This is a genomic window from Ramlibacter montanisoli (assembly GCF_013087525.1).
Classification (GTDB): Bacteria; Pseudomonadota; Gammaproteobacteria; order Burkholderiales; family Burkholderiaceae_C; genus Ramlibacter; species Ramlibacter montanisoli.
Map to the genome: position 1 here is coordinate 2,659,305 of NZ_JABFCS010000001.1, position 225,589 is coordinate 2,884,893.

Sequence of the window (225,589 nt, forward strand, 5' to 3'; positions counted from 1 at the left end):
GAGCCGGCGTCGACGAACAGCGTGTGCTCGAACTGCGTGGGCAGGCCGCGCCGCTGGATCGGCCGCTGCCACTCGGCGCTGCCCACCGCCAGGTAGCGGCCGGGCCCGACCAGGTCGCCGGTCAGCGGCACGCCGATGTCCAGGTACTTGTAGCCGCGCACCGTGGTGTCGCCGCCGGTGCGGAACAGCTGCGTCGCGGGCACCCGCGCACCGTCCTGCGCCAGCACCGCGCCGGCCTCGGCGCGCAGCTGCAGCCGTCCGCTCTTCAGCGGCCGCAGGCCGAGCCAGCGCACCAGCGTGCGCTGGAAGGGATGGCCGTTGCCGCCGAGGGTCAGGCCGCCGCCGAATTCGATGGCGATGCCGTAGCCGCTGCTGGGCAGCTGCAGGTCGTCGAAGTAGCGGCCGGTCCAGATGTAGTTGGCGCTGACCGCGGAGCCCTCGCCGGTGTCCAGCGGCGTCAGCGGCACGTTGCGCGGGTTCTGCACCGTGGCGCGTTCGTACTGCACGTACACGTTGCGGTCGATGCGGTCGCCGTTCTGGAAGCGGCCCGCGCGCAGGCGCTGGCTGTGCGTCACGAGGCGGTCGTCGTCCAGCTTCTCGCCGCGCGCGAGCACGGCCCAGCGCCAGCCGTCCTCGTCGGGGATCGCGGTCCACTCGGTCTGCGCGAAGGGATTCTTCTTCTCCGCCTGCAGCTTGCTCACCGCGCGCCAGCCCACCAGGGGCAGCCGGTTGTGCGTGTGCTCCAGCGACGCGCGCGGCCCGCCGTCGGTGGTGAAGCCCAGGCCCAGCACCACCTTCTGCAGCGGCGCTTCGCGCACGGTCACCTGCACCGGCGCGGCGTTGGGGTCGGACGTGTCGGGGTCGACGAAGATGAAGGCGGAGTCGAAGTAGCCGCTGCCGGACAGGCGCAACTGCGCCTGCACGATCTTCTCCTGGTCGTACACCGAGCCGACCGGCAGGCGCGCCAGCCGCGGCACCAGCACCGGGTCGTAGCGCTCCACGCCCGTCACCTGCACGGGGCCAAGGCGGAACAGCGCGCCGGAGTCGAGCTTCAATCCGAGCCGCGCGGAGGACGTCGCCGCATCGACGTCCGCCAGGCTGTAGCTGATGCGGCCGGCCGGATAGCGGCGCGCGATCAGCTGCCGCGTGGCTTCCGACTTCGCGCGGTCCCAGCCGGCCTGCGTGAAGGGCTCGCCGGCGCGCAGCGGCCAGCTGGCGCGGATCCCTTGCCGCTGCGACACGGCCTCGGCATCGCTGCTGGTGGCGATGTCGCCCTCGAACGCGATGCTGGCCTCGGCGATGCGCGTGCGCGCCCGGGCTCCACCGCCACCAGCAGGGTGGGCCGCGTGCCAGGCTCGCGCGAGATGCGCACCTGCGGCGCGAAGTAGCCCTGGGTGGCCAGCAGCTCGCGCGCGTCCTTCTCCGCCAGCACGATCAGCCGCGCGATCTCGGCGTCGTCGAGGTCGGTGACTTCGCGGTAACGGCGCAGCTCCAGGTTGCGTTCGAGGATTTCCTTGAGCGGGTCGGGGGCGCGGACGACGAGGTCGAAGGAAGCGGCCTGCGGCTGGGCCGAGGCCAGCGGCGCAAGCAGCCACAGCACGGCCATCCCCGCGCCGGCGAAGAGCTTGCGGATCATGGACCCCGAACTATGGGTGCACGGCGACGGCCGCGCCGTAGGTGATATTCGACTCATGCGTGACGGACGGGCGAGCTTGCCACGGATGGCTATGATCCGCCCATGCGAATCCTCCACACCATGCTGCGCGTGGGCGACCTGCAGCGCGCCATAGACTTCTACACCAAGGTGCTGGGCATGACCCTGCTGCGCACCACCGAGCGCCCGGAGCAGAAGTACTCCCTGGCCTTCGTCGGCTACGGGAAGAATCCCGAGCATGCCGAGCTGGAGCTCACCTACAACCACGGGGTGGACCAGTACGAGATGGGCAGCGCCTACGGCCACATCGCCATCGCCGTGCCCGACGCCTACGCGGCCTGCGAGAAGATCCGCGCGGCCGGCGGCAACATCACGCGCGAGCCCGGGCCGGTCAAGGGCGGCAACACGGTGATCGCCTTCGTGACCGACCCGGACGGCTACAAGATCGAACTGATCCAGCGCGAAGGCGAGCCGGGCTAGCCGGCCCGTCGCAGCCTCACTTGCGCGACAGCGCCGCGGCCTCCGACGCCAGCCGCGTCACCCGTGCCCAATCCTGCGCCGCGAGCGCGTCCGCGGGCGTGAGCCAGGAGCCGCCGACGCAGGCGACGTTGGGCAGCGCCAGGAACTCGCGCGCGTTCTGCACGGTGACGCCGCCGGTGGGGCAGAACTTCACGTCGTTGAAAGGCCCATGCCAGGCCTTGAGCATGGCGGCGCCCCCAGCCTGCAGGGCGGGGAAGAACTTCAGCGCCGTGTAGCCGTCCTCCTGCGCCATCATGATCTCGCTGCCGGTGGCCACGCCGGGCAGCAGGGCCAGGCCCAGTTCGTGGCACGCCCTGCCCACCGCATGCGTGTAGCCGGGGCTGACCGCGAAGCGGGCGCCGGCCAGCGCCGCGGCCTGCGCGTCGGCGGCGCTGCGCACGGTGCCGGCGCCGATCACGGCCTCAGGCACTTCGCGCGCGATCGCCTCGATGCACGCCAGCGCCACCGGCGTGCGCAGCGTCACCTCCAGCATGCGGATGCCGCCGGCGACCAACGCGCGCGCCAGCGGCACGGCATGCGCGCGGTCCTGCAGCACGATCACCGGGATCACCGGCGCGTCCTGCATCACTTCGGCCGCCGTGGGACGGTCGGAAATCGGTTTCAGAGCCATGTGCAGGCGCCCTCCTCAGCGGCCAGTGCATTGCGCCGCATGCCGGCGAACAGTTCGCGGCCGACGCCGTGGCCGTTGCCGGCCCGCTGCGCGTCGGCGAGGGTGGCCGGCCGGCGCTGCGACCATTCCGCGGCATCGACCAGCGCCTCGAGCTTGCCGGCGGGCGCGTCCAGCCGCACCAGGTCGCCGTCGCGCAGCAGCGCGAGCGGCCCACCGGACGCCGCTTCCGGCGACACGTGGATGGCGGCCGGCACCTTGCCCGAGGCGCCGCTCATGCGGCCGTCGGTGACCAGCGCGACGCGGAAGCCCTTGCCTTGCAGCACCGCCAGCGGGGGCGTGAGCTTGTGCAGTTCCGGCATGCCGTTGGCCTGCCGGGCCCTGCCAGCGCACCACGCACACCACGTCGCGATCGAGCTCGCCGGCCTTGAAGGCGGCCTGCAGGGCTTCCTGGCTGTCGAAGATGCGCGCTGGCGCCTCGATCACGTGCCGGTCTTCCGGCACCGCGGACACCTTGATCACGCTGCGCCCGAGATTGCCGGTGAGCAGCTTCCAGGCCGCCGGTGGCGCTGAAGGGTTGCTGCGCCGGCCGCACCACGCTGTCGTCGCGCGAGGGACCGATGTCGGACCAGGCCAGGCGCCGGTCGCCGCGCGCAGCGATGGCCGGCTCGCGCGTGTACTCGCGCAGCCCGCCTTCGCGCACGGTGAGCACGTCCTCGTGCATCAGCCCCGCGTCCAGCAGTTCCCGGATCACGTAGCCCGGGCCGCCCGCGGCCTGGAACTGGTTCACGTCGGCCACGCCGTTGGGATAGACGCGCGCCAGCAGCGGCACCACGTCCGAGAGCCGGTCGAAGTCGTTCCAGTCGATCACGATGCCGGCGGCGCGCGCCACTGCCACCCAGTGGATCAGATGGTTGGTGGAACCGCCGGTGGCCAGCAGCGCCGCCATCGCGTTGACGATGCAGCGCTCGTCGACGATGCGGCCGATCGGCGTGAAGCGCCGGCCCTTGACCATGTCCAGCGCGGTGCGCACCGCTTCGCGCGTCAGTTCCGCGCGCAGTTCCGCTTCCGGCAGCACGAAGGCGGAGCCGGGCACGTGCAGGCCCATGGCTTCCATCAGCATCTGGTTGCTGTTCGCGGTGCCGTAGAAGGTGCAGGTGCCGGGCGAGTGGTAGGCCTTCATCTCGGCATCCAGCAGCGCCTCGCGGCCCACGAGGCCCTGCGCGGCCTGTTCGCGCACCTTGGCCTTTTCCGTGTTCGACAGGCCACTGGGCATGGGCCCGCCGGGCACGAACACGGTGGGGATGTGGCCGAACTGCAGCGCGCCGATCAGCAGGCCGGGAACGATCTTGTCGCAGATGCCCAGCATCAGCGCCGTCGTCGAACACGTCGTGGCTCAGGCCCACCGCCGTGGCCATCGCGATCACGTCGCGCGAGAACAGGCTGAGCTCCATGCCGGCCGTGCCCTGCGTGACGCCGTCGCACATGGCCGGCACGCCGGCGGCCACCTGCGCGGTCGCGCCATGCCTGCGCGCCTCTTCCTTGATGAGGGACGGGAAGCGCTCGTAGGGCGCGTGTGCCGACAGCATGTCGTTGTAGGCGTTGACGATGCCGATGTTGGGCGCGCGTTCCGTCACGACCTTGAACTTGTCGTTGGCGGGGATGCCGGCGAAGGCATGGGCGACGTTGGCGCAGCCCATCCGGTCGGCGCCGCGGTCACGCGCAGCCGCTTCGTCCAGGCGGGCCAGGTAGGCGGAGCGGCTGGCCGCGCTGCGCTCACGGATGCGCTGCGTCACCGCCTGCAGCACGGGATGGAGTTTCATGGGAAGCCGGTAACTTGGTTACGGCGATCCTACCTCCCGCGGGGGCCTTGGGGTCCGTACCGGGTACGAACCGGTTACCAACTTCCGGGGTCTTGCCGCCTCCGCTAGAGTTCGGGCGTGACCGAAGTGTTGAAGCCACAGCGGGACGCGGCCGCGATGCTGCAAAGAGCCATTGCCGAATGGGGCGGGGAAGACGACCTCTGGATCTTCGGCTATGGCTCGCTCATCTGGCGGCCCGATTTCGATTTCGTGGAGCAGCGGCCGGCGCGCGTGCACGGCTGGCACCGCGCGCTGAAGATGTGGAGCCGCATCAACCGCGGCACGCCCGAACGGCCGGGCCTGGTGTTCGGCCTGCTGACCGGCGGCTGCTGCCGCGGCGTGGTGTTCCGCGTGCGCAAGGAGCACGGCGCCGAGATCCTCACCCGCCTGTGGTCGCGCGAAATGGCGACGGCGGTGTACGACCCGCGCTGGCTGCCGGCCGAAACGCCGGCGGGGCGCGTCCGGGCGCTGGCCTTCACGCTCTCGCGCAAGAGCCCCAGCCACACCGGCGAGCTGACCGAGGAGGAGTACCGCGCGATCTTCGCCTTCGCCTCCGGCATCTACGGAACCACGCTCGATTACGCGCACCGCACGCTGGAGGAGCTCAAGCGGCACGACATCCGCGACCGCAACCTGGAAAGGCTGCTGCGGCTGATCCAGCGGCAGCAGTCCGGGTCCTGAACTCAGTCAGCGCCGCCGCGCGCCGCCAGCAGGCGCTCGGCCCGCGCCAGGTCGTCCAGCGTGTCGACGTCGGTCACGATGCCTTCGTCGTCCAGCTCCAGCTTCAGGGGTTGCGCGGCCCGCACGATGGCAGCCGCGCCTTCGGTGCCGGTAAGCGCCTGCAGCGCGGGACCGTGCTGCGCCGAGAAACCCACGGGATGGCCGCGGGTGCCGCGGTACGTCGGCACGACGACCGATGCGCGCTGCAGCGCCTCGGCCACCGCGCGCAGCGACTGCGGCGCGACGAGTGGGAGGTCGCCGGGGAGCACCAGCCAGCCGCCGGCGCCCGCCGTCGCACGCACGCCGGCCGCGATCGAATCGCCCATGCCCGGATGCCCCGCATCCTCGACGTGGAAAGGCAGGCCGCTGGCACGCACGGCGGCCAGCGTGTGTTCCAGCACCGGCCGACCGGCCAGCAAGGCCTGCAATTTGGAGCCGGTGCCGCCCGAGGCGCGGAAGCGTTCGCCGCGGCCGGACGCGAGCACGAGGACGACGGGGGTTCATGGCGCCGCAGTCTGCCGCAGAAATGCCCAGGTGCGACAATCTTTGCCATGAGCAGCACTGCCGACCGCATCGCCGAACTGCGCAAGAACTACGAGCGCGCCGAACTGAGCGAGGACGCCTCGCACGCCGACCCGTTGAAGCAGTTCGACCAGTGGCTCACCGAAGCCATCTCGTCGGAGATCCCGGAGCCCAACGCGATGACGCTGGCCACGGTGGCGAGCGACCTGCGCCCGAGCACGCGGGTGGTGCTGGTCAAGGGCTACGACGAGCGCGGCATCGTCTGGTACACCAACTACGAGAGCCGCAAGGGCGTGGAGCTGGCCGGCAACCCGTACGCGGCACTGCAGTTCCACTGGGTGGAGCTGGAACGCGTGGTGCGCATCGAGGGCCGGGTGGAGAAGACCGGCGCGGAGGAAAGCGATGCCTATTACGCGAGCCGGCCGCTGGACTCGCGCATCGGCGCCTGGGCCAGCCCGCAAAGCCAGGTGATCCCGGGTCGCACGGTGCTGGTCACGAACGCGGCGAAGTACAGCGCGCAATTCCTCTTGAACCCGCCGCGCCCGCCGCACTGGGGCGGCTACCGGCTGGTGCCGGACCAGTGGCAGTTCTGGCAGGGAAGGAAGAGCCGGCTGCATGACCGGTTGCGCTACCGGCAGGCAGGCGGCGAATGGGTCCGCGAGCGCCTGGCGCCCTGATCACTTGACCGCGACGGCCTCGGTCACGCGGTAGTAGAGGCCGTACTCGTCCTCCACCAGCGTCTGGAATTTCCCCTCGACCACCACCGGGTCGAGCGTGTACTTCACCGGCGTCTTCGTCTTCACTTCGACCATGCTCTCCGGGCCGCCCGGCGTGCAGAAGCCGCAGGTCAGCGGCACCGAGCTGAGGAGGAAATGGCTCTGCTTCTCGCCCGGCTCCAGCGGCATCATGAAGCCCTGCACGCGCTGCGGCTTCTGCTGCAGGGCGAGCTGTTCCTTGGTGAACACCGGCAGCAGCTTGTTCTTCTCCGTCTTCGTCTGCACGGCGGTGAGCAGCGACCACGGCACCACGTCGTTGCGCTGGGGCAGCGGGGCGATCGGGCTGTTCGGGCTGTGCACGCCCGCGCCGCTGCCCTGCGGCAGGGGCGAGGAGAGCTGCGCCCAGGCCGCGCCGGCGGCAAGGGCGGAGGCCAGGACGAGGACTGCGATCTTCATGGCTTGCTCCGGTTCGAAGGGCGTATTGTGCGACGGTCCGGTCAACGGCGCTGCAGCAGTTGCGCGACGTCCACCCGGTAGGCGCTGATGGCCGGGATCAGGGCTGCGGCGCCCGCCGTGAGGATGGCCACCACCGGCACCCATACCTCCTGCTCCACCCACAGGGCACCCGACACCGGCAGCGACTGCTGGGCTTGCAGCACGGTGCCCACCACGGCCGCCAGGCCATGACCGAGCAGCAGGCCGATCACGGAAGCGATCAGCGCCAGCCACAGCCCCTCGGCCAGCAGCAGCGCGCTCACCTTGCCCGGCGAGGCGCCCAGCATGCGCAGCATCGCCAGGTCAGCGCGGCGTTCCCGCACGGCGCTCCACAACGCGATGAAGACCGACAGGCCCGCCGTCAGCAGCAGCACGGCGCCCACGCCCTGCAGCATCTCGCTGCCCACGCCGATCATGCGCAGCAGCCGCGTGACTTCGATCGCAGGCGCCGCCGCCTGCATCGGCGTCTCGCTGTTCACGTAGCGCGGAAGCTCACGGCCGCCAGCGGCGTGCGGTAGCGCAGCAGCGCCATCGTCACCTCGCGGTCCTCCTCGTGCTCCGCGTGGTCCTCTTCCTTGCCGCCGGCCGGATGCTCCTCGTGCACGTGCCAGACCGATTCGGTGGACGTGAGGATCAGGCGGTCGGCGACGCAGCCACAGGGCGCGAGCACCCCGGCGACCTGGTAGGGCGTGTCGCCGTGCGACTTGCCGCCGCCGCCCAGGCCGTGGCCGCCGACGAAGCTGTCGCCGGGCTTGAGGCCCATGCCTTGCGCGGCCTGCGCGCCCAGCACCGTTTCCATGGTGGCCGACCACAGGCGGCCCTGCTCCAGCGAGAGCTTGTAGTGCGCCACGTAGTCGGGCGTGGTGCCGACGATGCGAAAGCCCCGGAAGCTGTCGCCCAGGCTCAGGGGGATCACCTGGGCGATCTGCGGGTGCTTCGCCAGTTCCTGCACGTCGGCCAGCTTGATGTTGCCGGGCGGCACGTCGATGTGGAACACGCCGGCCAGGATCAGCTGCATGGGGCTGCCCTTGGCACCGACCACCACGTCGATCCCGGCCAGGTCGCGCTGGAAGGAGCGGTTCACCTGCTCGGTGACCAGCAGCACGAAGGCGATGGAGGCCAGGCCCAGCGTCAGCAGGACGAGGTTGAGCACCGTGGCCAGCGGCCGGGCCCAGAGGTAGCGGAAGGCCAGCGCCAGCAGTTTCATGCAGCCACCTGCTCCGCAACGAGCGGCAGCACCTGGGCGCCGCGCAGCGCGTCGCGCACGCGGGCGTCGTGCGTGGCGACCACCAGGGTGGCGCCGCAGCGCCGCGCGGCCTCGCGCAGCAGGGTGACAGCCGCGGCGGCCGCCTGGTCGTCCAGGCTCGCCGTGGGTTCGTCGGCCAGCAGCACCTTGGGCTGCAACGGCGTGGCGCGCGCCAGTGCCACGCGCTGCGCCTGGCCGCCGGAGAGCTGCCCCGGGAGGCGATGCGCGAGATCGGCCACGCCCAGCGCGTCGAGCGCGGCCCGCACGGCCACCTTGTCCTCCGCGAGGCCCGCGGCGAAGTACACGAGGGACAGGTTGCGTTCCACCGAGAGCGCGTCGCTCAGGTGCAGCTTCTGCGGCAGGAAGCCGATGCTGCGGCCACGCCAGCGATCGCGCTCGCCACCGCGCAGCGGCGCGAGGTCCTGCCCCGCGACCAGCAACTGGCCGGACGTGGGCGTGAGCAGGCCGGCGACCAGCGCGAGCCAGGTGGACTTGCCCGCACCCGAGCGTCCCTGCAGCAGCAGCGTGCCGCCCTGCGGCACCTCCACGTCGGGAAAGGAAAGGGCGGGCCCCTGCGGGTAGCGGTAGGCGAGCGAGCGGGCCTGGATCACTTGCGCGTGAGCTCGGTGAAGGTCTTGCGGAACTTCGCCACCTTGGGCGCGGCCACCGCCAGGCAGTAGCCCTGGGTCGGGTTCTTCTCGAAGAAGTCCTGGTGGTAGTCCTCCGCGGGCCAGTAATTCTGCATGGCCAGCACCTCGGTCACCACCGGTCGGCTGAACAGCTTCTCCTGCATGATGGCGCGGATCATGTCGTCGGCCACCTGCTTCTGTTCCGGCGTCGTGTAGTAGATGCCGCTGCGGTACTGGGTGCCCACGTCGTTGCCCTGGCGGTTCATCTGGGTCGGGTCGTGGACCACGAAGAAGATCTCCAGCAGCTGGCGCGTGCTCACCTGCTGCGGGTCGTAGGTGAGCTTCACCACCTCGTTGTGCCCGGTGCGGCCGGTGCACACGTCCTCGTAGCTGGGACGCTCGGTCTCGCCGTTGCTGTAGCCGGACTCGACGTCGGTGACGCCGCGCACTTCCTTGTACACGGCCTCGGTGCACCAGAAGCAGCCGCCGCCCAGGACGATGGTTTGCAGGTCGCTCATGTTTCTCTCCATGAAGCCGAGACTGTAGTCGCTTACGATGCGCGCCCATGCACGCCAACCGATGCCCCCATGCTGCCCGGTGAACTCAAGCCGGTGCTGAGCGCGCTGGTGCTGCCGCCGGCGGGTCCGCTGCTGCTGGTGCTGCTGGGGGTGCTGCTGGCCACCCGCAGGCGCGGCGCCGGCCTGGCGCTGGCCATCATGGCGCTTGTGCTCGCCTGGCTCCTGAGCACCACGGGCACCGCGGTGCTGCTTTCCCGCTGGCTGCTGCCGGACCTGCAGCCGCTGCGCCCGCAGCAGCTGCAGCAGGTGCAGGCCATCGTGGTGCTGGGCGGGGGCGTGCTGCCGCAGGCGCCGGAGTATGGCGTGGCGCAGCCTGGGCCGCACACCTTGTCCCGCTTGCGCTACGGCGCCTGGCTGGCCCGGCAGAGCGGCAAGCCGCTGGCCTTCGCCGGCGGCATCGGCTGGGCCGCGGCCGGCACGGACACCGAGGCGGAAGGGACGGTCGCCACCCGGGTGCTGCAGGACGACTACGGGCTGAAGCTGCGCTGGATGGACGACCGCTCGCGCGACACGGTGGAGAACGCCGCGCGCATGGGGGAACAGCTGCGGCGCGACGGCATCCGCCAGATCGCCCTGGTCACCGACGCCACCCACATCCCGCGGGCGGCGGCCGCCTTCCGGGCAGTCGGCTTCGAGGTGCTGCCGGCGCCGACCGGCTTCGTCATCGCCGCCGAGCGGCCGCTGCTGCAGTGGCTCCCCTCGACCACCGGGGTCGCCGACTGCCGCGCCTTGCTGCGCGAGTGGCTGGGACGCGCGGTGATGCGGGCGGGCTGAAGGCCTTTGCACCGCGTTCATCGCGCCATGGATGGGCTGCCTTGACGCCCCGCTCCGGCGACGGCTACATTACTAACCAGTCAGTCAGTAACCATCGACCGCCCTGCGGGGCCGCCTCTTCCATGTCCTCAGCAAGGTCGCCGAGCGCGGCGAAGACAACTCGGCCCGGCGCGAGCGCCGCAAGGAAGCGCGCCCGGGCGAACTGCTCGATGCCGCCCTCCAGCTGTTCGTCGAGAAGGGCTTCGCGGCCACGCGCTCCGAGGAAGTCGCCGCTCGCGCCGGGGTGTCCAAGGGCACGCTGTTCCTCTATTTCCCGAGCAAGGAAGAACTGTTCAAGGCGGTGGTGCGGGAAAACATCTCCGGCCGCTTCGCCGAATGGACACAGGAGTTCGAGGAGTTCGAGGGCAGCACCTCGGAAATGGTGCGCTACTGCATGCGGGTCTGGTGGGAGCGCATCGGCGCCACCCGCGCCTCCGGCATCACCAAGCTGATGATCAGCGAGGCGAGCAACTTCCCGGAGCTCGCGGCCTTCTACCGCCAGGAAGTGATCCGCCCCGGCACCGAGCTGATGCGGCGCATCCTGCTGCGCGGCATCGAGCGCGGCGAGTTCCGCGACCTCGACCTGGACTACGCGGTCTTCAGCATCGTCGCGCCCATGGTGTTCCTGATCATGGCCAAGCACTCGCTCGGCGCCTGCGTGGCGCAGGACACGCCGCTGGATCCCGAGCGCTACCTGGACGCGCAGATCGACACCCTGCTGCTGGGCCTGTGCGTGCGCCCCGATGCGAAGGGGGCCCGCGCATGAAGAAGAACTGGAAGTGGCTGGTCGCCGCGCTCGTGCTGGTGGTCCTGGTGCTGGGCGCCTGGCGCACCATCACCGCCCGCCGCACCCAGCAGGTCGCCGAGGCGCGCTGGCGGCGCAGAAGGCGCAGCCGGTGGTGGAACTGGCCGTCACCGACGTCGTGCGCGTGGAGTCACGCGAACTGCAGCGCGGGCTGCCGATCTCCGGTTCGCTCAAGGCGGTGAACTCCGCCTTCGTGAAGGCGCGCGCCGCCGGCGAACTGCAGGGGCTGACGCTGCGCGAGGGCGACGCGGTGCAGGCCGGCCAGGTGGTCGCCCGCATCGACCCGACCGAGGGCCAGGCCCGCCTGAAACAGGCGCGCGACCAGGCCGACGCCGCCCGCTCGCAGATCGACATCGCGGAGCGCCAGTATGCGAACAACAAGGCGCTGGTGGACCAGGGCTTCATCTCGCGCTCCGCGCTCGACACCTCGGCCAACAACCTGGCCGCCGCGCGCTCCACGCACCAGGCGGCGCTGGCCGCCGTGGACCTGGCGCGCAAGGGCGTGGAAGACACCGTGCTGCGCGCGCCGATCTCCGGCGTGGTGTCGCAGCGCCTGGCGCAGCCGGGCGAACGCGTGACCGTGGACGGGCGCGTGATCGAGATCGTGGACCTGAACCGGCTGGAGCTGGAGGCGACGCTCTCCGCCGCCGATTCGGTGGAGGTGCGCGTGGGGCACGAAGCCACGCTGCAGGTGGAGGGCCGCACCCGGCCGCTGGCGGCCAAGGTGGTGCGCATCAACCCGAGCGCGCAGGCGGGCAGCCGCAGCGTGCTGGCCTACCTGTCGCTCAGCGACACGGCCGGCCTGCGCCAGGGCCTGTTCGCGCAGGGCACCGTGGCCATCGGCCGCACCTCGGCGCTGGCGCTGCCGCTGTCGGCGGTGCGCACCGACAAGCCGGCGCCCTACGTGCAGGTGGTGCAGGAGAACAAGGTGGCCCACGTGCCGGTGGAAACCGGCGCACGCGGCGAGGCGGACAAGGACAGCTGGGTGGCGGTGACGGGACTGCAGGCCGGGGCGGTGGTGATCCGCGGGCATGTGGGGCCGCTGCGCGAGGGGACGGCGGTGAAGTTCACCGGGGACCCTCACCCCAGCCCTCTCCCGCGAGCGGGAGAGGGAGCAAGGCCGAAAGCCCGTAATCCGCCATGTGGTTCACCCGCGTCAGCCTCAGGAATCCCGTGTTCGCCACGATGGTGATGCTCGCCATCGTGGTGCTGGGGCTGTTCGCCTACCAGCGGCTGAAGGTGGACCAGTTCCCCAGCATCGACTTCCCGGTGGTGGTGGTGCAGACCGAGTACCCCGGTGCCTCGCCCGAGATCGTCGAGAGCGAGGTCAGCAAGAAGGTCGAAGAGGCGGTGAACTCGATCGCCGGCATCAACGCCCTCACCTCGCGCAGCTACGAGAACCAGTCGCTCGTCATCATCGAGTTCCAGCTGCACATCGACGGCCGCAAGGCGGCGGAGGACGTGCGCGAGAAGATCGCCGCCGTGCGGCCCACCTTCCGCACCGAGGTGAAGGAGCCGCGCGTGCTGCGCTTCGACCCGGCCAGCCGCGCGATCTGGTCGCTCGCGGTGCTGCCGGAGGCGGGCAAGGGCGCGCGGCCGATGACGGCGGTGGAGCTCACCAACTGGGCCGACCAGGTGCTCAAGAAGCGGCTGGAGAACGTGCGCGGCGTCGGCTCGGTCACGCTGGTGGGCGGCACGCGGCGCGAGATCAACATCTACCTGGAGCCGGCGGCGATGGAAGCGCTGGGCATCACGGCCGACCAGGTGGTGAGCGCGGTGCGCAGCGAGAACCAGGACCTGCCGGTGGGCGCCATCCGCTCGCAGGCGCAGGAGCGCGTGGTGCAGATCGACGCGCGCATGCAGCGGCCGGAAGACTTCGGCCGCATCATCGTGGCCCGCAAGAACGGGGCCCCGGTGCGGGTCGAACAGGTGGCGCGCGTGTCCGACGGCGGCCAGGAAGTGGAGAGCCTGGCCCTCTACAACGGCCAGCGCACGCTGCTGCTGCAGGTGCAGAAGTCGCAGGACGAAAACACCATCGCCGTCATCGACGGGCTGCAGGCGGCGCTGCAGGACATGAAGGCGCAGCTGCCCGGCGGCGTGCGGCTGGAGCCGGTGACCGACGCCTCGCGGCCGATCCGCGTGTCGGTGGACAACGTGCGGCGCACATTGATCGAAGGCGCCCTGCTGACGGTGCTGATCGTGTTCCTGTTCCTGAACTCGTGGCGCTCCACCGTCATCACGGGGCTGACCCTTCCGATCGCGCTGATCGGCACCTTCCTGTTCATGTACGCGCTGGGCTTCTCCATCAACATGGTGACGCTGATGGCGCTGTCGCTGTGCGTGGGCCTGCTGATCGACGACGCGATCGTGGTGCGCGAGAACATCGTGCGCCACGTGCAGATGGGCAAGCCCGCCTGGCAGGCCGCCATGGACGGCACGCAGGAGATCGGCCTGGCGGTGCTGGCCACCACCTTCTCGATCGTCGCGGTGTTCCTGCCGATCGGCTTCATGGGCGGCATCATCGGCAAGTTCTTCCACGAGTTCGGCGTCACCATCGTCGCCGCCGTGCTGATCTCCATGTTCGTGAGCTTCACGCTGGACCCGATGCTGTCCTCGGTGTGGCACGACCCCGAGGCGGAAGGCCACGGCAAGCCGAAGGCGAAACTCACGGCCTACGACCGCACCATCGGCCGCGTGACCGGCTGGTTCGACCGCGCCACCGAGCGCCTGGCCGAGGCCTACCAGACCATCCTGCGCTGGTCGCTCGCCCACAAGCCGGCCACCGTGCTCGGCTCGGCCGCCATCTTCGTCACCAGCATCTTCATGGTGCCGCTGCTCGGCACCGAGTTCGTGCCCAAGGCCGACTACTCCGAGACCAGCGTCAGCTTCTACACGCCGGTGGGGTCCTCGCTGGAACTCACCGAGTCCAAGGCGCGGCAAGTGGAAGCCATCATCCGCGAGTTCCCCGAGGTGCGCTACACGCTGGCCACCATCAACACCGGCGCCCAGGCCGGCAAGATCTACGCCTCGGTGTACGTGCGCATGGTGAACCGCAAGGACCGCACGCGCAGCGTCGACGAGATGGCGGCCATCCTGCGCAACCGCCTGCGCCAGGTGCCCGGCATCACGGTCACGCACGCGGGCCTGCTGGACGCGGTGGGCGGCAACAAGCAGATCGAGTTCTCGCTGCAGGGCCCCGACCTGAAGGAGCTGGAGCGGCTGTCGACGCTGGTGATGCAGCGCATCCAGGGCGTCCCCGGGCTGGTGGACCTGGATTCCAGCGTCAAGCCCGACAAGCCCACGGTGGCCGTGCAGGTGCGGCGCGACGCCGCGTCGGACCTGGGCCTGTCGGTGGCCCAGATCGCGAGTTCCCTGCGCACCCTGGTGGCCGGGCAGACGGTGGGCAACTGGCGCGCGCCCGACGACCAGACCTACGACGTGAACGTGCGCCTGGCACCCGACGCGCGCAACGCGCCGGCCGACCTGGAGCGCCCTGCCCTTCGCCACCGGCAGCAACCCGGACGGCAGCGCCCGCGTCGTGCGCCTGAACCAGGTGGCCTCGGTGCGCGAGGGGACCGGCCCGAACCAGATCAACCGGCGCGACCTCACGCGCGAGGTGGCGGTGAACGCCAACGCCTACGGCCGCTCGGCCGGCGAGATCTCCAACGACATCCGCGCCCAGCTGGACACCATCCAATTCCCGCCCGGCTACCGCTACCAGTTCGGCGGCTCCACCAAGAACATGAAGGAGTCCTTCGGCTACGCCGTGTCGGCGCTGGCCATGGGGGTGATCTTCATCTACATGATCCTGGCCAGCCAGTTCCGCAGCTTCCTGCAGCCGCTGGCGCTGATGACCGCGCTGCCGCTGACGCTGATCGGCGTGGTGCTGGCCCTGCTGATGTTCGGCTCGACCCTGTCGATCTTCTCGGTGATCGGCATCGTGATGCTCATGGGCCTGGTGACCAAGAACGCCATCCTGCTGGTGGATTTCGCGATCCGCATGCGCGAGCAGGGCATGGAGCGCTCGCAGGCCCTGCTGCATGCCGCCCGGGTGCGCCTGCGCCCGATCCTGATGACCACCCTGGCCATGATCTTCGGCATGGTGCCCCTGGCCTTCGCCCTGAGCGAGGGCTCGGAGCAGCGGGCGCCCATGGGCCAGGCGGTGATCGGCGGGGTGATCACCTCCTCCCTGCTCACCCTGGTGGTGGTGCCGGTCGTCTACTGCTACCTGGATGATCTGGCGCAATGGTTCATGCGCCGGCGCCGCCCGGCGGCGGGCGGTTCCGGGGCCGCCGCCGTGCCGGCTTCTAAAATGGGCGGTTTGTCCTGAACCCGCCCGAGAGAACACCATGACCGCCCCGACCGACCTCGAACGCGCCCGCTTCAACATGATCGAGCAGCAGATCCGCCCCTGGGACGTGCTGGACCACGACGTCCTCGCCCTGCTGCAGACCGTGCGGCGCGAGGACTTCGTGCCGCTGGCGCACAAGGGCCTGGCCTTCATGGACATGATGATCCCGCTGGCGGTGCACGCCGAGGAAGCCCTGCGCAAGGGCTGGTGCATGCTGGAGCCCAAGCAGGAGGCCCGGATGCTGCAGGACGTCGCCCCCAAGGCCCACGAGAAGGTGCTGGAGGTCGGCGCCGGTTCCGGCTACATGGCCGCCCTGCTGGCCAGCCAGGCCCAGCGCGTGATCACGATGGAGATCGTCCCCGAGCTGGCGCAGCTGGCCCGCGAGAACCTGCAGCGCGCCGGCTTCAGCAACGTGGAAGTGCGGCAGGCCGACGGCGCCAAGGGCCTGGCCGCCGAAGGCCCGTTCGACGTGATCGTGCTTTCCGGCTCGGTGCAGGAAGTGCCGCAGGCGCTGCTGTCCCAGCTCAAGGTGGGCGGCCGCCTGGGCGCCATCGTGGGCAACGAGCCGGTGATGCGCGCGACCTTCATCACCCGCACCGGCGAGGCTTCCTACACCACCACGCAGCCCTGGGACACGCTGGCACCCCGCCTGGCGAACTTCCCGGAGGCCTCGCGCTTCCACTTCTGATGCCATGATCCCGCAGGTCCGCCCCTCCGACTTCGACGACTGGCTGCAGGCCCAGGGCGCGCGGCCGCTGGTGCTGGACGTGCGCGAACCCTGGGAAGTGCAGACGGCCAGCGTGGCGGCCGGCGAGTTCGACCTGGTCGCCATCCCGATGAACGAGGTGCCCGGGCGGCTGGACGAGATCCCGCAGGACCGCCCGGTGGCCATCCTGTGCCACCATGGCGCCCGCAGCCAGCGGGTGGCCATGTTCCTGGCGCACCAGGGCTATACGGACGTGGCGAACATCGCGGGCGGCATCGAGGCCTGGTCGCGTGAACGCGACCCCGCGGTGCCGCGCTACTGACGACGCTCCAACCGGATCACAAGCAGAACGGAAGAAGGACGGAAATGAAACGCATGCGGCTTCTCCCCTGGCCACGGCGCTGGCGCTCGCACTGTGCGGCACCGCGCGCGCCGAAGGGCTGCTCCAGCTTTACGAAGCCGCGCGGGCCTACGACGCGACCTGGCAGTCCGCCCGCTCGCAGTACGAGGCGAACGTCTTCCGCGGGGAACAGGCGCGCGCCGGCATCCTGCCGCAGGCGGGCCTGTCGGCCGGCCTCACGCGCAGCGAGGTGGACAGCCGCGTCGCCGCGCCCGGCACCAGTTCCGACCGCGGATTCACGACGCAGCAGGCGACGCTGAGCGCGTCGCAGCCTCTCTACCGGCCCGCGAACGTCGCCACCTACCGCCAGGGACAGCGCCAGATCGAGCTGGCCGAGTACCAGCTGACGGCGGCCGGCCAGGACCTGATGATCCGCGTGGCGCAGGCCTACTTCGACGTGCTGGCGGCGCAGGACACGCTGGCCTTCGTGCGCGCGCAGAAGGCCGCCACGGCCGAACAGCTCGCCTCGGCCCGGCGCAACTTCGAGGTCGGCACCTCCACCATCACCGACACGCGCGAGGCGCAGGCCCGCTACGACCTGGTGCTGGCGCAGGAGATCGCCGCCGAGAACGACCTGCGCGTGAAGCGGCTCGCGCTCGACGCGCTGGTGGGCAAGGACAACACCCAGCCCAATCCCCTGGCCACGCCGCTGAACGTGCCGGCGCCCGTGCCGGCGGATCCCGAGGCCTGGGTCGCAGCAGCGGAAGGCAGCAGCCCCGCGATCCTGCAGGCGAAGAAGGCGGTGGAGATCGCCGAGCTGGAAACCGAGAAGGCCAAGGCGGGCCACAAGCCGACGCTGGACCTCACCAGCAGCTACGGCATCACGCGCAACCCGGGCGGCAGCGCCACCACGCCGCTGGACTCGCGCACCAACAACGGCAACGTGGGCCTGGCCTTCAACCTGCCGCTGTTCGCCGGCTTCGCCACGCAGAACCGCGTGCGCGAGACGCTGTCCCTCGAGGAGAAGGCCCGCTCCGACCTGGAGGCGACGCGCCGCGCCGTCGCGCAGGCCGTGCGCACCGCCTACTTCGGCGTGCAGTCCGGCCAGGGCCAGGTGCGCGCGCTGGAAGCCGCCGAAGCCTCCAGCCAGAGCGCGCTGGACGCCAACCGCCTGGGCTACCAAGTGGGCGTGCGCATCAACATCGACGTGCTGAACGCGCAGAGCCAGCTGTTCCAGACCAAGCGCGACCTGGCGGCGGCGCGCTACAACGTGCTGCTGGGGCACCTGCGCTTGCGGCAGGCGAACGGGACGCTGCAACCGGAAGACCTGGCGCGGCTGAACACGCTGCTGGCGCCCTGATTGCGCTCAGCGCGCCAATAGCGCCAGCACCGCGTCCGCCGTCCGCTTCGCCGCTCCGCGATGCGCCGCGGCGAAGCGCTCGCCCGCTTCCGCGGTCGCCTTGCGGGCCGCTGCGTCGCGCGCGAGCTCCACTGCGGCCTTCACGCCCTCTTCCATCGTCGCCACCCGCCGCGCCGCACCCGCTTCCAGCGCCAGCTGCGAGGCCTCGCTGAAGTTGAAGGTGTGCGGCCCCATCACGATCGGGCAGCCGCAGGCGGCCGCCTCGATCAGGTTCTGCCCCCGAGTGGCAGGAAGCTGCCCCCGAGCAGCGCCACGTCGGCCATCGCGTAGTACAGCGCCATCTCGCCCAGAGAATCGCCGATCCACACGTCGGCAGGTGCCGGCCCGTCGCCCCAGCCGCTCCGCCGCGACACGCTCGTGCCACCTTGCTCCACCAGCGCCGCCACCTCGTCGAAGCGCTGCGGATGGCGCGGCACCAGCAGCCACTGCACGTCGGGGTGCCGCGCGATCGCGCGCAGGAACTCCGCCTCCTCGCCTTCGCGTGAACTGGCGAACATCACGACCGGCCGCGGCGACGCGGCGCGCCACGCGCGGCCCTGCACCAGTTGTTCCGGGCTCGGATTGGCATCGAACTTGAGGTTGCCGAACACGCCCTTGACCGTCGCACCGGCCTGCGCCAGGCGGCGCGCATCGCTTTCGGTCTGCGCCCACACGGCGCCGAGCGCGCCATAGGCGGGACGCGACAGCCGCGCGAGCCGGCGCGCCTGCACCAGCGATTTTTCAGAGAGGCGCGCATTGGCCAGCGCGAGCGGGATCCCGCGCACGTGGCACACCGAGGCCAGGTTGGGCCAGACCTCGGTTTCCATCAGGATGCCGGCACTGGGCTGGAAGTGGTCGAGGAAGCGGCGCACCGCGCTCGGCGTGTCCCAGGGCAGCCAGGCCTGCGCATCGCCTTCGCGCAGCAGCCGTTGTCCTTCGGCGCGGCCGGTCGCCGTGCCGTGCGTGAGCAGGATGCGCAGCTCCGGCTGCGCGCGCCGCAGGGCGTCGAGCAGGATGGCGGCCGCGCGCGTTTCGCCGAGCGACACCGCGTGGATCCACAGGCGGCCCGGCTCGGTCGGCGCCGGGTAGTGGCCGAAACGCTCCTCCACGTGTTCCAGGTAGCCCGGCTCCGCGGCGCCGCGCCGGCGCAGCTTGCGTCGCAGCAGCGGCTGCGCAGCGTACATGCCGAGCGAATAGAGGCGCTTCATCCGGCCACCGCTTCCGCCACGCGCGCATCCCAGCACGCACCCCACGCCGTCCACACTTCATCGACATCGGGCACGTGCTCGCCGCCGACGGCCCGCTGGTGCGGCTGCCCGACGGGCCCCGCGCGCCAGGCGCGCGGCTGGCTGAAGATCTCCACCACCGGCAGGCCCAGGGCGACGCCCATGTGCGCGATGCCGGAGTCCACGCCGACCAGGCCGCTGGCCTGCGCCGTGCGCGCGAGCAGCTTGGCCAGGTCCATGGGCGGCAGCACCTGCGCGGCCGGACCGATCGCAGCCGCCAGCCGCCGCGCGAACTCCGCCTCGCGGGCGCCGGCCCTGCGGCAGCAGCACCTGGAAGCCCTCCGCCGCGAAGCGTTCGCCGAGCGCGCGCCAATGGTGTTCCGGCCACTCGTTGTCGGCCCGCGTGGTGCCGTGCGCGAACACCACCTGGGGCGCGCCGGTCGCGGTCTCGCGGGCCCACGGGTACACCGGCGGCTGCTCGACGACGACTGCCGTGTCGTAACCCAGTGCTGCCGCGGCCATCCAGCGCGTACGCGCCACGGCATGCACGCGGCGCGGCATGGGCACGGCGCGGTTGACGAGATAGCGCACCGGCCATTCGTAGCCGCACAGCTCGCTGCGGTTGCCGAAGGAAGCGGTGAAGCCGCCGGGCGCCAGGCGCGCCTTGCGCGCGACCAGCGCCGACTTGATCAGGCCCTGCAGGTCCAGCACCGCGTCGTAGCTTTGCTCGCGCAGCACGCGCAGGAACTCGCGGCGCTCGCGCCGCACGCCGCTGTCCCAGCGCGCCTTGCGCCAGCGCCGCTGCGCCAGCGGCAGCACGCGGGCGATCGTGGGCGCCTGCCGCAGCAGCGGCGCGAATGCCTCTTCCACGACCCAGTCCACCGCCGCACCGGGGAAGCGCGCATGGATGTCGTGCACGACGGGCAGCGTCTGCACCACGTCACCCAGCGAGGACAGCTTGACGATCAGGATTCTCAAGGGCTTCCAGGGCACCCTCGGGGGCGCCGCAAACACCCATTGTCGGTCAATGCGCCGCCTCGCCCACCTTGGCGTCCGCCTTGACGCTGCGCAGCAGCGACAGCATCACGCCCTCGATGCGGTGCATCGCCTCCTGCGTGTGCCCCTCGAAGCGCAGCACGAGCACCGGCGTGGTGTTGGATGCGCGGACCAGGCCGAAGCCGTCCGGCCAGTCCACGCGCAGGCCGTCGATGGTGGAAACCTGCGCGTCCGGGAAGCGCGCCTTCTTCACCAGCTCGGCGACGACGCGGTGCGGTTCGCCCTCTTCGCACTGCACGTTCAGTTCCGGCGTGGAGAAGCTGGTGGGCAGGTCGTTGAGCACCTTGCTCGGGTCGGGATGGCGCGACAGGATCTCCAGCAGGCGGCAGCCGGCATAGGTGCCGTCGTCGAAGCCGTACCAGCGTTCCTTGAAGAAGATGTGGCCGCTCATCTCGCCGCCCAGGGGCGCGTTCACTTCCTTCATCTTCGCCTTGATCAGCGAGTGGCCGGTCTTGTACATCATCGGCTGGCCGCCGGCCGCCGCGATCGCCGGGCCCAGGCGCTGCGTGCACTTCACGTCGAACAGGATGGGCGCGCCCGGCACGCGCGAGAGCACGTCCTGCGCGAACAGCATCATCTGCCGGTCCGGGTAGATGTTGTTGCCTTCGCGGGTGATGATGCCCAGGCGGTCGCCGTCGCCGTCGAAGGCCAGCCCGAGGTCGGCGCCGGTTTCCTTCAGCTTCGCGATCAGGTCGCGCAGGTTCTCCGGCTTGCTCGGGTCCGGGTGGTGGTTGGGGAAATTGCCGTCCACCTCGCTGAACAGCTCGATCACCTCGCAGCCGATGGCACGGAAGATCTCGGGGGCGGAAGCACCGGCGACGCCGTTGCCGGAGTCGACGACGATCCTCAGGGGCGGGCCAGCTTGATCTCGCTGCGGATGCGGTCGCGGTAGGGCGCGAAGATGTTGACGTTGCGGACCTTGCCCTGCGCCGGCGGCCGGTCCCAGCCCGAGGTCTCCATCATGCGGCGCAGGGCCTGGATCTCCTCGCCGTAGATGGCGCGGCCGGCCAGCACCATCTTGAAGCCGTTGTAGTCCTTCGGGTTGTGGCTGCCGGTGACCTGGATGCCGCTGTTGCACAGGGTGTTGGCGGCGAAGTAGAGCATGGGCGTGGTCACGACGCCGACGTCGATCACGTCGACGCCACTGGCCACGAGGCCGCGGACGAGGGCTGCGGACATGGCGGGACCGCTGAGGCGGCCATCGCGGCCGACGGCGACGGCCTTCTCGCCTTCGCGCCGGGCGATGGTGCCGAAGGCGCGGCCGAGCGCCTCGGCAACCTCTTCCGTCAGCGTGGAGGGGACGATGCCGCGGACGTCGTAGGCCTTGAAGATGCTGGGGCTGAGTTGCATGGATCTGGGGAAATGTTGTTGTCGGTGCGCGGGCCCATTCTAGGCGGCGGGTGCCCGGGAACATGTCCGAAAACGGCCAGTCGCGCGTCACGCGCTGCGTATGATCCATCGCATGAGTCCCGTCGAGCCCCCGCTCTCCCCCGATGCCTGCTACCTCGCGCTGAAGGCGCGCGACGCGCGCTTCGACGGCAGCTTCTTCACCGGCGTCACCAGCACGGGCATCTACTGCCGGCCGGTCTGCCACGTCCGCACGCCGCGGCGCGAGAACTGCCGCTTCTTCGCCCACGCGGCACAGGCGGAGCACGCCGGCTTCCGGCCCTGCCTGCGCTGCCGGCCGGAACTGGCGCCGCAGGCATTGCGCTGGTCGCTGCAGGACGCCAGCGCCGTGCTGGCGCAGCAGGCGGCGCGCCTGCTCGACGAGCCGGAAGCCTGGGGCGGCGAGGCGCCCTCGGTGGACAGGCTGGCGCAGCGGCTGGGCATCAGCGACCGCCACCTGCGCCGCATCTTCGAGCTGCAGCTGGGCGTCACGCCCATGCAGTACCTGCAGACGCGCCGGCTGCTGAGCGCCAAGCAGCTGCTGGCGGACACGACCCTGCCCATCACGCAGGTCGCGCTGGTCAGCGGCTTCGGCAGCGTGCGGCGCTTCAATGCCGCGTTCACGGAGCACTACGGCCTGAGCCCGAGCGCGCTGCGGCGCGATGGTGCGCGGCGCGAGTCGGGCTGCGAGGTGCGCCTGGGCTACCGTCCGCCCTACGACATCGATGCGATGCTGGGCTTCTTCCGCACGCGGGCGATCGAGGGCCTGGAGTCCGTCGTCGGCCGCAAGCTGTCGCGCACGCTTGCCATCGATGCCAACGGCCAGCGCTGCGAGGGCTGGCTCAGCGTGGAGTTCGACGAGGAGCATTGCCAGCTGCTGCTGCAGGTGAGCGACACGCTGCAGGGCGTGCTGCCGCTGGTGATCCGCCGCGTGCGGGCCGCCTTCGACCTGGACGCCGATCCGCACGCGATCAACGCGCGGCTGCACGGCAGCTTTCCGCTCGGCGACGGGCTGCGCGTGCCGGGCACCTTCAGCGGCGGCTGAGCTGGCCGTGCGCGCCGTGCTCGGCCAGCAGATCACGGTGGCGGCCGCGCGGACGCTCGCGCAGCGGCTCGTGCATCGCTTCGGCACGCCGGTCGCCACGCCGGATCCCGCGCTGCGCCACCTGTTTCCCGCACCCGAGGTGCTGGCTGCGGCCGAAGGCGATGCCCTGGGCCAGCTGGGCATCGTGCGGCAGCGGCAGGGTGCGATCGTCGCCATCGCCCGCGCCGTGGCCGAGGGCCGCGTCTCGCTGCATCCGGGCGCCGACGTGCACGCGACCACCACCGCGCTCAAGGAGCTGCCGGGCATCGGCGACTGGACGGCGCAGTACATCGCGATGCGGGCACTGCGCTGGCCCGACGCCTTCCCGGCCGGCGACGTGGCGCTGCACAAGGCGCTGGGCGTGCAGCAGGCGCGCCAGCCGGCGCGCGAGGCCGAGGCCGCATCGCAGGCATGGAAGCCCTGGCGCAGCTATGCGGTGATCCGCGCCTGGAGCGCACTGACTTGAGGAACACGAGATGAATTCAGCGATGGAACGCCTCTGCACCCGCTACGACAGCCCGCTCGGCACCATGCTGCTGGCCGCGACCGACAGGGGCCTGGCCGGCGTATGGTTCGTCGGCCAGCGCCACGGCCCGGACAGCAGCGGCTGGCGCGAGGATGCGGAGCATCCGGTGCTGCGCGAGACGGTGGCGCAGCTGCGCGCCTATTTCGCCGGGGAGCGCACGCGCTTCGAGCTGCCGCTGGACCTGCAGGCCGGCACGCCCTTCCAGCGAAGCGTGTGGCAGGCGCTGCTCGCCATCCCGCGCGGCGGCACCACGAGCTATGCGCAGATCGCGCGCCAGGTCGGCAAGCCGCAGGCTGCGCGCGCCATCGGCGCCGCGGTGGGCCGCAACCCGGTGAGCATCATCGTGCCCTGCCACCGCGTACTGGGCACCGGCGGCAGCCTCACGGGCTATGCCGGCGGACTGGAACGCAAGACCGCATTGCTCAAGCTCGAAGGCGTGTTGGCAAACTAGCGCGATGCCTCTTGCTTCCATCATCGACTTCGCCGCGCTGGCGGCGATCTGGGGTTCCTCGTTCCTGTTCATGCGGCTGGCGGTCGTGGAATTCGGCCCGGTGGCGACCGCCGCCGTGCGCGTCGCCATCGCCGCCGCCTTCCTGCTGCCGCTGATGCTGTGGAAGGGCCACGGCCCGGTGTTCCGCCGACGCTGGCTGATGGTCTGCGCCATCGGCATCCTGAACTCCGGCATCCCCTTCCTGCTGTTTTCCTTCGCGCTGCTGTCGATCACCACCGGCCTGTCGGGCATCCTGAATGCGACGGTGCCGCTGTTCGGCGCCGTCGTGGCCTGGCTGTGGCTCAAGGACCGTCCCACCGGCTCGCGCATCGCGGGCCTCCTGATCGGCTTCGCGGGAGTGGCGATGCTGGCCTGGGACGAGGCGAGCTTCAAGCCGAACGCCGCGGGCATCGCGCCGGCGTGGGCCGTGCTCGCGCCTGCCTGGTGGCGACGGTCTGCTATGCGATCGCCGCCAGCGCCACCAAGCGCTACTTGAGCGGCCTGCCGCCGCTGGTGACGGCCACCGGCAGCCAGGTGGGCGCGGCGGTCGGACTCGCCCTGCCGGCGGCGTGGATGTGGCCGCGCGAGCTGCCCGGCACGCAGGCGTGGCTGGCTCTGGTGGTGGTCGGCATCCTGTGCACCGGCGTCGCCTACATCCTGTACTTCCGGCTGATCGAGCAGGCCGGGCCGGCACGCGCGCTGGCCGTGACCTTCGTGGTGCCGGTGTTCGCGATCTTCTACGGTGCGCTGTTCCTGGGCGAGCAGGTCACGCCCTGGATGCTGGTGTGCGGCGCGGTGATCGTCTGCGGCACGGCGCTGTCCACGGGGCTGCTCAAGCTGCCATCATTGCGGGCACAGACATGAACTCCGCCCGCCAGATCAAGCTGCGCCTGACGGCGCCCAAGCCCCGCAACCCGCTAGTCGTTGCCGCCGCGCAGCGCAAGGCCGGCTCGCACCGCAAGTCGCGCGCGGCCGAACGCCAGGCCGACAAGGCAGCCTTGAAGAAACAGTTGAAGGACTTGTGACCTCGTAGGTCGGTGGTGCAAGCGAAGCGGCACCCCGACAGGAAGCATCAGAACCGCGGCAGGTCCACCAGCCGCCGCCCCGGCGCCTCTTCCGCCGCCGCCAGCGTCTCGGTCCCCTCCGGCTGCACGTCCACCTTCACCTCCGGGCCGATCTGCAGCGTCCCGCGCTCGGTCGGGAACAGCATCACGATCGTGTCGCCTTCGACCAGCCGGTCCACCACCTCCACCAGCCGCGTGGGCGCCGGGCGCAGGTCCCAGTGCTCGAGGCTCGGATCGATCATGCCCATCATCACTTCCGTGACCTGGCTGCCCTCGACGTGGACGGCGGTGATGCCGTAGAGCACGGCCGGCACCGGCCCGCCTGCGAGGGGGGGGTAAGGCGCGGCGGCGCGCGAGGACTGAATCGATTTCTCAACCATGCGGCACATTGTGGGCAGCCACCCAAGCGGGGCGATAAGCGGACTGCGCGGGAGTGCGTGGGAGAGTGCCTACCGGGGGCCGTACACTGGCGCCTGCCCCGATGTCCGCCGCAGTCCCCACCCCCACCGGCAGCCCCGCGCTCACGCGCGCCCATGGCCGGCGCCTGCGCGACATCTACCGCTCGGCCGGCTGGCCCTGCCAGGACGCGCTGGAGATCGACCTGCTGGCCGCCGGCATGCTCGAGCGGGTACGCTCCCCCTGGGCCACGAGACCCTGCGCGTGACCGACGCCGGCCTGCAATGGCTGGCCACCGTGCTGGCGCGCAACCGGGCCGCGCTCTCGGCGCACGAAACCCTGGTGCAGCGGGTGGCGCAGGAGATGGCGCGCGCCGGACGGCTGGCGTGGACCGGCCTCAGCCTGCGGGCCCAGGTACCCACCGGCGATGCCGCCAAGCCGCTGCGCTGGTGCGTCGCGCGCCCCGACGTCTTCTCGATCCGCCACACCTCGGTGGAAAGCTACGTCGAGCCCATCGTCCACGAGATCAAGGTGCGGCGCTCCGACCTGCTGGCCGACCTGCGGCAGGAAGCCAAGCGCGGCGCCTACGGCGACCTGGGCGAGTGCTGGTACGTGCTGGGGAGCGATGCGCGCGGGCGGACTATCGCCGAGCCCGAGGAAGTGCCGCCGCAATGCGGCGTGATGCTGGTGCAGGGCGAGCGCCTGGCGGTGGCGCGGCCGGCGCAGCGTCCGGCGCGCGCCGGCCTGCCCTTCGGCGTGTGGATGGCGCTGGCCAAGGCGACGCCGGTGGCCGGCAGCGACGAGGACGCGCAGGGCCTGCTGGACGCAGGCAGCTAGCCCCCCGCTACTGCTTCGGGTGTTCCGACTTGCCCTGCTCGGGGTCGGTGTGCACGTGCCCCTTTTCCGGATCCACCGGTGCCGGCGTCGGCTCCGGATTGGCGGGTTTGGGCGCTTCCGCCGGTGCCGGGTGCGGATGCGGCGGCTCGGGCGGAGGCGTCGCGGTCCCGGTCATTCGCGTTCGGAACTGCGTGGAGAGGGCCGATCCTCGCGCGAGCGCCCGGCATCGGCGCGCGGCGGGCTTTCGGTCGGGATGTCCGCTTCGTTCACGAAGGTCGGCTCCTCGCGCTCGAGGCCGGGAGCGGGAGGCGTGATGCCTTGGGGGTGCGCATGGTGACTCCTCTGGAAATCGTCGTTCAGATCTTTGGCCGCGGCACCCCGGGATCCTCGGGCTCGGCCGGCGGCAGCGCCTGCCCGAACTCGGGCTCGATGGGCGCTGCGTCGGGTTGGACGCGGGTGCGTCCGACTCCGGCGGGAAGGGATCGGGTTCGACCGGGTGCGTGGGTGTCTGGTGGTTGGCGTTCATGTCAGAAGGGGCTCTGGGAAACGAGGGTGAGGTCCGCCGGCTCCCCCTGGCCAATGTCCTGCTCTCCGCGCGACTGCGCATCCGCCGGAGGGGAGAACCCGTCGTCGAGGCTGTCCAGCAGCGGCTCGGCCGGGCGCAGGCTGGGTTCGATGTCTGGGCGGTTCATGTCGGCCTCCTTGCAGCGATGGTGCAACGCCCTGCCGGGCAGTGCGTTCGGAGGCAGGACCGATCCGCTGTAGTCGCGCGCCCCGGGCCGCGTCAGTGCTTTTCGTCGGATTGGCGCTGCGCCTCGCGGCGGGCGACGGCGCTCGGCTCGTGCGTGAACGGCAGGCGCGGCAGGCCGATCAGGGCCTGCAGCCGCGCGTGCGCGCGGTCCATGTCGGCGCCGATCATGGCCAGCGCCACTTCGTGCGTCGGCTCGTTCTCGGCGATGTCCATGTAGGCGTTGCGCAGGCGCTGGTAGTCCGCGTCGGCGCGGGCCACCTCGTCCTGCAGCGCCAGCACCTTGGCGTATTCGGCCCGGCTGTAGCGCGTGGTGGTACGCCCGCCGGTGGCGGGGCGGTTGTCGTCGCTTGCATTGGCGCGCGCGTGCGGCCCGTTCCTCGTGCTCATGCGGCTGATCCTAGGAACAAGTGCACGGCGCCGGTGTAGGACGGGGCGCAGCGCGCCCGCAGGCAGCAGGGCCGCCGTGATGTTTGTCCCGCAAAGCCCAGTTTCTTGATGTTTGCTAAGGCTGGCCCAGGCCGCGGGAACGGCTGGGCCATGGCCCACCCGAAGCAGGCAGCAGGCGATGGTCGCCTGCATCAAGGATGGAGTGAAACATGAACCTCAATCAACGCATGAACCCCTGGGCGCTTTCCCTGGTCGTGGCCGGCGCGGCGCTGGCCGCCGCCTGCGCCCCCGTCGCGATGGCCGCCACGCCGGCCGCCCCGGCGGGCGCGCACGCGCACGACGGCGCGCACGGCACGAAGCTGCGCCTGGACCACGGCCGCAAGTGGGCGACCGACGCACCGCTGCGCGAAGGCATGACGCGCATCCGCGCCCTCGTGGCGCCGAAACTCGATGCGGCCCATGCGGGTACCATGGTTGCGGCAGAGTACGCCGCCCCTCGCGGCCAAGGTGGAGGTGGAAGTGGGCAACATCGTCACGAACTGCAAGCTGCCGCCGGAGGCGGACGCGGCGCTGCACGTCGTGCTGTCGGACCTGGCGGAAGGCACCGGCGCCATGGCCGGGCGCACGCCGGGCGTGCAGCCGCGCAAGGGCCTCGTGCAGGTCGTCGCCGCGGTGAACGAGTACGGACGCTACTTTGAGCACCCCGGCTGGAAACCGATCCGCACCGCCGCCCACTGAACGGCGCAGCGCCGCGAAGGCCGTACCGGCCGGCGCGCTGCTGAAGTCCCTGCCGCTGTTCAAGGCGCTCGACGAAGCTTCGCTCGGGCGCCTGGCCGCCGCCACGCATCGCCGCGTCCTCGCACGCGGCGAACGCGTTTTCAGCCGCGGCGACGATCCCGAAGGCATGTACGTCGTGGTGTACGGGCAGGTGCGCCTGCTCGGGCGCGCGCGCGGCGGCGGCGAGCGACTGGCCGGCGTGGTGGACGCCGGCCACAGCTTCGGCGAACCCATCATGTTCCTGGAGCGTCCCGCCCTGGTGGACGCAGAGGCCGCGACCGACGCGCTGGTGCTGCAGCTGCCCAAGGAGGCCGTGTTCGCCGAGATCGAGCGCAACCCGCGCTTCGCCCGCCGCCTGATCGCCGGCCTCAGCAGCCGGCTGGAAGCGCTGGTGCAGCAGCAGGAGCGGCAGGACCGCGGCGGCGGCCAGGCGCGCGTCGTCGACTACCTGCTGCGCCAGGGCGGCAGCACGGCCGGCGTGCCCTTCACGCTGCCGGCCGCCAAGGCCGCCGTGGCGGCGCACCTGCGCCTGACCCCGGAACACTTCTCGCGGCTGCTGCACGAGCTGGCGGCCGAGGAGCTGCTGCGCATCGACGGCCGCCGCATCACGCTGCTGCAGCCCCTGCGCCTGGCCGCCCTGCGACACTGAGGCCCAATGCACCCGCCCCGCATCGCCCTCATCCATGCCACCGCGCTGGCCATGGCGCCGGTACAGGCCGCGTTCCAGCGCCACTGGCCCGCCGCGCAGTGCATGAACGTGCTGGACGACAGCCTGTCGGTGGACCGCGCCCGCGCCGGCGAACTGACGCCGGCGATGGTGCAGCGCTTCGTGGACCTCGCGGCCTATGCGCAGCGTGCCGGCTGCGGCGGCATCCTGTTCACCTGTTCCGCCTTCGGGCCCGCGATCGAAGCCGCGGCCCGCTCCACCGGGCTGCCCACGCTCAAGCCGAACGAGGCGATGTTCGAGGACGCGCTGGCGTGCCACGCGTCGCAGGCACCCTTGAAGATCGGGCTGCTGGCCACCTTCGAAGCGTCGATCGCCTCCATGTCGGCGGAACTGCGGCAGATGGCGCGCGAGCGGGGCATCGCCCTCGACCTGCGCGCCGTGTTCGTGCCGCAGGCCATGGACGACCTCGCACGCGGCGCGAGCGGCGAGCACCACCGCAAGGTGGCGGCCGCGGCGCGGCAACTGGCGGGCTGCGACGCCGTGATGCTGGCGCAGTTCTCCATGGCCGCGGCCGCGCCCGAGGTGCAGGCGCAGGTGCCCTGCCCCGTCCTGAGCAGTCCCGATTGCGCCGTCCTCGCCCTCATGCAAAGAATGCCGAATGCCTGAACCCCGCATCCCGGCGGCGCAAGTGCGCCGCTTCCTCGCCACCGCGTTCGAGCACCTCGGCATGCCGGCCGGCGATGCGCAGGTCGTTTCGCAGCTGATGACGGAAGCCGAGCTGCAGGGCTCCGACGGCCACGGCGTGATCCGGCTGGTGCCCTACGCGCGCCGCATCCGCGCCGGCGGCATCAACCTCAAGCCCGACATCCGCGTGGTCAAGGAAAAGGCCGCGATGGCGCTGATCGACGGCGACAACGGCATGGGCCACCTGGTGATGAAGCAGGCCGCCGAACTGGCGATCGCCAAGGCGCGCCAGTGCGGCATCGCCTGGGTCGGCTCGCGGCTGTCCAACCACGCGGGGCCGGCCTCGCTGTACGCGCGCATGGCGCTGGCGCAGGACATGGTCGGCATGTACTTCGCGGTGGGCAACGCCAACCACCTGCCGCCCTGGGGCGGGCTGGACATGCTGCTGTCCACCAACCCGATCGCGGTGGCCGTGCCCGCGGGCGAGGAGCCGCCGGTGGTGCTGGACATGGCGACCACCGTCGCAGCCTACGGCAAGGTCAAGGCCAAGGCGCAGCGCGGCGAGCAGATGCCGGTGGGCTGGATGATCGACCGGCAGGGCCAGCCGCTGACCGACCCGAAGCGCGCGGAGGAGGGTTTCCTGATGCCGATCGGCGGCTACAAGGGCTACGGCCTGGCGATGATCGTCGGCCTGCTGGCAGGCACGCTCAACGGCGCGGCGATGGGCAGCGAAGTCGTCGACTTCAACCACGACGACGTGACGACGACCAACACCGGGCAGGCGATCCTCGTGATCGATCCCGACGCCTTCGGCGAACTCGATGCCTTCAAGGCGCGCGTGGACAAGCTGGTGCGCGAGCTGCGCGCCAGCGAGCGCATGCCGGGCGTGGAGCGCATCTGGATGCCCGGCGAGCAGAGCCACGCGAAACGCATCGCCAACGAGCGCGACGGCCTCGCGCTGCCGGCGGCGCTGCGCACGCAGCTGGACACCTTCGCGCGCGACCTCGGCATCCCGCCGCTGCAAGACACCTGAAACGGAGACCGCCATGGCCCTCACCCGCCGCTTCGCCCTTTCCCTGCTGGCCCTGTGCGCGGCCGCTGGCGTGCACGCCCAGTCGCCCTGGCCGGCCAAGCCGATCCGCATGATCGTGCCGCTGGCCGCCGGCAGCGCGGTGGACAACGCGGCGCGCATCGTGACGCAGAAGATGGCGCAGAACCTGGGGCAGTCCATCGTGGTGGACAACCGGCCGGGCGCGGCCGGCCTGATCGGCGCCGGCGAGGTGGCCAAGGCGGCACCCGACGGCTACACGCTCGGCGGCTTCAACGACAGCATCATGACCATGGTGCCGAACATGAACCCGAAGATGCCCTGGGACATCCTCAAGGACTTCGACCCGGTGTCGCTGGTCGCCACCGTCGAATGGGGACTGGTGGTGCCGGCCGACGCGCCGGAGAAGAGCGCCGCCGACCTGATCGCCGCGGCGAAGAAGGATCCCGGCAGGATCAACTACGGCTCGGGCGGCAACGGCAGCCCGCAGCACATCGCGATGGCGCTGTTCGCGTCGCAGGCGGGCGTGCAGATGAAGCACGTGCCCTACAAGGGCGCGACGCAGGCGGCGATGGGCGTGGCGGGCAAGGAGGTGGAGACCGCCTTCCAGGGCATCGCCACCGTGACCTCGCTGGTGAAGGCGGGCAAGCTGCGCCTGATCGGCGTGACGACGCCGCGGCGCATGCCGCAGTTCCCCGACGTGCCCACCGTGTCCGAATCGGGCATGCCGGGCTTCGAATTCAACTCCTGGTTCGCGATCATGGCGCCGGCGGGGACGCCGAAGGAGATCGCGCAGCGGCTCGCCGTCGAAGTGCAGAAAGGCGCTGGCCGACCCCGAGGTGCGCGAGAAGCTCAACGCGCAGGGGCTCACCCCGCGCGGCTCGACGCCGGAGGAACTGGGCACCGCCACGCGCGCGCAGCTGGCGAAGTACGGCGCCCTGATCAAGGCAAACAACATCACCGCGGAGTAGTCCCCGCGGCGCCTGCGCTCAGCGGGGCTGCAGGTAGTTCGCGACCGCATGGGTCGCCACCTGCTGTCCCATGCGCGTGCCGACCTCCGCGGAATTGCGGTAGTGCACGCCGCTCCAGATCCGCGCGTTCGACACTTCCTGCATCAGGTCCGACAGGCGATTCCACTGGCGGGTCACGCCGGGCAGCGTGGGGCTGCTCATGGTCAGGCCCGGCATCTCGTCGCCCAGCTGGCTCTGCAGGACCGCCACCACCGTGGCCGAACTGATGCAGTGCGCGCACGGGTATTCGGGATGCAGCGGCGCGTCCACCAGCGGCAGCCAGCCCGGCTCGCGCTTGATCACCATGTTGCCGTGCTGGTCCCCGTTGCGCACGGCCGTGATCGGCCGCCAGAAGTTGTACGCGTACTTGGCGTCGAACACCGCGACCAGCGCGTCGTTGAAGGCCATGTAGGTGAGCGCCATCACGCGCGCCGCGGCGGGCGTGTCGAGCTGCCGCTTGGCCACGGACTGCCGGATGATGCCGTTGAAGGCGGGCGCGCCGGTGACCACCCAGAACTGCGCGACCTGCGTGTGCTCGGGCGTGCGCTTGCTGCCGGTGCGCGCGCCCATGGTGAGGGTCTCCTCGTAGTCGCGCGCCCAGGTCTCGCTGGTGAGGGCGGGCGGCGGCGGCGGGCGGAACTGGTCGCCGCGGGCGAGCAGCCAGGGGCGGGAGGCCCCGAAGTCGTCTCCGGCGGGCAGCGTCGTCATCACGTAGACGCCCGGACGCGTCACCGGGCGGTACGCGGTCGGCGCCCCGACGCGATCTTCCGCGCACCACGCCAGCAGCGATTCGGCCACGGCCTTGCCCAGGCCGGCACCGCCATCGCGCGCACCCGCGTCGGGCACCGTGGCCATCGTCCTGGCGAGCGCCTCGTCGAAGGCCGCGCGCTGTTCCGGGAACAGCTTCAGCAGGGCGGTGTGCGCCGCGACCGCGGCCGCGGCGTCGGGCGAGGCGCCCGCAGGCGGCGTGCCCGTGTAGCGGAAGGGTCGGTAGCGTGGCTGGATCGCATTGATCGCGTCGAACATCGCCGCGTGCACCACGGCCATGCTGCGCACGCCCATGGGAGGCGACTGGCGCGCGGTGACGACCGCCTTGAAGGCGACCTCGTTCCAGTCCATCACGGGATCGCCGCGCGCGCCGGGCGCAGCGGTCAGCAGCGCGCCGGCCAGGGCCAGCACGCGCAGGAGCAGTCGGGTGTTCATGGGGAGACTCCAGGGTCCGGCGAACGAGCCGCACCCGCCTGTTCGCCTGCGGCGGCGTCCCGGCGCCTCGGGCGGCGCGCATGGTGGACGGTTGCTCCCAACCTCAACGAGCGGAAACGGGCGGACTGTAGCCCCGCGCATCGTGCGCGGCAATGGCATGTCCCTGCCAGCGTCAGGCCCGGAAGTTCCTGTAGATCCCGCAGACCACCAGCAAATCGCCGGCGCGGGCGACGTACCCCGTCTTGGTGAGGACCTCGTTGGTGAAGGGGTGGGCCCACTTCCACTCGATCCAGCCCTCGCCCCGGCTGCGCGCGAGTTCCGCCATGTCGCGCAGGAACAGCTTGCCGTCGGCGTCGCGGCTGTCGGGGCCCATGCCGACGTTGCGCACGTTGTTGCCGTGCGCGCGCAGCACGCCGTCGCCCACGCCGATCACCATCAAGTACAGGTCGCGGTCGACGAAGCGGCCCTGGTCCTGGCGGTTGACGTCCTCGACCAGCGCCTGCCCGCCGTGGACGCGGCAGAACTCGCGGGCGGCCAGCGCCATGCCCCGCGCTTCTTCGGCCGTGCCGTACTCGCGCGCGCCGAGCGAGAAACCGGAGACCGCGCGCATCAGGCCGACCGCACGTTCGTGCAGGCTGGCGACGGTCCGCGCGGAATCCTCCACCAGCGCGGCGTTGTCCCGCGCGACGCCGTCGATGTGGGCCATGGACTGGTTCACCGAGGCGATGCCGGCGCTCTGCTCCTGGCTGGCGCCGTTGATCCCGACGACCAGCTCCTTCACCTGCCGCACCGAGGCGACGATCTCGCGCATCGCGCGGCCCGCGTCGTCCACCAGCAGCCCGCCGGCGTCGACCCGCTCCACCGACGCGACTATGAGGGACTTGATCTCGCGCGCCGCCGCGGCGCTGCGCTGCGCGAGGTTGCGCACCTCGGCGGCGACCACCGCGAAACCGCGCCCCTGCTCGCCGGCGCGCGCCGCTTCCACGGCGGCGTTCAGGGCAAGCAGGTTGGTCTGGAAGGCGATGCCGTCGATCACGCCGATGATGTCGGCGATGCTGCGCGAGCTGTGGCGGATGGCGTCCATGGTGCTGACCACCTGGTCCATCAGCACGCCGCCCTGTTCCGCGCGCTGCGAGGCGGCGGCGACGAGGGTGGTGGCCTGCTGCGCGTTGTCCGCGTTCTGGCGCACGGCCGAAGCGAGCTGCCCGATCGCCGCCGCCGTCTGCTGCAGCGCCGACACTTCCGATTCGGTGCGGCGCGAGAGCGCCTCGTTGTCGCGACGGATCTGCGAAGCGGTGGCGGCGACGCTGGTGGTGCCCGTGCGCACTTCGCTGACGATGCGAAACAGCTTGTCCTGCAATGCCTGCAAGGCCTGCTGCAGGCGCCCCGGTTCGCCGGCCGCCATGCCGGCACCGCGGTTGGCGAGGTCGCCTTCGGCCATGCCGCGCGCCTGCGCCTCGGCTTGCCGGATCGGCAGCGACACCCGGCGCAGCAGCCACAGCGCCGTCGCGGCCCCGCCCCCGAGGCCCGCGCCGCCAGCGGCCAGCACCAGCGCGCGCGCCGTTCCGTCCGTGTGCCAGGCCGCCACGGCGGTCACGGCCAGCAGTGCCAGCAGCACGATGCCGAAGCCGAGAGCCAGTCCGCCCGGCAGGGACAGCGCGTGCCGCAGCGTCGCAGGCGCGAAGGCCGGCGCCGGCTGGATTTCCAGCGGTGCGAGGGTGGTGGCTGTCATGCGGGAGGGGACTGCTTTCCACCCCTTTGTAGCGCGACTTCCCTCAGGGACTCGTCGCCCTCCGAAGGGCGGCGCGCGCGAGCAGACGGGTGGAGTCCAGTGTGGGCAGCGGCGAGTTGCCGTCATGCACGATCAGGGGCAGCTCGGTGCAGCCGAGGACCACCGCGTCGCATCCCTGCTCCTTCATGTGGCCGATGACGCCGGCCAGGGTGGCGACCTGTTGCGGCCGCTGGATGCCGTACACCAGTTCGTCCATGATCAGTCGGCCGACCTCGTCGCGCTCCTCCGGCCGGGGGCGCACGAAGGACAGCCCGTGCGCCTGCAGCCGGGACGGGTACACGTCGCTGTCCACCAGCCAGTGGGTGCCCGTGATGCCCAGCCGGCGGAAGCCGTGGCGCACGGCCTCCTGCGCCACCACGTCGGCGATGTGCAGCCAGGGCAGCGGCGAGCGTTCCTGCACCAGGTCGAAGGCCTGGTGGATGGTGTTGTCGGGGCAGATCAGGAAGTCCGCGCCGATGCGCGCCAGCTTCTCCGCCGACTGCAGCATGAGCCAGGCGACGCCTTCCGGCTCGCCCGCCTCCAGGCAATCGACGTAGCGGTCCAGTGAGTGCGTGTGCATCGACACTTCGGGGTGGCGGTGCGGCCCGAGCAGCTGCGCGCCCTCCGCGCAGATGGTGCGGTAGCACAGGGCAGCGCCTTCCGCGGAACATGCGACGATTCCGATGTGGAGGGGCATGGGGTGCATGGTGCCAGAAGGTCGCGCCCTCAGAAATCCCTGCGCACGCGGATCCCCACCGTGGTGTCGCCGGCCAGCATGTCGAGGTCGCGGGTGAGCGAAAGCTGCCAGCGCCACGCCCCCGCGCGCACGGCCGCATAGGCCGACACAGCTCGCGCACGGGTGCCAGGGCGCCCTCGGGCTGGCGCACGTCCAGGTAGGCGCCGGCTTCGTGGCCGCCGGCGAAGCGGCGGAAGCCGCCGAGCTCCGCCTGCGCGGCCGCGCGCCGCAGCCCGAGCCGCGCGAACACGCGCCAGTCCCCCATCGGATGCTGCAGCTGGAACTGGCCGGTGGAGCCGGTGCCGCCGGTGTCCGGCCCACCCGCGGCCAGGGAGTTGCCACGGGGCGCCAGCTGCGCGCCCGCGGGGGGGCGGCCGCCGCCGCCGCGAGGCCGCACAGCAGGCAGCCACGGATCACGGTGTTGCGCAGCATGGCGGTTTCTCCCCGTGCTCAGGCGTGGTCGTCGATCTCGAACTCGTCGCCGTCGTCGCCGTGGTCGTCGTCGCGCTCGGCCTCGCGGGCGATGACCACGGGCGCTTCCTCGAAGGCCTTGTGGCCGCCGCGGGTGGCATCGTCGCGGCCCCTGCCCCGGCCACGGCCGCCGCGGTCGTCGCCGCTTTCCGTTTCACGGGCGATGGTGGTCGCCGGCGCCTGCTCGGTCGCCTTCGGGTCGTCACGGCCGCGGCCGCGGCCGCGGCGGTCGTCGCCGCTTTCCGTTTCGCGCGCCAGCAGCGTCTGGCTGCCGGTGTCGCTCAGGGTGCGCTCGCCGGCGGCGGGTGCCGGGGCAGCCATCGCGCCGGAAGCGATCAGGAGGGAGGCGGCAGCGGTCAGTTGGATGAAGTTCATGGTGGATCCTCGGATGGTTGGGGGAAGGAAGCGGTGCTCCTGCACTCGCACCCTTCTCTTTGCACCGGGCGTGCCACGTCCGTGAACGGTGCTCCAGGACCGAGAAACGGTCGCCAGCGTGAACTGCATCACGCTTTCAACCCATCTGCGGGACGGATGCTGGGGGACGTCACCCATGCGCAGCGGAGCGGGTGGGTGCTATCGCCCACCCAAGGCGTTTCGAGGGGTTTCAGCGCTCGGCGCGTTGCAGGCCGTGCTTGGCCATGCGGTAGCGCAGCGTGTCGCGCGTGATCTGCAGCGCGCGCGCCGCCAGGCTCACGTTCCAGTGGTGGGCTTCCAGGGCCGCCACCAGGTGGCTGCGCTCGAGCGCATCGAGCGAGGTGGGCGCGGCCGCCGGGTGCGCGGCGCCCGGCGGCGGCGCGCCCGCCGCTGCCTCGGGCAGGCCGAGATCCTCCGCCCGCAGCAGCGGTCCGCGCTGCATCAGCACCGCGCGCTCCAGGCAGTTGCGCAGTTCTCGCACGTTGCCCGGCCACGGATAGGCACGCAGCGCGTCGATGGCGGTCTCGTCCAGCGACAGCGGCGGCCGCGCGTAGCGGGTCGCCAGCTGCTGCAGGAACTCGCGCGCGAGCAGCAGCACGTCGTCGCCGCGTTCGCGCAGCGGCGGGATGCGCACCTGGAACACCGTCAGCCGGTACACCAGGTCGCTGCGGAAGCGGCCGGCTTCCGCTTCCTTCGCCAGGTCGCGGTTGGTGGCGGCGACGATGCGCACGTTCACCTTGCGGTCCTGCAGCGCGCCGATCGGCCGCACCTTCAGGTCCTCCAGCACGCGCAGCAGCTTGGCCTGCAGCGTCAGCTCGAGTTCGCCGATCTCGTCGAGGAACAGCGTGCCGCCGTCGGCCGCCTCGATCAGGCCCACCTTGCGCGTGCGCGCGTCGGTGAAGGCGCCCTTCTCGTGGCCGAACAGCTCGTCCTCCATCAGCGCTGCCGGCAGGGCGGCGCAGTTGACCTCGATGAAGGGACCGCCCGCGCGCTGGCTCGCCAGGTGGCAGGCCCGGGCCACCAGTTCCTTGCCGGTACCCGTCTCGCCCTGCACCAGCACCGGCGCGGCGGGCGAGCGGTCGGTGGGCTCCGACTGCGCCACGGCGCGCACGAGCTCGCGCAGCTTCTGCATCCCGGGGCACTCGCCCAGCAAGGCGTCGATGCTCGCATGCCGGTTCTCGCGCTGCCGGTAGTAGCGCAGCTGCGTGCGGCCCGCGCGCTCGCGGATCGCGCGCTGCACGACCTCGTCCAGCGAGGCCAGCGACAGCGGCTTGGTGAGCAGGTCCATCGAGCCCGCCTTCATCGCCTCCACCGCCAGGTTGATGCTGCCGTGTCCCGTGACCATCACGATGCGCACTTCCTCGTCGAGCCGGCGCAGCTCGCGGATCACCTCCAGGCCGTCGAGCAGCGGCAGCTGGAAGTCCACGATCACCACGTCCGGCGTGCCCTCCCTGGCCATCTCGAGGCCGGCGCGGCCGTCGTGCGCCAGCGCCACGTCGTGGCCCTGGCGCTCGAAGTAGCGGGCGATGTTCTTCGCCAGCACCAGTTCGTCCTCGATGACGAGCAGCCGCGCCATCAGCGCGCTCCGTGCGCGGCCAGCGGCAGCGTGATGGTCACGCGGCTGCCGGCGCCATTGCGCGACTCGAGGCCGATCAGGCCGCCCCACTGCGACAGTGTGCGGCGCGCCAGCGCCAGGCCGATGCCGAGCCCGCCGCTCTTGGTGCTGAAGAAGGGCCGGAACAGCGCCTTGCGGGCTTCCTCGCTGATGCCGGTGCCCGCGTCGTCCACGGTCATCTCCAGCCGGCCGTGCGCCGTCCGCCAGCCGATCGCGATCGGCCCGCCCTGCGGCATCGCCTCGATGGCGTTGGCCAGCACGCTCAGCAGGATCTGCCGCAGCATCGCCGGGTGCGCATGCACCGCGGGCGCCTCGCCTTCCTGCAGCCGCCACTGCACGCCCTGCCGGTGCATCTCGGGCTGCAGTTCCAGCAGGCAGTCGCGCCACATGGGAGTGGTCTCGACCGCCTCGCGCGGCAGCTGTGCCGCATGCGACACCCGCACCAGCTCCGTGATCCAGCGGTTGGCGCGGTCCACCGAGGCGATGATGTCCTCGCGGTTCTCCGCCTGTTCGGCGGCCGCCCCGCCATCCATCATCTCGGCGGCGGTGCGGATGGAGGCCAGCGGGTTGCGCAGGTTGTGCGCCACCGCGCCGGCCAGCTCGACGGCGCTCGCCAGCGCCTGCGATTCCGACAATCGCGCCTGCTGCTCGCGCATCACGCGGTCGGCGCGCCCGACCACGCCGTTGAGCGCGAGGAACAGCACGACGGCGGAGCCCGCGCACGCGAGCCAGAGCTGCAGCACCGCTTCACGGATGGCCGCGCTGAGCTGCACGGGCACCTTGTACAGCTCGATCACCCCCAGCACCTTGCGCGGATCGTCGGGCGCGAGCACCGGGATGTAGCTCTCCACGAAGTAATGGGTCTGCTGCGACAGTCCCGCATGCTCCTGCTTGTCGGGTCCCCTGCCCAGGGTGCCGCTGTGCACCACCAGCTCGCCGCGCAGGGCTTCCTGCAGCTCGCGGTTGTCGGCGTCGCGGCGGCCGATGAGCGCGCGGTCGGTGGACCAGAGCACGCGGCCGTCGGCGCCGAAGGCATTGGCGCGCATCGGCTCGGTCATGGACGACAGGTGCTCCATGGTGCCGAGGAAACGCTGCTGCAGGCCGGGGTCGGCCGGGTTGCGCAGGAAATCGGCGGAGCGGTCGGTGACCAGCAGGTTGCGGATGAACTCCATGCTCACCTGGCCCTCGCGCTTGAGCATGCGTTCGGTGAGCATCTGCGACAGCAGCCAGCCCAGGCCCAGCGCGATGCCGACGATCACGATCAGACTCGTCGCGGCAAAGCGCCGGCGCAGGCTGAAGGTCGACGTTGCGTCCATGCCTGCCGATTGTGCAGAAGGGCCTGCGCCGTGCAAGGCGCCGGGGCCCGATCAGGCAGGGAGTTTGATCTCGCCCAATACTTCGCGCTCGTACGCGTGCAGCGAGGGCAGACCGCCGGTGTGCAGGAACAGCACGTCCTCGCCCGCCTTCAGCTCGCCGCTGCGCGCCAGGCCGATCAGGCCGGCCATGATCTTGCCGGTGTAGACCGGGTCGAGCGGGATGCCTTCGGTGCGGGCGAGCATCTGCACCGCCTCCACCATGCGCTGGTTGCCCATGGAGTACTTCGGCTGCCAGTAGCCGCCGACGCAGTTCACGTGCTCCGGCTTGACCCGGATGTCCACGCCCAGCAGGTCGAGCACCGCCTGCGCTTCCTTCAGCACCAGCGGCTGCTGGTCCGGCAGGTCGCGGCTGACGCCGATGCCGACGATGGGGATGCGGATGTTGTTGCCCAGGAAGCCCGCGACCAGGCCGCCATGCGTGCCCGAGCTGCCGGAGCCCACCACGATGCGGTCGAACGACAGGCCCTCGTCGAACATCTGCTGCTGCAGTTCCTGCGCGCAGGCGACGTAGCCCAGGCCACCGATGGCATTGGACCCGCCCCCGGGATGATGTAGGCCTTGCGGCCCGCCTTGGCCACGTCGTCCGCGACCTTCTGCATCTCCGCGGCCATGTTGCTGCCGCCGGGCACGACGGTGACCGCCTCCACGCCCAGCAGGCGGAACATGAAGTTGTTGCCGCTGGCGTCGGGCCTGTAGCTTTCCGGCACGCGCTCCTCGATGACGAAGCGGCACTTCAGCCCTTCCTTCACCGCGGCGGCCAGGGTGATGCGGCAGTGGTTGGACTGCGGCGCGCCGCAGGTCACCAGCGTGTCGGCGCCCCTGGCGAGCGCATCGGCCACCAGGAACTCGAGCTTGCGCGTCTTGTTGCCGCCGGGGAACAGGCCCAGCATGTCGTCGCGCTTGATCCAGACCTTGGGGCCCCGGCCGCCGGGGCAGGTGGCGGCCAGCGCCTGGCTGAAGTTGGGGAGGTATTCGAGCGGCGTCGCGAAGGGTGTGTAGCGACGGCGGGGGAAGCGGGAGAGGTCCATGCGGAGATGGTATGCGAAGCCGCCGCGGCCAAAAAAAAGCCCGGCCGAAGCCGGGCACGTGTCACCTTGGAGGTGGCAATGCAATCAGGATTTCTTCAGCTCCGCGATCATCGGCAGGATGGTCTTCTGCAGGGCTTCGGGAGTGATCGGGCCGACGTGCTTGTGGCGGATGCGGCCGTTCTTGTCGATGATGAAGGTCTCCGGCACGCCGTACACGCCGTAGTCGATGCCGACGCGGCCTTCCAGGTCCAGCGCGGACAGGATGTAGGGGTCGCCCTGCTGCTGCAGGAACTTGAGCGCGTCCTCCGGCTTGTCCTTGTAGTCGAGGCCGACCACGGGCACGACCTTGGCGTTGTGGATCTCCACCAGCAGCGGGTGTTCCACGCGGCAGGCGGTGCACCAGGACGCCCAGACGTTCAGCATCCAGACCTGGCCCTTCATGTCCGCCGGCGAGAAGTCCTTGTCCAGCGCCTGCACCTGCTTCAACGAGAACTGAGGCGCCGGCTTGTCGATCATGGTGGACGGCAGCTTGCGCGGGTCGCGCGTGAGCCCCACGCCCAGGAACACGGCGATCACCAGGAAGATCGCCAGCGGGACGAGGTACTTGACTTTCATTTCAGGCTGCTCGGGCTCGAATGCTTCTTGGCCTGGTCGATCGCGTGCTGCGCCTCGGCCGGCATGTAGTTCTCGTCGTGCTTGGCCAGGACCTCGGCGGCCTTGAACTGGCCGTTGGCTTCCAGCCTGCCCTGCACCACGGCGCCCTTGCCTTCCTTGAACAGGTCGGGCAGCAGGCCGGTGTAGGAGACGTTGATGTCCTTGACCGTGTCGGTGATGACGAAGTGCGCCGTCAGGTCCTGCCGCCGGAGCGACCCTTCCTTGACCAGCCCGCCGATGCGGAAGGCGCGGCCTTCCGGCGCCTTGCCGGCCAGGACCTCGGTCGGGGTGACGTACAGCGCGATGTTGCTGTTCAGCGCGTTGAGCACCAGCGCCGAGGCCGTGCCCAGGGCGACCAGGCCGGCCGCGATGATGGCGCCGCGTTTCTGCCAGTTCTTCATGCCAGTTCCCTATCCATTCTTTCTGCCCGCGCACGCCGCCGCAGGCTGCGGACGATCTCGCTGGTGCGGCGCTTGAGCAGCAGCTGCTCCACCACCAGGGCCGCGGCGCTCACGCCGAAGCTGCCCCAGACGTACAGGCCGTATCCCCCATGTGGAGGAAGTCGGACATCGAATTCCATTGCATCACGCGGCAGCCTCCGGCAGGTGCAGCACCCAGTCCGTATGCGCCTCGCGTTCGAGGATGATGGCGCGCAGGCGGGTGAGTGCGGCGGCGATCGAGTACATCCAGATGCACAGGGCCATCAACAGCATGCCCCAAAGCATGGTCTGTGCCATCGAGGGCGCCTTGGTCAGCGACACCGTGGATCCCTGGTGCAGGGTGTTCCACCACTTCACCGAGAAATAGATGATGGGGACATTCACCACGCCGACCAGGGCCAGCACGGCGGCGGCGCGGTCGGCGCGGCGCGGCTCGTCGATGGCCGCGTGCAGCGCCATGAAGCCCAGGTAGAGGAACAGCAGGATCAGCTCGGAGGTCAGGCGCGCGTCCCAGACCCACCAGGTGCCCCACATCGGCTTGCCCCACAGCGCCCCGGTCCACAGGGACAGGAAGGCCATCAGCGCGCCGGTGGGCGCCAGCGCCAGGGCGACCATGGAGGACAGGCGGGTGTTGAAGGCCATGCCCACGCCGGCCCAGGTGGCCATGACGATGTAGATGAACATCGACATCCAGGAGGCGGGCACGTGGATGAAGATGATGCGGTATCCCTCGCCCTGCTGCGCGTCGGTCGGGGCGACGAAGAAGCCCAGGTACAGGCCGGCCACGCCGAACAGGGCGGCCAGCATCCAGAACCAGGGAATCAGTTTCCCGGCCACGGGATAGAAATTCACCGGGCTCGAGAACTTGAACCAGTTGACCAATCGATGACTCATTCCAGCGAGATCCTCAAGGCCGCCGTGGTCGCCCACGGCGCGAAAAACAAAGACACCGCAAGAAGCGCGCCCAGCAGCGACAGGTGGCCGCCGGCCCCCTGGCCCGACAGGTGCGCCTGGACGGCACCGGCGCCGAAGATCAGAGTGGGAATGTACAGCGGCAGCACCAGCAGGCTGAGCAACGCCCCTCCGCCCCGTACGCCCAAGGTCAGGGCGGCGCCGATCGCCCCGAGCAGGGACAGCACCGGCGTCCCCACCAGCAGGCCGATCGTCAGCACCACCAGCGCCTCGGCGTCCAGGTCGAACTGCAGGCCCAGCAGCGGCGCCAGCACCACCACCGGCAGGCCCGACACCACCCAGTGGGCGGCGATCTTGCCGGCCACCAGCAGCGGCAGCGGCGCGCTGGAAAGGACCATCTGCTCCAGGGTGCCGTCGGCATGGTCGGTGGCGAACATGCGCTGCAGGCCCAGCATGGTGGCCAGCAGGGCGCCGACCCACAGCACGCCGGGGCCGATCTTGCGCAGCAGCGAGGGCTCCGGGCCGATGCCCAGCGGGAACAGGCTGCTGACGATCACGAAGAAGAACAGGGCGGTCAAGACCTCGGCCTTGCGGCGCATGGCCAGCAGGAGGTCCCTCCGCAAGATGCTGACGAGGGCGCTCACAGATCGACAACCTGTCCCGGCGGCAGCGGGATGGACTGGTGGCTCGTGAGGACCGCCATGCCGCCGGCCTTCACGTGGTCGGCGACCAGGTGCGAGATGAAGTCCACCGCCTTGACGTCCAGCGCGGTGAAGGGCTCGTCCAGGATCCACAGCTTCGCCGGCCGGGTGACGGTGCGCGCCAGCAGCACGCGCCGCTTCTGGCCGGCCGACAGGAAGCGCACGGGCAGCTCCTCGCGGCCTGCCAGGCCGAAGCGCACCAGGGCCTCCTGCGCCTGCTCCTCGCTGATCTTCACGCCGTCCATCTCGGCGGCGAACTGCACGTTCTCCAGGGCCGTCAGGTCCTCCTTCACGGCGGCGCGGTGGCCCAGGTACATCAGCTCGCGGCGGAATTCCTCGCCGCCGATCTTCTCGCCGTTCCAGCGCACCTCGCCCGCGTCGGGATGGGACAGGCCGGCCAGCAGGCGCAGCAGGCTGGTCTTGCCGGCGCCGTTGGCGCCGCGCACATGGGCCCAGCTGCCCGCGCCGACGGTGAAGCCGACGTCCGAGAACAGGGGCGTGCCGTGCCGCGCACGCAGGTCAATCCGTGAACACTGAGCATTGGACGAGCGTAACGCAAGGCCCATGCCGCTCCCCTTCCCCCAGTGAACGGCCGGGCTGGAAGGCCGCGGCCCTTCCCGATCGCAGGAAAACCGGCCGGCATTTTCCTTCCCGCGAGACAGGGCGCGCGTTCCCGCGCAAGGCACACGTAAGCGCCCACCCCCGCAAGCTTGACCGGCATCAAGCTTTGGCCCGCCCAGGGTCCCTGGCCCTCATCCGTGGCTCTTCCGGCATGTCGCTTGCAACGAGGCTGCCGCTTTCCCTCCTTTCCTCAACCCCTTTTGGAGATTCCACCGATGAAGAGCATTGCAGCGGGCCTGATTGCCCTGGCGACGATGGGCCTGGCTTCCACCGCGATGGCGGCCGACGGCAAGGCCGTGTACGAGCAGACCTGCGCCATGTGCCACGCCGCCGGCGTGGCCAACGCCCCAAGCTGGGCGACAAGGCCGCCTGGGCCCCCGCGTCGCCACCGGCAAGGCCGCCCTCGTGGCGTCCGTGACCAAGGGCAAGGGCGCCATGCCCGCCAAGGCCGGCAACGCCGCCCTGGCCGACGCCGACATCGCTGCTGCCGTCGACTACATGGTCGGCGCGGCCAAGTAAAGAAGAAGAGGGAGTGCTGCAAGGGCACTCCCCACCCCTCCGGAAAAGCGGCCCGATCGGGCCGCTTTTTCGTGGGCGTCCCGGTTTCAGCGCCGGGCCGCCGGGGCGGCGGCCATGCCCTGCACGGGGTGGAAGGCCTTGTGGATGTAAGCCGCCAGGGCATCGATCTCCGCGGGGCTGAGCACGCTCTTCCAGGCCGGCATCGAGGTGTTGGGCAGGCCCTCGTTGATCGAGCGCACCAGGCGTTCCTTCGTCATGCCCTTCATCTGCTGCGGGTCGGTCAGGTCGCGCGGGTGCGGCTCGAGGAAGCTGCCGATCCAGCCCTTGGAAGTGCCGTCGCCGGCATGGCAGAAGGCGCAGTTCCTGTGGAACAACTTCTCGCCCTGCAGTTCCTGCGCGCTGGCGTTCACCAGCACCGGCGGCTTGTCGTGGATGACGTAGTTGGAAGCGACCTGCGCCTCGGGCCGCGTGGGCGAACGCACGGGCACGCTGCCGTCACGCTCGGCGAAGGTGTGCGTGGCCGGGCGCTGCGGATGGCTGACGCCCTTGGGTTCGGAACGCGGCACGTCCTGGTGGCAGCTGGAGCAGTAGGCGTCGCGCGGGAAGCTCACCGGCCGTGATTCCCAGGCCTTGCCCGGGTCGTTCACCTTGCCGTGGTCGTGGCAGGTGATGCAGGAAGTGCGGAACATGCGCATGCCTTCCTGCTGCTCCGCGGACAGCTTGTCCCAGGGCGTGTCGATGGCGATGTCGCCGCGCGCGAACGGGAAGGCCTTGGCGTAGCGTTGTTCGTGGTCGGGCCAGCCTGCTTCCTTGGTGTGGTAGCGCGTGTTCTTCGCGCGGCTCACCAGGAATTCCTGCCGCAGGAACTGCGACACGGCTTCCATCTCCTGGTCGTTCAGGATGCCGGTGAAACCCTTCATCGCGGTGTTGGGCACGCCGTGCCGGACGGCGGACATCACGCGCTCGTGCGGCATCTCCTCCGCGCGGGTCTCCTGGAAGTTGCGCGGCTTCGGGTTCAGGTAGCTCGTGGCCAGGGTCTTCGCGTCGCCGGAGTAGCCGTGGCAGAAGTAGCAGCGGTAGTTCCACACCGCGCGTCCCAGCTCCATGGTGGCTTCGCTGGGCGGCGCCATCGGCGCGGCGGCCACCGTCGTCCGGGCCGCGGCGGGGGCGGCCGGCGCCGCGGGGCGCTCGCCGCACGCGCTGGCCAGGGCGGCGGCGAGGGCCAGGGCGGCGGCGCCGAGCCAGCGCCGCGCGCCCCCGGACTCACTTCCTGCTCGCGACATCGGCCTTCTTGGGAGGCTGGATGAAGGCGCGGAACACGTACTCCGAGACATTCGCGATTTCCTGCTTGGTGAGCACCTTGTCCCAGGCGGGCATCTCGGTGCCGCGCCGGCCGAGCGACACGCCGTCGAAGATGACGGGGCGGTTCATGGCCTTGCGCGATTCGGCGCTGGTGAACACCGCCGGCTTGGGGTTGATGAAATAGGCGCGCGGGCCCTGGCCGTCGCCCTTGTTGCCGTGGCAGGTGGCGCAGTTGGCTTCGTAGAACTTCTTGCCGGCGGCGAAGTCGCCCTTGAGCCCTTCGTTGAACGACGCCTTCATGTCCAGCTTGCCCGCCGTGCCGTGGCCGTGCGCCGCGTGCGAGTTCTCGTCGCCCTTGGCGCCGCCGCCGTGGTCGTGGTGGGCGTGGGCGCTGTGGTCCTCGCCCTTCCTGGCGGCCTTCTCCTGCGCCTTCGCCTGCTTCGACGACGGCATCCCGTGGGCATGCGTGCCGGAGATGCCGGTGTCGCCTTCGACGCGCATGAAGGCCGTGCGGATGTAGTCGACCACCGCTTCGATTTCCTGCCGGTTGAAGCGCGTAGAGTAGCCGTTCATGGCGGTGTTCGGGCGGCCGTTGGCCACCGCGGTGATCATGCGGTCGCGCGTGAGGTCTGCCTTGGCGCCGGCCGACGAGAAATCGCGCGGCGAGGGCTTGAGGTTGGCGCTGGCCCACATGGAGCCGTTGCCGCGCTCGCCGTGGCACACCGAGCAGACGCGCGCATAGATCTGGCGGCCGCGGTTCTCGTCGGTGATGCTCGGGCGCATGAAGGTGCCGCGCACGTAGTCGACCACCTTGGCGATCTGCTGGTCGCTCATCTGGTCCTTCCAGCCCACCATGGCCGTGCCGGGCACGCCGGTCTTGACGGCGGCGATCATGCGCTCGCGGGTGAGTTCCTGCGCGGACTTGGCGGAGGTGAAGTCGCGCGGCGGCGGGTTCAGGCCGCCCCTGGCCCGGCTGTTGCCGTCGCCAGCGTCGCCGTGGCACACGGAACAGTAGTTGTGATAGAGCGCCGCGGGCGTCTGTTGCGCTGCGTCATTGCTGGGTTGCCTGCCACCGCCGGGCTGCCGGCCCAGCCGAAGGCCAGGACGATGGCGGCGGCGGCCCAGAAGCGGGTCAGGCGGGACGTAGCTGGATTTGTAAACATGTCCTCTCCATGCGGGAATGGCCTCCCCGTGCAACTTCGGTGCCACCTTTGCGCGCCGTGGCACGGGGCTTGCGTTTTGGCCCTCCATCCGCTGGCCGGAACGGCCGGCACCCCCTGGAGGCACCTCAGACATGAACCCCCGATTCTCGAAAGCGAGCCGCCTGTGCGCGGTTCTGGGAATGGCCGGCCTGCTGCTGGCCGCTGGCTGCGCGGAGGCCCCCAAAGCCCCTGCCGCCAAGAAGGAAGACATCCCCGTGTTCCCGCCGCCGCCGGAAACGGCGCGCATCTACTGGGAGCGCATGCTGATGTCCAGCGCCGACGTGGTGGCCGACGACAAGGACGGTTCGCTGCGCCGCATGGTCACCGGTGAAGTGCGCGCCGGCCAGGGCATCGACAAGCCCTATGGCGTGGCCGCCCGCGACGGCAAGGTCTACGTCGGCGACACCGTGGGCCGCCACGTCGCCGTGTTCGACCTCAACTCAAAGAAGTACTCCCGCATCGGCCAGGACGACCCGGGCGCCCTGCGCATGCCCTTCGGCATGGAGCTCGACGCCGCCGGCAACCTGTACGTGGTGGACGGCACCCTCAAGCGCGTGCACGTCTACGACCCGAACGGCAAGTTCCTGCGCATGATCGGGCAGGACCTGAAACTGAGCCGCCCGGTCGGCGTGGCGATCGACGACGAGCGCAAGCGCCTGTACGTGGTGGACGCCGGGGGCGTCGAAAGCCCCGAGCACAAGGTCCGCGTGCTGGACCTGGTCACCGGCAAGCCGCTGTTCGACATCGGCAAGCGCGGCGACGGCCCCGGCGAGCTCAACCTCCCGCGCGATGCGGCCGTGGGCAAGGACGGGCAGGTGTACGTGGTCGACGGCGGCAACTTCCGCATCCAGGTGTTCGACAAGGACGGCAAGTTCGTCAAGACGATCGGCGCGATCGGCCGCCAGAGCGGCCAGTTCTCGCGGCCCAAGGAGATCGCCGTGGACGCCAAGGGCAACCTGTACGTGGTGGACACCGCCTTCGGCAACTTCCAGATCTTCGATCCGGAAGGTCGCCTGCTGCTGGACGTCGGCTCGCGCGGCAACAGCAACGCGCCGGCGAAGTTCATGCTGCCCTCGGGCATCGCGGTGGACAACGACGGCCGCATCTACATGGCCGACCAGTTCTTCCGCAAGGTCGACGTGTTCCGACCCGCCGAACTCCCCGCCTCCGCCCGCTATGGCGCCGCGCCCGCCGCGGCCGCCGCTGCTTCTTCCCCCGCCACCACCGCCGGCGCCGCGCCGGCCGCCTCGCGCTGACACCAGCTTCCGGGAATCGGAACCCCCGATTCCCGGATGCGGGAAGCACCCCTCCCAAGGTTTGACGCCGATCAAGTAGCTGGGCGTTTTTGGGCTGAAAACGAATGTTTCGGGGCTGGCACGCAAGATGCGATGAACACGGCGATGGTTGCGGGAGGGTCTCGCGGCTCGTCACAAACCTGAAGGAGATGGATATGGGCTGGAAGCAAATGGTCGCAAGGGCGACCACGCGGAAGGGTTTCGGAACCCTCGCAATGGCACTTGCCTTCGCAGTCGCTGGTGTGGCCACGAGCCTGCCCGCGCAAGCGCAGATCAAGGACACGAAACACAACCTCGGCACCACCGGTACCGGCGTCAACAAGTTCAGCGGCACCGCGGAAATCTGCGTGTTCTGCCACACGCCTCACGGCGCCGACACCAGCGCCGCGGTCCCCTGTGGAACCGCACGCTGCCGGCCGCGAACACGTTCACGACCTATGACAGCCTGGGCACGTCCTCCCTGGACGGCAAGGTGGTCCCGGTCGGCTCCGTGTCGATCGCCTGCCTGTCCTGCCACGACGGCGTGACCTCCATGAGCACGGTGATCAACCAGCCTGGCTCCGGCGGCTACAACACCGGCGTCTCGATGGCGGGCACCTGGACCGGCGCGAACCAGTCCAACGGCACGCTCGGCGTCGCCGGCCAGATCTCGAACATCGGCCAGGACCTGAAGAACGACCACCCGGTCGGCATCCAGTACGGCGGCGGTGGCATCACGGTCACCTCCCCGGCGGCCACCACCAAGGACGCGGACTTCATCAAGCCCGCCAACAAGGTGATGAACAACACCACCGTGTGGTGGGTCGACACCGAGACCACCGCGAACGCGGAACGCAACAAGACCGACATGCTGCTGTACACCCGCGCTGCGGGCGGCGGCACGAGCTCGGCCACCGATGCGGAACCCTTCGTGGAATGCGCGAGCTGCCACGACCCGCACACGAAGGCGAACCCCACGTTCCTGCGGATCAGCAATGACGGCAGCGCCGTGTGCCTGGCCTGTCACGTGAAGTAACGCGACACACGTGCCGGCCGCGAGGTCGGCACGCCTCTTGCACAAGAGGAGTGAATCGGGGCCCGAGGGCCCCTTTTTCCACCTGAAGTCCGGAGACAGATGCCCATGAACACCGATCGCTTCCCCGCGCTGAGCGTCAACGCCGGGATCGCACTGCGCCACACGGCCGCCGCCGGCCTGCTGCTCGCCGCCTTCCATGCCGCCGCCGCCCCGGCCGGCGCCAATGCCGCCCCCGCCGCCGCCAGTCCCGCCGCAGCTCAGCACGCCGCTCCCGCGCCTGCCACGCCGTTTGCCAAAGTCGGGGATACGGTGATCACGCACCAGGAATACGACGCCGCGTTCGCGCAAGCCTCGCGCGGCAAGTTCTATCACGGCAAGCCGCCGGAAGCCGAGATCGCCAAGCTGCAGCGCGACGTGGGCCAGGGCCTGGTCGACGACATCCTGCTCGCGCGCGAAGCCAAGCGCCGCAAGATCCAGCCGGAAGCCGCGGCCGTGCAGAAGCAGCTGACGACCTACGAGGAGCGCTACAAGGACAGCGCCCAGTGGAAGGCCAACCGCGCGCAGATCCTGCCCGGCCTGAAGGCCAAGCTGGAACGCGACAACGTGATGGAGCAGCTGACCAGGCAGGCCAAGGCCGTCGCCGACCCGACGCCCGCGCAGCTGGAGCAGTACTACCTCGCGCACAAGGACAAGTTCACTTCCCCGAGCAGGTCCACCTGCAGGTGATCCTGCTGAAGGTCGACCCCTCCTCGCCGCAGGCCAAGTGGGATGCCGCCATGGAGGAAGCCAAGAAGATCACCGTGCGCCTCAAGGGCGGCACCGATTTCGCGGAGCTGGCCAAGCTGCACTCCGGCGACCCGTCGGCCGACAAGGGCGGCGACATGGGCTACATCCACCACGGCATGCTGCCCGAGCCCGCGCAGAAGGCCGTCGACAAGCTCAAGGCCGGCGAGTACACGGCCGAGCCCGTGCCGCTGCTCGAGGGCGTCGCCGTCTTCAAGCTCCAGCAGCGCAAGTCGCCCGCGCTGAACAAGCTGGACGTGGTGCGCGAGCGCGCCAAGGACCTGTACCTGCGCGACAAGGGCGAGGAGGCGTGGAACACGCTGCTGGCCAAGCTGCGCAAGGACAACCCGGTCAAGCTGGACGAATCCCGTTTCCTGCCCCTGGCGAAGGCAGGCGGAAGCGCCCCCGCGCGTTGAGCGGGACAGCCGGCAGGATGTAGATGCAGTCTCCGCGGTGGACCTGGCTGACGCTCATTGCCTGTGCCGCCGCCGCGGGAGCGCCGGCGCGCAGGTGGCGCCCGAACCGGCAGTGGAGCCGGAGGCCGAGGGCCGCGCCTGGCGCATCCCGCCGATCCTGTGGACCGGATCGGTTTCCTATGACCTGCGCAGCCACCGCGGCGGTGACGAGGGCAGCTCGCTGGCGCACCTGGTCACCGGCTCGCTGGGGCTGAAGACCTACGTCTACCAGCCCTGGCTGGCCGTGGTGTCCGGCAGCGTGGGCCTCACCAACAGCTGGTCGCGCGACTCGCGCTCCGCGGGATCGGCCCTGTTCGGCACCGACCCCTCGCTGCACGAGGCCATCCGGGGACGGGAACAGTTCCTCACCGGCAATGCCAGCGTGAACGTCTTCCCGCAAAGCCGCTTCCCCTTCGAATTCCACGTCGACCGCGCGGACAGCCGGATCAACAACGGACTCGCGTCGACCTTCGACTTCCAGACGACCTCCTGGGGCATGTCGCAGCGCTACCGCCCGCTCGCCGGCCGCTGGAACGCCGCCGCCGGCTACGAGCACCGCGAGCAGTCCGGTGCCGGCTTCCGGGCCACCCAGGACTCGCTGACCAGCGACTTCAACACGTCCTGGAAGCACAACGACGCGACCCTGGGTGCCTCGCACAGCCGCGCGCGCACGCAGGGCACCGACGACGACAGCCGCTTCACCACCCTGGTGGGGCGCCACAGCTACGTGCCCTCCACCGAACTGTCCGTCAACAGCACGGCCAACTGGACGCGCACGCAGGAAGGCGCGGCCGCCGCGCAGACCGACCTGAACGTGCTGCAGTTCTCCAGCGTGGGCATGATGCGCCGGGGCCCCAAGCTGTCGCTCACCGGCAGCGCCCGCGCGCTGCTGCTGCGCGAGGAATTCACCGGCACCGGCGTCGACACCGGCGGCCTGACCCTCGGCGCCAACTACGAATTCACCCCCAGCTGCGGCTCACGGCCAACGGCGGCGTGAGCGCCACCCGCAGCGGCGACGCGTCCTCCAGCGTCTTCTCCGGCTCGGTCGGCGCGGCCTACCAGGGCGACTCGCGGCAAGTCGCCGGCGCGCGCTACGACTGGTTCACCAGCGGCACCGTGGGCGGGGCCGTCAACCAGGGATCCGACCTCCCCAGCGAGCAGCAGGCGAACGTGTCGCTGCAGCTGGGCCACTCGATGTCCCGCAGCTGGCGAACGGGGAGCACTCCAACCTGAGCCTGAACGGCGGCCAGACGCTCACCTGGAGCGACAGCCGCAGCAGCGCGCGCGACGACGATCCCACCCTGGCCAACGACCGTTCCCTGGGCGCCAGCACCACCCTGCTCAACATGCTGGGACTGACCTGGCAGTCCGGCAGCGACGGACGGACGGTCTACGCCCGCGCCTCCTACAATGATTCGGTGGAGTTCCGGAGCCGGGATCGCTTCCAGCTTTTCAACGCGCAGCTTTCCGGCAACCTGGAAATCGACAACCGGCGGTCGCTGACCGGCGACCTGACTTTCCAGCACACCCGGCAGTCCACCGGGCTGGTGCTCGACGGCGTCGCGGGGGGACCGCGACCACCACCGGCGCGAGCGGCGAGATCAGCTACCAGCACCAGCGCCTGTTCGGCGTGCCGCGCCTGCGATTCGTTTCCCGGCTGAAGCTGGCCCAGGATGTGCTGAAACAGCCTGGAACCTTGCTGACCCTTCCCGATCGTGAGACGCGACTCTGGGAAAACCGGCTCGACTGGAGCGTCGGGCGGCTGGACACCCAGGTGATCCTGCGGTTCTCGCAGGTCGACGGCAGGGGGCGGCAATCCATCATGTTCCGCGTGCAGCGCAGCTTCGGCAACTGACACGGGCGGACGGTCAAGTACAAGGAGAGGTCGATAGATGTCGAAAGAGAGCAAGGGTATCGGGCCCGCCGCGCGGCTGGCCGCACTCGTCCTGCTCGGATGCGCGCTGTTCGCGGGCCTGGTGCCCCCGGACGCGCGGGCCGAGTACGGCGACGTGGTGATCAACAACTACTCGGACAAGTCGGGCATGCGCCCGGTGGTGTTCCCGCACTGGTTCCATCGCATCCGCTATCGCTGCAAGGTGTGCCACGCCGACCTGGGCTTCAAGTTCCAGGCGGGCGGCAACGACATCAACATGGTGAAGGTCATCGACGGCCAGTTCTGCGGCGCCTGCCACAACGGCGAAGTCGCCTGGGGCATCGAGAACTGCAACATGTGCCACTCGGGCAAGAACGGCACGCCCACGCAGGTGCACGAGAGCACGACCAACTCCCTGGTCGGCGGCGGCACCCGCCCCGCCCCCGCAGCCGCCGGAGGGACCAAATGATGAAGCCCCGTATCGCCCTCGCCGCGCTGGCCGCGGCGGCCCTCACCTGGATCGCCGGGCCCGCGGCCGCGGCGCCGGACATCGCGGCCGGCAAGACCACCTACGAAGGCGGCTGCGTCGCCTGCCACGGCACCGGCGTGCTCGGCGCGCCCAAGACCGGAGACGCCGCGGCCTGGAAGGCCCGCTCCGGCGGCAACTTGGCAGCCCTGGTGGCAAGCGCCAAGGCCGGCAAGGGCGCGATGCCGCCCAAGGGCGGCATGCCGGCGATCAGCGACCAGCAGCTGGAAAACGCCGTCGCCTACATCCTGTCGCAGTCGCTCGGCGCGGCGCAGGCCGCCAAGGCCGCGCCGGCCGCCAAGCCGGCGCCCGCTGCCGCTGCCGCTGCCAAGCCCGCTGCGCCGGCCCCGGCTGCTGCCGCGCCCGCTGCGGCCGCTGCCGCGGCCAAACCGGCACCGGCGCCCGCCGCCGCAGTGGCCGCCGCACCGGCGCCCGCGGCCGCACCGGCCGCTGCCGCCCCGGTGGCGACTGCCGCCGCGCCGCAAGGCGCCGGCGGTGCCAACACCTTCAACCGGCTGCTGCGCGCGCCGGGCCTGCGCAACCGCGCACCGGCCGAGGACGGCATCCACGACCCGGCCAACGACGGCACGCTCGCCCTGCAGCCGCCGCTCACCGCCTTCACCGAACTGGCCCGCAGCAACGCGGGCAACCGGGTGGACTGGGTGAAGTCGCTGCGCGAGGGCAAGATCAACCCGCGCGCCGACCGCCTCGACCCCAAGGTCGCGCCGGCGGTGATGGACCTGAACATCGTGCGCGAGGTCAAGGGCTCCATGCCCGACGTGGTCTATCCCCACAAGCAGCACACGGAATGGCTCGACTGCTCCAACTGCCACCCGGCGATCTTCAAGCCGCAGAAGGGCGCGAACCAGATCAGCATGGCGGGCATCCTGCTCGGGCAGCAGTGCGGCGTGTGCCACGGCAAGGTCGCCTTCCCGGTGTCCGAGTGCCGCCTGTGCCACTCAAGCCCAAGACCACGGCGACCGCCGACGCGGTGCCGGCCACGGCGCCGGCCAGCCCCAGCCGCGCTGACGCCAGGCAGGAGCACCACGCCATGACCACCGCCCTGTCCCCCTGGAAGCACGCCGCCCTCGCACTCGTCCTGCTGCCCGGCACCGCAGCGGTGGTGGCGCAGCCGGCCGTCGACCCCGCCGTGCGTGTCTCGCCGGTGGTGAGCGCGCAGACCGTCGAACAGAAGGCGGCGATGCTGGACCGCGTCCTGAACCACTCGCCGGTCGCGGCCCGCGTGGCGGGCAGCGGCAACGAAGCGGCGCGCCGGCATTTCCAGTCCGCGCGCGAGCTGCTCGCGCAGGCCCGCGAACTCGCCGGCGGGGGCGCCCTGCCCGAGGCCGACCGCCTGCTGAACGGGGCGATCTTCGAAGTGAGCCGCGCGCAGCAGCTGGTGCCCGATCCGGGTTCGCAGCAGGCCGGCGAGCGCGCCCGCTACGCGCAGCTCGTGGACAGCGTGGCCGCGCTCAGGCGCACGGCCCTGATCGCGCTGCCGGCCGCGGCCCCGGGCGCGGCGAAAGCCGCGCGCAGGTGGTGGCGCGCGCCGACCTGCTGGCCGACCAGGCGGCCCAGCTGGCCCGCACCGACCGCTACCTCGAGGCGAACAAGCAGCTCGACGCGGCCTTGATGCTGCTGCTGCAGGACGCCTCCGCGCGCCTGGCCGGACACACGATCGTCTACGACGTGCGTTTCGCCGACCGCAAGGAAGAATTCGATTTCGAGCTGGAACGCCTGCGCAGCTTCGAGCGGCTGGTGCCGCTCGCGCTGCTGGAATTCCGCCCTTCCGCCGAAGCACGCGTACTGGTCGACCGGTACGCGGCCCAGGCCCGTGAACTGCGCCAACGCGGCGAGTCGCAGTTCGTCCGGGACCCGCTCGCCGCGATCAAGGACCTCATGGACGGCACCGGGCGCTCAAGCGGGCGCTGCAGGCCGCCGGCCTGACGGTGCCGCAAACCATGAGCAGTACACCATGACACTCGTCGCCCCCTCCCGCCTCCTGCGCACCGGCCTGTGCGCGCTCGCGCTCTGCGCCGCCGCTGCCGCCTCCGCCCAGGGGCGCGTCCCGCTGGACCGCGAGCAGCTCGAACGCAAGCTCGCCTCCACCTCCACCCTGATCGAGAGCTCCTCGGGAGCCAAGCAGATCGAAGCCAGCGGCGCCGGCGAAGCGGTCGCGCGGCGCGCCAAGGCGCGCGAGCTGCACGCGAAGGCCGGCGAGGCGCTGCGCGCCGGCGACCTCGAAGGCTCCTCGAAGCTGCTCGACGAGGCATCGCGCGCCATGTTCGAGGGCGTGCGCCTGGCCGCCCCGCAACAGGTGGCGGACGCCAAGCAGCGCACCGACTACAACGCGCGCCTGGAGTCCACCCGCGCGCTGGTCGACGCGCAGAAACGCATCGCCAAGGAAAAGGGCGGCCCGCGCGCCGGCGAACCCGCGGTCCAGGCCGAGGCGCTGATCGCCGAAGGCGAGAAGCTGGTGGCCGCCGGCCGCCTGGCCGACGGACGCGCGAAGCTGGAACAGGCCTACCTGACGGTCAAGGCCGCCATCGGCAGCGCCCGCGAGGGCGACACCCTGGTGCGCTCGCTGAACTTCGCCACGCCGGCCGAGGAGTACCACTACGAGATCGACCGCAACGACACCCACCGCATGCTGGTGGACATGCTGCTGAAGGACAAGCGCGGCGGCACCCTGGACGCCATGGTGGACCAGGCGGTCACCGCTTCCGCCCGCCTGCGCAAGCAGGCCGAGGCCGAGGCCGCGCGCAACGACCACAAGTCCGGCATCAAGACGCTCGAGGAATCCACCCGCGAACTGGTGAAGGCGATCCGCGCGGCGGGCGTGTACATCCCGGGGTGACGATGACCCGGATGCGCTGGCTGTTCGCGGCGGTGCTGGCCCTCCTCTGCCTCGCGGCGGTGGGAGCGGGACAGCGCTGGCTGAAGATCGCCAGCGACAACCTGCACGACCCGAAAAGCCCCGCGGTGGGCGTGCTGCAGGAACCCGCGGAGGCGCTGAGCCTGCTGGCGCCCGACACCGCCGGCAACCAGGTGCGCTGGATGCGCGCGCTCGACGAGGGCCAGATCCAGCCGCGCACCAACATCATGCCGGAGACCAAGGTCAACCTGCGCACCACCGACGTCCTGCTGAAGAACACGGGCGAGATGCACCTCGTGCGCTTCCCGCACCGCCAGCACACCGCCTGGCTCGATTGCAGCAACTGCCACGACCAGCTGTTCCAGCAGAAGGCCGGCGCCACCACGATCAACATGATGATGATCCTGGCGGGCGAAAAATGCGGCCTGTGCCACGGCGCGGTGGCCTTCCCGCTGACCGAGTGCGGCCGCTGCCACAGCGTGGAACGCAACAGCCCCGAGCACCTGGCCTTCGGCAAGGGACTCGTGCGCGACGGAGGCGGGCGATGAGGCGGCTTGTTCGCCTGCTGCTGCTGTCGCTCGGCCTGGCGCTGGGTTCTGCCATCATGACGCCGGCGGCCGCCGAATACGGCGACGTCGTGATCGACCGGCTGTCGAGCAAGAGCGGCGTGCGCGCGGTGGTGTTCCCGCACTGGTTCCACCGCATCCGCTACCGCTGCAAGGTGTGCCACTCCGAGCTGGGCTTCAAGATGCGGGCCGGCGCCAACCTCGTGCAGATGAACGACATCATCAACGGCAAGTTCTGCGGCATGTGCCACAACGGCCAGGTGGCCTGGGCACCGGACCGCTGCGACCTGTGCCACTCGGCCAAGCCCGGCGTGGCCGCGGGGATCTACGGATCGTCCGAAACGAAAGGGCCCGGCAAGTGGTGACACCCGTTTCCCTGCGCCGCCGCTCGCTGGCATTGGCCGGCGGCGCGCTCGCGCTCGGCCTGGGCGGCTGCGCCGCGCTGGACGAACCCGCGGGCGGGCCGGCGCCGGCGCCCACCGCGGACCCGACGCGGCTGCTCACGCCCTGGCTCAGTCTCAACGGCGGCTGGCGCGTGCAGGCGCAGCAGTTCCCGCAGGCGGCGCAACCGACCGGGCAGCGCATCACCTTCGTGCAGCCCACCGGCGTGGCGGCCCGCAACGACCTGCTGCTGGTGGCCGACGCCGGCGCCCGCACGCTGCTGCGCGTGGAACGCGCGCGCGACGCCGTCGCGCCCTTCGCGGCGTTCACCGGCGGCGGTGCCGACACCGGCACCTCGCTGCAGCTGGGCGCGGACTTCAGCGCCTGGGTCGCGCTGCCGGCCGAACACATGGTGGTGCAGTACGACGCGCGCGGCCGCATCGTGCGGCGCTGGATCGACGAATCCGACGCGCCGCGGCCGGTGGCCGTGGCGGTGCCCGAGGACCGCAGCGAGATCCTGGTGGGCGATGGCGCCACGGCGCGCGTGATCGTGTTCGACCCGCTCGGGCGGCCGCTGGGCGTGCTCGGTGGCCGCCGTCCGGCCGTGCTGCAAAGCCTCAGCGCGATGACGCTGGGGCCGCGCGGCCTCTACGTGCTGGATCGCCTCGCGCAGCAGGTCGTGGTGCTGGACCGGCGCGGGCTGCCGGTGGAAGTGATCGGCGAGAACCAGCTGGTGCAGCCGCGCGCGCTGGCCGTGGACCGCGCCGGCCGCGTGTTCGTCAGCGACGACGCCGGGCAGCGCATCAAGGTGTTCCGCGGCCCGCAGCTGCTCGCCAGCGTGGGCGGCGCCGGCAACGGGCCGGGCCGCTTCGGCCGCATCGAATCGCTGGCCATCGACGGCAACCTGCTGTACGTGGCGGACAGCGTGAACGCGCGCGTGCACGTGATGATGGTCGCGCCGGTCGCCCTGGAGGAGCCGCCGCGATGAGGCGCGTGCTGCGTACCTGCGCACTCGCGCTCGCCGCGCTGCTGGCGGGCTGCGCCAGCGAACCCATGGTGATGCGGCTGGACGCGCCGGCGGCGGGCAGCGGCCTGTACCCCTCGCCGCAGACGCAGGAAGTGCCGCGCTACCGCTACCTCGGCCAGCTCACGGGCGAAGGCAATTTCAGGCCCCGCGACGGCGCGAGCCGCAGCCCCGGGCGGCGGCTGCTGGCGCTGATCGCCGGGCTCGACGAACGCCCGGACCAGCCGGTGGTGCTGCAACGGCCGCAGACCGGCATGGTCGACGCCACTGGCCGCGTGCTGGTGACGGACGTGAGCCGCAACGCGGTGTTCGTCTTCGACGAGGCCGCCGGCAAGCTGGACGTGTGGGAACGTGCCGCCCTCGGGCTGCGCTTCGAGGCGCCGATCGGCATCGCCGCCGGCGCCGCGGGCGAGATCCTGGTGGCGGACGCGGAACTGGCGCGCGTGTTCCGGCTGGCCCCCGACGGCAACCCGCGCGGCGAGTTCGGCGCGGGGCAGCTGGTGCGGCCCACCGGCGTCGTGCGCGACGCGGCACGCGGCCGCATCTTCGTGGCCGACACGCATGCGCACGACATCAAGGTGTTCGACGACGCGGGCCGGCTGGTGAGCACCTGGGGCAAGCGCGGCGACGGGCCGGGCGAGCTGAACTTCCCGACGCACCTGGCGCTCAGCGACGGCATGCTGCTGGTGTCCGATTCCATGAACGCGCGCGTGCAGGGCTTCGACCGCACCGGCCAGCCCGTGCTGGCGTTCGGCCGCCGCGGCGTGTACGTGGGCAACCTGGTGCGGCCCAAGGGCGTGGCCGCCGACGACGAAGGAAACCTCTACGTGGTGGAGTCCATGCACGACACGCTGATCGTCTACGATCGCGAGGGCCGCCTGCTGATGTCGCTGGGCGGCAGCGACGGCGAGGCGGGACGCTTCTACCTTCCCTCGGGCGTCTGGGTGGACAGCCGCAACCGCGTGTTCGTCGCCGACATGTTCAATGGCCGCATCGCGGTGTTCCAGTTCCTTGGCGGAAATTGATGACCCGTCTTCCCATCCTGATCCCTTCCCTCCTCCTCGCCGCGCTGGCACTCCTGTGCGCCGGCCCCGCGTCGGCGGCCAAGGTGTCGGACATCTCGAACACGAAGCACAACCTGTCGGCCTCGGGGCCGGGCACGGTCAAGGCGACCACCGAGTCGCAGATCTGCGTGTTCTGCCACACGCCGCACGCCGCCGAGTCGCTCCCGGGCGCGCCGCTGTGGAACCGCAAGCTGTCCGGCCAGACCTACCAGGGCACCACCTACAACTCCAGCTCGATCGAAGCGAGCATCGACGAACTGTCCCAGGGCCCGAGCGGCCTGTCCAAGCTGTGCCTGTCCTGCCATGACGGCACCATGGCGATCGGCAACGTCAACGTCCTGAACGGCAAGGCCAACCAGACCATCACGATGACCGGCACCGGCGCCGGCAGCACCATGCCGCCCGGCGCGGGCCTCACCACCGGCTTCACGCGCAACCTCGGCGTGGACCTCACCAACGACCACCCGATCTCCTTCACCTACGACGCGGCGCTCGCCACGCGCGACGGCGCAAGCTGCGCACGCCCGACGGCACGACGGTGGGAACCCGCGTGCGCGGCCAGGCCAAGCCGAAGCTGCCGCTGGAAGACGGGAAGATGCAGTGCACCACCTGCCACGACCCGCACCTGAAGGAGACCGACCCCAGCAAGGGCGCGGCGAAGTTCCTGCGCCTGAACCGCCTGCAGGAAACCGCGCCCAGCGGCGGGCTGTTCTCCGAGACCGGCGACACCTTCTGCCTGGCCTGCCACGACAAGGCCGGCCAGCTGTGGGCGCAGTCCGCGCACGCCAATCCGCTGGTGGCCGACGAACAGTTCAACACCACCGCCGCCAACCTGCGCGAGTTCCCCGCCAACCTGCCGGTGTGGCGGGCCGCCTGCCTGAGCTGCCACGACACGCACACGGTGCAGGGCTCGCGCCGCCTGCTGCGCGAAGGCACCGACAGCGCCGCCACGCCCAAGGCGGGCGGCAACCCTGCGATCGAGGAAACCTGCTACCAGTGCCACTTCCTCGCTGGCGCAGAGCGCGCTGACCAATGTGACGGCGGTGCCGAACATCAAGGACGACTTCGCGCTGCCGCGCCGCATGCCGATCCGCAACACGGAGCAGCAGACCGGCAGCGAGGTGCACGACATCGGCACCGGCACCGGCGTGCAGCGCGGCAAGGACTTCGTCGAGGCGCCGGCGCTCCTGGGCAAGGGCAATCCGGCCAACCGCCACGTGGAGTGCACCGACTGCCACAACCCGCACCGCGTGATCAAGAACCGGCTGTTCAACGCCAGTGCCACCACCCCGGATGCCGCGGGCACGCACAACCACGCGGCGGGGCACACCAACATCGCCTCCGGCGTGCTCAAGGGCTCGCACGGGGTGGAGCCGGTGTACGGCGGCGCGACCTTCGGCACCTTGCCGAGCAGCTTCGACGTCAAGCGCGGCGACGGCGGCGTGGGCGCCAGCACCGCCGTGGGCAGCGCCTGGGTGACGCGCGAATACCAGGTGTGCCTCAAGTGCCACTCCACCTACGCCTACGACACGCCGCCCAGGCTGGGTGACAGCGGCGGCGGCACGCCCTCCACCACCAACGGCCTGCTGAACTACACCGACCAGGCCATGGAGTTCCAGGCGCCCGCGGCGCACAAGGGCCAGGTGACCACCACCGACAGCGGCGCCTTCCAGGGCACGCCGCCGGGGCGGACCTACACGGTGAACTTCCGCACCAACAACCACCGTTCCTGGCACCCGGTGATCGACAACACCGGGCGCACGCACGCCGTCCGCAACACCAGCGAGACCTCCTGGCGGGCGCCGTGGAACCTGACGGCCAACGTGGGCTCGCAGACCATGTACTGCAGCGACTGCCACGGCTCCAACACCGCCGCCGACACGGTGGTCCCGGCGGGCGGCGAGAACGGCAGCCCCTGGGGCCCGCACGGCTCGGCCAACAACTTCATCCTCAAGGGCACCTGGGACGCCGCCAGCGGCAGCGGCCAGGCCAACACCCTGTGCTTCAAGTGCCACAACCCGTCGACCTACGCCACCTCGGGCGGCAGCGGCGGGACCGGCTTCTTCGGCGGCGGCCGCGGCAACCTGCACGCCTACCATACCGAGAAGATCGGCCGCATCCGCTGCACCTGGTGCCACATCGCCGTGCCGCACGGCTGGAAGAACAAGGCCTTCCTGGTCAACCTGAACGACGTGGGACCGGAGGCCGGGCTGGCACCGGGCACGCAGGTGCGAAACGGCACCCGCGCGACCTACAGCGCGGCCCCGTACTACCTCAACGCGGTGCTGAAGGTGCGCACCTTCGGCACCAGCGGCAACTGGAGCGAGGGCAACTGCGGCTCGGTCGGCGCACCGGGCAACGGGTCGTCCGGCCGCGACTGGATGCGCGACTCCAGCGAAGCCTGCGTGAACGCGCCCTGAGGACGACGTGAAGCAGATGCTGCGCACCCTGGCATCGAACCGGCTGATGATGGCCGGCTTCGCGCTGCTCGCCGTGGGGACCGTGGCTTCGTACAAGCTGCCGGGCGTGCCGGTGGCGGTGCTGGTCGCCCCGCTCGCGCTGCTTGCGGTGAACCTGGCGGCGGCGATCGCCGCGCGGCCGGCGCTGCGCCGCGGCGGCCTGGGCGTGTTCCACGTTTGCCTGCTGGCGCTCATGCTGCTGGCCGGCTGGGGCCGGCTGGTGCACCTGGACGGCCGGGTGGAAGTGACCGAAGGCACGGTGCTGGATCCCGCGCAGATCGAGGTGACCGCGCAAGGTCCCTGGCACGGCGACGCATGGCGCCTGCTGGGATTCCAGCAGGGCCTCTGGGAAGTGGACTACGCGCCGCGCGTGTGGCGCACGCACACCCGCAGCCAGGTCTGGCTGCCGGGCGAGCGCGCGCCGCTGGTGGTCGGCGACGACACGCCGCTGGTGCTGGACGGCTACCGCTTCTACACCACGTCCAACAAGGGATTCGCACCCGTCATCACCTGGCAGGCCGAAGGCGCGGAGCCGGTGAGCGGCGTGCTGCACATGCCCTCGTACCCCGCGCTGGAATGGAAGCAGGAGCAGGCCTGGCAGGCACCCGACGGCCGCGAGCTGCGCTTCTGGCTGAAGGTGGATGCCAAGGTGCCGCCGGACGCGCGCTGGACCCTGGCGCCGCAGTCCACGCCGGCGGTGCTGGCCGTTTCGCTGGACGGACAGCGGCACGAGCTGCGCGCCGGCCAATCCGTGCAGCTGCGCGGCGCGACCCTGCGCTTCGACCGGCTCAACGGCTGGATGGGCTACAAGATCTTCTACGACCCGACGCTGATCCCGATGCTGCTGGTGGCGCTGGCGGGCGTGGCCGGCCTGGCCTGGCACCTGTGGCATCGCGTCGGCGCGCTGGCCCCCGCGCCGGCGGAAGGAGCACCCGCGTGATCCACCCGCTCGACACCTGGGTCCTGTACGCGGCCGCCGCGCTGGTGGTGCTGTCGGCCGCCGTGTCCTGGCGTTCGCTGGCCGTGCCCGCCAACGTGGGCCCGCGCATCCCGCTGCTGCTGGCCGACTTCGCGCTGGCCGCGCTGGTCGCGGGCCTGGCCCTGCGCTGGATGCGCCTGGGGCACGGCCCCTTCCTCAACATGTTCGAGATCCTCGCCAGCAGCCTGCTGAGCCTGGGCCTGATCTGGCGCCTGGCCAGCACGCGGGTGGCGGTGCTGCGCGACACGGCCGCCGTGGTCTGGTCGCTGCTGGGCGTGATGGCGCTCTGGCTGCTGGCCGTCGAACCCCGCGACAGCATCCTGCCGCCAACCTACGAGATGCCGGTGCTGTGGTTCCACGTGGCGCTGGGCAAGGTCTTCCTGGGCTGCGCGCTGGTGGCCACCGGGCTGGCCGGGGTGCTGCTCGCCCGCCGCACGGTGCGCGGCGCCCGCTGGTTCCGCCGCATGCCGGCCGATCCCACGGTCGATTTCCTGGCCTGGCGCTTCATGCTGGCCGCCCTGGTGTTCGAGAGCCTGATGCTGATTGCCGGCGCGGTGTGGGCGCAGGACGCCTGGGGCCGCTACTGGGCCTGGGACCCGCTGGAGACCTGGGCCTTCATCACCTGGCTGGCGCTGGCCGCCGCCGTGCATGCGCGCATCACCTGGCGGGTCAGCCCGCGGGCCGGCGCGCTGATGATCCTGGGCGTGTTCGTGATCGCCTTCCTCACCTTCTTCGGCGTGCCCTTCGTCACGCTCGCGCCGCATCAGGGAGCCGTATGAAGAACCGCACCACCCTTGCCGCCACCATCCTGATCGTCGCCCTGCTGCTGGTCGCCGGGCTGGTCAAGTGGTTCTCCGAGCCGCGCTTCGTCAGCCGCCTGGAGCACCAGCAGCAGATGCAGCAGCAGGAGCTGCGCAAGCGCTTCGAGCAGGCGGTGGTCATGCTGCACGCGAAGCAGTACGAGCACGCGATCACCGCGCTGCACCGGGTGCTGGAGATCGCGCCGCGCATGCCCGAGGCCCACGCCAACATGGGCTATGCGCTGCTGGGCATGGAGAGGCCCGACGCGGCGCGCGGCTTCTTCGAGGCGGCCGTGGAACTGAACCCCCGCCAGGCCAACGCCTATTACGGGATGGCGCTGGCATCCGAGGCGATGAAGGACTACGAGATGGCGCTGGGCGCCATGCGGACCTACCTGCACTTCGCCCCCGCCCAGGACCCCTACCGCGCCCGCGCGCGTTCGGCGCTTTGGGAGTGGGAGGAGAAGCTCGGCCGCCACGCCCCGGCCGGCGCCCCCGGGCCCGCTAGCGCCCCGCTCCCCTCCGGCTCCTTCTTCCGGCTTCCTGTTTCCGGGAACCGCCGCCCCCCTTCCCCGCGTGCGGGAAGCAGCCAGGAGTCTGCGCGGCAGAAATACGGGCCTGCAGGCCCGGTTACAGGGGTGACAGGCTGGCACGGTCCGTGCAGACAGCAGCTCCCCAGGAGCCCCGACCTTGCCCATGCCGCTTTTCAGCCCTTCCGGCCTTGCCGTGCGTCCCGCCCACCGGGCGGTGCGCGCGCTCGCGACCCGGGGTCCTGCTGGGCCTGGCGGCGCTGGCGATCGGCATGCTGCCCGGGGACGCCGGCGCGTCCCCGGGCGCCTTCGCCATCCTGTTCCTGCACGTTCCGGCCGCCTGGCTGTCGCTGCTGTTGTTTACTGCCGCTGCTGGTTGCGCCGCGGTCACGGTGGCCAACCGCCGCCCTGCCGCCGCCATGGCATTGCAGGCGATCGCGCCCGTCGGCGTGGTAGCTTCCGTGCTCGCGTTGTGGACGGGCCTGGCCAGCCAGCGCGCCTATGGCGCCTGGTGGGGCTGGGACGCCCGGCTCGTGTGCGAGCTGGTCCTGCTGCTGCTGTTCGCCGGCGCCATGGCGCTGCGGTCGGTGACGGCGGATCCGGGGCGCGCGGAGCTGGCGGCGGCGGTGCTGGTGCTGGTCGGTGCGTTGAACATCCCCATGGTCTACCTCACGGTGGACTGGTGGAATACCCTGCATGAGCGTGCCGCCGCCGGTGTCGGCCGCTCTCCTACGCTGTCGCGGCCATGGCCGCGATGACGCTGGCGTTCTGCATGTCCGCAGGCGCCGTGGTGTTGGCGCGCCTGCAGGCAGGCGCACCCAAGGAGCAAGAATGATTGGTGAAATCGGCCACTTCTGCCTGATCGTCGCGCTGATGCTGGCGCTGGCGCAGGGCATCCTTCCCCTGGTGGGGGCGCAGAAGGGGCGCACCGCCTGGATGGCGGTGGCGCAGCCTGCCGCCCAGGGGCAGTTCCTCTTCGTGGCCATCGCGTACGTGCTGCTCACGACCGCGTTCGTGAACAACGACTTCAGCATGCTGGTGGTGGCGCAGCACTCCAACTCGCAGCTGCCCACGCCCTACCGCATCGCGGCGGTGTGGGGCGGCCACGAAGGCTCGATGCTGATGTGGGTCCTGATGCTATGCCTGTGGGGCGTGGCGGTCTCGATCTTCAGCCAGCGCCTGCCCTCGGCCTTCGTCGCCCGCGTGCTGGGCGTCATGGGCCTGCTGGGCACCGGCTTCCTGAGCTTCCTGCTGTTCACGTCCAACCCCTTCGTGCGCCTGCTGCCGGCCGCCGCCGAGGGCCGCGACCTGAACCCGCTGCTGCAGGACCCGGGCATGGTGATCCACCCGCCCATGCTGTACATGGGCTACGTGGGCTTCTCGGTGGCCTTCGCCTTCGCGATCGCCGCGTTGCTGACCGGCCGCCTCGACGCAACCTGGGCGCGCTGGTCGCGCCCCTGGACCACGATCGCCTGGATGTTCCTCACGCTGGGCATCGCCATCGGCAGCTGGTGGGCCTACTACGAACTGGGCTGGGGCGGCTGGTGGTTCTGGGACCCGGTGGAGAACGCGTCCTTCCTGCCCTGGCTGGTGGGCACCGGCCTGATCCACTCGCTGGCCGTCACCGAAAAGCGCGGCGCCTTCCGGTCCTGGACCGTGCTGCTGGCGATCTTCGCCTTCTCCTTCAGCCTGCTGGGCACCTTCCTGGTCCGCTCCGGCGTGCTGACCTCGGTGCACGCCTTCGCGACCGATCCCAAGCGCGGCGTGTTCATCCTCGTCTTCCTGATCGCCGTGGTCGGCAGCTCGCTGGTGCTGTTCGCGGCGCGCGCGCCCAAGGTCGGCCTGGGCGGCAAGTTCAGCGCGGTCTCGCGCGAGTCCATGCTGCTGGCCAACAACGTGCTGTTCTCCGTGGCCGCCGCCAGCGTCATGCTGGGCACGCTCTACCCCCTGCTGCTCGATGCGCTGGAGCTGGGCAAGATCTCCGTCGGCCCGCCCTACTTCGAGGCCGTGTTCGTGCCGCTGATGGCGCCCGCCGTGTTCCTGATGGGGATCGGCCCGCTGACGCGCTGGAAGGAAGCCTCGGTGCCCGAGCTGGCGAAGCGCCTGCGCTGGGCGCTGGGCGCCGCGGTGCTGGCCACGGCCGTGTCGCTGGTCGCCGGCGGTTCGCTGCTCAGCTCCTTCGGCGTGCTGCTGGCCGCCTGGGTCGCCGGCACCACCGTGCTGGCCCTGCTGGAGCGCACGCGCAACCTGAAGGGTTCCTTCGTGCAGCGCCTGGCGCAGGTCAAGCGCGTGCTGCCGCGCGGCGAGTGGGGCATGCTGCTGGCGCACTTCGGCATCGGCGTGTTCATCTTCGGCGTGACCATGGTCAAGACCTGGGAAGCCGAGAAGGACGTGAAGATGCAGCCCGGCGAGAGCGCCACCCTGGGCGGCTACACCTTCCGCATGGAAAGCATCGGCGAGTACACCGGCCCCAACTACCTGGCCCTGCGCGCGGCCGTGAAGATCACGCGCGGCGACCAGGAAGTGACCACCATGCACCCGGAGAAGCGCATGTACACGGCGCAGGGCATGCCGATGACCGAAGCGGGCATCGACGCGGGCTTCACGCGCGACCTGTACGTGTCGATCGGCGAGAACCTGGGCGGCGAGGCCTTCGCGGTGCGCCTGCAGGTCAAGCCCTTCATCGACTGGATCTGGGGCGGCGCCTTCCTGATGGCCATGGGCGGCCTGCTGGCCGCCACCGACCGCCGCTACCGCCTCGCGCGCAAGGAAGCGCGCGCGGCCGACGCCGCGCTCGCGGGAGCCAAGGCATGAAGCAGCTGTTCGTCCTCGCCGCCGCGCTGATGATCGCGCTCGCCGGCATGGCGACGGCCAGCGCGCAGGTGCAGCCGCAGTCGCAGGAGGCGGCCACGCTCGCCTCCGACCCGGCGCTGGAAAAACGCGTCAACGAGATCGGCCTGGAACTGCGCTGCCTGGTCTGCCAGAACCAGACCATCTCCGACTCCAACGCCGGCCTCGCCGTGGACCTGAAGAACCAGATCCGCGAACAGCTGCAGGCGGGCAGGAGCGAGAAGCAGATCATCGACTTCATGGTGGAGCGCTACGGCGACTTCGTGCTGTACCGCCCGCCGGTGCGCGCGACCACCGTGCTGCTGTGGGCCGGCCCCTTCGTGCTGCTGGCCTTCGCCGTCTTCGGCGCCGTGGTGGTGGTGCGCCGCCGCCGCGTGGAGGCCGACAACGCACCCCAACTCACCGAAGCGCAGCGCCGCAAGGCCGCGCAACTGCTCCAGGACGAGCCGGAGACCTCGAAATGACCATTGCCTTCTGGGCCGCCGTGGCCCTGCTGCTGGGCGGCGCGATGCTGTTCGTGCTGCCGCCGCTGCTGCGCCCGCCGGTGCCCAAGCGTTCCGTCTCGTCGCCGATGGAGGCCTACCGCGAGCAGCGGGCGCAGATCGACGCCGAGCTCGCGCAAGGCGCGCTGTCGCCCTCGAAGCACGAGCAGGCGCTGCAGGAACTGCAGGCGCGCGTGGTGGACGAAGTGGGCGAAGTGGAGGAACCGGCGCCCGTGCAGAACACGCCGCAGTCCACCGCCTTCGTCCTCGCCGTCGCCCTGCTGATCCCGGCCGGCGCGCTCGCGATCTACGGCTTCATCGGCATGCCGTCCGCCCTGCGCGGCGACGAAGGCGCCATGGCCAGCCGCGGCGAGCAGTCGCCGCACGCTCTCACGCAGGAGCAGATGGAAGCCATGGTCGAGGGCCTCGCGCAGAAGCTGCAGAAGAACCCGAACGACCCCGACGGCTGGCACATGCTCGCCCGTTCCTACGTGGCCTTCAACCGCATGCCCGAAGCCGCGCAGGCCTACGAGAAGGCCAATGCGCAGGCACCCGGCAACCCGCAGATCCTGGCCGACTACGCCGACGTGCTGGCCATGGTCAACGGCCGCAAGCTCGAAGGCCGGCCCGAACAGCTGGTGCTGGAAGCGCTCAAGGCGGATCCCAAGCACCAGAAGTCGCTCGCGCTGGCCGGCACCGCCGCCTTCAACCGCGGCGACTTCGCCAAGGCGGCCGACTGGTGGAAGCAGCTGCTGGCCACCCTGCCGCCCGGCTCCGACCAGGCCAAGACGGTGCAGGCGAACATCGAGCAGGCGCAGGGCAGCGGCGGCGCCACCGTCGCCGCCCGTCCCGCCGCCCCCGCACCCGCTGCCGGCCCCGCCGACAACGGCGCGGCCGCCGCGGCCGGCGCCTCGGTGGAAGGCAGCGTGGCCATCGCCGATGCGGTCAAGGGCAGCATCGCCCCCGGCTCGGTCCTTTTCATCTACGCCCGCCCGGCCGATGGCAGCCGCATGCCGCTGGCCATCCTGCGCGAGGACGCCGGCAAGCTGCCGGTGCGCTTCAAGCTGGACGACTCGCTGGCCATGACGCCGCAGGCGAAGCTCTCGCTGCATTCCGACGTGATGCTGGTGGCGCGGATCTCGAAGACGGGCGACGCGACCCCCAAGCCCGGCGACATCACCGGCTCGCTCGGCCCCGTCAAGGTGGGCGCGCGCGACCTGAAGCTGGTGCTCAACGAGGTCGTGAAGTGAAACGGCGCGCCGCGCTCGCCTCGGCCCTGGCTGCCTGCGTGGCAGGCTGCGGCCCGGCGCCCTCGGCGCGTCCCCGTCCCCGGCTGCCCACCCTGCAGGTGCGCGACTTCTCCGGGGCGCAGAAGACCATCGTCGGCGCCAGCGGCCGGCCGCAGGTGATCAACATGTGGGCGCTGTGGTGCCCCCGTGCCGCGCCGAACTTCCGGCGCTGGAACGGCTGGCCGACGACCTGGCGCCGCAAGGCGTCGCCGTCAGCGCGATCGCGCTGGAGGACAACCTGTCGGCCGTGCGCGAATACCTGGCGCGCTACGCCGCGCGCCTGCCCGGCGCCGTGCTGGCGCCCAAGCTGCCGGTGGTCAGGAGCTGGAGCTCGACGCGCTGCCGCAGACCTTCCTGGTCGATGCGCAGGGCGGCGTGATCGCCGCCTGGATCGGCGCCCGCGACTGGGATGCGCCCAAGGTGCGCAGCCAGCTGCTGGCCAGCCTGAAGACCTGACGTGGACGCCGCCGTCTCCACCGCCGACCTCGCCGCGCAGCTGCCGCCGGCGACGCCGCCGCCGCCGCGGCGACGCGTTTCGCTGCGGGCGATCGGCGTGCTGGCGATCGCCGGCCTGATCGTGCTGGCCACCGTGATGGTCGCCTCCGCCCTGCTGTTCCGCGGCGCCGTGCAGGACCACCTGCAGGGGCTCGAGGAAGCGCACGCGCGCTACGGCGCGCTGCAGCAGCAGCGCCTGGAGTCCGCACGCGCCGGCGCCGACCGGGCCGCGCTGGAAGACCTGGACCTGCAGCTGCGCGACGCCTGGCAGCAGCGCGAGCGCCAGCTGGCGACCACGCGCCACTACATCGACGGCAGCACCGTCACCATCGCCTCGCTGGCCTGGCTGGGCATCACCTCGATCGGCGCGATGGCGCTGCTGTTCTTCTCCCGCCTGGCCAGCGACATCGCCGCCGCCGTACGCGCGCGCGCTGGCCATCGTCGTCGGGGATCGCAGCCCGGGCACGCCGCTGGCCCGGCGCGACGAACTCGGCGAGCTGTCGCAGGCGGTGGACGACCTGGCCCAGGCGCTCGGCAAGCGCGAGCAGGAGCTCGCGGTGGAGCGCCGCCACGTCATGCACCAGGAGAAGCTGGCCACCATCGGCTCCATGGCCGCCGGCGTCATCCGCGAGATCGGCAACCCGATCGCCGCCATCGACGGCTATGCCCGCGCCATCATGGAAACGCGCGGCGCGCTGTCCGCGGCGCCCTCGCCGATGGACGAGGACGGCAGCGACGTGCGGCCCATCCTGCAGGAAACCGCCCGCCTGATCGCGATCACCCGCGAGATCTCCGGCCTGGCCGCCGCGCCGGTGGCGAAGTGGCAGCTGGCGAGCGTCAACGAGATCGTCACCCAGACGCTGGGGCTGCTGCGCTACGAGCCGCGGCTGGAAGACGTGAAGGTCACGACCGCGCTGGACCCGCAGCTGCCGGCGGTGATGGGCTATGCCGACCGCCTGGTGCAGATGCTCAGCAACCTGGTGATCAACGCGGCCGACGCCACTGCGACGCTGCCGCCCCACAGCGGGCGCATCCACATCGCCACCCGGCAGGCCGAGGGTGGCGTCGAGCTGACCCTGGACGACAACGGCTGCGGCATGAGCCCCGAAGTGCTGGCCCGCGCCTTCCAGCCCCTGTTCACCACCAAGCCGGCCGGCCGCGGCACCGGGCTGGGCCTGCCGCTGTGCCGCTCGGTGGTGGAGACGCACGGCGGCCGCATCGCCCTGGCCCCGCTGGCCGGCGGCGGCACCCGCGCCACGGTCTGGCTACCTCTCGACCGGAGCGAGCCGCTAAACTAGGGGAATGAGTTCCTCGCTGCAGATTCTGGTCATCGACGATGAACCCGCGATCCGCCAGATTCTTGCCGCCACGCTGACGCGGGCCGGCCACGCCGTCGAGACCGCGGGCAGCGGCCGCGAAGGCCTGATGCGGCTGGCCAAGGGCGACGTCGAAGTCGCGCTGTGCGACATCAACATGCCGGACCTGACCGGCATCGAGGTGGTGCGCGAGGCGCGCACCGCCGGCGTCGACACCACCTTCATCATGATGACGGCCTTCTCCTCCGTGGACACGGCGGTGGAGGCGATGAAGGCGGGCGCCACCGACTACATGATCAAGCCGCTGCGCTCGGAAAGCTGCTGCAGCGGCTGACGCAGATCGCCGACCTGCGCGGCCTGCGCGGCGAGAACGAGGCCCTGCGCAAGCTGGTGGTGGGCCGCAGCGACGACCGCTGCCCCTCGGTGTCGCCGTCCATGAAGCAGCTGGACCGGCTGATCGCCAAGGTGGCGCCCACCGACAGCACCGTGCTGATCACCGGCGAGAGCGGCACCGGCAAGGGCGTGATCGCCCGCTCGATCCACCAGCAGAGCCAGCGGGCCAGCGCGCCCTTCATCCCGGTGAACTGCGGCGCCATCCCCGAGAACCTGCTGGAAAGCGAATTCTTCGGCCACACCCGCGGTGCCTTCACCGGCGCCGACCGCGCGCGCAAGGGCCTGTTCCTGGAAGCGGACCGCGGCACCATCTTCCTCGACGAGATCGGCGAGCTGCCGCTGGAACTGCAGGTCAAGCTGCTGCACGTGCTGGAGGCGCGCGAGGTGCGCCCGCTGGGCAGCGAGCAGGTGCGCAAGATCAACGTGCGCATCATCGCGGCCACCAACCGCGACTTGAAGCAGATGGTCACCGAAGGGCGCTTTCGCGAGGACCTGTTCTTCCGCATCAGCGGCTTCCACGTGACGGTGCCGCCGCTGCGCGAGCGCCGCGACGACATCCCGGCCCTGATCCGCTACCTGCTGGCGCGCGGCGGCGACCGCTTCGGCGTGCAGGGCAAGCTGAGCCTGGACGGCGAAGCCGAGGAACTGCTGGTGAGCTACGACTGGCCGGGCAACGTGCGCGAGCTGGAAAACGTGCTGCAGCGCGCCACCATCCTGGCCGAGGACGGCCGCATCACGGTGGCCGACCTGCCGCCCAACATCACGCCCTCGTCGCCGGCCGGCGCGGCCGCCCCGGCGTCCACCGGCCGCGGCCTGCTGCGCGAGCAGGTGCGCGACTTCGAGCACGGCCTGATCGTGCGCGCCATCGAGGACTGCGCCGGCGACCGGCGGCAGGCGGCCCAGCGGCTGGGCATCGGCCTGTCCAGCCTCTACCGCAAGCTGGAAGAGCACGAGCAGGCCCAGGCGGACCAGCCCCCGAGTAGGCGGCAGCACGGGCCGGCCTGACGGGGGTCAGTCGGACTGGTCCGGTTTTTGCAGAAAGGGAGGCATGAACACCTCTCGCCCCACCCTCTTCGTCCGGTGCACCCTGTGGATGGGTGCGCTGTTCGCCGCCGCCGCGGTGTCCGCCGGTCCCGCCGAGGACGTCAAGGAGGCCGACGTGGCCTTCCAGGCGGGCGACGTCTCCACCGCAATGTCCCTGCTGCGCAAGGCCGCCGACCAGGACCACCCGCTGGCGCAGGCGCGCCTGGGCGACCTGCTGCGCGCCGCCGAATTCGAGTCCGAAGCCATCGTCTTCTACAAGAAGGCCGCCGACAAGGGCGAGCCGGCCGGCGAAGTCGGCCTGGCCCGGGCGCTGGCCGACGGCGCCGGCATCAAGAAGGACCCGGCCCAGGCCCTGGAGCTGTATCGCAGGCCGAAGCGAAGAACTACGGCCCGGCCCATGACATGCTGGCCCGCGCCTACCGCACCGGCACCCTCGGCCTGCCCAAGGACCTGGAAAAGGCCAAGGCGCACGACCAGAAGGCGAAGGAACTGGGCGTGAAGCCGCGCATCGAGGCCAGCCGATGATCCCGAAACTGGCGCTGCGCCCCGGCACATTCCCGCGAACGGGAATCCTGCTGGCCGCCGTGCTGGCCTCCTGCGGCGGCAGCGCCCTGGCGGCCGACATCAACAAGGGCGGCACGCTCTATGCAACGCACTGCGCCGCCTGCCACGGCGCCAACGGCACGCCCGTGATGCCGGGCACCCCGAATTTCCGCCGCATGGAATCGCTGATGAAGCCGGACATGCAGCTGCTGACCGTGATCCGCAACGGCAAGGGCGTGATGCCCGGCTATTTCGGCGTGCTGCGTGACCGCGAGATCCTGGACGTGGTGGCCTACCTGAGGACCCTGAGCTGATGACGAGAACAACGAGCATTTCGCGCCGCGCCGCCCTGGCGTTCGCGCTGGCGGCAAGCGCCACCGGCGCCCTGGCGCAGCAACCGGCGCGGCCGGCCGGCCCCGGCGGCTGGCGCGTGATCGATTCCTTCGACGTGGGCGAAGGCGTGTACGTGCGCGCGCTCAAGCTGGAAGCCAAGCGCAACGTGATGTGGGTGGGCACGTCCTCGGGCGTGCACGAGGTCGACCTCAAGACGATCAAGCCCACCAGCACCTTCACCCGCAAGGAAGGCCTGGCCAACGAATACGTGTTCGCGGTGGGCGTGGACCACCAGGACAACAAGTGGTTCGGCACCAATGCCGGCGGCGTCTCGCGCTTCAAGGACGGCCAGTGGAAGACCTTCTTCCCGATGCACGGCCTGGCCGACTACTGGGTCTACTGCTTCGCCAGCCAGAAGGACGGCACGCTGTGGATCGGCACCTGGGCCGGCGCCAACAAGGTCGACCCCAAGACCGGCAAGTTCACGACCTACGTGCGCGAGCTGATCAACGAGTGGGTGTACGGCCTGGGCGTGGACGCCAAGGACCGCGTGTGGTTCGGCACCGAAGGCGGCGTGTCGATGTTCGACGGCAAGACCTGGAAAAGCTGGACCCACAAGGACGGCCTGGGCGCGCCCAACAGCGACCAGCTCGCCTTCAGCACCAACACCGGCCTGGGCACGCGCTCGCGCCACGACCTGGCCACCATGAACGAGGGCAAGGCCACCTACAACCCGAACTACACCTTCGCCATCCATGTCGATCCGCAGGACCACGTGTGGGCGGGCACCTGGGGCGGCGGCGTCGCGAAGTTCGACGGCAGCAAGTGGACCAACCTTTCGGTGAAGGACGGCCTGGCCGGCAACATCGTGTATTCCATCACCCAGGGCAAGGACGGCGCCTACTGGTTCGGCACGAACCGCGGCGTGTCGCGCTGGGACGGCAAGCGGTTCCAGAACTTCGGCAAGAAGGAAGGCCTGCTGGAAGAGAACGTCTATGCCCTGGCCATCGCGCCCTCGGGCGAAGTCTGGGTCGGCACCCGCAAGGGCGTCACCCGCATCGGCCGCTGAACGCGGCCACCGACCCCACACTGAGGAGATCGCAATGCAGTTCAACCACAAGGCCATCGCAGTCCTGGTCATCGCCATGGGCGGCGTCATCGCCGGCGCCTACACGCTCGGCAAGGGTGCGGGCAACGCGCCCGCCACCGCAGCCGCTCCCGCCGGTTCCGTCGCCGCCGCCATGGGCGGGCAGGTCGCGCAGGCCGCGCCGGCCGGCAACATCCAGGCCCCCGCGGGCCACCCGCCGGTGGCCGAGGGCGGCGCGCCCCCACCGAAGGCAAGGTCAAGATCGACCCGGCCGCCAAGTTCGTGCACTTCCGCGTCGGCCAGCGCAACGTGAAGGACATCTTCACCGAAGGCAACGTGGTGTGGGTCGGCACCTCGGGCGGCGTGATCCGCTACGACACCAAGACCGACGACTACAAGCTGTTCGACACGCGCGCGCGGGCCTGCTGTCCAACGGCGTGTTCCACGTGAGCCGCCTGGACGGCAAGGTCGCCATCGGCACCTACGGCGGCGGCCTGTCGCTGATGGACGAGGCCACCGGCAAGATGGAGACCTTCAACATCCCCGAAGGCCTGGGCGACGCGTTCGTCTACGACCTGATCAAGACGAAGAACGGCGACGTGTGGATCGCGACCTGGTCGGGCGTCAACCGCATCAAGGGCGGCAACCTGAAGGACAAGAAGGCCTGGGAACTGCACACCGTCGCCTCCACCAAGGGCGGCCTGCCGAACGACTGGGTGTACGGCCTGGCCGAGGGCAAGGACGGCGTCGTGTGGCTGGCCACCGAAGGCGGCCTGGCGCGCTACGAGGCGGGCAAGTGGGACAACTGGAACCACGCCAAGGGCCAGGGCGCGCCCTACGAAGTGGTGAAGGACAACCTGGGCTTCAAGAACGACCCGTCCAAGGTCTCCAGCCACCACGCGCGCCAGAAGCAGGAGATGGGGCTGCAGGGCATCGACACCGCCTACAACCCCAACTACATCGTCGCGATCAACGCCGATCCGGACGGCTCCGTCTGGGTGGGCACCTGGGGCGGCGGCCTGGCCCATTTCGACGGCAGGAAGTTCACCAACTACACCACCAAGGAAGGCCTGCCGGGCAACCACGTGTTCATGCTGCATCGCACGCCGGGCGGCGAGATGTGGGTGGGCACCAACGCCGGCATGGCGCGCATGAAGGGCGGCAAGTTCGAGACCGCGCTGACCACCACCGACGGCCTGTTCTCCAACACCGTGTTCTCGATGGACACCAGCAGCGACGGCACGCTGTGGGTCGGCAGCTTCGGCGGCGTCTCGCGCCTGGCCAAGCGCTGATCGCTCGTTTGCATCCCGCAAGGCCCGGCAATCCCGGGCCTTTTTCTTGACCCCATGGACCACGCGGCCCCCTGCCCTTCCTGCGCGAGACCCTGCTGTTCCTCGCGCTGGCCGGCGTGCTGATCCCGCTGCTGCAGCGCTTCCGCATCAACCAGGTGATCGGCTTCCTGGCGATGGGCGTGCTGCTCGGCCCCTTCGGCGCCGGCAGCTTCGTGCAGCAGTGGCCGCTGCTGCAGTGGGTGAGCTTCCCGCGCGAGCAGGGCGTGCACGCGCTCGGCGAGCTGGGCGTCGTGTTCCTGATGTTCCTGATCGGGCTGGAGATGTCGCTGCCGCGCGTGTGGGCCATGCGCGGCTGGGTGCTGGGCATCGGCAGCGCGCAGGTGGTGCTGAGCGCGCTCGCGATCGGCGCGCTGGCCTTCGCCTTCGGCAACCGGCTGGACGTCTCCATCGTGCTGGGCCTGGTGCTCTCGCTATCGTCCACCGCGGTGGTGATGCAGCTCCTGGCGCAGAAGCGCGCGCTGCCCACGCCGCTCGGGCAGGCCTGCTTCTCGGTGCTGGTGCTGCAGGACTTCGCGGTCGTGCCCTTGCTGATCATCGTGGACCTGCTGGGGCGCGACTCCGGGCAGGGACTGCTCGCCCAGCTCGGCGCGACCGCCGCGATCTCGGTGGGCGTGATCGCGCTGATCCTGCTGGCCGGACGCCATGCGCTCGGCCCGGTGTTCCGCACGCTGGCGCGCGGCCGGCAGGCGGAAGTGTTCGTGGCCCTGACGCTGCTGCTCGCGCTGGGCATCGCGAGCGCCACCGCCGCCGCCGGACTGTCGATGGCGCTGGGCGCCTTCCTCGCCGGCCTGCTGCTGGCCGAAACCGAATACCGGCACGAAGTGGAAGTGACCATCGAGCCCTTCAAGGGCCTGCTGATGGGCCTGTTCTTCATGACCGTGGGCATGGGCATCGACCTGCGCGAGCTGGCCCGCGATCCGCTGTGGCTGCTGGCCTCGGTGCTGGGGCTGCTGGCGATCAAGGCGCTGCTGGTGACGGCGCTGTTCCGCTTCCGCGGCCTGTCCTGGGGCAACGCCGTGCAAGGCGGCCTGCTGCTGGGACAGGGAGGCGAGTTCGCCTTCGTGGTGGTCGGCGCAGCCATGGCCAGCGGCCTGCTGGCAGCGCGCATCGGCCAGTTCATGCTGCTGGTGGTGAGCCTGAGCCTGGTGCTCACGCCGGTGTTCGCGCGCATCGGCGAGCGCGTGGGCCGCTGGCTGGACGAGCGGGGCGAGGCGCCCTCGCAGCTGGCGCCGCGCCGCGGCGGCGGCGGGACCTGGCGGGCCAGGTCGTCGTGGTGGGCTTCGGCCGTGTCGGCGAACTCCTGGGCCGCCTGTTCGAGCAGCAGCGGGTTCCGTATGTGGGCATCGACCACGATGCGGACCGCGTCTCCGCCCTGCGCGCGCAAGGCATGCCGATCTACCTGGGCAATGCCGCGCGTCCCGAGCTGCTGCACAAGCTGGCGCTGGAGCACGCGGCCAGCCTGGTGGTCACCATGGACGCCCCGGAAGTCGCGCGCCTGGTGGTGCAGGCCGCGCGCCGCCAGTACCCCGAGCTGCGCATCTACGTGCGCTGCCGCGACGAGCAGCACGCCAGCGACCTGCGCGCGGCCGGTGCCACGATGGCGGTGCCCGAGATGCTGGAGGCGGGCCTGCTGCTCGGTTCGCTGGCGCTCAAGTCGATCCGCCTGCCGGAAGGCGACGTCGCCGCGGCGGTGGACGCCGAGCGCGAGCGGCGCCACGCACGCTTCCGCTAGCGCGGCTGCGGCACAGGTATGCTGCACCGATGCCCGCCGCTGCCGTTCCGCGCCGCATCCTGCCGGTGATCGTGCTTTCGCAGTTCGCGGGCACCTCGCTCTGGTTCGCCGTGAACGCGGTGCTGCCCGACCTGCAACGGTCCTGGGCCCTGCCTCCCGATGCACTGGCCTCCCTCACGTCCTCGGTGCAGCTCGGGTTCGTGGCCGGCACGCTGGTGTTCGCGCTGCTGATGCTGGCCGACCGCTTCCGTCCCACCCGCGTCTTCCTCGCCTGCTGCCTGCTCGCCGGCGCCTGCAACGCGGCGATCGCGGCGCTCGACGGCCAGTACGGGCTGCTGCTGGCGCTGCGCTTCGCCGTCGGCTTCCTGCTGGCCGGCATCTATCCCGTGGGCATGAAGATCGCGGCCAGCTGGTACCGCGAAGGACTCGGCGCGGCGCTCGGCGTACTGATCGGCGCATTGGTCGTGGGCACCGCGTTGCCGCACGGCCTGCGGGCGCTGGTGGGCGACGGGCAGGCGCTGCCGTCCGTGGGCGGGCTGCTGCCCTGGCAGGCGGTGGTGCTCGCCGTGTCGCTGCTGGCCGCCGCAGGAGGTGTCGCCACGGCCTGGCTGGTGCCCTCGCCGCCGGCCGGCAACGGGGTGCCGGTGCGGCCGCGCGCGCTCGCCGCGATCTGGTCCGAGCCCAGGCTGCGCGCGTCCGTTTTCGGCTACTTCGGCCACATGTGGGAGCTGTACACGCTGTACGCGCTGCTGCCGGTGATCATCGCCACGCGCTTCGCGGCGGGCGAGGTGAGCATGCTGGCCTTCTGGGCGATCGCAGCCGGTGCGCTGGGATGCGCGGGCGGCGGGCTGGTCGCGCGGCACGTGGGCAGCGCGCGCGTGGCGCAGTGGCAGCTGGCGGCCAGCGGCCTGTGCTGCCTCGCTGCGCCCTGGCTGCTGGTGGCGCCGGAGGCGGTGTTCGTCGCGTGGCTGCTGCTGTGGGGCGTCACGGTGGCGGGCGACTCGCCGCAGTTCTCCGCGCTCACCGCGCGCAATGCGCCACCGGCCGTCGTGGGCAGCGTGCTGACCTTCACCAACTGCATCGGCTTCGCGATCTCGGTGGCCAGCATCGAGCTGTTCGTGCGCCTCGCGCAGGTGGTGCCGCTCGCCGGGGTGCTGCCCTGGCTGGCGATCGGGCCGATGCTGGGGCTGGCGGCGTTGCGGCCGCTGGTCCGGCTGCATCAGGAACCCCGGAACAGGGCCGTGCGTTCCTGATGCGTTGCATCCGTCGTAACAAACCCGAACAGAGTCAGCTTCGGACAGCAGGTGCCCGCCGAAGCAGCACCGGGTCCCAGCCCAGCACCGGCGCGGCCCCGCGCGGCGTTCCACATGCTTGTCCACAGCGTTCTCCACCGAAGCTGTGGGGAGGGGGCGGATCGGCTTGTGGTAGGCAAGCGCGCCGCAACCGCGCTCAGATGTAGCGCTGCAGCGCGCCGCGCGTGCGCGTGAAGCGCATTTCCAGCTCCTCCACCAGCGCGGGCAGCGGAGCGGACTCTCCGCGCTGCACCGCGTGCTCGATGCGGTAGCAGACTTCGGCCACGGCCTTGGCACCCAGGCTCGCGCTGGTGCCGGCCAGCTTGTGCGCGCGGCGGCCGACCTCGGCGCTGTCGCCCGCATGCAGGTGCTGCTTGACGGCGCTGATGGCCCCGGGCGTTTCGTTCAGGTAGTCGCCCAGCAGGCCGCGCAGGATCGATGGCGAATCGGGATCGTCGAGCGCCGCCAGTTCCTTGAGGATCGCCTCGTCCAGCAGCCCTTCGGATTCGCCCTGCGTGCGCTGGCGGTATTGCGGCGACCAGCGCTCGATCAATGCCTGCACCGACACCGGCAGGATCGGCTTGGCGATGTAGTCGTCCATGCCGGCGTCGAGGCAGCGCTGGCGGTCCTGCGGCAGCGCGTTGGCGGTCATCGCCACGATGCGCGGCCGGCGATGCGGCGGATACATGGCGATGATCTGCCGCGTGGCTTCCAGCCCGTCCATCACCGGCATCTGCAGGTCCATGAACACCAGGTCGTAGCGCTGGTTGCGCACCTTCTCCACCGCGACGGCGCCGTCTTCGGCCACGTCGCAGGTGTAGCCGAACTTGCGCAGCATGTTCACCGCCAGCTTGCGGTTGATCTCGCTGTCCTCCACCACCAGGATGTGCATCGGCAGCCGCTGGGCCAGGCCGTGGTCGATCATCTGCGCGGGCGAAGGCGCCGGCGCCGCGCGGCGCTGGTGGATCACCTCGTCGAGCACGGTGAACAGGCGCGAGTGCTTCACCGGCTTGGACAGCGTGGCGGCGAACAGCCGGATCGCGCCCTGGTCGCGCGCGCCGCCCGGCGAGGACGACAGCAGCACCAGCGGCGGCGCGGCGTCGCCGCGCTGCGCGGTGATGGCGCGGGCCAGCTGCAGGCCGTCCATGTTGGGCATGTGCAGGTCCAGCACCGCGGCGTCGAAGGGCCCCTCGGCCTCCAGCAGGGCCAAGGCGTGCGTGCCGCGGCTCGCGCAGGCGACCTCCATGCCCCAGCGCGTGCATTGCGTCTTGAGGATCTGCAGGTTGGTGGGGTTGTCGTCCACCAGCAGCACCTTGCGGCCCGCGAGTTCCGGTGCCCGGCTGGAGCGGTACTGCGCCGTCGGCACGTTCTGCGCGATCCCGGCTTCCATCGTGAAGGAGAACACCGAGCCCTTGCGCTCCTCGCTCTCCACGCGGATGTCGCCGCCCATCAGCCGCACCAGGCGCGCGCTGATCGCCAGCCCCAGGCCGGTGCCGCCGTACCTGCGGGTGGTGGACGCGTCGCCCTGCGAGAAGGCCTTGAACAGGTGCTCCAGGTGCTGCGGCGGGATGCCGATGCCGGTGTCGCGCACCGCGAAGCGCAGCTGCACGCGTTCGCTGTCGCGCTTGAGCACGCTGGCGGTCAGGCAGACCTCGCCGACGTCGGTGAACTTCACCGCGTTGGACAGCAGGTTCACCAGCACCTGGCGCAGCCGCGTGCTGTCGCCCACCAGCCAGTGCGGCACGTTGTCCATCAGCTCGTACATCAGGTCGATGCCCTTGTCGGCGGCGCGCGCCGCCACCAGGTCGAAGGCCTCCTCGATGCACACGCCGACCTCGAAGGGGCGCTGCTCCAGCTCCAGCATCCCCGACTCCGTCTTGGAGAAATCGAGGATGTCGTTGATGGTGGACAGCAGCGCGTCGCCGCTGGTGTGGATGGTCTGGACGTAGGAGCGCTGTTCGGGGTCCAGGGGGTGTCCTCCAGCAGCGCCGTCATGCCGATCACGGCGTTCATCGGCGTGCGGATCTCGTGGCTCATGTTGGCCAGGAAGGTCGCCTTCGCCTCGGCCGCCTGCAGCGCCTGTTCGCGCGCCGCGACCAGTTCGGCCTCGATGCGCCTGCGCTCGACGATCTCTTCTTCCAGCGTCTTGTTGGTCTCGGTGAGGACCGCCGTGCGCTCCTGCACGCGCTGCTCCAGCAGCGCGCGCTCCTGCTGCAGCGCCTGCTCGGCGCGCTTGCGTTCGGTGACGTCGCGGAAGATCCCGAGGTAGCGGTCGCCGCCCAGGTCCACCGCGTTGATGTCCACCACGAAGCGCTGGCCGCCGCGCTTGCACAGCACCACCTCGCCGGTGGCGCGGCCCTCGGTGGCGGCGCGCTGGAAGTGCGCCATGCCCGCCTCGCGCTCCGGGCCGTCGGGCGGCAGCAGGTCGGCGATCGACATCTGCAGCAGCTCGTGCTCCGTATACCCCAGCATCTCGGCGGCGGCGGGATTGGTCTCCAGGTAGCGGCCCTGGCCGTCGGCCACCAGGATGCCTTCGAGCGACTGCTCGATGTACGAGCGCAGCTTGCGCTCGCTGGCGCGCAGCGCGAGCTCGCTGGCCAGGCGTTCGGTCACGTCGCGCAGCACGCCGCAGAAGAAGCGCTCGCCGTTGACCGGCATCTCGCTCACGCCCAGGTCCAGCGGCATGCGCGAGCCGTCCTTGCGCAGGCCGGTGACCAGCCGGCCGATGCCGATCACCTTGGGCGCGCCGCCTTCCAGGTAGTTGTGCAGGTACTGGTCGTGCTGCTCATGGTCCGGCGGCGGCATCAGCATGTTGACGTTGCGCCCGACCACCTCGCCGGCGCGCCAGCCGAAGATGCGTTCGGCCGCCGGGTTGAAGCTCTGGACGATACCGCGCGCGTCGATGGTGATGATGGCGTCGAGCGCGTGGTCGAACACGGCGCGCATGCGCGCCTCGCTCTCCGCGTGCTGCTGCAGCGCGCTGCGCAGCGCGCCGGTGCGCTGGTCCACCAGCGACAGCGCGCGCACCCGCAGCCCGGCCACCACGCCCAGCAGCCCCGCCATCAGCCCGCTGATCACGAAACCCAGCGCCAGGATGACCCAGGACTGGTCGCCGCCGAGGCTGCTTTCGAAGCGCGGCAAGGCGATGAAGTCCATGGACCAGCGGCGCTGGCCGAACTCGAGCTGCGCGCTGCGGCGCATCCGCCCTTCCTCGCGCCAGTCGGCCTTCTGCAGCTCGGTGCTGGTGAACACGGGCACCGGGCCGTCGCGCACGCGCAGGCCGATCACCGCCGCATCGGGGCCCAGCGCGGACTGCAGCAGCAGCACCGGGTCGAAGGCCTCCACCAGGTAGCCGGTGAGCGTCGACAGGCGCGCGTGGGCCGTCGGCGGCACGGCGCCGCCGGCGTACACCGGCACGATCAGCGCCCAAACCTGGCCGCCCTGCCCCTTGGGCGAGGACAGCGTCAGCGGGCCCGCCATCACCATGTTGCCGGTCTGCACCGCGCGCATCATCCCGTCACGCGCCGTGGTCCTCCTGCAGGTCGAGGCCGAGCGGCCTGCGGTCCTGCGTGCCGAAGGCGCGGAAATAGGCCAGCGGGTAGTACTCGGCGCGCTGCTCGTTGGCGCGCACCCCGTAGGTGGCGAGGCCATCGGCGCGGGCCAGCCGCTCGTGGGTCTCGCGGTCGGCCGCCGGCACGCGCTGCGCGAAGCCCAGCCACAAACGCCCCGGCGAGCGGGTGCCGCTCTCCATCACGTTGAAGTAATCGCGCCACTGGGCCCGGCTGATGCCGCCGCCGACGCTGAAGAGCGCGGCCACCGAGCGCAGCAGCACCTCGTCGGCTTCCAGGGCATGCCGCATGTCGCCGACGATGCGGATGGTGCGGTACTCGAAGCGGCGCAACTCCGTCTGCCGCGCGAGGTTGCGCGTGACGTCCCAGGACAGCAAGGTCACCAGGATGCCCACCACCAGCACCACCAGGACCATGCCCAGCGGGCGCAGCATGCGGCCGGGCCGGCTTTCCTGCGTGGAGGCACCGCCGGAGGCGGTCAGTTCGGTGGGCGCGTCGTGGGGGACGGAAGACATGGTCGGGCGAAACAGCCGCGTAGCGTAGCACCTGCGCCGTGGCGCCCCGGAAACAAAAAGGCCCCGCTGCGGACAGCGGGGCCTTCGATGCTTGGCGGAGTGGACGGGACTCGAACCCGCGACCCCCGGCGTGACAGGCCGGTATTCTAACCAACTGAACTACCACTCCACGTGGCCGCAGCGTCCGCTCTTGCGAGCCGAGGGCTGCTGCCTCGTTGCCTGGCCGACTTGCGTCAACTTGGCGACCCTACGGGGATTCGAACCCCGGTACTCACCGTGAAAGGGTGATGTCCTAGGCCTCTAGACGATAGGGTCAAAACCTGGACTGCCGACAACCTGTTTGGTGGAGGTAAGCGGGATCGAACCGCTGACCTCTTGCATGCCATGCAAGCGCTCTCCCAGCTGAGCTATACCCCTGCAGGTGTCGAGCCTCGCATTATATGTCGATTTTCAGGCCGACCGCAGGCGGTCCAAAACTTTGTCGCGGACAGACAGGCTCAAGACAGCATCCAGGGAGGGCGTCTGCGCCGTCCCCATCACCAGCACCCGCACCGGCATGGCCAGCTGCGGCATCTTGAGGCCGGTGGCACGCAGGGTCTCCTTGACCGCCTCCCCGATGGCTTCCTTGGTCCACGGGCAGCCTTCCAGCATCTTGGCCAGCATCGCGATCGCCGGGCGCACGCCGTCGGTGATGTGCTTGGCAGCCTCGTCGGCATTGGGCGTGACGTCGCCGTAGAAACGCTGCGCCCAGTCGGCCAGCACCAGCGTGGTGTCGCAGCGGTCCTTGAACAGGCCGCAGATGGCCGGCAACCGGTCGTCCGTGGTGACGCCGCGCTGCTTCAGCAGGTCGCCCACCAGTCCTGCGAGCGTCGCGTCGGGCGTGGCCTTCATGTGCTGCGCGTTCACCCAGCGCAGCTTGGCGTCGTCGAACTGCGCGGCGCTCTTGCCCAGGTGGTCGAGGTCGAACCATTCGAGGAACTGCTCGCGGCTGAAGATCTCGTCGTCGCCGTGCGACCAGCCCAGGCGCGCCAGGTAGTTCACCACGCCATCGGCCAGGTAGCCTTCGTCGCGGTACTGGGTGACGGGCTTGGCGCCGTTGCGCTTGGACATCTTCTCGCCCTGCTCGTTCAGCACGGTGGGCAGGTGCGCGTACACCGGCGGCTCCTTGCCGAGCGCGCGGAAGATGTTGATCTGGCGCGGCGTGTTGTTCACGTGGTCGTCGCCGCGGATCACGTGCGTGATCTCCATGTCGATGTCGTCCACCACCACGCAGAAGTTGTACGTGGGCGTGCCGTCGGGGCGCGCGATCACCAGGTCGTCGAGCTCCTCGTTGCTGATCTCGATGCGGCCCTTGACCTTGTCGTCCCACACCACCGAGCCGCCGATCGGGTTCTTGAAGCGCCACACCGGCTGCACGCCTTCCGGAACGGGGGCAGCTGCTTGCCCCGGCTCAGGCCGCCAGGTGCCGTCGTAGCGCGGCTTCTCCTTGTTGGCCATCTGCCGCTCGCGCAGCGCGTCGAGGGCCGCGACGCTCATGTAGCAGGGATACACCAGGCCTTGCTGCCGCATCTGCGCGATCACTTCGCGGTAGCGGTCCATGCGCTGCATCTGGTAGAACGGCCCCTCGTCGGGATCCAGCCCGAGCCAGCGCATGCCTTCCAGGATGACGTCCACCGCGGCTTGCGTCGAGCGCTCCAGGTCGGTGTCCTCGATGCGAAGGATGAAGGTGCCGCCCTGCGAGCGCGCGAAGGCCCACGGATACAGGGCGGAACGGATGTTGCCGAGATGGATGAAGCCCGTCGGCGACGGGGCGAATCGGGTGCGTACTTTCAAAGCTTGTCCAGGCCGCGCGAGAGGTCGGTCTTGATGTCTTCCACGTGCTCCAGGCCCACGGCCAGGCGGATCAGGCCCTGGCCGATGCCGGCGGCCTGGCGCTGTTCCTCGGTGAGGCGGCCGTGCGAAGTGGTGGCGGGATGCGTGATGATGGTCTTGGTGTCGCCCAGGTTGGTGGCGATGCTCATCACCTCCGAGCTGTCGATCACCGCGAAGGCGTTGCGGCGCAGCGCGTCGGGGTCGTTGCCGCGCACGTCGAAGGACAGCACGGCGCCGCCCACGCCCGACTGCTGGCGCATGGCCAGCGCGTGCTGCGGATGCGACTCCAGCCCCGGGTAGTACACGCGCTTCACGGCCGGGTGCGATTCCAGGAAGCGGGCGATCGCCAGCGCATTCGCGCTTTGCGCCTGCATGCGGATGCCCAGCGTCTCCAGTCCCTTGAGCACCACCCAGGCGTTGAACGGCGACAGCGTCATGCCGGCGGTGCGCACGATGGGCGCGAACACGTCGACGATCCATTTCGAGGGACCGCAGATCGCGCCGGCCATCACGCGGCCCTGGCCGTCGAGGTACTTGGTGCCGGAGTGGATGATGAGGTCGGCGCCCAGTTCGGTGGGACGCTGCAGCGCGGGCGAGCAGAAGCAGTTGTCCACCGTCAGCAGCGCGCCGGCGCCGTGCGCCAGGTCGGCCAGCGCCCGGATGTCGCACACGTCGGTCAGCGGATTGGTCGGCGTCTCGGCGAACAGCAGCTTCGTGTTGGGGCGCATCGCCGCCTTCCACTCCTGCAGCTCGGTCTGCGACACGAAGGTGCTCTGCACGCCGAACTTGCCGAACTCCTTGGCGAACAGGTTCATCGTCGAGCCGAACACCGAGCGCGAGCAGACCACGTGGTCGCCCGCCTTCAGCACGCCCATGCACAGCAGGAGGATGGCCGCCATGCCGGTGGCGGTGCCGATCGCGGCCTCGGTGCCTTCCATCGCCGCCAGCCGCTGCTCGAAGCTGCTGACCGTGGGATTCGACGTGCGGCCGTAGGTGTAGCCTTCCTGCGGGTTGGCGAAGCGGTGCGCCATCGTCTCGGAGTCGGGCTGCACGAAGCCGCTGGTGAGGAACAGCGCCTCGGAGTTCTCGCCCCACTGGCTGGGAGGCAGCGCAGTGCGCACCGCGAGCGTGTCGCGGTGCAGGCCGGGGGCAGTTTCTTCTTCTCGGTCAAGGGATCAGGCTTCCTGGGGATTCGGGATCGCGAGGCGCGTGGTGTTCTCTTCCAGCGGGTCTTCCTGGCCGATGCGCGCCTCGTTGATGCGCGCGATGTCCTCGGCGTTGATGTCGCCGGTGACGTACACGCCGTCGAAGCAGGACGCGTCGAAGCCCTGCAGCTGCGGGTTGAGCTTGCCGATGGCGTTCTTCATGCCTTCCACGTCCTGGTAGATCAGCGCGTCGGCCCCGATGATCTCGCGAACTTCCTCGACCGTGCGCCCGTGCGCGACCAGTTCGGACGCCGTCGGCATGTCGATGCCGTAGACGTTGGGGAAGCGCACCGGCGGCGCGGCGCTGGCCATGTAGACCTTGCGGGCGCCGGCGTCGCGCGCCATCTGCACGATCTCGCGGCTGGTGGTGCCGCGCACGATGGAGTCGTCCACCAGCAGGACGTTGCGGCCCTTGAATTCGCTGGTGATCACGTTGAGCTTCTGCCGCACCGACTTCTTGCGCACGGCCTGCCCCGGCATGATGAAGGTGCGGCCCACGTAGCGGTTCTTCACGAAGCCCTCGCGGTAGGGCAGGCCCAGCAGCTGCGCCAGCTGCATGGCGCTGGGACGGCTGGATTCCGGGATCGGGATCACCACGTCGATCTCGTTGGGCGGCACGGTGGAGATCACCCGCTTGGCCAGCGTCTCGCCGAGGTTCAGGCGCGCCTGGTAGACCGAGATGCCATCGAGCTCGGAGTCGGGGCGTGCAAGGTAGACGAACTCGAAGATGCAGGGCGACAGCTGCGTGTGTTCGGCGCACTGGCGCGTGTGCACGTTGCCCTTCATGTCCACGAACACCGCCTCGCCCGGCGCGATGTTGCGCTCGAACTTGTGGCCGGTGCCTTCCAGCGTGACCGACTCGCTGGCGATCATCACGGTGCCGTCGGCGCCGCGGCCCATGGACAGCGGCCGGATGCCGTAGGGATCGCGGAAGGCCAGCAGGCCGTGGCCGGCGATCAGCGCCACCACCGCGTACGAGCCCTTGATGCGGCGATGCACGTTGCCCACCGCGGCGAACACGTCCATGGGCGTCAGCGGCAGGCCGCGCGTGGTGCGCTCCAGTTCATGCGCCAGCACGTTCACCAGCACCTCGGTGTCGCTTTCGGTGTTGATGTGGCGGTGGTCGGCCGAGAACAGTTCGGCCTTGAGCTTCTGCGCGTTGGTCAGGTTGCCGTTGTGCGCCAGCGTGATGCCGAAGGGCGCGTTGACGTAGAAGGGCTGCGCCTCTTCCTCGCTGTAGGCGTTGCCGGCCGTGGGATAGCGCACCTGGCCCAGGCCCGCGGTGCCCGGCAGCGCGCGCATGTTGCGGGTGCGGAACACGTCGCGCACCATGCCCTTGGCCTTGTGCATGAAGACCTTGTGGCCCTGCAGCGTGACGATGCCCGCAGCGTCCTGGCCGCGGTGCTGCAGCAGCAGCAGCGCGTCGTAGATCAGCTGGTTGACCGGGCCCTGGCTCACGACCCCCACGATTCCGCACATAGAAGACTTCCGTTTCCTTCAGGCCGGGAAATACGCCCCGACACGATCCGGCACCACCGGCTTCAAACCCCGCAAGGCCGCCGTTGCCACGCCGGCCGTCACCGATTCCGTCCACCACAGGCTGCCCTGCAGCTTGACCAGGTGCACCAGCACCGCCACCGCCAGCACGGCGAGCACGCCGCGCACCATCCCGAACACGCCGCCGAGGACCCGGTCCACCGGCCGCAGCCCCACGGCCTCCACCAGCTTCTTCGTGAGCCAGGCCACCAGGCCGCCCGCGAACAGCGCCGCGATGAACACCACCACGAACCCGGCAGCGTACTGGATGGATTCGCCCGCGCGGCTCAGCGGCATCAGCGCCGCGGCCCGCGGCGCCAGCCACTGCGCCAGCACGAAGGCCGCCAGCCAGTTCATCACCGACAGCACCTCGTACACGAGGCCGCGCCACAGGCCCAGCAGCACGGACGCCGCCAGCACGGCCACCACCACCCAGTCCAGGACCGCCACTACAGTGTGAGGACGGCGGCGGGCAAATCCAGCCCCTTGATCTTCTGGGCCGCCTTGTCGGCTTCGGCGCGGGAGGCGAACGGGCCGGCGCGCACGCGGATGCGGGTGCCGTTCTTCGTTTCGGCGACGTTGGTGTAGTTGCGCAGGCCCGCGCGCTCCAGCTTCTGCTGGGCCTGCCGCGCCTTGTCCTTTTCGGCGAAGGCGCCGACCTGCACCACGTAGCGGCCGCCCGAAGCGGCATCGACCGACTTCGCGTCCTGCAGGGCCTTGGCCTTGGCGGCTTCGGCCGCCTTGGGTTCAGGCCTGGGTTCGGGCTTGCTTTCCACCTTGGCTTCCACCGGCGCGGGCGGCTCCGCCTTGGCGACCGGCGCCGGCGCCGCGACGGGCTCCGGCTTGCTCTCGGTGATCACGGGCGCGGCAGGTGCAGGTGCAGGTGCGGGCGCCTGCGTCACCTTGCCGGAGGCCTGCGGCAATTGCGGCGGCGCGAGCGGCTTGACCTTGTTGCGGTCGGGGATCTCGATGGGGATGTCGACCGCGACCGGGCGCGGCTGCGTGTCGAACAGCAGGGGAAGCCGATGACGCCGGCGAGCACCAGCACCACGGCGCCGATCAGGCGGTGGCGCGCGCGCCGGCGCATCACCTCGATGCTCTCGGCGGGGGAGGCCGCGGCCACCGGCTCGTCGACCTTTTTCTTGCGCAACTTGAACAAGGCCATGGTGAGGGTCAGCCGAGGTGTCGGGCGGCCAGCCGGGGATGCCCTGCTTCAGCACGCCACCCACGGTGTAGAAGGATCCGAACACGAGGATTCTATCAGTGGGCTCTGCAGTGGCCGCCGCTGCGCGCAGGGCTTCCTCGGGGCTGGCGTGGGTGCTCACCGGCACCTCGCGGCGGCCCGGCAGTGCCTGCCATTTTTCCAGCAGCGCCTGGGCGGACGCGGCGCGCGGCGTCGGCAGGTCGGTGAAGTACCAGCGGTCCACCAGCGGCCCGATCTTCGCCAGCATGGGCGCCAGGTCCTTGTCGCCCATGGCGCCGAACACCGCGTGCGTGCTGGGATAGAAACCCATCGCGTCGAGGTTGGCCGTGAGCGCTGCCACCGAATGCGGGTTGTGCGCCACGTCCAGCACCAGCGTCGGTTCGCCGGGCAGGATCTGGAAGCGGCCGGGCAGCTCCACCATCGCCAGGCCGTTGCGGATCGCCTGCGCGGTGACCGGCAGCCGCTGGCGCAGCGCCTCGAAGGCCGCCAGCACGCCCGAGGCATTGAGTAACTGGTTGGCGCCGCGCAACGCGGGATAGGCCAGGCCCGGGTAGCGCCGGCCGCGCCCGGCCCAGGCCCACTGCTGCTTGTCGCCCGAGAAGTTGAAGTCTCGCCCCAGCAGCCACAGTCCGCGCCGATGGCGGCGGCGTACTGCAGGATGCTGTGCGGCGGCATCGGGTCGCTCACGATCGCCGGCCGGCCTTCGCGCAGGATGCCGGCCTTCTCGCGGCCGATGCTCTCGCGGTCCGGGCCGAGGAACTCCATGTGGTCCAGGTCGATGCTGGTGATGATGGAACAGTCGGGATCGATCGCGTTGACGGCATCCAGCCGGCCGCCGAGCCCCACTTCCAGGATCGCGACGTCCAGGCCGCTGGCCGCCATCAGGCCCAGGATGGCCAGCGTGGTGAATTCGAAATAGGTCAGCGCGGCGCCCTCGCGCGCCGCTTCCACCCGCTCGAACTGCGGCACCAGCGCCGCCGCCTGCACGATCTCGCCGGCGATGCGGCAGCGCTCCTCGAAATGCACGAGATGCGGCGAGGTGTAGACGCCGGTGCGCCAGCCCGCCTGCAGCGCGATCGCCTCCAGCATCGCGCAGGTCGAGCCCTTGCCGTTGGTGCCGGCCACCGTGATCACCGGGCAGTCGAAGCGCAGGCCCATGCGCTGCGCCACGGCCTGCACGCGCTCCAGGCCGAGGTCTATCGTTTTCGGGTGCAGCCGTTCGCAGTGCGCCAGCCACTCGTCGAGTTCTTTCATGCCCCGCATTGTCCAGGGTCGGCGCCGACGCCCGCCTATCATCCCGCCATGGCCCTCACGCTCTACGGCATCCCCAACTGCGACACGGTGAAGAAGGCGCGGGCCTGGCTGGCGGCGCAAGGCGTGGAGCACGGCTTCCACGACTTCAAGAAGGCGGGCGTGCCGCCGCAGCGGCTGGACGCCTGGCTGCAGGCGGTCGGCCCGGACAAGCTGCTCAACCGGCAGGGCACGACCTGGCGCAAGCTGGATCCGGGGACACAGACGGCAGCGGCCGAAGCAGCGGGCGCCCGGGCGTTGATGCTGGAGCAGCCCAGCGTGATCCGCCGACCGGTGGTCGAATGGCCCGACGGGACGGTCACGGTGGGCTTCGACCCGTGAACGTGAACTGGTCGTTGCGCACCCACTCCTAGGGTGGTACTTTTCCCGGGCGTTTACCGCCGCTTTACGGTAAAGCTCAGCGCTGGGAGCGGGCGGCTGTCTAAACTTTCAGCACCAAGCAGTCCAACGAGGCATATGCCATGAAACAGACCCTCCTTTTCACGGTCCTGGGCCTCAGCGCCCTGGGTGCCGGTGCGCAGGAAGTCGGCCGCGTCATTTCCAGCACGCCCATCATCCAGCAGGTCGCGGTGCCCCGCACCTATTGCAACCAGCCCACCTACAACGCGCCTGCGCCCACGTCGGGCGCCGGCGGCCTGATGGGCGCCATCGCCGGCGGCGCGATCGGCAGCACCATCGGCCACGGCTCGGGCACCGCAGCGGCGGTGATCCTGGGCGTCGCGGGCGGCGCGCTCCTGGGCGACCGCATCGAGCAAGGCGGCCAGCAGCCCCTGCCCAGCCAGGTGTGCGGCACCGAGACCACCTACGAGAACCGCACCGCCGGCTACAACGTGACCTACGAGTACGCCGGCCGCCAGCACACCACCCAGATGCCCTACGACCCGGGCCCGACCGTGCAGCTGCAGGTCAGCCCGATCACGCAGGGCGGCGCCCCCGTGGGCCCGACCACCATCGGCACGGTCGTGACCGCACCGCCGGTGCAGCAGGGAGCCCCGGTGTACGTGCAGGCGCCCGCGCCCGTCGTGTACCAGACCTATCCGGCCTACCCCGCCTATCCGGCCTACCCGTACCCGGTCTACCGGCCTTATTGGCCGGTCGGCGTGTCGCTGGGCTTTTCCTTCAGCGGCCACCGCCACGGCCACCGGCACCACCGCCATCGTTGAGGCATCCGCCTCACGGCAAGGGCGCCCGCGGGGCGCCCTTTTTCATGCGCGCGGGGCCGGCAGGGCCGCTCGCCTAAAATTGCGGGTTTTCCCCGAAGCTTTCCCCCACCATGACCACCGACACATTCGACGGCGTCGCCGTCGCGACCAAGGCCAACGTGTACTTCGACGGCAAGTGCGTGAGCCACGGCATCACGCTCGCCGACGGCACGAAGAAGTCGGTGGGCGTGATCCTGCCCGCCACCCTGACCTTCAACACCGGCGCGCCCGAGATCATGGAATGCGTGGCCGGCTCCTGCGAGTACAAGCTAGCGGGCACCAGCGAGTGGAAGAAGTCGGCCGCGGGCGAGAAGTTCGCGGTGCCGGGCAACTCCAGCTTCGAGATCCGCGTCAGCGACGCCTACCACTACATCTGCCACTTCGGCTGAACCGAGCGGACATGAGCACCATCCTCGAGAACCTGCCCACCGGCCAGAAGGTCGGCATCGCCTTCTCCGGCGGCCTGGACACCAGCGCCGCGCTGCACTGGATGCGCAAGAAGGGCGCGATCCCCTACGCCTACACCGCCAACCTGGGCCAGCCCGACGAGCCGGACTACGACGCGATCCCGCGCAAGGCCATGGAGTACGGCGCCGAGAAGGCGCGCCTGGTCGACTGCCGCAAGCAACTGGCGCACGAAGGCATCGCGGCCCTGCAGTGCGGCGCCTTCCACATCTCCACCGCGGGCGCGACCTACTTCAACACCACGCCGCTGGGCCGCGCCGTCACCGGCACCATGCTGGTGGCCGCGATGAAGGAAGACGACGTCCACATCTGGGGCGACGGCAGCACCTTCAAGGGCAACGACATCGAGCGCTTCTACCGCTACGGGCTGCTGACCAACCCGGCGCTGCGCATCTACAAGCCCTGGCTGGACCAGGCCTTCATCGACGAACTCGGCGGCCGCGCGGAGATGTCCGCGTTCATGACGGCGGCGGGCTTCGGCTACAAGATGTCGGCCGAGAAGGCGTACTCCACCGACAGCAACATGCTGGGCGCGACGCACGAGGCCAAGGACCTGGAAAGCCTGAACACGGGCATCAAGATCGTCAACCCGATCATGGGCGTGGCCTTCTGGAAGGACGACGTGAAGGTGAAGGCCGAGGAAGTGCGCGTGCGCTTCGAGGAAGGCCAGCCGGTCGCCCTGAACGGCAAGCGCTTCGACGACCTGGTCGAACTGATCCTGGAAGCCAACCGCATCGGCGGCCGCCACGGCCTGGGCATGAGCGACCAGATCGAGAACCGCATCATCGAGGCCAAGAGCCGCGGCATCTACGAGGCCCCCGGCCTCGCGCTGCTGTTCATCGCCTACGAGCGCCTGGTGACCGGCATCCACAACGAGGACACCATCGAGCAGTACCGCGACAACGGCCGGCGCCTCGGCCGCCTGCTGTACCAGGGCCGCTGGTTCGACCCGCAGGCCATCATGCTGCGCGAGACCGCGCAGCGCTGGGTGGCGCGCGCGGTGACCGGCGAAGTGACGCTGGAGCTGCGCCGCGGCAACGACTACTCGCTGCTGAACACCGAGTCGCCCAACCTCACCTACGCGCCGGAGCGCCTGTCGATGGAGAAGGTGGAGAACGCGCCCTTCTCGCCGAAGGACCGCATCGGCCAGCTGACCATGCGCAACCTGGACATCTCGGACACGCGCGAGAAGCTCGGGATCTATGCGAAGGCGGGGCTGCTGGTCACGGGCGGGGACGCGCCGCTGCCGTCGCTGGGCAAAGACTGAGCGAGGACGGAAGCCGGCACGGGCCGGCAGCGCGAACGACGGGCGGCCTTTTGGCCGCCTTTTTCCCTGCCTGCGTCCCTTGTAGCGAAAGGGAAACAAGCGGCTGGCTTCGGCGGAAATGTCGATGCCGGGCTGGATCGCCGCTGCGCCGTCGTCACCAAGGTGCAGTTCCAGGGCACGAGCGCCGTGGAATACGCGCGCAGTCAGGGCGACACGAAGCTGCAGCAGCTGCTCGATCCGCGCAGCGGCAAGCTCTGACCCTCGAGCCGGCCACGGGTGCGCATGCACCTGGGTGCCGGACGGCGAACGGGTGTTCGTGACCTGCGAGGGCCGCAGCACCACGGGCCACCGCTTCCGCAACACCGAGATCCTCACCATCCGCGGCGCGCAGGTCGTGGAGGCGGAGGTCCACCTCGGCAGTGGCGGGCGATCCACCGCTGAGCACGAAGCGGCACCTCATCCGCTTTGATGTTCGATGCGCCCTGCGGGAATAAAACGCGCAAGGCCTTGTCACCGGCAGTCGCCCGATGGGTTCGGGTACGCCGAATGGATGATGTGACATGTTCTCCGCATTCGTATCGTCACGTAACCGAACGGCCTTCTCGCCGGGGGCCTCGGCCGCGTTGCGGCCCTCTTCGCACGTGTGTTCTGCGTCCGGCGAGCCTGACCAGGAGCTCCCATGGAACGATCCACCCCGCGGAAGTGGCGAGTCCTCGCCGCCTCACTCTTGCTCGCCTGCACAGGCGTGACCGTGATCCCCGCAATCGCCCACGAAGAAGAGGAGGAACGACCCGCGCCGGGGTCGTCCTGGGAGAACGAGACCTGTACGGCCGATGACCGCTGCGGACACTTCGGCCCGTACCACGTGATGACGTACAACGCGGTCGGCGCCTCGATGGTCTGGACGCGGGCCAACTGGGAACAGCCCAAGATCCAGTACAAGGGCCGCCACTCCGAGTTCAAGGCCACCGACGTCTACGACATGCAGTGCGTGGAGGCCGCGATCCGCGGCTCGGGCTTCTCGCGCTGGCCGATCCCGCGCACCGAGTGGCAGGCGCTGTTCCCCACCGCCGCGGTGGTCGCGGGCAACGTGTTCCTGGACGCGGACACCGTCACGCGCTTCGACACCACCGGCAACAGCCACCTGCGCAAGAGCCTCAACCCCTGCATCCGCTCCTCGTTCAAGCACCTGGTGTACGGCGGCTACACGATGCACCAGGGACAGTCCCTGTTCGTGGCGAGCCGCATCCGGGCGCACTGGGACAAGGAAGGCGCGCAGGTGTGGGACCTCGGTCACCCGGACGCCTTCAAGACGCGCCCCGGGGGCGTGTTCGACAACGCGCTGCTCGACGAGGAGGACGCCCTGCTGAACCTGGCGAGCTTCACCGACGCGGGCGCTTCGCGCGGACTGCACTACAGCATCTACTCGCTGGGATATGCGACCCTGGCGGACGGGCGCGTGGTCAACGTCGGCGGCCACAGCATGCAAAGCAACAACGGCTTCCGCAAGCTGAACATCTACGACCCGGAAACCAACTCCTGGGCGCCACGCCCGGTGCCCTGCAACATCGCGAACTGGCGAGCGGACCCCGGAGGCGTGCGCCTCGGCTACAAGTCGGTGGCCGATGCCGTGGCCGCCGCGGGAGGCCAGCCCGGGTCCTTTGCCGGCCATGCCGGCTACATCCCGTCCGGTGACCAGCTGGTGAATCCGCCGAACTCCGCGCCCAGCTGGACCAACTGCGACCCGCGCAATCGGGACCACATGGACCCGCCCCACCAGTCGGACATGCGCTACCCGCGCTGGTATCCCTCGGCCATCACGCTGCCGAACAACAAGGTGCTGGTCTATGGCGGGGACGACCTCGACGAGACCGTCGGTCCCAACACCAGCATCGGCAACGTCACCGATCGCGACAACGCTTTCCGCGCGACCCGCGTGATGATCCCGGTGGCGGAGCTGTACGACCCGCAGACCGACCGCACCATCGCCCTGGAGAACGCGCGCAAGATGTTCTCGCTGTACCCCGCTGCCACGGTGGTGGAAACCGGGCCGGGCGACAACGACTGGAAACTGTGCACCCTGTCGGGCGAAAGCGCTCCCGCTTCGGAGGCGTCGATGCCCCGCAGCAATGCCATCGACGAAGCGGCGGAATGGCGCCGGTTCTGCTCCACGCCAGGGTGCGCGGCGGACCAGCGCGCCATCCGCTTCCTGGGGCTGCGTCCGTCCGCGCGGCTCGATTGCCTGGACGTGCAGGCCGCCGAGCGCGACGCCCAGCGGAACGTCCCTGCCGAGAACCACTGGACGCACATCGCCACTGCCAAGAACGAATACGGCTACTGCTGCGGCATGGCCGACATCGTGAAGATCGGCCCCGGCGGCAGGACGCTGTCGCACCGCTGGATTGCGGTCAACGGCGCGATCGGCAGGGGCCTGCCGGGCCAGGGCACGCGTACAGCCGAAGTGGAGATGATCGAGTTCACCGACCCGTCGCCGCAGTGGCGGGTGGTGGCGCAGACCTATCAGCCGGGCAGCAACATCCACGTCGTCCCGCTGCCCGATGGCAACGTCCTGTTCCGCGGCGGCAGCGGCCCCGGCGGCGGCACCTACGAGCTGAGGAACTACACGCGCGCGCAGTTGTTCAACCCGGACGACCTCACCCTGCGCGTGCTCGCGAAGTCCACGCAACTGGGCGGTCTGCACAAGACGCTGATGCTGCTGCCGGACGCGACGGTGATTTCCATGGCCGGCGACCGCACCGCGATGGTGGCCGTGGGGGATCGCGTCTATTCACCCGGTGACCAGGACCTCGGCATTTCCACCGCGCAGATCTTCACGCCGCCTTACCTGTTCGGCGACGCCGCCGGCACCCGCAAGCCACGGCCCGTGATCGAGCGCGGCCCGGACCACGTCACCTACCGCCAGGCGATCACGCTCAAGGTGAGCGACGCGGCGAACATCAAGACGGTGTCGATGGTGCGCACGGGCTCCGTCACCCACCAGCTGGCCAACGACAACCGGCTGGTGATCCTGAACTTCAAGCGCGGCCCGCAGGCCGGCACTCTGGTGGTCGATGCACCGCACCGGCCCGCGCAGGCCATCCCGGGGACTACATGCTCTTCGTCGTCGACGCCAACGGCACGCCGAGCAGGTCGAAGCACGTTCGGCTGCAGCGTCACTGAGGCGCTCTGCCGGAACCGGCCCGTGCCGCGGAGGGCGGCATGGCCGGTGCGGTCGCCATGACCTGGGGAGGGTTCTTCCCTCTCCGGCAGCCGCAGGAGAGCCGCGTATGCTGGCGGCTCCCACCTGGTCCCCTCCCCACGGGAGCGGGCCATGCTCGACACCGTATTCGCCCGCGCCATGTACGAAACCTTCGACGACCAGGTCGCAGCCGCCGCGGAACCGCGGGTCGCGGAGCACCGGCGGCTTCATCGAAAATGACTGAGCGTCCCCTTCCGCCCGAACTGCGGCGGCTCACCGCGCCCACGCTCGCCCACTACGACGAGCGCGCGACGGAGTTCTGGGAAGGCACGCGCGACCACGACGTCACGCAGAACATCACCGCCCTGCTGCGGCACATCCGCGGCGCGCCGCCTTTCCGCATCCTCGATTTCGGCTGCGGTCCCGGCCGCGACCTCGCGGCCTTCCGCGCGCTGGGCCACGAGCCCACCGGCCTGGACGGATCGTCCGCGCTGGCCGCCCTGGCGCGCCGCCACAGCGGCTGCGAAGTCTGGGAGCAGGACTTCCTGGCACTGGACCTTCCCCGGCGGCCTTCGACGGCATCTTCGCCAACGCGTCCCTGTTCCACGTCCCCAGCGCCGAACTGCCGCGCGTGCTGGGTGAACTGCACGCCACGCTGAAGCCTCTGGGCGTGCTGTTCACCTCCAACCGCGCGGCGACGGCGAGGAGGGATGGAACCGCGGCCGCTACGGGGCCTACCACCACCTCGATGCCTGGCGCGCCTTCTGCGAGGCGGCGGGCTTCACCGAGCTGGAGCACTACTACCGGCCCGCCGGCCTGCCGCGCGAGCAGCAGCCCTGGCTGGCCAGCGTGTGGCGCCGGCGGGAATGACGGAAAACCCTCGACTGCGGCACGGGCGGTGCGGCGTATGCTGGCCCCGCCCCCAACGAGGAAGGAGACAACCATGCCCGGATTTTCCGCGCGCCCGCTGCGCGCCTGGTGCGCCCTGCTGCTGTCGCTGGCCGCCCTTGCGCTGCTGGGGGCCTGCGCCCCGATGCACGGCCGCATGGAAGGGATGCATGCGATGCACCACGCGCCCGCCACGCCGCAGTCGGCGATCGTGATGGAGGAGTTCATGGTGCCGGCGCTCGATCCCGGCATCCAGCTGTACGTGCGCAACAAGCACGAGGCCGGCCGCAGCAACTACACCGGCGACAAGGTGCTGTTGTACGTGCACGGCGCCACCTACCCGTCCGAGACCGCCTTCGACCTGCAGCTGGGTGGCATGTCCTGGATGGACTACATCGCGCGCCACGGCTACGACGTGTACCTGGTGGACGTGCGCGGCTACGGCAAGTCGACGCGGCCGCCCGTGATGGACCGCCCGGCCGACCAGGGCGAGCCCTTCGCGGGCACGGCACAGGCGGTGCGCGACGTGACGGCCGCCGTCGAATTCATCCGCAAGCGGCGCGGTGTCGACAAGATCAACCTGCTCGGGTGGTCGTGGGGCACCAGCATCATGGGCATGTACACCACGCAGAACAACGACAAGGTGAACAAGCTGGTGCTGTACGCGCCGCAATGGATCCGCAACACCGCGTCGCTCACCGACACCGGCGGCAGGATCGGCGCCTACCGCAGCGTCTCGATGGCCTCGGCGAAGCAGCGCTGGCTGACCGGCGTACCGGCGGCCAAGCAGGCCGAGCTGATCCCGCCCGGCTGGTTCGAGGCCTGGGCCAGCGCCACCATCGCCACCGACCCGGTCGGCGCGGCGCAGAATCCGCCGGTGCTGCGCGCGCCCAATGGCGTGGTGCAGGACGGCCGCGAAACCTGGGGTGCGGGCAAGGCACTGTACGACCCCGGCCTGATCCGCGTGCCGACCTTCCTCGCGCACGCCGAGTGGGACGCCGACCTCCCCAGCTACATGCTGCATGCGTACTTCGCGAAGCTCACCAACGTGCCCTACAAGCGCTACGTGGAGATCGGCGAAGGCACGCACACGGTCATCATAGAGAAGAACCGCATGCAGCTGTTCCAGGCCGTGCAGCATTTCCTCGACGAGCGGCTGCAGCCGGGGCAGTGAGCGGCAGGCGTGACAAGCGAGGCCGCACGGGTCTAACATGGGGGCGTCCCGGCCGCGCTGTCTGCGGCCCAAGGAGTCCGTCATGAAGCGAGTGAAGCACTGGCAGGACCCGGTCAACGCCCTCCTGGGCGCCTGGCTGATCCTGTCGCCCTGGGTCCTCAGCTTTCAGAACGTGGTGGTCGCCACCGTGAGCACGGCGGCCATCGGCGTCCTGTTGATCGCCACCAGCGCGGGCGCGATGCAGTTCGCGCAGGCCTGGGAGGAATGGCTGGACGTGATCCTCGGCCTGGCGCTGATGCTGGCGCCGGTGCTGCTCGGGTTCGACGCCGCGCGGCCGGCGCTGCTGAACGCACTGGTCACCGGCGGGGCGGTCACGGCCCTGGCGCTGTGGGTGCTGGTGAGCGACGACGAGTTCGCCGCGGCCTGGCAGCGACTGGTGGGTTGAAGTTGTCGCGGTGCGCGCGGCGCACCACGACCTACACCACCACCGGCTCCGGCTCCAGCCGGATGCCGAAGCGCTCGTAGACGCTGGTCTGGATCGCGCGCGCCAGCGTCACCACTTCGCCGCCGGTGGCGCCGCCGCGATTGACCAGCACCAGCGCCTGCTTCTCGTACACCCCCGCCTGCCCCACCGACTTGCCCTTCCAGCCGCAGGCGTCGATCAGCCAGCCGGCCGCCAGCTTCACCGAGCCATCGGGCATGGGGTAGTGCACGATGTTCGGGTCGCGGGCGATGATGTCCTGGCACTGCTCGGGCGTCACCGTCGGATTCTTGAAGAAGCTGCCGGCATTGCCGATCACGCGCGGGTCGGGCAGCTTGGCGCTGCGGATGGCGCAGACCCAGTCGTAGATCTGGCGTGCCGTGGGCTCGGTGACGCCGGCTTCGGCCTGCTTGCGCTGCAGGTCCAGGTAGCCCAGCACCGGCTTCCAGGGCTTGGGCAGGCGCATGCGCACCCGCAGGATCAGGGCGCGGCCGGCCAGGCCGAAGTCGCTGTCGCGCGCCGGTGAGTGCTTGAACACCGAATCGCGGTAGCCGAAGGCGCACTGGGTCGCATCGAGCGTGAATTCGCGGCCGGTCATCAGGTCGATGGCGTCCAGCGACTCGAAGCGGTCCTGCAGTTCCAGGCCGTAGGCGCCGATGTTCTGCACCGGCGAGGCGCCCACCGTGCCGGGGATCAGCGCCAGGTTCTCCAGGCCGCCCAGGCCCTGCTCCAGGGTCCAGGTCACGGCCTCGTGCCAGTTCTCGCCGGCGCCGAATTCCACGACGGTGGAGCGCGGGCCGTCGTCCAGCACCCGCCGGCCTTCCACTTCGACCTTGAGCACCACGGGCTTGACGTCGCCGGTCAGCACGATGTTGCTACCGCCGCCCAGGATGAACTTCGGCTGGTCCCGCAGGTCCGGATGGGCCAGCACCGCGTGCACGTCCGCCGGGCCCTTCACCCGCACCAGGGTCTTCGCCTTGGCGACGATGCCGAAGGTGTTGTAGGGCTGCAGCGAGGCGTTGGACTCCACGATCATGGGAGAATTGTGGCCCAAGCAGCCGGGTTACAGGTGCAGGAGGAAAGCCAATATGCCGTCATTCGACGCGGTGTGCGAGCCGAACATGGTGGAAGTGAAGAACGCGGTGGAGAACGCCGCCAAGGAGATCGGAACCCGATTCGACTTCAAGGGGACGGCCGCGGGCATCGAGATCAAGGACAAAGAGATCACGATGACGGGCGATGCCGAATTCCAGCTGCAGCAGGTGCTGGAACTCCTGTTGGCCAAGGTGGCCAAGCGCAGCGTCGACCCGCGGTTCCTGGACAAGGGCGACGTGCAGAAGATGGGCGGCGACAAGGTCCGGCAGGTGGTTAAAGTACGCAGCGGCATCGAGACCGAGCAGGCCAAGAAGCTGCAGAAGCTCATCAAGGACAGCAAGCTGAAGGTGCAGGCAGCAATTCAAGGGGACGCCGTTCGGGTGACCGGAAAGGACCGCGACGTCCTCCAGCAGGCCATCGCCCTTGTGCGGAAGGAAATGGCCGAGTTACCCTTGGCGTTCACCAATTTCCGGGACTGATGATGATGAAGCGCCTGTTCGCCCTCACCCTGGCACTGGCGGCAGGCGCCGCAGGGGCGCAGACCGCGGTGGCGCTGCAGGGCATGCTGGGCAGCAAGGCACTGCTGATCGTCGACGGCGCGCCGCCCAAGACGGTCGCCCCTGGCGAAACGCACCGCGGCGTGAAGGTCCTCTCCACCCTCGGTGACCAGGCGGTGGTGGAAATCGAAGGCAGGCGCCACACGCTGCGGGTCGGCGAGGCGCCGTCCAGCGTCGGCGGCAGCGGCGGGGCCGGCGCCCGCGGCAGCAAGGTGGTGCTCACCGCCGGCAGCGGCGGCCACTTCCTCACGCAGGGCGCCATCAACGGGCGGGCGGCGCAGTTCATGGTGGACACCGGCGCGACCTCGGTGGCCATGAGCGTGAAAGACGCCGAGCGCCTGGGCGTGGACTACCGCAAGGGCCAGCTCGGACGCAGCAGCACCGCCAACGGCGTGATCAACGTCTACATGGTCAAGCTCGCTTCCGTGCGCATCGGCGAAGTCGAGATCTACGACGTGGACGGCACGGTGGTGCCGGCCAGCATGCCCTACATCCTCCTGGGCAACAGCTTCCTCACGCGCTTCCAGATGACGCGCCACAACGACCAGCTGGTGCTGGAGCGAAGGTACTAGGCGCCCGTTGCGCGACTCCGAGTTCCCCGAAACGCCGCCGCCGCAGGCGCGGCAGCCCGAAAGCGCGCTCGGTCCCCTGAAGGGGCCGGTGTTCCGCATGCTGTGGTTCACCTGGCTGGCGGCCAACACCACCATGTGGATGAACGACGTGGCATCGGCCTGGCTGATGACGTCGATCGCGCCTTCGCCGCTGTGGGTGGCGCTGGTGCAGACCGCGTCCACCCTGCCCGTGTTCCTGCTCGGCCTGCCCAGCGGCGCGCTGGCCGACACCCTGGACCGCAGGCGCTACTTCATGGCCACGCAGTTCTGGGTGGCGGGGGTGGCGACGGTGCTGTGCCTCGTCATCCTGCTGGACCAGCTCACCGCGCCCCTGCTGCTGGCGCTGACCTTCGCCAACGGCGTCGGCCTGGCGATGCGCTGGCCGGTGTTCTCCGCCATCGTGCCGGAGGTGGTGACGCGGCCGCAGCTGGCGCAGGCGCTGGCCCTCAACGGCATTGCGATGAACGCATCGCGCATCGTCGGCCCGCTGGTGGCCGGCGCGCTGATCGCCAGCGTGGGCAGCGCCTATGTGTTCGTGCTCAACGCGGTGCTGTCGATCGTGGCCGGCCTGACGATCATGCGCTGGCGCCGCGTGCACACCGAAAGCCCGCTCGGGCGCGAGCCGCTGGCCAGTGCCATGCGCGTGGGCGTGCAGTACGTGCGGCAGTCCAGCCGCATGCGCGCAGTGTTGCTGCGCATCGCCCTGTTCTTCCTGCATTCGACCGCCCTGCTCGCGCTGCTGCCGCTGGTGGCGCGCAGCCTGCCGGGCGGCTCGGCGGCCACCTTCACGGTGCTGCTGGCGTCGATGGGCGTGGGCGCGATCATCGCCGCGCTGCTGATGCCGCAGATCCGCGCCCGCCTGCCGCTGCAGCCGCGCGTGCTGCTGGGCACCGCGGTGCAATCGGTGGGCGCGCTGGTGGTGGCCTTCGCGCCCAGCGTCTGGTTCGCGGTGCCGGCGATGGTGTTCGCCGGCGCGGCCTGGATCACGGTGGCGAACTCGCTGACGGTGGCCGCGCAGATGTCGCTGCCGGACTGGGTGCGGGCGCGCGGCATGTCGATCTACCAGATGGCGCTGATGGGATCCACCGCGATCGGTGCCGCGCTGTGGGGCCAGGTGGCCACCTGGACCAGCATCCACCATGCGCTGGCGATCTCCGCGGTGACCAGCATCGTCGCCATGCTGATGGCGCAGCGCATCGTGATCGACCGCGGCACCGAGGAGGAGCTCACGCCGTCGCGCGTGCTGAAGGTGCCGGAGATGCAGGTGCCGCCGCAGGCCGGGCGCGTGCTGGTGCGCGTGGAGTACCGCATCGATCCGGCCCGTGCCGCCGAATTCCTCGCGCTCATGGAGGAAAGCCGGCGCAGCCGCCTGCGCCAGGGCGCCCTGGGGTGGCAGCTGCTGCACGACCTGTACGAGCCGGGTCGCTACGTGGAGCAGATCACCGACGCTTCCTGGACCGAGCACCTGCGCCGCTTCGACCGCATCAGCGCCGCCGACGTCGCCCTGCGCGACAAGCGCCTGGCCTTCCAGATCGGCGAGGAGCCGCCGCGGGTGACGCGCTACCTGATCGAGCAGGAATAGGCGTCTAAGACGCCTTCTTCGCCCCCAGCCGCGATTCCTTGCCCGCCACCAGCCGCTGGATGTTCTCGCGGTGGCGCCAGGTGAGCAGCAGCGCCATCGCGAACAGCGCCACGGCGACCGGCCTTTCCGCATACCACTGGATGCGGTCGCCGAGCAGGTAGTACACCGGCGCGAACGCCGCCGAGAGCAGCGAGGCGAGCGAGGAGTAGCGGAAGAAGAAGGCGATGATCAGCCAGGTCAGGCCGGTGGCGATGCCCAGCACCCAGTGGATGCCGAACACCACGCCGATGAAGGTGGCCACGCCCTTGCCGCCCTGGAGGCGGAAGAACACCGGGTAGAGGTGGCCCAGGAAGGCGGCCAGGCCGACCATCGCCATCGTCCCTTCCCGCAGTCCGTAGGGCTCGCCGAAGTGCTTCACCAGCAGCACCGGCACCAGGCCTTTCAGCGCATCGAGCAGCAGCGTCACGATGGCCGCCGGCTTGCTGCCGGAACGCAGCACGTTGGTGGCGCCGGGGTTCTTGCTGCCGAAGGTGCGCGGGTCGGACAGGCCCATCACCTTGCTCACGATCACCGCGAACGCCAGGGACCCGAGCAGGTAGGCCGCGAGCACGGCCAGGAAGGGAGCGAAGGCTTGCATCCGCGGGATTCTGCCAGCGGCGCGCAGGGGGCTTCCGTCCCCATGGATGGGTAAGCTACGTCCGGTGGCAAATGTAACTGTGCGATTTGCACATTTCTTCTTGACTGTGCACTTTGCACATTTCATAGTGCGTGAACTTTCACGGCATTCCATGGACTTCCGCAACGCACTCTCCTCCCCGGAAACCGATGTCGACCCCGCCGTCGGCACGCACTCTCCGCTGGAGCACCGCGCCCTGCTGCAGGCCTGCCGGGCCGTGGCGAAGCCGCTGGCGCGGCTGGCCGTCGGCCGCGGCCTGCCCTTCGCCGAACTGGCCGAGATCCTGAAGCAGGGTTTCGTCGAGGCGGCCCGCGCGGCGCACCCGGGCGTCGCGCCGCACCGCGCGGTCAGCCGCATCAGCACGGCCACCGGCCTGAACCGGCGCGAGGTCACCCGCCTCATGCAGCACGGCGCCGACGAGGCAGCACCTGCGCGGCCCTCGCCCGCCACCCAGGTCTTCACCCGCTGGCTGTCCGACCCGGCGCTGCGCGGCCCGGACGACGCCCCGCTGCCCCTGCCCCCGCAGGGCCCGGCGCCCAGCTTCGAGAGCCTGGCCAACTCCGTGACCCGCGACGTCCATCCGCGCACGCTGCTCGAAGAGCTCTCGCGGCTGGGCCTGGCACGCGTGGACGAGGAGGACGGCCGGGTGCACCTGCTGCGCAGCGCCTTCGTGCCGCGCGCCGAGCTGGACCGCATGCTGGCCTTCCTGGGGGCCAACGTGGGCGATCACCTGGAGGCCGCGGCGGACAACGTGCTGGCGGACGGTGCCCGCCATTTCGAGCAGGCCCTGTTCGCCGACGAACTCTCCGACGCGGCGCTGGAGCAGATCCGCGTGCTGGTGAGCGTGGAATGGCAGCGACTGCTGCACACGCTGGCGCCCGCCCTGCAGGAGCTGATCGACAGCGACAAGTCCGCGGGCCGCGTCGCCGACCAGCGCATCCGCATCGGCTTGTTCACCTACACGAATGCCATGGCGCCGGCCGCCGACGCGCCTGTCCCCCCACTGTCACACCCGAAGGAGAAATAGCCATGTCGTCCCCGCACAGCCACCTGGCCGCACCGCGCATGCCGCGGCGGCAAGCCCTCGTCACGCTGCTGGCCGCGGCAGGCGTCGTCGTCCTCCCCGCCTGCGGCGGGGGCGGCGGCGGCAACGCCAGCGTGGACACCGGCGGCACCGGCTCCTTCTCCACCGGGCGCATCAGCGGCTTCGGCTCCGTGATCGTCAACGGCGTGCGCTTCGAGGACAACGCCGCGCGCCTGGCCGACGATGACGACGAGGTCAAGGTGCTGGTGCGCGACGACCTGAAGCTCGGCATGGTCGTCACCGTGCAGGCCGGCCCCATCACCGCCGGCAGCGGCGACGTCCTGCCCAGCGCCACCGCCACCGCCATCAGCGTGGAAAGCCAGATCAAGGGGCCGGTGGAGACAAAGACCGCCCCCGACACGCTGGTGGTGTTCGGGCAGACGGTGAAGGTGGACGCGGCGACGGTGTTCGACGGTACGAGCTTCGCCGCCATCGCGGTGGGCAACGTGCTGGAAGTGCACGGCTTCGCCGGTGCCGGCGGCGTCGTTACCGCATCGCGCATCGAGCTGGAAAACCCGGCCACCAGCGAGTTCAAGGTGCGCGGATTCATCAGCGGGCTCGCCGGCACGACCTTCCAAATCGGGGCCGCAACCTTCAACTTCGCCACCACGCCGCCGGCCGAACTGCGGGTGACGCCGGCCAATGGACTTTTCGTCCGGGTGCGCACGCAGGCCATCCGCAACGGCAGCGGCCAGTGGGTGGTCAAGCGCATCGACGCGCGCCGGGCCTTCGAAGACCGCAACGAGGCCGAGGTCGAAGGCATCCTCGTCCAGAGCGGCAGCACCTTCAGCGTGAACGGCATCACGATCAACACCACGCGGCTGCCGGCGGGAACGGTCATGCCGGTGGGCCAGCACGTCGAAGTGGAAGGCTCGCTGATCAACGGCGTGCTGTTCGCGCGCAAGATCGAGATCGAGGACGAAAACGACGAAGCCGAAGTGGACGTGACAGGCCAGGCATCTTCCGTGAACACCACGGCGCAGACCTTCGTGGTGCGCGGCCTCACCTTCCACTACTCGGGGGCCACTGCCCTGGAGGACGGCACGATCCCCGCGAGCCTCCAGAACGGCGTCACCCTGCGCGCCCGCGGCACGCTGCCGGCCGCCGGCAGCGCCACCATCGAAGCCACCCGCATCGACTTCAGGCCCTGAAAGACACCTCCGGCACATCCGTGCCTTCCACGGTGGCGGGGCTCGCGTCCCGCCACCGCTTTCTCCTCCGGCCTATTCGTCGGCCAGCGCGCAGTTCACGGGCCTGGCGCCGAGCAGCTTCACGCACACCTGCGGGGCCATGCCCACCAGGTAGCCGCGCCGGCCGCCATTGAGCACGATGCGCGGCAGCGCCAGGATGCTTTCCTCGATGTACACCGGCATCTGCTTGCGCGTGCCGAAGGGCGAGGTGCCGCCCACCAGGTAGCCGCTGTGGCGGTTGGCCACCTCCGGCTTGCAGGGCTGCACGGACTTGGCGCCGATCTGGCGCGCGAGGTTCTTGGTGGAGACGGTGCGGTTGCCGTGCATCAGCACCACGAGCGGCCGCGCCTTCTCGTCCTCCATCACCAGCGTCTTGACCACCGTGAAGGGATCGAGCCCGAGCACCTGCGCGCTGTGCTGCGCGCCGCCGTGTTCCAGGTACTCGTAGGGATGCTCGGTGAAGGCGACGCCGTTCGCCTTCAGGAAGGCGGTCGCCGGTGTTTCGCTGACGTGCTCCTTCTTGGCCATCGCCTGCTCACGCCGCGGGATCCCGCAGTTCCCAGCGCACCTGGTCGATCGCGGCCAGCAGTTCGGGCGACAGCGCCGTGCCCCAGGCGTCGAGGTCCTCCTCGAGCTGCGCGACCGAGGTCACGCCGATGATCGTGCTGGCCACGCGCCAGTTGCCGTAGCACCAGGCCAGTGCCATGCGCGTGGGCGTGAGGCCATGCTCGCGCGCCAGCGCGTTGTAGCGGCGCGCGGCGGCCAGTGCTTCCGGCCGGCCCCAGCGCTGCGAGCGCACGGACTCGTACTTCGCGATCCGCCCTTCCTTCGGTGCGCCGGGCCCCGAGGTGCCGCTCTCGTCGTACTTGCCCGTGAGCAGGCCGAAGCCGAGCGGCGAATAGGCGAGCAGCGACACGCCGAGCCGGTGCATGGTCTCGTCCAGTGCGTTGTCCACGCCGCGGCTCACCAGGCAATACGGGTTCTGCACGCTGGCGATGCGCGGCAATTCGTACTGCTCGGCGACGCGCACGAACTCGTGCACGCCATAGGGCGTCTCGTTCGACACGCCGATGGAGCGCACCTTGCCCTGGCGCACCAGCTTGTTCAGGGCCTCCAGCTGCTCGTAGATCGGCGTCTTCGTGCGCTCCTTGGTCGGGTCGTAATAGACCTGGCCGAAGGCCGGCACGTTGCGCTCGGGCCAGTGGATCTGGTAGAGGTCGATCACCTCCACCTGCAGGCGGCGCAGCGAGGCCTCGCAGGACGCGACGATGTCCTCCTGCGTCATGCCCGCGCCCTCGCGGATCCAGGGCATGCCGCGCGAAGGCCCCGACACCTTGGTGGCCAGCACGATCTTCTGCCGCATGCCGGGACGCGCGGCCAGCCAGCGGCCGATGATGGTTTCGGTGGCGCCGAAGGTTTCCTTGCGCGCGGGCACGGAGTACATCTCCGCCGTGTCGAGGAAGTTCACGCCGCGCGCGACGGCGCGATCGAGGATCGCGTGCGCGTCCCGCTCGCCCACCTGTTCGCCGAAGGTCATGGTGCCCAGGCAGATGGGGGTGACGAGGAGGTCGCTCTGGCCGAGCTGTCTGGTTTGCATGGCGTTACAGAGGTGAGGGTGGGAAGAATCGGTCGAGCATATTAGCGGCATGCCCGAAGGCCCTTCGATCGTCATCCTGAAAGAACAGGTCACCCCCTTCCTCGGCAAGACGATCGAACGCGTCTCGGGCAACACGACCATCGAGAAGGAACGGCTGCTGCTGCAGCGCGTGGAGTCCTTCCGCAGCTGGGGCAAGCACTTCCTGGTGGAGTTGCCGGACTTCAGCCTGCGCGTGCACTTCATGCTGCTGTTCGGCAGCTACCGCATCAACGAGGACAAGAGCTGGGCGGTCCCGCGCCTGTCGCTCGGATTCGACAACGGCGAGCTGAACCTCTACGCCTGCTCGGTGCGCTTCATCGAGGAGCCGCTGGACCTGGTGTACGACTGGTGGGCCGACGTGATGTCGGAACACTGGGACCCCAAGCTCGCGCTCAGGCGCCTGCGGGCGCGGCCGGACACGCTGGTGTGCGACGCGCTCCTGGACCAGGACCTGTTCGCCGGCGTCGGCAACATCATCAAGAACGAGGTGCTGTTCCGCATCAAGGTGCACCCGCTGTCGACGGTGGGCGCATTGCCGGCGAAGCAATTGCGCCAGGTGGTGGAACAGGCGCGGCAGTACAGCTTCGATTTCTACGAGTGGAAGAAGCAGTTCGTGCTGAAGAAGCACTGGCTGGCGCATACGAAGCGGACCTGTCCGCGCTGCGGGATTCCGCTGCAGAAGGCGCACCTGGGGCGCACGAACCGGCGCAGCTTCTTCTGCGACAACTGCCAGGTGCTCTACACGTGATGCCGGGGTTCGCGCTGCGCGCTCACCGCCAGCCTAACGTCACTCCGTAGAGCCGGCCGAGCCTTCCGCGGTCGGTGCCTCGCCGGGATTGGCGCCCATGGCGGAGGAACGCGGCGGCGGCGGTACGTAGTCGGGCTCGATGTCCGAGGGCACGCGCAGCGGGCGCGGACGTGCCGGCGGCGGCGGCGCGAGTTCGGGGCTGGCATCGGCCGTCGCCGTCCGCGGCGGCGTGCGGCGCACCCGCGGCTGCGGCTGCTCGGTGGCAGGGGCCGGCGTGGTGGCCTGCGGGCGCTGGCTGGCTGCGGGCACCGGTGCCGCGGGCCTGGGCGCCGGCGTGCTGGCCTGCGCGCTGAGCTGGTCGCGGCGCTCGGCGTACCAGCGGCGCAGGCATTCGCGGTCGCGGCAGGTGGCTTCGCGCTTGGCCCATTCGGCATCGCTGTTGCGCTGGAACGCGCGCGGGTCGGCGGAAGCTTCGCGCGCGCGCTGGTGCAGCGCACCGAGCTCGCGGTCCGCCCGCGCCAGTTCCTCGTCGTCGCAGATCAGCTTCTCGGTGACCGAGCGCGCCTGCGCGCAGTTGAAGGAAGGAGAGGTTCGGCGGGCCTGGGGTGCGGGAGCGGGTACTGCGGGCGCCGTGGCTGCCTGCTGTGCCGCGGGTTCCGCGGGCCTGGCCGGTGCGGGCGCAGGGACAGGCGACGTCACCGGTGCGGGAGTCGCGGCCACCGGCGCCGGGGCGGGCGCGACAGGAGCCGCCGCTTCCGGCGCGGGCGCCGGAGCTGCAGGCGCCGGTGCGGGCGCGGCGGGCGTGGCACTGGCCGTCACGGTCCCGCCGGTGCCCTGGCGCACGGTGACCAGCCCCTCCTGCGCGAACTTCGTCTTCTCGTGGGTGGGCCCCAGGCGCGAGCGGTAGCCTTCCAGGCTCGCGCTGTAGAGCCGCTCGGCGCGCTGCAGCAGTTCCTTGCCCCCTTGGGCGCGCCGAAGGCCGCGACCGTGGCGTAGTGGCGTCCCAGCTGGTACATGGCATCCGACAGCGGGATCCCGTCGCCTTCCGGCAGGACGGCGGCGTTGCGGCAGGCATTCAGGAAGGAGACTTCCGCGTCGCGCTGCCGCCCCGCCGCGGCGGCTTCCTTGCCGCTGAGGATCAGGGAGCCGACCTCGCTGCCAGTCGCGGCGGCAGGCCTGGACTGCAGCGCGACCTGGCCGTCGCCCTCGCCGCCCTTGGACAGCATCGGCGCCAGTTCGCAATTCACCGACACCGCGGTGACGAAGGTGGACGCGGGCGCGGGGGCCGATGCGGCACCCATGCTGCGGGTGGACGCGGGGCTGCTCGCATACGGGCCGTCGCCGCCGCGCAAGCTCATCATGCCCATGGCACCCAGCACGACGCCGGCGACCAGGCCGACGGCTCCCAAGACCATTCCCTTGCGCGGATTCTTCACCATGGCCGCAACGCTAACGGCCCGGCAGGCCCGCGCAGGCGGGACAGCAGGGATACGCGCGGACAGACCCTTCCTACGCCGAGAGCCGGGCCCGCGCCCGCTCTTCCTCCTGCAGCCGCAGCACCCGGCGCTGCACCTTGCCGGTCGTCGTCATGGGCAGGGCCTCGATGAACTCGATTTCCTTGGGGTATTCGTAGGGCGCCAGCTTGCCCTTCACGTGCATCTGCAGGTCTTCGATCAGCTGGGCGTCGAAGGCGTGCCGGTCGCGCGTGGTGATGGCGCGCGCTTCCACCACGTTGGGGGCCAGCACCACGTAGGCCTTCACCAGCGCACCGCGCTCCGGGTCCGGCTTGGGGACCACGGCCGCATTGATCACGGCCGGGTGCTTGACCAGGCAGTTTTCGATCTCGCTCGGGCCGATGCGGTAGCCCGCGGCCTTGAACACGTCGTCGGCGCGGCCCTGGTACCAGAGGTAGCCGTCGGCGTCGCGCGTGGCGAGGTCGCCGGTGCGGCACCAGTCGCCGGTGAACTTGCGGTGCGTGGACTCCGGGTTCTTCCAGTAGCCCAGGAAGAAGATCGGATCCGGCTCGCCGTGCACGTCGTAGCGGTTCACCGCCACGTCGCCCGGAACGCCGGGCGGGACCTCGTGGCCCTCGTCGTCGATCAGCGCCACGCGGTGCCCGGGATAGGGACGCCCCATGCTGCCGGCGCGCGCGGGCCAGCCGACGCCGCCTTGGGTCGCGCCGTTCATGGAGCAGTTGCCCACCACGTAGTTGATCTCGGTCTGGCCGAACATCTCGTTGACGACCACGCCCAGCTGGTCGCGGCAGTAGGCGAAGACGGCATCGCCCACCGCCTCGCCCGCGCTCATGATCGCCTGCAGCTTGAGCGCGAACTTCTTCCGCGGCTCCGGCCAGGCCTTCATCATGGCCTTGAGCGCCGTGGGGAAGAGGAAGGTGTGCGTCACCCCGTGTTCCTGCATCAGCGCGAAGGCCAGGTCGGGGCCGAAGCGGCCGTTGAAGGCGACGATGGGCCGGCCGAAGTACAGCGATGGCAGCAGCGCGTCCATCAGGCCGCCGGTCCAGGCCCAGTCGGCGGGCGACCAGAACACGGCCTCGCTTTCCGAGGGCCGCAGCGGGTCGAAGCCGAACCAGTTCTGGCTGCACACGAAGCCCGGTAAGTTCCCCACCAGCGCCCGGTGCGGGATCAGCGCGCCCTTGGGAGGGCCGGTGGTGCCGCTGGTGTAGATCAGGACGGCGCCGTCGTCGGCGTGCGTCGCCGCCGGGGCGAAGTCTTCCGCCAGCGCCGCGCGCTGCGCTTCCCAGGAGAGGTCCGCCTGGGCGGCCGCCGCGCCTATGCCCATCACCGTGCGCAGCGTGGGGCACTGCGCCCGCACCTGCGCCACGTTGGCAATCGAGCTCTCGTCGCAGATCGCGACCACCGCCTCGCTGTCCTGCAGCCGGTACTCCAGCGCCTCGGGGCCGAACAGCATCGACAGCGGCATCGCCACCGCGCCCAGCTGGAACACGGCCATGTAGGCGATCGCGGTTTCGTAGCGCTGCGGCATCACGATCGCCACGCGGTCGCCGCGGTGCACGCCGAGGCCGAGCAGCAGGTTGCTCATGGCATTGGCTTCGCGCTGCAGTTGCGCGAAGCTGAGCGTGGCATCGCCCTGCGCCGCGTGCGCGCGGATCGCCACCCGCTGCTCCGCATCCGGCCGCCGCGCCCAGCGCGCGCAGCAAGCCTGCGCGATGTTGAAGTCCTCCGGCACCTGCCAGCCGAATGCACGGTGCATGGCGGGCCAGTTGTCCCTGCCTTGACTGCGGTCCATCGTCCCCCTCCTATGATCCGGCGAATGTACCAACCCCGGCGAGCGTCCCGCAGCGAGTTTGTCCCGATCCGCAACCTGCGCTATCACGTGCGCACCTGGGGCGAGCCGCGCGCCGGCCGGCCGCCGCTGGTGATGGTGCATGGCTGGATGGACGTGGCCGCCTCCTACCAGTTCGTGGTGGACGCCTTCGCGCAGGACCGCCACATCGTCGCGCCCGACTGGCGCGGCTACGGCCTGACCGAGCTGCCGCACACCGACAACTACTGGTTCGCCGACTACCTGGCCGACCTGGAATTCCTGCTCGATCACTACTCGCCCGACGCGCCGGTGGACCTGGTGGGCCACAGCATGGGCGGCAACATCGCGATGCTCTATGCGGGCTCGCGGCCGGAGCGCATCCGCAGCCTGGTGAACCTGGAGGGCTTCGGCATGCCCGCCACGCGCCCCTCGCAGGCGCCGGGCCGCTACGCCAAGTGGATCGAGCAGCTCAAGGCCTACCACCGCGGCCAGCTGGACCTGAAGTCCTACGACAGCGCCGACGGGGTGGCGCAGCGGCTGATAAAGACCAACAAGCGCCTCACCGCCGACAAGGCGGCCTGGCTGGCCCGGCACTGGGCGCAACCGGACGCGGCGGGCCGCTGGCGCATCCTGGGCGACCCCGCGCACAAGATCATCAATGCCAACCTGTTCCGCGTGGACGAGGTGCTGGAGATCTACAAGGCGATCCGAGCGCCCGTGCTCGCGGTGGAGGCCAGCGACGACAGCCTCGGCCAGTGGTGGCAGGGCCGCTTCACGCTCGCGGAGTACCACGAACGTTTGAAGGCGGTGTCCGACCTGCGGCTGGGCCACATTCCGGACGCCGGGCACATGCTGCACCACGACCAGCCCGAACAACTGGCCCACCTCATCGAGGCATTCCTCCCTCCGTAGTGGGAAACCCGGGGTCCGCAAGCACCACGCCTGAGAACGAGCGTGAAATTTTGTGCGTAGCGCAACTTCGGTGCAGATGGAGACGTAACAAGACTTGCCGTAGGAAGTGTCCTACCCGATAGTCATCCCTGTTCGTACAAGGGGACGCTCAATGTGGAAGTCGGGTGTGACCGCCCTGCTGGCGGCTACAGTGATGAGTCCGGTCTTCGCTCAGGCTGATGAGTTTGAGCAGGGGATGGGCACGATGTGGGAAGTGCTCTGGCACCAGAGCGGCACGCCCACGCGGCTCGTGCGCTGGGAGCAGGAGATGCGGGTGCGCATCTTCGGCGTGAACCTGGCCACCCACAAGCAGCACACCCTCAAGGCCCTGGCCGATGTCGCCACCGAAGCCGGCATCCGCCTGGTGGACGTCAGCGACCAGCCGAACGCGGCCCAGGTGGCCAACGTCAGCATCGAGATCACGCCGGACAGCATGCTGGAAGAGAACCAGCCCTGCGTCACCTTCCTGAATTTCCAGAACGAAACGCGGATCGACTCCGCCGCCATGCAGATGCGCAACCGCGATGCCTGGCGCTGCGCCTACCACGAGGCGATGCACATCATGGGCGTGCGCGGCCACCCCGCCGGCAAGACCGTCCTGAGCTATTTCCCGAGCAAGGTCGACGGCCTGATGCCGCTGGACCGCGTGATGCTGCGCGCCTGGTACTCGCCGAAGATGCGCGGCGGCATGACGCCCTTCGAAGTGCTGCCGGTGCTGGCCGACGAACTGGTGGCCAGCATGGCCGACAAGGACAAGGCCCAGCTCGCGCGCGACCGCTTCTTCCGCAACACCATCGACCACATGCAGTCCTTCGCCGACGGCAAGGGCGACGTGCCGGTGATCGTCAAGCGTTCCGGCAAGTCCACCGAGGAAGGCATCCGCTTCGGCCGGATGGAGATGAGCTACTTCCTGGGCGTGGCCTACCTCGAAGGCGCCACGGTGCCGCAAGACTCGACGCAGGCCGTGCGCTGGCTGCAGCGCGCCGCCAACCTGGGAAGCCGCACCGCGCAGGCGCGACTGGGCGCCGCCACCGCGCGCTGAGGGGCACGCCACTGTCGCGTTGAAGCGGGGCCACGGGCCCCGCTTTGCATTTCCCCGACAGCCCACGGCCGAGCCGATTGGGGGCACACTCCCGGCTCCCACGACGGCCGGCCATGCCCCTTTCCAGCACCAACGCATCCGCCAGTTTCCGCAGCATCCTCTCGCGCAACCTCGCCCTGCCACTGGCCCTGGGCGTCGCGAGCGCGCTGGTTTTCCTGTCGCTGCTCGCTTATCTCGCCAACGTGATCGGCCAGGTGCAGCGCAGCGACGAGCTGCTCCAGCAGGCGTCCAATGCCCAGAAGCTCGACCTGGACATGGAGTCCGGGCTGCGCGGCTTCCTGCTCAACGGGGACGAGCGATTCCTGGCGCCCTACGAGGATGCCGCGCGCCGCCTGCCGCCGATCATGAAGCAGCTGCAGGCGCAAGTCGCCGGCGATCCGTCCCAGCTGGAGCGGCTGCGGCGCATCGAGCAGGCCCAGGGCAAATGGGCCCAGTTCGCGCGCGAGGCGGTGGCGGCGATGCGCCTGGGCCGCGGGCAGTCGGTGAATCCGGGCATCGGCCGCGAGCTCAAGGACGAGGTGCGCGCCGAGTTCGACGAGTTCTTCCGGGTCGAGCGCTCGCTGCGCGCCCGCCACATCGAGGAGGCCAACCGCAACGCGCTGTTCACGGCGGTGGCGTTCATCATCTTCATGCTGTCCACGGGCGGCATCATTGCCTGGCGCGGACGCAAGGACCTGGTCGGGCTGGCCGACACCTACGAAACAGCATTGGGCGAGCAGCAGCGGCAGGCGGGCATCCTGCAGTCCCAGGCCTGGCTGCGCGAAGGCCAGTCCCTGCTGTCCGAGCGCATCGGGCGCGAGCAGGACCTGCGCGGGGTGGGCCACGCCGCGCTCGAATTCCTGTCCCAGTACATCGACACCAAGGTGGGCGCGCTGTACCTGCCCGAGCCTCCCGGTTTCGTGCGCGCGGCCACCTGGGGCTGGCCCGCTTCCGAGGACGGCAATGGCGCGCAGGTGGCGCAGGACCGCACCCTGCTCGCCGAATGCGCGGCCCAGCGCCGGCGCATCGCCCTCGACCCGGTGCCGCCGGGCTACCTCAAGGTGAGTTCCTCGCTGGGCGAAGCGACCGTGCAGTCCGTGCTGCTGGCGCCCATCGAGCACGAGGGCCGGCTGATCGCGGTGCTGGAGGTCGGCCTGCTGCGGCCCCTGGCGCCGCGCGACGGCGAGCTCGTGCTGTATTGCAGCAGCATCCTTGGCGCCGCCCTGGAGGCCGCACGCTACCGCAAGCGCCTGCAGGACGTGCTGGAAGAGACGCAGCAGCTCAACGAGGAACTGCAGGTGCAGCAGGAGGAACTGCGCACCGCCAACGAGGAACTGGAGGAGCAGTCGCGCGCGCTGAAGGAATCGCAGGCCCACCTGGAAGGCCAGCAGGCGGAGCTGGAACAGACCAACGTGCAGCTGTCCGAACAGGCCGACCGGCTGGAGCAGCAGCGCGACCAGCTGCGCGAGGCGCAGGTGCAGCTGGAAGAGCGGGCCGCCGAACTGCAGCGCGCCAGCCGCTACAAGTCCGAGTTCCTCGCCAACATGTCGCACGAGCTGCGCACGCCGCTGAACAGCTCGCTGATCCTCGCGCGCCTGCTGGCGGACAACGCCGAGGGCAACCTCAGCGACGAACAGGTCAAGTTCGCCGAATCGATCCACACCGCGGGCAACGACCTGCTGAACCTGATCAACGACATCCTGGACATCGCGAAGGTGGAGGCGGGCAAGCTGGAGGTGCGTGCCGAAGTGACGCCGGTGGCCTCGCTCACGACCGGACTGAAGTCGATGTTCGAGCCGCTGGCCCAGCGCAAGGGCCTGCAGCTGGAAGTCGTGATCGCGGACGGCACGCCGCAGACGCTGTACACGGACCGCCAGCGGCTGGAACAGGTGCTGCGCAACCTGCTGGCCAACGCGCTGAAGTTCACCGAGCACGGCAGCGTGACGCTGCACGTCGCCCCCGGCGGCAAGGACAGGATGTGCTTCGAGGTGCGCGACAGCGGCATCGGCATCGATCCCTCGCAACAGGAGGCGATCTTCGAGGCCTTCCGCCAGGCCGACGGCACCAGCAGCCGCAAGTACGGCGGCACCGGCCTGGGCCTGTCGATCTCGCGCGACCTCGCGCGCCTGCTGGGCGGCGACATCTCGGTGACGAGCGCGCCCGGCCGGGGCAGCACCTTCACCGTGATCCTGCCGCTGGAGTACCGGGAGGCGATGGCGCAGCAGCCGGTGGCGCTGGCGCCGCCCACCGGCGCCACGTCAGCCGCGCCGCCGCCCGTGACGGCCGCGCCCACCCCGGCGCCCGCGCCGTCCCGGCCGCCGGCGCCCTCCTTCGCGGACGACCGCGAACAGGCCGCCGACGCACGCCGCACCGTGCTGGTGGTGGAGGACGACACCGGCTTCGCCTCCATCCTGTACGACCTGGCGCATGAACTGGGCTACCGCTGCCTGGTGGCGCACGACGCGCGCGAAGGCTGCGAGCTGGCCTTCCAGCACCTGCCCGACGCGGTGCTGCTGGACATCCTGCTGCCCGACGAGACCGGGCTGGCCGTGCTGCAGCGCCTCAAGGAAGACCCGCGCACGCGGCACATCCCGGTGCACGCGCTGTCCGCCGAGGACCGGTCCGAGCCGGCGTTGCAGATGGGCGCGATCGGCTACGCACGCAAGCCCGCCTCGCGCGAGGACCTGCATGGGGTGTTCCGGCGGCTGGAAAGCAAGCTGAGCCAGAAGCTCAAGCGCGTGCTGCTGGTGGAGGATGACCTGCGCCAGCAGGAAAGCGTGGTGGCCCTGATCGGCGACGGCGACATCGAGATCACCGCCGTGTCGCGCGGCGCCGAGGCGCTGGCGGAACTGGCCGGGTCGGTGTTCGACGTGATGATCATCGACCTGAAGCTGCCGGACATGACCGGGCAGGAACTGCTGCACCGCATGGCCGCGGGCGAAGGCCGGTCCTTCCCGCCGGTGATCGTGTACACCGGCCGCAACCTCACCCGCGACGAGGAAACCGAGCTGCTGCGCTACTCGCGCTCCATCATCATCAAGGGCGCGCGCTCGCCCGAGCGGCTGCTCGACGAGGTGACGCTGTTCCTGCACAAGGTGGAGACGCAGCTGTCGACCGAGCGGCAGAAGATGCTGCGCACCGCGCGCAGCCGCGACAAGGCCTTCGAGGCGCGCCGCATCCTGGTGGTGGACGACGACATGCGCAACATCTTCGCCCTGACCAGCGCGCTGGAGCACAAGGGCGCGGAAGTGGAGATCGCGCGCAACGGCGTGGAAGCCCTGCAGAAGCTGGAGCAGAACCCCGACGGCATCGACCTCGTGCTGATGGACCTCATGATGCCGGAGATGGACGGCCTGACGGCCACCCGCGAGATCCGCAAGAACCCGCGCTGGCAGAAGCTGCCGGTGATCGCCATCACCGCCAAGGCCATGAAGGAAGACCAGGAGAAATGCCTGGCCGCCGGCGCCAACGACTACCTGGCCAAGCCGATCGAGCTGGAGCGCCTGTTCTCGCTGATGCGCGTATGGATGCCGAAACTGGAGCGGATTGCGTGACGTTAGGGGTTCCGGACATCGAGATCCGGCTGCTGGTGCAAGCGGTCTTCCTGCGCTACGGCCACGACTTCCGCGACTACGCGCAGGCCTCGCTGAAACGCCGCCGCGTGCTGCAGGCGCAGCAGCGCATGGGCGCGCCGTCGATTTCCGCGCTGCAGGAGCGCGTGCTGCACGACCCCGACCAGTTCTCGCAGCTGCTGCAGTACCTCACGGTGCCGGTGAGCGAGATGTTCCGCGATCCCGCCTACTTCCTGGCGCTGCGCCGCCACGTGGTGCCGGTGCTGCGCACCTACCCATCGCTGAAGATCTGGGTGGCGGGCTGCAGCACCGGGGAGGAGCCCTACTCGCTGGCCATCCTGCTGCACGAGGAAGGGCTGCTGGAACGCAGCATCCTGTACGCGACCGACATCAACCACGCCTCGCTGGAAAAGGCCAGGCAGGGGATCTTCTCCCTGGAGCACATGCAGGCCTTCACGCGCAACTACCAGCGCGCGGGCGGCAAGGCCAGCTTCAGCGGCTACTACACGGCCTCCTACGGCGGCGCGCTGTTCGAGAAGAGGCTGCGCGACAGCATCACCTTCGCCGACCACAGCCTGGCGACCGACGCCGTGTTCTCCGAGACCCACCTGGTCTCCTGCCGCAACGTGCTGATCTACTTCAACCGCACGCTGCAGGACCGCGCGCTGGGCCTGTTCCACGAGTCGCTGTCGCGCCGCGGCTTCCTCGGGCTCGGGGCCAAGGAGACGCTGGACTTCTCCGCCTACGCCGACCGCTTCGAGGCGGTCAGCCGGCCGGACCGCATCTATCGCCGCGTGGGGAATGGCGCATGAAAAGCGAACTGCCCGGGGACTTCTCCTTTTCCGCCGAAGCCGTCGCCATCGGCGCCTCGGCCGGCGGCATCGACGCGCTGTTCGTGCTGCTCGAAGGCATGCCCGCGACCATGCGCGCGCCCATCGTCATCGTCCTGCACCTGCCCGAGCAGCACGAGAGCAAGCTGCCGCAGGTGTTCGGCGCCCGCCTGGCCGTCCCCGTGAAGGAAGCGGAGCCGCACGCGCCGGTGACGGGCGGCACGGTCTGGTTCGCGCCGCCCGGCTACCACCTGCTGGTGGAAGACGACCGCAGCTTCTCCCTCAGCTGCGACCCGCCGGTGCTGTTCTCGCGGCCCTCCATCGACGTGCTGCTGGAATCCTGCGCGGAAGCCTATGGCAACCGCCTGGCGGCCCTGGTGCTCACCGGCGCCAACGAGGACGGCGCCCGCGGCCTGGCGCGCATCGCGGAGCTGGGCGGGCTGACGGCCGTGCAGGACCCCGCCGAGGCGGCGCACAAGGCCATGCCGCAGGCCGCGGTTGCCGCGGCGGACCCCGATTACGTCCTGTCGCTGGCGGCCCTGCGCCGGCTGCTGCACACTGTAGTTCGCTGATGACCCACACGCCCCAAGACGTCAACGTGCTGCTGGTGGACGACCTCCAGGAGAACCTGGTCGCGCTGGAGGCCCTGATCCGCCAGCCGGGCCGCCGCATCCACACGGTCCGCTCCGGCGAACAGGCCCTGTCGCTGATGCTCGAACACCCGTTCGCGCTGGCGATCCTGGACGTGCAGATGCCCTCGATGAACGGCTTCGAGCTGGCCGAACTGATGCGCGGCACCGAGCGCACGCGCAGCATCCCCATCGTGTTCGTCAGCGCCGGCGGCCGCGAGCTGAACTACGCCTTCCGCGGCTACGAATCGGGCGCGGTGGACTTCCTCTACAAGCCGCTGGACCCGCATGCGGTGCGCAGCAAGGTGAGCGTGTTCGTGGACCTGTTCCGCCAGCGGCAGGAACTGCAGGAGGCCAAGGCGCAGCTGCAGCGGGCGGTGAGCATGCGCGACGACTTCATGTCCATGATCGCCCACGAACTGCGCAATCCGCTGAACTCGGTGTACCTGCAGGCGCAGCTGCGCCGGCGCATGCTGGCCGCGCCGAAGCCCCCGGACTCCCAGACCATGCTGAAGATGGTGGAGCGCGACGAGCGCCAGATCCGCAGCATGGTGCGCCTGCTGGACGACATGCTGGATGTCTCTCGCGCGCGCACCGGCAAGCTGGCGATCGTGCCTGCGCCCTACGACCTGGTCGCTTCCACCACCGCGGTGGTCGAGGCGATCCAGGAACAGGCGAATGCCAGCGGCGTGACGGTCACGCTCGCGGCGCCCGACGCGCTGCCCATGAAGGGCGACGAGTTCCGCATCGAGCAGGTGATCACCAACCTGATGACCAACGCCCTGCGCTACGGCCAGGGCAAGCCGGTGGCCGTGACCGTGGGCCTGCGCGAGACCGAGCCGGAGGCCTTCGTCTCGGTGCGCGACCAGGGCATGGGCGTCAAGCCCGAGGACCAGGAGCGCATCTTCGAGCAGTTCGAGCGCACCGAAGGCACGGCACAGATCGCCGGCCTGGGCCTCGGTCTCTACATCGCGCGCCAGATCGCGCAGGCGCACCAGGGCCGCCTGGAGATCCGCAGCAGTCCCGGCGAAGGGGCGGAATTCATCCTTTCGTTGCCGCTGGACGCGCCCGAGGAGGCGGCGTGAGAAAATCGCAGCTCCTACGCAGAACTGAGAGAACAAGATGGACGCAGAACGCATCAACCTGATCGGTACGACCCTGGCTGACCTCCAGGCGCGTACCGGGGATCTCCGGAGGTATCTTTGACTTCGATGCCAAATCGGAGCGCCTGAGGACGGTCAACGCCTCGCTGGAAGACCCGGGCGTCTGGAACGACCCCAAGAAGGCCCAGGAGCTGGGCCGCGAGAAGAAGCAGCTTCGATGACGTCGTCGTCACCATCCAGAGGTTGGAGAGCGAGCTGTCGGACAACCTCGAGCTCTACGAGATGAGCAAGGAGGAAGGCGACGAAGCCGGCCTCGCGACCATCGAGGACGAAGCGTCCAAGCTCGAATCCACCGTGAAGGACCTCGAGTTCCGCCGCATGTTCAACCAGCCGGCGGACCCGAGCAACTGCTTCCTGGACCTGCAGGCGGGCGCCGGCGGCACGGAAGCGTGCGACTGGGCCAGCATGCTGATGCGGCAGTACATCAAGTACGCCGAACGCAAGGGCTTCAGTACACGGTGGAAGACGAGACGCCGGGCGACGTCGCGGGCATCAAGAGCGCCACCATCAAGATCGAGGGCGAGTACGCCTTCGGCCTGCTGCGCACGGAAACCGGCGTGCACCGCCTGGTGCGCAAGTCGCCCTTCGACTCCTCGGGCGGCCGCCACACCAGCTTCGCCAGCGTGTTCGTCTATCCGGAGATCGACGACTCGATCGAGATCGACATCAACCCCGCGGACGTGCGCACCGACACCTACCGCGCTTCCGGCGCGGGCGGCCAGCACATCAACAAGACCGATTCGGCGGTGCGGCTGACGCACATCCCCACCGGCATCGTGGTGCAGTGCCAGGACAGCCGCAGCCAGCACAGCAACCGCGACGTCGCCTGGCGGCGCCTGCGCTCGCGCCTGTACGACTTCGAGATGCGCAAGCGCATGGAGGCGCAGCAGAAGCTGGAGGACAGCAAGACCGACGTCGGCTGGGGCCACCAGATCCGCAGCTACGTGCTGGACCAGAGCCGCATCAAGGACCTGCGCACGGGCGTGGAGATCTCCAACACGCAGAAGGTGCTGGACGGCGACCTGGACACGTTCATCGAGGCGTCCCTGAAGCAGGGCGTGTGATGGCGCACCGCGTCCGCGCCCTCGTCTTCGACATGGACGGCACGATGGTCGACTCCATGCCGGCGCATGCGCGCAGCTGGGAGGTGTTCACGCGCCGCCACGGCATCCGCATGTCCGTCGAGGAGGTGCTGCAAAAGACCACCGGCCGCACCGGCGTCGAGTGCATCCGCATCCTGATGGGCGAGGACGTGCCCGAGGACCGGGCCCTGGAACTGATAGCCGAGAAGGAAGCGATCTACCGCGACTTCTTCGGCAAGGAGTTCCGCGAGGTTGCGGGCTTTCGCGACTTCGCGCGCGACGTCACGACGCGCGGCCTGAAGCTCGCCGTGGCCACCGCCGGCGACCGCCACAACATCGCCTTCGCCCTGGAACACCTGAAGCTCGCGCGCAGGCCCGACGCCATCGTCGGCGGCGACGAGGGCATCGCCGGCAAGCCGGAGCCGGCCCTGTTCCTGGAAGCGGCGCGCCGCGTGCAGGCCGCGCCCGCGGAATGCGTCGTCTTCGAGGACGCCCCCTTCGGCATCGAGGCGGCCCGCCGCGCCGGCATGCGCGCGGTGGCGATCTGCTCCACGCACGGCGCCGAGGAACTCGCCGGACCCCACGTGATCGCCCAGGTGCGCGACTACCGAGAACTCATGAACAACGAATTTCTGGAGAGCCTCCATGCGTGAAGGAACTTCCAAGGTGATCTACCGCGCGGACTACCAGCCGCCGGCCTTCTGGATCGACACCGTGGAACTGGTGTTCGACCTCGACCCGGCCAAGACGCGCGTGCTCAACCGCATGCGCGTGCGCCGCAACCCGGACGTGATGCCGCAGCCGCTGCGGCTGGACGGCGAGGAGCTGAACCTCGCGCGCGTGCTGGTGGGCGGCCAGGGTACCTCCTTCAAGATGGAGGAAGGGCAGCTGGTGCTGGAGAACCTGCCGGAGGGCAACGAGCCCTTCGAGCTGGAGATCTTCACCACCTGCGCGCCCGCGAAGAACACCAAGCTGATGGGCCTGTACGTCAGCAACGACTCCTTCTTCACCCAGTGCGAGGCCGAGGGCTTCCGCCGCATCACCTACTTCCTGGACCGCCCGGACGTGATGGCCAGCTACACGGTGACGCTGCGCGCGGACAAGCGCAAGTACCCGGTGCTCCTGTCCAACGGCAACCTGGTGGCGCAGGGCGACCTGGAAGACGGCCGCCACTACGCCAAGTGGGTCGATCCCTTCCGCAAGCCCAGCTACCTGTTCGCGCTGGTCGCGGGCCAGCTGGTGTGCCGCGAGCAGCGCATCAGCGCGCGCAGCGGCCGCGACCACCTGCTGCAGGTGTACGTGCGCCCGGGTGACCTGGACAAGACCGAGCACGCGATGAACTCGCTGATGGCTTCGGTGGCCTGGGACGAGGCGCGCTTCGGCCTGGAGCTGGACCTGGAGCGCTTCATGATCGTCGCGACCAGCGACTTCAACATGGGCGCGATGGAGAACAAGGGCCTGAACATCTTCAACACGAAGTACGTTCTCGCCAACCAGGCCACGGCCACCGACACCGACTACGGCAACATCGAGTCGGTGGTCGGCCACGAGTACTTCCACAACTGGACCGGCAACCGCGTGACCTGCCGCGACTGGTTCCAGCTCTCGCTGAAGGAAGGCCTGACCGTTTTCCGCGACCAGGAGTTCAGCCAGGACCTCGCCGGCGACGTCTCGGCGCGCGCCGTCAAGCGCATCGAGGACGTGCGCGTGCTGCGCACCGCGCAGTTCCCCGAGGACGCCGGCCCGATGGCGCACCCGGTGCGCCCGGACCAGTACCTGGAGATCAACAACTTCTACACCGTCACGGTGTACGAAAAGGGCGCCGAGGTCGTGCGCATGATGCAGGCCCTGGTGGGCCGCGAAGGCTTCGCCAAGGGCCTGTCGCTGTACTTCCAGCGGCACGACGGCCACGCGGTCACCTGCGACGACTTCGCCCAGGCGATCGCCGAGGCCAATCCCGATTCGCAGCTGGCGCAGCGGCTGGAGCAGTTCCGCCGCTGGTACAGCCAGGCGGGCACGCCGCGCGTGCGCGTGCAGACGCACTTCGACGCCGTGTCCGGCATCTACTCGCTGACGCTCACGCAGTCCTGCGGCGCGACGCCGGGCCAGCCGGACAAGCAGCCCTTCGTGATCCCGATCGCGCTGGGCCTGCTGGATGCGGAGGGCCGCGAGCTCACCAGCGGCATGCACGTGCTGACGCAGGCGGCCGAGACGCTCACCTTCCCCGGCTATTCGGCCGAGCCGGTGCCCTCGCTGCTGCGCGGCTTCAGCGCGCCGGTGATCCTGGAGTACGACTACAGCGACCGGCAGCTGCTGACGCTGCTGGCCAACGACACCGATCCCTTCAACCGCTGGGAAGCGGCGCAGCGCCTGGCCACCGGCCGCGCGCTCACCTACATCCGCGGCGACCTGCCGGTGGAACTGGACGCGCCCTACGTGGAGGCCATGCGAACGGTGCTGCGGCACCCGGCGCTGGATGCGGCCTTCAAGGAGCTGGTGCTGACGCTGCCCGCGGAGACCTACATCGCCGAGCAGCTGGACGTGGTCGATCCGCAGCGCATCCACGCGGTGCGCGAAGCGATGCGCCAGCAGCTTTCGCAGGCGCTGTACGCCGACTGGGAGTGGGCCTACGAGGCGCACAAGGACAGCGGTGCCTACCGGCCGGATCCCGTGTCCAGCGGCCGGCGCGCGCTGGCCGGCCTCGCGCTCGCGCACCTGTGCCTGGCCGCGCGCACGAGCGGCGACAACGTCTGGCCGGGCAAGGCCTACCAGCGCTTCAAGGACGCGTCCAACATGACGGACCGCTTCAACGCCCTGGCCGCCCTGGTGATCTCGGGCCACGAGCTGGCCGCGCAGGCGCTGCAACGCTTCCACGCGATGTTCCGCAACGAGCCCCTGGTCCTGGACAAGTGGTTCGCGCTGCAGGCCGGTGCCCCGGACCGCAACGGCAACGTGCTGCCGGTGGTGAAGCAGCTGATGCAGCACCCGGACTTCAACATCCGCAACCCGAACCGCGCGCGCAGCGTGATCTTCAGCTACTGCAGCGCCAATCCGGGCGGCTTCCACCGCGCCGACGCCGCGGGCTACGTGTACTGGAGCGAGCGGGTGATGGAACTCGATGCGATCAACCCGCAGGTCGCCGCCCGCCTGGCGCGCGCCCTGGACCGCTGGAAGAAGCTGGCCGAGCCCCTGCGCGGCGCCGCCCGCGAGGCCATCGCCCGCGTGGCCGCCAAGCCGGACCTGAGCAACGACGTGCGCGAGGTGGTCACCCGCGCCCTGGCGGATTAAAGTACACGCATGAGCACGACTTCCCTCACCCGCTACCTCGTCGAACAGCAGCGCACGCACGGCCACATCCCGGGGCAGCTGCGCCTCCTGATCGAAGTGGTCGCGCGCGCCTGCAAGCGCATCAGCCACGCCGTGAACAAGGGCGCGCTCGGCGACGTGCTGGGCTCCGCCGGCACCGGCAACGTGCAGGGAGAGATCCAGAAGAAGCTGGACATCATCGCCAACGAGGTGCTGATCGAGGCCAACGAATGGGGCGGCCACCTGGCCGGCATGGCCAGCGAGGAAATGGAAGGCATCTACGTGGTGCCCAACCGCTTCCCCAAGGGCGAGTACCTGCTGCTGTTCGACCCGCTCGACGGCTCCTCCAACATCGAGGTCAACGTGAGCATCGGCACCATCTTCAGCGTGCTGAAAATGCCCGAGGACGACCGCGGCGTGGACGAAGGCGACTTCCTGCAGTGCGGCCACAAGCAGGTGGCCGCGGGCTACTGCATCTACGGCCCGCAGACCACGCTGGTGCTGACCGTGGGCGACGGCGTGGCGATGTTCACGCTGGACCGCGAGCAGGGATCCTTCGTGCTGACCGAGGAGAACGTGAGGATCCCCGAGGACACCAGGGAATTCGCGATCAACATGTCGAACATGCGCCACTGGGACGCCCCGGTGAAGCGCTACATCGACGAATGCCTGGCCGGCAAGGAAGGCCCGCGCGGCAAGGACTTCAACATGCGCTGGGTCGCCTCCATGGTGGCCGACGTCCACCGGATCCTCACGCGCGGCGGCATCTTCATGTACCCCTGGGACAAGCGCGAGCCGGACAAGCCCGGCAAGCTGCGCCTGATGTACGAGGCCAACCCCATGGGCTGGCTGGTCGAACAGGCCGGCGGCATGGCCACCAATGGCAAGCAGCGCATCCTGGACATCCAGCCCAAGAAGCTGCACGAGCGGGTGTCGGTGATCCTCGGGTCGAAGAACGAGGTGGAGCGGGTCACTTCCTACCACTGCTAGAACGCGGTGGGTCCCCGCCCGGGCGGGGACGATGCGGGCTTTGGCTATAATTGCGGGCTTCGCCGGAGTAGCTCAGTCGGTAGAGCAGCTCATTCGTAATGAGAAGGTCGGGGGTTCGATTCCTCTCTCCGGCACCAGACAGAAAACCCCGCACGTTCGCGCGTGCGGGGTTTTTTCATTGCGCGCTCCGGTACCATGCTGCATCGCAACATGGAGCAGCGGTGAACGTCGACGAGTCGTACAGCGAGCTGGGGCTGCACCCCGAGTGCAGCGATGCGGAGATCAAGACCGCGTGGCGGCGGCTGGCCGCGCGCTGGCACCCGGATCGCAACGCCAGTCCGCAGGCCCTGCGCAAGATCCAGCGCATCAACCGCGCGCTGGACGAGATCCGCCGCGCGCGCGACAGCGCGCATGCACCGCTCGCCGAACCCGATGAGCCAGCGCAGCCCGCACCGGCGGTGCACGAGCAGGTGGTCGAACTCGCGCTGGAGGAAGCCCTGGCCGGCTGCACGCGCACCCTGCACGGCGAGCTGGTGGACGGCTGCGCGGACTGCAATGCCACCGGCGTGGAGCCGCAGCCGGGCACCTGCCGCGAATGCGGCGGCAGCGGGCGCGCGCGCCAGCAACTGTGGTTCGCGTGGATGGCCTCGCCCGCCAAGTGCAAGGCATGCCACGGCGAAGGCGTCGCGCGCCATGCTTGCGCGCGCTGCGAAGGCAGCGGCCAGGCGGCGCCGGTCAAGTACCGCTGCAAGGTGCAGATCCCCTGCGGCTCCCGCCACGGCGACGTGCTGCAGGTCGCCTTGCGCGTGCAGGCGGCGGCCGGCAAGCGCAGCGAGACGCTGCGCGTGCGCATCGCCTTGCAGGAACATGCCTTCTTCGCGCTGCAGGAGGACGGCACGGTCCGCTGCGAGCTGCCGGTGGACGGCTTCGCCTGGATGGCGAACCGCTGGATCGAGGTGCCCACGCCGGGCGGCCTGCAGCAGATGCGGCTGCGCCGTGGCTTCCTCACCTACCGCATCAAGGCGCAGGGCTGGCCGACCGCCGCCGGCGAGCGCGCCGACTGCATCGTCACGGTCGATCCGCAGTTCCCCGAGGAGTTCGGCAAGGAGCAGGACGCGCTGGTCGATCGCCTGATGGCCGGCAACGCGCGAGCGCCCAAGCTTGCGCAATGGCGCCAGCGCATGGCGGACTGGCAGGCCGGGCGGCGCTAGCGGCTCGCCGCCGCCTTGTTCTTCAGGGCCGCGGCGTTGACCTGCTCCTGCTTGTCGCGGATGCCGGCCGGCCACTTCGACTTGATCCACGAAAGCACCGCGACGATCTCCGCGTCCGTCAGCACGCCCTCGTACGCGGGCATGGCCGACTGGTAGTCCTTCAGGTTGGCCGTCTTGGCCACGCCATGCTTGGTGATGTTGAACAGCACTTCGTCGGGGTGGTGCCAGGTGTGCCCGGTGGCGTCGTGCGGCGGCGCGGGCAGGCGGCCGCTGGTGTCGCGCGTGCGCCAGTTCGGCTGGCCTTCCAGCTTGGCGCCGTGGCAGGCGGTGCAGTGCCGGTCGTACACGGCCTTGCCCGTGGCCAGCAGTTGCGCGTCGCCGGTTTCCAGGCGGATCGCCGGCGCGGCGGCGCGCTCGCAGCCGGCCGCCAGCAGGAGCGTTGCGATGACGATGCAGAAGCGGACTTTTTGCATGCGCGGAACGTACCACGCGCGCCTGTCAAGATAGGGTTCGCCGCAGTCGGGCGGGCGCTGCCTGCGGAATGGTCACAATGGCGCAAGCAAGCACTGGCGCGGCCCGGCGGACTTGGTCACCTTCTTTTCCACAGGCTTCTCCACCGAAGCTGTGGGAATCATCCTACGATTGGCCACGCATTCCCCGTGGTCCCCGAAACGCTGCCCATCCTCCACCAGGACGCCTCGCTGGTCGCCGTAGCCAAGCCGGCCGGCCTGCTCGTGCATCCCAGCGCGCTGGACGCGCACGAGGAACGCACGGCGCTGAAGCTGCTGCGCGACCAGCTCGGTGCCTGGGTGTGGCCGCTGCACCGGCTGGACAAGGGAACGAGCGGGGTGCTGCTGTTCGGCAAGAGCGCGGAAGCGGCACGCGAGTGGGGACTCGCCTTCGAGCAGGGACGCGTGCGCAAGCGCTATCTCGCGCTGGTGCGCGGTTGGCCGCCGCTGTCCGGCGAGATCGACCAGGCGCTGGCGCGCGATCCGGAACTGCCATCGGCCGGCCAGGAGCGGCTGGCGTCGCTCACGCGCTTCGAGCGGCTGGCCTGCTTCGAGTGGCCGTTCGGCGACGGCCGCCATGCCACCAGCCGCTATGCGCTGGTGGCCGCGGAGCCGGTGACCGGCCGGCGGCACCAGGTGCGCCGCCACTTCAAGCACATCGCGCATCCGCTGGTGGGTGACACCACCCACGGCAAGGGCGCGCACAACCGCGCGGTGGCCGCGTGGCTGGGCGTGCAGCGCATGTGGCTGCACTGCGAATGGATGGATCTGCCGGGCGGCGTGCGCGTCTCGGCGCCCTGCGGCGCCGAGTGGCAGCCCTTGCTGGCTGCCGTGCGCTAGCCAATCAGCGCGTGGGCGTCTGGACCGGGCGCACGCGGTGGTCGACCTCGACGTGCTTGCGGCGCAGGCCCAGGAGGCCCAGCAGGCCGAACAGGCCCAGCCAGCCCATGTCGGGGCCGTCGTCGTCCATGTCGGGGCCGGCGCCCATGGCCTGGGTGGCCGGCGGCGTGCTGGTGCCCACGGCGTCGGCGCTGATGGAGGGCGCGGACGGTGAGGCGTTGGACATCGTCGTGTCGGGGGCCGGGGCCGGCGTCGCGGCGACGCTGGGCGTCGTCGTCGTCACCGGCGTGCCGGAGCTCGCGCTCGTGTCCACCCCGGCGCTGGGCGTGGGCGTAGAAGCGGGCACGCCGTACGCGTTGCCCGCGGTGTCGGAGGTGCTGGACTGCGTGGACGCAGCCGGAGCCGTCGTGGTCTGCGCGAAGGCAGGGAAGGCGCAGGCGATGCCCAGGGCAATCGCGCCGGCGCTCAGGGACAATTTCTTCATGGAGAACTCCTCGATGGAATCCCTCCATGGTGGAGGCTGGCCGCGGTCGACCTTGTCGGACCAGTCACCCTGCCGCCGTCAACGAAGGCCGCGCGGCGCGGCCGAGCCAGCGGAACGCGAAGCTCAGCCGACGGCCGCCGCTTCGCGCGCCGGCACCTGCACCGCCTGCAGGCCGCCCAGGAACAGGTCGGCCACCACCGGCGCCATGTCCTCGTAGGCCAGCGCGCCCTGCGGCTTCATCCACGTGAACATCCAGTTCACCATCCCGAACAGCAGCATGGTGAGCGGCTTGCTCATGGCCGCTTCCTTCAGGTCCGGGCGCAGCGCCGCGACCACGCGCGCGAAGGCCGCGACCATGTCGCGCTCCTTGCCGAGGATGCGCTCGCGGTCTTCCGGCTGCAGGAACTTCACGTCCTCGGTGAGCACGCGGTGCTCGTTCTGCGCGCTGGCGTATTCCTCCACCAGCCGCCGGATCAGCACGCGCATCTGCCCCTGCGGCGTCTTCTCCTGCGCCAGCGCATCGTCGACGATGCCCTGCAGGCGCGACACGTGGCCGTCGGCGATGCTCACCAGCAGCTCGTACTTGTCGCGGTAGTAGTGGTACAGCGTGGCCTTGGACAGGCCGCAGGCCTCGGCCACCTGGTTCATCGAGGTGCCGGGATAGCCGCCGCGCGCGAACAGCGCCGCCGCGCGCTCGAGGATCATCTCGCGCTGGTCGTCGTAGCCGGCGTGGCGTCCGCGTCCCATCGCTATCTTTCGTCGAAGGAGAGCACGACCTTCTCCGTCACCGGGTGCGCCTGGCAGGTCAGCACGTAGCCGGCCGCCACTTCCTTCTTGTCCAGCGCGAAGTTGCGCTCCATGCGCACCTTGCCTTCCACCAGCTTGGCGCGGCAGGTGCCGCACACGCCCGAAGTGCAGGAGAACGGGACTTCGAGCCCAGCGGCCGAGGCGGCGTCGAGGATGCTGGGCTGCTCGCGCGAGAAGGCGATCTCGCGCTGGAGGCCATCGCGGATGATGGTGATGCGCGCCTTGGCCGCGTCGCCCGGCTGCGCCTGGTGCAGCACCGCGCCCACCTGGCCGCTGGCCTGCTGCGCGATGCCGAAGCGCTCGATGTGGATGCGGTCCTCCGGCACGCCGGCGGCCAGCAGCGCCGCTTCCGCCTCGTCGTTCATCTGGAAGGGGCCGCAGATGTAGGCGTGGTCGATCTGCTGCGCCGGGATGAGCCCGTCCAGGAACTCGGCGATCTTCTGCCGGTTCATCACGCCCGTGTGGATGTCCATCTCCGTGTGCTCGTCGGAGAACACGTGGTGGAGCACCAGGCGCGCCATGTACCTGTCCTTCAGGTCGTCCAGTTCCTCCTTGAACATGGTGGAGCGCAGCTTGCGGTTGCCGTAGATCAGGGTGAAGCGGCTGCGCGGCTCGCGCGCCAGCACGGTCTTCATGATCGACAGGATGGGCGTGATGCCGCTGCCGCCCGCGATGCCCAGGTGGTGGCGCTGCGCATCGGGCTCGATCGGCACGAAGAAAGGGCCCTGCGGCGCCATCACGTTAATGGTGTCTCCGGGCTTGAGCTGCTCGTTGATCCAGTTGGAGAACAGGCCGCCCTGCACCTTGCGCACGCCCACGCGCAGCTCGCCCTCGTCGACGCCGGCGCAGATGGAATAGGAGCGGCGCAGGTCCTGGCCGGCTATCTCCTTGCGCAGCGTGAGGTACTGGCCCTGCGTGAAGCCGAACACCGGCCGCAGGTCCTCGGGCACCTCGAAGGAAACGATCACGGCCTCGCTGGTGTCGGGCTGCACCGAGCGCACGCGCAGCGGATGGAAGATGACGCTCATAGCGGCTTGAAGTATTCGAAGGGCTCGCGGCAGGCGAGGCAGCGGTAGAGGGACTTGCAGGCGGTGGAGCCGAAGGCGGAGGTGCGTTCGGTGATGCTGCTGCCGCAGTGGGGACAGGGGACGGTGTCGGCCTTGCGGCCGAAGATGCGGATGGGGACGGCTTGGGTCCCCGCCTCCGCGGGGATGACGTGCAAGGGAGGCGCGATGCCGTACTCGCGCAGCTTGCGCTTCCCGTCCTCGCTGATCCAGTCGGTGGTCCAGGCAGGCGCGCGCTGCAAGGTCGCGCGCGCCGGGCCCAGGCCCTCGGCCTCGATCGCCGACAGCACGCTCGCTTCGATCACTTCGGTGGCGGGACAGCCGGAATACGTGGGCGTGAGCACCACTTCCAGCTCCGCGCCATGGTCGATCACGTCACGCACGATGCCCAGGTCGCGCACGGAAAGGGCCGGCACCTCGGGATCGAGGACCTCGGCCAGCACTTCCCACGCGCGCTCGGTGCGTGTCACCACACGCCTCCCGGGTAGGCGCGCTGCAGGTACTGCAGCTCCGTCAGCAGCGTGCCCATGTGCTCGCTGTGCACGCCGGTCTTGCCGGTGCTGAGGAAGGCGCTGGACGCGGGGACCGCGAGCCCCGCTTCGTCGAGGACCTGCTGCATCTCCGCCAGCCAGGCTTCGCGCAGCTCGCCCCAGCGCGGGCCGAGCCCGCTCGTGTGGGCCTGCTCGTCGATGGCATCGGACGCGAACAGCTCGGGGTGGTAGCGCCACAGCGACTCCAGCGCCTTCCCGGTGCGACGGCGCGATTCCTCGGTGCCCCCCGCCAGCCGCAGCAGCCAGTCGGCCGCGTGCTGCTGGTGGTAGCGCGCCTCCTTGACCGCCTTGCCGGCGATGGCCGAAAGCTCCGCGTCCTTGGAGTGCGCGAGCTTCTCCCACAGCAGCTTGAAGAAGGTGGCCATCATGGTGTTGCGCACCACGGTGAAGGCGAAGTCGCCGCGCGGCAGTTCCACCAGCGTGACGTTGCGGTAGTCGCGCTCCTCGCGCAGGAAGGCGAGCTGGTCCTCGTCGTGGCCCGCGCCTTCCAGCGCGCCGGCGTGCGCCAGCACCGCGCGGCACTGGCCGATGAGGTCCAGCGCCATGTTGGCCAGTGCGATGTCCTCCTCGAGAACCGGCGCATGGCCGGTCCATTCGGAGATGCGCTGGCCGAGGACGAGGGCGGTGTCGCCGATGCGCAGCAGGTACTGCACGTCGGGCCTGGGGCTGACCTGGATCGATCCCTGCATCACGCCCTCACATGTGGTCGACGGCATCGGGCAGCTGGTAGAAGGTCGGGTGGCGGTACACCTTGTCCTCCATCGGGTCGAAGTACATGCCCTTCTCGCCCGGGTCGCTGGCCACGATGTGGTCGCTGCGCACCACCCACACGCTGTTGCCTTCCTGGCGGCGCGTGTAGACGTCGCGCGCCAGCTGGATCGCCATCTTGCCGTCGGCGGCATGGAGGCTGCCGCAATGCTTGTGGTCCAGGCCGCTCCGGCTGCGGACGAACACTTCCCAGAGGGGCCATTCCTGCTTCGCGTCGCTCATGCTGCTTCCTTCACCTGTTCGTCCTGCTTGCGGGCGTAGGCCAGCGCCGCTTGGCGCACCCATTCGCCCTCTTCCCATGCCTTGACGCGCGCCTCCAGGCGCTCGCGGTTGCACGGCCCGTTGCCGGCGATGACGTTCCAGAAATCGTCCCAGTCGATCGCGCCGAAGTCCCAGTGCTGGCGCTGCTCGTTCCATTTCAGTTCGGGATCGGGCAGCGTCACGCCCAGCACCTTGGCCTGTTCCACCGTGGCGTCCACGAAGCGCTGGCGCAGTTCGTCGTTGGAGACGCGCTTGATGCCCCAGCGCATGGACTGCGCGGTGTTGGGCGACTGGTCGTCGGGCGGCCCGAACATGGCGATCGAGGGCCACCACCAGCGGTTCACCGCGTCCTGCACCATCGCGCGCTGCGCCGCGGTGCCCTTCTGCATCATCGTCAGCAGGCTCTCGTAGCCCTGCCGCTGGTGGAAGCTCTCCTCGCGGCAGATGCGGATCATGGCGCGCGCATACGGCCCGTAGGAGCAGCGGCAGATCGGCACCTGGTTCATGATGGCCGCGCCGTCCACCAGCCAGCCGATCACGCCCACGTCGGCCCAGGTGAGCGTCGGGTAGTTGAAGATCGAGCTGTACTTGGCCTTGCCGGTGTGCAGCGCGTCCAGCATCTGGTCGCGCGAGGTGCCCAGGGTCTCGGCGGCGGAATAGAGATAGAGGCCATGGCCGCCTTCGTCCTGCACTTTCGCGAGCAGGATGGCCTTGCGCTTGAGCGTGGGCGCGCGCGTGATCCAGTTGCCTTCCGGCAGCATGCCGACGATCTCCGAATGCGCGTGCTGGCTGATCTGCCGCACCAGCGTCTTGCGGTAGTGGTCCGGCATCCAGTCCTTGGGCTCGATGAATTCGCCGGCGGCGATGCGCGCTTCGAACGCGTCCTCGTGCTGCAATTCCTCGGCGGAACGCACCGGCTTGCCGCTGGCATCCTTGCCCATGGTGTCCATGGCCTGCGTGTACATGCGTGTCTCCTGCGGGGGTGGCCGGTCCGCATCATTGACCGACCGGTTGGTCGATAATAAGTGAATTGCCGTCGTTGACGCAAGTCAAGGAACCCGTCCCATGAAGATCGATTTCGATGGCGTCCAGGCATTCGTTGCCATTGCCGAGCTCGGCGGCTTCAGCAAGGCGGCGCGCGAGCTGCACATCACCCAGACCGCGCTGACCCGCCGCATCCAGAAGCTGGAGGCCTACCTCGGCCTGAAGCTGCTGGACCGCACCACGCGCCGCGTCGAGCTCACCGTGGTTGGCCGCGAGTTCCTGCCGCAGGCGCGTTCCATCGTCGGCGAGATGACCTCGGCCGTGGAGCGGCTGAAGGACATGTCGCAGCGCTCCACCGGCAACTTCACGCTGGCCTGCATCCCCTCGATGACCTCGCACGTGCTGCCGGGCGTGATCCGCCAGTATGCAAAGGCGCATCCGGACAACCGCATCCGCCTGCTGGACGGCTCGTCGGACGAGGTGCGCACCGCAGTCCTCGGCGGGCAGGCCGAACTGGGCATCGCGGTGCAGGGCGAGAAGCAGCCCGACCTGGTCGAGACCTTGCTGTTCGCCGATCCGCTGGTGTTCGTCTGCCGCACGCCGCATCCCCTGCAGGAGCGCAGTTCGGTCACGTGGTCGGACATGCGCGACACCGACCTGGTGGGCGTGAGCAGTTTCGTCGCGACGCGCCTGTTCATGGACTACCAGCTGGCCAAGCGCAACATCCGCGTGCACGCGAAGTACGAGGTGCAGCACCACGCCACCGCAGTCAACCTGGTCGCCGCCGGCGTGGCCAGCGCCATCCTGCCCTCCTCCGCGATCCGCGAGGGCGACCGGCCCGGCATCCGCAAGATCGCCCTGGGCGGCCCGACGGTGAAGCGCCGCGTCGTGCTGCTGCGCGCGCGGCACGGCAGCCTGTCGCCCGCCGCCGAGGCCTTCCACGCCCTGATTCGCAAGACGCCGTTCGGGAACTGAACACTTATGCCTGGATCGCAATAGTCGTGACCTTCGTTTCATTTCACAGAACAATCGGGCGCGGCGAGAATCCGCCGGTTCCATCCCACCGGGTTCCTCCATGCGCACAGACGTGCTCGTCATCGGCGGCGGCAATGCCGCACTCTGCGCCGCCCTCATGGCCGTCGAAGCGGGAGCCAGCGTACTGCTGCTCGAAGCGGCGCCGCGCGCCTGGCGAGGCGGCAATTCCATGCACACCCGCAACCTGCGCTGCATGCACGATGCGCCGCAGGACGTGCTGGTCGACGCCTATCCGGAAGAGGAGTACTGGCAGGACCTGCTGAAGGTCACGGGAGGACTCACCGACGAACACCTGGCGCGGCTGACCATCCGTGCCTCGTCGACCTGCCGCGACTGGATGCGCAGGCACGGCGTGCACTTCCAGCCGCCGCTGTCCGGCGCGCTGCACGTGGCCCGCACCAATGCCTTCTTCATGGGGGCGGCAAGGCGCTGGTCAACGCCTACTACCGCAGCGCCGAACGTCTCGGCGTGCGGATCCGCTACGAAGCACCGGTGGACCGCATCGAGGTGGAGGACGGCCGCTTCGTGGCCGCCTGGTCCCGGGGCGAGCGCATCAGGAGGCGGGCGCCTGCGTGCTGGCGGCCGGCGGCTTCGAGTCCAACATCGAATGGCTGCGCGAAGCCTGGGGGCGCAACGAGCGCGGCGAATGGCCCGCGGACAACTTCCTGATCCGCGGCACGCGCTTCAACCAGGGCGTGCTGCTGAAGCACCTGCTCGACGACCATGGCGCCGACCGCATCGGCGACCCGACGCAGGCGCACATGGTGGCGATCGACGCGCGCGCTCCGCTGTACGACGGCGGCATCTGCACCCGCATCGACTGCGTCTCGCTGGGCGTGGTGGTCAACCGCGAAGCCCGCCGCTTCTACGACGAAGGCGAGGACTTCTGGCCCAAGCGCTACGCGATCTGGGGCCGCCTGGTGGCGCAGCAGCCGGGGCAGGTCGGCTATTCGATCATCGACAGCAAGGCCATCGGCCGCTTCATGCCGCCGGTGTTCCCCGGCGTGAAGGCGGACACGCTGCCGGAGCTCGCGCTCCAGCTCGGGCTCGACGTGGAGACCTTCATGCGCACCCTGCAGGATTACAACGCCGCCTGCCGCGTCGGCAGCTTCGACCACACGCAACTCGACGCCTGCCACACCGAAGGCGTGCTCCCCGCCAAGACGCACTGGGCGCGGCCCATCGACACGGCGCCGTTCTACGGCTATGCGCTCAAGCCCGGGATCACCTTCACCTATCTCGGACTGCGCACCGACGACACGGCGGCCGTTCGCTTCGGTGGCGTGCCGAGCGACAACCTGTTCGTGGCCGGCGAAATGATGGCCGGCAACGTGCTGGGCAAGGGCTACACCGCAGGCGTCGGCATGTCGATCGGCACGGCCTTCGGCCGGATCGCGGGCACCAACGCGGCGCGCGCCGCGCTGCAGCAGGGAGTGGAACAGCATGCAGGCGCTTGACGTCCTGGCCCGCGAGGCGCGCGCGCTCGCCAACGGGGAACTGGTGCTGAGCGGGCCGGAAACCGAGGTCGCTCGCCAGATGCAGATCTGCAATGCCTGCCTACTGCGAAGGTTTTTGCGCGGTGTTTCCCGCCATGACCCGCCGGCTGGAATTCGGCAAGGCCGACATCCACTTCCTCGCCAACCTGTGCCACAACTGCGGGGCCTGCCTGCACGCCTGCCAGTACGCGCCGCCGCATGAATTCGCGGTGAACGTGCCGCAGGCGATGGCGCAGGTGCGCGGCCAGACCTATGCCGACTACGCGTGGCCCGCGGGGCTGGGCGCGCTGTACCAGCGCAACGGCCTGACCCTGGCGGTGGCCCTGGCGCTCGCGCTGGCCGCCTTCCTCGCGCTGGGCGCGGCACTTCAGGGCACGCTGTGGGGCGCGATTCCGGGCGGCGACTTCTACGCGATCTTCCCGCACAACCTGCTGGTGGGCCTGTTCGCGCCCGTGTTCCTGTTCGTGGTGCTGGCGCTGGGCCTGGGCGTTTCGCGGTTCTGGCGCGACGTCACGCCGGCCACCAGCGGGCAACCCGCAAGCCTGCCCGCGGCGGCGGAGGCCACCCACGACATGCTGCGCCTGAAGTACCTCGACGGCGGCCATGGCCAGGGCTGCAACAACGAGGACGACGCCTTCACGCTGTCGCGCCGGAACGCGCACCACCTCACCTTCTACGGCTTCATGCTCTGCTTCGCCGCGACCGCGGTGGGCACGGTCTACCACTACGCCTTCGGCTGGGCCGCGCCCTACGACCTGCCGTCGCTGCCGAAGCTCCTGGGCGCCGCCGGCGGCGTGAGCCTGCTCGCGGGAACGACGGGACTCTGGCGGCTGAACCGCCGGCGCCATGCGCTGCAAGGCGACCTCGCGCAGAAGGCCATGGACCTCGGCTTCATCGCGCTGCTGTTCCTCACCAGCGCCAGCGGCCTGGCCTTGTGGCTGGCGCGCGCGACGCCCGCACTGCCGCTGCTGCTGTGCCTGCACCTGGGCGCAGTGATGGCACTGTTCGCCACCCTGCCCTACGGCAAGTTCGCCCACGGCGTTTTCCGCACCGCCTCGCTGCTGCGTCACGCCGTGGAGAAGCGGCAACCCAACCCCATCGGCCTCGGCGCCGATTGATCCCTTCACGACCCAAGGAGACTTCCCATGAACAAGCGCCACCTGCTGCGCTGCGCCGCGCTGTGCGCCATCCCGTTGCTGTCCGCCCTGCCCGCCCAGGCCCAGGACTTCCCCAAGGGCAACCTCACCATCGTGGTGGGCTTCGCCGCCGGCGGCGCGGCCGATTCCGCCGCGCGCGTCATCGGCAAGAAGCTCGGCGAGAACCTGGGGGTGGCGGTGGTCATCGACAACCGGCCCGGCGCCGGCGGCAACATCGCGCACCAGTACGTCGCCAAGACGGCGCCCACCGATGGCAGCGTGATCCTGTTCGGCTCGGTCGGCCCGCTCACCATCGCACCGCACCTGATGAAGCTGCCCTACGACCCGGCGAAGGACCTCGCGCCCCTCACCATGGGCGTGAATTTCCCCAATGTGCTGGTGGTGCACTCGGGACTGAAGATCCGCACCTTCCCCGAGTTCGTCGCCTACGCGAAGGCAAATCCGGGCAAGCTGGACTACGCGTCCACCGGCCCCGGCTCGGCCTCGCACCTGGCCGGCGAATTGCTCGACGACATGGCCAGGGCGCAGACCGTGCACGTGCCGTACAAGGGTGGCGCGCCCGCCCTGCAGGACCTGCTGGGGGCCGCGTCGCCTCCTATTACTCCACCCTCGCCACCGCGCAGCCGCACATCGAAAGCGGCAAGCTGATCCCGCTGGCGGTGACCGGCCCCAAGCGCCTGCCGCAGCTGCCCAACGTGCCCACCATCGCCGAGTCGGGGTTCCCTGGCTACAGTGCCACCAACTGGTACGCCTTCGTCGCGTCGTCCAGGGTGCCCAAGGCCACGCTGGACCGCCTGAACACGGAACTGGTGAAGGTCCTCAAGACCCCTGCGGTGGTCGATGCGCTGAACAGCCACGGGCTGGCGCCGGCCCCGGGAACGCGCGAGGAACTGGCCCGGGAGATGGAGCGCGAGACGGCCACCTGGGGCCGCGTGATCCGCGAACGCAAGATCACCATGCAATGAACTGCCGGAAGCCCGCACCATGAACTTCGCCGCCCGCATCACCCGCCGCTGGGCGCTCGCCGCGCTGGCGAGCCTGACCCTGGTGTCGTCGTCCGCCTTCGCCGCGGAGATCCGCGTCGTCACTTCCGGCGCCTTCACCGAGGCCTACAAGAAGCTGGTCCCGATCTACGAGCAGGCTTCCGGCCACAAGGTGATCAGCGCCTATGGCGCCTCGATCGGCAATGCGCCGGACTCGATCCCGAGCCGCTTCGCCCGCGGTGAACAGTTCGACCTGGTGATCCTCTCCGAAGGCGGACTCGAAGCACTGGCCGGCCAGGGAAAGATCGTTCCGGGCTCGCGCGTGGACCTGGCCCGTTCGCAGATCGGCGCGGCCGTGCGCAAAGGCACGCCCAAGCCGGACATCAGCACGGTCGAAGCCCTGAAGCAGACCCTGCTGAACGCGAAGTCGGTCGCCTACTCGGCCAGCGCCAGTGGCACCTATCTCTCCACCGAGCTGTTTCCGAAACTGGGCGTGCAGGAGCGCCTGCAGGTCACGGGCAGGAAGATCCTGAGCGAGCGCGTCGGCGCCGTGGTGGCGCGTGGCGACGCGGAACTGGGCTTCCAGCAGGTCAGCGAGCTGATCTACTTCCAGGAGCTGGACTTCGTCGGCACGCTGCCGCAGGAAGTCCAGCAGACGATCTTCTTCTCGGCGGGCCTGGTGGCCGGCTCCGGCCAGCAGGAGGCGGCGCGGCACCTGGCGGCCTTCCTGGCATCGCCGGCGGTCGCGGACATCGTGCGCGCGACGGGGCTCGACCCGGCGGGCGCCGGCGCGAAACGCTGACGGGGTTGGTGTCGGGGTTCGGCGCTGCGCGCGCTCACCGCCGACCTACGGAGCGCCGCCTTGGCGCGGGACTTCCGCCATCATCGAGCGGCAGCCGCGTCTCCGCCTTGACCTCCTTCAGCACCACGCTCGATCGCACGTGCGTCACGCCCGGCAGCTTGAACGCGGTCTCGTGCAGGAAGGCCTCGTAGCTCTTGATGTCCGGCACCAGCACCTTGATCACGTAGTCGGCCTGGCCGGTGGTGGCGTAGCAGCTGACGATCTGCGGCGATTCGGCGACCGCCTGCTCGAAGCGGCGCACGTCGTCCTCGTTGTGGCGCGTGAGGTTCACCTCCGCCAGCACGCACAGCGCCAGGCCGACCTTCTCGCGGTCGACCAGCGCCGTGTAGCCGCGGATAATGCCGGCCGCTTCCATTTCCTTCACCCGCTTCCAGCAGGGCGTGCTGGAAAGGCCGACCGTGGTGGCGAGCTGCTGCACGGTCTGGCGGGAGTCGCGCTGCAGCTCCGCGAGCAGGAGCACGTCGTGGCGGTCGAGCTGATTCATTCTTGATGAAGGGCAATATCGGGAATTCCATTCTCCCCCAACCTTGGGCGATGAGGAAATAAGAAGCACTTTTCCCTTTCCCCGGCCTAAGCTGTGCTTTCCCGAAAAGGCGGAGTACAGCCATGGAGACAAGCAGCCCTATCGTCCGTCCCGACTACAAGCTGGCCGACAGCCTGTGGGCCCCCGCGGGCGCCATCTTCCTCACCGGCACGCAGGCGCTGATCCGCCTGATGCTGATGCAGCGCCAGCGCGACGCGGCCGCCGGCCTCGACACGCGCGGCTTCATCAGCGGCTACCGCGGCTCGCCCCTGGGCATGGTGGACCAGGCCGTGTGGAAGGCCGGGCGCAAGTTCGAGGACGCGGGACTGCGCTTCCTGCCCGCGATCAACGAGGAGCTGGGTGCGACCGCAGTATTGGGCACGCAGCGCGTGGAGGCCGATCCCGAGCGCACCTGCGCCGGCGTGTTCGCGCTGTGGTACGGCAAGGGGCCGGGCGTGGACCGCGCGGGCGACGCGCTCAAGCACGGCAACGCCTACGGCGCCTCGCCGCACGGCGGCGTGCTGATGGTGGCGGGCGACGACCACGGCTGCGTGTCCTCCTCGATGCCCCACCAGAGCGACCAGGCCTTCCAGTCCTGGCACGCGCCCGTCGTCGCGCCGGCCAACGTCGCCGAGTACCTGGAGTTCGGCCTGTATGGATGGGCCCTCTCGCGCTTCTCCGGCAACTGGGTCGGCTTCACCGCGCTGTCGGAAGTGGTGGAGAGCGGCTCCACGGTGGACCTCGACCTGGTGAACGCGCGCGTCGCCACCTGGCAGGACGCCGACACGGTGCGCGGCATCACCGGCTACACGCCGCCCCCCGGAGGCCTGCATTACCGCTGGCCCGACCTGCCTTCCCTGACCATCGAGCAGCGCCTGCATGCCAAGCTGGATGCGGTGCGGGCCTTCGCGCGCGTCAACAGCATCGACCGGCACGTCGTGCAAAGCGAGCGCGCCACCGTCGGCATCGTCACCGCCGGCAAGGCGCACTACGACCTGCTGGAAGTGCTGCGGCGCCTCGACATCCCGCTGGAGACGCTGGCCGCGCATGGCGTGCGCATCTACAAGCTGGGCCTGACCTACCCGATCGAGCCGACCCGCATGCGCGAGTTCGTGCGCGGTCTCAAGGAAGTGCTGGTGATCGAGGAGAAGGGGCCGGTGGTGGAGGAGCAGCTGCGCTCCATGTTCTACAACGCCGCGGAGCGGCCCGCGATCGTCGGCAAGCGCGACGCGCAGGAGCGGCCGCTGGTGTCGGCGCTCGGCGAGCTGCGTCCCTCGCGCCTGATCGAGACCGTGGCCAACTGGCTGGTCGGCCATTTCGCGGATCTCGACCGGCGCCACCTGGTGCGCGACTTCACGCTGCCCGAGCTGCTGTCCAACGAGAGCGACAGCGTCAAGCGCCTGCCCTACTTCTGCGCCGGCTGCCCGCACAACGTGTCGACCAAGGTGCCGGAAGGCTCGCATGCGCAGGCCGGCATCGGCTGCCACTTCATGGCGAGCTGGATGGACCGCGACACGGAAGGCCTGATCCAGATGGGCGGCGAAGGCGTGGACTGGGTGTCGCACGCGATGTTCACCAGGGTGCCGCACGTGTTCCAGAACCTGGGCGACGGCACCTACTACCACTCGGGCTACCTCGCGATCCGCCAGGCCGTCGCGGCCAGGGCCACGCTCACCTACAAGATCCTGTTCAACGATGCGGTCGCCATGACCGGCGGCCAGCCGGTCGACGGCATCATCACCGTCGACGGCATTGCGCGGCAGGTGGAGGCCGAGGGCGTGAAGAAGGTGGTGGTGATCTCCGACGACATCGCCAAGTACGACGCGATCCATGGCCGCTTCCCCGCCGGCACCGAATTCCACGACCGCGACCAGCTCGATGCCGTGCAGCGGCGGCTGCGCGAGATGCCTGGCGTGACCGTGCTGATCTACGAGCAGACCTGCGCCGCGGAAAAGCGGAGGCGCCGCAAGAAAGGCGAACTGGTCGATCCGGCGCGCCGCGTGTTCATCAACGAGCGCGTGTGCGAAGGCTGCGGCGACTGCTCGGTGCAGAGCAACTGCGTGGCGGTGCAGCCGCTGGAGACGCCGCTGGGCCGCAAGCGCAAGATCGACCAGAGCAGCTGCAACAAGGACTATTCCTGCGCCAAGGGCTTCTGCCCCAGCTTCGTCGGCGTGCTCGGGGGCAAGCCGCGCAAGCGGATGGGCGCGCTGGGCGGCGGCGGCAGTGCGGAATTCCTGCAGCGGGTGGAAGCCCTGCCGCGTCCGGCGCCGCACACCTGGGCGGCTCCCTACGACCTGCTCGTGACCGGCGTCGGCGGCACCGGCGTCGTGACCATAGGCGCGCTGGTGGCGATGGCGGCGCACCTGGAAGGCAAGAGCGCGAGCGTGCTGGACTTCATGGGCTTCGCGCAGAAGGGCGGCTCGGTGCTCAGCTTCGTGCGATTCGCCGACGTGCCGTCGCGCCTGAACCAGGTGCGCATCGACACGCAGCAGGCGGATGCCCTGCTGGCCTGCGACCTCGTGGTGGGCGCATCCCCTGATGCCCTGGCCACCGTGCGCCATGGCCGCACCCGCATCCTGGCCAACACGCACGAAGTGCCGGTAGCCGAGAACGTGCGCAACCCGGATGCCATCCTGCGCATGCCGCAACTGCTGGAGAAGCTGCGCTTCGCCGCCGGCGCCGAGCGCGTGGAGACGCTGGATGCGCAGGCGCTGGCCGAGGCCTTCCTGGGCGACTCGATCTATTCCAACATCGTCGCGCTCGGCTCTGCCTGGCAGCGCGGCATGGTGCCGGTGAGCCTGGAAGCGCTGCTGCGGGCCATCGAGCTCAATGGCGTGGCGGTGGACAACAACAAGCTGGCCTTCTCGCTCGGCCGCCTGGCCGCGGGCGACGCGCAGGCGATCGCGGCGCTGGTGCGCGGCGAGTCCTTGCAGGCGCCGGTGGCCGATTCGCTCGATGCCTTCATCGCGCGCGGCGTGGCGCACCTCACCGCTTACCAGGATGCGCGCTATGCCGGCCTCTACGCGGACTTCGTCGCGCGCGTGCGCGAACGTGAGCTCTCCGCCACCTCCGTCATCCCCGCGCAGGCGGAGACCCGAGGCGCCCTGCCCTTCACCCGCGCCGTCGCGGAGGGCCTGCTGAAGCTGATGGCCTACAAGGACGAATACGAAGTCGCCCGCCTCTACACCGACGGCGAGTTCCAGCGCGCTGCAGCAGCAGTTCGAAGGCGACATCGCGCTGGAGTTCTACATGGCCCCGCCAGTGTTGAGCCGTTCCCAGGACGGCAAGCCGCCGCGCAAGCTGCGCCTGGGCGCCTGGATGATGCCGGCGATGAAGCTTGCTGGCGCAGGGCCGCCGCCTGCGCGGCACCGCTCTGGACTTCTTCGGCAGGACAGCCGAGCGCCGCCTGGAACGCGAGCTGGTCGAGGCCTACCGGGCGCGCATCGAATCGCTGCTGCCCGCGCTGGACGCTCAGCGGCTGAAGGCGGCGGTGGAGATCGCGTCGCTGCCGCTGCAGGTGCGCGGCTTCGGCCACGTGAAGCTGGCGAACCTGGCGCTGGCCCGCGCGCGCGAGGCGGAGCTGCTGCACAAGTTCGACCCGGCGACCTATCCGCGGCCGGCGGTGGGGCGGGAGGCGGGGCAGATCCGGGGATTCGCGTCACGGCAGCTGCGTGAAGTGTTTCGTAGGCTGGCGGTGAGCCCGAAGGCGAACCCCAGCGCTTGCGCGCACCGCTGGGGTTCGCGTTGCTCACCACCAGCCTACAGGGAACGAATCGAATCCAGCTTGTCGTCCCACCACTTCAGCTCCGGCTGCACCCCGCACCCGGCCGCCGCGTTCTGCGCCATGTGTTCCGGCGAGCCGCTGCCCGGGATCACGCAGGTCACGGCCGGATGGCTCAACGCGAACTTCAGCAGCACCTGCGACCACGTCGTGCAGCCGATCTCCGAAGCCCACGCGGGCAGCGCCTTGCCTTGCAGCCTGCGCATCAGCCCGCCGCCGCCGAAGGGCCGGTTCACCAGCACCGCGACCTCGCGCTCCTGCGCCAGCGGCAGCAGGCGCTGCGCGGCTTCAGGTTCCTGCACCGAATAGTTGATCTGCAGGAAGTCGATCGGCTCGCTGCGCAGCACCGCCTCCACTTCGGCGTACGCCGATGCGGCGTAGTGCGAGATGCCGATGTAGCGCACGCGGTCCTCCTCGCGCCAGGCGTGCAGGGTGGCGAGGTGCACCTGCCAGTCCAGCAGGTTGTGGATCTGCACCAGGTCGATGGTGTCGCAACGCAGCAGGCGCAGCGATTCTTCCAGCTGCCGCAGGCCCGCGTCACGGCCCGTGGTCCACACCTTGGTCGCGATGAAGGCTTCCTCGCGGGTGTCGGCCTCGTCCAGCACCTGGCCCACCGCCGCTTCCGCCTTGCCGTACATGGGCGAGCTATCGACGACGCTGCCGCCGGCGTCGAACAGCGCCTTCAGCACCTCGGGCAGCCGGTCGAATTCCGGCGTGCCCGGCGCGCGGTCGAAACCCATGTAGGTGCCGCAGCCGATCACCGGCAAGGGCTCGCGGCTGCCGGGGATGGGGCGGGTGCGCATCTGCTCTAGATCCATGGAGGCTCCTGGTCCAGCGCAGAGTATCGCCTAGGCTTTCGGGACGGTGCCCTTGGTCTCCGGCGCTGCCAGGAAGTCGAAGTCCACGCCCTTGTCCGCCTGCGTCACGGTCGCCAGGAACAGCTTGCGATAGCCGCGCGCGGCCGTGGGCACTTCCACCGGCTGCTCCTTGGCACGTTTCGCCAGTTCCGCATCGGACACCAGCAGGCTGATCTCGCGATTGCTCACGGACAGCCGGATACGGTCGCCATTGCGCACGTGCGCGAGCGGGCCGCCGACGGCGGACTCGGGCGTGACGTGCAGCACGATGGTGCCGAAGGCCGTGCCGCTCATGCGACCGTCGGAGATCCGCACCATGTCCTTCACGCCCTGGCGCGCCAGCTTGCGTGGCAGCGGGATGTAGCCGGCTTCCGGCATGCCCGGTGCGCCCTTGGGACCGATGTTCTTCAGCACCAGGATGTCCTCGGCCTTCACGTCGAGGTCGTCGCTGTCGATGCGGGTCGCGAGGTCTTCCAGCCCTTCGAACACCACGGCGCGGCCCTCGTGCTCCATCAGCTTGGGGTCGGCCGCCGACTGCTTGATGATCGCGCCGCCCGGTGCCAGGTTGCCCTGCAGCACCGCGATGCCGCCTTGCGGATAGATCGGGTTCGCGAACGGGCGCACCACGTCCTGCTTGAACGGCGGCGCGGCGCGCTCCAGCTCCTCGCCCAGCGTGCGGCCGGTGACGGTCAGCGCATCCAGGTGCAGCAGCGGCTTCAGTTCGCGCAGCAGCGTGGCCATGCCACCGGCGGCATCGAAGTGCTCCATGTAGTGCTGGCCCGAGGGCTTCAGGTCCAGCAGCACCGGCGTCTCGCGGCCCATGCGGTCCAGCGCCTTCAGGTCCACCTCGAAGCCCAGGCGGCCGGCGATGGCGGTGAGGTGCACGATGGCGTTGGTGGAGCCGCCGATGGCCAGCAGCACGCGCATCGCGTTCTCGAAGGCCTTCTCGGTCAGCACCTTGTCGATGGTCAGGCGGCTCTTGGCCATCTGCACCACGACGGTCCCGGTCTGCTCGGCGACCCGCATGCGCGCGGCCGTCACGGCCGGCGGCGAGGCGCCGCCCGGCACCGTCATGCCCAGCGCTTCGGCGATGCAGGCCATGGTGCTCGCCGTGCCCATCACCGAGCAGGTGCCGATGCTGGGCACCAGCTGGTTGTTGACGTCGGCGATCTCCTGCGCGTCGATCTCCTCGGCGCGGAACTTGCCCCAGTAGCGGCGGCAGTCGGTGCAGGCGCCCACGGTTTCGCCGCGGTGCGATCCGGTCAGCATCGAGCCGGTGATCAGCTGGATGGCCGGCAGCCCCGCCGAGGCCGCCCCCATCAGCTGCGCCGGCACCGTCTTGTCGCAGCCGCCGATCAGCACCACCGCGTCCATCGGCTGCGCCCGCAGCATCTCCTCGGTGTCCATGGACATGAGGTTGCGCAGGTACATGCTGGTGGGCGCCGCGAAGCTCTCGCCGATCGAGATCGTCGGGAACTTCACCGGCAGGCCGCCGGCCAGCATGATCCCGCGCTGCACCGCCTCCACCAGCTGCGGCATGTTGCCGTGGCAGGGGTTGTAGCCGCTGCCGGTGTCGGTGATGCCGATCACCGGACGGTCGAGCGCGTTGTCGGTCAGGCCCGCGCCCTTGATGAAGGCCTTGCGCAGGAAGAGCGAGAAGCCGGCGTCACCGTAGTTGGTGAGGCCCTTCTTCATGCCGGTGCTGTCGTCGGGTTTCGTCATGGTGTCATTCGTCGGCCTTCACGCCGGTCTCGTCGATCACTTTCGACCACTTGGCCAGTTCCGCCCGCAGCCGCGCGGAGGCTTCCGCCGGCGTCTGCGGCGCCAGGGTGTACACGCCCTGCTGCAGGAACTGCTCCTTGGCCGCCGGGTCCTGCATGATTTTGCCGATCTCCGCGTTCAGGCGGGCCAGCACGTCGGCGGGAGTGCCGGTCGGCGCCATCACGCCGAAGGTGGACACCACGTCGAAGTCCTTCCAGCCCGACTCGTTGACGGTCGGCACGTCGGGCAGCATGGAGATGCGCGTCGGCGTGGTGACGGCCAGCGCGCGCAGCTTGCCGGCCTTGACCTGCTGCAGGGCCGCGGGCACGGTCTCGGCCGCCATTAGCACCTGGCCGCCGACCAGGTCGGTCATCGCCGGGCCGCTGCCCTTGTAGGGCACGTGGATCATGTCGGCGCCGCTTTGCACGCGGAACATCTCCACGGCCATGCGCTGCGGCGCGCCGGCGCCGGAGGACGCGTAGGTCAGCTTCTTGGGATTGGCCTTGGCGAAGCTCACCAGCTGCTGGAAGCTGGTTGCCGGCACCGAGGGGTGCACCACGAAGACCAGCGGCACGTAGCCCACCACCTGCACCGGCACCAGGTCCTTCTGCAGGTCGTACGCCAGCTTGCCGCGCTCCAGGCGCGCCATCGTGGAGTGCGAGGTCATGGCCGCCATCAGCAGCGTGTAGCCGTCGGGCTTGGCCTTGGCGACGAGGTCGGCGCCGATGTTGCCGCCGGCGCCGCCGCGGTTGTCGACGACCACCTGCTGGCCGAGCGCCGTGGACAGGCGCTGCGCCACGATGCGGCCGATCACGTCGGTGGCGCCGCCGGGCGGGTAAGGCACCACCAGTTTGATCGGGTGGTCGGGCCAGGCGGCCAGCGCGGCGGCGGGCAGCAGGGCGGCGGCGGTGAAGGCGGCGCAGAGGGCGCGCCTGAGGATCTGGGGCATGTTGTCTCCTGTGGGTTTGGTGTTTGGAATGCTCCAGCTGCGCAGTGTGGCGCCCCGCCGTGCAGGGGAAACACGCTTGTCCTATCTTCAAACAAAAAATACTTTGCGTTCCCGTTCCGCACAATCCGCAGCATGACCGCCGCCACACCCCGCCTGCAGGGCGTCCTTTCGCCCGTCCTCACCCCCTTCGGCGCCGACTACAAGCCGGACCCCGACCGCTTCATCCGCCACTGCCGCTGGCTGCTGGACCAGGAAGTGGGGCTGGCGATCTTCGGCACCAACTCCGAGGCCAACTCGATGTCGGTGGCGGAGAAGCGCGCACTGTTCGACGCGCTGCTGGAAGCGGGCATCCCGCCGGCGCGGCTGATGCCCGGCACCGGCTGCTGCGCGATCAGCGACTCGATCGAACTCACGAAGCGGGCCGTGCAGGCAGGCGTGGGAGGCGTGCTGATGCTGCCGCCCTTCTACTACAAGGGCGTGAGCGAGGAAGGCCTGTACCGCAACTTCGCCACCATCATCGACGCGGTGGCCGACGAGCGCCTGCGCGTGTACCTGTACCACATCCCCCGGTGTCCAGCGTGCCCATTCCGCGCGGCGTGGTCGCCCGCCTGCTCAAGTCCTATCCCGGCATCGTCGCGGGCATGAAGGACAGCGGCGGCGACTGGAAGCACACCCAGGCCATGATCGAGGAGTTCGGGCCGCAGGGCTTCGACGTGTTCGCCGGCAGCGAGAACTTCCTGCTGGCCGACCTGCGCGCGGGCGGCCCCGGCTGCATCACGGCCACGGCGAACGTGAACCCCACGGCGATCGTCCAGCTTTACAAGACCTGGAAGCAGGCCGACGCCGACGACCAGCAGAAGAAGCTGGACGCCACGCGGGCGGCCTTCGCCCAGTTCCCGCTGATCCCGGCCATGAAAGCGGCGATCGCCTGGAAGACCGACCGGCAGGACTGGGTGCACGTGCGCCCGCCCCTGGTGGACCTGGGCGCCGAGCAACAGCAGACCTTGCGCGCCTCGCTCGACCAGGTCGGCTTCACCATGCCCAAGGCCGCCGCGCTGGCCTGAGCCGCGGCCGGGAGCCGCCCGGCGTTTGCGCTGGATCAAGCCGGCGGGGCCTGCCGGCCGTCCGCGCGGGGCGACCGGTGATCTGCGTCAAGATCGCCGGCGCCCTGCCGCTTTCTACTCACGTCCATGACGCCGAGGCCCTTCCCGATGTGCCCCGACCAGCGCGCGACGCTGGCGGAATTCGAGCGCCTGCACGCCCAGTGGCGGGCGGCGAGCGAGGCGGCCGACGCCATCGAGTGCACGGTCTACGCCGACGGCCCGCAGGGCCACCGGCTGCTGCAGCAGCGCCTGGCCGCCGACCGCGTGCACCAGCAGGCCATGCAGCTGCTGCGCGACCGGCCGATCTGAGCGTCGGCGTCGGCGTCCGCGCCCGCCCCTCCAGCCCGCGAGCAAGCGGCAAAACCTCCCTCTGTTCACCGCATTGAGCCCGGCCGTGCTGCCCGACAATGGCAGCCTGAGTCGCGGGCATCCGTCCGCGTCCGCAGTCTGAATCGAGAGGACGAGGGAAATGAACCGCAAGCAAGCTATCAAGCTGGCCCTGGCCGCGTGTGCCGTGGCCGTCGGCGGCGCCGCCATGGCGCAGGACGCAGCGACCGAGAAGGAAGCCGTGGCGATGGTCAAGAAGGGCGTGGCCTACATCAAGGCCAACGGCCACGACAAAGGGCTTCGCCGAGATCACCCGCCGCGACAGCAAGGAATTCCACGACCGCGACCTGTACCTGGCCGTGCACCGCATGGACGGCACCGCCGTGGCCCATGGCACCAACGAGAAGATGGTGGGCAAGAACTTCATCGAGATCAAGGACATGGACGGCAAGGAGTACATCAAGGAGCGCGTCTCCCTGGCGCAGTCCAAGGGCACCTTCTGGACCGACTACAAGTTCAACAACCCGGTGACCAAGAAGATCGAGCCGAAGACCGCCTACTGCGAACGCCTGGACGACTACATCGTCTGCGGCGGCATCTACAAGAAGTGAGTCCCGGGGCGGGGATGACCAGCCTGGACGAAGTCCTCGCCTGCTACGGTGAACTGGCCGGCACGGTCGCGCGCATGGTCGAACTGGCGCGCGCCCGCCGCTGGGACGCCCTGCCCGGCCTGGATGCGCACTGCAGCAGCCTCGTGGGCCGGCTGCGCGAGATGGACGGGGACGCGCTCTCCGGCATCGAGCGCTCGCGCCTCGCGGCGCTGGCCAGCCGCATCCGCTCGGACCAGGAAGCCCTGAGCTCCCTGGTGCGGCCCCAGTTCGTGCACCTGGTGCAACGCATGGCGGAACTGCAGCGCGCGTCCTGACACAATCGCCGTTCCACACGGGACGGGATTGGGATGTCCGGCAAGAGCGTTCTCCAGGAGGCGCGCGAAGTCCAGCTGGCGGTCACGCTGATCGAGCTGGGCGCGCGCCTGCAGTTCATCGAGGCGGAGGTGAACCTCAGCCGCGAGCGGCTGCTGCGCCTGTACAAGGAGATCAAGGGCACCTCGCCGCCCAAGGGCCTGCTGCCCTTCTCCACCGACTGGTACATGACGTGGATGGCGAACATCCACGCCTCCATGTTCTACAACAACTACCGGCACATGCTGGCCCACTCGGAAGGCCGGCTCGATGCGCTGGTGAAGGCCTTCCGCATGTACCAGGAGCAGGTGCGCACGCACGGCGACGCGCCGGTGCTGGACTTCACGCGCGCGGCCACGCTGGTGAAGTTCTTCGAAAGCGACATGCTGCAGCTGACGCAGTGCACCCGCTGCACCGGGCAGTTCGTCACCCATCCCCACGAGAACCAGGCCGGCTACGTGTGCGTGCTGTGCCGCCCGCCCTCGCGGGCCGGCAAGAAGAAGCGCGTCGCCCACGACGCGCCGGCCGACCCGGGCGAAACCGCCTAGGAGCCTGCGCCGCTCATCCCCGCTTGCGGCCCGCCGGTCCGGACGGCGCATCGGGCAGGGAGAGATTCGTCACGGCCGCACCACGCGGGGGATGACACGTGTTGCAGTCCGTAACATGATGTCACACCTTTCGCGATGCCCCAGACGGAGACCCCATGAGCGCAGTTGATTCCAGCAAGGAAATCGCCGACCTGAACCTGACCTACATGCTTCTCGCGCAGAAGCTGCTGCGCCAGGACAAGGCGGCGGCGATGCTGCGCCTGGGCATCAGCACCGAGATGGCCGACCTGCTGGTGGGCATGTCGCTGTCCGAGGTGATCAAGATCGCCACCAGCAATTTCGTGCTGTGCGCCTTCCGCCTGGACGAACTGCCGATCGTGAAGACCGTGATGCAGGGCGACCGCCAGGCTGCGCTGCAGCAGGCCCACATCTCCATCGTGCTCGCCGGCGCGCAGCACCAGGCCGCCAGTTCCAGCGCCGCCTGAGAAAAAAAGCCGCCGGGTGCTCCGGCGGCGATTTCCCAACCCCGAATTCCTCGACCGCTCAGGGCTCCTGGCGGATCACGTCGCGCACCGTGAAGCGCACTTCGCGCAGCAGGCTCGCGGTGTTGGCCGTGGTGCCGTAGCCGGTCAGCTGCGCCACGTGGGCCCAGCGTTGCTGTTCGCCGTCGTGCACCAGCTTCTCGATGGCCGCGCGGATCGTGTAGACGAAGCGCTTGCTGTTGCCATCGGGCGCGCAGTGCACCTCGGTGCGGATCGCCATGTCCTTGGGCAGGTTCAGGCCCGTGTCCTTGCCGACCTTCTGGATCACTTCGGACAGCTGGCCGGGCGTGACCAGCCTGCAGTCGTTTTCCTGCATGGCCGAATAGGTGCCGGCCTGGGCGGCTCCGGCCGCAAGGGCCAGCAGGCCCAGCGTCATGGCTTTCTTCATGCGACTCTCTCCTCGTCCGTTCTTGATGGAGAGAGCTTAGGGGCCGCCCCTAGGATTCAATCAGCGAAACAGGAGGACCTTTCCCCGGCGTCTCCGATGGGCGGGCGCGTGCAGCGATGAGCGGCTTATCGTGCAAGGAAGTGATGGGCGGTCAGCTCACCACGCCGATGTTCCAGGGCACGAACTCGTGGTCGCCGAGACCGAGCAGCTCGCTCTTGCTGCGCTCGCCGGAAGCGATGCGCAGCATCAGCTGGAAGATCTCTTCGGCCGTCTCGGGCATGGTCTTGGTGCCGTCGAGGATCTCGCCGCAGTTGTAGTCCATGTCTTCCGTCAGGCGGCTGTACATGGGCGTGTTGGTGGCGAGCTTGATCGAAGGCACCGGCTTGGCGCCGAACATGGAGCCGCGGCCGGTGGTGAACATGATCATGTTGGCGCCGCCTGCGATCTGGCCGGTGGCGGAGCACGGGTCGAAGCCGGGCGTGTCCATGAAGACGAAGCCGTTCTGCTTCACCGGCTCGGCGTAGCGGTAGACCTCCATCAGGCCCGTGGTGCCGCCCTTCATCGAGGAGCCCAGGGACTTCTCGAAGATGTTGGCCAGGCCGCCCGTGTTGTTCCCCGGGCTCACCGCCCCGTTGATCTGCACGTCGCGGCCGGGCGAGTATTCGTCCTTCCACCAGCGGATGCGCTCGATCAGCTTCTCGCCGACGGCGCGGCTGACCGCGCGGCGCGTCAGCGTGTGCTCCACGCCGTAGATCTCGGGCGTCTCCGACAGGATCGCGGTGCCGCCGTGTCGCACCAGGATGTCCATGGCCGCACCGAGCGCCGGGTTGGCGGTGATCGAGGAGAAGCCGTCGGAGCCGCCGCACTGCAGGCCGATCTTCAGGTGGCTGGCCGGCACCGGCACGCGCACCACGTCATTGGCGCGCGGCAGCATCTTCTTCACGGCTTCGACCGCCGCTTCGATGGTCTTGCGCGTTCCGCCGGACTCCTGCATCACGAAGGTCTGCAGGCGCGGATTCGCTTCCAGCTTCTCCTGCGCGAGCAGGCCGGACAGCTGGTTGCGCTCGCAGCCCAGGCCGATGATCAGCACGCCCGCGAAGTTCGGGTGCTTGGCGAAGCCACCGAGCGTGCGCCGCAGCAGGTCCATCGGCTCGCCGCTCATTTCCATGCCGCAACCCAGGCCGTGCGACAGGCCCACCACGCCGTCGATGTTCGGATAGTCCGCCAGCCGTTCCTCGGTGAACCATTCCGCCACCTTGTGCACCACCGTCGCCGAGCAGTTCACGGTGGACAGGATGCCGATGAAGTTGCGCGTGCCCACCTGGCCGTCGGGCCGCACGTAGCCCATGAACTTCGCCCGCTGCGCTTCCGGCAGCACCGGCGTCTCCACGTACTCCTTGCCGTAGGCGTAGTCGCGGTCGAACTCGCGGAAGCTGACGTTGTGCGAGTGCACGTAGGTGCCCGCCGCGATGTCCACGGCCGCGAAGCCGATGCACACGTTGTACTTCAGGATCGCCTCGCCGGCCTGGATCGCGCGCGCGGCGATCTTGTGGCCCGCCGGCACCTGGCTGCGGCTGGTGAAGCCTTCGCTGGGCACGGCGGTGCCGATGGCCACGTCCACCCGCGCCACCACCACGTTGTCCTTGGGATGCAGGCGGATGATGGGGCCGGCGACCTTCTTGGCGGAGAGTTCGATCATGGTGGTGCTCAGTCGGCGCGGATGTTCGCGTCCTTGATCAGCTTGGACCAGCGCGGCACTTCGGACTTCATGAAGGCGGCGAACTGCTGGCTGGTGCTGCCGACGACGGTGAAGCCCTGGTCGGCGAGCTTGCCGGAAAGCTCCTTCGACTTCAATGCCGCGATCGCTTCGGTTTCGAGTTTCTTCACGACCGCCGGCGGGGTGCCGGCCGGAGCGAACACCCCGTACCAGGTCAGCACCTCGAAGCCGGGCAGCTTGCCCGCTTCCGCGACCGTCGGCAGGTCCGGCAGTTCCGGATGGCGCCTGGCGCTGCTCACGGCGAGTGCCCGCAGCTTGCCGGCCTTCACGTAGGGCATCACGGCCGGCAGGTTGGAGAACATCACCGGTACCTGGCCGCCGATGGCGTCGGTCAGCGCCGGCGCCTCGCCCTTGTACGGGATGTGGGTCAGCTTGATCTTCGCGAGGTTGGCGAACAGCTCGCCCGCGGTGTGCTGCGGCCCGCCGGCGCCGGCGGAGGCATAGGACAGGTCGCCCTTCTTCGCCAGCTCGACCAGCTCCTGCACGGTCCTGGCCGGCACGCTGGGGTGCACCACCAGCAGCATGGGCATGGACACGAGCATGGACACCGGCGTGAAGTCCTGCACCGGGTCGAACGGCAGCTTGGGATAGATGGCGGGCGCCACCAGCATGGTGGACTGCGAACCGAGGAACAGCGTGTGGCCGTCCGCCGGGGCCTTGGCCACGAAGCTCGCGGCGATGGTGCCGGTGGCACCCGGCTTGTTCTCCACGACGAAGGACTGGCCGACCTGCGCACCCATCTGGTGGCCCAGTTGCCGCGCCACGATGTCGGCACCGCCGCCGGCGGCGAAGCCCACGGCGATCCGCACCGGCTTGTCGGGGAAGCCGGCGGCATGGGCCGCCAGGGCGGCGGCGGCGAGGGCGGCCGCGGAAGCGGCGAGGACGGTACGGCGGGTGAAATTCAAGTTCTGGTCTCCGTTGGGATGCTGCGCCGGGGATCATGGGCCAGGCGGCCGCCGCGATAAACAGGCCGCCGCCACATTCAATCGATAATGAAGTTTTGTTCCGGATGGACACGCAGTTCCTGCAAAGCTTCGTGATGGTGGTCGATTGCGGCTCGATGGCCGAGGCCGCGCGCCGCCTGGACCTCACGCCGGCGGCGGTGGCCGCGCGCGTGAAGTCGCTGGAGGAAGCCATGGGCACGGAGCTGGTGCGGCGCGCCGGCCGCACGGTGAAGGCCACCGAGTCGGGCCTGCGCATCCTGAACCACGCGCGCAGCCTGCTGCGCGACGTGCGCAACCTGCAGGCGCTGGCCAACGACGACGCGCCGCTGGGTGAGTGGCGCCTCGGCGTGTCCGCCTCGGCCCTCACCGGCGTGCTGCCGCCGCTGCTGCGCGGCCTGTACCGCAAGCATCCGAAGCTGGCCGTCTACATGGAGCCGGGCAACTCGGGCACCTTGTATCAGCGCGTCACCCTCGGCATGCTCGATGCGGCGGTGATCGTCGAGCCGCAGTTCACGCTGCCCAAGTCCTGCGGCTGGCAACTGCTGGTGGAGGAGCCCTTGTGCGTGCTGGCACCCGCCGCGTTCGCCGGGCGCGACCCGATGGACCTGCTGGCCAGCGAGCCCTTCATCCGCTACGACCGCTCGATGTGGGGCGGCCGCATGGCGGATGCCTACCTGCGCGAGCACCAGATCCAGCCGCAGGAGCGCATCGAGATCGACGCGCTCAATGCGATCGCCGTGTTCGTGCACCAGGGCCTGGGCGTCTCGCTGGTGCCGGACTGGACGCCACCCTGGCCCGAGGGACTGGAGGTCGTGCGCATCCCGCTGCCGCCGCCGGCGCCCGTGCGGCGCATGGGGCTGGTGTGGGCCGAAGGCCCGAAGGCGGCGCTGGCGCGTGCGCTGCTCGCCGAGGCCGATCACGGTCCGGCAGACGCTGCCCATCGCTGAATCATTCCCTCGGCGGTGGAACGGCCGCGAAAAGATAAGTGCTCGACGCTGGGGACGAAATGGTGCGTGGTGACATCTAAAGCATCACAGCAGCCTTTTGCTGGGTTGAAGGGAGATCCCATGAACCGACGTCCGCCATCCATCTTTTCGAGAACCTTGCTGCTCGCCGTGCTCGCGGCAACGGGTGCCACCCTGGCCAGCTGCGGAGGTGGGGGCGGTGGCGGCGGCGTGAACACCGCGTTGCTGCAGGCGCAGGGCCGGCAGATCTTCCGCTTCGACACCTTCGGCGACGAGATCTTCTGGACCGACACGCTGCGCATGCACGAGGTGATCGAGCAGCAGGTCTCGCCGACGCTCGCGCTCACCGTCGGGCTCAAGGTGGATTCGGAGGCGCTGCCGGCCTCCGTGGCCAACGGCATCCGCAACGGCACCGTCGACCTGACCAGCCCGGCCACGACGGTCGCCCTCATCAAGCTCGATGCCGTGGTCGGCATCAAGGGCCGCGTGGAGACGATCAACGGCGTCGACCGCCTGACCCGCGTGGGTGTCACCTGCGCCTTGTGCCATTCGACGGTGGACAACAGCTTCTCCAGCGGCATCGGCAAGCGGCTCGATGGCTGGGCCAATCGCGACCTCGACCCCGGGCTGATCATCTCCCTGTCGCCGGCGCTCAGCACGACGCAGAAGGCGATCTACGCATCCTGGGGCAAGGGCATGTACGACCCCCGCTTCAACATCGACGGCCTGAGCAAGCCCGCCGTGATCCCGCCGGCCTTCGGCCTGCAGGACGTGCACAAGATCACCTTCACCGGCGACGGCGACGACATCGCCTACTGGAACCGCTACGTCGCGGTCACGCAGATGGGCGGCCAGGGAACCTTCACCGAACCGCGCCTGGGCATCAACATCACCAACGGCACGCAGGACCTCGTGTCCTCCAGGCTGCCCGCGCTGCAGGCCTACCAGCTCTCGCTGGCCGCGCCGGCGCCGCCGGCCGGCTCCTTCGACGCCACCGCCTCCGCGCGCGGCAAGGCGCTGTTCGAGGGCAAGGCCCGCTGCTCGACCTGCCACACCGGCAGCACTTTCACCGATGCCAACCTGCGGCTGCACCCGAAGACCGACTCGATGGTCGAGCCGGAAGTGCCCAGCCATGCGGACCGCTCCGCCACCAAGCTGTACCGCACGACGCCGCTGCGCGGCCTGTGGCAGCACGCGCCCTACTTCCACGACGGATCCGCCGCCACGACGGAACAGGTGGTCACGGTCTACAACACCAAGATGCTGCTGGGCCTGACGCCGCAGGAGATCCTGGACGTGGCGCAGTACCTGCGCTCGCTGTAGCGCACGGGCGGCACGTGGCCGGGCCCGATGCGGCGCGCCCGGCATCGCCTGCGCGACAGGCTGCGGGAAAACACCATGCGGGCGCGGCGTCTTTGCATGGAAGCATGCAGACCTCTTTGGCAAGGCCGAGGTCCAGCGAGTGCCCATGCTCCAGGAACGAAGCGCGGTCCGCAACGGCGGGGGCGACGCCCCGCTGCTGTCCGTGCACGGGCTGTGCGTGCGCTTCCGCGGCATCACCGCGCTCGACGGCGTCTCCTTCGACGTGCGGCGCGGCCAGATCGCCGGACTGATCGGCCCCAACGGCGCCGGCAAGACCACGCTCTTCAACTGCCTGTCGCGGCTGTACGGCTATTCGGAAGGCCGCATCACCTTCGACGGCCGTCCCATGGAAGACGTGCCGCGCCACAAGGTCGCCGGCATGGGCATAGGCCGCACCTTCCAGAACCTCGCGCTCTTCGCCAGCATGACCGTGCTGGACAACATCAAGGTCGGGCGCCATCCGCGCACGCGCAAGGGCTTCCTGGCAAGCGCGCTGCGGCTGCCGGGCGTGGCCGAGGAGGAAGCCGACAGCACGCGGCGCGCGAGCGAGCTCGTGCGCTTCCTCGGGCTGGAGGAGGTCGCGCAGCAGCGCGTGGCGGAACTGCCTTTCGGCACGCGCAAGCGCGTGGAGCTGGGGCGCGCGCTGGCCAGCGAGCCTTCGCTGCTGCTGCTGGATGAACCGGCCGCCGGCCTGAACCACGAGGAAGTGGGTTCCCTGGGCAGCCTGATCAAGGCGATCCGCGACCAGTACCACCTGACGGTGCTGCTGGTGGAGCACCACATGGGCCTGGTGATGAGCGTGTCGGACCACGTGGTGGCCCTCAACTTCGGCCGCAAGATCTCCGAGGGCACGCCGGCGCAGGTGCGCAAGGACCCCGAGGTGGTGCAGGCCTACCTGGGGACGGAAAGCTGATGGCCGCCCCGCTGCTCGAAGTGCGCAATCTGCGCGCGGGCTACGGGCCGACCGAGGTGCTGCACGGGCTCTCCTTCGCCATCGAGGAAGGCACGATCACGGCGCTGCTGGGCGCCAACGGCGCGGGCAAGACGACCACGCTGCGCGCCATCTGCAACATGGTGCGCACCAGCGGCGAGGTGCTGTTCGACGGCCAGCGCATCGACGGCAAGTCCACCGAGGACATCGTGCGGCTGGGCGTCGCCCATGTCCCGGACGGCCGCGGCACCTTCACCGACCTCACCACCGAGGAGAACCTGCGCCTGGGCGCCTACGCGCGGCGCAACCACCGCGACCTGGCCGAAGACTACGAGCGCATGTACCGCCTCTTCCCCATCCTCGCGGAGCGGCGCCACCAGCAGGCCGGCACGCTGTCGGGTGGGCAGCAGCAGATGCTGGCGGTGGCGCGCGCGCTGATGCTGCGCCCGCGCCTGCTGTTGCTGGACGAACCTTCCTTCGGCCTGGCGCCCATGGTGGTCAAGGAGATCTTCGAGGTGATGCGCGACATCAACCGCACGCAGAAGGTGACCATCCTGCTGGTGGAGCAGAACGCCGCGATGGCCCTGAAGCTGGCGGACCAGGCCCACCTGCTGGAGACCGGCAGCATCCTGATGTCCGGCAGCGGCAAGGACCTGATGAACGACGACGCGGTGCGCCGCGCCTACCTCGGCTACTGAAGGACCGCATGGACGCCTTCCTGCACCAGGTCTTCGCCGGTCTCGCCACCGGCGGCATCTATGCCAGCCTCGCGCTGGCGCTCGTGATGATCCACAACGCCACGCGGCTGGTGAACTTCGCGCAGGGCGAGATGGCGATGTTCGCCACCTACCTGTGCTGGACGATGATCCAGGCCGGCTGGCCCTACTGGGGTGCCTTCTTCGCGACGGTGGTGCTGTCCTTCGTGCTCGGCGTGGCGATCGAGCGCATCCTGATCCGCCCCGTGGAGCGGGCTCCCGTGCTGACGACGGTGGTGGTGTTCATCGGCCTGCTGCTGATCCTCAACAGCGTGGCCGGCTGGATCTACACCTACACGATCAAGTCCTTCCCCAGCCCCTTTCCCAGCAAGGCGCCCTTCGGCCTGACCATCGTCTCCGCGCACGAACTCGGCGCGATCGGCGTCACGCTGGTGGTGCTGATGATGGTGTACCTGTTCTTCCGCTTCACGCCGCTGGGCCTGGCGATGCGCGCGGCGGCGCAGAACCCCGACTCCAGCCGCCTGGTCGGCATCCGCGTCGGCTGGATGCTGGCGCTCGGCTGGGGACTCGCCGCGGCGACCGGCGCGACGGCCGGGATGATGATCGCGCCCATCGTGTTCCTCGACCCGAACATGATGACCGGCGTGCTGCTCTATGCCTTCGCCGCCGCGCTCATGGGCGGCATCGACAGTCCCGGCGGGGCCGTCGTCGGCGGCTTCATCGTCGGCGTGCTGGAGAACATCGTGGGCGCCTACCTGATCGGGACGGAGCTGAAGCTGACCGTCGCCCTGGTCCTCATCGTCGGCGTGCTCGTGGTGCGGCCCGCCGGCCTGTTCGGTCGCGTCATCGTGCAGCGGGTCTGAGCATGGAAGCCGCCACCCCCGTCGACCTTCCTCCCGTGGCTCCCGCGCAGGCCAGCGGCGGCGTGCGCGGCTGGTCGCGCGGCTGGCTGCTGGGCGCGATCCTGGTCGTCGCCGCCGCCTGCGTGCTGCCCTTCGTGGTCAGCAACTACCGCGTGTTCCAGCTCACCATGGTGCTGATCTACGCGATCGCGCTGCTCGGGCTGAACATCCTCACCGGCTACAACGGCCAGGTCTCCCTCGGCCACGGCGCCTTCTACGCGATCGGCGCGTATGTGACCGCGATCCTGATGGACAAGTTCGGCGTGCCCTACTGGATGTGCATTCCCGCGGCGGGCGCGGTCTGCCTGCTGGCCGGCTTCCTGTTCGGCCTGCCGGCGCTGCGGCTGGAAGGCGTGTACCTGGCGCTGGCCACCTTCGCGCTGGGCGTGGCGCTGCCGCAGCTGCTGAAATACAAGCACCTGGAGGAATGGACCGGCGGCGTGCAAGGCATCATCCTGATGAAGCCGGAACCGCCGATCGCCAGCATCCTCGGGCTGAAGCTCAATGCGGACCGCTGGCTGTTCCTGTTCACGCTGGCGATCACGGTGGTGATGTTCGTGATCGCCTGGAACCTGCTGCGCGGGCGCGTGGGGCGCGCGCTGATCGCGATCCGCGACCATCCCATCGCCGCCGCCACCATGGGCGTGGACACCGCGATGTACAAGTCGCTCGCCTTCGGCGTCAGCGCGATGTTCACCGGCGTGGCCGGCGCGCTGGGCGCCGTCGTCGTGGCCTTCGTGGCCCCGGACAGCTTCACCATCTTCCTGTCGATCACGCTGGTGGTCGGCATGGTGGTGGGCGGGCTGGCCTCCATCACCGGGGCCTTCTGGGGCGCGCTGTTCATCCAGTTCGTGCCCAACCTGGCGGACCAGGTGTCCAAGGCGGCGCCCTGGGCTCTCTATGGCGCCGCGATGATCGTGTTCATGTACGTCATGCCCACCGGCATCTCCGGTGCCTTGCGCCTGGCCTGGCTGCGCCTCCAGCGCCGCACGGGCCGGGGCTCCCCAGCGGCGTGATCGCCGCGCTCTCTCCCCTGAAAGGACCCATCATGTCGAACCAGAACCGCCGCATCGTGCTGGCCGCACTGGGCCTGGCGCTGGCGGCCGCTCCCGCCCTGGCGCAGAAGCGCTACGACCCCGGTGCCAGCGACACCGAGATCAAGATCGGGCAGACCATGCCCTACAGCGGCCCCGCGTCCGCCTACGGCACCATCGGCAAGGTCGAGGCCGCGTACTTCAAGATGCTGAACGAGTCGGGCGGCATCAACGGGCGCAAGATCAACTTCATCAGCCTGGACGACGGCTACAGCCCGCCCAAGGCGGTGGAGATGGTGCGCCGGCTGGTGGAGCAGGACGAGGTGCTGTTCACCGTCAACACACTGGGCACGCCGTCGAATTCGGCGATCCACCGCTACATGAACCAGAAGAAGGTGCCGCACCTGTTCCTGGCCACCGGCGCGTCGAAGTGGAACGACCCGAAGAACTTCCCCTGGACCATGGGCTTCAACCCCAACTACCAGAGCGAAGGCAAGCTGTACGCGCAGCACATCCTGGCGACCAGGCCGAACGCCAAGATCGCCGTGCTGTACCAGAACGACGACTACGGCAAGGACTACCTCAAGGGCTTCATGGACGGCCTGGGCGCCAAGGCGCAGGCCATGGTGGTCAAGAGCGCGACCTACGAGGTGACGGACCCCACGGTCGATTCGCAGATCGTCACGCTGCAAAGCTCGGGCGCCGACACCTTCTTCAACATCACCACGCCCAAGTTCGCGGCGCAGGCCATCCGCAAGGTCGCCGACGTGGGCTGGAAGCCGGTGCACTACCTGAACCAGGTGTCGGCCAGCGTCGGCTCGGTGCTCAAGCCCGCGGGGCTGGACAAGTCGGTGGGGCTGATCTCCATGCAGTACATCAAGGACCCGAGCGACCCGAAGTGGGCCAGCGACAAGGCCATGCAGGACTACCTGGCCTTCATGAAGAAGTACCTGCCCGACCTGGATCCCATGGACGGCAACAACACCTACGGCCTGGCGGTGGCGCAGCTCACGGCGCAGGTGCTGCGCCAATGCGGCGACAACCTCACGCGCGAGAACGTGATGAAGCAGGCCGCGAGCATCCGCAACTTCCAGATCCCGATGGCGCTGCCCGGCGTGCTGGCGCACACCAGCCCGGACGACTTCGCGCCCTTCCAGACCATGCAGCTGGTGCGCTTCGACGGCAACACCTGGGTGGCGTTCGGGGAGCCGATGGCGGTGAAGTGATGCACGTGGTGTCGGGGTTCGCCTTCGGGCTGACCCTGACCTACAGGACGTCGACAGCCAACGCGTCGTACGCGAACAGCCACCCATACCGCTCTCGTACCTTTTCCTCGCTCCACTCCCGGTCCACGTAGGCCTGCGCGCCCGCGGCGTCGGCCAGCGCCGGGTTGTGGAAGCGCTTGCCGGCCTCGTTGGCGCCGCGCACGATGCGCGCGGTGCGATCGATGCGCAGTGACTCGTAGCGACGCAGCGCGTGATCGGGCTGCGCGGCGTGTGCGTGCAGGCAGCGCGCCAGCACCAGCGCATCCTCGATCGCCATGCAGGCACCCTGCGCCAGGAAGGGCAGCGTGGGATGGCAGGCGTCGCCGGCCAGCGTGACGCGACCCTCGCCCCAGCGGGCCAGCGGCTCGCGTCCCATCAGCGCCCAGCGCAGCGGCTGCGGCTCCAGGGCGGAGATGAGCAGCTGCACGTCCTCGTGCCAGCCGCGGAAGTCGGCGGCGCAGGCCTCGCGCGTGCCGCGTTCGGTCCACGATTCGCGCGACCAGGGCACGCCCTCGACGATGCCGACGAAGTTGAGGAGCGCGCCGCCGCGCACCGGATAGGTGATGACGTGCGCGCCCGGGCCGATCCAGTTGGTGCCGACCGGCTCGCGCAGGCGTTCGGGCAGCAGGTCCATGGCGATCAGGCCTCGCCACGCCGCGCAAGCGGTGAACGCCGGCGCGTCCGCGTGACCGAGCTGCGTGCGCAGGGCAGAGTGCACGCCGTCGGCGGCGACGAGAACGTCGCATTCCACTACCCGGCCGTCGTGCAGCGACAGGCGCACGCCCGATGCGTCCTGCACGAAACCCGCGCAGCGCGCGCCGAGCGTGATGCAGTCCGGCTGCAGCGCGCGCAGGGCATCGACCAGCACCGCGTGCAGGTCGGCGCGGTGGAACATCAGGTAGGGAAAGCCGTGGTCGGCGAGCGCGGCCTCGCCGAGGTCGAACAGCTTCCAGCGCTGGCCGGTGCTCCACAGGCGCACCTGCTTGCCGCGCGGGATGCTGGCGACGCGGGAGAGCGTGGGTTCCAGGCCCAACGCGTAGAGGCAGCGGGTGGCGTTGGGGCTGAGCTGCAGGCCGGCGCCGACGTCGGCGAGGGTGGCGGCCTGTTCGAAGACCTGGACGCGGAAGCCGCGTTGCAGGAGGGCCAGGGCGAGCGTGAGGCCTGCGAGGCCGGCTCCCGCAATCGCGATGCCGGGCTTCACTGCGTTCACCACCAGCCTACGAAGTCGGCAAAGTCACCGCGACATCGCACGGCGCGCCGCATAGCTGCCGACATCGACGATCGCCACCAGCACGAACATCGCGGCCAGCACGGAGCCGGTCTCGGCCATCTGGAACAGCCCGAGGTGGAAGGCCAGCATCTGGCCCAGGCCGCCGGCGCCCACGACGCCCAGCACGGCGGCCGCGCGGATGTTGTTCTCCCACCGGTACAGCGTGTAGCTCACCAGCTGCGGCAGCACCTGCGGCAAGGTGGCGTAGAGGAACACGCGGCCTTCCGGCACGCCGCGCACGCGCAGCGCGAAGGCGGGCCCGGGCGAGGCGTTCTCGATCGCCTCGGCGAACAGTCGGCCCAGCACGCCGCTCGTGTGCAGCGCGAGCGCCAGCGTGCCGGCGAAGGGCCCGAGGCCGGCGGCGATCAGCAGCAGCGCCGCCCACATCAGCTCCGGGATGCTGCGCAGCATGTTCAGCACCAGCCGGGTGGCGGGGCGCCAGCCCGCCTTGTCCTCGGCGTGCAGCTTGCTGGCGGGCAGCGCCAGCAGCAGGCCGCCCACCACCGCCAGCAAGGTGCCGAGCATCGACATCGCCAGCGTCTCCAGCGCGGCCGGCCACAGCTTGCGCAGGAAGGCGGCATCGAGGTTGGGAGACAGCAGCTCGCCGGCGAAGCGGCCCATGCGCTGCAGGGCGTCGAGCGACAGGAAGCGTGCCCACTGCAGGTCCAGCGTCCAGAAGCTGGCGACGACCATGGCGAGCGCGGCGGCCACGAACCAGCAGGCGCGGCAGCGCGCGTCGAACAGCGGCGGCGGCAGGCGGTACACCTCGTTGGCGGCGGCTTGCTTCTTCAGGCGCTCCATGGCTTCGTCCTCAGGCCAGCACGCGGCGCAGGAAGGCGCTCAGGCGGTCGGTGGCGGCCACCAGCAGCACGAACACGATCAGCATGGTGCTGACCTCGCCGCCGTTGAACATCTTCATCGAGGAGTCCATCTGCTGCCCGAGGCCGCCGGCGCCGACGAAGCCCAGCACCGCCGAGGAACGGATCGCGCACTCCCAGCGGTACACGGTGTAGCTGGTGAGCTCCGCGGCGTTCTGCGGAAGCAAGGCGTAGAAGAAGGCCTGCAGCCGTCCCGCGCCGTTGCGCAGCAGCGTGCTGGCCGCGTGTGCGTCGCCGCTCTCCAGGATCTCTCCGTACACCTTGCCCAGCATGCCGCCGTAGGTCAGCGCGATCGCCAGCACGCCCGCCGTCGGGCCCAGCCCCACGACGCGCACGAAGACCAGCGCCCAGATCAGTTCCGGCACGCTGCGCAGCACCACCATCAGCGCGCGCAAGGCGAAGCGCACCACCGCCGGCAAGGTCCCCATGCGGCCGGCCAGCCCCGAGATGGACAGCGTGCGCACCGACAGCAGCGTGAGCGGCAGGGCGATCAGCAGCGCCAGCGCCAGTCCGGCGGTGGCGATGGCGACGGTGCGCCAGGTCTCGCGCAACACCAGCCAGAGGAACTCGCCGTCCACGCGCGGCGGCATGAAGCCGGCCAGGAAGTGCAACGTGGGCTTCAGGCTTTCCGGCGACAGCAGCTGCCAGGGCTTGAACTCGGTCCACACCAGCAGCGGCCACAGCAGCACGCCGGCGAGCAGCAGCCCGGTGACGCGCGCCCGCCAGGCGGGGTCGCGGCGCGGGTGGCTGCCCTGGGAAAGGACCGCGGCCATGTCAGCGGCAGTTCATCGCCACCGGGCGCGACCGGGGCGGGAGTTCCTCGAAGGGCAGCATCGGCTCGGGCTGTGCTTCCTGCGCATACAGCTCGTCCAGCAGCGGCTGCGTGACCTGCGCGGCGTGCAGGTCGAACACCACCTGGCCGGCGCGCAGGCCGACGATGCGCGGGAAGTGCTGCAGCGCCACCGGCACGTCGTGCAGCGTCGCCACCAGCGTGGCGCCGCGTTCCGCCGCGGCTTGCGCGAGCGTGGCGACCGCTTGCCCGGCCCGCGCGGGATCGAGCGCGGACAAGGGCTCATCCACCAGCAGCAGGTTGGCCTGCGAGAGCAGCGCGCGCGCCAGGCCGACGCGCTGGCGTTCGCCGCCCGAGAGGCGGTCAACGCGCGCGAACAGCTTGTCGGCGACGTCGAAGCGCGCGAGCGCCGCATCCGCCTGCGCGATGCCCGTGGGATAGACCAGGCTGCGCAGGCTTTGCCACAGGCCCTGGTGCGGCAGGCGGCCGGCGAGCACCGAGGTGACCACGCGCTGGCGCGGCGGCAGGGGCGGCACCTGCGGCGCGAGGAACAGGAGCCGCGCAGCTGCTGCAGCCTGCGCGTGGACAGCGTCCACGGGTTGTGGTCGTCCAGCAAGACGCTGCCGCCGGCGGGCCGCAGCGCGCACGCCAGCAGCTGCAGCAGCGTCGTCTTGCCGGCACCGGACGGGCCGATGATCGCGACCTGCTCCCCCGAGGCGATGTCCAGCGTCACGCGCTGCAGGGCCAGCGGCGCGGAGGTCGGTGCCGCGGGATGGCGGCCGGACAGTGCGTGCAGCGCGAGCTTCATGTCTTACTTCAGCAGCCCCGCGTTGCGCGCCGCGCCCTCGATGCCCTTGTAGTTCTCCACGCGCGTCGGCAGGAAGCGGGTGGCGCGCTGCAGCTCCAGGATCTCCTTGCCCTCGGCGGTGGCCGCCGACAGTTCGGTGAAGGCCTGCGCCAGCTTCTGGCGCTGCGCCGCCGGCATGTCGGCGTGCACGCTCCAGTTGTAGTCGTAGTAGGCGGGCGTCGTGTAGAACACGCGGACCTTGGCCGGGTCCACCTTCTTGTCGGCGACCAGCTTTTCCCACACCGAGATGTTCAGCGCGCCGGCATCGACCTTGCCGGAGGCAACCGCGGCGACGGTCGCGTCGTGCGCGCCCGAATAGGCCACGCGCTTCAGGTCGCGGTCGGGATCCACGCCGGCAGCCAGCAGGAAGTTGCGCGGCATCAGGTGGCCGGAGGTGCTGGACTGCGAGCCGAAGCTCAGGTTGCGGCCCTTGAGGTCGGCCAGCGACTTCACGGCGGGATCGGTGGTGATGAAGACCGAGCGGAACTTCTCGTCTTCTTCGCGCTGCACCAGCGGGATCACCTTGCCGCCGGAGCGCTGGTTCGCCTGCACGAAGGTGAAGCCGCCGAACCAGGCCAGGTCCACCTGCTTGTTGACCAGCGCCTCCACCGCCGCCGCGTAGTCGGTCACGGGCGTGAATTCCACCTTGGTGCCGAGCTTGCGCTCCAGGTACTTCACCAGCGGCGCCGCCTTGCGCGCCAGTTCCGTCGGCGATTCGTCCGGGATGGCGGTGATGCGGAACACCTGCTGGGCCTGCGCGGCGAGGGCAAAGGCGGCCAGGGCGAAGCCGGCGAGGAGTCGGGACGTGGTCTTGTTCATCGGGGGCCTCCGGTGGGTAGGGGATTAGACCGCAGAAGCCTTGGACCCGTCGCCCATGCGGACACTGCGGAAACCGGCCAGGATGTCGCGCCGGTGCGGTTCGTAGAAATTGCGGTAGCGGGCATGGGCGAGCGCGGGCGCGGTGGCCACGGACGCGCCGCGCAGCACGCGCCGGGTGCCGAACCAGGGCTGCGAATAGTCGCGGTAGGGATGCGGCGCGAAGCCCGGATACGGTTCGAAACGACTGGCGGTCCATTCCCACACCTGGCCCCAGCGGAAGCCCGGGCCGGTCATGGCAGCGCATTCCCATTCGGCCTCGGTCGGCAGGCGGCGGCCGGCCCAGCGGCACCAGGCGTCGGCTTCGTGCGCGCACAGGTGCAGCGCGAACTCGTCCTCGCGCAGCGGCTGCCCCGCCGGCCGCCGCTGCCGCAGGTCCGCCACCCAGGCACGGCCCTCGGGCGTCCACCACTGCGGGTCCTCGTAGCCACCGGCTTCGACGAAGGGCAGGAAGGCGGCCCAGGTGACGGGCTCGGCATCGATGGCATACGGCGCCAGTTCGACCTCGTGGGGGCCCAGTTCGTTGTCGAAGGCGAAGCCTCCTTCCGCGTGCCCCAGGACAAAGCGCTGCGCGGGCAGTTCCAGTTCGCGGCGCCTGCCCCCGTCGCCGTCGTATCCCCTTCGCGCAGCGGGATGCCCAGGCCCTGCCCCATGTACACCGCGGCCTCGGCGTGCATCTGCTCGTGGACCACGGCCAGGCGGTAGAAGTACAGGGCGTCGTCGCCCGCATCCTGCGGCAGGGCGTCCAGCAATTCCAGGGTGCCGGCCAGCGTGCGCTCGAGGTAATGGGCCGTCGCCTCGCCGTCCGGCAGCGGCAGGTCCCAGCGCGTGCCGTGCGCGACGCGGCTCGAGTCGTACCAGGCATCGGCCGACGGCAGCAGGGACGCCGGCCGCTGCACGCCCGGGTCCGCCCGGGTGCCGAGTGCGCGCTGCGGGTTGCGTGCGATCCACCACTCCTGGAACCAGGCGACGTGCCCCAGCTCCCACAGCGGCGGATTCAGTTCCTCGGCATGGGGAACGCGCGGCTGCGGACCCAGGGCCGCGCGGTAGTCCTGCGCCAGCCGCAGCGTGCGCCCACGTGCGGCAAGCAGTGCCGTCCGCACCGCGGACGCAGGGCCATGCCGCAGCGCCGACGCCTCGTCGGCGCCGGCCGCGCTATAAACCCCGGATGCCGCGTTCCCCATCGGTCGTCATCGTAAGCCCCGCGCTGGCCGACGCCAACAATGGCAACTGGCGCACCGCCCGCCGCTGGCAGGAACTGCTGGCGCCGCACTGCCGCGCCAGGATCGCCAGGGAATGGCCCGACGCGGGAACCGAAGAGGACACGGTGATGCTGGCACTGCATGCGCGGCGGTCCGCGCAGCCGATCGCTGCCTGGGCGCAGCGGCATCCGGGGCGCGGCCTGGCGGTGGTGCTGACCGGCACCGACCTGTACCAGGACCTCGCGATCGATGCGGCCGCCCAGCGTTCCGTGGAACTGGCGCAGCGGCTGGTGGTGCTGCAGGAGCGCGGCGCCGACGCCCTGCCCCCGCAGCACCGCGGCAAGGCGCGCGTCGTGTACCAGTCGGCACCGGCCTTGCCGGTGCTGGCGAAACCGAAGGACCTGCTGCAGGCCGTGATGGTCGGCCACCTGCGGCAGGTGAAGACGCCGCAGACCCTGTTCGACGCCGCCCGGCTGCTGCGCGGGCGTGACGACATCCGCATCACGCACATCGGCGGCGCGGAGGGCGAGCCGGAGCTGGCCGCACAGGCCAGCGCGACCGCGCAGGAATGCACCGCCTACAGCTGGCTCGGCGGCGTGCCGCACGAGGACACGCTGCAGCACATCCGCGCGGCCCACGTGCTGGTCCACACCAGCGCGATGGAAGGAGGTGCCCACGTGATCCTGGAAGCGGTGCGCTGCGGCACGCCGGTACTGGCGAGCCGCGTTCCCGGCAACGTCGGCATGCTGGGCGAGGACTACGCGGGCTACTTCACGCACGGCGATGCGGCGGCGCTGGCCGGGCTGCTGGCCGCCTGCCGCCAGGGCCAGAATTCGGAAAACCCCGCGGACCGCCTGCTCGAGCGCCTCGGCGCACAATGCGCGCTGCGCGCCCCGCTGTTCGACGCGGGCGCCGAGCGCACCGCGCTGCTGAACCTGCTGCAAGAACTGGAACCCGCCCCATGAACGCCCCCTTGCCCGCCACCGCCGCCGAACCCCGCCTCACCTCGCTGTCGCATGGCGGCGGTTGCGGCTGCAAGATCGCGCCCGGCGTGCTGTCCGAGATCCTCAAGGGCACGGCGCGCCTGCCCATGCCGCCTGAACTGCTGGTGGGGATCGAGACGGCCGACGACGCCGCGGTGTACCAGCTCAACGACGAGCAGGCGCTGATCGCCACCACCGACTTCTTCATGCCGATCGTGGACGACCCCTACGACTTCGGCCGCATCGCCGCCACCAACGCGATCTCCGACGTGTATGCCATGGGCGGCAAGCCCATCATGGCGCTGGCGCTGGTGGGCATGCCGATCAGCGTGCTGAGCACGGCCACCATCGGCCGCATCCTGGAAGGCGGCGAGTCGGTCTGCAAGGCGGCCGGCATCCCGATCGCCGGTGGCCACACCATCGATTCGGTCGAGCCGATCTACGGGCTGGTCGCCCTGGGCCTGGTGCACCCCAAGCGCGTGAAGCGCAATGCCGATGCGCGCCCCGGCGACGTGCTGGTGCTGGGCAAGCCGCTGGGCGTGGGCGTGCTGTCGGCCGCGCTCAAGAAGGAGAAGCTCGATGCCGCCGGCTACGAGCGCATGATTTCCACCACCACGCGGCTGAACACGCCCGGCCCGGAACTGGCCGCGATCGATGGCGTGCATGCGTTGACCGACGTCACCGGCTTCGGCCTGGCGGGCCATGCGCTGGAACTGGCGCGCGGCGCGAAGCTGTCGCTGGACATCGAGTGGAACAAGGTGCCGGTGCTGGAAGGCGTGCGCGAACTGGCGCGCGCCGGCTTCGTGACCGGTGCGTCGGGCCGCAACTGGGCCGGCTACGGCGCGGAGATCGCGGTGCCCAAGGGCTTCGAGGATGCGGAGCTCGCGCTGCTGACGGATCCGCAGACCAGCGGCGGACTGCTGGTGTCCTGCGCACCCGAGACGGTGGACCAGGTGCTGGCGGTGTTCCGCAGCCATGGTTTCGGCCAGGCGGCGGTGATCGGGCAGGCGCGGGCGGGGACCGCCGGCGCGCGGCTCACCATCCGCTAACGGAACACCGGCGCCCGGTTCTCCAGCGCCGCCTGCACCGCTTCCCTCTGGTTCGCGCTGCCGATCAGCCGCTGCTGCTCGAAGGCCTCCGCCACCAGCACGCGGGCCGCGTCCACCGGCGACGCGGTGTTCATCAAGCGCTTGGCCGCGCGGATCGCATCGGGATTGCTCGCCGCGATCTGACGCGCCATCGCGCGCGCGTCCGCGAGAGGGTCGTCGCTGGTGCGCGTCGCCAGTCCCAGGTTCACGGCTTCGACACCGGCCACCACGCGCCCGGTGAAGGTCAATTCGCGCGCGACGTCCGTGCGCGTGAGTTCCGTCAGCAGCACGCAGCCGGCCATGTCCGGCACCAGCCCCCACTTCACTTCCATCACCGAGAGCTTCGCCTCCGGATGCACGATGCGCACGTCGGCGCCCAGCGCGATCTGCAGGCCGCCGCCGAAGGCCACGCCCTGCACGGCCGCGATCACCGGCACCGGCAGCTCGCGCCAGCCCCAGGCGACCTGCTGCCAGAAGTTGGCCAGGCCATGCGTGCGCGGCACCAGGTCGCCGATGCCGGCCGCGCCGTCCTGCGTGGCGATGCCCTGCAGGCTGGACTTGTCCAGCCCCGCGCAGAACGCGCGGCCCTCGCCGTGCAGCACGACGGCGCGCACGCGCGCATCGCCGCGCACCTGGGCGATAGCGGCGATCAGGGCGCGGAACATCTCCGGATCCAGGGCATTCATCTTGTCGGCGCGCACCATGGCCACCTCGGCCACGCCCTGTTCGTCCACGCCCACGCGGACGCGCTGTTCATCGTTCATCCGAAGCTCCTGTTGGCAGCCTGCATTCTGCGCGAGTCAGGCTTTTGACAGCTTCGCGCCCTGCGCGTCGGGGACAGTCCCGCCCTGCGCCGACAAGGCAGAGCACGCAAAACTACTTAGGGTCTACCCCCTTTCTGCGCTGCAGCATGCCTTGCACCATTGGCGGCCTTGGCGGGATCCCCCGCCGGGCCGTTCGCACCCTTCCGGAGGAGAGACTTGTCCGCTGAGACCATCCTGGAAACCCAGGGCCTGACCAAGGAGTTCAAGGGCTTCGTCGCCGTGAACAACGTGGATCTCAAGGTCAGGCGCGGCGACATCCATGCGCTGATCGGCCCCAATGGCGCCGGCAAGACGACCTTCTTCAACCTGCTGACGAAGTTCCTGCCGCCCACGCGCGGCACGATCACGTACCAGGGCACCGACATCACGCACGAGCGGCCGGCGCAGACCGCGCGCCGCGGCATCGTGCGCTCCTTCCAGATCTCCGCCGTGTTCCCGCACATGACCGTGCTGGAGAACGTGCGCGCGGCGCTGCAGCGCAACCTGGGCACTTCCTTCCACTTCTGGAAGCCGGAAAAGACGCTGCACCACCTGCACGCCCGCGCCCACGAGCTGCTGGCCTCGGTGGACCTGCAGGATTTCGCCGACGAGCTGACCGTGAACCTGCCCTATGGCCGCAAGCGCGCGCTGGAACTGGCGACCACGCTGGCGCTGGAGCCGGACCTGATGCTGCTGGACGAGCCGACGCAGGGCATGGGCCACGAGGACGTGCACCGCGTGACCCAGCTGATCAAGAAGGTGTCCGAGGGCCGCACCATCCTCATGGTGGAGCACAACATGAACGTGGTGTCCTCCATCGCCGACCGCATCACGGTGCTGCAGCGCGGCGGCGTGATCGCCGACGGCACCTACGCGGAAGTCTCGAAGAACCCGCAGGTGATCGAGGCCTACATGGGCTCGACCGACAACGAACTGCAGGGAGCGCACTGATGGCCGCCGGCGAGATGGTCCACATCGAGAACCTCAACGCCTGGTACGGCGAGTCGCACGTGCTGCACGGCGTGAACATGAGCGTGAACGAGGGCGAGGTGGTGTCCCTGCTGGGCCGCAACGGCGCGGGCCGCACGACCACCATGCGCGCGATCATGGGCCTGACCGGCGCGCGCAAGGGCTCGATCCGCATCAAGGGCCAGGAGACGATCCGGATGGCGCCGCACAAGATCGCGCGCCTCGGGGTCGGTTACTGCCCGGAAGAGCGCGGCATCTTCGCCAGCCTGTCGGCGGAGGAGAACCTGATGCTGCCGCCCGCCATCGCCGAAGGCGGCATGAGCGTGGCCGAGATCTACGACATGTTCCCCAACCTGAAGGAGCGCGCCAACAGCCCCGGCACGCGCCTGTCGGGCGGCGAACAGCAGATGCTGGCCGTGGCGCGCATCCTGCGCACCGGCGCGCGCCTGCTGCTGCTGGACGAGATCTCCGAAGGCCTGGCGCCGGTGATCGTGCAGAAGCTCGCCGAGACCATCCGCACGCTCAAGGCCAAGGGCTACACCATCGTGCTGGTGGAACAGAACTTCCGCTTCGCCGCGCCGCTGGCCGACCGCTTCTACGTGATGGAGCACGGCAAGATCGTGCGCGAGTTCGCCCAGAGCGAGCTGGCGGCCAATACCGAGATGCTGCAGGAATACCTGGGCGTCTAGTCCCCGATACAAGTCCGAGTCGTTTCAACAAGGAGACCCCATGAAACTCAAGAAGACCTTTGCCGCGGTAGCGTTGGGCGCCGCCGCCCTGTTCGGCGCGAGCGCACCCGCGCACGCGCAGTTCTCCGGCGACGTGATCCGCATCGGCATCATCACCGACATGTCCAGCGTGTACGCGGACATCGACGGCCAGGGCGGCGTGGAAGCGATCCGCATGGCCATCGCCGACGCCGGCGGCAACATCGCGGGCAAGAAGATCGAAGTGGTGTCGGCCGACCACCAGAACAAGCCGGACGTCGCCGCCACCAAGGCGCGCGAGTGGTTCGACACCCAGGGCCTGGACATGCTGATCGGCGGCACCAACTCGGGCACCAACCTGGCCATGGCCAAGGTCGCCGCGGAGAAGAAGAAGCCCTTCATCGCCATCGGCGCCGCGACCTCCGCGCTGACCAACGACCAGTGCACGCCCTACACGCTGCACTGGGCCTACGACACCACCGCGCTGGCCAAGGGGGCACGGGCGCTGCCGTGGTCAAGCAGGGCGGCAAGACCTGGTACTTCCTGACCGCCGACTACGCCTTCGGCCACCAGCTGCAGACCGACACCTCCAAGGTGGTGGAGGCCAACGGCGGCAAGGTGGTGGGCTCGGTGCGCGCGCCGCTGAACGCCAGCGACTTCTCGTCCTTCCTGCTGCAGGCGCAGGGCAGCAAGGCCCAGATCCTGGGCCTGGCCAACGCCGGCGGCGACACGATCAACTCGATCAAGGCGGCCAACGAGTTCGGCATCACCAAGACGATGAAGCTCGCCGGCCTGCTGGTGTTCATCAACGACATCCACTCGCTGGGCCTGAAGACCACGCAGGACATGTACCTGACCGACAGCTGGTACTGGAACCAGAACAAGGAAACCCGCGACTGGTCGCGCAAGTTCTTCGACAAGGTCAAGCGCATGCCCTCGTCGATCCAGGCCGCCGACTACTCGGCCACCACGCAGTACCTGGCCGCGGTGAAGGCCGTGAACAGCGATGACCCGGAGAAGGTGCTGGCCCACCTGAAGAAGGCGAAGTTCAACGACGTCTTCATGAAGGGCGGCTACGTGCGTGGCGACGGCCGCGTGATCCACGACATGTACCTGATGCAGGTGAAGAAGCCTTCCGAGTCCACCGAGCCGTGGGACTACTACAAGGTCGCCCAGGTGTTCAAGGGCGAAGAGGCCTGGACCACCAAGGCCGAGAGCAAGTGCGCCCTCTGGAAGTAAGCTTCTCCCGGTGACGGTCAGCCGGCCGCGGGCCGGCTGACCTTTTTCAAGAAAGCGTTCGATGGAGATCTTCGGTATCCCCCACCAGGCCTTCCTGGGCCAGCTCATGCTGGGCCTGGTGAACGGCGCGTTCTACGCAATGCTCAGCCTCGGGCTGGCGGTCATCTTCGGCCTGCTCGACATCGTCAACTTCGCGCACGGCGCGCTCTACATGGTCGGCGCCTTCGCCGCCTGGATCATGCTGGAGAAGTGGGGCGTGAGTTACTGGTGGTCGCTGCTGCTGGCGCCGCTGATGGTGGGCGCGCTGGGCGTCGTCATCGAACGGGCTTTCCTCAAGCGGCTGTACGGGCTCGACCCGCTGTACGGCCTGCTGCTCACCTTCGGCCTCGCCCTGATCATGGAAGGCATCTTCCGAGACCAGTACGGCGTTTCCGGCCAGTCCTACCCGGTGCCGGACGCCTTGTCCGGCGCCACCAACCTCGGCTTCATGGTGCTGCCCAACTACCGGGCCTGGGTGGTGCTCGCCTCCGTCACCATCTGCCTGGGCACCTGGTACCTGATCGAGCGCACGCGCCTGGGCGCCTATCTGCGCGCCGGCACCGAGAACGCGAAGCTGGTGCAGGCCTTCGGCGTCAACGTGCCGATGATGGTCATGCTCACCTACGGCGCCGGCGCCGCGCTGGCCGCGCTGGCGGGCGTGCTCGCTGCCCCCGTGATCCAGGTGACGCCGCTGATGGGGTCCAACCTGATCATCGTGGTGTTCGCAGTCGTCGTGATCGGCGGCATGGGCTCCATCCTCGGCTCCGTCATCACCGGCCTCGGGCTGGGCGTGATCGAGGGCTTCACGCGCGTGTTCTACCCGGAAGCTTCCAACGTGGTGGTGTTCGTGATCATGGCGATCGTGCTGATGCTGCGTCCCGCCGGCCTGTTCGGCAAGGAGGCCTGAAGAAATGGCTCACCCCCGAAGCGCCTTTGGCGCCTCCCCTCAAGGGGGCGCCACCAGCGGCCCGGCAAAGCCGGTTCCGCGGTGACACTGGACCAAGTCCCTGGAGAAGCGAGATGAATTCCTCCGTCTCGACCACCGTTTCCACTACGGTTTCGACCACTATTTCGACCACCGTCGAAGAGATCTCCCCGACCACGGCACGGACGCGCCGGGCGCGCTGGCGGCCAGCCACGGCGTCGGCCGGACCGTCAAGCTGACCTACCTGGTGCTGCTCGGGATGGCGCTGGTCGCGCCTATGCTGGGCCTGTACCCCGTGTTCGGCATGAAGCTGCTTTGCTTCATGCTGTTCGCCTGCGCGTTCAACCTGCTGCTCGGTTTCACCGGCCTGCTGTCCTTCGGCCACGCCGCCTTCTTCGGCTTCGCGGCTTACGTGTCGGGCTGGCTGGTCAAGGCGCAGGGCTGGTCGCCCGAGTTGGGCCTCGTCGCCGGCACGCTCACCGGCGCCGGCCTCGGCCTGGTGTTCGGCCTGGTGGCGATCCGCCGGCAGGGCATCTACTTCGCCATGATCACGCTGGCGCTGTCGCAGATGGTGTTCTTCGTCTGCCTGCAGGCGCCGTTCACGGGCGGCGAGGACGGGATGCAGGGCGTGCCGCGCGGCAACCTGTTCGGCCTGCTGCCGCTGGCGTCGGACCTGACGCTGTACTACGTGGTGCTGGCGATCTTCGCGGCCTGCTTCCTGTTCATCATGCGGGTGGTGACCTCGCCCTTCGGCCAGGTCCTGAAGATGATCCGCGAGAACGAGCCGCGCGCCATCTCGCTGGGCTACGAAGTGGACCGCTACAAGCTGATGGCCTTCGTGCTGTCGGCGGCGCTGACCGGCCTGGCCGGCTCGCTCAAGACCATCGTCATGGGCTTCGCTTCGCTCACCGACGTGCACTGGTCCATGTCCGGCGAAGTGATCCTGATGAGCCTGCTGGGCGGCGTCGGCACCTTCTTCGGCCCCGTGCTGGGCGCGGGCGTCGTGATCGCGCTGCAGAACCTGCTGGCCGACAAGGTGGGCGCCTGGGTGACGGTGATCATCGGCGCGATCTTCGTGGTCTGCGTGCTGGCCTTCCGCAAGGGCATCGTCGGCGAGATCCAGGCCTGGCGGGACCGGCGCAAGTTGAAGGCGGCCTGAGAAGGCGAAAGAAAAAGCGGCCCGCGGGCCGCTTTTTCTTTGCGTCGGGTGCGCTGCGCGCAGCCCGACCTACATCTTCGCGGCGGTGCGCAGCTCGGTGAAGGGGACGATGCGGCCATGCAGCGGCAGGATGCGGTCCACGTCCCAGCCCAGCCTCTGCACGTTGTTCACCAGGTTCACGTGCAGCGGGTTCGCCTGCGCGGGCGGCGGGCTGTTGGGGGCGGCCGGCGTGTAGGCGTCGGCTTCGACCAGCAGGCGTTCGCGCGGCAGCCAGGCCATCATGAAGCCCTGCGCGTGCGGGCTGCCTTCGATGAAGTGGACCTGCACCGTGCGCGTGGCATCGCTGAAGGTTCGCGTGCCGTTGACGCCCAGGAAGGTGGCGCGGCGGCCCGACTGCGCCAGTGCGTCGGGTCGGACCGCGTTGGGCGTCGCGAAGGCCTGCTCGAACCAGGCGCGGGCCGGCTCGCTGACCACCAGCGTCGCGCCGGTGGCCGCCGCCGCCCGCAGGCCGCCCGAGTGGTCGAAGTGGTGGTGCGAGTTGACGACGTAGCGCAGCGGCTTGTTCGGAACCAGCCGGCGCACCTCGGCCAGCACGGCGTTCGCGCGGCCGTCGTACAGCGGGGCTTCGATCAGCATCAGGTGGTCGGCGAACTCCACCAGCACGCTGTGGTGCGAGCCGCCGGACAGGTACCACACGCCGTCGGCCACACGCGTGGATTCCACCCGCTCGGCGAACTGCGCGACCAGCGCGGGCACGTCGCTGGCGAAGGCGGGATTGGCCTGCACCTCGGTCACGTTCAGGTCCAGCACCGGGTAGCCGCCCATGCTCTGCGTGATGCGCGCCGGGAACTTCACGCCGCCCCAGTCGCGCCAGCCGGAATAGAGCGTGCTCACCTGCGTGTCGCCGCTCACCGGGTGCGGCATCACCGAGTCCACGCGCTGCACCAGCCCGTCCGCGCCTATCCACGCCGTGGCGCGGTACAGGCCGGGCTGCGCGAAGGACACGACGGACAGGCCGCCTTCGCTGCGCACGCTCGCGTTGTTGCGCAGCGCCGCCTTCACCACGCCGTGCGGCGTGGTCCACAGGTCGTGGATCCGCCCTTCCGCCGCCACCGGCGCCGCGGCCGGCGCCGGGCCGGTCATGTTCCAGGCCTGGTTGCCGCGCACCCAGGCGGAGACGCGTTGCTCGCCCAAACCCATCAGCGGCAAGGCCCCGCCGCCATTGGGCTCGGCGCGCGTGCGCACGGAGTCCTCGCGCAGCGCGGCATTCTCGTAGTCGATCCAGCGGGCGTAGCTCGGGATGTTGATGCGCGGCCAGGCGGTGCCCGGCACGTAGGCCTGGCCGTAGGTGGCGCCGGTGCCGCTGGCGGCGTAGCGCAGCGTGCGCAGCTGCGTGCCGCCCATGGCCGCATCGGCCTGCCGCAGCACGGCGCCGGGATCCGCTGTCGGGGTGGCGCAGCCGGCGAGCAGGCCCGCGGCGAAGAGGGAAGCCAGTGCATGGCGAAGCATGTCGTCTCCTTGCCAGGGCCGCCGGCACGCGTGGGAGGTGGCGTTGCGCTGGCCGGTTGTCATTCAGGTGATTGGAAGCACGCGCGCGAGCCGTTAGGCTCCGCCTGCTGCAAAGGAGTTCCCACCATGAAGGACCTGTTTTCCCTGAGTGGCCGCGTGGCGCTGGTGACCGGCGGCTCGCGCGGCATCGGCCGGATGATCGCCACCGGCCTGCTGCACCACGGCGCGAAGGTCTACATCACCGCGCGCAAGGCGGCGCAATGCGATGCCGCCGCCGGCGAGCTGTCGGCGATCGGCCCCTGCATCTCGCTGCCGGCCGACGTCTCCAGCGTAGCGGGCGCTCGCCAACTCGCCGAGGAGATCATGGCCAGGGAGCCGGCGCTGCACATCCTGGTCAACAACGCGGGGGCCGCCTGGGGCGAGGACTTCGACAGCTTCCCCGAGTCCGGCTGGGACAAGGTGGTGAACCTGAACATGAAGACGCCCTTCTTCCTGACGCAGGCGCTGCACGAGGCGCTCCAGCGCGGTGCCAGGGAGCGGCCGGCCAAGGTGATCAACATCGCGTCGATCGACGGCATCTCGGTCAACCAGTGGGAGACCTACTCCTATACCGCCAGCAAGGCCGGGCTGATCCACCTGACCAAGCGCATGGCGCTGCGCCTGGCGCAGGACAACATCGTGGTCAACGGCATCGCGCCCGGGCCCTTCCCGTCCGAGATGAACAAGGAAGCGCGCGACCACGGCGAGACCGTGGCGCACCGCGTGCCCGCCGGGCGCGTGGGCGGCACGGAAGACATGGCGGGGGCGGCGATCTACCTCGCCTCGCGCGCCGGGGACTACGTGGTCGGCGAGACCATCGTGGTGGACGGGGGCGTGACGATCGCGCGGGGGTCCTGATCTTCCGGTGGGAGGCTGACCGGAGTCCCGCGCTCCGATCCGGGCGGGAAGGGGACTGTCCGCCTCTGCGAATGTCCCCGGCGTGGCCTGAAGGCCACGCCTCCTCCTTTACTTCGCCGAGTCGGACAGTCCCCTTCCCGCCCTGCGGCGTGCCACGCAATGCCGCGATCGTGCTCTTCGGCCGTCCTGTCGGAACGGCGCGATGGAGGATCGGGACGAGATTGTCCGACTCAGCGAAGTAAAGGAGGAGGCGCGGGCTTGCCCGCGCCGGGGGACATTCGCAGAGGCGGACAATCTCGTCCCGATCCGGCCCCGGAGGCACCCAAGCCGCCCCGCACCGCGAGTCAACGCTTCAAGCCATCCAGCGAATAATTCTGCGGACCGCGGCTGGCGATCTTGACCGCGCCGACCTTGTTGCCGAGTTGCGCGCAGCGCACCAGCGACCAGCCCTGCTCCAGGCCGTGCAGCAGCGCGCCGCGCCAGGCGTCGCCGCAGCCGGTGGGATCGACGATGGCCGCCGGCCTTTCCGGCGCGACCAGGGTCACCTCGCCGTTCACCCACACCTCGCAGCCGTCGCCGCCCAGCGTCACGACCAGGCCGTTGACGCGGTGCGAGATCTCGGCGCTGCTCCAGCCGGTGCGCTCGCTGAGCATCTTGCCCTCGTAGTCGTTGACCGTGACCCAGGTGGCGAGGTCGATGAAGTGCGCGAGCTCCTTGCCGTCGAACATGGGCAGGCCCTGGCCCGGGTCGAACACGAAGGGGATGCCCGCCGCCTTGAACTGCTCCGCGTGCTGCAGCATGGCGTCGCGCCCGTCGGGCGAGATCATCCCGAGCTTGATGTCATTGCGCGGCTTCACCTGGACCTTGTGCGCCTGCATCATCGCTCCCGGGTGGAAGGCGGTGATCTGGTTGTTGTCGCGGTCCGTCATGATCATCGCCTGCGCGGTGTACGTGTCGTCCGCGCGCAGCACGAACTCGGTGCTGATGCCCAGCTGGTCGAAGCGCTGCAGGTAGTCGCCGCCGTCGCTGCCCACGGCGCCCATGGGCAGCGGCGTGCCGCCCAGCAGCTTGAGCGCATAGGCGATGTTGCCGGCGCAGCCGCCGAAGTCGCGCCTGAGGCTGGGCACGAGGAAGGACACGTTCAGGATGTGCAGTTGGTCCGGCAGGATCTGCTCGGCGAAGCGGCCCTCGAAGGTCATGATGGTGTCGAACGCGAGCGATCCGCAGATGACGGCTGCCATGGAATTCTTTCTTTGAGGTTCAGGGATAGAAGGCGAGGAGGCGGTAGCCGGCCACGCGCCCGCCACCGGTGGGGCCGAGCACGACGCCCACCGAGCGCGACCACTCGCCGGCCGCGGGGATCACGGCGTTGTCGGCGCCCAGCTCCGCCGGCGTGAGCACGCGCCGCGCGATGGTCTGGTCCTGCGAGTCGGTGATGGTGAGCTCCATCGCGGGCACGGCCACCTGCACCGGCGCGGTGTTGCGCAGCGTGAAGGCCAGGCGGTAGGTGTCGTTGCGCACGCGGTTGAAGCCCGAGCTCTCGATGGTGACGGCCTCGATCTGCCGCGGTGCGCTGATCGTGCAGCGCATGAGGCTGCACAGGCCCTCCAGCACCGGGCGCAGCGAGGGCTGCGTGAGCGCCAGGCGGTCGCGGTCCTGGTAGGCCAGCTGCAGCAGCAGCAGCAAGGCCAGCGCGAGGCTGGAGGAGGCCAGAGCGATGCGCACGCCGGGCCGGCGCCACCACGCCTTGCGCCGGCCCTGGCGCACGAAGGACACGTCGGGCAGGTCGTCCTCCTCCGCGTCGGGGTGGTGCTCGAAATCCTCGGGCAGCATCTGGCTTTCGCTGCCCGGCATCGGCAGCTGCGAGTCGCGCAGGCCGACGGTCACTTCCGACGGGCGGAATACGAAGGGCGCGTCGAGTGGCGAGGGCTCCAAGGGGGACTCGATGTCATCGTCGAAGAAGTCCGAGGGCTCGATCGATTCGCTGGTGGAGGCCGCGCGCGCGGCGGGCGGGCGCGCCGGTGCATCCCCGCGCGCGCCGGCAGCTGGGCCGGCCGGGTTTCCATGGCCGCGGGCCGCGTCTCGATCGGCGCGGGCCGCGTGGGAAGGTCGGTCGGGCGGGTCGCCTGCTGCGCCAGTTCCGGCTCCACCAGCACGGACTCGTCGCTCAGGTGGGCGGTGGCGTCGAACACCTCGCTGCAGTGGCCGCAGCGCACCCAGCCTTCGGAGATCTTCAGCTGGTCCGGCACGACACGGAACATCGTGCCGCAGGAGGGGCAGCTGGTGATCAGGCTCATGAGCCAGCGATTGTAGGGAGGCCGGCGGGGGAACTCAGAAGCCGGCCGTCATCAGGATCCAGCCGTCCTCTTCGTCGGCCACTTCCAGCTGCGCGTACGGGGCGTACGCCGCCTTCAGCTCGTCGGCCTGGCGCGAGAGGATGCCGGCCAGCACCAGGTGGCCGCCCGGGGCGGCGTGGGCGCACAGCAGGGGCGCCAGCACCTTCAGCGGCGTGGCGAGGATGTTGGCCAGCACGGTGTCGTACTTGCCGGCCGCCTGGTCCGGCAGGCCGGCGGCGAGCTGCACGCCGTTGGCCTTGGCGTTCGCCTCCGTGGAGCGCACGGCAGCCTCGTCGATGTCCACGGCGTCCACGTCCGTGGCACCGAACTTGGCGGCGCCGATGGCCAGGATGCCGGAGCCGCAGCCGTAGTCCAGCACGCGCTGGCCGAGCGGGTGGCGCGCGATCCAGCGCAGGCACATGCGCGTGGTCGGGTGGGTGCCGGTGCCGAAGGCCAGGCCCGGATCCAGGCGGATCACCTGCTGCGCCTGTTGCGGCGGCTCGTGCCAGGTCGGCACGATCCAGAAGGACGGCGTGATCTCCACCGGCTCGAACTGCGATTGCGTGAGGCGCACCCAGTCCTGCTCGGGCACGTCGACGATGGCGATGAACTTGCAGCCGGCGAAGAAGTCCTGCGGCGCCAGCAGCTCCGCCGCCTCCTTGGCCTGCGCCTGCTGCGCGAACAGCGCGATCACCAGCGAGCGCTGCCAGCCCTCCTTGGGCGGCGGCATGCCCGGCTCGCCGAACAGCGCCTGCTCCGCCGGCGTCTGCGCGTCCGCATCCTCGACCGAGATGCTCAGCGCGTCGAGCGCCTCCAGCGCGTCACCGACCGCCTCGACGCGTTCCTCCGGGCACAGCAGCCGCAGCTCGAACATGTTCACCGTCTACCGCTTGTGATGCGAGAGCCACTCTTCCAGGTAGTGGATGTTGGTGCCGCCGGCCATGAACTTGGCGTCGACCATCAGCTCGCGGTGCAGCGGGATGTTGGTCTTGATGCCTTCCACCACCGTTTCGCCCAGCGCCCCGCGCATGCGGGCCAGCGCCTGCTCGCGCGTGTCGCCGTGCACGATGATCTTGCCGATCATGCTGTCGTAGTTGGGCGGCACGAAGTAGTTGTTGTACACGTGCGAGTCCACGCGCACGCCCGGGCCGCCGGGCTGGTGCCACAGCTGGATGCGCCCCGGCGAGGGCACGAAGGTGTACGGGTCCTCGGCGTTCACGCGGCACTCGATCGCGTGGCCGCGCAGCACGATGTCGCCCTGCTTGAAGGGCAGCTTCTCGCCGGCGGCGACCTGGATCTGCGTCTTGACGATGTCGATGCCGGAGATCAGCTCGGTCACCGGGTGCTCCACCTGCACCCGCGTGTTCATCTCGATGAAATAGAACTCGCCGTTCTCGTAGAGGAACTCGAAGGTGCCGGCGCCGCGGTAACCGATCTTCTTGCAGGCGGCGGTGCAGCGGTCGCCGATCTTCTCGATCAGCTTGCGCGGGATGCCCGGCGCCGGCGCTTCCTCGATGATCTTCTGGTGGCGCCGCTGCATGGAGCAGTCGCGCTCGCCCAGGTAGACGGCGTTGCGGTGCTTGTCCGCCAGGATCTGGATCTCGACGTGGCGCGGGTTCTGGAGGAACTTCTCCATGTACACCGCGGGATTGCCGAAGGCCGCCTGCGCTTCCGCCTTGGTCATCTGCACCGAGTTGATCAGCGCCGCCTCGGTGTGGACCACGCGCATGCCGCGCCCGCCACCGCCGCCGGCGGCCTTGATGATCACCGGGTAGCCGACCGCCTTGGCGATGCGGCGGATCTCCACCGGGCTGTCCGGCAGCTCCCCTTCGGAGCCGGGCACGCAGGGCACGCCCGCCTTGATCATGGCCTGCTTGGCCGAGACCTTGTCGCCCATGATCCGGATCGCTTCCGGGGTCGGGCCGATGAACTGGAAGCCGCTTTTTCCACCCGCTCGGCGAAATCGGCGTTTTCCGAGAGGAAGCCGTAGCCAGGGTGGATGGCCTCGGCGTCCGTCACTTCGGCCGCCGCGATGATGGCCGGCATGTTCAGGTAGCTCTGGGCCGAGGGGGCGGGGCCGATGCACACGGCCTCTTCCGCCAGCTTCACGTACTTGGCTTCGCGGTCGGCCTCCGAATAGACCATCACCGCCTTGACGCCCAGCTCGTTGCAGGCGCGCTGGATCCGCAGGGCGATTTCGCCGCGGTTCGCGACCAGGATCTTCTTAAACATGGGTGTCGCGGCGAATCGCCGAAGGCCGAATCAAAAACGCGCCTACGGCGCGGCGCCGTCGGTTCGCGACCAGGATCTTCTTGAACATGCTTATTCGATGATGAACAGCGGCTGCCCGTATTCCACGGCCTGCCCGTTCTCGCACAGGATCGGGTGATCGTGCCGCCCTTGTCGGCCTCGATCTCGTTGAGGATCTTCATCGCCTCGATGATGCAGATCGTCTCGCCTTCCTTGACCTGGCTGCCCACTTCCACGAAGGACTTGGCGCCGGGGGCGGAAGCCCGGTAGAAGGTTCCCACCATGGGCGACTTCACCGTGTGGCCCTTGGGGGCCTCGGGCGCCGCGGCGGCCGGTGCGGCGGCGGGGGCGAGGGCGGCGGCCGGCGCCGCGGCGGCCTGCATTTGCATCGGCATGGGTTGCTGGATCGCGTGGACCATCGCGGGGCCACCCTTCACGATGCGGACCTTGCCTTCGGCTTCCGTGATCTCCAGTTCGGACACATTGGATTCCGACACCAGGTCGATCAGTGTCTTGAGTTTGCGCAAGTCCATGGGGAGGTTCTCCTGCCTCGTCTTGAGAGCACGCGAATTTACAGCAAAATTCGCTTACTTACGGCTTTTGACCCGAACGAGTGCTAATTTCTTGATGTGCGGGCGCTACAGCGCCGCTGGGCGAGCCCCCGGGGCGGGCCGGCGGCGCGTCAGCCGAGACCGGACCAGGCTTTCAGGTCGGCTTCGCTGACGCGGCCCATTCTACGCTGGCGCAGCTTGCCATCCGAATCCACGACCACGGAAAACGGCAGGCCGCCGGCCAGGTTGCCGAGTTCGCGCGTCAGCTGCGTGCCTTCCAGGCCGGCCAGGCCGATCGGAAAACTGACTGGCGTGCGTTGCAGGAACTTGCGCACCGAGGACGGCTGGTCGATCGCGAGTCCGACCACTTGCCAGCCGTTCGCCGCATGTTGGCGGTAGAAAGCATCGAGCAGCGGCATTTCCTCGATGCAGGGCGCACACCAGGTGGCCCAGAAGTTCACCAGCAGCGGCTTGCCCTTCAAGCTCGCCATGTCCAGCGCGCCGCCTTGCGGCATGTCGAACTTCAGGGTCCACAGGCGCTGCATGACCAATGCGTCCGCGTCCGATCCGGTGCTGCGCTGGCGCCACCAGGCCAGGCCGGCACCGGCCACGGCGGCCGCGCCGGCCACCGAAGCGATCAACCACTTGCGGCGGCCGTGCGCGCGCGGGGCGGCGGCCGTTCCGTCTTCATTCATGTCCGGTTTCCTCCACCAGTGCGCGCACGGCCGCCAGGTCGCCGCGGGGCGTTCGCCCCTTGGCATCGGGCCGGAGGGCGCCGCGCAGGTCGTCGTGATCGTAGACCAGGAGGTGGACGCCGATCTCCTCGCCCAGTTCCCGGCACCTGCTGCTGATGCTCAGGGCCTCCACCGATTCGCCGTTGAAGCCGGTCACCGTGCGCGGCGTGTAGTCGACCGCGTTTTCGATCAGCTTGATCTCCGCCGACTTGGGGTCGTCGCAGAACATCTGGATGTAGACGTCGGACAGGCGCGTGGCGGTGCCGTGCCAGACCGCGCCCCCGAGGTAGGGCCGGAACTCCGCCAGCCGCTCCATCCAGGTCAGGGCCAGGCGGCGCAGCGCCGCCAGTTCGGCCGGCTGGGTCTCGGCGCAGAAGATGGCTATGTACTCGCGCACGGCGTCTTCCAGGCTGTCGTTGTCCGGCAGCGCGGTGCGCGCGCCCAGCCCCATCTGCTTGACCGCGCGCCGCTTGGCCGGTCCGTACTCCAGGCCCTCTTCCACCACCAGCCGGGCGGCGGCGGCGGCGATCTCCGACTGCAGGGTGTCCATCGGGTGCATTCTGCATGGACGCGGCCGCCCCCGCGCCCTACAGTGCCTTGCACCACGAGCCGGGAGACAGGCATGCAAAGCACGATGATGGACACCCCGCTGTCGCTCAACCACCTGCTGGAGCGCGCGGGCCACCTGTTCCAGCGCAACGAGATCGTCTCGCGCCTGCCGGACAAGTCGCTGCGCCGGCACACCTATGGCGAGTTCCACCGCCGCACGCGCTCGCTGGCCTCGGCCCTGCAGAACTTGGGGCTGAAGAAGGGCGACCGGGTCGCCACCTTGTGCTGGAACCACCACGCGCACCTGGAGTGCTACTTCGGGATTCCCGCGGCCGGCGGGGTGATGCACACACTGAACCTGCGGCTGTCGCCCGACGAGATCGGCTGGATCGCGGGCGACGCCAAGGACCGCTTCCTGGTCGTGGACGACGTGCTGCTGCCCCTCTACAAGCAGGTGGCGCCGCTGCACCAGTTCGAGAAGGTGATCGTGTTCCCCTTCTCCGGCGCGCCGGTGGCCGCGGAATTCTCCGACTACGAGGCGCTGCTGGCCGAGGCCGACCCCGAGGGCTTCCGCTACGCCGCGCACGAGGAGGACGACCCCGTCGCCATGTGCTACACCTCGGGCACCACCGGGCGGCCCAAGGGGGTCGCCTATTCGCACCGCTCCACCATCCTGCACACGCTGGTGGCCAGCCTGGGCGACTTCTGGGGCCTGCGCGGGACCGACGTGGTGATGCCGGTGACGCCGATGTTCCACGCCAACAGCTGGGGCATGCCCTACGGCGCGGTGATGATGGGCGTGAAACTGGTGTTCCCCGGCCCGCACCTGCACCCCGAGGACCTGCTGGACCTGATGCAGGTGCAGCCTCCGACCCTGTCGCTGGGCGTGCCCACGATCTGGATGAGCCTGATCCAGACCTACGACGCGGCGCAGGACCCGGCGTCGCCGCACCACGGCCGCTGGAAGCTGCCGCGCGGCATGCGCTCGCTGGTGGGCGGTGCGGCCGTGCCGGAAGCGCTGATCCGCGCCTTCGACCGGCACGGCATCTGGATCATGCAGGGCTGGGGCATGACGGAGACCTCGCCGGTCTGCACGATCTCGTATCCGCGCGCCGAACTGCAGGACGCCAGCGGCGACGAGAAATACCGCCGCGCCGCCATGGCCGGCGTGCCGGTGCCGCTGGTGGACCTGCGCGTCTGGGGCGACGCGGGCGAGCAGCCCTGGGACGGCAAGAGCGTGGGCGAGATCCAGGTGCGCGGCCCCTTCATCACCGGCAGCTACCACGAGGTGCCGGTGAGCCCCGAGAAGTTCACCGCCGACGGCTGGCTGCGCACCGGCGACGTCGCGTCGGTGGACGAACTCGGTTTCGTGCGCATCACCGACCGCACCAAGGACCTGATCAAGTCGGGCGGCGAGTGGATCAGCTCGGTGGACCTGGAGAACGCGCTGATGGCGCATCCCTCCGTGGCCGAAGCGGCGGTGATCGCCATCCCGGACGAGAAGTGGAGCGAGCGGCCGCTGGCCTGCGTGGTGCTGAAGAAGGGCGCGGACGTGCATCCCGGGGCGCTCAACGAGCACCTGCTCAAGCACAGCTTTGCCAAGTGGCAACTGCCGGAGCGCTACGAGTTCATCGAGGCGGTGCCGCGCACGTCCACGGGAAAATTCTGGAAGCTGAAGCTTCGCGAGCGATTCCCGAAGTAAGCGTTACGGTCCAGCTTGCCGGGCCCGGGATAATCCGGCCCCATGCACATCCACATCCTCGGCATCTGCGGCACGTTCATGGGAGGGCTGGCCGCACTCGCCCGCGAGGCGGGCCACAAGGTGACCGGCTGCGACGCCGGCGTCTACCCGCCCATGAGCGACCAGCTGCGCTCGCTGGGCATCGATCTCATCGAAGGCTTCGGCACCGAGCAGCTGGCCCTGAAGCCGGACGTCTGGGTCGTCGGCAACGTGGTGTCGCGCGCCCGCGCCGCGGACGGCACGCCGCGCTACCCGCTGATGGAAGCCATCCTCGACCAGGGCCTGCGCTACACCAGCGGCCCGCAGTGGCTGGCGGAGAACGTGCTGCAGGGCCGGCACGTGCTGGCGGTGGCGGGCACGCACGGCAAGACCACCACCACGTCCATGCTCGCCTGGATCCTGGAGCACGCCGGCCTGCAGCCCGGCTTCCTGGTCGGCGGCGTGCCGCTCAACTTCGGCGTGTCCGCGCGCCTGGGCAACACGGCGCGCCCGCTCACGCCCTTCGTGATCGAGGCCGACGAGTACGACACGGCCTTCTTCGACAAGCGCAGCAAGTTCATCCACTACCGGCCCCGCACCGCCATCCTGAACAACCTGGAGTTCGACCACGCGGACATCTTCGATGACCTGGCGGCGATCGAGCGCCAGTTCCACCACCTCGTGCGCACCATCCCGTCCACCGGCCGGGTCGTCACCAACGGCCTGGAGGAAAGCCTGGCGCGCGTGCTGCACCAGGGCTGCTGGAGCGAGGTGCGCAGCTTCGGCGCCGCGGTGAGCGACTTCCGCGCAGAGGGGGAGCCCACGCGCTTCGACGTGCTGGAGCAGGGCCACCGCGTGGCGCAGGTGCACTGGGAGGTGGGCGGCGTGCACAACCAGCTCAACGCGCTGGCGGCCATCGCGGCGGCGCAGCACGTGGGCGTGACGCCCGTGACGGCGGCGATGGCGCTGCGCGAGTTCCGCAACGTCAAGCGCCGCATGGAGGTGCTGGGCATCGCCAACGGAATCACGGTCTACGACGACTTCGCGCACCACCCCACCGCGATCCGCACCACCATCGACGGCCTGCGCCGGCAGGTCGGCCAGCAGCGCATCCTGGCGGTGTTCGAGCCGCGCAGCAACACGATGAAGCTGGGCACGATGAAGGCGCAGCTGCCATGGAGCCTGGAGCAGGCCGACCTGTCCTTCTGCCACGCGGGCGGCCTCGGCTGGGATCCTGCCGATGCGCTGCGGCCCATGGGCGACAAGGCGCGGATCGCGCAGGACATCGACGAGCTGCTGCAGCAGGTGCGCTCGGCCGCGCGTCCCGGCGACCACGTGCTGTGCATGAGCAACGGCGGCTTCGGCGGCATCCACGCCAAGCTGCTCAAGACCCTCGGCACCCCCGCCTAGAAGCTCGAGGGCATCAGCGGCAGCGGCGCCGTCATGTCGGAGATGCGGCGGCCCGGCAGGTCGGGCGGCCGCGGCGCGGAGTCCATCACCACGCTGTACGCGCTCTGCTCGCCGGCGGTGGAATCGCGGCCGCCCGGCAGGCGCGGGCCCGACTGCATCGCGCGCTTGGGGTTGGACGTGATGGAGCCCACCACGTAGAGCGCCGACAGCACGCGCGTGAGCGGCTCGACGCCCAAACCGGTGGCCTGCTGCAGGCCGCTGAAGTTCATCCCCTGGTTGGTGGCCAGCTCACGCACGATCAGCAGGTGCGCATCCTTCAGCTGGCGCTGCGGCAGCCGCGGCGGCCGGCGGAAGTACAGGGGCTGGTCCCGGTAGTGCGGCGGCAGCAGGTCGCGCTCGGTGCGCTGCGCGTACTGCCACATCAGGAGCGACACGCTCGCGCGCTGGTAGTGCAGCGGAATGGACACGGCACCGCGGTCGCGGATGCACCAGCTCGCCTCGGCGAAGTCCTTGGAGCTGACGCCCGGCTTCACGCCGGAGCCCAGCTTGAGGTCCACCACCGCCAGCAGTTCGGAGCCCCGCAGCACTTCCCAGGAGCCGGAGCCGAGGCTGGGCTGGTTGTCCGCGATGCTGGACGCCAGCGCGAACTGCGACAGCATGGTCGACATCCACTCGGCGAACTGGTGCAGCACGCGCGCGCCCGCTTCCCGGTCGCCCAGCGGAAAGGTCACGGCAGGCTTGAATCCGGGGGCGGCGATCGGCAGGGAGAAGCCGACCGGTCGGTCCACGTCGGCCAGCGCGAGCTGGACCGAGCGGCCGGAGGGAACGGCGGGCTGGACGCGCAGGTGCTCGTTGGGCATCAGCACGGTGCGGCTGCCTTCCAGCCACCAGGCGTCGGCATCCGCAAAGCGCCCAGCTCCCAGCGTGCCCGCGGGGAGCCGGCGGCAGCCGCGGCCTCGGCTGCCTGTTTCTGCTGCGCCTCGGTATACCCCGCCAGCCCCAGGCGGAGGGCGGGGACTTCGATGCTCATTGGTTCCTCCTCGGGCTCTCGGCCGAGTCGAAACCAATGTACCGGACAAGTTACCGAATGTAAATACTCCAGCTGGGCTGAAGGTCAACGGGACCGGCGCTTCCTCACGGCCTGGGCCAGGACATCCAGCACTTGCAGCGATTCGCTCCAGCCGATGCAGGCATCAGTAATGCTTTTCCCGTACTCCAGGGCCTGCGGATCGTCCTTTCCGGGGCTGAACTTCTGCGCGCCGCCCACCAGGTGGCTCTCGACCATCAGGCCGAACACGTTGCGCGAACCCGACGCGACCTGGCCGGCGATGTCGCGCGCGACATCCAGCTGCTTCTCGTGCTGCTTGCTGCTGTTGGCGTGGCTGCAGTCGACCATGAGGGTGCACGGCAACTTGGCCGCCTCCAGCTCGCGGCAGGCGGCGGCGACGCTGGCGGCGTCGTAGTTGGGGGCCTTGCCGCCGCGCAGGATCACGTGGCAGTCGCGGTTGCCGTTGGTCTGCACGATGGCCACCTGCCCGTTCTTGTGCACCGAGAGGAAGTGGTGAGGGCGCGCGGCGGCCTGGATCGCATCGGTGGCGATCTTGATGTTGCCGTCGGTGCCGTTCTTGAAGCCGATCGGCGCCGACAGCCCCGAGGCCAGCTCGCGGTGCACCTGGCTTTCGGTGGTGCGCGCGCCGATCGCGCCCCAGGAGATCAGGTCGCCGATGTACTGCGGCGAGATCACGTCCAGGAACTCGCTGCCCGCCGGCACGCCCAGCCGGTTGATCTCGATGAGCAGCTGGCGCGCGATGCGCAGGCCCTCGTCGATGCGGTAGCTCTCGTCCAGGTAGGGATCGTTGATCAGGCCCTTCCAGCCCACGGTGGTGCGGGGCTTCTCGAAGTACACGCGCATCACGATCTCCAGCGAGTCGCTGTACTTCGCGCGCGCCTCCTTCAGCTTGCGCGCGTATTCCACGGCGGCGCCCGGGTCGTGGATCGAGCAGGGGCCGATCACCACCAGCAGCCGGTCGTCCTTGCCGGCCATGATGTCGTGGATGGAGCGGCGCGTGGCGCTGATCAGCGTCTCCACCGGCGTGCCGCGGATCGGGAAGAAGCGGATCAGGTGTTCGGGAGGAGGAAGCACGGTGATGTCCTTGATGCGTTCGTCGTCGGTCTGGCTGGTCTTGTCGACGGGGCTCGCATACCAGGCATCGCTGGCGGTGGTGGCTTTGGCGGTCATGGACGGCTTCTCTTCCTGGAGGTGGGTTTTGCGCGGCCAAGAAAAAACCGCCGGGGGTGCCGGCGGTTTTTCGAGGTTCTTTGCGTTTGTCGCGGGTACGCTCAGATCTCTCTTCCGCCGGGGGCGCTGGAGAACCAAAAGTAGCCAAAAAGAAGGCGCGAACGGGACGCATGGGGGCCAATTTAGCACACTCGCCTGTTGGCCCCGCGTCAGGTGCGGGACCGCGTTGCATCAGCGCCGCAGCTTCTGCCACCACTGCAGCACACGGTCCATCTGCGGCTCGCGCAGCTCGCCGAGGTCGGTGCCGGCCTCGCCCTCGCGCTCCAGCCACTGCTCGTACATGTCGATCAGCAGCATGCCTTCGCCCAGCGTGCGCCAGCTCACCAGGGCGAATTCGTCGGGGGTGACCGCCACCTCGTCGTCCCAGGGATCGATGTGCAGCAGCCACTGGCCGATCAGGACGCGGAAGTTGTTCAGCGCCTGCAGGTAGCCCGCGTATTCGTAGAGGCCGCGCCAGGCCAGCCCCAGGTTCACCACCATGCTGCGGTGGTCGCGCAGCACCGTGAGCATGTCCATCAGCACCGGGCCCGCGCGGTCGCGGTGGCGGCTCAGGCGCAGGCTGGCCACCACGCCTTCGGCATGCATCGCCAGGGCCTGCATGCTCTCCGAGAAGATGCGGCTGTCCTCGTCGGCGATCGCATGGCGCAGGAAGTTGCTCAGCTCGCCGAAGGTGTTGGCGCTCGGGAGGTTGCCCAGTCCGCCCAGCGGGTAGCGGGAGGACGCGGGAATGGTGATGCTGTTCATCGGGCGGCGGCTTAAGGGAAAGGAAGTATCTTCCCGGCCCCGCAGGCGCACCAGACGCGGATGAGCTGCCGCCTACGGACGGCAGCTTCCGGCGGTCAGGCGGTACCGCCGACGGTCAGCGTCGATGCGCAGCGTGGGCTGGCCGACCCCGACGGGCACGCTCTGGCCTTCCTTGCCGCAGGTGCCCACGCCGGTGTCCAGCTTCATGTCGTTGCCGATCATGCTCACGCGCGTGAGCGCGTCCGGGCCGTTGCCGACGATGGTGGCGCCCTTCACCGGGTACTGGATCCTGCCGTTCTCCACCCAGTAGGCCTCGCTGGCGGAGAACACGAACTTGCCCGAGGTGATGTCGACCTGGCCACCGCCGAAGTTGGTGGCGTAGAGGCCCTTCTTGATGCTGGCCACGATCTCTTCCGGCGCCTTGTCGCCGCCCAGCATGTAGGTGTTGGTCATGCGCGGCATCGGGATGTGCGCATAGCTCTCGCGGCGGCCGTTGCCGGTGGGCGCCACGCCCATCAGGCGCGCGTTCATGGAGTCCTGGATGTAGCCGCGCAGGATGCCGTCCTCGATCAGCACGTTGCGCTGGCTCGGGTTGCCCTCGTCGTCCACGTTGAGCGAGCCGCGGCGGTCGGCGATGGTGCCGTCGTCCAGCACCGTCACGCCCCTGGCGGCCACGCGCTGCCCCACGCGGCCGGAGAAAGCGCTGGAGCCCTTGCGGTTGAAGTCGCCTTCCAGGCCGTGGCCCACGGCCTCGTGCAGCAGGATGCCGGGCCAGCCCGGGCCGAGCACCACGACCATCTCGCCGGCGGGGGCCGGGCGCGACTCCAGGTTGGTCAGCGCCGCCTTCACCGCGTCGTCCACGTAGGCCTGCAGGTGCGCGTCGTCGAAGTAGCCCAGGCCGAAGCGGCCACCGCCGCCGCCCGAGCCCATCTCGCGCCGGCCGTTCTGTTCGGCGATCACCGTGACCGACAGCCGCACCAGCGGCCGCACGTCGGCGGCGATGGTGCCGTCGGCGCGCGCGACCAGCACGACGTCGTATTCGCTGGCCAGGCCGGCCATCACCTGCGCCACGCGCGGGTCCTGGCGCGCGCCATGCGCTCCACGCGTCCCAGCAGTTCCACCTTGGACGTGCTGTCCAGCGTGGTGATCGGGTCCAGCCCCTGGTACAGCGAGCGGCTGCCCGCGACCTGCTGCGCCGGCACCTTGGCGCGCACGTTCTGCGAAGCCGCGGCGATCGAGCGCACGGTGCGCGCCGCATCCAGCAGCGAGGCTTCCGAGATGTCGTCCGAATAGGCGAAAGCGGTCTTCTCGCCGCTGACCGCGCGCACGCCCACGCCCTGGTCGATGCTGAAGTTGCCGGTCTTGACGATGCCTTCTTCCAGGCTCCAGCCTTCGCTGCGCGTGTACTGGAAGTACAGGTCGGCCTCGTCGACGCGGTGCGCGCGGATCTCCGCCAGCGCGCGCGCCAGGTGGGTTTCGTCCAGGCCGAAGGGTTCGAGCAGCAGCGCCTTCGCGGTGGCGAGGCGCTCGATGGTGGGTTCGCGGGAGATCATCGGTCCATTGTAGGGACTGCACCCTGCCCCCGCGGCGTGCAGATGTTTATCCCGAAAACGTTCTCAGCAGTTCGGGCCGGCCCAGTTCTTCCAGCAATGCGCCCGCGCTCGCATGGCGGTCCTGCGGCTGCTTGGCCATCAGCCGGTCGACGATGGGCTGCAGCGCCGTCAGGTCCTCCGGCAGGCGGGGCGCGGGAGCCGTGAGGTGCTGGGCCAGCAGCAGTTCGAGCGTCTCGCCGGCGAAGGGGCGGGCGCCCGCCAGCATCTCGAAGAACATCACGCCCAGGCTGTACAGGTCGCTGGCCGGCGTGATGGTGCCGCCCTTGGCCTGTTCCGGGCTGAGGTAGTAGGGCGTGCCCACCACCTCGCCGTGCAGCGTCTGCGCCAGGCCCAGCGCCGCGTCGCTCTGCAGGGGCTTGGCCACGCCGAAGTCGGCCAGCACCACCGTGCCGTCGGGGCGCAGCATCACGTTCTCGGGCTTCAGGTCGCGGTGGATGATGCCCTTGGCGTGCACCGCCTGCAGCGCCTCGGCCACCTGCCGCACCACGTCGATGGCGCGCTCCGGAAACATGCCGCCGCGCAGTTCGGTGCGCAGGTCGCCGCGTTCGAAGTACTCCATCGCGATGTAGGCGTGGTCGTCGGAGAAGCCCTGGTCGTAGATGCGGATCACGTGCGGATGCGCGATGCGCGAAAGCAGCGCGTACTCCTGGATGAAGCGCGTGAGGTTCGCGCCGGCGGAGGTGCCCGCGGCCGACAGCACCTTGAGCACCAGCGGCAGGCCGTCGGCCTCGCGCTCGGCCAGGAACACCTCGGTGGTGCTGCCGGAAGCCAGCTTGCGCAGCAGGCGGAAGCCCTTCAGGCGCAGCGGCGCCTCGCCCGGCTCGAACTGGTGGTGCTTGAGGGTGGACAGCTTGTTGCGCAGCGCGCCCTTGACGGCGCGCGCGGTGATCTCCGAATTCACCTGCACTGCCAGCCGGATCTCCTCGGCGCGCTCGGCGAGCTCGCCCATGCCGTTCTGGCGGTCCAGCGCGCTGGCCTCCAGGCCGACGATCTCGGCGACGTCCACCCAGCCATTGCGCCCGCGCACTTCCAGCGAGGTCATGCCGCCGGTCTGCACGCCCTCGCCCGCCTGTTCCAGCACCGCGCTGCTGGCAACCACCGTCCAGCCCAGTTCCTTGCTCGCGCCCTGCAGGCGCGCCGCGGTGTTGACCGTGTCGCCGATCGGCGTGGTCTCCTTCACCTGCGTGCTGCCCAGGCGGCAGATCGTCACTTCGCCGCAATGCAGGCCCACGCCGATGGCGAAGGGCGGCAGCCCGCGGTCGGCGAAGCGCTGCTGCAGCCAGCCGCGGAACTGGTGGGTGGCCAGCGCCAGGGCCAGCGCGGCGGACACCGCGCGGCGCGCCGCCGGCAGCGGCGAGCCGCTGCCCTGGTCCGCGAACACCGCCATCAGCCCGTCGCCGATGAACTTCAGGTGACGGCCGCCGTGGCGCAGCACCGGCTCCGACGTGCGCTCGAAGTACCGGGTGAGCAGTTCCGCGACCTCGCTCGACCCGAGCTTCTCGGCGATCGAGGTGAAGTTGCGGATGTCCGAGAACAGCACGGTGGCGTCCAGCACCTGGTCCGCCACCGCCCCCTGCGGCGGTTCGAAGGCGAAGGCGGCCGCCACCGTGTCGCCGCCCAGGCGCTCGGTGAAGGCACGCCGCAGTTGGTCCTCGCGCGCCTGCACCGCGGAGTCGATGCTGTGGGCGATGCGGCCGCGCTTCTTCAGCAGGCCTTCCAGCGCCTCCAGCAGTTCGGTGCGGGTGAAGGGCTTGGCCAGGTAGTCGTCGGCGCCGGCGGTCATGCCGCGGCGCATGCTGGCGCGGTCGTCCAGCGCGGTGAGCATCAGCACCGCCGTCGTCGCCAGCGCGGGATCCGCGCGCAGCGCCTCCACCAGCGCGAAGCCGTCGAGGCCCGGCATGTTGACATCGCTGACCACCAGGTCCGGGCGCAGCGCGCGGGCGCGCTCCAGGCCTTCGCTGCCGTTGACGGCGACGCTGACCTCGTAGCCTTCCAGCCCCAGCAGGCGGGCCACGTTGCCGCGGATCGCGTCGTCGTCCTCGACGACCAGCACGGACGTCATGCGGCGAACAGCTTGAGCAGCGCGGCATCGTCCAGGCCGGCATGGCCGGCCTGGACCGCGTCGTTGAAGGCCTGGTGCGCCACCGGTCCCAGGCGGGCGGCGAAGCCGGCGGCGCGCGCCGCCTCCAGTGCCAGCCGCGTGTCCTTCTGCAGCAGGGTGACGTGCGCGCGCGGCGCGAAGTCGCCGTCGATCGCGCGCCGCATGCGGTCGGAGCCTATCCAGCTCTGGCCGCTCGATTGCTCGATGACGTCCAGCGTGCGCGCCGGGTCCAGCCCCAGCCGCTGCGCCAGCGCGATCGCCTCGGCCGCCCCCGCCAGGTTGATCGCCGCCAGCAGGTTGTTCACCAGCTTGGTCCGGGCGCCGTCGCCGGGGCGCGTTCCCACGCGGAACACCTTGCCGCTCAGGGTGTCGAGCAATTCGCGTTGCGCGTCATGGACGGCGTCCTCGCAGGCGACCATCAGGCTCATGCTGCCGTCGCGGGCCCGGGCCGGGCCGCCGGACATGGGCGCGTCGATGGCATGCAGGCCGCGTTCGGCCAGGCCGGCGGCGAGCCGTTCGACGTCGGCCGGCGCGATCGTGGGGCAAAGCAGCACCGCGCCGCCGGGCGCGAGCGCACCGGCGATGCCCTGTGGTTCAAAAAGGACGGATTCGGCCTGCTGCGCGTCCACCACGCAGACGATCACGGCCGCCGCGCCGCGCGCGGCCTCCGCCGGCGTGGCCGCGGCCGACCCGCCGAGGGGCACCAGCGCCTGCATGCGTTCGGCGACGAGGTCGCAGGCGCGCACCTGCCAGCCGCAGCCGAGCAGGCGCGCGGCCATGCCGCCTCCCATGTTCCCGACCCCGACGATCCCGACGTGCTTGTTCATGTCCCGGCCTCGGCGCGATTATGGTCGAGCCCCGTTCCGCCGCCCAGGGACATCCCCCATTGAGCAGAGGAGCGTTGCTCCCGCACGATCCATACTCCGCACGAGGGAGGGCCATCCGTGCGCGAGAGGGGAAAGACGATGCAGACGACCGGCGCGCTCGCGCCCCGCGAGGAAGTCCACCAGCGGCTGCTGGAGCTGCTGGCGGAGCAGAGCCGCCGCGTCCCCATCGCCGTCGGCATCATGATGGTGGTGGTGGCCGCGATGGCGGCGCAGCGCATGCCGCCCTGGATCCCGGCGACCTGGGCGCTGGTCACCATCGGCGTGCTGCTGGCGCGCCGGCACTGGCTCGGGCTGCTGCCCAGCCAGACCGAGATCCCGACCGACCAGCGCGTGGCCACCGCGGTCCGCCTGAGCCTGGTCAACGGCTGCATCCACGGCCTCACGCTGCTGGCCTTCCCGGTGCTGCACGAGACCGAACGCCTGTTCCTGACCCTGCTGCTCCTGGGCCTGTGCTCGGGGTCCGTGGGCACCACCGCCGGCCACCGGCGCCTGTTCCTGGCCTACGCCCTGCCCGCGGCCGGCTCCCTGCCGGTGTGGTGGTTGCTCTACCCGATCGGACCGAAGGCCGACTGGACCGACTTCTCCCTGGCCGTCCTGATCGTGCTGTACATCTGGGTGCTGGTCACCCTGGCCAACAACGCCTGGCGCAACTTCAGCGAGTCGGTGCAGATCCGCTTCCAGGACCGCGAGATGTCCGCGCAGCTGCGCGAGGCGCTGGCCCTGGCCAACCAGGCCAACCAGGCCAAGACCCGCTTCCTGGCCGCCGCCAGCCACGACCTGCGCCAGCCGCTGCACACCATCGGCCTGCTGGTGGCCGCCCTGTCGCTGCGGCCGATCGAGGGACGCGACCGCGAGGTGGTGGACCTCCTGAGCCAAGTGACCGTCGCCCTGTCCGAGCAGCTGGACCAGCTGCTGGACATCTCCAAGCTGGACGCCGGCGTGGTGACCCCCGACAAGAAGATCGTCGACCTGGGCGACATGCTGCGCATGCACCACGCGGAGATGCGCGCGGTCATCGAGGAAAAGGGCCTGCGCGCGATCATTGACACGCCCACCGGCCTGCGTTGCTGGACCGACCCCGCGCTGGTGCTGCGGGTGCTGCGCAACCTGACCGAGAACGCGGTCAAGTTCACCCCGTCCGGCCACGTCGCGCTGCGCCTGCGCGTGGACAACGGCGCCGCGCTGATCTCGGTGGAGGACACCGGCCGCGGCATCCCCCGGGCGAACTCGCGATGGTGTTCGAGGAGTTCTACCAGGTCGACAACCCGGAGCGGGACCGCACCAAGGGCCTGGGCCTGGGCCTGTCCATCGTGCGCCGCCTGTGCGAACTGCTCGGGATCAAGCTGGAACTGCAGTCGGTGGTCGGCCAGGGCACCACGGTCACCCTGCGCGTGCCGCTGGAAACCTTCGGCGGCTTCATGCCGACGCAAGTGCAACCCAGCCGCAACCAGGACTTCGCCGGCCTCACCGTGCTGGTGATCGACGACGAGCGCTCGGTGCGCATGGGCATGCGCGTGCTGCTGGAGGAACTGGGCTGCCAGTTCGTGGAGGCCTGTTCGATCGAGGAGGCGACGCAGCAGGCGCTGTCGGCGCGGCCCGACGTGGTGCTGGCGGACATGCGCCTGCGCAACGGCGAGACCGGCATCGCCGCCATCTCCAGCATCGTGGCCGCGATCGGCCAGACGCCCTCGGTCCTGATCAGCGGCGACACCGCGCCCGACCGGCTGCAGGAAGCCAACCGCGCCGGGATCACGCTGCTGCACAAGCCGGTGAGCCTGCCCACGCTGCAGGCCGAACTGGGGCGCATCCTGGACGACAAGGGGCCGCGCCATGAACCCACCCGGTCCTGATCCCGACCCTGCGGGCGCCGGCCTGCGCTGGCTCTCGCGCGACTACGCCGACCTGCGCGCCGGCTGGGACGGCAAGCCGATCGACGTGCTGATCGTCGGCAGCGGCTACGGCGGCGCCATGGCCGCAGCGGAACTCGCCGGGCGCCAGATCATGGAGGACGGCGTGCTGCGGCCGCTGCGCGTGTGCGTCCTGGAACGCGGCAACGAGTACGCCCCGGCATGTTCGCCTCCAGCCTGCAGGAGCTGCCGCCGCACGTGCGCGTGCACCGCGGCGGGCACGACAAGACCTTCGGGCCGCTGGACGCGCTGCTGGACCTGCGCGTGGGCCCCGACGTGTGCACGCTGGTGGGCAACGGGCTGGGCGGCGGATCGCTGATCAACGCCGGCGTGATGGAAAAGCCGCGCCTGCCCGATTGCGCGCGCCTGCCCCAGGCGCTGCGCGCGGACCTGTCCGACGCCTTCCTGGAACAGGTGAAGGCGCGGCTGGGCGCCAGCACGCAACTGCACGCGCACCCGCGCGTGCCGGCCGGCGGCCTGCCCAAGACGCAGGCCCTGCAAAAGCTGGCGCGGGCGGGCGATCCCGGCGCCGTGGAATTCCGCGCGGCCGCGATCACCGTGCAGGTGGCGGAGGACCCAGCCGATCCCGACGTGCCGCCCTGCACCCTGTGCGGCGACTGCATGACCGGCTGCAACGTCGGCGCCAAGAAATCGCTGGACACCACGCTGCTGCGCGAAGCCTGGCGCAAGGGCGCGGAGATCTACACCGGCGGCAGCGTGCTGCGGCTGCGGCGCAGCGGGGTGAAGGACGCGCGCTGGAGCGTGAGCACGGTCTACACCGACGAGTCGCTGCGCCGGCGGCACAAGCCACTGGACATCCTGGCGCAGCGCGTGATCCTGGCCGCGGGCACGCTGGGCAGCACGGAGATCCTGCTGCGCTCGCGCTCCTCCTCCCTGCTGTTCTCCCGCAAGCTCGGCGAGCAGTTCTCCTGCAACGGCGACAACCTGGTGGCCGTGCACGACGGTCCGGACCGCGTGCACGCGACCACGCGCGAATGCGAGCCGCTGCGCGAGCGGCAGGTGGGGCCGACGATCACCGCGGTGGCCGACCTCAAGGGCGTGCTGCTGCAGGAATTCGCGGTGCCCGCGCCCCTGAAGCGGCTGTTCGAGGAAACGGTGACCACCGCCCGCCTGCTCGACGACCTGGGCCGGCCGCCGAAGGGCTCACGGACCGGGCCCGACGGCTGCGATTCCTTCGGCGTCGATGCCGCGGCCATGGAACGCACGCTGCTGCTGGGCGTGATCGGCCATGACGAGAGCTGCGGCCGGCTGGTGCTCGACGAGCCGCGGCGGCGCGACGACCGCCGGCAGGCCGAGGGCAGGCTGGAGGTCCGCTGGCCGGAGGTGCGCCACGCGCACCAGCTGGAACACGGGTTCGCGGCGGCGAAGGCTCTGGCCGACCGCGCCCAGGGTGCGCAGGCCAGCGTGCTGCCCAATCCGCTGTGGCGCCTGCTGCCGCGCGACATGGAATTCCTGGTGCAGGGCGAGCGCGGCCCGGTGCTGACGGTGCATCCGCTCGGGGGCTGTCCCATGGGCGAGTCGGTGGAGGACGGCGTGGTGGACGATCGCGGCCGCGTCTTCGATGCGGACGCGGGCGAAGGCGGCGGCGGCGCGCGTGTGCACGAGGGCCTGGTGGTGCTGGACGGGTCCGTCGTGCCGGCGTCGCTGGGGGCCAATCCGGCGCTCACCATCGCCGCCGTCGCCCAGCGCGCGGCCGGCCTGCTGGCCACCGATTGGGGCCTGGCGCCGGCGGCCGCGCCGCTGCGCGCGCTGCCGCGCCGTCCGGTGTTCCGCCCGCCCGAGCAGTGCACGCCGCCCAAGCCGCGCGAAACCGAGGTGGAACTCGCCGAGCGGCTGATCGGCCGCTCGGGCAAGTACCTGGTGGAGCTGACCCTGCGCTACGCGCCGGCCACCGTCGCCGCCATGATGTCGGGCGAGCGGCCCAAGCTGCAGGTGGACAGCAAGCGCTCCTTCATGCGCGTGTTCGCCGGCGACGAGGAAACCCGCCGCCGGCTCATCACCTGGTCGGAACCGCGCCGCGACGACCAGGCGCTGGTGGTGGCGCGCGTGCAGGGGGACCTCGACCTGCTGCGGCAGGAGCCGGGCACGCTCGGCTGGCGCAAGTGGAAGGCCGCGTGGTGCTGGTTCGTCAACCGCGGCACGCGCGAGATCTGGGACGCCTACGTCGTGCGCACCGTGCAGCAGACGCTCAAGCCCTCGCAGTTCCTGGCCGCGGCGGCGCGCGCCGCGGAGGCGCGCTGCTTCGACTACACCGTGCAGGTGGGCGACATCGTCAAGCCGTCCGCGGACGGCCCCGCGCTGCTGAAGACCGGCGACACGCTCAAGGGCGCCAAGCGGCTCACCTATGGGCTGTACAGCAACCCCTGGCGCCAGCTGACCGAGATGAGGCTCACGCAATGGCCGGCCCGGCTCGGCGCCGGCACGCTGACGCTGGACGGCCGCTTCCTCGCGCGCCAGGGCTTTCCGCTGGTGCGCATCACGCGGCAGGAGAACCAGATCGTCGCGCTGGCGGAACTGGCTTCGTGGGCGGCCTGCTGGATGCGCATGCTGGCCAGCATCCACCTGTGGTCCTTCCGCTCCCCCGACCCGGCGCCCGCCGTGCGCCCCGCCTTGCTGCCTTCGTCCCTGCCGACGCGGCTGCCGGCGCCGCAGATCGAGGAGATCGAACTCGAGCCGCCGCGGCAGGGCGTCGCCGTGCGCCTGCGCCTGACGCGCTATGCGCGCCCCGAGGGACGGCCGGTCGCGCTGATCCACGGCTACAGCGCCAGCGGCACCACCTACACCCACGATGCGCTGCCCAAGCCGCTCGCGCTGCACCTGTACGAGCGCGGGCACGACGTCTGGGTGCTGGACCTGCGCACCAGCGCCGGCATGCCCTCGGCGCGCCTGCCCTGGCACTTCGAGGACGCCGCGCTGGCCGACATCCCGGTGGCGATCGCGCGCATCCGGGCCATCACGCGGGCGCCCACGGTGGACGTGTTCGCCCACTGCATAGGCGCGGTCATGCTCAGCACCGCGCTGCTCACGCACCACACCGACCTGTGGAAGTTCGACCTGGTCGACCCCGGCGGCGAGGGCCCGCGGGCGAAGCGCTATCCCGGGGAGCTGCAGGCGCTGCGCGGCAGCATCGGCCGCGTCGTGCTCTCGCAGAAAGCGCCCGCGCTGGTGTACAGCGACGCCAACGTGCTGCGCGCGTATTTCATGCGCGCGCTGCGGCAGGTGATCCTGCCGGAGGACTACCAGTTCAACGTTCCTGCCCAGACGAAGGGCGTGGGCGGCGGGCTGATGGACCGCGTGCTGGCCACCATGCCTTACCCGAACAGCGAGTTCCGCCGCGAGAACCCCTTCCTGCCGCCGTGGAAGCGCGCGCCCTGGGCGGCCTTCCGCCACCGCATGGACGCCCTGTACGCGCGCGACTTCAGCCTGGGCAACGTCACCGGCAAGACGCTGCGCGCGATCCACGACCTGTTCGGCCCGCTCAACCTGGACACGGTGGCGCAGGCGATCCACTTCGCGCGCACCAACACCATCACCGACGCCGCCGGCCGCGCGATCGACACCCAGGGCGCGACCCTGGCCGAGCGCTGGCCGCGGCAAGGCACGCTCAGCATCCACGGCGTGGACAACGGCCTGGCCGACGTCGCCACGCTCGACGTCTTCGAGCGGCAGATGCAGCGCGCCGGCGTGCCGCTGCAGGTGCGGCGCGTGGCCGGCTACGGCCACCAGGACTGCCTGATCGGCCGCCATGCCGAACGCGACGTCTTCATCCACATCTCGGAATTCCTGGAGCAGCGCCATGACGAACCCGAGCCGCAGCTGGCTGTGGCAGACCCCGTCGAACGGACTGGTGCACAAGCAGGGTAGCTGGTACGCCTGCGCCGACCGCACCCTGGGCGATGCCTGGGGCCTGCTCGCGCCGCTCCAGCGCGACGGCGAAGGCGCCTGGCAGGTCGCCGGCGGCGACGACGCCGAGTTCACCCTGCACCGCGTGACGGTCGACCACCTGCGCGAGCTGCCCATGCCCGCGCAATCCGAGGCGGAGCGCCTGGTCTGCCTGCTGCGCTACGACCACCCCGACGAACGTCCCGGCTCCTTCGCCTCCGCCTTCGCGCCCGCGCGCGCGGCGGCGCAGCGCAAGGGCGCGCACAAGGCGGCGGCGGACGACAAGGTGGCCGGCGCGGACCTGGACGCCGCGCTGCAGGAACTGCGGCGGCAGCTGGGCGACGACCTCGAGCGGCAGTTCCTCAGCCCGCCCGCGCCCAGGCCGCAGGCCCAGGCCGCGGCGAGCCGCGCCGTCCTGCCCGCGGGCCAGGGCGAGGTCTTCACCTTCGCCTTCGCGAGCTGCCAGTACCCCTCGGGCATGCTGGACCGGCTGCCCGCACTGCGTTCCTTCGAGGCGATCGCGCGCCGCTTTCCCGGCGGCACGGGGCTGCCGACGCGCCTGCTGCTGCTGGGCGACCAGGTGTACACGGATGCCACCTACGGGCTGCTCGATCCCGCGCGGCTGGACGACCGCTACCGCCTGCCGTACGAGCAGCTCACCTGCTGCGACGGCCCGTGGGCGTGCGTGCCGCAGGACCTGAAGCGCGTGACCTGCATGACGCTGGACGACCACGAGATCGCCGACGACTGGGAGCCCTGGTTCCCCGGAGCCACCGGCGAGCAGTACAAGCGCGGCCTGGCCGCCTACTGGCGCTACCAGCGCGGCGAGGAAACGCCGCCGGATCACCTGTGGACCACGCAGCCCGAGCCCTGGGAGCCGCAGGAGGGCTGGCGCCTGTTCATGGCCGACACGCGCACGGCGCGCGAGTATCGCAGCGAGGAAACGCTGGCCGAAGCCACCATCCTCGGGCGCAAGCAGACGGAGAGCCTGGAGGCCTGGCTGGCGGAGGCGCCCCCGCAGGACCTGAAGATCGTCAGCTCCGCGGCGATGCTGCTGCCGCGCACGCGCATCTTCCAGGACACGCCGCTGCGGCTGGACAACTGGCAGGGCTACCCGGCCTCGTTCCAGCGCCTGCTGGCTTTCATCTGCGACCACGGGCTGCGCAACCTGGTCTTCCTTTCCGGTGACCTGCACCTGGGATGCAGCGCGCGCATTCGCGTGCGCAACCGCGCCAGCGGCCAGGAAGCGGAGTTCCAGTCGCACCACGCGCCGGCGCTCTACGCGCCCTACCCCTTCGCCAACGAGACGCGCTGGAACCTGCTGCTGGAGGACGGCTTCAGCTTCACGCGCGAAGCGGGCGGCCAGGCGAGCACCTACGACGTCAGCGTCAGCGGCCACACCCTCGGCGAGGGGGTCCACGGCTGCGGGATCCTGCAGGCGCGCCGCAACGGGGCGGGCTGGAAGATCGAGGCCGACTTCCTGCGGGCCTAGGAGGACGCGCTAGGAGATGCGCACGCCCTGCTCCGCGGCCATGTACACGGCCTCGGTGCGGTTGCGGGTGCCCAGTTCCTGGTAGATGGCGCGCAGGTGCGTCTTGACGGTGCCGTCGCTGATCCCGAGTTCGCGGGCGATCAGCTTGTTGGAGCTGCCGCGCAGCGCGGCGCGCAGCACGTCGGCCTGCCGTTCGGTCAGCGAGGGGAAGGCATCGCGCACGTCGCGCGTGTGGATCGGCGCCATGCCGCCGGTGGGCAGGTAGACGCCGCCGTCGGCGATGGTCTTGACCGCCAGCATCAGCTGCGCCGGCGGCGAGTCCTTGGGGATGAAGCCGGCGGCGCCCAGGTCCACCGCGCTGCGCACCAGCTCCGCGTTGCGGTCGCCGGAGAGCACCACCACGCGCGTGAGCGGCGCCGATTCGCGCAGCGCCTCCAGCGCGCGGGCGCCGGCCAGGCCGTCCATGTGCCAGTCCATCAGGATCAGGTCGAAATTGGCGCCGCGGGTGGCGGCCAGGGCCTCTTCGGCCGAGGCGGTCAGGGTGACTTCCATGCTGGAGTCCAGCTTTTCCAGGAGGAGGCGCAGCCCTTCCCGGAAGAGGGAGTGGTCATCGCATACCAGAACTCGCATGAAGGCCTCCTATTGCCCGTACTGCAGGATAGCGGGAGGACCCGATCCGACCAAACGACCGCGCGATCTTGCCCGGCCGCGCCGCCGGGCGCGTCTCCCCATCGGGAGACCGATCCTAGCTCTGCACGAGGCGCTTGGACTTGGAAATCGACATCAGGATTCCCAGCCCCATCCCCAGCGTCACCATGGCCGTGCCGCCATAGCTGATGAAGGGCAGCGGCACGCCCACCACCGGCAGGATGCCGCTGACCATGCCCATGTTCACGAAGGCATAGGTGAAGAAGATCATGGTCACCGCGCCGGCCAGCAGGCGCGAGAACAGCGTCGGCGCCTCCAGCGCGATCGCCAGCCCGCGCAGCACCAGGAACAGGAAGGCGGCGATCAGGAACAGGGTGCCCAGCAGGCCGAACTCCTCGGAGTAGGCCGCGAAGATGAAGTCGGTGGTGCGTTCGGGGATGAACTCCAGGTGGGTCTGGGTGCCCTGCATGAAGCCCTTGCCGAACAGGCCGCCGGAGCCGATGGCGATCATGCCCTGGATGATGTGGAAGCCCTTGCCCAGCGGGTCGCGCGTGGGATCCAGCAGCGTGCAGATCCGCTGCTGCTGGTAGTCGTGCAGGATGAACCAGCGCACCCCGTCGGCGCACAGCGTGTCGCCGAAGATCACCAGCAGCGCGATCGCCACCACGCCCACCAGGAAGGGCGGGATGATCAGCTTCCAGGACAGGCCGGCGAAGAAGATCACCGACAGCCCGGCCATCAGCACCAGCAGGGAGGTGCCCAGGTCCGGCTGCTTCATGATCAGGCCGACGGGCACCGCCAGCAGCACCACGGCGACGATGAAGTCCAGCGGCCGCAACTGCCCTTCGCGCTTCTGGAACCACCAGGCCAGCATCAGCGGCATGGCGATCTTGAGGATCTCGCTCGGCTGGATCACCACGCCCACGTTGACCCAGCGCCGAGCGCCCTTCTTGGTGATGCCGAACACGGCCACCGCCACCAGCAGCGCCACGCCCACGATGTACAGCGGCACCGCGAAGCTCATCAGCCGCTGCGGCGGGATCTGGGCGATGACGAACATGATGCCCCCGGCCAGCAGCATGTTGCGGCCGTGGTCGAGGAAGCGGCTGCCGTGGTCGAAGCCGGAGCTGTACATGGTCAACAGCCCGGCGCACGCCAGCAGGAAGACGGCGAAGGCCAGCGGCCCGTCGAATCCCTGGAGCATGGGGGAAAAACGGTGGCGGAGGGACGGCTTATCGAAGACTGCGGCCATCCGGGGATTATCTCCCGCCCCTCATCCGAATGGCCGTAGCCGGGGAGACCCGGCTGCTAACATGCCGCGCAACCCATGAACATCCTCGTCGTCGACGACCACCCCTGTACCGCAGCGGCGTCGTGTACACCCTGCAGAACACGGGCATGGACGTCCATGTCATCGAGTGCTCGGTTCTGGAAACCGCCTTCCAGCGCATGGACGACGGCCTGGCCGTCGACCTGACGATCCTGGACCTGCAGATGCCGGGCTACCACGGGCTGGACTCGCTGCGTGCCATGCGCGGCCGCCGGCCGGAAGTGCCGGTGCTGGTGCTGTCCGGCAACGAGGATCCCGCCATCGTGCGCGAATGCATCGACCTGGGCGCCTACGGCTTCGTGCCCAAGTCGGCGCCCAGCGACCAGTTCCATGCCGCGCTGTCGCTGGTGCTCTCCGGCGGCGTCTACCTGCCGCCCACCAGCCTGAGCGTGGGCATGCCGGCCACCCGGGCCCAGCAGGACGCGTGGAGCCGCCTGGGCGCCCACCTCACCGAGCGCCAGCGCCAGGTGCTGCTGGGCATCGTCCAGGGCAAGCCCAACAAGGTGATCGCGCGCGACCTCGGCTTGTCCGACACCACGGTGAAGTCGCACGTGGCGCACATCCTCGATGCGCTGGTGGTGTCCAACCGCACCGAGGCGGTCTACGCGCTGGCCCGCGCCGGCGTGAGCATCCGCGACCTGCAGGCTTCCTCGCCCGACTCCGTGTTCTGAGGCTCAGGCCAGGTCGCCGGACTGCGTCACGTCGTTGCCCGGGAAGGCCGCGCGCACCGCGTCCAGCAGGCGGTCCGGTGTCACCGGCTTCTGCAGCACCGGCAGGTTCAGCCCGCGTTCCAGGATGTCCGGCTCGCCCGAGATGATCCACGCCGGAACCCAGCCGTATTCCGCCCGCACCGCGTCCACCGCCTCCACGCCCGTCCCCTCGGCCAGCCGGAAGTCGGCCAGCATCAGGTCCGGCGGGCGGTCCGCATGGCGCAGCACGTCCTGCAGCTGCGCCAGCGAAGCGGCCTGCGCCACGCGCGCGCCCGCTTCCACCAGCCAGGCGGAAAGCGCGTCCCGCGTGAGGCGGTCGTTCTCGAGAACCGCGACCAGCCGGCCGTGCAGCAGCGCCTCGCAGTGGCGCTGCCGGCGCGGCGGCTCGGCCGCCAGTCCTTCGGCGGCGAGCGGCAGCCGCAGCGTCACCTTCGTGCCCTGGCCCGGTTCCGACTCCAGGCGCAGGCCCGCCTGCATCAGGTCGGACATGTGGCGCGAGATGGCCAGCCCCAGGCCGATGCCCTCGGCCTCCGCCAGGGTGGCCGAGCGGCCGCGGAAGAAGGCGTTGCAGGCCTGCTCCAGGTCCTCGCGTTCCATGCCCACGCCCTGGTCGCTCACGCTCACGCCGACGGCGTCGCCCTCGCGCTTCACCCGCAGCACGATCTCGCCGCGCAGCGAGTACTTGAAGGCGTTGTCCAGGAAGTTGCGCAGCATGCGCTCCAGCAGCACGGGGTCGGCGGACACGGTGCAGGACTCCTGCACGTCCATGCGGAAGCGCAGGCCGCGCGCCGCGCACTTCTCGGCGAAGCCCGACACCGCGGCGGCGAGCAGCCGGTCCAGGTCCACCGGCTGCACCACCGCCTTCATGGTGCCGGCGTCGATCTGCGCGAAGTCCACCAGGTGGCGGAACATGCCGTCGATGGATTCGCCGGTGCGCACGATCTGCTGCGCCATCGCGTCGCGCCGGCCGGGATCGCTGGACCGGCGGAAGATGTCGGTGAGGAACATCAGCGCCTGCACCGGCTGCCGCATGTCGTGGCTGGCCGCCCCCAGGAAACGCGAGCGCGCCCGCTGCGTCTCCTGCTGCTTCTGCAGGCTCTCCCGCAGCTGCTGCACCAGCACCGCGTTCTGCTGCGCCGCCTCCACCGCGTCGCGCAACTGGGCCTGCACGATGCGCGCCAGGCGGATCAGCATCGGCGCGCCCAGCAGCATCGCCGCCGCGATCAGCAGCAGCTCGCGCAGGCCGGTGTGGCCCACCCACCCGAGGTACACCGTGGACAGGCAGGCCGCCAGGTACAGCGCGTACACGCGCGGCTGCACCGCCAGCACCGCCACGGCCAGGCAGACCCAGCCGACGGTGATGATGGTCAGCACGCCGAGGTCCGCCACCGACAGGGCGCGCGAGAACAGCGGGACCGACAGCGTCGTGATCCAGCTGGTGAGCGCCGCGACCACGGCGATGCGGTGCAGCGTGTGCTCGGTGGCGCCGTGCTTCTGCACCAGGCGGTGGAAATAGGGCTGGCGCACCACCATGCCGAGCGCGACCACCAGGTACCAGGCGAGGAAGGCTGCCCAGCCCACCGCCGGCACGAAGATCACGCCCAGCGTCGCTCCCATGAGCAAGGCAGTGGCCGCCCCGGCCCGGGTCTGGGCGAGGATCATGGCCACGCTGCGCTTGACCAGTTCCGTGGACACGTCGGAGCCGGTCGCCGCTGATTGTTCCTGGTCCGCCAACAGCTTCTCCGCTCCTAGGAGTTTGGCTTAAGGACGCATGTTTGGCCAAAGCCGCACGCAGGGCCTCTACCATCCGACGGATGGACACCTCCCACCTGTTGTATTTGCACGGCTTCCGCTCCTCGCCGCGCTCCTTCAAGGCGCAGATGGTGGAAGCGCAGGTGCGGCTGCGCCACCCCGAAGTCACCTGGTACTGCCCGCAGCTGCCGCCCTCCCCGAAGGCGGCCATGGAGATGGTGCAGCAGGCCATCGCCTCCTGGCCGCGCGAGCGCATGGCCGTCGCCGGCTCCTCGCTGGGCGGCTTCTACGCGACCTGGGTGGCGGAGAAGACCGGCTGCCGCGCCGTGCTGCTCAATCCGGCCGTGGACCCGGCGCGCGACCTCGGGCGCTACGTGGGCGAGCAGACCTCCTGGCACGATCCCTCGGAGCACTTCTACTTCGCGCCCGGCTACGTGGACGAACTGCGCGCGCTGGAAAAGGGCCCGGTGCGGCACCCCGACCGCTACTTCGCGGTCATCGCCAAGGGCGACGAAGTCCTGGACTGGCGCGAGATGACCGGCCGCTACCCGGGCATCCGCATGAAGCTGCTGGAGGGCGGCGACCACGCGCTGTCGGACTTCGACCGGCACATCGAGGAAGTGCTCGCTTTCCTGGGGCTGGCGTAGGCGCGGCCGGCGCAGGCCGGGCCGGGGATGGGGCATGGGACAATCCGCCCCATGTTCGTGCTGTTTGAAGATGCCGGGAAGTTCCTCGCCGGCCGGGTGCTGTCCGAAACCGACGCCTCGGCGCAGGTGGAGCTGGAAAGCGGCAAGCGGGTCAAGGTCAAGACCGCCAACGTCCTGCTGAAGTTCGAGAAACCCCAGCCCCAGGAACTGCTGCGCGAGGCGCAGGAGGTGGCTTCCGGCATCGAGCTGGACCTGGCCTGGGAGTTCGCGCCGGAGGAGGAATTCGCCTTCGGTGACCTGGCGCGCGAGTACTTCAGCGCCCAGGCCACCCTGCCGCAACAGGCCGGCGCGCTGCTGCGCCTGTTCGAGGCGCCGCACTACTTCCGCCGCGCCGGCAAGGGCCGGTTCCGGAAGGCGCCGCCGGAGATCCTGCAGCAGGCGCTGGCCGGCATCGAGAAGAAGAAGCAGCTGCAGGCGCAGATCGGCGCCTGGGCGGCCGAACTCGCCTCGGGCAGCTGCCCGCCGGCGATCCGCGAGCAGCTTTACCGCATCCTGTTCAAGCCGGACAAGAACGCGCCCGAATACAAGGCGGTGGTGGAGGCTTCGCGCAGCACGCAGACCGCGCCGCTCACGCTGCTGCAGAAGGCCGGCGCGATCACCTCGCCCTACCAGTTCCACTGGAAGCGTTTCCTCCTGGAGTACTTCCCCAAGGGGACCGGCTTCCCGCCGGTGGCAGCGCCCGCGATCAAGGACGACCTGCCGCTGGCCCCCGTGCAGGCCTTCTCGGTGGACGATTCCAGCACCACGGAAATCGACGACGCGCTGTCGGTGCAGGGGCTGGGCAGCGGCACGGTCACGGTCGGCATCCACATCGCGGCGCCCGGCCTCGCCATCCAGGCCGGCGCCCCGCTGGACCAGATCGCGCGCCAGCGGCTTTCCACGGTCTACATGCCGGGCCACAAGATCACCATGCTTCCGGACGACGTGGTGCAGGCCTACACGCTGATGGAAGGGCGCGACTGCCCCGCGGTGTCGCTGTACGTGCAGTTCGACGAGGCCTCCCTGGAGATCCAGGCGAGCGAGACGAAGCTGGAGCGCGTGCCGATCGCGGTGAACCTGCGGCACGACCAGCTCGATGACTCCCTGACCGAGTCCTTCCTGGAAAGTCCCAGCGCGCCGGAAGACGCGGTGCCCACGCCGGCGACGCGCTTCCACGCGGAACTGTGCTTCCTGTTCCGCCTGGCCAGGCAGCTCAAGGCGCAGCGCGAGGTGGTGCGCGGCAAGCCGGAGAACTTCAACCGGCCCGACTACAACTTCCGCGTGCCTGCCGCACCGGAAGGCGGCCCGGTGGGCGAGGAGGCCGTGGAGATCTCCGTGCGCAAGCGCGGCGCCCCGCTGGACCTGATCGTGGCCGAGGCCATGATCCTCGCCAACAGCACCTGGGGCCTGTGGCTGGCCGACATCGGCGTGCCCGGCGTGTACCGCAGCCAGGCCAGCCTGGCGCCGGGCGTGAAGGTGCGCATGGGAACCAAGGCCCAGCCCCACGCCGGCATCGGCGTCAAGGCCTATGCCTGGAGCACCTCGCCGCTGCGCCGTTACACCGACCTGGTGAACCAGTGGCAGATCATCGCGGCGGCCCGCCACGGCCGTACCGCGGCGCTCGCCGCCCCCTTCAAGCCGAAGGACGCGGAGCTGTTCTCCGTCATTTCCGCCTTCGACGCGGCCTACGGCGCCTACAACGCGCACCAGGCGGCGATGGAGCGCTTCTGGACCCTGAAGTACCTGCAGCAGCAGGAGATCCGCGAGCTGGAAGCCACGGTCTTCAAGGAAGGCCTGGCGCGGGCCGACACCCTGCCGCTGGTGCTGCCGGTGCTGGGCACCGGCGACCTGCCGCGCGGCGCGCGGGTGCGCGTGAAGCTGGGCGAGATCGACCTGATCACGCTGGACGTGAGCGGCACGGTCGTCCAGCGGCTGGACTCGGCGCCCGAGGCCGCAGTGTCGGCGGAGGACGACACCGAAGAGGAAACGGTCGCAGGTCCGATTGCGATCGCGGTGGATGTCACGGACACTTCCGGGGACGAAGCCGCCGCGGCAGCCGCTGCCGCCGATAATTAGCCCGAAGTGAACCTGAAGTCCCTGAGCACCCTGCAGATCGCGCTGGGCGTGTCGCTCCTTGCCCACGCAGCCGTGCTGTTCGTGCGGATCGTCGATCCCGAGGGCTTCAACCGCGTGTTCCAGGACACGCCGCTGGAAGTGGTGCTGGTCAACGCCCGCAGCAACGAGAAGGTGGACCGCGCGCAGGCCATCGCCCAGGCCTCGCTGGCCGGCGGCGGCGAGGCCGAAAAGGGCCGCGCCACCTCGCCCCTGCCGCCCTCGGCGCTCACCAGCGTCGGCGACGCCGCCGAGGACGAACTGAAGAAGATCGACGAGATGCAGCAGCAGCAGATGCTGATGCTCGCCCAGATCAAGAGGACGCTGGCCTCCATGCCGCCGGCCGACCCCAAGGAGGTCAAGACCAACCCGGAAGCCGCCGCGCGCGAGGAGAAGCGCCGCCACCTGGTGAAGCTGCTCGCCGAGATCGAGAGGCGCATCAACGAGGAAAACGCGCGGCCCAAGAAGCGCTACATCAGCCCCTCCACGCGCGAGGAGGTGTACGCGGTCTACTACGACAAGCTGCGGCGCAAGATCGAGGACCGCGGCACGCACAACTTCCCCGAGCTGGCCGGGCGCAAGCTCTATGGCGAGCTGACCATGATCGTCACCGTCAACCACGACGGCCGCGTGCTGGAGACCGAAGTGGTGGAGACCTCCGGCAACCGCGTGCTCGATCGCCGCGCCGCCACCATCGCGCGCGCGGCCGGGCCCTTCGGCCGCTTCAACGAGGGCATGCGCCGCCGGGCCGACCAGATCGTGGTCGTGTCGCGCTTCAAGTTCACGCGCGACGACACGCTCGAGACCAAGCTCACCAACCGCTGACGCCGCCGTGGACCGTTACTGCGTCATGGGCCATCCCGTGGAACACAGCAAGTCGCCGTGGATCCACGCGCGCTTCGCCGCGCTCACCGGCGAGCCGGTGGAATACGGCAAGCGCCTGATCGGGCTGGACGAATTCCCCGCGGCCGTGCGCGCCTTCATCGCCGAGGGCGGCAAGGGCTGCAACATCACCGTGCCCTTCAAGTTCCAGGCCGCCTCGCTGGTGAGCGAGCGAGCGCGCGCGCGCGGCGCTGGCCGATGCCTGCAACATCCTGAGCTTCCGCCAGGGCCGCATCGCCGGCGACAACACCGACGGCATCGGCCTGGTGAAGGACCTGGAGCACAACGCGGGCGTGCAGCTGGCGGGCCGCGAGGTGCTGCTGCTGGGCGCCGGTGGCGCCGCAGCGGGCGTGCTGGGCCCGCTGATCGATGCCCGCCCGGCGCGCATCGTGCTGGCCAACCGGACGCTGGCCAAGGCGCAATCGCTGGTCGACCGGCATGCGACGCTGGCCTCGGCCGAAGGCGTGCAATTGCAGGCCTGCGCGCTCGATGACGTGCCGGGACGCTTCGACGTGGTCATCAACGGAACGGCCAGCAGCCTGAGCGGCGGCGGCGTGCCGGTGGACGCACGCGTGCTGAAGCCGGGCGCACTGGCGTACGACATGATGTACGGACCCGCCGCGCAGGGCTTCCTGCAGTGGGCGCGAGAGCACGGCGCCGTGGGCCGCGACGGCCTGGGCATGCTGGTGGAGCAGGCGGCCGAAGCCTTCCTGATCTGGCGCGGCGTGCGGCCGCCCTCGGGACAGGTGCTGGCGGAACTGCGGCTGGAGCTGGAGCGATGAAGGCCATCCTGCGCTGGGTCGCGCTGGTGCTGCTGGCCTTCGTCGCGCTGCAGCTGTTCTTCGTGGGCCGCATCGCCGCGATGGTGGTGCTGGATCCGGAATCGACCACCTTCCAGCGCTCGGAAGCCTTCCGCATCGCCAGCGAGAAGCACCGGCTGCCCTGGCGCCAGCGCTGGGTGCCCTACGCGCAGATCTCGGACAACCTCAAGCGCGCGGTGATCGCTTCCGAGGACGGCAGCTTCGTCAACCACGACGGCGTGGACTGGGACGCGCTGGAGAAGGCGTGGGAACGCAATGCGAAGGCGGAGCGCAGGCGGCCAGGCGCGCGCAGCTGGTGCCCTCGCGCGCCAGGCCGCCGAAGATCGTGGGCGGCTCCACCATCAGCCAGCAACTGGCGAAGAACCTGCTGCTGTCCGGCGAGCGCAGCCTGGCGCGCAAGGGCCAGGAGTTCGTCCTCACGATGGTGCTGGAGCACACGCTGAGCAAGCAGCGCATCCTGGAGATCTACCTGAACAACGTGGAATGGGGCGAAGGCGTGTTCGGCGCCGAGGCCGCCGCGCAGCACTATTTCCGCAAGCCGGCCAGCCGCCTGGGCGCCTACGAAGGCGCGCGGCTGGCGGTGATGCTGCCGCAGCCCAAGCGCTTCGAGAAGATGCCCGGCTCCAGCTACCTGGCCGGCCGCACCTCCACCATCGTCGCGCGCATGCGCGACGCCGAGCTGCCTTGAAGGCTGCCCTGTCCCCGTGGGCCGCCAGCGCCCTGGGATGGTTCCTGCTGAAACTCGTGCGCGTGCTGACCGGCGCCCAGGCGCGCTGGTACGGCTGCCCGCCGCAGGCCGAACAGCGCATCTACTTCGCCAACCACCAGAGCCACGCCGACCTGGTGATGATCTGGGCCGCGCTGCCGCACGAGCTGCGCAGCATCACGCGGCCGGTGGCCGCCAGGGACTACTGGACGAAGACCCCGGTGCGTGAGTGGATCACCACCGCCGTCTTCAACGCGGTGTACGTGGACCGCGAGCGCAAGGGCGACAGCGACCCGCTGCTGCCACTGGAGCAGGCGCTGGCCAGCGGCGACTCCATCATCCTGTTCCCGGAAGGCACGCGCGGCGACGGCGAGGAGCCGCAGCCCTTCAAGTCGGGGCTGTACACGCTGGCGCTGAAGTTCCCGCACGTGGTGCTGGTGCCCGCATGGATCGACAACATCCAGCGCGTGATGCCCAAGGGGGAAGTGGTGCCGGTGCCCATCCTGTGCTCGGTGACCTTCGGCGCGCCCGTGCGCGTCGAGCCCGGCGAGGAGCGGCGCGCCTTCCTGGACCGGGCGCGGGCCGCGGTGGTGGCGCTGCGCGACGTATGAACGACTACCTGCGCAGCCTCACCCCCACGCAGCAGGTCGGCACGCTGTTCATCGCGGTGTTCGGCGTGCTGGTGCTCACCAGCATGGCCGTCTTCCTGCTCACGCTGCGCGAGCGGCGCACGGCGCACGACGAGACCTGGCAGACCGAGTTGCACAACTTCCGCGAACTGCTCGCGACTTCCTGGGTGATGGTGATCGTGTTCTGGGTGGCCTGGGCGAGCGGCGAGACCCTGGCCACGCTGCTGTTCGCGGTCATCGCCTTCTTCGCGCTGCGCGAATTCATCACGCTGTCGCCCACCCGCCGCGGCGACCACCGCAGCCTGGTGCTGGCCTTCTTCGTCGTGCTGCCGGTCCAGTTCTGGCTGGTCGGCACGCGCCACTTCGACCTGTTCACCGTGTTCGTGCCGGTGTACGTGTTCCTGGCGATCCCGGTGGCCAGCGCGCTGTCGGGCGATCCGCAGCGCTTCCTGGAGCGCAACGCCAAGCTGCAGTGGGGCATCATGGTCTGCGTGTACGGCATGAGCCACGTGCCCGCCCTGCTGCTGCTGCAGTTCCCGCGCCGCAACTACGAGGGCAAGCAGGCCTTCCTGGTGTTCTTCCTGGTGATCGTGGTGCAGACCTGCATGCTGGTGCAGCACCTGGTCATGCGCCGGCTGCGCCGGCCGCCCAGCCTGCCCGGCATCAGCAGCAGCTTCCACTGGGAAAGCTGGAGCTGGGGCATCATCGCCGGCAGCACCCTGGGCGCCCTGCTCTCCTTCATCACGCCCTTCAAGCCGCTGCAGGCGCTGGTGACGGCCTTCATCGCCTGCGTGGCCGGCTCGCTGGGGCACCTGGTGATGAAGGCGCTGAAACGCGATCGCGGCGTGACGGCCTGGGGGCCGCGTGGGAAGTCCGTTACCGGCGCCAACGGCCTGCTCGATCGCATGGACGCGCTTTGCTTCGCCGCGCCGATCTTCTTTCACTCGGTGCGCTGGTACTTCGGCGCCTGAGCCTTAAGATCGCAACCATGCGCATCCTTGGCATCGATCCCGGCCTGCAGACCACGGGTTTCGGCGTGGTCGACTTCGAAGGACACGCGCTGCAATACGTCGCCAGCGGCACCATCACCACCACGCACCTGGCCCGCGGCGACCTGCCGGCGCGGCTGAAGGTGCTGTACGACGGCATCGGCGAGCTGCGCACGCGCTACCAGCCGGACGCGGCAGCCATCGAGATCGTGTTCGTGAACGTCAACCCGCAGTCCACGCTGCTGCTCGGGCAGGCGCGCGGCGCCTGCGTGACGGCGCTGGTCGCCTGCAACCTGTCGGTGGCGGAATACACGCCCATGCAGATGAAACAGGCGATCGCAGGCACCGGGCGGGCGGCCAAGGCGGAGGTGCAGCAGATGGTGAAGCGGCTGCTGCAGCTGCCGGGGCTGCCGGGGAAGGACGCGGCGGATGCGTTGGGGTTGGCCATCACGCATGCGCATGCGGCGGTGGCGACGGCGCGGCTGCAGGCGGCTGGGAATCTCGTTCGACGCAATACCGGAGCGTACAAGACGGGCCGGGTCTTGTAGGCTGGCGGTGAGCGCAGCGAACCCCAGCCTACGAGAAGAATCGGTCGAGGGTCAGCGCGAGGAAGAATCCCAGCGCCGCCAGCACCGTCCACTTGAAGATCACGATGCCGAGCCGCTTGTACCTGGCATTGCCTGTGCCCGCATAGAGCGCGAACAGCACTGCGGATGCCACCAGCAGCAGGAGGACGAGCGTCCGGACGACGGCCATGCGCCTACCAGGCGCGGGCGACCTGCGCGAAGCCGGCGGGAGCGTCGCGTTCGTCGCCGAAGCTCACGACCTCGTAGGCGTCCTGGTCGGCCAGCAGTGCGCGGATCAACTGGTTGTTGAGCGCGTGGCCGGAACGGAAGGCGCTGTAGGCGGCCAGCAGGGGCTTGCCGACCAGGTACAGATCGCCCATGGCGTCCAGGATCTTGTGCTTCACGAACTCGTCGTCATAGCGCAGGCCCTCCGCGTTCAGCACGCGGTAGTCGTCCACCACGATCGCGTTGTCCATGCCGCCGCCCAGGGCCAGGCCGCGCGAGCGCATCATCTCGACGTCCTTGGTGAAGCCGAAGGTGCGGGCGCGGGCGATGTCGCGCGAGTAATGGCCCGAGCTCAGGTCGAACTCGTAGCGCTGGCCGGTGGAGTTCACCACCCGGTGGTCGAAGTCGATCTCGAAGCCCAGCTTGTAGCCGTGGTACGGGTCCAGCCGCGCCCACTTCAGGTTCTCGCCCTCGCCTTCGCGGATCTCCACGGGCCGCAGCACGCGGATGAAGCGGCGCGGCGCGTTCTGCTGTTCGATGCCCGCGCTCTGCAGCAGGAACACGAAGGACGCGGACGAGCCATCGAGGATGGGAACCTCTTCGGCCGTGATGTCCACGTACATGTTGTCCACGCCGAGGCCGGCGCAGGCGGACATGAGGTGTTCCACGGTGTGCACCTTGGCGCCGCCATTGGAGATGGTCGAGGCCATGCGCGTGTCCGTCACGGCCTGGGCGGACACGGGGATGTCCACCGGCTGGGGCAGGTCCACGCGCCGGAACACGATGCCGGTGTCGGGCTGCGCCGGCCGCAGCGTCATCTCGACCCGCTGGCCGCTGTGCAGGCCCACGCCGACGGCCTTGGTCAGGGTCTTGAGGGTGCGTTGCCGGAGCATGGACGCGATTCTAGAGGCGCCCGCGTTTCCGCCCCTTTGGCTTTCCGCATGTCCCCGATAGAGCCAGCCCATTGCCTCAGCCTCCGCCCGCGCCGTAAAGCGCTGATGAAGCGACCGCAAAGGGAAACGGGCCCCTGGGGGCCCGTTGCGTGCAGGCGACTTCGTCACTCAATCCGCCTGCTTGCGCAGGAAGGCCGGGATCTCGAAGTCGTCCATCCCGCCGCTGGAGAGGGCGTCCACCTTGGCCGCCGCCTGCGTGCGGTTGGTGCGCCAGACGCTGGGCACCGCCAGGCCGCCGTAGTCCGGCTGCTGGGGCGGCGTGACGCCGGCCGACTGCATCTCGCGGGTGACGATTGCGCCCGGGCCGGCCACCGCGTTGTGGATGGTCGGCACGTTGAAGGGCACGTTGTCGGTGCCGGTGCGCAGCACCTGCAGGGGCGGCGCCGTGCGGCGCTGCTGGCCCTGGCGCGACAGGCCGGTGGCCACCACCGTGACGCGGACCTGGTCGCCCAGCTCGTCGTCGTAGGCGGTGCCGTAGATCACGTGCGCGTCCGGCGAGGCGTAGGCGCGGATGGTGTTCATCGCCAGCTTGGACTCCGACAGCTTCAGGCTGCCCTTGGCCGCGGTGATCAGCACCAGCACGCCCTTGGCGCCCGAGAGGTCGATGCCTTCCAGCAGCGGGCAGGCCACCGCCTGTTCGGCGGCGATGCGGGCGCGGTCCGGGCCGGCGGCGATCGCCGTGCCCATCATCGCCTTGCCCGGCTCGCCCATCACCGTGCGCACGTCCTCGAAGTCCACGTTGACGTGGCCGGGGACGTTGATGATCTCGGCGATGCCGCCCACGGCGTTCTTCAGCACGTCGTTGGCGTGCGCGAAGGCCTCGTCCTGGGTGACGTCGTCGCCCAGCACTTCCAGCAGCTTCTCGTTCAGCACCACGATCAGCGAGTCGACGTTGGCTTCCAGCTCGGACAGGCCGTTGTCGGCGTTGGTCATGCGGCGGCCGCCTTCCCAGTCGAAGGGCTTGGTCACCACGCCGACCGTGAGGATGCCCATCTCCTTGGCCACGCGCGCGATCACCGGCGCGGCGCCGGTGCCCGTGCCGCCGCCCATGCCGGCCGTGATGAACAGCATGTGCGCGCCCGAGATCGCCTCTCGGATGCTCTCCACCGCCAGTTCCGCGCACTCGCGGCCCTTTTCCGGCTTGCTGCCGGCGCCCAGCCCGCTGCCGCCCAGCTGGATGTGCTTGTGCGCCGAGCTGCGCGCGAGCGCCTGGGCATCGGTGTTGGCGCAGATGAACTCCACGCCCTGCACGTTGCGCTCGATCATGTGCGCCACGGCATTGCCCCCGCCACCGCCCACGCCGATCACCTTGATCTGCGTGCCCTGGTGGAACTCCTCGACTTCGATCATTTCGATGCTCATTGCGTACTCCTGATTCGTTGCAGTTGCCACTGACTGGTTTGTTGGTATTGCGTCATCAACGCAGGAACGGTGGATCGGTGCACCGACTTCGCTCCTTTCTGCGGGGTGGACTCCCGCGCGCCAGCCACAAGCGGTAGGGACTCATGTCAGAAGTTCCCCACGATGAAATCCTTGATGCGCCCGAAAGCGGTCTTGACCGAGCCGTGCTGCTGCGCGACCTTGATGCCGCGCACGCGCGCCAGCCGCGCCTCCTCCAGCAGCCCCATGACCGTCGCGGCGCGGGCTGCGCCACCATGTCCGACAGCGCGCCGACGTAGCGGGGCAGGCCGCGCCGCACCGGTTTCAGGAAGGAAGATGTCCTCGCCCAGTTCGACCATTCCCGGCATGACCGCGCTGCCGCCGGTGATGACGATGCCGGAGGACAGCACTTCCTCGTAGCCCGACTCGCGCACCACCTGCTGCACCAGCGAGAAGATCTCCTCGACGCGCGGCTCGATCACGCCGGCCAGGGCCTGGCGCGAGAGCATGCGGGGCCCGCGGTCGCCCAGCCCCGGCACTTCGACCTGGGTCTCGGGGTCGGCCAGCAGCTGCTTGGCGAAGCCCGATTCCACCTTGATGTCCTCGGCGTCCTTGGTCGGCGTGCGCAGCGCCATCGCGATGTCGCTGGTGATCAGGTCTCCGGCGATCGGGATCACGGCGGTGTGGCGGATCGCCCCACCGGTGAAGATCGCCACGTCGGTGGTGCCGGCGCCGATGTCCACCAGCGCCACCCCGAGTTCCTTCTCGTCTTCCGACAGCACGGCGCTGCTGGAGGCCAGCGGGTTGAGCAGCAGTTGCTCCACCTCAGGCCGCAGCGGCGCACGCACTTGATGATGTTCTCGGCCGCGCTCTGGGCGCCGGTGACGATGTGCACCTTGGCTTCCAGCCGGATGCCGCTCATGCCGATCGGCTCCTTCACGTCCTGGCCGTCGATCACGAATTCCTGCGGCTCCACCAGCAGCAGGCGCTGGTCGGTGGAGATGTTGATCGCGCGCGCCGTCTCGACCACGCGCGCCACGTCGGCCGGCGTCACCTCGCGGTCCTTCACCGCCACCATGCCGCTGGAGTTGATGCCGCGGATGTGGCTGCCCGTGATCCCCGTGTAGACGCGGGTGATCTTGCAGTCCGCCATCAGCTCGGCTTCCTTGAGCGCCTGCTGGATGCTCTGGACGGTGGCGTCGATGTTCACGACGACGCCGCGCTTCAAGCCGTTGGACGGGGCGACGCCCAGCCCCGCGAGCTTGAGTTCGCCGCCCGGCATGACCTCGGCCACCACCGCCATCACCTTGGCCGTGCCGATGTCGAGTCCGACGACGAGATCCTTGTAGTCCTTGGCCATCCTCGTTCGTTCCTCAGTTCCTCTTGGTGACCGCGTCCTGCGTGGTCACTCCCCTCAACTTCACCGCGTAGCCATCCGTGTGCCGCAGGTCCGCGGTCACCAGGGCCTCGGGCCTGCGGCCGTACTTCGCCGTCACCTGCGTGAGCGTCTGCGCGAAGCGCTGGCTGCGCGCCAGCACTTCCTCCGTCGTTCCCCGTCCCAGTTCCACCGTCGCACCGCTGTCCAGGTGCAGCGACCAGCCGCCGCGACCGCTCAGCACCACCTGCTCGATGCCCAGCTCGAGCCGCTCCAGCAGGGGCTTGAGGCCGCGGTACATCGCCAGCACCTGCGCCGCCGACCCGTCGGGGCCCACCAGGCGCGGCATGTCGTCCTGCTCCACGTCGCCCGGGTTGGCCTCGAACACTTCGCCGAAGGTGTTGACCAGGCGCGACTCCGAGTCGCCGCCCCAGAAGGCCTGCGGCTCGTGCTCCTGCAGTTCCACCCGCAGCCGGTTGGGGAACTGGCGCTTGACGATCGCCTGCCGCACCCAGGGCACGGCCTCGAAGGCCTCGCGGGCCTTCTGCAGGTCCACCGTGAAGAAGTTGCCGGCCAGCCGCGGCGCCACGTTCGCGCGCAGCGTCGCCGCGCTGTTGTGCGACACGTCCCCGTGCACCACGATGCCGCCGATGGCGAACACCGGATGGCGCAGCGCCCACCAGCCCAGCGCCGCCGCCAGCAGCAGGCCGCAGGCGACGAACAGCACCGTGGCGGTGATGTGCATCAGCCTGACGTCCACCGGGACCGACGGCGCCTTCTTCCTCATGCCTTGGCAGCTCCCTGTTCGTGGTCGAGCGCGGCGTCCGCCAGCAGCTGGAGGCACAGGTCCTCGTAGCTGATGCCCGCCGCGCGCGCCGACATCGGCACCAGCGAATGGCCGGTCATGCCGGGCGAGGTGTTGATCTCCAGCAGGTAGGGCTTGCGCGTGCTGCCGTCGATCATCACGTCGATGCGGCCCCAGCCGCGGCAGCCGAGCACGCGGTAGGCCTTCACCACCAGTTGCTGGATCGCCTCTTCCTCGCCCTTGGGCAGGCCGCAGGGCACCAGGTACTGGGTGTCGTCGGTGAAGTACTTGTTCTGGTAGTCGTAGTTGCCTTCCGGCGCCACGATGCGGATCACCGGCAGCGCGCGCGCGCCCTCGCCGCTGCCCAGGATCGGGCAGGTCACCTCGTCGCCGGCGATGAACTGTTCGCACAGCACGTCGGCATCGAGCGCCGCGGCGGCATCCACCGCCGCGCGCATGTCCTTGGGATCCAGCACCTTGGCCACGCCGATCGAGGAACCCTCGCGCGCCGGCTTGACGATCAGCGGCAGGCCCAGGTCCGCGTGCAGGCGCCCGACGTCCTGGTCACCGTAGGCGCCGCGGCGCAGCAGCGTGTAGCGCGGCGTCGGCACCCCTTCGGCCAGCCATACGCGCTTGGTCATCACCTTGTCGATGGAGATCGCCGAAGCCATCACGCCCGAGCCGGTGTACGGGATGCCGAGCAGCTCCAGCGCGCCCTGCACCGTGCCGTCCTCGCCGAAGCGGCCGTGCAGCGCGATGAAGCAGCGCTGGAAGCCTTCGCGCTTGAGTTCCACCAGGTCGCGCTCCGCCGGGTCGAAGGCATGCGCGTCCACGCCGCGCGACTGCAGCGCCTTGAGCACTCCGCCGCCCGACATCAGCGAGATGTCGCGCTCCGCCGACTTGCCGCCCATGAGGACGGCGACCTTGCCGAAGTCCCTGGCGTTCATGCGCGGCCTCCCATCTCGACCACCTTCGCCGGCACGGCGCCGATGGAGCCGGCGCCCATGCACATCACCACGTCGCCGTCGCGGGCGGTGTCCAGGATGGCTTGCGGCAGGTCCGCGATGTCGGCGACGAACTGCGGCTCCACCTTGCCGGACACGCGCACGGCCCGCGCCAGCGAGCGGCCGTCGGCGGCCACGATCGGTTCCTCGCCGGCCGAGTACACCTCGGCCAGCAGCACGGTATCGGCCGTACCCAGCACCTGCACGAAGTCCTCGAAGCAGTCGCGGGTGCGCGTGTAGCGGTGCGGCTGGAAGGCCAGCACGATGCGCTGCCCGGGGAAGGCGCCGCGCGCGGCGGCCAGCGTGGCGCGCATCTCCACCGGGTGGTGGCCGTAGTCCTCGATGATGGTGAACTTGCCGCCGCCCTGGGCCGCCGGCACCGGCACCTCGCCGTAGCTCTGGAAGCGACGGCCGACGCCGCGGAACTCCGACAGCGCCTTCATCACCGCGTCGTCCGGGATGTTCAGCTCGACGCCGATCGCGATCGCCGACAGCGCATTGAGCACGTTGTGCATGCCCACCAGGTTCAGCTTCACGTGCATGTCGGGCAGCGTGACGCCATTGCGCCGCTGCACGGTGAAGTGCATCTGCGGGCCGACCGCCTTCACGTCCACGGCGCGCACCTGCGCGTCCTCGCGCAGTCCGTAGGTGGTCACCGGGCACTGCACCTCGGGGATGATGGAGCGCACCGCTTCGTCGTCGATGCACAGGATCGCCGTGCCGTAGAAGGGCATGCGCTGCAGGAAGGTGACGAAGGCCTTCTTCAGGTTGTTGAAGTCGTGGCCGTAGGTGTCCATGTGGTCGGCGTCGATGTTGGTCACCACCGCCATCACCGGGAACAGGTTCAGGAAGGACGCATCGGACTCGTCGGCCTCCACCACGATGTAGTCGCCCGAGCCGAGCTTCGCGTTGGCGCCGGCGCTGTTCAACTTGCCGCCGATCACGAAGGTGGGGTCCAGGCCGCCTTCGGCCAGCACGCTGGCCACCAGGCTGGTGGTCGTGGTCTTGCCGTGCGTGCCGGCGATCGCGATGCCCGATTTCAGGCGCATCAGCTCCGCGAGCATCACGGCGCGCGGCACGATCGGGATCTTGCGCTTGCGCGCCGCGACCACCTCCGGGTTGTCCTGCTGCACCGCCGTCGACGTGACGACGGCGTCGGCGCCGATCACGTTGGACGCGCCGTGGCCGACGAAGGTCTGGATGCCCAGCTCCGACAGGCGCCGCAGCGTGGGGCTGTCGGCGATGTCGGAGCCGGAGATCAGGTAGCCGAGGTTGCGCAGCACTTCGGCGATGCCGGACATGCCGGCACCGCCGATGCCTACGAAGTGGATGTGTTTGATGGCGTGTTTCATCGTGCGAGGGCCTCGCAGGCGGCGACCACCTGCTCGGTCGCCTGGGTCTTTTCGAGTTTCTTGGCCGCCGCGGCGCACCGCAGCAGTTCGGCGCGATCCAGCTCCTGCAGGAAGGTGGACAGCGATTCGGGCGTGAGTTCGCTTTGCGGGACGAGCCAGCCGCCGCCGGCATCGACCAGGAATTTCGCGTTGGTGGTCTGGTGGTCGTCCACCGCATGCGGGAAGGGCACGAACAACGCGGGCGCGCCGACGGCGGCGAGCTCCGTCACGGTGCTGGCACCGGCACGGCAGATCACCAGGTCGGCTTCGGCATAGGCGCTCGCCGTGTCGTCGATGAAGGGCGTGAGTTCCGCTTCGACGCCCGCCGCCGCGTAGTTCGCGCGCAGTTCGTCGATCTGCTTCGCGCCGCTCTGGTGCAGCACACGCGGCCGTTCTTCCGGCGCGATGCGCGCCAGCGCTTTCGGGACGATCTCGTTCAGCGCCCTGGCGCCCAGGCTGCCGCCCACCACCAGCAGCTTCAGCGGCCCGTGGCGGCCGGCGAAGCGCGCTTCCGGCGGCGGCTGGCGCAGGAAGGCCTCGCGCAGCGGATTGCCCACCCACTCGCCCTTGGCGATCACCTGCGGGAAGGCGCTGTACACGCGGTCGGCGACGCCGGCCAGCACCTTGTTGGCCATGCCGGCCACCGAGTTCTGCTCGTGCAGCACCAGCGGCTTTCCCAGCAGCACGCTCATCATGCCGGCGGGGAAGGTGATGTAGCCGCCCAGGCCGACCACCACGTTCGGCTGCACGCGCCGCACACCACCTGGATGCTTTGCCAGAAGGCGCGCAGCAGCTTCAGCGGCAGCAGCACCAGCGTGCGGATGCCCTTGCCGCGCACGCCACCGAAGGCGATGGTCTCCAGCGGGAAGCCGCGCGGCGGCACCAGCTGGCTTTCCATGCTGTCGGGCGCGCCCAGCCAGTGGACACGCCAGCCGCGCGCGCGCAGCGCCTCGGCCACGGCCAGGCCGGGGAAGATATGGCCGCCGGTGCCGCCCGCCATCACGAGTGCCGTGCGTTCGCTCATGTGCGGCCTCCGCGCATCAGCGTGCGGTTTTCATGGTCGATGCGCAGCACCACCGCGATCGCCACCACGTTCATCAGCACGGCGGAGCCGCCGTACGACATCAGCGGCAGCGTCAGCCCTTGGTCGGCAGCGCGCCCAGGTTCACGCCCATGTTGATGAAGGCCTGGAAGCCGATCCAGATGCCGACGCCCTGCGCCACCAGGCCGGCGAACACGCGGTCCAGCGCGATCGCCTGCCGGCCGATGTGCATGATCCGGCGCGTCATCCACAGGAACAGGCCGATCAGGGCCACCACGCCGACCAGGCCGAACTCCTCGCCGATCACGGCCAGCAGGAAGTCGGTGTGCGCCTCCGGCAGCCAGTGCAACTTCTCGACGCTGCCGCCGAGGCCGACGCCGAAGATCTCGCCGCGGCCGATGGCGATCAGCGAGTGCGACAGCTGGTAGCCCTTGCCCAAGGCGTGCTTCTCGCTCCAGGGATCGAGGTAGGCGAAGATGCGCTCGCGCCGCCAGTCCGACAGCGCGATCATCAGCATGAAGGCGACGGTGATCACCGCCGCGATCAGGAAGAACATGCGCGCGTTCACGCCGCCCAGGAACAAGATGCCCATCGCGATCACGGCGATCACCATGAAGGCGCCCATGTCGGGCTCGGCCAGCAGCAGCACGCCGACGATGGCGACCGCGGCGGCCATCGGCAGCACGGCGCGGAAGAAGCGCTCCTTCACCTCCATCTTGCGCACCATGTAGTTGGCGGCATAGAGCAGCACGGCGAACTTCGCGAGCTCGGAAGGCTGGAAGGACGCGGGGCCCAGCGTGATCCAGCGGCGCGCGCCGTTGACGCCCTTGCCGATGTGCGGAATCAGCACCAGCACCAGCAGCAGCAGCGAGGCCACGAACAGCCAGGGCGCGATGCGCTCCCAGGTCTCCACCTTCACCTGGAAGGCCAGCAGGCCCACCACGAAGGACAGGCCGAGGTACAGCGCGTGGCGGCTGAGGAAGAAGGTGTGCGCGTAGCGTCCGAACTTCGGGTTGTCCGGCAGCGCGATGGAGGCCGAGTACACCATCACCAGGCCCCAGGCCAGCAGGGCGACGGTGACCCAGAGCAAGGCGGGGTCGAAGGAAGCCTGGCCGGCGGGATGACGGGACATGTCATGCCGGCCGGGCGCCGGCATCCAGGCAGAGTCCGGTCCGCTGCCGAAGGGATTGCGCGTCCAGCCGGCGATGACCTGGGCGAAGCTCAAGCCTCACCTCCCTGCACCATGGCACCGGCCTCGTCGGCCACCGCCTGCACCGCGGCGCGGAACACTTCGGCGCGATGCGGGTAGTTGCGGAACATGTCGAAGCTGGCGCAGGCCGGCGACATGAGCACGGCGTCGCCCGCGTGCGCGCGCTGGGTCGCGAGCTTCACGGCTTCTTCCATCGTGGCGGCATCGGCCAGCGGCACGCCGGTGGACTCCAGCACGGCGCGGATCTGCGGGCCGTCGCGCCCGATCAGCACGACGCTGCGCGCGAAGCGCGCCACCGGCGCCGCCAGCGGCGCGAAGTCCTGGCCCTTGCCGTCGCCGCCGAGGATCACCACCAGCTTGCGTTCGGCGCCCAGGCCGTGCAGCGCGGCGACGGTCGCGCCGACGTTGGTGCCCTTGCTGTCGTCGAAGTACTCGACGCCGTTGACGATGGCCACCGGCTCCACGCGGTGCGGCTCGCCGCGGTATTCGCGCAGGCCGTACAGCATGGGGCCGAGCTGGCAGCCGGCGGAAATGGCCAGCGCGAGGGCGGCCAGCGCGTTGATCGCGTTGTGGCGGCCGCGGATGCGCAGGGCATCGGCGGGCATGAAACGCTGGAGGTGGATTTCCTCCTCCTCGTCCTTGCGGCGCTTCTCGGTCTCGTCGGCGTCGTGCGCGCGGACCAGCCAGGCCATGTCGTTGACGATCTCCAGGCCGAAGTCGCCCGGCCGCCTGGGCAGGTCGCCGCCGAAGGTCACGTAGTCGCGCTGCTCGTACTTGCCGCCCTTCAGGCGCACCGGTTCGGGCAGCATCTTCATCACCAGCGGGTCCTCGCGATTGAGCACCATGCGCGCGGTCTTGCCGAAGACGCGCGACTTCGCTTCGGCATACGCCTCCATGGTGCCGTGCCAGTCCAGGTGGTCCTGCGTCACGTTCAGCACGGTGGCCGCGGTCGGCTCGAAATCGGTCGCGCCATCGAGCTGGAAGCTGGAAAGCTCCAGCACCCAGACCTGCGGCAGCGCGCCCGCCTCGCGCTTCTGCGCCAGCGTGTCCAGCAGCGTCGGGCCGATGTTGCCGGCCACCGCCACGGTCTTGCCGCTGCGCTCCACGAGCTGGCCGGTGAGCGCGGTCACCGTCGTCTTGCCGTTGGTGCCGGTCACCGCCAGCACCGCCGGGTGGTAGCCGTTTTCCTGGCGCAGCGCGGCCAGCGCGTCGGCGAACAGGCCCAGCTCGCCGCTGACCCGCACGCCGGCGGCGCGCGCGGCCTGCTCCACGGGCGCCACCTGCTGGGGCGTGAGCCCAGGGCTGCGCAGCACCAGCGCCTGCCCTTGGGCGAGTTGCGCGTCGAATTCGCCGTGCACGAAGCGCGCCTGCGGCACCTGCTCGCGCAGCAGTTCCAGCTGCGGCGGCGCCTCGCGCGTGTCGGCCACCGTCACCTGCGCGCCCTGCGCCGCGCACCAGCGCGCCATCGCCAGCCCGGATGCACCGCAGCCGAGGACGAGGACGGGTCGATCGCGCAGTTGTTCCATCACCGCAGCTTCAGGGTGGACAGGCCGATGAGGCACAGCAGCATGGTGATGATCCAGAAGCGGACCACGACCTGCGTCTCCTTCCATCCGGTCTTCTCGAAATGGTGGTGCAGCGGCGCCATCAGCAGGATGCGCCGGCCCTCGCCATAGCGGCGCTTGGTGTACTTGAAGTACATCACCTGCACCATCACGGAGATCGCTTCCACCACGAAGATGCCGCCCATGATGGCCAGCACGATCTCCTGGCGCACGATGACGGCGATGGTGCCGAGCGCGCCGCCCAGCGCGAGTGCACCGACGTCGCCCATGAACACCTGCGCCGGGTGGGCGTTGAACCAGAGGAAGGCGAGGCCCGCCCCGGCGACCGCCGCGCAGAAGATCAGCAGCTCGCCGGAGCCCGGGATGTAGGGCAGCAGCAGGTACTTCGAGTAGTTCACGTTGCCCGTCACGTAGGCGAACACGCCCAGCGCGGAGCCCACCATCACCACCGGCATGATCGCCAGGCCGTCCAGGCCGTCGGTGAGGTTCACCGCATTGCTGGAGCCCACGATCACGAAGTAGGTCATGATCACGAAGCCGAACACGCCCAGCGGGTAGCTGATCTCCTTGACGAAGGGCACCAGCAGGTTGGCCTTGGGCGGCAGGTTCATGTCGAAGCCGGAACGGACCCAGTCGAAGAACAGGCCCAGCACGCGCACGTTGGTCGTCTCCGACACGCTGAAGGCAAGGTAGAGCGCAGCGACCAGCCCGATCAGCGACTGCCAGAAGTACTTCTCGCGCGAACGCATGCCTTCCGGGTCCTTGTTGACCACCTTGCGCCAGTCGTCCACCCAGCCGATGGCGCCGAAACCCAGCGTCACCAGCATCACGATCCAGACGAAGCGGTTGGTCCAGTCGAACCACAGCACGGTGGAGACCGTGATCGAGATCAGGATCAGCACCCCGCCCATGGTGGGCGTGCCGCTCTTGACCAGGTGCGTCTGCATCGCGTACTCGCGCACCGGCTGGCCGATCTTCAGCGCGGCCAGGCGACGGATCACCCAGGGGCCGGCGATGATGCCGATCAGCAGCGCGGTCATGGCCGCCATCACCGCGCGGAAGGTGATGTACTGGAACACCCGCATGAAACCGAACTCGTGCCCATGGCTTTGCAGCCACGCGGCGAGGCTGACGATCATCGGGCTCCTCCCTGTGCTTGTCCTGGTGCGTGGGCCATGACCGCCTCCACCACCCGTTCCATCTTCATGAAGCGCGACCCCTTCACCAGCACGCTGTGCGTCCCGGCCAGCGCCTGCAGCACCGCCGCATTGAGCGCTTCGACGTCCTGGAAATGCCGGCCCTTCATCTCGGCGGCCTGCTGGCCGAGCGTGAAGAGCTGCTCGATGCCGCGCTGGCGCGCGTAGTCGCCCACCTCGGCATGGAAGGCGGGGCCCTGGTCACCAACCTCGCCCATGTCGCCCAGCACCAGCAGGCGCGGACCCGGCAGTTCGGCCAGCACGTCGATCGCCGCGCGCACCGAGTCCGGGTTGGCGTTGTAGGTGTCGTCCACCAGCGTCAGCGTGCGGCCGGCGAGCTGCACGCCGTGCGCGCGCGAGCGGCCCTTCACCGGCTCGAAGCTCTCGAGCCCGCGCACGATGGCCGCCAGCGGCACGCCGGCGGCGAGCGCGCAGGCGGACGCCGCCAGCGCGTTGCGCACGTTGTGGCGGCCGGCGATATGGAGTCGGAAACTCATCGGACCGGCGGGCGTTTCCGCCCGGACCTGCCAATGCCCCTCTTGCCATTCAGACCCGGCCAGAAACAGGTCGGCGCCGCTGTCGCGCGCGTCGCCGAAAGTCATGCAGGGGCGCGCGCCGGCGAGCCCCGTCCAGAGCATCGTGAATGCATCGCCGGCGGGAAACACCGCCACGCCCTGGGGCGGAAGCGCCGAGAACACGCAGCCGTTTTCCTGCGCCACCGCTTCCACCGTGGCCATGAACTCCTGGTGCTCGCGCTGCGCGTTGTTCACCAGGGCCACGGTCGGCCCGGCGATGTTCGCCAGGTAGGCGATCTCCCGGGATGGTTCATCCCCAGCTCGATCACGCCGATGCGGTGCGCGCCCGTCAGGCGCAGCAGCGTCAGCGGCAGGCCGATGTCGTTGTTCAGGTTGCCCTGCGTCGCCAGGTGGTGGCTGGGCTGCCAGGCCTTGAGGATGGACGCGACCATCTGCGTCACCGTGGTCTTGCCGTTGCTGCCCGTGACCGCGATCAAGGGCAGCTGGTAGCGGCGGCGCCAGGCCTGCGCCAGCACGCCGAGTGCGATCTTGCTGTCGGCCACTTCGATGCCGGGCATGCCCGCGGGCAGCCGGCCGGGCTGCGCGATGGCCGCGACCGCGCCCTTGGCCCGCGCGTCGGCGATGAAGTCGTTGGCGTCGAAGCGTTCGCCCTTGAGCGCGACGAACAGGTCGCCGGCTTCCAGCGTGCGGGTGTCGGAGTGCACGCGCCTGACCTGCACGCTGCCGTCGCCGACGAGCCGGCCGCCGATCCAGTCGGCCGCCTGCTTCAGGTTGAACATGTGGATCACTTCCTGTTCCTCAGCGCGGCCGCGGCATGCGCCTGGTCGGAGAACGGGTGCTTCACGCCCGCGACCTCCTGGTAGTCCTCGTGGCCCTTGCCGGCAATCAGGATCACGTCCCCGGGCGCGGCGGCGGCAACCGTTTCGGCGATGGCGCGGGCGCGGTCGGCCTGCACTTCGACGCTGTCGCGGTGCGACAGCCCGAGCAGGACCTGGCTGATGATGGCTTCGGGTTTCTCGCTGCGCGGGTTGTCGCTGGTGACCACCACGCGGTCGGCGTTCTTCTCGGCGACGGCGGCCATCAGCGGCCGCTTGGCGGCATCGCGGTCGCCGCCGCAGCCGAACACGCACCACAGCTTGCCGCCGCGCTGCTGCGCGAGCGGCCGCAGCGCCTCCAGTCCCTTCTCCAGGGCATCGGGCGTGTGGGCGTAGTCGACCGCCACCAGCGGCTTGCCGGCCTCGTTCAGGCGCTCCATGCGCCCGGGCACCGGCAGCAGGTCGGCACACGCGGCCACGGCGTCGGCCAGCGGCACGTGCAGCGCGCGCATCATGCCGATCACGCCCAGCAGGTTGGAGATGTTGTACTGGCCGATCAGCGAGGTGCGCAGCTCGTGCCGCTCGCTGCCTTCGGCGACCGTGAAGCGCAGGCCCTCGTCGGTGTAGCCGATGTCCAGGGCACGCAGGCGCGCGTCGCGCTCGCAGGAATAGGTCCACACGTCCACCGGCACGGGCTGGAGCATGGCCTCGAGGGTCGCGCCCTTCTCGTCGTCCACGTTCAGGACGGCCGCTTCCAGGCCCGGCCAGCGGAACAGTTCTTCCTTGGCCGCCCAGTAGGCCTCCATGCTGCCGTGGTAGTCCAGGTGGTCCTGCGTGAAGTTGGTGAAGGCGGCCACGCGGATGCGGGTGCCGTCCATGCGCCGTTCCACGATGCCGATGGACGATGCCTCGATCGCGCAGGCCTGGTCGCCCTGCTGCACGAAGCGGCGGAAGTGCCGCTGCATCAGCACCGGGTCCGGCGTGGTGAGGCCGGTGTGCTCCACGTGCGGCGGGCGGCCGATGCCCAGCGTGCCGATCAGGCCGCAGGGTTCGGGCTGCGGCTGCAGGTTGGTCAGCGCCTGCGCCAGCCACCAGGCCGTCGAGGTCTTGCCGTTGGTGCCGGTCACGGCCAGCACGGACAGCTCCTTGCTCGGCTCGCCGTAGTAGAGCGATCCGATCGGGCCGGTCGCGGCCTTCAGGCCTTCGTAGCCGGCCACGGCATCGCTGTCGAAGTGCCAGGCCTCGCTGCCCGCGAATTCCACCAGGCAGGCCTTGGCGCCCTGCTGCAGCGCGCCCTTGACGAACTTGCGGCCGTCGGTGGCCGCGCCCGGCCAGGCGATGAAGCCGTCGCCCGCGCCGACCTTGCGGCTGTCGCAATGCAGCTCGCCGGTGACGCGCGAACGCAGCCACTCGGCGGCTTCGCGGGGTGTGCGCAGGACCCGCATCAGAAGGACTCCTCCACGGCCTGCACCACGATCTGCGGCTTGACGTTCATGTCCGGCTGCACGCCCAGCATGCGCAGCGTCTGCTGCACCGTGGCGCTGAACACCGGGGCGGCGACGTCGCCGCCGAAGTAGCGGCCGCCGCTGGGCTCGTCGATCATCACGGCCACCACGATGCGCGGTTTCTCCACGGGCGCGACGCCGACGAAGAAGCCGCGGTACTTGCGGTCCGCGTAGCCCTTGCCTTCCTGCTTGTGCGCGGTGCCGGTCTTGCCGCCCACCGAATAGCCCATGGTCTGCGCCTTGGGCGCGGTGCCCCCGCTCTGCGTGGCCAGGTGCAGCATGTGGCGCACCGCCTGCGCGGTTT

Annotated in this window: 203 protein-coding genes, 3 tRNA genes and 35 pseudogenes (2 of these 241 only partly in view); 134 read left to right on the forward strand and 107 right to left on the reverse strand. The window is 70.0% G+C overall.

The annotated features are described in order from the left end of the window. Positions 1-1,241, reverse strand: the 5' portion of a protein-coding gene (locus HK415_RS25105) for an autotransporter assembly complex protein TamA (RefSeq protein ID WP_309246685.1). Its footprint begins 154 nt before the window's first position; the window shows 1,241 of its 1,395 coding nt (coding positions 1-1,241); the start codon lies at positions 1,239-1,241; its stop codon lies off the left edge, out of view. Continuing rightward, a complete protein-coding gene (locus tag HK415_RS25110; RefSeq protein WP_253261871.1) occupies positions 1,136-1,636 on the reverse strand; it encodes a POTRA domain-containing protein in 501 nt (166 codons plus the stop codon). Before HK415_RS25110 ends, HK415_RS25105 begins: the two co-directional genes overlap by 106 nt. 102 nt (positions 1,637-1,738) lie before the next feature. On the opposite strand from HK415_RS25110, the gene gloA reads away from it, so the two are divergent. Then, on the forward strand, positions 1,739-2,134 hold the full coding sequence (gene gloA / locus HK415_RS13020; RefSeq protein ID WP_171559894.1) for a lactoylglutathione lyase: 396 nt from the start codon (positions 1,739-1,741) through the stop codon (positions 2,132-2,134). A gap of 16 nt (positions 2,135-2,150) precedes the next feature. Here the strand turns inward: gloA and eda are convergent, their stop codons facing one another. Together eda and edd are read right to left on the reverse strand one after the other, a co-directional pair. Beyond that, entirely contained in the window at positions 2,151-2,804 is a 654-nt protein-coding gene (gene eda / locus HK415_RS13025) for a bifunctional 4-hydroxy-2-oxoglutarate aldolase/2-dehydro-3-deoxy-phosphogluconate aldolase (protein ID WP_216369792.1), read from the reverse strand. After that, positions 2,795-4,624 (reverse strand): annotated as a pseudogene (gene edd, locus HK415_RS27570) (phosphogluconate dehydratase). Before edd ends, eda begins: the two are co-directional and overlap by 10 nt. 156 nt (positions 4,625-4,780) lie before the next feature. On the opposite strand from edd, the gene HK415_RS13035 reads away from it, so the two are divergent. Further along, the gene (locus HK415_RS13035; RefSeq protein WP_171563401.1) at positions 4,781-5,344 is read left to right on the forward strand and encodes a gamma-glutamylcyclotransferase; all 564 of its coding nucleotides are present in this window, start codon (positions 4,781-4,783) and stop codon (positions 5,342-5,344) included. Positions 5,345-5,346: 2 nt separating this feature from the next. On the opposite strand, the gene HK415_RS13040 is transcribed toward HK415_RS13035, so the two are convergent. Next, positions 5,347-5,868: a nucleotidyltransferase family protein gene (locus HK415_RS13040; protein WP_171559895.1), complete on the reverse strand. Its 522-nt coding sequence runs from the start codon at positions 5,866-5,868 to the stop codon at positions 5,347-5,349. Positions 5,869-5,934: 66 nt separating this feature from the next. On the opposite strand from HK415_RS13040, the gene pdxH reads away from it, so the two are divergent. Continuing rightward, positions 5,935-6,582 (forward strand): pyridoxamine 5'-phosphate oxidase, encoded by a 648-nt coding sequence (gene pdxH / locus HK415_RS13045; protein ID WP_171559898.1) that lies wholly within the window; start codon positions 5,935-5,937, stop codon positions 6,580-6,582. On the opposite strand, the gene HK415_RS13050 is transcribed toward pdxH, so the two are convergent. The 4 genes and pseudogenes from HK415_RS13050 to msrA form a co-directional block, all read right to left on the reverse strand. Further along, entirely contained in the window at positions 6,583-7,077 is a 495-nt protein-coding gene (locus HK415_RS13050; protein ID WP_171559900.1) for a DUF3299 domain-containing protein, read from the reverse strand. Positions 7,078-7,118: 41 nt separating this feature from the next. Further along, positions 7,119-8,323, reverse strand: a pseudogene (locus HK415_RS13055) (ABC transporter permease). Continuing rightward, the gene (locus HK415_RS13060; protein WP_171559903.1) at positions 8,320-8,973 is read right to left on the reverse strand and encodes an ABC transporter ATP-binding protein; all 654 of its coding nucleotides are present in this window, start codon (positions 8,971-8,973) and stop codon (positions 8,320-8,322) included. Before HK415_RS13060 ends, HK415_RS13055 begins: the two are co-directional and overlap by 4 nt. Next, positions 8,970-9,509 carry a peptide-methionine (S)-S-oxide reductase MsrA gene (msrA, locus tag HK415_RS13065; RefSeq protein ID WP_171559906.1) on the reverse strand — a complete coding sequence of 180 codons (540 nt, stop codon included), beginning with the start codon at positions 9,507-9,509 and terminating at the stop codon, positions 8,970-8,972. The genes HK415_RS13060 and msrA overlap by 4 nt, the downstream gene beginning before the upstream one ends. Before the next feature lie 69 nt (positions 9,510-9,578). Here msrA and HK415_RS13070 point away from each other — a divergent pair, with 69 nt between their 5' ends. The 7 genes and pseudogenes from HK415_RS13070 to HK415_RS13100 all read left to right on the forward strand — a co-directional run bounded on the left by HK415_RS13070 (position 9,579) and on the right by HK415_RS13100 (position 17,944). Next, positions 9,579-10,343 carry a YdcF family protein gene (locus tag HK415_RS13070; RefSeq protein WP_171559909.1) on the forward strand — a complete coding sequence of 255 codons (765 nt, stop codon included), beginning with the start codon at positions 9,579-9,581 and terminating at the stop codon, positions 10,341-10,343. Between the two features lie 103 nt (positions 10,344-10,446). Further along, positions 10,447-11,148 (forward strand): TetR/AcrR family transcriptional regulator, encoded by a 702-nt coding sequence (locus tag HK415_RS13075; RefSeq protein WP_171563403.1) that lies wholly within the window; start codon positions 10,447-10,449, stop codon positions 11,146-11,148. Between the two features lie 130 nt (positions 11,149-11,278). Continuing rightward, positions 11,279-12,379 carry an efflux RND transporter periplasmic adaptor subunit gene (locus HK415_RS13080; RefSeq protein ID WP_309246686.1) on the forward strand — a complete coding sequence of 367 codons (1,101 nt, stop codon included), beginning with the start codon at positions 11,279-11,281 and terminating at the stop codon, positions 12,377-12,379. After that, positions 12,328-15,517, forward strand: a pseudogene (locus HK415_RS13085) (efflux RND transporter permease subunit). The gene HK415_RS13080 and the pseudogene HK415_RS13085 overlap by 52 nt, the downstream one beginning before the upstream one ends. A gap of 19 nt (positions 15,518-15,536) precedes the next feature. Then, positions 15,537-16,226 (forward strand): protein-L-isoaspartate O-methyltransferase family protein, encoded by a 690-nt coding sequence (locus tag HK415_RS13090; RefSeq protein ID WP_171559911.1) that lies wholly within the window; start codon positions 15,537-15,539, stop codon positions 16,224-16,226. Positions 16,227-16,230: 4 nt separating this feature from the next. Beyond that, a complete protein-coding gene (locus HK415_RS13095) occupies positions 16,231-16,566 on the forward strand; it encodes a rhodanese-like domain-containing protein (protein ID WP_171559914.1) in 336 nt (111 codons plus the stop codon). Between the two features lie 67 nt (positions 16,567-16,633). Continuing rightward, positions 16,634-17,944, forward strand: a complete 1,311-nt coding sequence (locus HK415_RS13100) for a TolC family outer membrane protein (RefSeq protein WP_171563405.1) — start codon at positions 16,634-16,636, stop codon at positions 17,942-17,944. Positions 17,945-17,950: 6 nt separating this feature from the next. Here HK415_RS13100 and HK415_RS13105 read toward each other — a convergent pair. The 3 pseudogenes from HK415_RS13105 to HK415_RS13115 all read right to left on the reverse strand — a co-directional run bounded on the left by HK415_RS13105 (position 17,951) and on the right by HK415_RS13115 (position 21,615). Then, a pseudogene (locus HK415_RS13105) lies at positions 17,951-19,191 on the reverse strand (3-deoxy-D-manno-octulosonic acid transferase). Continuing rightward, positions 19,188-20,223, reverse strand: a pseudogene (waaC, locus tag HK415_RS13110) (lipopolysaccharide heptosyltransferase I). The pseudogenes HK415_RS13105 and waaC overlap by 4 nt, the downstream one beginning before the upstream one ends. Before the next feature lie 10 nt (positions 20,224-20,233). Further along, positions 20,234-21,615: pseudogene (locus HK415_RS13115) on the reverse strand (phosphomannomutase/phosphoglucomutase). Between the two features lie 112 nt (positions 21,616-21,727). On the opposite strand from HK415_RS13115, the pseudogene HK415_RS13120 reads away from it, so the two are divergent. The 4 genes and pseudogenes from HK415_RS13120 to HK415_RS13135 all read left to right on the forward strand — a co-directional run bounded on the left by HK415_RS13120 (position 21,728) and on the right by HK415_RS13135 (position 24,776). Next, a pseudogene (locus HK415_RS13120) lies at positions 21,728-23,201 on the forward strand (DNA-3-methyladenine glycosylase 2 family protein). A 10-nt stretch (positions 23,202-23,211) separates the two neighbouring features. Continuing rightward, positions 23,212-23,712: a methylated-DNA--[protein]-cysteine S-methyltransferase gene (locus HK415_RS13125; protein WP_253261872.1), complete on the forward strand. Its 501-nt coding sequence runs from the start codon at positions 23,212-23,214 to the stop codon at positions 23,710-23,712. A gap of 4 nt (positions 23,713-23,716) precedes the next feature. Next, positions 23,717-24,615: pseudogene (locus HK415_RS13130) on the forward strand (DMT family transporter). Next, the gene (locus tag HK415_RS13135; protein WP_171559919.1) at positions 24,612-24,776 is read left to right on the forward strand and encodes a hypothetical protein; all 165 of its coding nucleotides are present in this window, start codon (positions 24,612-24,614) and stop codon (positions 24,774-24,776) included. Before HK415_RS13130 ends, HK415_RS13135 begins: the two are co-directional and overlap by 4 nt. Positions 24,777-24,823: 47 nt before the next feature. On the opposite strand, the gene HK415_RS13140 is transcribed toward HK415_RS13135, so the two are convergent. Further along, entirely contained in the window at positions 24,824-25,129 is a 306-nt protein-coding gene (locus tag HK415_RS13140; protein ID WP_171559921.1) for a hypothetical protein, read from the reverse strand. A gap of 167 nt (positions 25,130-25,296) precedes the next feature. On the opposite strand from HK415_RS13140, the gene HK415_RS27120 reads away from it, so the two are divergent. Then, entirely contained in the window at positions 25,297-25,479 is a 183-nt protein-coding gene (locus tag HK415_RS27120) for a hypothetical protein (protein WP_373684581.1), read from the forward strand. After that, positions 25,476-26,048, forward strand: a complete 573-nt coding sequence (locus HK415_RS13145) for a hypothetical protein (RefSeq protein ID WP_373684582.1) — start codon at positions 25,476-25,478, stop codon at positions 26,046-26,048. The genes HK415_RS27120 and HK415_RS13145 overlap by 4 nt, the downstream gene beginning before the upstream one ends. Positions 26,049-26,055: 7 nt before the next feature. Here HK415_RS13145 and HK415_RS13150 read toward each other — a convergent pair whose 3' ends face one another. From HK415_RS13150 to HK415_RS13160, 3 genes are all read right to left on the reverse strand, one after another. Further along, positions 26,056-26,223: a hypothetical protein gene (locus HK415_RS13150; protein ID WP_171559924.1), complete on the reverse strand. Its 168-nt coding sequence runs from the start codon at positions 26,221-26,223 to the stop codon at positions 26,056-26,058. 352 nt (positions 26,224-26,575) lie between these two features. Then, complete coding sequence (locus HK415_RS13155; protein ID WP_171559926.1) at positions 26,576-26,740, reverse strand: hypothetical protein; 165 nt, start codon at positions 26,738-26,740, stop codon at positions 26,576-26,578. Positions 26,741-26,832: 92 nt separating this feature from the next. Beyond that, the gene (locus tag HK415_RS13160) at positions 26,833-27,186 is read right to left on the reverse strand and encodes a hypothetical protein (RefSeq protein ID WP_171559929.1); all 354 of its coding nucleotides are present in this window, start codon (positions 27,184-27,186) and stop codon (positions 26,833-26,835) included. Between the two features lie 519 nt (positions 27,187-27,705). On the opposite strand from HK415_RS13160, the gene HK415_RS23960 reads away from it, so the two are divergent. The 5 genes and pseudogenes from HK415_RS23960 to HK415_RS27575 form a co-directional block, all read left to right on the forward strand. After that, entirely contained in the window at positions 27,706-27,924 is a 219-nt protein-coding gene (locus HK415_RS23960) for a hypothetical protein (protein ID WP_216369793.1), read from the forward strand. After that, positions 27,881-28,612: a Crp/Fnr family transcriptional regulator gene (locus tag HK415_RS13170; RefSeq protein WP_171559932.1), complete on the forward strand. Its 732-nt coding sequence runs from the start codon at positions 27,881-27,883 to the stop codon at positions 28,610-28,612. The genes HK415_RS23960 and HK415_RS13170 overlap by 44 nt, the downstream gene beginning before the upstream one ends. A gap of 6 nt (positions 28,613-28,618) precedes the next feature. Beyond that, on the forward strand, positions 28,619-29,296 hold the full coding sequence (locus HK415_RS13175) for an aspartate/glutamate racemase family protein (protein ID WP_171559934.1): 678 nt from the start codon (positions 28,619-28,621) through the stop codon (positions 29,294-29,296). Further along, positions 29,289-30,347: an Ldh family oxidoreductase gene (locus HK415_RS13180; protein ID WP_171559937.1), complete on the forward strand. Its 1,059-nt coding sequence runs from the start codon at positions 29,289-29,291 to the stop codon at positions 30,345-30,347. Before HK415_RS13175 ends, HK415_RS13180 begins: the two co-directional genes overlap by 8 nt. A 172-nt stretch (positions 30,348-30,519) precedes the next feature. Continuing rightward, positions 30,520-31,152 (forward strand): annotated as a pseudogene (locus HK415_RS27575) (Bug family tripartite tricarboxylate transporter substrate binding protein); the annotation flags it as partial. A 199-nt stretch (positions 31,153-31,351) separates the two neighbouring features. Here HK415_RS27575 and HK415_RS27580 read toward each other — a convergent pair. From HK415_RS27580 to ccmA, 14 genes and pseudogenes are all read right to left on the reverse strand, one after another. After that, positions 31,352-32,575: a vanadium-dependent haloperoxidase gene (locus HK415_RS27580; protein ID WP_171559939.1), complete on the reverse strand. Its 1,224-nt coding sequence runs from the start codon at positions 32,573-32,575 to the stop codon at positions 31,352-31,354. Between the two features lie 172 nt (positions 32,576-32,747). Further along, a complete protein-coding gene (locus HK415_RS13195) occupies positions 32,748-34,307 on the reverse strand; it encodes a methyl-accepting chemotaxis protein (RefSeq protein WP_171559942.1) in 1,560 nt (519 codons plus the stop codon). 43 nt (positions 34,308-34,350) lie between these two features. Beyond that, positions 34,351-35,043, reverse strand: coding sequence for an aspartate/glutamate racemase family protein (locus tag HK415_RS13200; protein ID WP_171559944.1), 693 nt, complete (start codon positions 35,041-35,043; stop codon positions 34,351-34,353). Between the two features lie 489 nt (positions 35,044-35,532). After that, positions 35,533-35,928: a hypothetical protein gene (locus HK415_RS13205; protein WP_171559946.1), complete on the reverse strand. Its 396-nt coding sequence runs from the start codon at positions 35,926-35,928 to the stop codon at positions 35,533-35,535. A gap of 229 nt (positions 35,929-36,157) precedes the next feature. Further along, on the reverse strand, positions 36,158-37,543 hold the full coding sequence (locus HK415_RS13210; RefSeq protein WP_171559948.1) for a sigma-54-dependent transcriptional regulator: 1,386 nt from the start codon (positions 37,541-37,543) through the stop codon (positions 36,158-36,160). After that, positions 37,543-38,898, reverse strand: a complete 1,356-nt coding sequence (locus HK415_RS13215; RefSeq protein WP_171559950.1) for a sensor histidine kinase — start codon at positions 38,896-38,898, stop codon at positions 37,543-37,545. Before HK415_RS13215 ends, HK415_RS13210 begins: the two co-directional genes overlap by 1 nt. A 51-nt stretch (positions 38,899-38,949) precedes the next feature. After that, positions 38,950-39,435 carry a pyridoxal-phosphate dependent enzyme gene (locus HK415_RS25115; protein WP_373684584.1) on the reverse strand — a complete coding sequence of 162 codons (486 nt, stop codon included), beginning with the start codon at positions 39,433-39,435 and terminating at the stop codon, positions 38,950-38,952. Between the two features lie 119 nt (positions 39,436-39,554). Continuing rightward, positions 39,555-39,986 (reverse strand): annotated as a pseudogene (locus HK415_RS25120) (pyridoxal-phosphate dependent enzyme); the annotation flags it as partial. Positions 39,987-40,070: 84 nt separating this feature from the next. Beyond that, a complete protein-coding gene (locus HK415_RS13225) occupies positions 40,071-40,601 on the reverse strand; it encodes a DsbE family thiol:disulfide interchange protein (RefSeq protein WP_171559953.1) in 531 nt (176 codons plus the stop codon). Then, entirely contained in the window at positions 40,598-41,041 is a 444-nt protein-coding gene (gene ccmE, locus HK415_RS13230; protein WP_171559955.1) for a cytochrome c maturation protein CcmE, read from the reverse strand. Before ccmE ends, HK415_RS13225 begins: the two co-directional genes overlap by 4 nt. Then, positions 41,038-41,220 (reverse strand): heme exporter protein CcmD, encoded by a 183-nt coding sequence (gene ccmD / locus HK415_RS13235; RefSeq protein ID WP_253261873.1) that lies wholly within the window; start codon positions 41,218-41,220, stop codon positions 41,038-41,040. The genes ccmE and ccmD overlap by 4 nt, the downstream gene beginning before the upstream one ends. 4 nt (positions 41,221-41,224) lie before the next feature. Next, complete coding sequence (ccmC, locus tag HK415_RS13240) at positions 41,225-41,974, reverse strand: heme ABC transporter permease CcmC (protein WP_171559958.1); 750 nt, start codon at positions 41,972-41,974, stop codon at positions 41,225-41,227. After that, complete coding sequence (gene ccmB, locus HK415_RS13245; protein WP_171559960.1) at positions 41,971-42,636, reverse strand: heme exporter protein CcmB; 666 nt, start codon at positions 42,634-42,636, stop codon at positions 41,971-41,973. The genes ccmC and ccmB overlap by 4 nt, the downstream gene beginning before the upstream one ends. Then, the gene (ccmA, locus tag HK415_RS13250; protein WP_171559963.1) at positions 42,633-43,259 is read right to left on the reverse strand and encodes a cytochrome c biogenesis heme-transporting ATPase CcmA; all 627 of its coding nucleotides are present in this window, start codon (positions 43,257-43,259) and stop codon (positions 42,633-42,635) included. The genes ccmB and ccmA overlap by 4 nt, the downstream gene beginning before the upstream one ends. 372 nt (positions 43,260-43,631) lie before the next feature. On the opposite strand from ccmA, the pseudogene HK415_RS27130 reads away from it, so the two are divergent. Further along, positions 43,632-43,718, forward strand: a pseudogene (locus HK415_RS27130) (hypothetical protein); the annotation flags it as partial. Position 43,719: 1 nt separating this feature from the next. Then, on the forward strand, positions 43,720-43,833 hold the full coding sequence (locus tag HK415_RS27135) for a hypothetical protein (RefSeq protein WP_373684585.1): 114 nt from the start codon (positions 43,720-43,722) through the stop codon (positions 43,831-43,833). A gap of 86 nt (positions 43,834-43,919) precedes the next feature. On the opposite strand, the gene HK415_RS13260 is transcribed toward HK415_RS27135, so the two are convergent. Together HK415_RS13260 and HK415_RS13265 are read right to left on the reverse strand one after the other, a co-directional pair. Continuing rightward, complete coding sequence (locus HK415_RS13260) at positions 43,920-45,116, reverse strand: c-type cytochrome (RefSeq protein ID WP_253261874.1); 1,197 nt, start codon at positions 45,114-45,116, stop codon at positions 43,920-43,922. Then, positions 45,097-46,548 carry a c-type cytochrome gene (locus tag HK415_RS13265; RefSeq protein WP_309246687.1) on the reverse strand — a complete coding sequence of 484 codons (1,452 nt, stop codon included), beginning with the start codon at positions 46,546-46,548 and terminating at the stop codon, positions 45,097-45,099. Before HK415_RS13265 ends, HK415_RS13260 begins: the two co-directional genes overlap by 20 nt. On the opposite strand from HK415_RS13265, the gene HK415_RS13270 reads away from it, so the two are divergent. From HK415_RS13270 to HK415_RS13435, 39 genes and pseudogenes are all read left to right on the forward strand, one after another. Then, positions 46,430-47,593 (forward strand): 6-bladed beta-propeller, encoded by a 1,164-nt coding sequence (locus tag HK415_RS13270; protein WP_253261876.1) that lies wholly within the window; start codon positions 46,430-46,432, stop codon positions 47,591-47,593. The two genes, HK415_RS13265 and HK415_RS13270, sit on opposite strands and share 119 nt — an antisense overlap. A 511-nt stretch (positions 47,594-48,104) precedes the next feature. Continuing rightward, positions 48,105-48,647, forward strand: a complete 543-nt coding sequence (locus HK415_RS26385) for a cytochrome c3 family protein (RefSeq protein ID WP_216369794.1) — start codon at positions 48,105-48,107, stop codon at positions 48,645-48,647. A 105-nt stretch (positions 48,648-48,752) separates the two neighbouring features. Then, a complete protein-coding gene (locus HK415_RS13280) occupies positions 48,753-49,373 on the forward strand; it encodes a SurA N-terminal domain-containing protein (protein WP_171559968.1) in 621 nt (206 codons plus the stop codon). Next, positions 49,370-49,846: a peptidylprolyl isomerase gene (locus HK415_RS13285; protein ID WP_171559975.1), complete on the forward strand. Its 477-nt coding sequence runs from the start codon at positions 49,370-49,372 to the stop codon at positions 49,844-49,846. Before HK415_RS13280 ends, HK415_RS13285 begins: the two co-directional genes overlap by 4 nt. Before the next feature lie 37 nt (positions 49,847-49,883). Further along, the gene (locus HK415_RS13290) at positions 49,884-50,882 is read left to right on the forward strand and encodes a hypothetical protein (RefSeq protein WP_171559978.1); all 999 of its coding nucleotides are present in this window, start codon (positions 49,884-49,886) and stop codon (positions 50,880-50,882) included. Beyond that, positions 50,879-51,118: a hypothetical protein gene (locus HK415_RS13295; protein WP_171559979.1), complete on the forward strand. Its 240-nt coding sequence runs from the start codon at positions 50,879-50,881 to the stop codon at positions 51,116-51,118. The genes HK415_RS13290 and HK415_RS13295 overlap by 4 nt, the downstream gene beginning before the upstream one ends. 113 nt (positions 51,119-51,231) lie before the next feature. Beyond that, a complete protein-coding gene (locus HK415_RS13300) occupies positions 51,232-51,546 on the forward strand; it encodes a hypothetical protein (protein WP_171559980.1) in 315 nt (104 codons plus the stop codon). Continuing rightward, on the forward strand, positions 51,516-51,740 hold the full coding sequence (locus HK415_RS13305; RefSeq protein WP_171559981.1) for a hypothetical protein: 225 nt from the start codon (positions 51,516-51,518) through the stop codon (positions 51,738-51,740). Before HK415_RS13300 ends, HK415_RS13305 begins: the two co-directional genes overlap by 31 nt. Before the next feature lie 37 nt (positions 51,741-51,777). After that, on the forward strand, positions 51,778-52,227 hold the full coding sequence (locus tag HK415_RS13310) for a c(7)-type cytochrome triheme domain-containing protein (protein WP_171559984.1): 450 nt from the start codon (positions 51,778-51,780) through the stop codon (positions 52,225-52,227). Further along, positions 52,224-53,339 carry a c(7)-type cytochrome triheme domain-containing protein gene (locus HK415_RS13315; RefSeq protein WP_171559987.1) on the forward strand — a complete coding sequence of 372 codons (1,116 nt, stop codon included), beginning with the start codon at positions 52,224-52,226 and terminating at the stop codon, positions 53,337-53,339. The genes HK415_RS13310 and HK415_RS13315 overlap by 4 nt, the downstream gene beginning before the upstream one ends. Beyond that, the gene (locus tag HK415_RS13320; RefSeq protein WP_171559989.1) at positions 53,336-53,917 is read left to right on the forward strand and encodes a hypothetical protein; all 582 of its coding nucleotides are present in this window, start codon (positions 53,336-53,338) and stop codon (positions 53,915-53,917) included. The genes HK415_RS13315 and HK415_RS13320 overlap by 4 nt, the downstream gene beginning before the upstream one ends. Then, positions 53,914-54,231: a hypothetical protein gene (locus HK415_RS13325; protein WP_171559992.1), complete on the forward strand. Its 318-nt coding sequence runs from the start codon at positions 53,914-53,916 to the stop codon at positions 54,229-54,231. Before HK415_RS13320 ends, HK415_RS13325 begins: the two co-directional genes overlap by 4 nt. A 28-nt stretch (positions 54,232-54,259) precedes the next feature. Beyond that, complete coding sequence (locus tag HK415_RS13330; RefSeq protein WP_216369795.1) at positions 54,260-55,141, forward strand: hypothetical protein; 882 nt, start codon at positions 54,260-54,262, stop codon at positions 55,139-55,141. 2 nt (positions 55,142-55,143) lie between these two features. After that, complete coding sequence (locus HK415_RS13335) at positions 55,144-55,707, forward strand: c(7)-type cytochrome triheme domain-containing protein (protein ID WP_171559994.1); 564 nt, start codon at positions 55,144-55,146, stop codon at positions 55,705-55,707. After that, positions 55,704-56,090, forward strand: a complete 387-nt coding sequence (locus HK415_RS13340) for a c(7)-type cytochrome triheme domain-containing protein (RefSeq protein WP_171559997.1) — start codon at positions 55,704-55,706, stop codon at positions 56,088-56,090. The genes HK415_RS13335 and HK415_RS13340 overlap by 4 nt, the downstream gene beginning before the upstream one ends. Continuing rightward, positions 56,087-57,094 carry an NHL repeat-containing protein gene (locus HK415_RS13345; protein ID WP_171559999.1) on the forward strand — a complete coding sequence of 336 codons (1,008 nt, stop codon included), beginning with the start codon at positions 56,087-56,089 and terminating at the stop codon, positions 57,092-57,094. The genes HK415_RS13340 and HK415_RS13345 overlap by 4 nt, the downstream gene beginning before the upstream one ends. Beyond that, on the forward strand, positions 57,091-58,155 hold the full coding sequence (locus HK415_RS13350) for a 6-bladed beta-propeller (RefSeq protein WP_171560001.1): 1,065 nt from the start codon (positions 57,091-57,093) through the stop codon (positions 58,153-58,155). Before HK415_RS13345 ends, HK415_RS13350 begins: the two co-directional genes overlap by 4 nt. Then, positions 58,155-58,823: a hypothetical protein gene (locus tag HK415_RS25130; protein ID WP_253261877.1), complete on the forward strand. Its 669-nt coding sequence runs from the start codon at positions 58,155-58,157 to the stop codon at positions 58,821-58,823. The genes HK415_RS13350 and HK415_RS25130 overlap by 1 nt, the downstream gene beginning before the upstream one ends. 405 nt (positions 58,824-59,228) lie before the next feature. Then, positions 59,229-60,614, forward strand: coding sequence for a cytochrome c3 family protein (locus tag HK415_RS26395; RefSeq protein WP_309246688.1), 1,386 nt, complete (start codon positions 59,229-59,231; stop codon positions 60,612-60,614). A 7-nt stretch (positions 60,615-60,621) separates the two neighbouring features. Then, positions 60,622-61,593 (forward strand): cytochrome c biogenesis protein ResB, encoded by a 972-nt coding sequence (locus HK415_RS23970; RefSeq protein ID WP_216369796.1) that lies wholly within the window; start codon positions 60,622-60,624, stop codon positions 61,591-61,593. After that, complete coding sequence (locus tag HK415_RS13360) at positions 61,590-62,411, forward strand: cytochrome c biogenesis protein (protein WP_216369797.1); 822 nt, start codon at positions 61,590-61,592, stop codon at positions 62,409-62,411. The genes HK415_RS23970 and HK415_RS13360 overlap by 4 nt, the downstream gene beginning before the upstream one ends. Positions 62,412-62,641: 230 nt before the next feature. Next, positions 62,642-62,731 (forward strand): annotated as a pseudogene (locus HK415_RS27585) (hypothetical protein); the annotation flags it as partial. A gap of 503 nt (positions 62,732-63,234) precedes the next feature. Further along, on the forward strand, positions 63,235-63,720 hold the full coding sequence (gene ccsA / locus HK415_RS13370) for a cytochrome c biogenesis protein CcsA (RefSeq protein WP_171560024.1): 486 nt from the start codon (positions 63,235-63,237) through the stop codon (positions 63,718-63,720). A gap of 73 nt (positions 63,721-63,793) precedes the next feature. Then, positions 63,794-65,776: a heme lyase CcmF/NrfE family subunit gene (locus HK415_RS13375; RefSeq protein ID WP_171560027.1), complete on the forward strand. Its 1,983-nt coding sequence runs from the start codon at positions 63,794-63,796 to the stop codon at positions 65,774-65,776. Next, entirely contained in the window at positions 65,773-66,276 is a 504-nt protein-coding gene (locus HK415_RS13380; RefSeq protein WP_171560029.1) for a cytochrome c-type biogenesis protein, read from the forward strand. The genes HK415_RS13375 and HK415_RS13380 overlap by 4 nt, the downstream gene beginning before the upstream one ends. Continuing rightward, entirely contained in the window at positions 66,273-67,544 is a 1,272-nt protein-coding gene (gene ccmI / locus HK415_RS13385; protein WP_171560032.1) for a c-type cytochrome biogenesis protein CcmI, read from the forward strand. The genes HK415_RS13380 and ccmI overlap by 4 nt, the downstream gene beginning before the upstream one ends. A 175-nt stretch (positions 67,545-67,719) precedes the next feature. Beyond that, a complete protein-coding gene (locus HK415_RS13390; RefSeq protein WP_171560034.1) occupies positions 67,720-67,962 on the forward strand; it encodes a thioredoxin domain-containing protein in 243 nt (80 codons plus the stop codon). A gap of 625 nt (positions 67,963-68,587) precedes the next feature. Further along, the gene (locus tag HK415_RS13395) at positions 68,588-69,376 is read left to right on the forward strand and encodes a sensor histidine kinase (protein WP_171560036.1); all 789 of its coding nucleotides are present in this window, start codon (positions 68,588-68,590) and stop codon (positions 69,374-69,376) included. A gap of 4 nt (positions 69,377-69,380) precedes the next feature. After that, complete coding sequence (locus HK415_RS25150) at positions 69,381-69,728, forward strand: response regulator (protein ID WP_253261878.1); 348 nt, start codon at positions 69,381-69,383, stop codon at positions 69,726-69,728. Between the two features lie 56 nt (positions 69,729-69,784). Next, positions 69,785-70,792: a sigma-54 interaction domain-containing protein gene (locus tag HK415_RS13400; RefSeq protein ID WP_309246689.1), complete on the forward strand. Its 1,008-nt coding sequence runs from the start codon at positions 69,785-69,787 to the stop codon at positions 70,790-70,792. 43 nt (positions 70,793-70,835) lie between these two features. Then, positions 70,836-71,330, forward strand: coding sequence for a tetratricopeptide repeat protein (locus tag HK415_RS13405; RefSeq protein ID WP_171560039.1), 495 nt, complete (start codon positions 70,836-70,838; stop codon positions 71,328-71,330). A 22-nt stretch (positions 71,331-71,352) separates the two neighbouring features. Next, positions 71,353-71,688, forward strand: a complete 336-nt coding sequence (locus HK415_RS13410) for a c-type cytochrome (RefSeq protein WP_171560041.1) — start codon at positions 71,353-71,355, stop codon at positions 71,686-71,688. Continuing rightward, positions 71,688-72,776 (forward strand): ligand-binding sensor domain-containing protein, encoded by a 1,089-nt coding sequence (locus tag HK415_RS13415; protein ID WP_171560043.1) that lies wholly within the window; start codon positions 71,688-71,690, stop codon positions 72,774-72,776. Before HK415_RS13410 ends, HK415_RS13415 begins: the two co-directional genes overlap by 1 nt. A 34-nt stretch (positions 72,777-72,810) precedes the next feature. Beyond that, complete coding sequence (locus HK415_RS13420; RefSeq protein WP_171560046.1) at positions 72,811-73,107, forward strand: hypothetical protein; 297 nt, start codon at positions 72,811-72,813, stop codon at positions 73,105-73,107. Further along, the gene (locus tag HK415_RS25155) at positions 73,077-73,244 is read left to right on the forward strand and encodes a hypothetical protein (protein ID WP_253261879.1); all 168 of its coding nucleotides are present in this window, start codon (positions 73,077-73,079) and stop codon (positions 73,242-73,244) included. The genes HK415_RS13420 and HK415_RS25155 overlap by 31 nt, the downstream gene beginning before the upstream one ends. Continuing rightward, positions 73,232-74,086: a ligand-binding sensor domain-containing protein gene (locus HK415_RS13425; RefSeq protein ID WP_309246690.1), complete on the forward strand. Its 855-nt coding sequence runs from the start codon at positions 73,232-73,234 to the stop codon at positions 74,084-74,086. The genes HK415_RS25155 and HK415_RS13425 overlap by 13 nt, the downstream gene beginning before the upstream one ends. A 155-nt stretch (positions 74,087-74,241) precedes the next feature. Further along, positions 74,242-75,249, forward strand: a pseudogene (locus tag HK415_RS25160) (cation:proton antiporter domain-containing protein); the annotation flags it as partial. Between the two features lie 170 nt (positions 75,250-75,419). Next, positions 75,420-75,878: an NAD-binding protein gene (locus HK415_RS25165; RefSeq protein WP_309246691.1), complete on the forward strand. Its 459-nt coding sequence runs from the start codon at positions 75,420-75,422 to the stop codon at positions 75,876-75,878. A 29-nt stretch (positions 75,879-75,907) separates the two neighbouring features. Then, positions 75,908-77,131: an MFS transporter gene (locus tag HK415_RS13435; RefSeq protein ID WP_171560049.1), complete on the forward strand. Its 1,224-nt coding sequence runs from the start codon at positions 75,908-75,910 to the stop codon at positions 77,129-77,131. A 196-nt stretch (positions 77,132-77,327) separates the two neighbouring features. On the opposite strand, the gene HK415_RS13440 is transcribed toward HK415_RS13435, so the two are convergent. The 12 genes and pseudogenes from HK415_RS13440 to folC all read right to left on the reverse strand — a co-directional run bounded on the left by HK415_RS13440 (position 77,328) and on the right by folC (position 88,334). Further along, positions 77,328-79,034, reverse strand: coding sequence for a response regulator (locus tag HK415_RS13440; protein WP_171560051.1), 1,707 nt, complete (start codon positions 79,032-79,034; stop codon positions 77,328-77,330). Next, positions 78,935-80,683, reverse strand: a complete 1,749-nt coding sequence (locus tag HK415_RS13445) for a PAS domain S-box protein (protein WP_171560054.1) — start codon at positions 80,681-80,683, stop codon at positions 78,935-78,937. Before HK415_RS13445 ends, HK415_RS13440 begins: the two co-directional genes overlap by 100 nt. Positions 80,684-80,687: 4 nt before the next feature. Then, positions 80,688-81,254, reverse strand: coding sequence for a CHASE domain-containing protein (locus tag HK415_RS13450; protein ID WP_171560057.1), 567 nt, complete (start codon positions 81,252-81,254; stop codon positions 80,688-80,690). A 92-nt stretch (positions 81,255-81,346) separates the two neighbouring features. Then, positions 81,347-81,423, reverse strand: a tRNA-Asp gene (locus HK415_RS13455). A 70-nt stretch (positions 81,424-81,493) separates the two neighbouring features. Further along, a tRNA-Glu gene (locus tag HK415_RS13460) sits at positions 81,494-81,569 on the reverse strand. A 135-nt stretch (positions 81,570-81,704) separates the two neighbouring features. Beyond that, positions 81,705-83,087, reverse strand: a complete 1,383-nt coding sequence (gltX, locus tag HK415_RS13465; protein ID WP_171560059.1) for a glutamate--tRNA ligase — start codon at positions 83,085-83,087, stop codon at positions 81,705-81,707. Then, positions 83,084-84,247, reverse strand: coding sequence for an O-succinylhomoserine sulfhydrylase (locus HK415_RS13470; protein ID WP_373684586.1), 1,164 nt, complete (start codon positions 84,245-84,247; stop codon positions 83,084-83,086). Before HK415_RS13470 ends, gltX begins: the two co-directional genes overlap by 4 nt. A 54-nt stretch (positions 84,248-84,301) precedes the next feature. Then, positions 84,302-85,810, reverse strand: a complete 1,509-nt coding sequence (gene purF / locus HK415_RS13475) for an amidophosphoribosyltransferase (RefSeq protein WP_171560062.1) — start codon at positions 85,808-85,810, stop codon at positions 84,302-84,304. 18 nt (positions 85,811-85,828) lie between these two features. Then, positions 85,829-86,317, reverse strand: a complete 489-nt coding sequence (locus tag HK415_RS13480; RefSeq protein WP_171560064.1) for a CvpA family protein — start codon at positions 86,315-86,317, stop codon at positions 85,829-85,831. After that, a complete protein-coding gene (locus HK415_RS26400) occupies positions 86,317-86,769 on the reverse strand; it encodes an SPOR domain-containing protein (protein ID WP_309246839.1) in 453 nt (150 codons plus the stop codon). Before HK415_RS26400 ends, HK415_RS13480 begins: the two co-directional genes overlap by 1 nt. After that, positions 86,766-87,032, reverse strand: a complete 267-nt coding sequence (locus HK415_RS26405; RefSeq protein ID WP_309246692.1) for a hypothetical protein — start codon at positions 87,030-87,032, stop codon at positions 86,766-86,768. Before HK415_RS26405 ends, HK415_RS26400 begins: the two co-directional genes overlap by 4 nt. Before the next feature lie 8 nt (positions 87,033-87,040). Then, a pseudogene (gene folC / locus HK415_RS13490) lies at positions 87,041-88,334 on the reverse strand (bifunctional tetrahydrofolate synthase/dihydrofolate synthase). A 39-nt stretch (positions 88,335-88,373) separates the two neighbouring features. Between folC and HK415_RS13495 the strand changes: the two are divergent. The 9 genes and pseudogenes from HK415_RS13495 to HK415_RS13535 all read left to right on the forward strand — a co-directional run bounded on the left by HK415_RS13495 (position 88,374) and on the right by HK415_RS13535 (position 97,022). Further along, complete coding sequence (locus tag HK415_RS13495; RefSeq protein ID WP_171560066.1) at positions 88,374-88,703, forward strand: arsenate reductase; 330 nt, start codon at positions 88,374-88,376, stop codon at positions 88,701-88,703. A 140-nt stretch (positions 88,704-88,843) separates the two neighbouring features. Continuing rightward, complete coding sequence (locus HK415_RS13500) at positions 88,844-89,545, forward strand: glycine zipper 2TM domain-containing protein (RefSeq protein WP_171560069.1); 702 nt, start codon at positions 88,844-88,846, stop codon at positions 89,543-89,545. Positions 89,546-89,655: 110 nt separating this feature from the next. Further along, a complete protein-coding gene (gene ppnP / locus HK415_RS13505; RefSeq protein ID WP_171560071.1) occupies positions 89,656-89,973 on the forward strand; it encodes a pyrimidine/purine nucleoside phosphorylase in 318 nt (105 codons plus the stop codon). Positions 89,974-89,984: 11 nt separating this feature from the next. Beyond that, positions 89,985-91,316: an argininosuccinate synthase gene (gene argG, locus HK415_RS13510; protein WP_171560073.1), complete on the forward strand. Its 1,332-nt coding sequence runs from the start codon at positions 89,985-89,987 to the stop codon at positions 91,314-91,316. A 292-nt stretch (positions 91,317-91,608) separates the two neighbouring features. Next, on the forward strand, positions 91,609-91,785 hold the full coding sequence (locus tag HK415_RS13515; protein ID WP_171560075.1) for a hypothetical protein: 177 nt from the start codon (positions 91,609-91,611) through the stop codon (positions 91,783-91,785). Positions 91,786-92,067: 282 nt separating this feature from the next. Then, positions 92,068-94,557, forward strand: coding sequence for a galactose oxidase early set domain-containing protein (locus tag HK415_RS26410; protein ID WP_171560078.1), 2,490 nt, complete (start codon positions 92,068-92,070; stop codon positions 94,555-94,557). Between the two features lie 194 nt (positions 94,558-94,751). Beyond that, positions 94,752-95,385: pseudogene (locus HK415_RS13525) on the forward strand (class I SAM-dependent DNA methyltransferase). A gap of 73 nt (positions 95,386-95,458) precedes the next feature. Beyond that, positions 95,459-96,577, forward strand: coding sequence for an alpha/beta hydrolase (locus tag HK415_RS13530; protein ID WP_253261880.1), 1,119 nt, complete (start codon positions 95,459-95,461; stop codon positions 96,575-96,577). Between the two features lie 82 nt (positions 96,578-96,659). Next, entirely contained in the window at positions 96,660-97,022 is a 363-nt protein-coding gene (locus tag HK415_RS13535) for an SPW repeat domain-containing protein (RefSeq protein WP_171560080.1), read from the forward strand. 31 nt (positions 97,023-97,053) lie between these two features. On the opposite strand, the gene murB is transcribed toward HK415_RS13535, so the two are convergent. Then, entirely contained in the window at positions 97,054-98,094 is a 1,041-nt protein-coding gene (murB, locus tag HK415_RS13540; protein ID WP_171560082.1) for a UDP-N-acetylmuramate dehydrogenase, read from the reverse strand. A 52-nt stretch (positions 98,095-98,146) separates the two neighbouring features. On the opposite strand from murB, the gene HK415_RS13545 reads away from it, so the two are divergent. From HK415_RS13545 to HK415_RS13555, 3 genes are all read left to right on the forward strand, one after another. After that, entirely contained in the window at positions 98,147-98,632 is a 486-nt protein-coding gene (locus tag HK415_RS13545) for a YajQ family cyclic di-GMP-binding protein (protein ID WP_171560084.1), read from the forward strand. 2 nt (positions 98,633-98,634) lie between these two features. Then, positions 98,635-99,282 carry a retropepsin-like aspartic protease family protein gene (locus tag HK415_RS13550; RefSeq protein ID WP_373684654.1) on the forward strand — a complete coding sequence of 216 codons (648 nt, stop codon included), beginning with the start codon at positions 98,635-98,637 and terminating at the stop codon, positions 99,280-99,282. A gap of 97 nt (positions 99,283-99,379) precedes the next feature. After that, positions 99,380-100,903, forward strand: a complete 1,524-nt coding sequence (locus HK415_RS13555) for an MFS transporter (RefSeq protein ID WP_253262232.1) — start codon at positions 99,380-99,382, stop codon at positions 100,901-100,903. A 4-nt stretch (positions 100,904-100,907) separates the two neighbouring features. Here the strand turns inward: HK415_RS13555 and plsY are convergent, their stop codons facing one another. Further along, positions 100,908-101,540 carry a glycerol-3-phosphate 1-O-acyltransferase PlsY gene (plsY, locus tag HK415_RS13560; RefSeq protein ID WP_171560087.1) on the reverse strand — a complete coding sequence of 211 codons (633 nt, stop codon included), beginning with the start codon at positions 101,538-101,540 and terminating at the stop codon, positions 100,908-100,910. Positions 101,541-101,691: 151 nt separating this feature from the next. On the opposite strand from plsY, the gene HK415_RS13565 reads away from it, so the two are divergent. Then, entirely contained in the window at positions 101,692-102,606 is a 915-nt protein-coding gene (locus tag HK415_RS13565; RefSeq protein ID WP_171560089.1) for a DUF6502 family protein, read from the forward strand. A gap of 2 nt (positions 102,607-102,608) precedes the next feature. Next, positions 102,609-103,814, forward strand: coding sequence for a DUF5666 domain-containing protein (locus tag HK415_RS13570; RefSeq protein ID WP_171560092.1), 1,206 nt, complete (start codon positions 102,609-102,611; stop codon positions 103,812-103,814). A gap of 72 nt (positions 103,815-103,886) precedes the next feature. Here the strand turns inward: HK415_RS13570 and HK415_RS13575 are convergent, their stop codons facing one another. Next, complete coding sequence (locus tag HK415_RS13575) at positions 103,887-104,381, reverse strand: aminoacyl-tRNA deacylase (RefSeq protein ID WP_171560094.1); 495 nt, start codon at positions 104,379-104,381, stop codon at positions 103,887-103,889. 7 nt (positions 104,382-104,388) lie between these two features. Continuing rightward, positions 104,389-105,450, reverse strand: a complete 1,062-nt coding sequence (locus HK415_RS13580; protein WP_171560096.1) for an aldo/keto reductase — start codon at positions 105,448-105,450, stop codon at positions 104,389-104,391. A 49-nt stretch (positions 105,451-105,499) separates the two neighbouring features. On the opposite strand from HK415_RS13580, the gene HK415_RS13585 reads away from it, so the two are divergent. Next, the gene (locus tag HK415_RS13585; protein WP_171560097.1) at positions 105,500-106,237 is read left to right on the forward strand and encodes an endonuclease; all 738 of its coding nucleotides are present in this window, start codon (positions 105,500-105,502) and stop codon (positions 106,235-106,237) included. A 39-nt stretch (positions 106,238-106,276) separates the two neighbouring features. On the opposite strand, the gene HK415_RS13590 is transcribed toward HK415_RS13585, so the two are convergent. From HK415_RS13590 to HK415_RS13600, 3 genes are all read right to left on the reverse strand, one after another. After that, on the reverse strand, positions 106,277-107,080 hold the full coding sequence (locus HK415_RS13590) for a lysozyme inhibitor LprI family protein (RefSeq protein WP_171556300.1): 804 nt from the start codon (positions 107,078-107,080) through the stop codon (positions 106,277-106,279). Next, the gene (locus tag HK415_RS13595; protein WP_171560098.1) at positions 107,053-107,646 is read right to left on the reverse strand and encodes a hypothetical protein; all 594 of its coding nucleotides are present in this window, start codon (positions 107,644-107,646) and stop codon (positions 107,053-107,055) included. The genes HK415_RS13590 and HK415_RS13595 overlap by 28 nt, the downstream gene beginning before the upstream one ends. Positions 107,647-107,746: 100 nt before the next feature. Continuing rightward, positions 107,747-109,504, reverse strand: coding sequence for an acetate--CoA ligase (locus tag HK415_RS13600; protein ID WP_171560099.1), 1,758 nt, complete (start codon positions 109,502-109,504; stop codon positions 107,747-107,749). Between the two features lie 24 nt (positions 109,505-109,528). Here HK415_RS13600 and HK415_RS13605 point away from each other — a divergent pair, with 24 nt between their 5' ends. The 13 genes and pseudogenes from HK415_RS13605 to HK415_RS13660 all read left to right on the forward strand — a co-directional run bounded on the left by HK415_RS13605 (position 109,529) and on the right by HK415_RS13660 (position 124,337). Continuing rightward, complete coding sequence (locus HK415_RS13605) at positions 109,529-110,434, forward strand: alpha/beta fold hydrolase (RefSeq protein WP_171560100.1); 906 nt, start codon at positions 109,529-109,531, stop codon at positions 110,432-110,434. Between the two features lie 235 nt (positions 110,435-110,669). Then, complete coding sequence (locus HK415_RS13610; RefSeq protein ID WP_171560101.1) at positions 110,670-111,515, forward strand: SEL1-like repeat protein; 846 nt, start codon at positions 110,670-110,672, stop codon at positions 111,513-111,515. Positions 111,516-111,628: 113 nt separating this feature from the next. Beyond that, positions 111,629-115,108: a response regulator gene (locus HK415_RS13615; protein ID WP_171560102.1), complete on the forward strand. Its 3,480-nt coding sequence runs from the start codon at positions 111,629-111,631 to the stop codon at positions 115,106-115,108. Further along, positions 115,078-115,938, forward strand: a complete 861-nt coding sequence (locus HK415_RS13620) for a CheR family methyltransferase (RefSeq protein ID WP_171560104.1) — start codon at positions 115,078-115,080, stop codon at positions 115,936-115,938. Before HK415_RS13615 ends, HK415_RS13620 begins: the two co-directional genes overlap by 31 nt. Continuing rightward, on the forward strand, positions 115,935-116,528 hold the full coding sequence (locus HK415_RS13625) for a chemotaxis protein CheB (RefSeq protein WP_171560106.1): 594 nt from the start codon (positions 115,935-115,937) through the stop codon (positions 116,526-116,528). Before HK415_RS13620 ends, HK415_RS13625 begins: the two co-directional genes overlap by 4 nt. Further along, positions 116,528-117,670 (forward strand): hybrid sensor histidine kinase/response regulator, encoded by a 1,143-nt coding sequence (locus tag HK415_RS13630; protein ID WP_171560108.1) that lies wholly within the window; start codon positions 116,528-116,530, stop codon positions 117,668-117,670. The genes HK415_RS13625 and HK415_RS13630 overlap by 1 nt, the downstream gene beginning before the upstream one ends. A gap of 252 nt (positions 117,671-117,922) precedes the next feature. After that, positions 117,923-118,314, forward strand: a pseudogene (locus HK415_RS25175) (PCRF domain-containing protein); the annotation flags it as partial. A gap of 114 nt (positions 118,315-118,428) precedes the next feature. Continuing rightward, positions 118,429-118,812, forward strand: a complete 384-nt coding sequence (locus tag HK415_RS25180) for a peptide chain release factor-like protein (protein WP_309246840.1) — start codon at positions 118,429-118,431, stop codon at positions 118,810-118,812. Continuing rightward, complete coding sequence (locus HK415_RS13640; protein ID WP_171560110.1) at positions 118,812-119,483, forward strand: HAD family hydrolase; 672 nt, start codon at positions 118,812-118,814, stop codon at positions 119,481-119,483. Before HK415_RS25180 ends, HK415_RS13640 begins: the two co-directional genes overlap by 1 nt. Further along, complete coding sequence (gene pepN, locus HK415_RS13645; RefSeq protein ID WP_171560113.1) at positions 119,476-122,118, forward strand: aminopeptidase N; 2,643 nt, start codon at positions 119,476-119,478, stop codon at positions 122,116-122,118. The genes HK415_RS13640 and pepN overlap by 8 nt, the downstream gene beginning before the upstream one ends. A 9-nt stretch (positions 122,119-122,127) precedes the next feature. Beyond that, positions 122,128-123,126 carry a class 1 fructose-bisphosphatase gene (locus HK415_RS13650; RefSeq protein WP_171560115.1) on the forward strand — a complete coding sequence of 333 codons (999 nt, stop codon included), beginning with the start codon at positions 122,128-122,130 and terminating at the stop codon, positions 123,124-123,126. A gap of 61 nt (positions 123,127-123,187) precedes the next feature. After that, a tRNA-Thr gene (locus HK415_RS13655) sits at positions 123,188-123,263 on the forward strand. 84 nt (positions 123,264-123,347) lie between these two features. After that, positions 123,348-124,337: a DnaJ domain-containing protein gene (locus tag HK415_RS13660; RefSeq protein ID WP_171560118.1), complete on the forward strand. Its 990-nt coding sequence runs from the start codon at positions 123,348-123,350 to the stop codon at positions 124,335-124,337. On the opposite strand, the gene HK415_RS13665 is transcribed toward HK415_RS13660, so the two are convergent. Continuing rightward, a complete protein-coding gene (locus HK415_RS13665) occupies positions 124,334-124,810 on the reverse strand; it encodes a c-type cytochrome (RefSeq protein WP_171560120.1) in 477 nt (158 codons plus the stop codon). The two genes, HK415_RS13660 and HK415_RS13665, sit on opposite strands and share 4 nt — an antisense overlap. 186 nt (positions 124,811-124,996) lie before the next feature. Between HK415_RS13665 and HK415_RS13670 the strand changes: the two genes are divergently transcribed. After that, the gene (locus HK415_RS13670; RefSeq protein ID WP_171560122.1) at positions 124,997-125,686 is read left to right on the forward strand and encodes a pseudouridine synthase; all 690 of its coding nucleotides are present in this window, start codon (positions 124,997-124,999) and stop codon (positions 125,684-125,686) included. Between the two features lie 4 nt (positions 125,687-125,690). Here HK415_RS13670 and HK415_RS23975 read toward each other — a convergent pair whose 3' ends face one another. The 7 genes from HK415_RS23975 to paaA all read right to left on the reverse strand — a co-directional run bounded on the left by HK415_RS23975 (position 125,691) and on the right by paaA (position 130,586). Then, positions 125,691-126,170, reverse strand: a complete 480-nt coding sequence (locus tag HK415_RS23975; RefSeq protein WP_216369798.1) for a WGxxGxxG family protein — start codon at positions 126,168-126,170, stop codon at positions 125,691-125,693. Between the two features lie 123 nt (positions 126,171-126,293). Next, entirely contained in the window at positions 126,294-126,917 is a 624-nt protein-coding gene (locus HK415_RS13680; RefSeq protein WP_171560125.1) for a TetR/AcrR family transcriptional regulator, read from the reverse strand. 2 nt (positions 126,918-126,919) lie between these two features. Continuing rightward, a complete protein-coding gene (gene paaE, locus HK415_RS13685) occupies positions 126,920-128,005 on the reverse strand; it encodes a 1,2-phenylacetyl-CoA epoxidase subunit PaaE (RefSeq protein WP_171560127.1) in 1,086 nt (361 codons plus the stop codon). Beyond that, on the reverse strand, positions 128,002-128,514 hold the full coding sequence (gene paaD / locus HK415_RS13690; RefSeq protein ID WP_171560130.1) for a 1,2-phenylacetyl-CoA epoxidase subunit PaaD: 513 nt from the start codon (positions 128,512-128,514) through the stop codon (positions 128,002-128,004). Before paaD ends, paaE begins: the two co-directional genes overlap by 4 nt. After that, positions 128,508-129,281 (reverse strand): 1,2-phenylacetyl-CoA epoxidase subunit PaaC, encoded by a 774-nt coding sequence (paaC, locus tag HK415_RS13695; protein ID WP_171560132.1) that lies wholly within the window; start codon positions 129,279-129,281, stop codon positions 128,508-128,510. Before paaC ends, paaD begins: the two co-directional genes overlap by 7 nt. A 7-nt stretch (positions 129,282-129,288) precedes the next feature. Next, positions 129,289-129,582 carry a 1,2-phenylacetyl-CoA epoxidase subunit PaaB gene (gene paaB, locus HK415_RS13700; RefSeq protein WP_171560135.1) on the reverse strand — a complete coding sequence of 98 codons (294 nt, stop codon included), beginning with the start codon at positions 129,580-129,582 and terminating at the stop codon, positions 129,289-129,291. Then, positions 129,579-130,586 (reverse strand): 1,2-phenylacetyl-CoA epoxidase subunit PaaA, encoded by a 1,008-nt coding sequence (paaA, locus tag HK415_RS13705; protein WP_171560137.1) that lies wholly within the window; start codon positions 130,584-130,586, stop codon positions 129,579-129,581. The genes paaB and paaA overlap by 4 nt, the downstream gene beginning before the upstream one ends. Positions 130,587-130,686: 100 nt before the next feature. Here paaA and HK415_RS13710 point away from each other — a divergent pair, with 100 nt between their 5' ends. The 6 genes and pseudogenes from HK415_RS13710 (at position 130,687) to HK415_RS13730 (ending at position 136,078) form a co-directional block, all read left to right on the forward strand. Continuing rightward, a complete protein-coding gene (locus HK415_RS13710) occupies positions 130,687-131,580 on the forward strand; it encodes a LysR family transcriptional regulator (protein WP_171560140.1) in 894 nt (297 codons plus the stop codon). Between the two features lie 157 nt (positions 131,581-131,737). Beyond that, positions 131,738-132,211 (forward strand): annotated as a pseudogene (locus HK415_RS27140) (hypothetical protein); the annotation flags it as partial. A gap of 1 nt (position 132,212) precedes the next feature. Continuing rightward, entirely contained in the window at positions 132,213-133,097 is an 885-nt protein-coding gene (gene tcuA, locus HK415_RS13715) for an FAD-dependent tricarballylate dehydrogenase TcuA (RefSeq protein WP_373684587.1), read from the forward strand. Beyond that, positions 133,084-134,254, forward strand: a pseudogene (gene tcuB / locus HK415_RS13720) (tricarballylate utilization 4Fe-4S protein TcuB). The gene tcuA and the pseudogene tcuB overlap by 14 nt, the downstream one beginning before the upstream one ends. Positions 134,255-134,281: 27 nt before the next feature. After that, positions 134,282-135,258, forward strand: a pseudogene (locus HK415_RS13725) (Bug family tripartite tricarboxylate transporter substrate binding protein). Between the two features lie 19 nt (positions 135,259-135,277). Next, positions 135,278-136,078, forward strand: a complete 801-nt coding sequence (locus tag HK415_RS13730; RefSeq protein ID WP_171560142.1) for a substrate-binding domain-containing protein — start codon at positions 135,278-135,280, stop codon at positions 136,076-136,078. A 34-nt stretch (positions 136,079-136,112) separates the two neighbouring features. Here the strand turns inward: HK415_RS13730 and HK415_RS13735 are convergent, their stop codons facing one another. Further along, entirely contained in the window at positions 136,113-136,622 is a 510-nt protein-coding gene (locus HK415_RS13735; RefSeq protein ID WP_171560145.1) for an Lrp/AsnC family transcriptional regulator, read from the reverse strand. A gap of 122 nt (positions 136,623-136,744) precedes the next feature. On the opposite strand from HK415_RS13735, the pseudogene HK415_RS13740 reads away from it, so the two are divergent. Continuing rightward, a pseudogene (locus HK415_RS13740) lies at positions 136,745-140,319 on the forward strand (indolepyruvate ferredoxin oxidoreductase family protein); the annotation flags it as partial. 101 nt (positions 140,320-140,420) lie between these two features. Here the strand turns inward: HK415_RS13740 and HK415_RS13745 are convergent. From HK415_RS13745 to HK415_RS13755, 3 genes are read right to left on the reverse strand one after another with little or no spacing between them, the layout of a single operon-like run. Continuing rightward, entirely contained in the window at positions 140,421-141,245 is an 825-nt protein-coding gene (locus tag HK415_RS13745) for an aldo/keto reductase (RefSeq protein ID WP_171563425.1), read from the reverse strand. A 45-nt stretch (positions 141,246-141,290) separates the two neighbouring features. Further along, positions 141,291-143,021 (reverse strand): IlvD/Edd family dehydratase, encoded by a 1,731-nt coding sequence (locus HK415_RS13750; RefSeq protein ID WP_171560147.1) that lies wholly within the window; start codon positions 143,019-143,021, stop codon positions 141,291-141,293. 4 nt (positions 143,022-143,025) lie between these two features. Next, positions 143,026-144,009 (reverse strand): tripartite tricarboxylate transporter substrate binding protein, encoded by a 984-nt coding sequence (locus HK415_RS13755; protein ID WP_171560149.1) that lies wholly within the window; start codon positions 144,007-144,009, stop codon positions 143,026-143,028. Between the two features lie 132 nt (positions 144,010-144,141). Here HK415_RS13755 and HK415_RS13760 point away from each other — a divergent pair. The 6 genes and pseudogenes from HK415_RS13760 to flhD all read left to right on the forward strand — a co-directional run bounded on the left by HK415_RS13760 (position 144,142) and on the right by flhD (position 147,434). After that, a pseudogene (locus HK415_RS13760) lies at positions 144,142-145,073 on the forward strand (dihydrodipicolinate synthase family protein). A gap of 147 nt (positions 145,074-145,220) precedes the next feature. Next, positions 145,221-145,421, forward strand: a complete 201-nt coding sequence (locus HK415_RS13765) for a hypothetical protein (RefSeq protein WP_171560151.1) — start codon at positions 145,221-145,223, stop codon at positions 145,419-145,421. A gap of 386 nt (positions 145,422-145,807) precedes the next feature. Then, the gene (locus HK415_RS25185; RefSeq protein ID WP_253262237.1) at positions 145,808-146,050 is read left to right on the forward strand and encodes a cache domain-containing protein; all 243 of its coding nucleotides are present in this window, start codon (positions 145,808-145,810) and stop codon (positions 146,048-146,050) included. Positions 146,051-146,064: 14 nt separating this feature from the next. Further along, a complete protein-coding gene (locus HK415_RS13775) occupies positions 146,065-146,364 on the forward strand; it encodes a flagellar protein FliT (protein ID WP_171560154.1) in 300 nt (99 codons plus the stop codon). 33 nt (positions 146,365-146,397) lie between these two features. Continuing rightward, positions 146,398-146,949, forward strand: a complete 552-nt coding sequence (gene flhC / locus HK415_RS13780) for a flagellar transcriptional regulator FlhC (RefSeq protein ID WP_171560157.1) — start codon at positions 146,398-146,400, stop codon at positions 146,947-146,949. Positions 146,950-147,104: 155 nt separating this feature from the next. Beyond that, positions 147,105-147,434, forward strand: a complete 330-nt coding sequence (gene flhD / locus HK415_RS13785; protein WP_171560160.1) for a flagellar transcriptional regulator FlhD — start codon at positions 147,105-147,107, stop codon at positions 147,432-147,434. A gap of 58 nt (positions 147,435-147,492) precedes the next feature. Here the strand turns inward: flhD and HK415_RS13790 are convergent, their stop codons facing one another. From HK415_RS13790 to HK415_RS13800, 3 genes are all read right to left on the reverse strand, one after another. Further along, entirely contained in the window at positions 147,493-147,879 is a 387-nt protein-coding gene (locus tag HK415_RS13790) for a hypothetical protein (RefSeq protein ID WP_171560162.1), read from the reverse strand. Positions 147,880-148,030: 151 nt separating this feature from the next. Then, positions 148,031-149,578 (reverse strand): UxaA family hydrolase, encoded by a 1,548-nt coding sequence (locus HK415_RS13795; protein ID WP_171560164.1) that lies wholly within the window; start codon positions 149,576-149,578, stop codon positions 148,031-148,033. Between the two features lie 8 nt (positions 149,579-149,586). Continuing rightward, positions 149,587-150,561, reverse strand: a complete 975-nt coding sequence (locus HK415_RS13800; protein ID WP_171560166.1) for a tripartite tricarboxylate transporter substrate binding protein — start codon at positions 150,559-150,561, stop codon at positions 149,587-149,589. 104 nt (positions 150,562-150,665) lie between these two features. Between HK415_RS13800 and HK415_RS13805 the strand changes: the two genes are divergently transcribed. The 7 genes from HK415_RS13805 to HK415_RS13835 all read left to right on the forward strand — a co-directional run bounded on the left by HK415_RS13805 (position 150,666) and on the right by HK415_RS13835 (position 157,736). Further along, positions 150,666-151,547, forward strand: coding sequence for a LysR family transcriptional regulator (locus HK415_RS13805; protein WP_171560169.1), 882 nt, complete (start codon positions 150,666-150,668; stop codon positions 151,545-151,547). Positions 151,548-151,667: 120 nt separating this feature from the next. Then, positions 151,668-152,888 carry a c-type cytochrome gene (locus HK415_RS13810; RefSeq protein WP_171560171.1) on the forward strand — a complete coding sequence of 407 codons (1,221 nt, stop codon included), beginning with the start codon at positions 151,668-151,670 and terminating at the stop codon, positions 152,886-152,888. Positions 152,889-153,033: 145 nt separating this feature from the next. Beyond that, positions 153,034-153,840 (forward strand): ABC transporter ATP-binding protein, encoded by an 807-nt coding sequence (locus tag HK415_RS13815; protein WP_171560173.1) that lies wholly within the window; start codon positions 153,034-153,036, stop codon positions 153,838-153,840. Beyond that, on the forward strand, positions 153,840-154,556 hold the full coding sequence (locus tag HK415_RS13820) for an ABC transporter ATP-binding protein (RefSeq protein WP_171560175.1): 717 nt from the start codon (positions 153,840-153,842) through the stop codon (positions 154,554-154,556). The genes HK415_RS13815 and HK415_RS13820 overlap by 1 nt, the downstream gene beginning before the upstream one ends. An 8-nt stretch (positions 154,557-154,564) precedes the next feature. Next, positions 154,565-155,437: a branched-chain amino acid ABC transporter permease gene (locus HK415_RS13825; RefSeq protein WP_171560177.1), complete on the forward strand. Its 873-nt coding sequence runs from the start codon at positions 154,565-154,567 to the stop codon at positions 155,435-155,437. A gap of 2 nt (positions 155,438-155,439) precedes the next feature. Further along, positions 155,440-156,492: a branched-chain amino acid ABC transporter permease gene (locus HK415_RS13830; RefSeq protein ID WP_171560179.1), complete on the forward strand. Its 1,053-nt coding sequence runs from the start codon at positions 155,440-155,442 to the stop codon at positions 156,490-156,492. A gap of 32 nt (positions 156,493-156,524) precedes the next feature. Then, positions 156,525-157,736, forward strand: a complete 1,212-nt coding sequence (locus HK415_RS13835; RefSeq protein ID WP_171560181.1) for an ABC transporter substrate-binding protein — start codon at positions 156,525-156,527, stop codon at positions 157,734-157,736. A 40-nt stretch (positions 157,737-157,776) separates the two neighbouring features. On the opposite strand, the gene HK415_RS13840 is transcribed toward HK415_RS13835, so the two are convergent. The 7 genes and pseudogenes from HK415_RS13840 to HK415_RS26420 form a co-directional block, all read right to left on the reverse strand. Further along, on the reverse strand, positions 157,777-158,988 hold the full coding sequence (locus tag HK415_RS13840; RefSeq protein WP_171560184.1) for an FAD-dependent monooxygenase: 1,212 nt from the start codon (positions 158,986-158,988) through the stop codon (positions 157,777-157,779). Positions 158,989-159,009: 21 nt separating this feature from the next. After that, positions 159,010-159,846: a phosphonate ABC transporter, permease protein PhnE gene (phnE, locus tag HK415_RS13845; RefSeq protein ID WP_171560185.1), complete on the reverse strand. Its 837-nt coding sequence runs from the start codon at positions 159,844-159,846 to the stop codon at positions 159,010-159,012. A 10-nt stretch (positions 159,847-159,856) separates the two neighbouring features. After that, positions 159,857-160,696 carry a PhnE/PtxC family ABC transporter permease gene (locus HK415_RS13850; RefSeq protein WP_171560188.1) on the reverse strand — a complete coding sequence of 280 codons (840 nt, stop codon included), beginning with the start codon at positions 160,694-160,696 and terminating at the stop codon, positions 159,857-159,859. 1 nt (position 160,697) lies between these two features. Then, positions 160,698-161,521 (reverse strand): annotated as a pseudogene (locus HK415_RS13855) (phosphonate ABC transporter ATP-binding protein). A 3-nt stretch (positions 161,522-161,524) separates the two neighbouring features. Continuing rightward, positions 161,525-162,379 (reverse strand): putative selenate ABC transporter substrate-binding protein, encoded by an 855-nt coding sequence (locus HK415_RS13865; protein WP_171560193.1) that lies wholly within the window; start codon positions 162,377-162,379, stop codon positions 161,525-161,527. Between the two features lie 24 nt (positions 162,380-162,403). Beyond that, positions 162,404-162,673, reverse strand: a complete 270-nt coding sequence (gene senA / locus HK415_RS26415) for an SUMF1/EgtB/PvdO family nonheme iron enzyme (protein ID WP_309246841.1) — start codon at positions 162,671-162,673, stop codon at positions 162,404-162,406. Between the two features lie 51 nt (positions 162,674-162,724). Then, a pseudogene (locus HK415_RS26420) lies at positions 162,725-163,423 on the reverse strand (SUMF1/EgtB/PvdO family nonheme iron enzyme); the annotation flags it as partial. A 181-nt stretch (positions 163,424-163,604) separates the two neighbouring features. Here HK415_RS26420 and senB point away from each other — a divergent pair. Both senB and selD read left to right on the forward strand, forming a co-directional pair. Continuing rightward, positions 163,605-164,603, forward strand: a complete 999-nt coding sequence (gene senB / locus HK415_RS13875; protein WP_171560195.1) for a selenoneine biosynthesis selenosugar synthase SenB — start codon at positions 163,605-163,607, stop codon at positions 164,601-164,603. Further along, positions 164,600-165,670, forward strand: coding sequence for a selenide, water dikinase SelD (gene selD, locus HK415_RS13880; RefSeq protein ID WP_171560198.1), 1,071 nt, complete (start codon positions 164,600-164,602; stop codon positions 165,668-165,670). The genes senB and selD overlap by 4 nt, the downstream gene beginning before the upstream one ends. Here the strand turns inward: selD and HK415_RS13885 are convergent. After that, the gene (locus tag HK415_RS13885) at positions 165,667-166,473 is read right to left on the reverse strand and encodes a crotonase/enoyl-CoA hydratase family protein (protein WP_171560201.1); all 807 of its coding nucleotides are present in this window, start codon (positions 166,471-166,473) and stop codon (positions 165,667-165,669) included. The genes selD and HK415_RS13885 overlap by 4 nt on opposite strands. Before the next feature lie 216 nt (positions 166,474-166,689). Here HK415_RS13885 and HK415_RS13890 point away from each other — a divergent pair, with 216 nt between their 5' ends. From HK415_RS13890 to HK415_RS13910, 5 genes and pseudogenes are all read left to right on the forward strand, one after another. Then, positions 166,690-167,463, forward strand: coding sequence for an ABC transporter ATP-binding protein (locus HK415_RS13890; protein WP_171560203.1), 774 nt, complete (start codon positions 166,690-166,692; stop codon positions 167,461-167,463). Then, the gene (locus HK415_RS13895) at positions 167,463-168,170 is read left to right on the forward strand and encodes an ABC transporter ATP-binding protein (protein ID WP_171560205.1); all 708 of its coding nucleotides are present in this window, start codon (positions 167,463-167,465) and stop codon (positions 168,168-168,170) included. The genes HK415_RS13890 and HK415_RS13895 overlap by 1 nt, the downstream gene beginning before the upstream one ends. Positions 168,171-168,210: 40 nt before the next feature. Further along, positions 168,211-169,427 (forward strand): annotated as a pseudogene (locus tag HK415_RS13900) (ABC transporter substrate-binding protein). A 61-nt stretch (positions 169,428-169,488) separates the two neighbouring features. Continuing rightward, complete coding sequence (locus HK415_RS13905; RefSeq protein WP_171560207.1) at positions 169,489-170,373, forward strand: branched-chain amino acid ABC transporter permease; 885 nt, start codon at positions 169,489-169,491, stop codon at positions 170,371-170,373. A 277-nt stretch (positions 170,374-170,650) separates the two neighbouring features. Continuing rightward, complete coding sequence (locus HK415_RS13910; RefSeq protein ID WP_171563427.1) at positions 170,651-171,550, forward strand: branched-chain amino acid ABC transporter permease; 900 nt, start codon at positions 170,651-170,653, stop codon at positions 171,548-171,550. Between the two features lie 69 nt (positions 171,551-171,619). Here the strand turns inward: HK415_RS13910 and HK415_RS13915 are convergent, their stop codons facing one another. Continuing rightward, positions 171,620-173,059 carry an MBL fold metallo-hydrolase gene (locus tag HK415_RS13915; protein WP_171560209.1) on the reverse strand — a complete coding sequence of 480 codons (1,440 nt, stop codon included), beginning with the start codon at positions 173,057-173,059 and terminating at the stop codon, positions 171,620-171,622. A 126-nt stretch (positions 173,060-173,185) separates the two neighbouring features. Here HK415_RS13915 and HK415_RS13920 point away from each other — a divergent pair, with 126 nt between their 5' ends. Beyond that, complete coding sequence (locus HK415_RS13920; RefSeq protein ID WP_171560211.1) at positions 173,186-173,956, forward strand: SDR family oxidoreductase; 771 nt, start codon at positions 173,186-173,188, stop codon at positions 173,954-173,956. Between the two features lie 344 nt (positions 173,957-174,300). On the opposite strand, the gene HK415_RS13925 is transcribed toward HK415_RS13920, so the two are convergent. The 8 genes and pseudogenes from HK415_RS13925 to HK415_RS13960 form a co-directional block, all read right to left on the reverse strand. Further along, positions 174,301-175,197 (reverse strand): carbohydrate kinase family protein, encoded by an 897-nt coding sequence (locus tag HK415_RS13925; protein ID WP_171560213.1) that lies wholly within the window; start codon positions 175,195-175,197, stop codon positions 174,301-174,303. A gap of 19 nt (positions 175,198-175,216) precedes the next feature. After that, on the reverse strand, positions 175,217-175,891 hold the full coding sequence (locus tag HK415_RS13930; protein ID WP_171560215.1) for a DUF3426 domain-containing protein: 675 nt from the start codon (positions 175,889-175,891) through the stop codon (positions 175,217-175,219). Then, positions 175,840-176,253, reverse strand: a complete 414-nt coding sequence (locus HK415_RS13935; protein ID WP_171560217.1) for a zinc-ribbon domain-containing protein — start codon at positions 176,251-176,253, stop codon at positions 175,840-175,842. The genes HK415_RS13930 and HK415_RS13935 overlap by 52 nt, the downstream gene beginning before the upstream one ends. A 34-nt stretch (positions 176,254-176,287) precedes the next feature. Continuing rightward, positions 176,288-177,166: a 50S ribosomal protein L11 methyltransferase gene (gene prmA / locus HK415_RS13940; RefSeq protein ID WP_171563429.1), complete on the reverse strand. Its 879-nt coding sequence runs from the start codon at positions 177,164-177,166 to the stop codon at positions 176,288-176,290. Between the two features lie 9 nt (positions 177,167-177,175). Continuing rightward, a pseudogene (gene accC / locus HK415_RS13945) lies at positions 177,176-178,524 on the reverse strand (acetyl-CoA carboxylase biotin carboxylase subunit). 90 nt (positions 178,525-178,614) lie between these two features. After that, positions 178,615-179,075: pseudogene (gene accB, locus HK415_RS13950) on the reverse strand (acetyl-CoA carboxylase biotin carboxyl carrier protein). 149 nt (positions 179,076-179,224) lie between these two features. After that, positions 179,225-179,788, reverse strand: a complete 564-nt coding sequence (locus tag HK415_RS13955) for a TlpA family protein disulfide reductase (protein ID WP_171560220.1) — start codon at positions 179,786-179,788, stop codon at positions 179,225-179,227. Then, entirely contained in the window at positions 179,781-180,377 is a 597-nt protein-coding gene (locus HK415_RS13960) for a hypothetical protein (protein WP_171560222.1), read from the reverse strand. The genes HK415_RS13955 and HK415_RS13960 overlap by 8 nt, the downstream gene beginning before the upstream one ends. A gap of 72 nt (positions 180,378-180,449) precedes the next feature. Here HK415_RS13960 and HK415_RS13965 point away from each other — a divergent pair, with 72 nt between their 5' ends. After that, complete coding sequence (locus HK415_RS13965; RefSeq protein WP_171560224.1) at positions 180,450-182,078, forward strand: long-chain fatty acid--CoA ligase; 1,629 nt, start codon at positions 180,450-180,452, stop codon at positions 182,076-182,078. Positions 182,079-182,120: 42 nt separating this feature from the next. Further along, positions 182,121-183,506, forward strand: a complete 1,386-nt coding sequence (gene mpl, locus HK415_RS13970) for a UDP-N-acetylmuramate:L-alanyl-gamma-D-glutamyl-meso-diaminopimelate ligase (protein ID WP_171560226.1) — start codon at positions 182,121-182,123, stop codon at positions 183,504-183,506. On the opposite strand, the gene HK415_RS13975 is transcribed toward mpl, so the two are convergent. The 7 genes and pseudogenes from HK415_RS13975 to HK415_RS14005 all read right to left on the reverse strand — a co-directional run bounded on the left by HK415_RS13975 (position 183,503) and on the right by HK415_RS14005 (position 191,090). After that, positions 183,503-184,372: a hypothetical protein gene (locus HK415_RS13975; RefSeq protein WP_171560229.1), complete on the reverse strand. Its 870-nt coding sequence runs from the start codon at positions 184,370-184,372 to the stop codon at positions 183,503-183,505. The two genes, mpl and HK415_RS13975, sit on opposite strands and share 4 nt — an antisense overlap. Further along, on the reverse strand, positions 184,366-184,536 hold the full coding sequence (locus HK415_RS13980) for a hypothetical protein (protein ID WP_171560231.1): 171 nt from the start codon (positions 184,534-184,536) through the stop codon (positions 184,366-184,368). The genes HK415_RS13975 and HK415_RS13980 overlap by 7 nt, the downstream gene beginning before the upstream one ends. Positions 184,537-184,620: 84 nt before the next feature. Then, positions 184,621-185,745, reverse strand: coding sequence for a 3-deoxy-7-phosphoheptulonate synthase (locus HK415_RS13985; protein WP_171560233.1), 1,125 nt, complete (start codon positions 185,743-185,745; stop codon positions 184,621-184,623). A gap of 231 nt (positions 185,746-185,976) precedes the next feature. Further along, on the reverse strand, positions 185,977-186,549 hold the full coding sequence (locus HK415_RS13990; RefSeq protein ID WP_171560235.1) for a hypothetical protein: 573 nt from the start codon (positions 186,547-186,549) through the stop codon (positions 185,977-185,979). Positions 186,550-186,644: 95 nt separating this feature from the next. Continuing rightward, positions 186,645-188,102: pseudogene (gene tldD, locus HK415_RS13995) on the reverse strand (metalloprotease TldD). A gap of 46 nt (positions 188,103-188,148) precedes the next feature. Next, the gene (locus tag HK415_RS14000; RefSeq protein ID WP_171560238.1) at positions 188,149-190,224 is read right to left on the reverse strand and encodes a protein kinase domain-containing protein; all 2,076 of its coding nucleotides are present in this window, start codon (positions 190,222-190,224) and stop codon (positions 188,149-188,151) included. Next, complete coding sequence (locus HK415_RS14005; protein ID WP_171560240.1) at positions 190,221-191,090, reverse strand: NAD(P)-dependent oxidoreductase; 870 nt, start codon at positions 191,088-191,090, stop codon at positions 190,221-190,223. Before HK415_RS14005 ends, HK415_RS14000 begins: the two co-directional genes overlap by 4 nt. A gap of 596 nt (positions 191,091-191,686) precedes the next feature. On the opposite strand from HK415_RS14005, the pseudogene HK415_RS27590 reads away from it, so the two are divergent. The 4 genes and pseudogenes from HK415_RS27590 to HK415_RS14025 all read left to right on the forward strand — a co-directional run. After that, positions 191,687-192,997 (forward strand): annotated as a pseudogene (locus tag HK415_RS27590) (sensor histidine kinase); the annotation flags it as partial. After that, complete coding sequence (locus tag HK415_RS25190) at positions 192,981-193,376, forward strand: FAD-dependent oxidoreductase (RefSeq protein WP_253261882.1); 396 nt, start codon at positions 192,981-192,983, stop codon at positions 193,374-193,376. The pseudogene HK415_RS27590 and the gene HK415_RS25190, both read left to right, overlap by 17 nt. A gap of 14 nt (positions 193,377-193,390) precedes the next feature. Beyond that, complete coding sequence (locus tag HK415_RS14020) at positions 193,391-196,942, forward strand: GMC oxidoreductase (RefSeq protein WP_253262239.1); 3,552 nt, start codon at positions 193,391-193,393, stop codon at positions 196,940-196,942. Next, positions 196,875-198,452, forward strand: a complete 1,578-nt coding sequence (locus tag HK415_RS14025) for an alkaline phosphatase D family protein (RefSeq protein WP_171560248.1) — start codon at positions 196,875-196,877, stop codon at positions 198,450-198,452. Before HK415_RS14020 ends, HK415_RS14025 begins: the two co-directional genes overlap by 68 nt. Before the next feature lie 9 nt (positions 198,453-198,461). Here the strand turns inward: HK415_RS14025 and HK415_RS14030 are convergent, their stop codons facing one another. Both HK415_RS14030 and rodA read right to left on the reverse strand, forming a co-directional pair. After that, on the reverse strand, positions 198,462-199,082 hold the full coding sequence (locus HK415_RS14030) for a response regulator (RefSeq protein WP_171560250.1): 621 nt from the start codon (positions 199,080-199,082) through the stop codon (positions 198,462-198,464). Between the two features lie 115 nt (positions 199,083-199,197). Continuing rightward, complete coding sequence (gene rodA, locus HK415_RS14035; protein WP_171560252.1) at positions 199,198-200,352, reverse strand: rod shape-determining protein RodA; 1,155 nt, start codon at positions 200,350-200,352, stop codon at positions 199,198-199,200. A gap of 29 nt (positions 200,353-200,381) precedes the next feature. Here rodA and HK415_RS14040 point away from each other — a divergent pair, with 29 nt between their 5' ends. Beyond that, positions 200,382-201,101 (forward strand): response regulator transcription factor, encoded by a 720-nt coding sequence (locus HK415_RS14040; RefSeq protein ID WP_256373056.1) that lies wholly within the window; start codon positions 200,382-200,384, stop codon positions 201,099-201,101. Between the two features lie 3 nt (positions 201,102-201,104). On the opposite strand, the gene HK415_RS14045 is transcribed toward HK415_RS14040, so the two are convergent. Continuing rightward, a complete protein-coding gene (locus tag HK415_RS14045; RefSeq protein WP_171560256.1) occupies positions 201,105-202,874 on the reverse strand; it encodes an ATP-binding response regulator in 1,770 nt (589 codons plus the stop codon). 80 nt (positions 202,875-202,954) lie between these two features. Between HK415_RS14045 and HK415_RS14050 the strand changes: the two genes are divergently transcribed. The 8 genes and pseudogenes from HK415_RS14050 (at position 202,955) to ruvC (ending at position 210,265) form a co-directional block, all read left to right on the forward strand. Beyond that, a complete protein-coding gene (locus HK415_RS14050) occupies positions 202,955-203,539 on the forward strand; it encodes a YqiA/YcfP family alpha/beta fold hydrolase (protein ID WP_171560260.1) in 585 nt (194 codons plus the stop codon). 51 nt (positions 203,540-203,590) lie between these two features. After that, complete coding sequence (locus tag HK415_RS14055; RefSeq protein ID WP_171560264.1) at positions 203,591-205,654, forward strand: ribonuclease catalytic domain-containing protein; 2,064 nt, start codon at positions 203,591-203,593, stop codon at positions 205,652-205,654. Between the two features lie 12 nt (positions 205,655-205,666). Beyond that, positions 205,667-206,515 (forward strand): energy transducer TonB, encoded by an 849-nt coding sequence (locus HK415_RS14060; RefSeq protein WP_171563431.1) that lies wholly within the window; start codon positions 205,667-205,669, stop codon positions 206,513-206,515. A 25-nt stretch (positions 206,516-206,540) separates the two neighbouring features. Beyond that, positions 206,541-207,354 (forward strand): annotated as a pseudogene (gene aroE, locus HK415_RS14065) (shikimate dehydrogenase). Next, a pseudogene (mtgA, locus tag HK415_RS14070) lies at positions 207,351-208,081 on the forward strand (monofunctional biosynthetic peptidoglycan transglycosylase). The pseudogenes aroE and mtgA overlap by 4 nt, the downstream one beginning before the upstream one ends. Further along, positions 208,078-208,710, forward strand: a complete 633-nt coding sequence (locus HK415_RS14075) for a lysophospholipid acyltransferase family protein (protein WP_253261883.1) — start codon at positions 208,078-208,080, stop codon at positions 208,708-208,710. The pseudogene mtgA and the gene HK415_RS14075 overlap by 4 nt, the downstream one beginning before the upstream one ends. Next, on the forward strand, positions 208,707-209,699 hold the full coding sequence (locus HK415_RS14080; protein WP_171560267.1) for a phosphatidate cytidylyltransferase: 993 nt from the start codon (positions 208,707-208,709) through the stop codon (positions 209,697-209,699). Before HK415_RS14075 ends, HK415_RS14080 begins: the two co-directional genes overlap by 4 nt. A 17-nt stretch (positions 209,700-209,716) precedes the next feature. After that, a complete protein-coding gene (ruvC, locus tag HK415_RS14085) occupies positions 209,717-210,265 on the forward strand; it encodes a crossover junction endodeoxyribonuclease RuvC (RefSeq protein WP_171560269.1) in 549 nt (182 codons plus the stop codon). Between the two features lie 28 nt (positions 210,266-210,293). Here the strand turns inward: ruvC and HK415_RS14090 are convergent, their stop codons facing one another. The 14 genes and pseudogenes from HK415_RS14090 to HK415_RS14155 all read right to left on the reverse strand — a co-directional run. After that, the gene (locus HK415_RS14090) at positions 210,294-210,473 is read right to left on the reverse strand and encodes a hypothetical protein (protein ID WP_171560272.1); all 180 of its coding nucleotides are present in this window, start codon (positions 210,471-210,473) and stop codon (positions 210,294-210,296) included. Between the two features lie 4 nt (positions 210,474-210,477). Beyond that, a complete protein-coding gene (gene lpxC / locus HK415_RS14095) occupies positions 210,478-211,401 on the reverse strand; it encodes a UDP-3-O-acyl-N-acetylglucosamine deacetylase (RefSeq protein ID WP_171560275.1) in 924 nt (307 codons plus the stop codon). A gap of 168 nt (positions 211,402-211,569) precedes the next feature. Beyond that, positions 211,570-212,823 carry a cell division protein FtsZ gene (gene ftsZ / locus HK415_RS14100; RefSeq protein WP_171560276.1) on the reverse strand — a complete coding sequence of 418 codons (1,254 nt, stop codon included), beginning with the start codon at positions 212,821-212,823 and terminating at the stop codon, positions 211,570-211,572. Positions 212,824-213,206: 383 nt separating this feature from the next. Next, a pseudogene (ftsA, locus tag HK415_RS25200) lies at positions 213,207-214,201 on the reverse strand (cell division protein FtsA); the annotation flags it as partial. A 13-nt stretch (positions 214,202-214,214) separates the two neighbouring features. Next, positions 214,215-215,003, reverse strand: coding sequence for a cell division protein FtsQ/DivIB (locus tag HK415_RS14110; protein WP_171560279.1), 789 nt, complete (start codon positions 215,001-215,003; stop codon positions 214,215-214,217). Further along, positions 215,000-215,968, reverse strand: a complete 969-nt coding sequence (locus HK415_RS14115; RefSeq protein ID WP_171560281.1) for a D-alanine--D-alanine ligase — start codon at positions 215,966-215,968, stop codon at positions 215,000-215,002. Before HK415_RS14115 ends, HK415_RS14110 begins: the two co-directional genes overlap by 4 nt. After that, positions 215,965-217,377 carry a UDP-N-acetylmuramate--L-alanine ligase gene (gene murC, locus HK415_RS14120; RefSeq protein ID WP_171560284.1) on the reverse strand — a complete coding sequence of 471 codons (1,413 nt, stop codon included), beginning with the start codon at positions 217,375-217,377 and terminating at the stop codon, positions 215,965-215,967. The genes HK415_RS14115 and murC overlap by 4 nt, the downstream gene beginning before the upstream one ends. Beyond that, a pseudogene (murG, locus tag HK415_RS14125) lies at positions 217,374-218,440 on the reverse strand (undecaprenyldiphospho-muramoylpentapeptide beta-N-acetylglucosaminyltransferase). The gene murC and the pseudogene murG overlap by 4 nt, the downstream one beginning before the upstream one ends. Continuing rightward, a pseudogene (ftsW, locus tag HK415_RS14130) lies at positions 218,437-219,614 on the reverse strand (putative lipid II flippase FtsW). The pseudogenes murG and ftsW overlap by 4 nt, the downstream one beginning before the upstream one ends. Positions 219,615-219,679: 65 nt before the next feature. After that, positions 219,680-221,194 (reverse strand): UDP-N-acetylmuramoyl-L-alanine--D-glutamate ligase, encoded by a 1,515-nt coding sequence (gene murD / locus HK415_RS14135; RefSeq protein WP_171560286.1) that lies wholly within the window; start codon positions 221,192-221,194, stop codon positions 219,680-219,682. Next, positions 221,194-222,372 (reverse strand): phospho-N-acetylmuramoyl-pentapeptide-transferase, encoded by a 1,179-nt coding sequence (gene mraY / locus HK415_RS14140; protein WP_171560289.1) that lies wholly within the window; start codon positions 222,370-222,372, stop codon positions 221,194-221,196. The genes murD and mraY overlap by 1 nt, the downstream gene beginning before the upstream one ends. Next, positions 222,369-223,744 (reverse strand): annotated as a pseudogene (locus HK415_RS14145) (UDP-N-acetylmuramoyl-tripeptide--D-alanyl-D-alanine ligase). The gene mraY and the pseudogene HK415_RS14145 overlap by 4 nt, the downstream one beginning before the upstream one ends. 5 nt (positions 223,745-223,749) lie before the next feature. After that, the gene (locus tag HK415_RS14150; RefSeq protein ID WP_171560291.1) at positions 223,750-225,225 is read right to left on the reverse strand and encodes a UDP-N-acetylmuramoyl-L-alanyl-D-glutamate--2,6-diaminopimelate ligase; all 1,476 of its coding nucleotides are present in this window, start codon (positions 225,223-225,225) and stop codon (positions 223,750-223,752) included. Next, positions 225,225-225,589, reverse strand: a pseudogene (locus tag HK415_RS14155) (peptidoglycan D,D-transpeptidase FtsI family protein) (it continues 1,368 nt past the right edge of the window). Before HK415_RS14155 ends, HK415_RS14150 begins: the two are co-directional and overlap by 1 nt.

Excerpts from the sequence above, each read along its gene's own strand:
- HK415_RS25110 (WP_253261871.1), bottom strand. The coding sequence starts at position 1,636 with ATGATCCGCAAGCTCTTCGCCGGCGCGGGGATGGCCGTGCTGTGGCTG.
- gloA (WP_171559894.1), top strand. The coding sequence starts at position 1,739 with ATGCGAATCCTCCACACCATGCTGCGCGTGGGCGACCTGCAGCGCGCC.
- eda (WP_216369792.1), bottom strand. The coding sequence starts at position 2,804 with ATGGCTCTGAAACCGATTTCCGACCGTCCCACGGCGGCCGAAGTGATG.
- HK415_RS13035 (WP_171563401.1), top strand. The coding sequence starts at position 4,781 with ATGCTGCAAAGAGCCATTGCCGAATGGGGCGGGGAAGACGACCTCTGG.
- pdxH (WP_171559898.1), top strand. The coding sequence starts at position 5,935 with ATGAGCAGCACTGCCGACCGCATCGCCGAACTGCGCAAGAACTACGAG.
- HK415_RS13050 (WP_171559900.1), bottom strand. The coding sequence starts at position 7,077 with ATGAAGATCGCAGTCCTCGTCCTGGCCTCCGCCCTTGCCGCCGGCGCG.
- msrA (WP_171559906.1), bottom strand. The coding sequence starts at position 9,509 with ATGAGCGACCTGCAAACCATCGTCCTGGGCGGCGGCTGCTTCTGGTGC.
- HK415_RS13070 (WP_171559909.1), top strand. The coding sequence starts at position 9,579 with ATGCTGCCCGGTGAACTCAAGCCGGTGCTGAGCGCGCTGGTGCTGCCG.
- HK415_RS13090 (WP_171559911.1), top strand. The coding sequence starts at position 15,537 with ATGACCGCCCCGACCGACCTCGAACGCGCCCGCTTCAACATGATCGAG.
- HK415_RS13095 (WP_171559914.1), top strand. The coding sequence starts at position 16,231 with ATGATCCCGCAGGTCCGCCCCTCCGACTTCGACGACTGGCTGCAGGCC.
- HK415_RS13125 (WP_253261872.1), top strand. The coding sequence starts at position 23,212 with ATGAATTCAGCGATGGAACGCCTCTGCACCCGCTACGACAGCCCGCTC.
- HK415_RS13135 (WP_171559919.1), top strand. The coding sequence starts at position 24,612 with ATGAACTCCGCCCGCCAGATCAAGCTGCGCCTGACGGCGCCCAAGCCC.
- HK415_RS27120 (WP_373684581.1), top strand. The coding sequence starts at position 25,297 with ATGTCCGCCGCAGTCCCCACCCCCACCGGCAGCCCCGCGCTCACGCGC.
- HK415_RS13150 (WP_171559924.1), bottom strand. The coding sequence starts at position 26,223 with ATGACCGGGACCGCGACGCCTCCGCCCGAGCCGCCGCATCCGCACCCG.
- HK415_RS13155 (WP_171559926.1), bottom strand. The coding sequence starts at position 26,740 with ATGAACCGCCCAGACATCGAACCCAGCCTGCGCCCGGCCGAGCCGCTG.
- HK415_RS13160 (WP_171559929.1), bottom strand. The coding sequence starts at position 27,186 with ATGAGCACGAGGAACGGGCCGCACGCGCGCGCCAATGCAAGCGACGAC.
- HK415_RS13175 (WP_171559934.1), top strand. The coding sequence starts at position 28,619 with ATGCACCCGCCCCGCATCGCCCTCATCCATGCCACCGCGCTGGCCATG.
- HK415_RS13180 (WP_171559937.1), top strand. The coding sequence starts at position 29,289 with ATGCCTGAACCCCGCATCCCGGCGGCGCAAGTGCGCCGCTTCCTCGCC.
- HK415_RS27580 (WP_171559939.1), bottom strand. The coding sequence starts at position 32,575 with ATGAACACCCGACTGCTCCTGCGCGTGCTGGCCCTGGCCGGCGCGCTG.
- HK415_RS13195 (WP_171559942.1), bottom strand. The coding sequence starts at position 34,307 with ATGACAGCCACCACCCTCGCACCGCTGGAAATCCAGCCGGCGCCGGCC.
- HK415_RS13200 (WP_171559944.1), bottom strand. The coding sequence starts at position 35,043 with ATGCCCCTCCACATCGGAATCGTCGCATGTTCCGCGGAAGGCGCTGCC.
- HK415_RS13205 (WP_171559946.1), bottom strand. The coding sequence starts at position 35,928 with ATGAACTTCATCCAACTGACCGCTGCCGCCTCCCTCCTGATCGCTTCC.
- HK415_RS13210 (WP_171559948.1), bottom strand. The coding sequence starts at position 37,543 with ATGGCGCGGCTGCTCGTCATCGAGGACGAACTGGTGCTGGCGAAGAAC.
- HK415_RS13215 (WP_171559950.1), bottom strand. The coding sequence starts at position 38,898 with ATGGACGCAACGTCGACCTTCAGCCTGCGCCGGCGCTTTGCCGCGACG.
- HK415_RS25115 (WP_373684584.1), bottom strand. The coding sequence starts at position 39,435 with ATGTTCGACGAGGGCCTGTCGTTCGACCGCATCGTGGTGGGCTCCGGC.
- HK415_RS13225 (WP_171559953.1), bottom strand. The coding sequence starts at position 40,601 with ATGAAAGTCAAGTACCTCGTCCCGCTGGCGATCTTCCTGGTGATCGCC.
- ccmE (WP_171559955.1), bottom strand. The coding sequence starts at position 41,041 with ATGAAGAACTGGCAGAAACGCGGCGCCATCATCGCGGCCGGCCTGGTC.
- ccmD (WP_253261873.1), bottom strand. The coding sequence starts at position 41,220 with ATGGAATTCGATGTCCGACTTCCTCCACATGGGGGATACGGCCTGTAC.
- ccmC (WP_171559958.1), bottom strand. The coding sequence starts at position 41,974 with ATGAGTCATCGATTGGTCAACTGGTTCAAGTTCTCGAGCCCGGTGAAT.
- ccmA (WP_171559963.1), bottom strand. The coding sequence starts at position 43,259 with ATGGGCCTTGCGTTACGCTCGTCCAATGCTCAGTGTTCACGGATTGAC.
- HK415_RS13260 (WP_253261874.1), bottom strand. The coding sequence starts at position 45,116 with ATGTCGCGAGCAGGAAGTGAGTCCGGGGGCGCGCGGCGCTGGCTCGGC.
- HK415_RS13270 (WP_253261876.1), top strand. The coding sequence starts at position 46,430 with ATGAACCCCCGATTCTCGAAAGCGAGCCGCCTGTGCGCGGTTCTGGGA.
- HK415_RS13265 (WP_309246687.1), bottom strand. The coding sequence starts at position 46,548 with ATGTCTTCCTTCTTGGCGGCAGGGGCTTTGGGGGCCTCCGCGCAGCCA.
- HK415_RS13280 (WP_171559968.1), top strand. The coding sequence starts at position 48,753 with ATGAACACCGATCGCTTCCCCGCGCTGAGCGTCAACGCCGGGATCGCA.
- HK415_RS13300 (WP_171559980.1), top strand. The coding sequence starts at position 51,232 with ATGCTGGGACTGACCTGGCAGTCCGGCAGCGACGGACGGACGGTCTAC.
- HK415_RS13310 (WP_171559984.1), top strand. The coding sequence starts at position 51,778 with ATGTCGAAAGAGAGCAAGGGTATCGGGCCCGCCGCGCGGCTGGCCGCA.
- HK415_RS13315 (WP_171559987.1), top strand. The coding sequence starts at position 52,224 with ATGATGAAGCCCCGTATCGCCCTCGCCGCGCTGGCCGCGGCGGCCCTC.
- HK415_RS13320 (WP_171559989.1), top strand. The coding sequence starts at position 53,336 with ATGACCACCGCCCTGTCCCCCTGGAAGCACGCCGCCCTCGCACTCGTC.
- HK415_RS13330 (WP_216369795.1), top strand. The coding sequence starts at position 54,260 with ATGACACTCGTCGCCCCCTCCCGCCTCCTGCGCACCGGCCTGTGCGCG.
- HK415_RS13335 (WP_171559994.1), top strand. The coding sequence starts at position 55,144 with ATGACCCGGATGCGCTGGCTGTTCGCGGCGGTGCTGGCCCTCCTCTGC.
- HK415_RS13340 (WP_171559997.1), top strand. The coding sequence starts at position 55,704 with ATGAGGCGGCTTGTTCGCCTGCTGCTGCTGTCGCTCGGCCTGGCGCTG.
- HK415_RS13350 (WP_171560001.1), top strand. The coding sequence starts at position 57,091 with ATGAGGCGCGTGCTGCGTACCTGCGCACTCGCGCTCGCCGCGCTGCTG.
- HK415_RS25130 (WP_253261877.1), top strand. The coding sequence starts at position 58,155 with ATGACCCGTCTTCCCATCCTGATCCCTTCCCTCCTCCTCGCCGCGCTG.
- ccsA (WP_171560024.1), top strand. The coding sequence starts at position 63,235 with ATGCTGCCCGGGGACGCCGGCGCGTCCCCGGGCGCCTTCGCCATCCTG.
- HK415_RS13375 (WP_171560027.1), top strand. The coding sequence starts at position 63,794 with ATGATTGGTGAAATCGGCCACTTCTGCCTGATCGTCGCGCTGATGCTG.
- HK415_RS13380 (WP_171560029.1), top strand. The coding sequence starts at position 65,773 with ATGAAGCAGCTGTTCGTCCTCGCCGCCGCGCTGATGATCGCGCTCGCC.
- ccmI (WP_171560032.1), top strand. The coding sequence starts at position 66,273 with ATGACCATTGCCTTCTGGGCCGCCGTGGCCCTGCTGCTGGGCGGCGCG.
- HK415_RS25150 (WP_253261878.1), top strand. The coding sequence starts at position 69,381 with ATGAGTTCCTCGCTGCAGATTCTGGTCATCGACGATGAACCCGCGATC.
- HK415_RS13405 (WP_171560039.1), top strand. The coding sequence starts at position 70,836 with ATGAACACCTCTCGCCCCACCCTCTTCGTCCGGTGCACCCTGTGGATG.
- HK415_RS13410 (WP_171560041.1), top strand. The coding sequence starts at position 71,353 with ATGATCCCGAAACTGGCGCTGCGCCCCGGCACATTCCCGCGAACGGGA.
- HK415_RS13415 (WP_171560043.1), top strand. The coding sequence starts at position 71,688 with ATGACGAGAACAACGAGCATTTCGCGCCGCGCCGCCCTGGCGTTCGCG.
- HK415_RS13420 (WP_171560046.1), top strand. The coding sequence starts at position 72,811 with ATGCAGTTCAACCACAAGGCCATCGCAGTCCTGGTCATCGCCATGGGC.
- HK415_RS13435 (WP_171560049.1), top strand. The coding sequence starts at position 75,908 with ATGCCCGCCGCTGCCGTTCCGCGCCGCATCCTGCCGGTGATCGTGCTT.
- HK415_RS13440 (WP_171560051.1), bottom strand. The coding sequence starts at position 79,034 with ATGCTGGAGCTGGAGCAGCGCCCCTTCGAGGTCGGCGTGTGCATCGAG.
- HK415_RS13445 (WP_171560054.1), bottom strand. The coding sequence starts at position 80,683 with ATGATGCGCGCGGTGCAGACCGGCAACATGGTGATGGCGGGCCCGCTG.
- HK415_RS13450 (WP_171560057.1), bottom strand. The coding sequence starts at position 81,254 with ATGTCTTCCGTCCCCCACGACGCGCCCACCGAACTGACCGCCTCCGGC.
- purF (WP_171560062.1), bottom strand. The coding sequence starts at position 85,810 with ATGTGCGGAATCGTGGGGGTCGTGAGCCAGGGCCCGGTCAACCAGCTG.
- HK415_RS26405 (WP_309246692.1), bottom strand. The coding sequence starts at position 87,032 with ATGGCCTTGTTCAAGTTGCGCAAGAAAAAGGTCGACGAGCCGGTGGCC.
- HK415_RS13495 (WP_171560066.1), top strand. The coding sequence starts at position 88,374 with ATGGCCCTCACGCTCTACGGCATCCCCAACTGCGACACGGTGAAGAAG.
- HK415_RS13500 (WP_171560069.1), top strand. The coding sequence starts at position 88,844 with ATGAAACAGACCCTCCTTTTCACGGTCCTGGGCCTCAGCGCCCTGGGT.
- ppnP (WP_171560071.1), top strand. The coding sequence starts at position 89,656 with ATGACCACCGACACATTCGACGGCGTCGCCGTCGCGACCAAGGCCAAC.
- argG (WP_171560073.1), top strand. The coding sequence starts at position 89,985 with ATGAGCACCATCCTCGAGAACCTGCCCACCGGCCAGAAGGTCGGCATC.
- HK415_RS13530 (WP_253261880.1), top strand. The coding sequence starts at position 95,459 with ATGCCCGGATTTTCCGCGCGCCCGCTGCGCGCCTGGTGCGCCCTGCTG.
- HK415_RS13535 (WP_171560080.1), top strand. The coding sequence starts at position 96,660 with ATGAAGCGAGTGAAGCACTGGCAGGACCCGGTCAACGCCCTCCTGGGC.
- murB (WP_171560082.1), bottom strand. The coding sequence starts at position 98,094 with ATGATCGTGGAGTCCAACGCCTCGCTGCAGCCCTACAACACCTTCGGC.
- HK415_RS13545 (WP_171560084.1), top strand. The coding sequence starts at position 98,147 with ATGCCGTCATTCGACGCGGTGTGCGAGCCGAACATGGTGGAAGTGAAG.
- HK415_RS13550 (WP_373684654.1), top strand. The coding sequence starts at position 98,635 with ATGATGAAGCGCCTGTTCGCCCTCACCCTGGCACTGGCGGCAGGCGCC.
- HK415_RS13555 (WP_253262232.1), top strand. The coding sequence starts at position 99,380 with ATGCTGTGGTTCACCTGGCTGGCGGCCAACACCACCATGTGGATGAAC.
- plsY (WP_171560087.1), bottom strand. The coding sequence starts at position 101,540 with ATGCAAGCCTTCGCTCCCTTCCTGGCCGTGCTCGCGGCCTACCTGCTC.
- HK415_RS13565 (WP_171560089.1), top strand. The coding sequence starts at position 101,692 with ATGGACTTCCGCAACGCACTCTCCTCCCCGGAAACCGATGTCGACCCC.
- HK415_RS13570 (WP_171560092.1), top strand. The coding sequence starts at position 102,609 with ATGTCGTCCCCGCACAGCCACCTGGCCGCACCGCGCATGCCGCGGCGG.
- HK415_RS13575 (WP_171560094.1), bottom strand. The coding sequence starts at position 104,381 with ATGGCCAAGAAGGAGCACGTCAGCGAAACACCGGCGACCGCCTTCCTG.
- HK415_RS13580 (WP_171560096.1), bottom strand. The coding sequence starts at position 105,450 with ATGCAAACCAGACAGCTCGGCCAGAGCGACCTCCTCGTCACCCCCATC.
- HK415_RS13585 (WP_171560097.1), top strand. The coding sequence starts at position 105,500 with ATGCCCGAAGGCCCTTCGATCGTCATCCTGAAAGAACAGGTCACCCCC.
- HK415_RS13600 (WP_171560099.1), bottom strand. The coding sequence starts at position 109,504 with ATGGACCGCAGTCAAGGCAGGGACAACTGGCCCGCCATGCACCGTGCA.
- HK415_RS13605 (WP_171560100.1), top strand. The coding sequence starts at position 109,529 with ATGTACCAACCCCGGCGAGCGTCCCGCAGCGAGTTTGTCCCGATCCGC.
- HK415_RS13610 (WP_171560101.1), top strand. The coding sequence starts at position 110,670 with ATGGGCACGATGTGGGAAGTGCTCTGGCACCAGAGCGGCACGCCCACG.
- HK415_RS13615 (WP_171560102.1), top strand. The coding sequence starts at position 111,629 with ATGCCCCTTTCCAGCACCAACGCATCCGCCAGTTTCCGCAGCATCCTC.
- HK415_RS13620 (WP_171560104.1), top strand. The coding sequence starts at position 115,078 with ATGGATGCCGAAACTGGAGCGGATTGCGTGACGTTAGGGGTTCCGGAC.
- HK415_RS13625 (WP_171560106.1), top strand. The coding sequence starts at position 115,935 with ATGAAAAGCGAACTGCCCGGGGACTTCTCCTTTTCCGCCGAAGCCGTC.
- HK415_RS13630 (WP_171560108.1), top strand. The coding sequence starts at position 116,528 with ATGACCCACACGCCCCAAGACGTCAACGTGCTGCTGGTGGACGACCTC.
- HK415_RS13640 (WP_171560110.1), top strand. The coding sequence starts at position 118,812 with ATGGCGCACCGCGTCCGCGCCCTCGTCTTCGACATGGACGGCACGATG.
- pepN (WP_171560113.1), top strand. The coding sequence starts at position 119,476 with ATGCGTGAAGGAACTTCCAAGGTGATCTACCGCGCGGACTACCAGCCG.
- HK415_RS13650 (WP_171560115.1), top strand. The coding sequence starts at position 122,128 with ATGAGCACGACTTCCCTCACCCGCTACCTCGTCGAACAGCAGCGCACG.
- HK415_RS13665 (WP_171560120.1), bottom strand. The coding sequence starts at position 124,810 with ATGCAAAAAGTCCGCTTCTGCATCGTCATCGCAACGCTCCTGCTGGCG.
- HK415_RS23975 (WP_216369798.1), bottom strand. The coding sequence starts at position 126,170 with ATGAAGAAATTGTCCCTGAGCGCCGGCGCGATTGCCCTGGGCATCGCC.
- HK415_RS13680 (WP_171560125.1), bottom strand. The coding sequence starts at position 126,917 with ATGGGACGCGGACGCCACGCCGGCTACGACGACCAGCGCGAGATGATC.
- paaE (WP_171560127.1), bottom strand. The coding sequence starts at position 128,005 with ATGAGCGTCATCTTCCATCCGCTGCGCGTGCGCTCGGTGCAGCCCGAC.
- paaC (WP_171560132.1), bottom strand. The coding sequence starts at position 129,281 with ATGCAGGGATCGATCCAGGTCAGCCCCAGGCCCGACGTGCAGTACCTG.
- paaB (WP_171560135.1), bottom strand. The coding sequence starts at position 129,582 with ATGAGCGACGCGAAGCAGGAATGGCCCCTCTGGGAAGTGTTCGTCCGC.
- paaA (WP_171560137.1), bottom strand. The coding sequence starts at position 130,586 with ATGTACACGCAGGCCATGGACACCATGGGCAAGGATGCCAGCGGCAAG.
- HK415_RS13710 (WP_171560140.1), top strand. The coding sequence starts at position 130,687 with ATGAAGATCGATTTCGATGGCGTCCAGGCATTCGTTGCCATTGCCGAG.
- HK415_RS13730 (WP_171560142.1), top strand. The coding sequence starts at position 135,278 with ATGAACTTCGCCGCCCGCATCACCCGCCGCTGGGCGCTCGCCGCGCTG.
- HK415_RS13735 (WP_171560145.1), bottom strand. The coding sequence starts at position 136,622 with ATGAATCAGCTCGACCGCCACGACGTGCTCCTGCTCGCGGAGCTGCAG.
- HK415_RS13745 (WP_171563425.1), bottom strand. The coding sequence starts at position 141,245 with ATGCGCACCCGCCCCATCCCCGGCAGCCGCGAGCCCTTGCCGGTGATC.
- HK415_RS13750 (WP_171560147.1), bottom strand. The coding sequence starts at position 143,021 with ATGACGAAACCCGACGACAGCACCGGCATGAAGAAGGGCCTCACCAAC.
- HK415_RS13755 (WP_171560149.1), bottom strand. The coding sequence starts at position 144,009 with ATGCCCCAGATCCTCAGGCGCGCCCTCTGCGCCGCCTTCACCGCCGCC.
- HK415_RS13765 (WP_171560151.1), top strand. The coding sequence starts at position 145,221 with ATGTGCCCCGACCAGCGCGCGACGCTGGCGGAATTCGAGCGCCTGCAC.
- HK415_RS25185 (WP_253262237.1), top strand. The coding sequence starts at position 145,808 with ATGGACGGCACCGCCGTGGCCCATGGCACCAACGAGAAGATGGTGGGC.
- HK415_RS13775 (WP_171560154.1), top strand. The coding sequence starts at position 146,065 with ATGACCAGCCTGGACGAAGTCCTCGCCTGCTACGGTGAACTGGCCGGC.
- flhC (WP_171560157.1), top strand. The coding sequence starts at position 146,398 with ATGTCCGGCAAGAGCGTTCTCCAGGAGGCGCGCGAAGTCCAGCTGGCG.
- flhD (WP_171560160.1), top strand. The coding sequence starts at position 147,105 with ATGAGCGCAGTTGATTCCAGCAAGGAAATCGCCGACCTGAACCTGACC.
- HK415_RS13790 (WP_171560162.1), bottom strand. The coding sequence starts at position 147,879 with ATGAAGAAAGCCATGACGCTGGGCCTGCTGGCCCTTGCGGCCGGAGCC.
- HK415_RS13795 (WP_171560164.1), bottom strand. The coding sequence starts at position 149,578 with ATGATCGAACTCTCCGCCAAGAAGGTCGCCGGCCCCATCATCCGCCTG.
- HK415_RS13805 (WP_171560169.1), top strand. The coding sequence starts at position 150,666 with ATGGACACGCAGTTCCTGCAAAGCTTCGTGATGGTGGTCGATTGCGGC.
- HK415_RS13810 (WP_171560171.1), top strand. The coding sequence starts at position 151,668 with ATGAACCGACGTCCGCCATCCATCTTTTCGAGAACCTTGCTGCTCGCC.
- HK415_RS13815 (WP_171560173.1), top strand. The coding sequence starts at position 153,034 with ATGCTCCAGGAACGAAGCGCGGTCCGCAACGGCGGGGGCGACGCCCCG.
- HK415_RS13820 (WP_171560175.1), top strand. The coding sequence starts at position 153,840 with ATGGCCGCCCCGCTGCTCGAAGTGCGCAATCTGCGCGCGGGCTACGGG.
- HK415_RS13825 (WP_171560177.1), top strand. The coding sequence starts at position 154,565 with ATGGACGCCTTCCTGCACCAGGTCTTCGCCGGTCTCGCCACCGGCGGC.
- HK415_RS13830 (WP_171560179.1), top strand. The coding sequence starts at position 155,440 with ATGGAAGCCGCCACCCCCGTCGACCTTCCTCCCGTGGCTCCCGCGCAG.
- HK415_RS13835 (WP_171560181.1), top strand. The coding sequence starts at position 156,525 with ATGTCGAACCAGAACCGCCGCATCGTGCTGGCCGCACTGGGCCTGGCG.
- phnE (WP_171560185.1), bottom strand. The coding sequence starts at position 159,846 with ATGGAGCGCCTGAAGAAGCAAGCCGCCGCCAACGAGGTGTACCGCCTG.
- HK415_RS13850 (WP_171560188.1), bottom strand. The coding sequence starts at position 160,696 with ATGGCCGCGGTCCTTTCCCAGGGCAGCCACCCGCGCCGCGACCCCGCC.
- HK415_RS13865 (WP_171560193.1), bottom strand. The coding sequence starts at position 162,379 with ATGAACAAGACCACGTCCCGACTCCTCGCCGGCTTCGCCCTGGCCGCC.
- senA (WP_309246841.1), bottom strand. The coding sequence starts at position 162,673 with ATGACCGGCCCGGGCTTCCGCTGGGGCCAGGTGTGGGAATGGACCGCC.
- senB (WP_171560195.1), top strand. The coding sequence starts at position 163,605 with ATGCCGCGTTCCCCATCGGTCGTCATCGTAAGCCCCGCGCTGGCCGAC.
- selD (WP_171560198.1), top strand. The coding sequence starts at position 164,600 with ATGAACGCCCCCTTGCCCGCCACCGCCGCCGAACCCCGCCTCACCTCG.
- HK415_RS13885 (WP_171560201.1), bottom strand. The coding sequence starts at position 166,473 with ATGAACGATGAACAGCGCGTCCGCGTGGGCGTGGACGAACAGGGCGTG.
- HK415_RS13895 (WP_171560205.1), top strand. The coding sequence starts at position 167,463 with ATGGCCGCCGGCGAGATGGTCCACATCGAGAACCTCAACGCCTGGTAC.
- HK415_RS13905 (WP_171560207.1), top strand. The coding sequence starts at position 169,489 with ATGGAGATCTTCGGTATCCCCCACCAGGCCTTCCTGGGCCAGCTCATG.
- HK415_RS13910 (WP_171563427.1), top strand. The coding sequence starts at position 170,651 with ATGGCGCTGGTCGCGCCTATGCTGGGCCTGTACCCCGTGTTCGGCATG.
- HK415_RS13915 (WP_171560209.1), bottom strand. The coding sequence starts at position 173,059 with ATGCTTCGCCATGCACTGGCTTCCCTCTTCGCCGCGGGCCTGCTCGCC.
- HK415_RS13920 (WP_171560211.1), top strand. The coding sequence starts at position 173,186 with ATGAAGGACCTGTTTTCCCTGAGTGGCCGCGTGGCGCTGGTGACCGGC.
- HK415_RS13925 (WP_171560213.1), bottom strand. The coding sequence starts at position 175,197 with ATGGCAGCCGTCATCTGCGGATCGCTCGCGTTCGACACCATCATGACC.
- HK415_RS13935 (WP_171560217.1), bottom strand. The coding sequence starts at position 176,253 with ATGAGCCTGATCACCAGCTGCCCCTCCTGCGGCACGATGTTCCGTGTC.
- prmA (WP_171563429.1), bottom strand. The coding sequence starts at position 177,166 with ATGTTCGAGCTGCGGCTGCTGTGCCCGGAGGAACGCGTCGAGGCGGTC.
- HK415_RS13955 (WP_171560220.1), bottom strand. The coding sequence starts at position 179,788 with ATGAATGAAGACGGAACGGCCGCCGCCCCGCGCGCGCACGGCCGCCGC.
- HK415_RS13960 (WP_171560222.1), bottom strand. The coding sequence starts at position 180,377 with ATGGACACCCTGCAGTCGGAGATCGCCGCCGCCGCCGCCCGGCTGGTG.
- HK415_RS13965 (WP_171560224.1), top strand. The coding sequence starts at position 180,450 with ATGCAAAGCACGATGATGGACACCCCGCTGTCGCTCAACCACCTGCTG.
- mpl (WP_171560226.1), top strand. The coding sequence starts at position 182,121 with ATGCACATCCACATCCTCGGCATCTGCGGCACGTTCATGGGAGGGCTG.
- HK415_RS13980 (WP_171560231.1), bottom strand. The coding sequence starts at position 184,536 with ATGAGCATCGAAGTCCCCGCCCTCCGCCTGGGGCTGGCGGGGTATACC.
- HK415_RS13985 (WP_171560233.1), bottom strand. The coding sequence starts at position 185,745 with ATGACCGCCAAAGCCACCACCGCCAGCGATGCCTGGTATGCGAGCCCC.
- HK415_RS13990 (WP_171560235.1), bottom strand. The coding sequence starts at position 186,549 with ATGAACAGCATCACCATTCCCGCGTCCTCCCGCTACCCGCTGGGCGGA.
- HK415_RS14000 (WP_171560238.1), bottom strand. The coding sequence starts at position 190,224 with ATGACGTCCGTGCTGGTCGTCGAGGACGACGACGCGATCCGCGGCAAC.
- HK415_RS14005 (WP_171560240.1), bottom strand. The coding sequence starts at position 191,090 with ATGAACAAGCACGTCGGGATCGTCGGGGTCGGGAACATGGGAGGCGGC.
- HK415_RS25190 (WP_253261882.1), top strand. The coding sequence starts at position 192,981 with ATGAACCCACCCGGTCCTGATCCCGACCCTGCGGGCGCCGGCCTGCGC.
- HK415_RS14020 (WP_253262239.1), top strand. The coding sequence starts at position 193,391 with ATGGAAAAGCCGCGCCTGCCCGATTGCGCGCGCCTGCCCCAGGCGCTG.
- HK415_RS14025 (WP_171560248.1), top strand. The coding sequence starts at position 196,875 with ATGACGAACCCGAGCCGCAGCTGGCTGTGGCAGACCCCGTCGAACGGA.
- HK415_RS14030 (WP_171560250.1), bottom strand. The coding sequence starts at position 199,082 with ATGCGAGTTCTGGTATGCGATGACCACTCCCTCTTCCGGGAAGGGCTG.
- rodA (WP_171560252.1), bottom strand. The coding sequence starts at position 200,352 with ATGGCCGCAGTCTTCGATAAGCCGTCCCTCCGCCACCGTTTTTCCCCC.
- HK415_RS14040 (WP_256373056.1), top strand. The coding sequence starts at position 200,382 with ATGGCCGTAGCCGGGGAGACCCGGCTGCTAACATGCCGCGCAACCCAT.
- HK415_RS14050 (WP_171560260.1), top strand. The coding sequence starts at position 202,955 with ATGGACACCTCCCACCTGTTGTATTTGCACGGCTTCCGCTCCTCGCCG.
- HK415_RS14055 (WP_171560264.1), top strand. The coding sequence starts at position 203,591 with ATGTTCGTGCTGTTTGAAGATGCCGGGAAGTTCCTCGCCGGCCGGGTG.
- HK415_RS14080 (WP_171560267.1), top strand. The coding sequence starts at position 208,707 with ATGAACGACTACCTGCGCAGCCTCACCCCCACGCAGCAGGTCGGCACG.
- ruvC (WP_171560269.1), top strand. The coding sequence starts at position 209,717 with ATGCGCATCCTTGGCATCGATCCCGGCCTGCAGACCACGGGTTTCGGC.
- HK415_RS14090 (WP_171560272.1), bottom strand. The coding sequence starts at position 210,473 with ATGGCCGTCGTCCGGACGCTCGTCCTCCTGCTGCTGGTGGCATCCGCA.
- lpxC (WP_171560275.1), bottom strand. The coding sequence starts at position 211,401 with ATGCTCCGGCAACGCACCCTCAAGACCCTGACCAAGGCCGTCGGCGTG.
- ftsZ (WP_171560276.1), bottom strand. The coding sequence starts at position 212,823 with ATGAGCATCGAAATGATCGAAGTCGAGGAGTTCCACCAGGGCACGCAG.
- HK415_RS14110 (WP_171560279.1), bottom strand. The coding sequence starts at position 215,003 with ATGAGGAAGAAGGCGCCGTCGGTCCCGGTGGACGTCAGGCTGATGCAC.
- HK415_RS14115 (WP_171560281.1), bottom strand. The coding sequence starts at position 215,968 with ATGAACGCCAGGGACTTCGGCAAGGTCGCCGTCCTCATGGGCGGCAAG.
- murC (WP_171560284.1), bottom strand. The coding sequence starts at position 217,377 with ATGAAACACGCCATCAAACACATCCACTTCGTAGGCATCGGCGGTGCC.
- murD (WP_171560286.1), bottom strand. The coding sequence starts at position 221,194 with ATGGAACAACTGCGCGATCGACCCGTCCTCGTCCTCGGCTGCGGTGCA.
- mraY (WP_171560289.1), bottom strand. The coding sequence starts at position 222,372 with ATGATCGTCAGCCTCGCCGCGTGGCTGCAAAGCCATGGGCACGAGTTC.
- HK415_RS14150 (WP_171560291.1), bottom strand. The coding sequence starts at position 225,225 with ATGCGGGTCCTGCGCACACCCCGCGAAGCCGCCGAGTGGCTGCGTTCG.